The following is a 230,686-nucleotide window of genomic DNA, read 5'->3' as shown; positions in this document are numbered from 1 at the left end:
CTGATCCAAGCAAACCAAACACTGTAACAACTGCGCTTGGGCAAACATTTGATATTCTCATTCATATAGACACAGTGAGCGCTGGCGAGCTTGTTCGTTAAATAGCAGAAAGAAACCGGCATTTACCCAAGAGCACTGGGCAAAATGCCGGTTTTATTATTCAAGAAACCCCATCAAGCGTTTCACATTGTCGGTGTTTTCGCGGGATGTCAGCGACTCCAGCAAGGTGAATGCCACCTCAAAAGCGGTCGAAGGGTTGTACGAGGTGATAATATTGTTGTCGATGACGATGGATTGGTCAGGGATGACAGTGGCACCCATCGCAGCTAGTTGCTTTTGCCGCAACTGGTTGTTCAGGTTGTAGGTCGTTGCTTTTCGGCCTTGCAAAATCCCGCTTTTCCCGAGGGGAAGTGCGCCGACACAGATGGAGGCAATCACTTTGCCTTGTTTTTCAAATTCACGTATGAAAGCGAGCACGTCCTCGCGATAGGCATCTTCATAAAACCCCGCCTGCTCAAAACCGCCAGGCAGTGCCAGTGCATCGAAGTCATTTACATCCGCATCGTCGATCACCATTTCGGGGATCACAGTAAAATTCCACGTGCATTTCAGTTCTTTGCGCGTTCCCACCGTCACCAGCTCCGTTGTTCCGTCGCCCTCTTCCTTGTTCCAGCCGATTACATCTGTAAATACGCTAGCCTCTACTGCTTCAAAACCATTCGGTAATAACAAGCACACTTTTTTCATCGAAAATCAGCTCCTATGTTCGAATCGTTCAAGCCGTACCGGTACTTACCAAGAATCATATGCTATCATTGGTTATTAGTAAAAATGAAAGTTCTGAAGATGATCTTCAGGATTTCTGATAATAAATAGGCGGGCAAGGGGGAGCGGGCATGGAGATTCGCCAATTTCAAACCTTTAAGGCAGTCGTCGATTTCAACAGCTTTACAAAAGCGGCACAAGCACTGCAATATTCACAGGCGACGATTACCTCCCATATTCAGCAGCTGGAAGAAGGAATGGGTGTCCCTCTGTTTGATCGACTGGGAAAGAAAATTCAGTTGACCGCTTATGGCCGCGAGCTGTACACGTATGTCGAGGAGCTGCTGGTTTCGTATGCGAAGATCAAGGATATATCGGCGAATGAGCAATCACTGCAAGGCGAGCTGCGCATCGGAGCCTCGGAGACGCTTACGATCTATCGACTGGGCGACATTTTGTCCAAGTACAGAGCGAGCTACCCAGGCGTAAATATTTCATTTGTGATGGACGACTGTATTCGTTTGCGGGAAAAGCTGCATGAAGGTCTATTGGATATCGTGATCACGCTGGAGCCAAAGCTCGATGATCCGAATCTGGTCGTGGAGCAGTTCTCTACCGAGCGGCTGGTTTTTATCGGGGGGCGTGATCATTCATTTGAAAAAATAGAGGATGCTGGCGAGGAATGTATGATTTTCAGCGGAGAGCATTGTGCTCTGCGGCGGTTTTTTCAACGATTCTTGGAAAAAAGGGAGATCAAGCCGAAGCATCACCTGGAATTCTCCAGTATGGAAGCGATCAAGCAGAGTGTGGCGAACGGGCTAGGCGTGAGCTTGATGCCCTCTATCAGCGTCGAAGCCTTGTTGAATGAGCAAAAAGTGAAAATGATAGCGTGCGAGGAAGAGCTGTTGTTCTATGCGCAAATTGCCTACCATAAAAACAAGTGGCTTTCACGGGCACATAAGAAGTTTATTGATTTCATGCTGGAAAGTCGGGATATCGGGTAAAGCGGCAACCAACCAGTCTGTTTTGGTCTAGAACCAGAGCAGGCTGGTTTTATTTTCGGAAAATTTCATAACTTGTTTGACATCGGTTTTTCTACAATGCTAAGATCGAAGTGAAAGTAAACGAAAGGAAAATAGAAATAAAACGAAACAAAATTATTTATGATCGTAAGGAAGTGAAGTCTTATGCTGGCAGCCGAACGGCACAGCAAGATCCTCGAACAATTGAAAGCAGAACAGAGCGTAACCGTCAGCCAATTGAGTCTGGCGCTGGATGTGTCTGAAGTAACGATCCGAAAAGATTTGATCAAGCTCGAAAACGATGGTCTCTTGACGCGCATTCACGGGGGAGCGACGATTACGAATTTCTTGCCATTGGAGCGCAGTTTTACAGAGAAGCTGGAAGAGAGAAGCGAAGAGAAGCAAGCGATTGCCCATCAAGCGCTGTCGCACATACAGCCGGGGGATACGGTTATTCTCGGGGCAGGGACAACGATGATGGAGCTCGCCAAGCTGCTGCGCGGCTTGAATGATCTGACTGTCGTGACGAATGCGGTCAACATCGCCATGGAGCTGAACAGTCAAGGCAAGCATCACGTTATCTTGATCGGTGGAGAGATGCGCCACAAATCCTTTGCGCTCGTTGGTTCTGTCGCAGCGGACAATCTGCGTGGACTTTCTGTCTTCAAATGCTTTATCGGGGCAGATGGGGTTCATCCGGAAAATGGGCTGACGACGCTCAATCTGGCAGAAGCGCAAATCAACCAAGTCATGATGGAACGCGCCAGAAAAGTCTACGTGCTGGCCGACCACAGCAAGTTCGGAGAGACGCATTTGGCGAAGTTCGCCGGGTTGTCCGATGTCGATCGGATTATTACGGATGCGGCGGCACAGCATCTTGTCAGTAAGTACGCGGAGCTGGGCATCAACCTGGAGCTGGCGAGCTTGCAGGGCGTGACTAGGTAAACTACCAGATCAGAAAGGAAACGGAGGGATCGATATGGTGTTGGTATCATCGACACAGATGCTGCGCACAGCAAGGGAGCAAGGATATTGTGTGGGGGCATTCAACGTACACACGATGGAAATGCTCCAAGCAGTAGTGGAGGCGGCTTGCGAAGCAAACGCACCGCTCATTTTACAGACCACAGTCGGAACGGTCCGGCATCTCGGACCTGAGTATGTAGCAGCAATCGCCCGGGTAGCCTCAGAAGAGGCCCGGGTACCAATTGCGCTGCATTTGGATCATTGTCATGAAGAGGAGCTGATCGTGCGATGTATTGAAGCGGGTTATACATCGGTCATGATCGATGCGTCGATGCATCCTTTTGCGGAAAATGCGTCGATGACCCGGCGTGTAGTGGAGCTGGCTAGGGAGCGCGGTGTCAATGTGGAGGCAGAGCTCGGCAAGGTCGGGGGCGTGGAGGACGATCTCGTCGTGGACGATGCAGATGCTGCACTGGCTGACCCGATCGAGTGCGAGAGATTTATCGAGCTGACTGGCGTAGATACGTTGGCTCCGGCTATTGGTACGGCCCACGGGATTTACAAGGGGGAGCCACGCATTGATTTTGTTCGTATCGAAGAGATTGCTCGTCGTGTTTCTGTGCCGCTTGTATTGCATGGCGGTTCGGGAATTCCCGAGGAGCAGGTGAAGCGGGCGGTTCAGCTCGGCATGGCAAAAATGAACGTAGCGACAGAGCTGCGTATCGCGTTTTCACAAGCGATCAAGGGCGTATTTGACAACAACCCGCAGGAAAACGACCCGCGCACCTATATGAAGCAGGCCAAGCAGGCGGTCAAAGAAGTGGCTCTCGCCAAGATGGAGATGTGTGGTTGTATCGGGAAAGCTAGTGGACGTTAATCAAAAAAATGGGAAAGGGACGATTTTACATGCGTATGAATCTCGATGATACAAAAGCACTGCGTGAACTGGATACGATTCGGGCACTGCAAGATACGGAAAGCTATGATGAGCAGTTTAAAACAGGCTTACAATTATCTGATTCTTTAGATGTATCAAATATTTCTGTTAAAATTGAAAATATTGTGGTGCTTGGCACTGGTGGCGGTTCGGCTGCGAGCGTTAATTTGATCAAGTCGTATTTGTTTGACGAGCTGCAAGTGCCGCTTCAATTAAATCAAGGCTACACCCTCCCGGCTTTTGTAGATGCGAAGACGCTCGTCATCGTCGTTAGCCACTCCGGCAATACAGAAGAAGTCGTCAGCGGCTATGAAGCGGCCATCGCCAAAGGAGCACAGATCGCCGTCATTACGGCGGGCGGAAAAGTATTGGAGCTGGCTCGTGAACACAATCATGCGTGCTTGATTGTACCAGGCGGAATGATGCCTCGGATCGTACTCGGCTACATTTTCCTGCCGATCCTCGCCATCTTGACGAAGCTCGGGCTGATTTCCGACAAACGTGCGGAGGTCGAGGAGACGATTGCCCTATTCGAGGAGTGGAAGCACATCTACGGAACGGACTCTCCGATCGAAAATAATGAAGCCAAGCAAATCGCCATCGAGATGGATGGACTGATACCTGTTGTGTACGGAACGCTACCGTTTTTCGATGCTCCTGCATGGCGTTGGAAAAACCAGCTCGGGGAAAACAGCAAGCTGATGGCATTTTGGAACGCCATTCCGAGTCTTCACCACGACGAAGCTGTGGGCTGGGATTCGCCGTCTGCACTGCTGAAGGGCGTTCATTTTACACTCATCCGCGATCAGGAGGATAGCGAGAAGACGACCCAACGTGTAGAGATCAGCGCTGACATTTTGCGTGAGCGCGCTGGTGGGGTAAGGGTGGTTCACTCCCACGGTGTGTCCCGAATGGCTCGTTTGTTTTCCATCGTATACTTGGCTGACTTCGTGTCGCTGTACGCTGCTCTGATTCGCGGCGTCGATCCAACCCCTGTAGAAGTGATCAATTTGTTCAAACAAAAAATGGGGCAGCCGCTCGTTACTGTGCAGGTGAGATAGCATGCTCGTAACGGTCACACTGAACGCGGCCATCGATAAGACGTATCGCCTCTCGCATTTTCGTTCTGGAGAGCTGCATCGCTCGACTGATGTACTGAGCTTACCCGGCGGAAAAGGGCTAAATGTAGCGCGTGTAGCGAAAGCATTGGGGCAGGGTGTAGTCGCAAGCGGTTTTGTCGCTGGTCACAACGGGAGATTCATCGCAGAAGGCTGCGAGTGTGAGGGGATTACGTCCTCCTTTATCGAAACGAGCGGAGAATCCCGACTGTGTCTCGCTTTTCTCGACGAACAGGAAAAGACGGTGACAGAAGTGCTAGAGCAAGGTCCTGCGCCCAGTGAAGAAGAGATCAGTCGCTTGCAAACGCGTTTGATCGAGCTGGCGGACCAGGCACAGTACATGGTTTTTTCCGGAAGCTTGCCAGGTGGCGTTCCAACCGAAACATACGCTGCGCTCATCCGAGGTGTCGCTGGGAAAGGAACCGCATGCGTGCTCGATACGAGCGGCCAGGCCCTGCTGGAAGGAATCAAAGCAACCCCCTCGCTCATCAAGCCCAATCGACCGGAAGCGGAAGCGATTCTCGGATTTTCGCTGGATAGCGACGATGCCAGATGCAGAGCCATACGCGAACTGCGTGAGCACGGTGCCCAGCGAGTCCTTCTCTCGTTAGGAGAGGAGGGTGCGTGGTTTGGCGATGGCAAGGAGACGTGGCGTATTTCCGCGATCCGGTTAGCGGATACCGAAGTGAAAAATACAGTGGGCTGCGGTGATTCGATGCTTGCGGGTGTCCTTGTCGGAAGGCTGCGAGGCTTGGCTTGGCCAGATGCGATTTGGCTGGGGATGGCATGCGGCGCCGCGAATACACGGTCGTTAGGAGCGGGCATGATCGCGCCCGACGATGTGCAGAGGTTGAGGAGTCAACCGATGCATGTGGAGCGAGTCGAGTAGAATGACTGGTTCAGAAGGGAGGAGTAGCATGCGCCATGTAATTGGCCTCGATGTCGGTGGTACGACAATGAAAGGGGCGGTCATGGACGAGAATGGGCGAATTCTCCTCCGGGCTGCCAAGGAGACAAAAGTTCATAACAACTTGCCCATCTTGATCGAGCGAATGGCTGCCTTGATTAACGAACTGCGGGATCAATCACCCGTTCAAATAGAGGCAGTAGGGATCGGATTTCCTGGTCCTTTTGATGCGGAAAAGGGGATATCGGTTCACTCGCCCAACTTTCAATTGCACCAGGCAGACTTGCGGACACCACTCGCGAAGTTGGTGGAGCTGCCGCTTTTTTTTGAAAACGATTTACGGACAGCTGCATTCGGAGAAGCCATTTTCGGTGCGGGTCGTGAGGTAAGTCACCTCGTTTTCGTGCCGCTTGGTACAGGGGTGGGAGCAGGGATTGTAAACGAAGGCAAGCTCGTTCGGGGCAGTCACGGATTCGCGGGAGAGATTGGTCATGTGCGCTATCCAGGGCTTACTGCTCCATGCAATTGCGGCAAACTCGGTTGTGTTGAGACGGTCGCATCTGCCACAGGTATTGCCAGATTGGCCCGTGAACGCTTAGACAAGGAGCTCGATGCCAATCCGCGGCAAGCAAAAGCCTCTCCTCTGTTTACTCTGTGCGATGGACAGATTGAGCGGATTACGGCTGAGCAGGTGGCTACGGCAGTGGAACAAGGTGATGCGGTGGCGATTTGCGCCTGGAACGAAGTGTGTGAAGTAACGGGCTGGGCTTTGTCTGTGCTGGTGAACGTGTGCAACCCGCAGCTCGTAGTGATCGGTGGTGGGGTTTGCCGGGCTGGGGAGCTATTGCTGGCCCCGGTACAAGCGAGTGTACAACGGTACGCCATGGAAGTTGTTCATCAACAGACAAAGATCGTTTTGGCCGAGCTCGGTGCAGATGCAGGAATGCTCGGTGCTGGCGCCCTGGCCCTGCAAGCAATGAACAGGGAACAAGGAACCGTGAAATTGTAAAAAGAGGAGTGTACATCGATGCAACAACGGTATGACTGGGCGAATCATCAGCTGCTTGAGCGAAATCGCTTGGCGGCGCGGGCTTACTTTTTGTCTTACCCGGAAGAATCGGGAGCACTGACATATGAAAGAGGCGCGACACCGTGGTTTCAATTGTTGAATGGGCATTGGCAGTTTGCATACGCAGAATCACCGCTGCGTGTACCGGAAAACTTTTTTGCCGCCGATTATGATGCGACGGAGTGGGCCCGGATTCAGGTGCCGGGGCATTGGCAGCTGCAAGGGTACGGAAAACCGCATTACACGGACTTGTATTATCCGTTTCCGGTAGATCCGCCGCATGTCCCGTCAGATAACCCGACAGGCTGCTATTTACGAGAGTTTACCGTAGCGTCTGCGTGGCAAAATCAGCAGGTGATCCTGCGGTTTGAAGGGGTCGACAGCGCTTTTCATGTGTGGCTGAACGGGAAGGAAGTCGGCTATAGCCAAGGAAGCCGCTTGCCATCTGAGTTTGATGTGACGGAGCTGTTGCAGGAAGGCAGTAATCGCTTGGCTGTTCAAGTGTACCAATGGTCGGACGGTACGTATGTTGAGGATCAAGATATGTGGTACTTGAGCGGGATTTTCCGGGATGTTTCCCTGATTGGCAGACCGAAGCTGCATGTGAGAGATTTGGCAGTCGTGACTGATCTGGATGATGAATGCCGCCATGGCGTGCTGCGGGTACGTGTCCATGTAGAAAACAGTTCCGCAGCTTCCTATGATGGGGTGAACGTGACCGCAAAACTGTTGGATTCATCCTACATGCCTATCGCTTCGCTGACGGACACTGGGGCAGGAGAGCTGGCAGCCGGACAAGAAAAGGTCGTGACTTTGGAGCTTCCGGTGCAGGAGCCGAAAAAATGGTCGGCGGAGGAGCCGAACCTGTATCATCTGCTACTTTCGATTGAGCAGGAGTCGGGCGAAAAGACAGAAGTCATCCCGATTCGCGTGGGCTTCCGACAGATCGAAGTAAAAGGAAACAACTTCTTCGTAAACGGTAAAGCGATTCGCCTCAACGGCGTGAACCGCCATGATCATCATCCCGATCTCGGGCGTGCTGTCCCGTATGAAACGATGCGTGAAGATGTGCTCATGATGAAGCGCTACAACATCAACGCCGTTCGTACCGCGCATTACCCGAACGATCCGCGTTTTTACGATTTGTGCGACCAGTACGGATTGTATGTCATGGACGAAACCGATTTGGAGACACATGGCTTCCAGTTAACTGGAAATATTAGTCGGCTGAGCGATGATCCAGAGTGGGAGCAGACGTACGTGGAGCGCATGGAGCGCATGGTAGAGCGGGACAAAAACCATCCGTCGATCATCATGTGGTCGCTTGGCAACGAATCCGGCTTCGGCTGCAATTTCCGGGCAATGGCTGCTTGGTGCCGACAAGCCGACCCGACTCGCCTCATTCACTACGAGGAGGATCGCGAAGCAGAAGTGTGCGATGTATTTTCCACCATGTACTCCTCGGTAGAAAAAATGATCCAGCACGGTGAAAATGAACATCTGCAAAAGCCGCATATCATGTGCGAGTATGCTCATGCCATGGGAAATGGACCCGGTGGCTTGCGCGACTACGCCAATGTGTTTGACAAATATCAACGCTTGCAGGGCGGTTTTGTGTGGGAATGGATTGATCACGGCTTGCGTCAATATACGCCGGATGGGCGAGCGTATTATGCCTACGGGGGAGACTTCGGGGACTACCCGACGAATGGCAACTTCGTCATCGACGGACTGATTCGTCCGGATCGCACCCCATCCCCTGGATTACTCGAATACAAAAAAGTGATTGAGCCGATCGTCGTCGAAGCGACTGATTTGGAAAGCGGGCTCGTCACCATTACGAATCGCTATGATTTCCGCACGCTTGCGCACGTGAAAATGGTTTGGAGTGTGACAGCAGACGGACAAGTGGTGCAGAGCGGAACGCTGTCGCTGCCACATACAGAAGCAGGAAGTCGTACCATTGTAGCTGTTCCATATACCTTGCCCGCGCAGGTACAGGATCGGACCGACTACTGGCTGACTCTCTCCTTTGTGCTGGCCCAAGATGAGAGCTGGGTACAGGCAGGACATGAGCTGGCGTGGGCACAATTTGTCTTGCCAGTGACCGCTGCCCAACAGGTTACGGTCGCTCCCTATCAGGCTGTGTTAGGCAGAGTAGATACGAAAGAAACGAAAACGGACGTCACCCTTACAGGAGCAGATTTTCAGTTCGTTTTTGACAAAGTGAGCGGTGTGCCGACGAGCTGGGTATTTGCAGGCAAGGAGCTGTTGGTGGCAGGACCTCGTCTCACGTTTTGGCGTGCTCCGATTGACAATGACATGTACGTAGTGGAAGAGTGGCGCAAGGTGTACCTCGATCGTTTGCAAAATCGAGTGGAGGATGTAAGCATCCAGCAGGATCGAGCAGATCGTGTGGTCATTACCTGCGATGTACGGATTGCTCCACCTGTATACGACTGGGGGTTTGCGTGCCGCTACACGTATACCGTGTTCGGAAATGGCGAGGTGCAAGTAGATGTTCAAGGCACACCCAAAGGCACCCCGCCAGCAATGCTGCCACGAATCGGCTTGAAGCTATTGGTCGCCAAAGATATGGAGCGTGTCTCGTGGTATGGTCGTGGCCCGGGAGAGGCGTACATCGACAGCAAGGAAGCCAATCGCATCGGGGTGTATCACGCGAGCGTGGATGAGCTGTACACGCCGTACGTGTTCCCGCAGGAAAATGGCAATCGCACGGACGTCAAATGGATGTCGATCACGGATCAGCGAGGCATTGGACTTTTCGCGATGGGTCAACCGACCTTGGAATTTAGCGCACTTCGCTATGATACGGACGATCTGGAGCAAGCGAAACACACGACAGATCTCGTAAAAAGAGAGTATGTCACACTGCATCTCGATTATCGACAAAACGGGCTGGGTAGCAATAGCTGCGGACCTAAGCAATCGGAGCAGCATGCCTTGCGTCCAGAGGAGTTTTTCTTCCAGATGAGGCTAACGCCTTTTTCGAAGGATACGATTTCTCCGGTTCAGTTGTCTAAGCGGAATTTGTGTGACTAACCGCTGATTGTTCTCGAAGGCATCGCCGAAACGTTGTACAATCTAATTAAAGATTGAATAGTGCAACTAATCAAAATCCGGTGGTGGTTCTGTCACATGAAGTCATGGTCGCTCTTTCCGCGCAGAAGCATTCATGCCAAGCTGCTCGCTTTTATGCTGATTGCAGCCATTATTCCGCTGATTACGCTAGGGAGTATGGCGTATTGGAAATCGTCGATGGTCGTTCGCGAGCAATTTAGCAAGTCAGGCGAGTATATCGCTACGCAGCTGCAAATCCAGATCGACAACTACCTGAGTCAAATGAGATACATGGCTTATGACATCAATACGTACGTGTCAGACCCGACGTTGGTCGTCATGCGGGAGGAACAGCCGAAGACGTACACAGGCTTCCTGGAACAAAAAAACTTCGAGCGATACCTGGGGGCGCACCGCAACCTTGATACAAAAGGCATTTTTATCGTGACGCCCTCCGGTTACTTTTTCGGGGAAAATGTGATCAATGGAAAGGATCTGATGCGGGAATGGTGGTGGAAGGGGCTGCCCGCCAAGCTGGATGAGGAGCGATGGATCGGTTTTTACACACCACGGCATTATGTCGGATTTCAGGATGAGGCGGAGCTGCGAAATCAGGAAAAGGTACTCGGTCTGGTCGTTCCTGTTCTCAGCGGTTATGGCGTATTGAAGGATAGCCGGATTTTGATCGAGATGAAAGCAGGCAAGCTGTTTCAGTTGTTTGAACAGCTGGAAGAGGACATGAGTGCGTATGTAACGATTACAGCCAAAAATGGCGAGCTAATTTACCAGACTGCGGGTACGTTCGTCCAGCAAGAGAGCGATATCGTCTGGAACAAGCCACTGGAGTCCAACAACTGGATGATTCAGGTGCGCTTGCCTTACGAGCAAATGAACCGCTCTGCGGAAGTGATTCAATCCTTTTTTATCGCGGCGCTGATTCTTTCGGCCGTGCTGGCACTTCTTTTGGCGTATTTATTTTCTAGACGAATTACAGGTAAAATCAAACGACTTCAAGAAACGATGCGGCTGGTAGGAACAGGCGAATTGCAGACGCGCGCAGAGGTAGACACGGAAGACGAGCTGGGGCGGTTAGGGGTGAGCTTCAATCAAATGGTGAGGCGGATTCAGACGCTAATCGCCGAGGTGAGTCGCACCGAGCAGTTGAAAAAGGAAGCAGAGCTGCGAGCCGTTCACTACCAGATCAATCCGCATCTGTTGTTTAATACACTCAATTCCATCCAGTGGAAGGCAAGATTATCTGGCGCCAATGAAATCGGCAATATGCTCTATCATCTCATCAAAGTGCTAGAGGGCAACCTCGACATCACGCAGGAGCTCGTCCCGTTGGAAAAGGAACTGCAAACCGTCGAGCATTTTCTGCAAATCCAAGAGCTGCGGTATGGACCCGTTTTTCAATTTGAACAGACGGGAGTAGAGGCTTGCCATCGCTATTTGATCCCGCGAATGACTCTCCAGCCGCTTTTGGAAAATATCTTTTTCCACGCATTCGAAGACGGGCACGGAACGATCCGGATCCGTGTCAGTGAAAAAGAAGGGCTTGTGACGCTGCTGTTGCAAGATGACGGTGCAGGAATTGTGCCGGAGCGATTGGCCAAACTTCTCGATCCTGATCTGGAGCGTTCTAGCAAACGAGGGCTCGGCGTGTACAACGTCGATCAGAAGTTCAAGCTTCATTTCCGTATGGAGCACGGCATGAAAATTTCATCTGTCAGAGGAGAAGGAACCACAATTCAAATCACATGGCCGAAAAGGGAGGAAATTCCTGATGAACATCAAGGTAATGATTGTGGATGACGAAGTGCTGGTGCGAAGAGGACTGAAGGCAATGGTGCCGTGGAGTCGCTACGGGATGGAAGTGGTAGCGGATGCACCGAATGGTCGGAAAGGCTGGGAGGCTTTCCTGCAAATACAGCCCGAGTTGGTGATTACGGACATCGTCATGCCGGAAATGGATGGGTTGGAGCTGTGCAGGCGAGTGAAGGAGCACGCTCCCCAAACAAAGATGCTTCTGCTCAGCTGTCACCGCGATTTTGCTTTTGCCCAGCAAGGAATTTCTCTCGGGGTGTCCGGATATTTGTTGAAGACCGAGTTTCAGGATGAGGAATGGGGGACGTTGTTGGAAAAGCTGCGGTCTGAGCTGGCAGGCGAGAGCGCGCGACCCGATAAAAGTAGGGAACGCCCTGATGAATGGAAGCGGGAATTCGGTGCGTGGTTGACTGGTTTGAGCCGGGATTTCGAGCAAAGCTTGTCCTCCCTCCTGCAATCACACTGGTCGTGGATGAACGATTCCATGCGTGTATGGCTCTTGGAAGGGATGGGCAGCAGTGCAAATGGCGAGGAACAGGAGCGGGCATGGATTTCACGGGAGCTGGACAGCCAATGGGAGTGGATCGCATGTGGCGATATCCGTTTTTTACTGACTCCCGCAAGTATTAGCAGACAGGTAGAATCCTTGCTCGTGGAATGGAAGCTGGCTGGAAAGGTGACGAGCTGGGAGACAACAAGTCCGTTTGCTGGACTCGAACCGTGGATTCAGGCGGTACGAATGCTCTACCAGCGCACGGAGCGGGCGCGCAAGTACGGCGTCATTCAAGATCCGTGGCAGGAACCGATCAAGCAGGCTGTTCATTATGCGCTCGATCGTCTGGATACGCCATTGACGGTCAGTGAGGTAGCTTCACAGGTGGGACTGAGCCGTAGTCATTTTAGTGTGATGTTTAAAAAGGGAGTGGGCGAGAGCTTCGGCGAGTTTCTCGATAAGCGCAGGGTAAAAATGGCCCGAGCGATGCTGGATGAAACAACGCTATCCATTCAGGAGGTAGCGGAGCGAGTCGGTCTTCCTGACGCGAAATACTTCAGCAAATGGTTTAAAAAATGTACAGGGATGACCCCGAGCCACTACCGTTTCAAACAAAAGGAGGGGTCCAGTCGAACAATCGTCCACTCCACCGCGCAAACCTGAACAAAGCGAAAAAAAGGAAACAAATTGACGCACTATTGCGAACAGTTGGCGGTTTCACCGTTTTTTTCCCTTCATTAAAATAAAGAAAAATGAGGGGTAAATCTAGGGGGGGATCACAGATGAAAAAGGTTGCGTCAAAATGGATGGCAGCTGGTATGGCACTTCTTTTGGCCGTCGTAGCTGGTTGTTCACAAGCCCAGCCATCAGGATCAGACGGCACATCTAGTAACACAGGTACGACAACGCCAGCATCGTCTGATAAAAAGGAAACGGTTACATTGCGTTTCGCGACATGGGATACGGACCAAATGCTGAAGATCCAACAAGATATCGCGAAACAATTCGAACAGAAAAATCCGGGTGTGAAGGTACAAGTCGAGGCATATGCAGATGGTTTTGATCAGAAGCTGGTAGCGGCATTCGGAGCGAAAAACCCGCCGGATGTCATGTACATGTGGGATTTCCCAACGTACCACGCCTCGCTCGAGCCATTGGATGAGTACGTAAAGAAGGACCCATCAGTGGCAATCGACGACTTTTACCAAGGCCTCTTAAACTATAATCGATTCGATGGAAAATTGTTTGGTCTCCCAGCGGGCTTCTCGACGCGGGTCGTCTTCTACAACAAAAAGCTGTTTAACGAAGCAAATGTACCACTTCCGACAGACGAATGGACGTGGGATGATTTCAAATCGGCTGCCAAACAGCTGACCGTTCGCGATAAGAAGCAGTACGGCTTCGCTGTTCGTTCGGAGCCGGATACGTACGATTTGCAGCAGTTCGTGTGGAGCAACGGCAGTAGCTTTATTAGCCCTGATGGAAAAGCCATCGAAGGCTACATGAACAGCAAGGAAACGGCAGCAGCCCTGCAAATTTTCAGTGATTTGACGAAAGACAAGAGCGCTTTGCTTGTCGGTGGAAAAAACCAGCAGAGCGGGAACGACTTGTTCAAAGCGGGTAAGCTCGCGATGTATGACAACGGCGTATGGTCGCTCGAGTCGTACAAGAAGGCGAATGTCGATTTTGGTACGGTCGTGATGCCGCAATTCCCTGGCAAGCCTAGTAAGGGTGTCATCGGAACCTCCTCTGTATCGATCGCCAAGGATTCCAAAAACAAAGAACTGGCTTGGGAGTTTTTGAAGTTCTTCGTTTCCAGTGATGCGATCAAGATGCGTACATCTGACTTGCCTGTGCGTATTAGTGTCGTACAAGAAAAGAAGCTCGATCAGGACCCACTCTACGCGCCGTTCTATAAGACATTGGAACAATCGACTGACACGCCTGCCTTCCTGTTGAATCCGCACTGGAACGAAATCAACCGGAACCTTTCCGCAGCGGTCAATGCGATCATGATGGGACAAAATGCCGAGGAATTACTGAACAAGGCAGTCAAAGACTCCCAGAAGTTTTTAGAAAAATAACGGGAAGGGGTCAGGGAATTGAATACAGAGAGTGTTGTGACACATAAACAGCCTGCCATGACCGTTCAACCGAAAAAACTCAAGGGAAGGGCGTTTCTTACGCCCTATCTTTTTATCTTGCCTTGGATTCTCGGCTTTCTCGCTTTTACGCTGGGACCTATGCTGTTTTCACTCGTCATGAGCTTTTTTGATTGGCCTGTCGTTGGTGAGGTTACGTTTGTCGGCTTGGACAACTACGTCAATATGTTTACGGACGATCCATTGTTTTGGCAATCGCTCTGGATCACGATTAAATTTGCGTTGTTATTTGTACCGTTGAATTTGTTCATCGCGTTGTTTTTGGCCATGATGCTGAATCAGAAGGTAAAAGGCAGCGGCTTTTTCCGCACCGTATTTTACTTGCCGAGCGTGATTTCCGGTGTGGCGCTGGCGATGATTTGGGCGTGGGTGTACGACGGGGAATACGGTATTTTCAACTATTTGCTCAGTCTGGTTGGGATTACAGGTCCCGATTGGCTAAACGATACGACGTGGGCGCTCATTGCCATGGTAATCGCCAGTTTGTGGGGGCAAGGCTCCATGGTATTGATTTTCCTGGCGGGGCTCAAAAGCATTCCGGAGAGCTTGTATGAAGCGGCCTCGATTGATGGGGCAGGGGCAGTGCAAAAGTTTTTCCGCATTACACTGCCGATGGTGAGCCCAACGATTTTGTTTAACCTGATTATGACGATCATTAGTGCGTTCCAGCAGTTGAGTCTAGCACTCCTGCTCACAGGAGGCGGACCGTTGCAGTCTACGTATTTCTATGCCATGTACGCGTACGACAACGCCTTCAAATACTTCAAGATGGGATATGCTTCGGCGAACTCCTGGTTTATGTTTGCGATCATTTTGGTATTGACCTTCATTGTATTTAAAACGTCTGGCAAATGGGTGTACTACGAGGGCGACAATCGCAAGGGAGGGGAAGAAGCGTGATACGCAAAACGATCGCTTATGCGAGCTTGATCTTTTTCTCTTTCCTTTTTCTCGCACCGTTTTACTGGATGATCTCTACTGCGCTCAAGTCGGACGATGAGATTTTGCAGTATCCACCAAAATGGATTCCGGATGTGCTGCATTGGGAGAACTTCGGGAATGCGTGGATGTCGCAGCCGTTTCATCTCTATTTGGAAAACTCGTTGACGGTGACGATCCTGACTACGATTGGTCAATTGATTTCGTCTTCGCTGGTCGCATATGGCTTTGCTCGGTTTACGTTTAAAGGGAGAGACTTTCTGTTTATGGTCGTTCTGGCTACGATGATGATTCCGTGGGAAGTGACGATGATCCCGCTGTACATGGAATTCAACTACCTGGGCTGGATCAATACGCTCAAGCCGTTGATTGTTCCTTCGTTCTTCGGGTCAGCGTTTTATATTTTCCTCATGCGACAGTTTATTTTGACCATTCCTCGTGAGCTGGATGAGGCAGCGCGTATTGATGGTGCGGGTTCGTTTCAGATTTACGCACGGATTATTATGCCGTTGATGATGCCTGCTCTGATTTTGGTGAGTGTATTCAACATCTTGGGCACATGGAACGATTATTTGGGTCCACTCATTTTCTTGAATGACCAAAGTCAGTACACGCTGACGCTGGGACTGGCGCAATTTAAAGGGATGTATGAAGTAGAGGCTACCGGGCTGATGGCGGTAACGTTCCTGATCTCGCTTCCGCCGTTGCTCCTCTTTTTCCTCGCACAACGATATATCGTAGACAATTCAGCTGGCGTTGCTATTAAGTAAGAGGCTATCAAGTAAGGAGGGAGCAGAAGTGGGGAATCAGGCGAAGTGGGAAGGCTGGGCATGGTCATTTCATCAATTTGGTGAGCGATTGTTGCGGATGGCGGCAGCGCATCTCATGTGGGTGGTGTGCACGCTCATGGGAGGCATCGTCTTTGGAATCTTCCCAGCGACAGCTGCTCTGCACGACGTACTGAGCGGCAAGTGGAGTGACCGTGGGCTTCCGTCCGCCTTCTGGCATGCTTTTCGCCACTACTTCAGGAGGAGCCAATGGCTTGGCGCATGGACGGTGCTAACGGGGGCAATTCTGTGGGTCGATGTGGTGTTCTTCCTGCGCTTGGGCTCCCTGTGGGGGCTCTCGATTGCGGCCGTTTTTGCGGGGATCGGATTCTTGCATGCGGCTACCTCTTGCCACGCCTTTTCCCTGCTTGTTCGGGAGGATGCAGACGTAAAGAGGACGCTCAAGCAATCGTTTTGGCTGGTCGCGGCTTTTCCGTTGCATTCGCTCGTCACGATGGGAGGCTTGCTCCTTCTCATGATTCTCTTGCTGGCGATTCCTGTTTTGCCGATCTTGTTGGGAGCGAGTCTGCCCGCCTGGTGGATGAACGCCAGATTCAGTCGTCTGATGGAAAAGCGCGATCGTAAACGATCGACGAAGCAACCTCGAGGTGAGACATATGCAGTTTGATTTAGGAATCGTTCCTTTTAGCCGATACGGGTCGTATCTCGTACTCTCGCGACTAGGTAACGCCAAGCGAACAGAAGGGCTGTATTTACGCAATATTCGTGGAGGTGACAACCACGATGGCGCGATTTTTCGAATCGAAATGGTAGCGGATGGTGTGGCGATTCCATTTGAGACGGAGGCTACACCAACCTTGCTGCGTCTTTACGGGGATAAAGGCGAAGTGAAGCTGTGCATGAGCGAGCCGCAGCTGGTGCAGGTACGTGGTCAAGGTGTTGGATTGCGACTGGTGCTGGAATCGACGGCAGCTGATTATGCGATTCAAGCAGGAGCCGGATGCTGGGAAATCAATCATTTTTCCACGGAAATTCGCTTGCGAGTGACTCCGCTTGCTGGAGCGCTGGTGGTCAACCCTACGAAGGCATCGCGTGAACAGCAAGTAAGCGTAACCTTTCATCCCGATGAGGAAACAGGTGTACTGGAAGGCGTACTGGAGGAATTCCACACCGTCTGGAAGGAGCGCAGTTATCCCGCCTTTGCCGATAGTTGGGAGCAGGTGAAAAAAGAGTACGACGATTGGCTGGAACGGACACTTTCTGTATCTGAGGAGCATCGCGAAGGCTTGAGTGAAGCACGAGAACTCGCGGCGTACATCACCTGGTCTTGTGTGGTGAGACCAGAAGGCTATCTGCCACGGTCTGCGATGTATATGTCCAAAAATTGGATGACGAATATCTGGAGCTGGGATCATTGCTTCAATGCGATGGCTCTGACGCGAGCAAACTTGCCGCTGGCGTGGGATCAGCTCATGATCTTTATCGACAGGCAGGACGAAAGTGGTGTCTTCCCCGATTTTATCAATGATCGGTATGCGTTGTGGAATTGCTGCAAGCCTCCGATTCACGGCTGGGCGCTGCGCTGGATGCTGGATCGGAACGACGCGATTACGAACGAGATGCTAGAAGAGGTGTACGAGCCGCTTTGTCGCTGGACCAATTGGTGGTTCCGTTACCGCGATGATGATCAAGACGGGATTCCGCAGTATAATCACGGCTATGACTGCGGCTGGGACAACAGCACAATTTTCCTCGATGGGGCGCCAATCGAAAGCCCGGACCTGCCTGCGTATTTGATTCTGCAAATGGATGTGCTGGCGGATTTGGCGAAGAGATTGGGACGTCATGAAGAGGCAGCGAGGTGGCTGGAAAAGGCCGAAATGACGCTGCAACGGCTCATGGAGAAGCATTGGAACGGGGAGAATTTCTACGCGACTCACTCCGGCAGCGATCAGCCTACCCAAGGAGACAGCTTGATTCGCTATATGCCTCTCGTGCTTGGCAAAAAGCTGCCGCAGGACATCCGAGCCAAGCTGATTACGGACTTGCAGGAGCGGTTTTTGACCGAGAATGGACTGGCTACGGAGAGTCCAACTAGTTCCTTCTACCGTGCGGATGGTTACTGGTTAGGCCCGATCTGGGCACCAGTGACGATGCTCGTAGTTGATGGATTACGGCGAGCTGGCGAAGTCGCGTTCTCTCAGGAGATTGCCAGACGTTTTTGTCGAATGGCAGCCCGCAGTGGAATGGCGGAAAATTTCGATGCGCTGACAGGGGATGGACTGAGAGACCGGGCATTTACTTGGACGTCCAGTGTGTTTTTGATGTTGGCTCATGAATATGTATAGGAGAAGTTCATAGAGGGGTACCGCCAGCAAAACGCAGTTAACTTAACTAGTCAGAATGGGTGACTTTACAGTATTCAATGTAGAGTTGCCCATTCTTTTTATTTCATCAAATACTAGATATCTATATTCAATTTTATAGTATTCATAGTACATTGAGTTAGGTGTTTTGACCTAGAGGCATTAAGCTAACGTGCAGGATAGTTCAAAATAATGTGGATATGGTAAGTAAACTAATCTAAACACGCGAGGTGCGCTTTGAACTTAATACAAACGATCATAAGAAGATTTAACCTTAATGTTTTAAGTATAGATAATGTTCCTGAGTCTTTTAGTTCACAAGTATACAAACTGAATCTTACTAGTGGCGAAACTGTATATGCGAAGATCCCTTATAATAGGGATAAACTGTTTCGTGAATATCGTATGCTTGAATTGTTGTGCGAGGTAATACCGGTTCCAAAAGTATTAGATTTCTGGGGTGGGAATGACTTTATTTCTGGTGCCTTACTTCTATCTCAGATTCAAGGAATACCGTGTGCAGGTACAATTGACGATGAACTGTCATTTCAAATTGGGCTGTATCATGCCAAGCTGCATGACGTGAAAATGCCGGGGTATGGTGTTGAAGGTGTAGAAGGTTATCAGTTTCTTAATGAAAATAATTGGAGACTATACATAAAAAATAACTTTGAAAAGTTGAAAGAACCTTGTAAGGAAGTCCTTGAGAGAGGACTTTTCGAAAAATGTATTAATCACTTTGAGAGTGCCTTCTCAGCATTACCTCATCCTGATAGACCCTGCGTTGTTCATATGGATTTCCGACCAGGAAATATATTAACAAATAATAATGAGGTCGTTGGAATTATTGACTTTGAAAGTGCACGGGGAGGATCTTCAGAAATAGATTTTACAAAAATTAATCGATATGTTTGGGAAGTAAATCCTCAAAGAAGAGTTTCGTATATAGAGGGATATTCAACAATTCGTCCCATAATGGAATTGGATACAATACTTCCCTTTTATGATTTTTACGATGCTTTTAGTGCTGTTGTCTGGTGTAAAAACAGGGGAATTGAAAAAAATAAAGCGTTCCTCAAGGAAAGTATTTCTGTGTTGCAGAAATCCGTTGGTTGTTGAGCTAGAGGGATCGATAGTGTCATAAACAAAAAAACAGTCTAACACTTTATTTTGTGTTCTTGACTGGTTCTTGGTTTATAAAGATCGATTAGCCTAACTCTTTTCCTCGAACAGAGATAATTAAACAACTTAAAGCTACTTTGAATACATGTAAACAATGTGACAACCTTTGAATTAACAGTGATTGTCACATTGGAGTTAAGATAAACGCGGATTTACAACGTTAAGGGATTCATAAAATTCGGAGAAGGTGGAAAAGATCCAAAAGAATACTGCTGCCTATAAAGAGGTGATTCAGGAGTTTGAAAAAATGTACCAAGAAGCAGAGTGGATAAGGAATATCCCGTTGTTTAAAGATTTGGTATCATCCCCACTTGCGGATCAGATTCGGTATTTAGATAAATTAAAGTCAGAATTGGAAGTTAAGAAATAAAGATGATACTTCATGAGGAAGAGAAAGGGAATTCTCGCTTTGGAACGAAAAAACAGCCGATTACACCTTAACCGGGTACAGCCGAGATACATGCAAAAATGGGTCATAGTCTTACTTTTATTTCCAAATGTTGATTTTATCGAATTCTCCTGCCATGTCACAAACTGCATTCGAAAAATGACAATTGCTGTAAGCTTGTGACCCAAAATTACTCGTATCTCGGCTGTACCCCTAGATGTGCTACGGCTTTCCTTTGATGGAAAAGAAACAGCAACCATTCATAAATCCGGTTGCTGTTGTATCTCTCATTTTGGTTACTCAACATAACTATGTACAACATTGTGCTACTTTCAATTCATCACTTCTTCTTATCCATAAAGATCCGTCTTCTTTGATCATATAATCAATTTTATTACTCTTTAAAGCTTCTATCTGTTCTGAAGATGGTCCATCAGAAAGTCTATAGTAATCGTTTCCAGTCCCTACATATAAAAATCCAAATACTAGCACCACAACTATTGCTGTTGCAGCCAAAGACACGATTAATTTATTCTTCATAAATATCACCTTCTTTCAAAAAGGAGAATCAGGAATAATCATTCCTGATTCTCTTTTTTCTTACGTAATAGGGGGAAGATCTTGATCTACATAATCCTCTTCTTTACCTGTAAATCTCTCTAGTGTCCAGGTACTCTCTTTTTTGTTTGGTTTATTTATTTTTTTAAGCTTTCCGCTTTTGTATAACTCATCAATCGCAATTTTAACGTCTGAACGACTGCTATTACTGTCTATCCCCTCTTGTGCTGCTTTGTATCGTCCTTCTTCATTATTGTGCATATCCATTTTATATGTTAAAGATTTTTTGTTTTGATAGGAAGCACCATCTTCGTGTGCACTCGTCCACTTTTCTGCCCAACTATCATTCACTGCCCATACTATCCACATGTTCCATAATGCATGTCGAAAAGCATCTGATTCTTCATCAGTACCATTTCTACCGAAAGCTAGTTCTGTATAATTCCATGCCCCTTTCCCTGCCATAAGAGCTTTAAATCCTTTTGACGGCGATTGATCATACAATGCCTGCTCTTTTGGATTCAGTGTAACTACTCCATCAGCATAATCATAGAAATCATCCCAATCACCATCAGAGCTTGAAGCCAGGTTCTTTATATTTTGGTTATCATTGTTGTATATTTCGCACAATTCCAAAAAATGTTCATTAATTTCATCTTCAGTCGCTTTTGGGTGATCTTTTTCATATTGAGTCAACTCTTCTAAAATTTTTTCTGAAAATCTAAAGTCAACTTTCTCATAAGATTTTTCGTATTTCTTTTTCTCCTCGGAAATACTTTCAGCGATTTTCTCTGTACTTTTAGCAGATGCTGGCGTCAAGACTGACACTGGAGCAACTAATAATGAGAACACGACGAAAGGCACTAATACTCTTTTAAATTTCTTCATAGGCTTCTCTATCCCTCTTTTCATGTTTCTACATCTTTACGCTTCTGACTATAATGGGCATTGCCCGTTGTGAAAGCTCCTCCTTAATAGAATATCCAAATTGTACCATAATTTCTAAAAATAACCTTACTTCCTTTTTGTAGAAAATATAGAAAAACTGGAAAAATTATTTTCTCGATAGAATTACGTGCTATAGTAGTATCCATAAAAAGGGAATTGTATTGGGGGTTAATAGCTGTGGTTATGGCGGAAATGAGATCGTCGTTTGGCTGCGTTTTGAAAAGGTATCGAGAAGAGGCGGGGCTGACTTTAGCGGAGTTATCTAGAAAAACAGACATATCCTCTGGCACGATCAGTAAGATCGAAACAGACTCTCTCACTTTGCCAAATATGCGGAATGTAATTCGATTAGCTGAAACGCTAGACATATCTTTGTACGAGGCGGTTATGCCATATTTATATAAAATTAAAAGGACTAAAACGTTTGAATTATTGCTGGAAACGGCGATCAATCAGGGGAATGCCGTTCTTACGCAAAAAATCGCATCTAAGCTATTAGAATGCCCTAAGAGCAACACGTTTCTTTCGTTAGATTATCTTTATCAATTGGCGGGAAATACGGAAAATATAGAATTTCGATTTTTAATATATGGTGTGATTTCTCAGTATTCGCGCGAACATGGTATCCCTGTATTTTTAGCCAGGTCGTTATATCAGAAATATCTTATTCAACGTGATAGCTTTAAAAAATTGGACGAGTCGTATATAGAAGGTATGGAGTTATTGCACTATATTTCATATCTACACGTGGATGAAAGGGTTATGACTTACTATAAGTTGGGTTCGCATGCGTTATTTCGAGGATGTCATGAAGAGTGCATTCATCTATGTAAGAAAGGTATTAATGAAGATCATAAGCGAGATGAGCTGACAGCAAAAGCGTACCTAGCTATTATCATCGCTTACATTGAGTTAAGAGACTATATTCTTGCTAAAGTATATTTGGATGCGTATGAACAATTAGATTGTTTAAATGTACAGAAAGAATCTCAATATCTTCGAGCTATATTATACGCAAAGACTACGGATGATATTGAAAAGGCAGTACCATTATTATTAGATTGCTTGCACATGCGCCCGCAAAACGAAAAGTTACCAGTGGTAAATGATCTGCTGGATATTTATACAAGATTAGGTGATGAGTTGGGGGTCGTAGATATTTTTCAGTCAGAATCGTCATTTTTGCCGACTAACGTTGGTACACCGAACCAATGTACTCATCTAGGTTTATATTTTCGCGCAAAAGGGAATTTTTACATTGAAAAAGGCGATTTAGATATGGGGTGTGCCAGTTTATTAGAAAGTGCTATGTATTATAAGAAAATGATGAAATTGGAAGAAGCGATTAAAAGCATTGGGTATTTATTTGAATACTATACAGCTAACAAGGAAAATTTACCTTTTGACATACTCCAAAAAATGGAAATATTGTATACTGTACATAATACCTAAACCCGCAAGGGGGTGATACTCGTGAAAAAGTTGATGATGTCTTTATGTATTTTATCCGCGTTATTTGTCGTACCAGTTGGGGTAGATACGTTAAGTAAAGAACCTCCGATTGCAAAACACTATCCTGACCCATGGTAAGCCAATTTGCTCCCGACTCCGGTCGGGTTTTTTTGTGTTCAAAGGGGTAGCGCCAACATTTTGACCGATTTATACGCTTAGCATTAGCGGACGTAACTGGCCGTTTTCTGGCATGCTGATGACCGATAATGATGTTTAGCGGTCATTCGCTTAGAGTAAGAGAAATCGGCTTTTTATGCGGCTTAACGTCTTTAGCGTATATTTCCGTTAAAATGTTGGCGGTCGCCCTCAAAAAGCATGCTTTTTGAAATTGCTCCAAATAGATGCAATCACCATTTTTTGTAAGTGTGTGACCCAGAATTACTCGTATCTCGGATGTACCCCTTAACGTGGTGAAAACCGGCTGTTTTTGTGTCCATCTTCCCTTAACGTTGAAAATTCGCGTTTTGCTGGCGGTACTTCATAGGGAAAAACACACGGGCATGGTAGATGACGAATCGATCATGCCCGTTGCTTGTTTTGTTTTACAGCACTTTACTGAGAAACGCCTTTGTTCTCTCATGCTGGGGATTGTCAAAAATCTCGGCAGGCTTGCCTTCCTCTACAATATATCCGCCATCCATGAAAATCACGCGATCGGCTACTTCACGGGCAAAGCCCATCTCATGCGTAACCACGACCATCGTCATTCCTTCTTTGGCCAAATCTTTCATCACCTGAAGAACTTCCCCTACCATTTCCGGGTCGAGTGCAGAGGTAGGTTCATCGAACAACATGATATGAGGGTCCATGGCGAGCGCCCGGGTAATGGCTACGCGCTGCTGTTGACCACCAGACAACCGATCTGGATACACGTCTCGCTTGTCCGCCAAATCTACTTTTTTCAGCAATTCCAGCGCCTTTTGTTCATTTTGCTGACGCTCTGAATTTTTGATGTGCTTGGGTGCGAGCATAATGTTTTCCAATACAGTGAGATGCGGGAATAGATTGAACCGTTGAAACACCATGCCGACACGCTCTCGCAGCTTGTTAATGTCCACTTTGGGGGAAGTAACCTCCACACCCTCAATGGTGATTTTTCCAGATGTCACCTCTTCCAACTGGTTCAGGCAGCGCAGAAACGTACTTTTTCCCGAGCCGGAGGGACCGATGACACAGACAACTTCGCGCTCTTCAATGGTAGTCGAGATGTCTTTTAAGACTTCCAACGAGCCAAAGCTCTTTTTTAAATTCTCCACATGAATCATTTCGCGAACCTCCTCTCAAGGGAACGAGATAGCAGACTGAGGATGTAAATCATCAGGAAATAGAAGACCGCTACTACTGCCCAAATTTCAAACGAGCGGAAGTTGCCAGAGATGATAATCTCACCACTGTTCATCAGTTCACGGATACCAATGACCGTTAAGAGCGAGGTGTCTTTTAACGTCACGATAAATTGGTTGACGAAAGCAGGAATCATGCGGCGAACAGCCTGGGGCAAGATAACTAGGCGCATAGCTTTTCCGTGCGTGAGTCCCAGGGAACGGGCTGCTTCCATCTGTCCTTTATCGATGGAGAGAATTCCTCCTCGGAAAATTTCAGCCAGGTACGCTCCGGCATTGAGACTGAGCGCAAGAATACCCGCAGTTGTCTCTGGAATTTTGATATCTAGGACAGGCGGTAATCCAAAATAAATAAAGAAGATTTGAACCAACAGCGGTGTGCCGCGGAGAAAGTCAACGTAAGCGGTTGCAATGCCGCGAAGCACTTTGGACCGGCTTGTACTCATCAAGCCAAAAAGCAATCCGATTAAGAGAGCAAAAAACAGGGAAATGACCGTTATTTTTAGCGTGACCACAGAGCCTTGGGCCAAGACAGGAAGCGCATCGACAATGACATCCCAACTACTGCTCATTTGGACAACTCCATTCTTTCTAAGGTGAAAAAAAGGCGCGTCTCGCGCCTTTATTTTTTGGTGCTCAAGTAGGTGTTGATGATTTCATCGTATTTTCCATTCTCTTTCAGCTTCTTCAGACCGGAGTTGAGTTTGTCTTGCAGCTCTTTGTTGCCTTTTAAAACCGCGATGCCGTAGTGGTCACCATTGAGACGGTCGCCTACAATTTTTAGCTTGGAAGCAGGGTCTACCGTAATTTTATACGAGATAACCGGATAGTCTTCGATGGTCACATCAGCGTTGCCGTTCTGAACTTCTTGGAACATGGAAGGGCTATCGTCGAAGTATTTGACAGTCGCTCCGTATTTTTTCCCGAGCTCATCAGCAAAGGTCGCACCAGTTGTGCCTTTTTTGATGGCAATCGTTTTGCCAGCCAAATCTGCCTCCCCATTGATCGTTGTGTTGTCCTCACGTACGACCAGAGAAAGACCTGCTTGATAGTAAGGTTCAGAGAAATCTAAAATTTCTTTGCGCTTATCTGTGATGCTGATTCCTGCAATGGCTCCGTCCAATTGCTTCGCTTGAACAGCCGGAATGATTCCTTTGAAGTCCATCGGCTTAATTTCTACCTCAAAGCCCTCTTCTTTGGCGATGGCGTTGATCAGGTCGATGTCAATTCCCACGTACTTTCCGTCTTTTTCAAACTCAAAGGGTGGGTATGTTGCATCTGTACCAATAACGTACTTCTTGGCACCCGACTGCCCAGATGTTGAGGAAGCTTGATCCGTGCCAGTGCCACATGCACTTACCGTGAGTGCCAACAAACTAGAAACAACAGCAACCATTAGTTTTTTCATAAATTACCCCCAAGTATATTTATGATAGATATGATATGGACATGAATATAGTAATATAGAAAAGTCGGTAAAGTCAAAACAAACTGAAAGTAATTATTATCCATAATTGTATGAACGTTATCATGGTGAGATAACAGAAATGTTTTTTCATACCTGCTATAATGGTAGCAAATGTATAAAAGGGATGGGAAAAACGATGAAGCAGGTCACCATATTGATCGCCGACGATGAAGCGGAGATTGCTGAGCTCGTTGCCTTGCATGTGAAAAAAGAAGGTTACCACACAATTATCGCAGCGGATGGAAGGGAAGCACTCCAAGCTGTGCAGACGCATTCGATTGATTTGGCAATCCTCGATATTATGATGCCTGGGCTGGATGGCTATGAGGTCACCCGTCTCATTCGTGAACAGCACAATATGCCGATTATCTTTTTGAGTGCCAAGACGTCCGATCTGGATAAAATTTCTGGATTGGTGATGGGCGCAGATGATTATATGACCAAGCCATTCAATCCAATGGAATTGGTCGCTCGTGTGAATGCCCAGCTGCGACGCTTTAAGCAGCTGAATCAACCAGCAGTAGCAGTAGCGAGTAACAAGGTCTTAGAGGCAGGTGGACTTGTCATTTACCCTGAGCAGCGAACCGTGAGCCTGTACGGAGAAACGATTGAGTTAACGCCGAAAGAGTTTGATATTCTCTACCTGCTGGCCAGCTATCCCAAGAAGGTGTTTAGTGCGGATAATATTTTCCAGCAGGTGTGGGGCGAAGCGTACTATGAAGGCTGCAATACAGTCATGGTGCACATTCGCACCTTGCGAAAGAAGCTGGGTGAAGAAAAAACCAAGAACAAGTGGATCAAAACGGTCTGGGGCGTCGGGTATTCATTCCATGGATAACATGATACGAAGCTTTCGGTTCCAAATGGTCAAGCTTCTGGGCCTAAGTCTGCTTCTATCCGGTGCGGTTACCTATGTGATCTTTAAAGCGCTTCAGCTTTACTATCGAACACAGGTGAAGATGGAAAGCATTTTAGCGCCGATTCGCTATTTTATGCGAGAAATAGGGGACATTTACTTCTTTTTGATTTTTTTTGTTCCCCTAGCCATCTTGTTTTTCTTCTTGCTAACCAAAAGGTATGCCATCTATTTTCAGGAGATTTCCAGAGGGATTCATCATCTTGCAAATGGCGACTTTACCCATCATGTTCAAATACCGTCGAACGATGAGTTCGCAGATATTGCCAAGGACATCAATCTGGCGGGTGAAAAATTGCAGGAAGCTGTACAAAGAGGGGATTTTGCCGAAAGCAGCAAGGATCAGTTGGTTTTGAACCTGGCGCATGACCTACGAACGCCGCTGACTTCTGTTTTAGGGTATTTGGACATCATTTTGCGGGACGAGCAGTTAACGGTGGAACAAGCCAGGCATTACACGAATATTGCTTTTACCAAGTCGCAGCGTTTGGAAAAGCTGATCGATGAGCTCTTCGAAATTACGAAAATGAACTACGGCATGCTCACCCTCCAACAGAACCTGATTGATCTGAGTGAATTACTCATGCAGTTAAACGAGGAGCTATATCCTTCCCTGGAGAAAAATCAGTTGGAAGCCAGAATGAATGTGGCATCACGATTGACGGTTTACGGGGATGGCGAGCTCTTGGCACGCGTTTTCGAGAACATCATGACCAATGCCATCCGCTACGGGCACGATGGTCAGTTTGTTGATATCAAAGGTTTTCTTGCGGGTGACGAGGTCGTTGTGCAGATTATCAATTATGGTCACGAGATTCCCCCGGAAGATTTGCCGCATCTTTTCGAAATGTTTTACACGGGAGACAAGGCCAGAAGCCATCAAAACGGAAGCACAGGTCTTGGGCTATTTATCGCCAAAAATATCGTCGAGCGCCACGAAGGGACGATTTCTGCGCAAAGCAATTTGATCCGCACCGTTTTTGAAATACGCTTACCTTACGAACAGACTACCTCACTTTAAAAAAATTTAAGGATTACCCCACTTTTTCTTTTAAAAGTTTTTCTTATCCTGATCGGGTGACGAGCCAGGGTGGAAACTGCGAAGGAAGAAGTGGGGTTTTTGGATTGGCCAAAGATGACCGGAGCTTACAGTTTTTGGGGAGGTAAGGAAGGATGAAAAAGCGTTTGTGGATCTGGCTGGGGGTAGGCGTGCTTGTCGCTGGGCTTGGCGGCTATGCGGCTTCTTCGGGCGAAAAGAAGAATGGCATTCCTGTCATGTTATCAACGGTGGTAACGGCCGACTTGGAAAGCACGATTTTGACGTCGGGCATGGTCAAAGTACGAAATGAACATACATTGTTCGCTAACTATGCAGGAGAACTGCGGAATTTCTCCATCAAGGAGGGAGACAAAGTGACGAAAGGGCAGGTGATCGGCAATATCGACATGTCCGATGTCAGCAATGAAATCATGGATATCGAGGCACAGATCACCATTCAGGAAGCGAATATCGTAAAGCTCTCCAAAGGTGTGGAGCCTGAGGAAGTCACGAAAATGCAGGAGCAGCTTGCCCAGCATGAACGCGAATACCAAACGGCATTAAAAGATTACCAGCGAACGCAATCGCTGTTTACCGCAGGTGTGTCTACCCAACAGGCTGTAGAGGAGGCGAAGCAAAAGCTACAGACTGCGGAATCAAGAGTAAGGGTCGCGAAGCAAGATTTACTTTTGAAGCAAAAAGGGCCAGACAAGGCAGAGATTCGCTCCTACGAGGCGCAAATTCAAAAGCTGAATTTGGAAAAAGCAAAATATGAAAAGCAACGTGTGCAAAGCAGCATCGTGTCTCCGATTGAGGGGACGGTGCTCTCCATGAAGGTGAAACAAGGGAAGTACCTAAGTAAAGGCGAGGAAATTCTCACGGTTGGAGATACCAATGATGTTATGGTCGAAGCAGCAGTTGGAGAATCTGACTTGCGTAAAATCAAAATCGGACAGGATGCGGTGGTCTCAGGCATTTCCTTAGGCGGAGAACAGTTGCAAGGTAAGGTGTTGCGCATATCTCCTATGGCTGTAACCAGCAAAGAGCCGGGTGGAGAGAGTACGGGAGTGCCAGTCGCTGTTCATCTAAATGAGACGAGGGAGTATTTGAAGCCAGGTTTTCACGTGGATGTGAACATCGTCCTGCAAAAAGCAGCAAACGCTATGCAAGTCCCCATTGAGGCAGTCGTGACGGATCAAGATGGATCTTTCTTTGTCTGGGTAGTGGAAAATGGCAAGGCCAAGAAGAAAAAAGTGACGACTGGAATTGAAAGTGAATTGTTTATCCAAATTGAAAGCGGATTGGATGGCAGTGAAGAATTGGTAGCGAATCCACCGGAAACCTTGCAAGAAAATGAAGTGATCTTCCAAGCATCTCCCGAAGAGTTTGCGGGGTAAAGGAGGATACATATGCTGACCATTGAGGGGTTAACCAAACAATACAAGACGGATGAGCTGGAGCTGTTTGCTTTGCAAAATATCAATATCCACGTGGCTCAAGGTGAATTCGTGGCGATCGTGGGACCTTCTGGTTCCGGAAAATCGACGTTTATGAACATGCTGGGTTGTCTGGATCGGCCAACCTCCGGATCGTATGTCTTGGATGGAATTGATGTTACGCAATTGAAGGATAGTGGGCTGGCGCAGGTACGCAATCAAAAAATCGGCTTTGTCTTTCAATCGTTTCATCTGTTGCCACGTGCTACTTCGCTGCGAAACGTGGAGTTGCCGATGATGTATGCGGGCGTTGGCATGACAGAACGCAAAAAAAGAGCGAAAGCGGCGTTGCAGCGTGTCGGACTCGGCCAGCGGATGGAACATAAACCGACGCAGCTGTCCGGCGGTCAAAGACAGCGTGTCGCCATTGCCAGAGCGCTAGTCAACCAGCCTGCGATTTTACTTGCTGACGAGCCGACGGGGAATCTGGACAGTCGCTCCAGCATCGAGATCATGGCGATTTTTCAGGAGCTGCATGCGCAAGGGGTAACGATTCTGCTCGTCACGCACGAGGCGGATATCGCTCAGCATGCCGAGCGCGTCATTACGTTTCGAGATGGTCATATCATCCGAGATGAGCGAGTGGAGGAGCGCTTGTTTGCTACTGCGTCCGAGGAGGTGATCCTCACGTGAATTTACTCGAAAGCTTTCGTACGGCTCTGGAAGGGATTGGAACAAATAAGCTCCGAGCTACCTTGACGATGTCTGGGATCATCATCGGAATCATGTCTGTTATTGCTGTAATTACACTAGGAAACGGCAGTCAACAGGCCTATACCGATCAGTTGGAGAAGCTGGGTGCTACTAATTTCAGCGTTACTGTTTGGTGGGACCAAGGAAGCAAGATTACTGATTTGACAGTGGAGGATGCTTATGCACTTCCCCAACAATCGCCCTACATTGAAGAGGCCGTGCCGTTCACAAATCTTTTTGGAACGATTCGTGGCCCGAAAAAGGGGAAGGACGCAAGTATACAAGGAACAAATGAGGATCTGTTAAAGGTTCAACCCAACTTGAAACTAGTTGCAGGCAGATATTTTACTGCGAAGGAAGTAAGAGAGGGGAAGCCGGTTATCGTTTTAACCGAAAAATTAGCGGCAGGGCTTTTCGGACGTGAAGACCCGATTGGCAAGCGTTTGACTTTCAAAGCAGCATCCGTCATCGTTATTGGCGTGGTAAGGGAAGCCAAGCTGATGGTTGAGGCTGGTCGATCAGAGGGTGCCTATATGCCGATTACCTTTCTGCACAATATGGACGGGTACAAGTACGTTCATACGATAACCGTAAAAGCCAAGTCGAAGGAAACGATGGAAGCAGCCAAGAGTCAGACAGAGAAATACTTAAACCGCAGGCACGATCGCGAAAACTACTACCAAATCGATAGTATTGAGAACGCACTGGGGGAGATGGATTCCTTTTCCGGCACGCTCACCACGATCTTTAGTGTTGCAGCCGGGATTGCGCTGTTTGTCGGTGGGATTGGCGTCATGAACATCATGCTCGTATCTGTCACGGAGCGGACGCGGGAAATTGGCATTCGCAAAGCGTTAGGCGCGCGTTACGGAGATATTATGCTACAGTTTTTGATCGAATCGATGATCGTCTGCTTGATTGGTGGAACGATTGGGGTGCTGCTCGGCATCGGGACAGCCATGTTTGCCTCGCAATATGTCGATGTGCCGCCGCTATTATCGTGGGAAAGTATCGTAATCGCCTTCGGGTTCTCCAGTGCCATCGGTATTTTCTTTGGCCTCTATCCGGCTCATAAGGCAGCCAGACTCAATCCGATTGATGCGTTGCGATATGAGTGAGGAATGAAAAAGAAATGACTAGCAGATATCACTGCTAGTCATTTTTCTAACGTATAGGAATTTATAAAATAAATTCCGGAGCGCATGGAAACTTTCCGCTAAAACGCGGTCGCTCCTCCTTGAAAAGGCCTCGATAGAGGTTTTCTTATTAGTCTCGAACCGATTGTAATGCCGTTGACCAACTAATCACTTGATTTAACATGTCGTTTACATGTGGGATGTGCAATTCGGATGGTGTAAAGACCGTGTAATTTTCAAAATCAGTAAATAGATTGAAGGCAGGTTGTGTACGAACGTCGGCCACCTGCAATTCCCCCAGGATTCCACGCAAGTGCTCTGCTGCACGAGTTCCGCCTGACGAACCATAGCTGACGATACCAGCCGCTTTGTTGTACCATTCCTTGCGGGCGAGGTCGAGTGCGTTTTTTAATACCCCTGTGATGCTGTGGTTGTATTCGGCGGTAACGAATACGAATCCATCCAGGCTGGATAGCTTTGTCGCCCATGCGGCTACTTGTTGCTCACCACTCGGATCGCCAAAGAACGGTAAGTGAAAGTCCGCAATATCAACGATTTCATACGCTGCATCTCCTCGTTGATCGGCAACTCCTTTGAGCCACGCACCTACTTGGGGACTGACTCGACCTGGGCGAGAGCTACCCAGAATAATCCCGATTTTTAAGCTTGAAGTACTCATGGTTCGTTCCTCCTTATGCGGCTTAGTTTAATCCTAGTTCTTTGGATCAAACATTATGCTTAAAAAAATGCCGCAACTGTAAAGCTCAGTTGCGGCATCGGAGTCTTAGGAGTAATGAATCGAAAGAAAGTTCCAGTAAAATAAATAGCCAGTATACAGGATGGAGAGTACCGCTGCTACACTATTCGCTACCTTCCAGCGATCGCGCTCCTTGGCTGTTCCGATTCGCAGGAGCAAATAAGCGGCAATGACCAACGAAACAATCGGTAGGGATGCGACAATGACTTGGTAGAAGGCTGGGTAGCCATAGACAAGCTCTGCGTTTGCATAGGTGAACTGGATGATAAAAAACAAGCTATGAAGCAGAGCCATAATCGGAACGATCTTCGAAATAGTGTGCGATTGATTGCGCCATTTGCGTAGCCCGAAACGAGCGATCCAGACGAGCGAAAGAAGGATGAACGCGATTCCGGGAATCACATACAGAGCCAGGAGAACAGGCGGACTTTCGATGAAGGAGATGCGAGGGAGCGAAAAGTTCATCGGTCCTGTCATATAAAATTTCCCTTGTTCCTCGTGAAAATATAGCTGTTCCTCACCGTCGATCTCTTGAAAGAAATGATCGTCTACCTTCACAAACTTTTTCTCAAGGGATTGTTGTCCTTCATTCTGGAACAAACCAGTCACGGATATCGTCTGCGCGTCCAATGCCTTCACTGTGTAGGTGTAGCTGCTGAGCAGGCGAAGCCCTTTGCCCCAGCCATTCTCGGGCGTCAGGGTAAGCAGATATTGACCTTCCAGCTTTTTCATTTCGTCTATGGTGCCATCAACAGGAGTTAGGGGCTTGCGTACTTGCTCTGTCAGTAGCTTGTCGGTAAACGCGTTCACGACCTTACCGTGCAGCTCCAAGCCAGCATGCGTGGCGTTCACCGTAACAAAGATGCCGATTGATTCTGAGGGAATCAGCACCATTTTCGAGGTAAAGCCATCAATCCCACCGTTTGCCCATAGGGTAGGAATGCCGTTTTTCGTCTCTCCTTTAAAAAAGCCGTAGCCGATCCCGTACATGCGTTTATGGGCCGCGAATTGCTGAGCATGCATAAGCTGGACAGTTTCTGGTTTGAGCAGAGATGTGCCGTTATAGCTGCCGCCAGAAAGATGGGCGATCATATAGGGGGCGAAGTCGACGGGTGTCATATTAGCAGCACCACTCCCTGGGAAAATAATCCCCGAGTAAGGAATCGTTTGATAGCCGTTTCCGTCGTAATAATAGCTTTTAGCTAGATTGCTCCTGTCCTGCGGGAGATACAATTCGGCGGAATCCATACCTAGCGGGCGGAAGATATTCTCCCGCATATAGTCATGCAAAGATTGACCGGAAGCTTGTTCGATTACACTTCCTAACAATCCGGTGCCCGCATTACTGTATTGAAATTTGCTGCCTGGCGTGAAAATCGTCTCCTGCATCTGAAGCGTTTCATTTACGGTCTCGGTCGAGAATTCCGGTATCACACTCTGACGGTTGTCTCTTTTATAAATTTTTTCATCTATACCAGCTGTATGTGTGAGCAGGTGGTGGAGTGTGATTGGGCCGTAACGATTATTGGTAATTTTGTAGTCTTTTAGGACGGTATTCAAATCTTCGCGTAAGGAAAGTTTGCCTTGTTCCACGAGCTGCATCGCTGCAGTAGCGGTAAACGACTTGGTCACGGAACCGATTCGAAACACCGTACGCTCAGGATCAACGGGGATTTGCTGTTCGACGTCGGCAAAACCATAGCCTTTTTTAAAAATGATACGATCTCCCTGGGTAATGACAATGGCTGCGCCTGGGATATGCAGGTTGTTCATTTCATTTTGCATGAGGGGATCAACTACTTGTTCGATGGAAGGAGCAGTAAGCGGCGAGCGAGCATTGGCCACTGATAGAGGCTGTATCAGCATGAGGCAGGATACGAGCAGAACGGCAAACCATTTTCGTAGAGCAAATAATGTCATGTTCATCACCTTTCGCGTTTTGCGTCAGTCAATTGTTGTAAGGCCAGCGACAGGGATGAGTATAGGATGAGGAGTGTCACGGTGAGAAGTAACAGAATGTCATTGTTTATCGTGATAGTAGCTGGTCGTCATCTGATAATATAATGGAGAAAAAGTTTGGGTGTAGATGAGGTGTGCCAATTGCTTGCATTTGTTAAACGATGGTTATGGGTCGACTGGATGATCTTCACCATCCACTTTATGTGGGGATTGACGATTATTCTTGGTTTTGTCCGCCATCACGATCAATTGCCTTATCCGATAGTGATTACATTGATCGTTTCGTTCTTAGTGCTTGTCGTCCCCAGTTGTTTGCGTCGATACTCTCGTAACTTATATTTGTTCGCTGAGATTATTTTGAGTGGAGGCTTGTGCATTGCCTTGAACTTCTTTTTTGAAGGAGTAAGGTGGCAGTTTATCCCCATCGCTTTTCTCATCGGATATCACAGTGTGGAACGATCTTATCGCTGGACGGGACCATTGGCGATTTTGGTGATTCCGGCGATGCCGTTTCTTGTGGGAGAGGCAATTGGGTTTGCTTTCGAGCCTATAGTCGTAAGCGATCTAATTGTGTACCATTTCGCGGCATATGCGCTTGGTTTTGCCTTTCAATTGCTTAGCCGTATGCACAAGCAAGGCCTGATTATTCAACACCAGAACCAGATATTGGAGCAATACACTTCCCAGGTGGAGGAAATCACGCTGCTGGAAGAACGGAACAAAATGTCCAGAGAGCTGCATGACACGATCGGACACACGATGACATCGCTCATTATGGGTATGGAGATGCTTCGGTCTAAAATACCAGATGCGGAGGTTAGTCGGCTGGACATGCTTTTGCAGATGGCCCGACAAGGTTTGGACGAGTCCAGAGGGATTTTTCATAAGTGGGCTCATAATGGCTATGAATCTGCTACGACCATGGAGTCCGCTTTCGTTGAATTGATCGGGCAATTTCAAGTGGCTACAGGGGTGTCCGTCAAGCTGCGTATGTACGGCGCTGAGTATGCGTTGAGCCGTTCCACGAAGCTGACTTTGTACCGCTGTTTGCAAGAAACACTGACCAATGCTGTGCGACACGGAAGAGCATCACAAATTCAAGTGGGACTTTACTTTGAAGAAGCTCTGATCCGGTTGCAGGTCGAAGATAATGGGGCAGGAAATGGGACGATCGAATTCGGCTTTGGTTTGCAATCGATGAAGGAAAGGCTGGAAGCACTTCAGGGACGATTATCGATTCATTGTATGGACGAAGGAGGTGTGACGGTCATTTGTAGTCTGCCAGCTATGCAGGCTGTACCAAGTACAGGCATACGTATCCTAATCGTCGATGATCAGCCCATTGTGAGGGAAAGTTTGCAACTCGTTTTACAGAATCAGCAAGATTTACAGGTGGTCGGGGTCGCAGAGAACGGCTTGCTGGCACTGGACATTATTCCAAAAGAAAAGCCCGACGTCGTACTTTTGGACGTTCAAATGCCTGTCATGGACGGGGCGAAGACACTACAAGCGATACGTGAGCGGTGGCCGGATATGCGTGTCATTATGTTGACGACCTTCGAAGAAACAGCCCTTGCGACAGAAACGCTAGGGAGAGGCGCGAATGGCTACTTGTTAAAATCGGTTAGTCCGGTCGAGCTCGTAGAGGCGATACGAGTTGTTCATCAGGGTGAAGCGTTGATTAACCATAAGATTGCGGATGTCCTTTTCAAAGAAATGCGCTTGCAGCAAGAAGAGCTGAATGGGCTTCGCCAAAAGCAAGGACGCGAGTGTCCCTATGGATTGACGGAACGGGAAAGAGGCATATTGGCCTCGTTAGTAGAGGGGCTTCGCATGAAAACAATCGCGGAGAAAATCTTTCTTTCAGAAGGAACGGTACGCAATTGCACTACAGTGATTTATGCAAAACTGGGTGTAAAGAATCGCGAAGAGGCCGTTAAAAAAGCACGGGACGAGGGGCTTACTGGTTAGGTGGCCAGGTTTTTCAGGCTAGTTATGGTAGAATGGACAGTATCGAATGGAGGTTATATCAAAGATGAGTCAATTGCCAAATTGCCCAAAATGTCATTCAGAATACACGTACGAAGATGGAAGCTCCCTGGTATGCCCGGAATGCAGCCATGAGTGGACGCTGCAAGCAGACAGCGACAACAGTGAAGATAACAAGGTCATCAAGGATGCAAATGGAAACGTCTTGAACGATGGCGACACCGTAACCGTCATTAAAGACCTCAAAGTAAAAGGGACTTCATTGGTTGTGAAAATCGGGACAAAAGTAAAAAATATCCGTTTGATTGACGGAGACCATGATATCGACTGCAAAATCGATGGTTTTGGTCCAATGAAATTGAAATCGGAATTTGTGAAAAAGGTGTAAGCTGGGAATGTAACGGACAAGAAAAAGCTGACTGCATGTTAGATGCAGTCAGCTTTTTTCGTAAAGGCAAAGTCTTGTTAGGTGAGACGGTGAATGGACCAGACGATGCCCTCGCCTCCTCCACCTAAGTTGAGGTTGATGGTCAATCCATTGGCAACATAGAACAAACCGAGTGTATCACCTGCATTGAGTTGAACGTCACCCGCGAGTGTGACGGTTCCTGCCCCCAGAATGGCTCTTAATGTGAGTACGAGCGCAACGTTTACGTTGAGAACAGGGAAATCGGCAATAATCAAATCCGTTGCGGTCGGAGTTATTCTTTGCACGACAAATGCGGGAGTAATTCCAGCGTCTAAGTTAACGGTAATGGCTGCGGTCGTTTCATAGTTAATGGTTGCCTTTATGGAGTAAGTTCCATTCGCTGGTACTGTGTAAGTGCCAGTTAGAGGGTTGAAACTTGGGCTGCCATAGTAGGGGCTGGCCGTTGACCAGTTAATTAATTTGGAAGATGCGCAAAGGGTCACAGTTGATAAGAAGCCAGCGAAGTTTTCAGCGGTGAAAGCAGGTCCAGTCGCGCCAGTAGCCCCGGTAGTCCCGGTGGCCCCAGTAGGTCCGGTAGCGCCAGTGTCCCCAGTGTCTCCAGTAGGTCCGGTAGCACCAACGCCCGTCGCCCCCGTTATACCACCTGTGCTGTAGGATGGAACAGACAGGATGTTGTCCAGTTTCGATTGCAAGAGCATTTCTTTTTTCGCAACGTCTTGCAAGGTTTGGCGTACGCTTGTATTCACCAAAAGGAGATCGCTTAACGAAGCAGGAACAGTCAAACCTGGTAATGTACCAATGGCATATTGCAATTTTTCTGCTTCTGCATTAATAATATGCCCGAGGCTGAGCTCTTCGATGGCGATGGAAGTAAGGAGAAGATTGATAGCATCGTCTCTCGTTATAGTAATGGTGGGAGTAATATTGGGAATATTGGCTTGCGACATGGCATTCATCCTTCCTGTTACATTCAAAAACTTCTCACTATGCTATGAGGCGTTATCTGTGCAGGTGCCTGACTGTATAGAAACAGAAAAAAGCCAATCTGATTTCCAGATTGGCTTTTGTGTTAACCGGTAAGCGCCGTGCTCATCAAAAAATAGACCACCATTGCTTATGGCATTTATACATTCACCCACAGGGTGGGTAACTTTTTCATGATCACGAGGGGAGTCAGGTCAGAGACTCAAAATACCTTTTGTTGTAGAGAATGCTAGGGTGGGTTGGGTTGTATAAGTAGGCAATATCATTGTGGTGGCGTGATTTCTCGTTATCCCCCATTTGAGAATAGCATAAGCAGAGTTGAAGATGAGGTAGCCACGTCCAGGATACGTGGTCGATGTGTGCGAGCTTTTCAGCAGGTCGCTCCACTTGTGTTGCGAGATCATACCAAAAAATGGCGAGCAGCCAATTTTTATCTTCGACATGAAAGGCTCCAATCTGGCAGCACGCTTCCGCCCGTGGGCGATCGTAGTTGAACGTACGATATAGCGACGATAGAACATTTTGTCTCTCGTATAGATGGGAATAGCAATTCGCCAGCTTCAAGCAAGCGTTAATGTTGTCTTCTACCCAGCCTTGCTGGGTGTTCAGGAACTTCGTGTAAAAAATAATGGCCTCTTCATGATACTGATTGTCACGCAATTCATTCGCATAATAGTACAAGTCCCGTGGAGAGAATTCTTCCCCTTTAGCATCCCTGCGTCGGTAGATTTGCAGATTGCGGTCCGTGTATTCCTTCTGCTTGTTATGCGTGATGGATATGTCACTGTTGATGACGTTTCCGCTGACTTCCAAATATTCATGGACGGGTCCGATCCAGCGAAAACCACGGTCGCGTTTTACGAGGCGATTGCGGCGAATGCTGTACGCCACATTCCCATTGCTGTCCACAGAGAGGTTGTAGTTCATCGTGACACTGTCGATGCTGTAATTCAACGTAAGCTTCAACTCGCGGAAGAGCTGACGGTCTTTCTCCAGAAGGGTATCGTCTGCATCCAGCCACAAAATATAGGGGCATGTTGCCTTACTGAATGCATAGTTGCGGGCAGCGGAAAAATCATCAACCCACTCGAAATCATAAATGGTGCAGCCATAGTTGGACGCAATTTCTTTCGTGCGGTCTGTTGATCCCGTGTCGACGATAATGATTTCATCTACGAGATCCGCAACGGTGGAGAGGCAACACTCCAGAGCGTCTTCTTCATTTTTGACGATCATGCATAAACTGATTGAAATCTGATTCGCTTTCCCCGCTGTCATGCCATTTTTTTTGCGATACTCGCTCACTCCAGCCAGATCCGACTGACGGTAGATGTGGTACCCAGGAAGATGCGTATCCACATGCAAAGAAAAGCCCATAGCTACAGCCCGAACGCAAAAATGCCGATCTTCTCCCCAGAACGACAAGTTAGCTATTCGTTTAAAGCTGACGCCTGCCTCCAAGACCTTTCGATGGATGAACGTGCATGCACCGAGACCTCCTACCTCATACACACCCGGTTTACGCAGCATCTCTAAAAAGTTTTGGTTCTCCGCTGATTCGGATGCGCCTTCGCGAGTCAATGTGTATTGATCCATCAGCCAAACTTGAGGAAGCTCAATCGAATCAGGCTGCCAACGTGTCCAGTAAATGTTGGAAATAATATCTTTATTGGCTCGAAGCAATTGTTGGAGGGTGTGAGGGTGTAAAACGAGATCGGAATCGATCAAAAACAAGTAATCGAAACCCTCTTTGAGCGCATAGGAGATAATCGTATCTTTCATTTGCGCTACTTTCCAAATATTTCGTTCCGTCCAATAATGAGTCATTTCATTTCGGACATACGTGTCATCGTCTGTGTTTTTGAGGATGACGGTTCGTTTGTTCTCCTGCTCGAAATCAGCCAAGAGTGTACTGGATAGTGGGTCTTTGTTATCGTCAATGAACATGTAATGAATCAGTTCGTTTTTGGTAGTCAGCTCCGTGAGGGATTGAAGGAATTCCTCCAAAATGATCGGGAATTGTTGAACGGGACTACCGATTAAAATACGTTTTTTACCCATGGTACCCCCCATATGTAGCCTTTGTTCAAACGGTTTCCGCAGATTTACTGAATAGCAGTAAGCCATTGTCCACTTTTGCGACAATTCGGTTCTCTTGCTGTAGCTCTTTTACATAAGAGCGGATAATCGAAGTAGTCAAACCGTAGCGGTGCAAGTCATCTTCAAACTCATATTTTTTCATGACTTTTTGAACTACTTGTTCGAGAGTGCTTGGCTGCTCATGAATCCATGCTTCAAGAAAAGCAGAGGTGTCTTTCATAAGGCTGAGATGCTTGTTAATTAAACCCGTTACTGTCTTAAAGGGTCCACCATGGTACAGCACATAAGCGTTCAATTTCATCATCGAGAGCTTCTTGAAGCTTCTTTTGGCAGCCTTCAGATCGTTAAAAAAAAGGAGATCCTGCTTGTTCAACGTTTTGGGGCCAAACAAGGCATCGCCGCAGTAAAGAACATGATCAGGGGTAATAATGCCGACCATTCCCGGCGAATGTCCAGGTAAGGAGACGATTTTGAATGGAATGGTATCGACGTGAAAGATACCATCGGTGGATGGCAGGTAATCCGTTACGAGCGCACGTTCATTCCTTTTGTTTTGATCAGGCTTCGCATCAGACCCTCCACCTGCGTCGAAAACCAAAGGCTCGAGATGTGGATTTTCGATGATATAGGATGCTAAATGTGTCGCATAGATGCGAAGGTTGGGGAACCTTTTTTTCAAATAGAGATTGCCACCGTGGTTAACAGCGTGACCATGTGTATGAACAACGGCAAGGATTTGATACCCTCGATCGCTGATTCTACGGCATACTTTCTCGATGACAGCGGCATTTGGGCCGCTATCAATGCAAACAGCGGTTTTGCTGGACCTATCCAAATAGACCCCGATCCCGTATTTACCGGAGACCACATAACTGTTGCCGGCCACTTCGATCAATTCCAAACGATCCATATACCTTACTCCTTCATTAGATTCAGGTTCATATGTGGATGATCTTGGTGACATTGCCGATACGTACCTTTACGGAGTTCGGTACATAGGGAGGCCGTGCAGGTGCAGACACTCGCTTCGCGAGCATTTTTTTCTTGCCACGCACTTTTTCCACGTTCGCTACAGGCTTGGAACGCACGGATTTGTTTCTGTTTTTATCGGGAGTAGGGATAGACGCAGTTTGTGCTAATAATGGGGGTTTTGGACGTAGTGATTTCCGGTTGTTGGCTGTATCGATGCGTGCGTCATTTGCGAGCAATGGAGGGGTTGGGGGAGGCATAGGTGGAACGCCAGTGGCTTTCGTTTGCTTACCCAGATCCAACTGTATCGGTTCGTCATCTGGAAAAACTCCTTCCAGCTCTAATTGCATCGGCTCTTCGTAGGGGGAATCCTCTTCCGGCTCCATAGACTTTGCTTGATGATGGGGATGGTCTTCTATCAAGTAAAAAGCTTGTAATTGCCGCAAATGATCTTCAATGAATGTCGCGATTTGTTTATGTGGAAAGCTCCACGACTTTACCAACTCCGATAACTGGGCAATCGCAGCAAGGACATGTGTGTATGTTTCGCTTGTGGGATGGAGAGGGTTACGCGATTCAAAAAGGAAGCTGTGAGTAATCTGCTTATTATGTGTGTGGGTATGCAGTCTGACGAGCAGATTGATCATCGTTGATAGTTGGTAGCCAAACAGCATAAGCTCGTAATCTTTGGCATGATGAAAGCGGGATTCCAATCCTTTGACCAACTGGACGATGGAATAGGTCAGTTTTAGAACGGTGTCATCGATACCTCTGTTCTTCATGGCAATTGACCTCGAATTCCTGAAATGAACAATCCTTAATAGTCGATGGTGATGTCATCCAATTCATCCCCGAAATCGGATTCTTCCATCTCAAAATTTGATTTAAGCGCCACAGGGTACATGTGAATGGCTGCATCCAGCTTTTTTAACAAAAGCCACTCAGCCATCAGCACCGAATCCAGAATCGAAATGACTGTACGATTAAAGGTGATGATCTCATCATTGGACGGGTTGTTGGGGAAGTCCAGATTTTTGCCAACGAAAGCAAGGGCTTTGTCAGCTTCAGCATTTAGCAATCTGGACAAGGCTTCTTCCTCTAGAGCAATCGATTGCAGCAAATGACTCAAAGCTTCTTCGCGCGTCGGCAAATCATTTGATTGAACTTTATCTTGTAAGGTCATCATCATCCCTCTTCAATAAAATTATGATCCCATGAGAAGCAGTGTGAGTAGTGAGGGTTATTCTTTGAAGCAAGTAAGGTCGGGTAAGTCAGGTAAGTCATCGTGGTTATGATGATCATGCATCTGCTCCAGCTTAATAATGTCCTCCAGCTTGAATTGCAAGAGCATCTCTGTCTTGATGACATTGCGCAGCATTCGTTCCACGCTATTGTTTAGGGCAAGTGCATCATTGAGCGAGAGGGATTGCTCCTTCACGATTTTTTGGATCTTTTGCCCCTCTGCATTAATAATGTGAGAAAGTCCGATTTCCTCCAGCGCAATGGAGGTGAGAAGCAGATTTAATACTTCGTTGCGTTTCAATATGATTTCCGGTGTTATATTGGGGACCGTGGGCATTGACATCGTTATCTACATCCTTTGTTTGTATGATTTTGTATACAAAATAAGACTTGCCCGAAATAGAAGGAGATCTGCTTCCCTTTATTTGCACAGAACTCCTTCGGGCAAGTTTCTTACAACGTACTTAAAAACGATAGGATCGTCATAGGATCGCGTAATTGATAGTGAATAAATGGAAACTTCCTCGCAGTACATGTTATGTAACCGCGATCTTAATATGACAACTTAATCGTATTCATTCGATAAGGAAGTAGAGGCGCCCGGGATAATGCTAACCACATTTTCCAGCTTGAATTGCAAGAGCATTTCTTTTTTGATGACATCTTGTAGCGTTTTGCGAACACTGTTGTTAACGGCGAGAATGTCAGAGATGGTGGGGACGACCTCAGGCGTAACCCCCAATGTACCTACCACAAACTGGAGTTTTTCTGCCTCTGCATTCATAATATGCACCAAAGACAATTCTTCCAGAGCAATGGATGCCAGCAGTAAAGATACGGATTGCTCAATCGTAACGGAAATCGTTGGGGTAATGTTAGGGATGGTAGATTGAGACATGAGATCACCTCTTTGAAGTAATGGGTAACTATTTTACTCATTTAAGCCTATCGCTTACTTCTAAACGCGTGATCGATAGCAAATTCCCCCTTCGTTTTCACTACGGTAAGTGTATGCATAGGTGTGTGTCCCACTGAACTGTTAATTTGTACACCATCCGCAAGGAAGCAAGGAAAAGGAAAAGCCCGGATCGATTGACCCGGACCAGTGGTATTGTGGTAGTTTCCATACGAATGAGGCCTATTAACTCGAAGGAATCTGGGGAAGAAGATTATCCACGATATTTTCTAATTTGAATTGGAGAAGTATTTCTTTTTTGATGACATCTTGTATCGTTTGACGAACGCTTGAATGGACGAGCAGGATGTCGGAGAGTGTAGCGGGTGGTTCAAGCCCTGGAACAAGGGTGCCTAAAACAAATTGGAGCTTTTCAGCCTCTGCGTTCAGAATGTGAGCCAAAGCCAGTTCTTCTAACGCGATGGATGCAAGCAAGAGCGAAGTGGTTTGGCCAAGAGTAATCGAGATAACAGGCGTAATATTAGGGATCGATGCTTGGGACATGATCATCACCTCATAGATTTATGCGTATGTAAGCCCCGGAGCCTTACCAATACCCAGCGACGATTTCCGGCTATCTCTCGAAAAAGTTCTTCGTAGTGATAGATTTTTCCGAGGTGAGCCAGAAAGGGATAGTGATCAAAATCATCTACGAGAATAAGCGCATCTGGTTTGAGTGTGTCAATAAATAGTGGATAGGCAAGAGTGCGGCCGTTGCCATGCGGACCGTCCACAACCATGACATCTACTGAATGACGGGAAAGCGATAGTTGGTCCAAATCGGCGTAAAATGCTTTTTGAATAGAAAAATGATCAAATTGATTCTCGGGAACATGCTGTCCGATGGCAGGCCACAAGCTCCTGCTCTCTGCTGGATTGTCGAAGACCTTGTTCCATTCCTCTTCGGATAGTTGCTTCAAAGAGCTGGTCACCAAAGCGACATGCGGTACATCCCCTAAGCTTTCCTTAATTTCCTTTGCACGAACCGGATGATGCTCCACGATGGTTGCTTGGACCGGGAGCAGCTCAAGATCGCCAAGTGATTTCCAAAACAGAGCAGAATCACCTCCACCCAACTGAAGCACCTGGCACTCCTCCTTTTCTTTGTTGATATGACGGCATGCATGTACGAGTGCCTGTTTGCTCAGCGTGAGTGAGTTGTATCGCCAGTGATTACAATTGGACTGCTGCAAAGCCTTTTCGATATCGCGAATGATCATCTTCATTCCACCCATTCCAACAGATTGGGATGTTGATCCAAGATGGATTCATACTGTTCCTTCCAGCCATATCGGGCGTCGGGGTCGAGGAGCTGATAGCGGTTGTATTTGCTTTGTCTATCTTCGAGTCGTGCCCAGCCAAAATGTTTCACGCGTGATGGATGGCACAGGTAAGGGAACTGGTTGATCGAGAGAGGGAATCTGCCGCAATGCTGAGGGGTTTCTCTCCATATATATGGGAAGTCAGGGCGATATTTGATCATAAAAGGACGGTAGTAATGATGGGCTTTCCAATACACATCTTCGCGATAATGCGTCTCGCTCCACATATCGTACAAACGAAAGTAGATCGCCTCGTATGTCTGCTGTTCCAAAATATCGGAAACGTTTGAGGGGAAGGCGCTATCCATGATTTCATCGGCGTCCAGATTCAAAATCCATTCCGGCTCAGTCTGGATTGTTTCTTGCCATTGTTGTTTGCGCAAGGCGACCTCGTTGGAAAACTGAGAGGTAGCGTTTTGAACCAGTTGAAGAGGAATGCCCTTGAGAACCTCTCTACAGAGATCCACGGTATGATCGATACTGCCATCGTCGATGATGACGGCTGCGTCAATAAAGTCTTTATGTGCTTCCAACGCTTGTCTCAAATACCGATTGCCTTCATTTTTCACAATCATGGAAAGAGTCAGCTTGGCTCTGGTCATCTATGTGCTGCACCTCCTGCGCTTGTCGTGTTGCAATGCAGAAGATTTCATGGCCTTGGAAGGTCGACTGGAGGTTCACAGCTAGCTTCATGATGTCATGGATCGGTAAAGGTGTTTGCGTGGTCTTGCGCAGATGGTTTTCCAAGCGGTTTGTTTCTTCTCGAGAAAAGATAGAGAGGACCTCCCAGCCACCTTGATGAAGCAGTGAGATCAGATTGTCACGGGAGTAATGAAAGAGGTGGTCATTCTCGGTATACAACGGGGAATACACCCCAAACAGTTTATTGGTGAACGAGTTTTTGTTCGGCACGCTAAAAATGATTTTTCCTCCTGGTTTAAGAAACCCCTTCAATTCTTCAAGGTATTGCTTCGGATGCGAAATATGCTCAAAGACGTGACAAAAAACGATGGCATCAAAAGTACCAATGTGTTCGGGGGCGAGAACGGAGGAGTTCCATAACGAATGAACCAGTTGTAGCCCATACCGGTCTTGGGCGTATGCGCATGATTGGTGCGACGGCTCTACCCCAACAACCTCCCACCCAGCCTCACGAGCAAGGAATAACAACTCTCCTGTTCCTGGACCAATTTCGAGCAACTTCCCTTTTTCCGAAAACCACATATCGAGCAGCAATGTATGGAAGATCGCATGCTCCGTAAATGTATTTTTGGCATATTGATCCCGCATGGAAACCCAACTTGCATCATAAATGTCTGCAACCAGCTGTGGCACGTTGACTTGATCGAGGTGAGGTTGAAAAACGAGATCACAATCTGTGCACGTTAGGAGCGAAAAGGTAGCGTACTGGTAGAAAAGCGCAACCTGAGCGCTGTTGCACAAGGGACATGAGTCATGCATGGATACGATCCCTGCTTTCTTTGTGATATCTGCCTACCACTACCTATGCGCTGCTTCAGCAAAAGGTTCGAAAACCAAGGAAATGGCGCCGTTCTGAAAGGAGCAGTCCGTTCATAGAGTAAAGGGGGGATAGACTACGATCTCAGTGATGTGTGTAAAAGGAGATGAGCAGCATGTCTGAGGCGCCCAAAATTTCCTTATGTATGATTGTAAAAAACGAAGAAGAGTGCCTTCACAAGTGCTTGGAAAGCGTGAAAGACCTTGTGGATGAAATGATTATCATAGACACGGGAAGTACCGACAAAACGGTAGAGATAGGCAAGTCATTCGGAGCGGTCGTACACTCTTATGAGTGGCAGGATAACTTCGCAGAAGCGCGAAACTTTGGACTGGAAAAAGCAACGGGCGACTGGATTTTGTGGATGGATGCCGATGAGGAAATGAATCAGGAAGACAGCAAGAAATTGAAAGAGCTGCTTCGCGGTCAAGAGGATTCTCTTTTTTATATCCATCTAATAAATTACATTGGAGATGAAATAAATGAAGACGATGCTTTTCATATCGCTCACTCACGTTTGTTTCGCAATGGCATCGGTTTTCGCTTCCATTTTCCCATTCATGAAACGCTCAACGTAGAAGAGGTTCTTCCCAATCTGACCGAAGATCTCCATATTCAAATCTTGCCTGTACGGATATACCATTACGGCTACATGAATGAATTTACTGGCAGAAAGAACAAATTCGAGCGTAATATTGGGCTACTCATGAAGGAATTGGAAAAAGAGGGCCACTCTCCGTGGATTGAGTATCATCTTGCCAGTGAATTCTCACGTATCCAGGAGCATGAGAAAACGTTCAAGTTCGTGAATCTGTCTATTATCGGGTTTCTCGAAAACCATATGATGCCTCCTTCGCTTCTTTATAAGCTCAAATACTCTACGTTGATCTCAATCAGCAGTGCTGAGGGAGCGTGGCCAGGAATTGAAAAGGCAATCGAGATTTATCCTGACTACGTTGATTTGCATTTGTACAAAGGGATCATTCAGTATTTGAAAAAGGACTATAAACGAGCCTTGATGACGTTCGATCACTGCTTGGAGCTAGGTGAGAGCAACATTCGTCATCTGACCTTGAAGGGATCGGGAAGTTTTCACGCCTGGTATTACAAAGGGCTATGCTACGAAGGATTGGGTCAAGTGGAGGAGGCTGTGGCAGCTTATCAGACGTCGTTGGCGATGGCGGGGAATTATGCGCCTGCCAAGGAAGCATTAGAGAAGCTGAGCCTGACGTCTGAAGTAAGTCATTCGCCATACAACAAATAGCATCGTAGCGAAAAGCCGTTTACGTCGATGGTTCAGACGTAACGGCTTTTTTTCGTAATGGCAGAGCATGAATAAAATGACGTTAATCATCTTTATTACGGTAAAAGGTTTAATAAGCACAATGTTTCATTTGCGACAGCAGATTGTTACAATAAAAAACGCATTTCAACGGTAATAATAATCATTATCAATCACATCAAGTGAGGGACAAAAGATGAAGCGAACAAACGGAATGAAACGTCTCGGTCATATGCTTTGGACGCTTGCACTGGCAGGTACGGTATTACTGACCGGGTGCGGCAGCGCAGAGCAAAAACAGCCAGCAGCAGGTACAGATAGTGCGCAAACCGCACAAAAGCGCATCGTGAAACATGAGTTGGGCGAAACAGAAATTACCGGGGACCCGAAAAGAGTCGTCGCGTTGGAGTACTCCTTTGTAGACGGACTATGGGAGCTGGGAGTGACGCCTGTAGGAATCGCGCAAGAGAAGGATAAGGACGTAGAAGGACTGATCGGCAAAAAAATCGAGTATACTCCTGTGGGGACTCGCCAGCAGCCGAGTCTGGAAGTCATTAGCTCGTTGCAGCCAGATCTGATTATCGGTGATTTGAATCGCCACAAGGACATTTACAAGGATTTGCAAAAAATCGCACCGACGATCATTTTGAAAAGCCGCAACTCGACGTATCAGGAAAACTTGAGCTCGTTTGCCACGATTGGGGAAGCGCTGAACAAGCAAAAAGAAGCAGAACAACGCCTGATCAAGCACAAGGAGATCATCGCAGAGTTTAAGAAGAAGATACCTGCTGGGGATTCCCGCAATGTCATGCTGGGTGTATTCCGCGCGGATTCGCTGTCTGCACATGGTTCGAAATCGTTTGATGGTGAATTGCTCGAAATGATTGGAATCAAAAATGCGATTCAGGATGCGCCAGAACCAACGGTAAAAATCAGTCTGGAGCAAATGGTACAGTGGGACCCAGATGTGATTTTCCTGGCGGAAGCAGACGACGCGTTGTTGAACGAGTGGAAGCAAAATCCGCTCTGGAACAATATCACCGCAGTCAAAAATCAGGAAGTACACAAAGTAAATCGTGACCTCTGGACGCGCTATCGCGGACTGAAATCTGCGGAACGCATTGTCGAAGAGGCAGTGAACCTTTTGTACAGTAAGGATAAATAAGAACACATACGATGCAAAATCTGGAAAGACCGATCGCTGATCTGGTCTTTTCGGTGTTCTTGCACGTGGTAATTGATCGAGGTGGCTTGTATTGCAGAAAACAACGACACGACAACGAAAAGGTACCTTTGTCCTCATTGCGATCGGCTTGGCAATCCTCTTGCTCATTGGTTTGTTGCTGAGCTTGTTTACCGGAGTAGCTTCGCTGCAAATTCGATCGTTAGTGACGCATTGGCTATCGGGTGAATACTCCAAGGAGCTCTTGATATTCCAAACCATCCGGGTTCCGAGAGCCATACTGGGAGCCATCATCGGGGCGAATTTGGCTGTGGCAGGAGCGGTGATGCAGGCCGTTACCCGCAATCCGCTCGCATCTCCGCAAGTATTTGGCGTGAATGCGGGGGCTTGTTTGGTGGTCGTACTCGCGATTGTGTTTTTACCGGATATCGGGAAAGCCAATCTCATCTATTTTGCATTTGCTGGAGCGATTGTCGGGGGACTTGTTGTCTTTGGATTCGCAGCTTCCCGTGGGATGACCAATCTCAAGATCGCTTTGGTAGGAATGGCCATCCACCTGCTGCTCACCTCCATTACGAAGGGAATTATCATCTTTAACGAACACATATCGAATGTATTGTACTGGTTGTCTGGCTCCATTAGCGGAGCGGCTTGGACGGATGTGCAATTGATTTTGCCGTGGTCGATGGCGGGACTCCTGCTGGCGATCTGGCTGTCCGGCTCTTTGTCTGTGTTTCGACTGGGGGAGGAAGTCGCGATGGGGTTGGGACAAAAAATCGCCCGCGTCCGACTGCTATCTTATGTTGTGGTCGTTATTTTGGCAGGCGCCTCTGTTGCTGTCGCCGGAGCTGTCGGATTCGTCGGACTGATGGTTCCACATATCGCAAGGAGGCTCGTGGGTACGGACTATCGGGTCGTTATCCCTGTGTCTGCGCTTGGTGGTGCTGTCCTGGTGACAATCTCCGATGTACTGGCTCGCTTGATTTCCTATCCGTTTGAGTCTCCTGTAGGAATTGTAACGGCTCTCCTGGGAACCCCGTTCTTTCTTTACTTGGCGAGAAAAAAGGGGAGGGAAATGGTATGACGTCGCGAAAAAACACCCTACTCCTGATTGGCCTCGTTGCTTTAGTCTTAGTGGCAGCATTGCTTAGCATGGGGATCGGCCCTATCTTTATCGGCCCTGATCAAATCATTCGGGTGATCATGGGCGAATCTTCGTCGCTTACGTTTATGATTGAAAACTATCGATTGCCGCGGGCGTTGCTCGCGATTCTTGCTGGAGCGGGCTTCGCGATCGCTGGTGTGATTTTGCAAGGAATGATCCGTAACCCTCTGGCATCACCGGATGTCATAGGTGTAACCAAAGGCGCGGGCTTGTTCGCGGTAGTTGTCATCATTCTGTTTCCGACCGCTTCACCACTTCTTCTCCCGATTGTCGCGTTTTTGGGAGCACTGGCGGTAGCGATTGCCCTCATTTATTTCACTCGGAAAAGCGGTGCACAGCCAACTACATTTGCCTTGGTCGGCATGGGAGTAGGGGCGATCTGCCAAGCGTTGACGGAATTCATCATGGTGAAGTATCCGATGCAAGCCAATGATTCACTTGTCTGGCTGGCAGGGAGCTTGTGGGGGAAAGGCTGGGATGAAATTTACGCTTTGCTGCCGTGGCTGCTCGTATTCATTCCCATTAGCCTTGCCCTGCACCGAAAGCTGGACATTATCAGTCTAGATGAAGGTAGCTCTACCGGGCTGGGACTGAATGTCGTGCGAACACGCTATATGCTTTTGCTGCTCGCGGTTGCATTGGCAGGCGCATGTGTAGCGGCGATTGGCTCGATCGGCTTTGTGGGATTGATTGCGCCACATATGGCGAGAAAGCTATTTGGTCATCAGCATCGTTATCTGTTGCCAGGTGCGGCGGTTTTGGGAGCGTTGATTCTCGTGATTGCAGATGCATTGGGGAGAGGGCTGAATCCTCCGATCGAGATTCCCGCGGGTATTGTGACGGCGGTCATCGGTGTTCCGTACTTCTTGTATTTGGTGCGTCAAGAGAAGAAAAAGTAAAAAGTAAAGCCATCTTTTCCTCTAGCTTTGGAGAGAAAGATGGCTTTTTTCTATTCGGGCTCTTCTTCGAAAAAATCACCTTGTTCCAAGGTATACACAAAATTTTGTAACCATTCGTAATACTTTTTTGCATGTCGGAGCTTGTGCAAATCTTGGAGGGCGAGCTTTCGTTCCTCATCAGAGGTACTTTCCTGAAGGATCAGCTCGGTTAATTCAGGCATTGCCTGGTCGATGGCACCGGTCATCACATCGACTTCACGCTGCAGCTTGTATGTGAAGAAGTTTTGAAACGCTGTGAAGAAGTTGGTCTCCGCCGCATACAGCTCTTTTCGTTCCTGCTTTTCCTCGAGTTTTTTGACCATGCGGGATTCCATTAAGGATCTCACTGCATAGCTCATGTTGCTTTTGCTCATGTTCATCTGTGTTTTCATCTCGTCGAGCGTCATTGGGCGATTCTCGAAGAACATAACACCGTAAAGCTGACCCGAGGAATGAGTAGCGCCATACAAGTCCATTGTTTCCGCTATGGCTTCAATCATTTGTTTACGAATATGGAGGCGTTTTTCTTCTCGTACATTTTCCTCGTTCAAAGACATGCGAATATTCACTTCCCTCTCGTGCCACCGTCATCATTATTTCGTTCAATTCTTTTTGTATGATACTTCCATTATAGCAAAAATTCTTTCAACACGGTGATAAAGCTATTGTTATGAGCATTTACGTAATCTTAATGCTCAATTAACAGTGGTTTCATGGGCGAAACACAATGCGAATGTACAATAATTTTTGAACACATATGGTTTTTATCCGATACTTTCTTTCAGAAAAGGAGAATCACAGTGAAAATCAAGTGGAATGTGATGGCAGCAACGTTGGTCGTTACGAGTTTGTTGGCAGGCTGCGGAGCACCGAAGACAGAGGGAACAGCATCAAGCAGTGGGCAAACCGGTTCAGAGACTGCTGTGTCTAACGCATCTGGAGAGATCAATGTGTACACGGCAATTGAAGATGAACAGATCAAGACGTATCTGACTTCTTTCAAAGAGCAGTATCCGGATATCAAAGTAAACATCGTTCGTGACTCCACTGGTATCATGACAGCCAAGCTGATTGCCGAGAAGGACAATCCGCAAGCCGACGTAATCTGGGGTCTGGCTGCCACCAGTCTTTTGGTGATGGACGATATGGAAATGTTGGAGTCATATGCTCCCAAGGGCGTAGATCGTGTACTGCCTGAATTCAAGGACAAGGCCAACCCGCCGAAATGGGTAGGCATGGATATTTGGGAGACAGCCATTATTGTTAACAAAGCAGAGATGGAAAAGCGCAATCTACCCATCCCACAGTCGTACGAAGATTTGGTCAAACCAGAATACAAGGGCTTAATCGCGATGCCTCACCCTGCTTCTTCTGGAACAGGCTACTTGACCGTCAACGCCCTGCATCAGTTGTACGGCAAAGACAAGGCTTGGGCATATATGGACAAGCTGCATGAAAACATGATGGTCTACACGCACTCTGGCTCCAAGCCGGCGAAGATGGCGTCCGCTGGTGAAGCGCCAATCGGTATCTCTTATGGATACAGCGGCATCCAGGAACAGAAAAAAGGAGCTCCAGTCGAAGTCGTGTTCCCGAAAGAAGGCTCGGGCTGGGATATGGAAGCGAGCGCGCTCGTAAAGAAAAAAGACATCAAGCCAGAAGCAAAATTGTTCCTCGACTGGGCGATCAGTGATGAGCCGATGAAGGAATACAACAAAAACTACGCGATTTTGAGCATCAAGCAAGAAGGAAGTCAAATTCCGGAAGGCTACAAACAAGATCCGGTATCGCAGCTGACCAAGCTGGACTTGTATCAAGCAGCAAGAGACCGCGAAGGCATTCTGAAAGAGTGGGAGCAGAAGTACGGCTCCAAGGCTGAACCGAAAAAGTAAAGAATAAAGGAGCATTTGTGATGGAGCAAGGCTATTTGTCATTACGCAATCTCGCCAAGCGATTTGGGAAGCACACAGCGCTTCAGGACATTCAACTGGACATTGCCAAGAATGAATTCATCTGTCTGCTCGGACCGAGCGGCTGCGGTAAAACAACGTTGTTGCGCATCCTCGCAGGACTGGAAAAAGCGGATCAAGGGAGCGTCGTCATTGCCGGGAAAGACATTACCTCGCTGCCAGCAGGGAAACGGAATTTTGGCATGATGTTTCAATCGTACGCTTTGTTTCCGAATTTGACGGTCAGTGAAAACATTGCTTACGGATTGCGTAATCGCTTCTCCAAGGCACAAATTGCTGATCGGGTAGAGGAAATGCTTCATCTGGTTGAGCTGGGAGAACACCGCAACAAAGTCCCGGCCCAATTATCAGGAGGGCAGCAGCAGCGGGTAGCACTGGCGAGGGCCTTGGCGTTTTCGCCGGACTGCTTGCTCTTGGACGAGCCATTATCTGCGCTGGACGCCAAGGTTCGCGCCAAACTCCGAAACGAAATTCGTCGGCTCCATCATCAATTCGGGATGACGACGATTATGGTAACGCACGATCAGGAGGAAGCGTTGACGATGGCGGACCGCATCGTGGTTATGAACCAGTCGCGCATCATTCAGGTCGGTACGCCAAAAGAAGTGTACGAGCGTCCCAAAACGCCATTTGTCGCTGATTTTATCGGAGCCATCAGCTTTATCCAGTCGGATAAGCACTCGGAACAGGCTATGCTCGCCATCCGTCCGGAGCATGTTCAGTTGCTGCGTGACGGGCATGAAAAAGGCAGACAAGGAATCGTGCGCGAGCTGGAATATCGCGGTACGCATTATCGGATTGTGGCAGAGTTAATCGGTCCACAAGGTACTTTGTTGCAACAGTTTGTCACGATTGATGTCCCGGCACATGCTATGGTGTCTCATCATGTTTGGCCGGATCAAAAAATTGCCTTCACTCTGCCGCCAGAGCATGTCATCCGTTTTGATGATACGGCAGACCTGGCTGTTGGCTAAGGAGCGCATACGATATGGACACCTGGTTAAAACGAATACGCCCTGATGCCAACCAATGGAGCCAAAACGCGATCATCGTCTGCATGACCATCGCGCTGTTGTTTGCCATCCTGCTGCCGCTTGGTGAGCTGGTGATCAAGGCAGTTACGGATCAGGACGGGAACTTTATTGGGCTTATGCACTTTGCCAATTACTTCTCGACGCCGGCTCTCGTGATGTCATTGTGGAACTCCATTAAGGTGTCGACAGTCACGACGATCATTGCCGTTACGCTGGGCTTCGGATTTGCTTACGCACTGGAGAGAAGCGCGATTCGTGGCAAATGGTTTTATCGGTCTGTTGCACTCTTGCCACTATTCGCCCCCTCTATGCTGCACGGCTTGGCGCTGACCTACCTGTTTGGCAATCAAGGGCTGATTTCTACCGGATTTTTTGGGCTGCTGCCGGAATTCCGTATGGAGCTCTACGGGCCTATCGGGATTGTGATGGCGGAAGTACTCTATACGTTTCCGCAGGCGTTTCTGATGCTGTCGGTGGCACTCGCAAGTGCAGATTACCGGATGTATGAAGCGGCAGAAACGCTCGGGGCGTCCAAGTGGCGCACATTTTGGACGGTCACGGTACCAGGTACGAGGTTTGCGCTGATCAGTGCCATTTTTGTCTGCTTCGTCTTGACCTTTACCGACTTCGGTGCTCCCAAAGTGGTCGGCGGGCAGTACAACGTGCTGGCGACAGATTTGTACAAGCAGGTTATTGGGCAACAAAACATGCAAATGGGTGCGGCCGTTGGGGTGTTGCTGTTGATACCAGCCGTCATTTCATTTGTGATCGATCGCATCTCCCAGCGTAAACAGAGCGGTTGGTTGAGTGCGAAGTCCACCCCTTACCGAATTGAACGCAACAAACTGCGGGATGGGTTGTTCTACGTGCTTTGCTCCGCCGTGTCCGCTGTGATTATTAGCATCATCCTGGTTGCTATTTACGGCTCCCTTGTAAAAGTGTGGCCGTACAATCTGTCCATTTCCTTTACACACTACGAAGACTTTTTGGATGGGGAAGGACCGTTTGTGACGAGCTTGCTTATCGCGTTTGCGACGGCATTGATTGGTACAGTCGCTACTTTTTTGTTCGCATATCTCATCGAGAAGTCACGCGGGCATCGTCTGCTGCGTCAGTCAGCGTATTTTCTGTCCATGCTGCCGCTTGCATTGCCAGGACTCGTGCTCGGTTTGATCTACGTATTCTTTTTCAACAATCCGAATCAACCGCTGCATGGCATTTACGGCACGATTTGGATCGTCATTTTGTGTAACATCGTTCACTTCTACTCGGTTTCTTTCCTGACGATGACGTCCGGTCTGAAGAAGCTGGATAGTGAGTTCGAGGCTGCATCGGAATCGATGAATGTGCCCTGGTATCGGACATTGCTGCGGGTGACAGTTCCGCTGTCATTGCCGACGATTCTGGAAGTGTTCCTCTACTATTTCATCAACAGCATGGTGACGGTCTCGGCCATTATTTTCTTGTATGCACCGGACCTGAAACCGGCTGCGGTTGCGATTGTGAATAAGGAGGACTCAGGTGATATCGCGCAAGCTGCTGCGATGTCTACGTTAATCATTGTGGCGAATCTGTTGGTACGTACCGCGATCATGTGGATGGCAGGCAAGATTCAGAAAAGAACGGATGCGCTTCTCGTCAGGACGAAAGAGTAAAGTCAAATCCGATTCAAAATGGAATGCAGGTGGGAAAAAGATGCCCGACTTACTTGTTAACAACAAGAGATATACGGTCAAAGCGATTTTGTTCGATAAGGATGGTACTTTGCTGGAGTTTGTGCGGCTCTGGGGGTACTGGAGCGAATCCGTCCATCGTCATTTTTCCAGCCAGCTTCCACAGCCGGCCCAGATCGCTCCTCTCGCAGAGCTGTGGGGGACTGTTCACGACGAAGACGGGCACGTATGCGACTACAGCATCAATGGTCCGTTAGCGATGGGCTCGACTGGTGATTTGCTTGCGATCCTGGCATGGCAAGGTTATCGTCAGGGACTATCGTGGGGAGAATCAATGAGACTCGCTAGAGAGTGCAAGGAGCGAGCTTATCAGGATATGGAGCAGACTCGTCCTGCCTATCCCATTCCGGGGCTGATCCCGTTCCTCGAACAATGTCGCGACCACGGAATGTTTATGGGGATTGTCACCGCAGACGAAACAGAGGAAGCGATCAAGCATATGGAATGGATGGGCATTCGCTCTTATTTTCCAGTCATTATCGGGAATGATCAGGTAGAGCGTGGCAAGCCTTATCCCGACATGGTGGTAAAAGCTTGTACCCAATTGGGCTTGAAGCCGAGAGAAGTCGCTGTCATCGGCGATACGAGCGGCGACATACGCATGGGGAAAAGTGCAGGGGTTTCCGTGACGATTGGCATTGTGAGCAAGGAAGACTCGTCTGACCGGATTCAAATCCTGGAGAAAGCAGAAGCAGTGATTTCCTCCTACGCACAGATGAAGGTGGAGGCATCACGGCATGAATGAGGGGATCGGGTGGGGGTGGGTTCTCCTCGCATTCGCTATTTTGTTGGAGCTAGCAGGTACGACTTCGATGAAACTATCTGCGGGCTTTACCAAGCTGTGGCCATCCATTCTGATGTTTCTGTTGTACGGTGCCAGCTTTACTCTACTTAATTTCGCACTCAGCTATATACAGGTCGGTGTCGCTTATGCGATCTGGTCTGGTGTCGGGATTGTTCTCATTACATTCGTCGGTATTTTCTTATTCAAAGAAATGATCAATCTACAGCAAATGCTCTGGATGTCACTCATTGTGATTGGTGTCATTGGTCTGAAAGTCAGCAGCAAGGTCGTGTAAAAATCATCAGTCGGACTCTATCAATCTGATCGAAATGAGGTGCGCGTTTATTATGAAAGTGATAAACAAAACGATGTCGATGGTACTGGGTGTTACGGTTGCCTTCATGGGAATGACTCAACCTTTTATGATCCAAGGTGTTCAGGCAGCAGGAGCGCAAACTGTCACGATGGACAAGCAAACCTATTTGTATGGTCAACCGGTTTCCTTGTCGTATACAGGAGCTTCCTTGAAGGATTGGATCGGACTGTATAAAGCAGGTGCCATTCCACAGGGCAGCAATCCTTCTCTCGCTTGGCAATATACGAGTGCAAACGGTCAGCCGAATGGTGCGATGAGCTTTACAAAGTCATTGCCAGCAGGTGAGTACGAGGCGCTGTACATGCAAAATGACGGCTACAACATTTTTCAGCGAGCTCCTTTTTCGATCATTACCTTGAATCCTCCTGCGGGTATTACTTTTGTCGATACGGATGACGATGCAGACCAGATCGCAGGCGATGTGAAAATCAAAATCCCTGCCGATCCTGCGAATGTGGCTCATTACAATCTGTACTGGGGAAATGATGTCGGAAAGCTGCCAGGAGAGCCGATCATCGCACAAGTGCAGCCTCCAACTACGCCAGGTGAAACGTATGCGACCTATACAATCCCAGCTAACACGGTCATTCCAAAAGGTGCGACGAAGCTCCTCGCTTACTCGGATTCAGCTGCGGGTGAAACGACTGCGAGCGCAGAGTTTACGATCCCAGGAATGGTGAAAGAGAAGCCATTGGTCAGCTTTGAAGTCATCACCGACATGCATGTGCAAACCAGCAAGGATCACGTTCATAATAAAAACCTCGAAGATGCTTTCAAAGATATGGTTGCGCTGAATCCGGACAGTGACGGACTCATGACTATCGGGGACAATACCGAGAACGGAACCGAAGCGCAATACATGGAGCTGGCCCGGATTTTTAACATGTACAAGGACCAACTCCCGGAAACCTATTTTGTGCAAGGGAACCACGACGTTCGCTGGGGGGACTGGACGCAGTTTTCCGAGCTGTTCCACAAGTACACCAACATGAAGTCCAGCTACTACAGTGAGTGGATCAACGGCTACCAGTTCATTTTCCTTGGCACGGAAAAAGGGCTGAAAGACTATTCCTACCTGTCTGAAACGCAGTTGAAATGGCTGGATGAGAAGCTGGCTGAGTCTGGGGGCAAGCCGACGTTCATTTTCCATCACCAACCGTTGAAGAACACGGTAGCCGGTGCCAATGATGGCTATCTCAAAAGCAATTACTGGTACGGTGTCAGACAAGATACAGAATTGAAAACGATCCTGGCGAAGCATCCTGGAGCTTTCCTGTTCAGTGGACATACACACTGGGAGTTGGGTGCGAAGGATACGATGTACAACGCCAAATACGCCACGATGTTTAATGCGGGTGCTACCTCTTATCTGTGGACAGATGCCAATACAGGCAAGGACGGAAGCCAAGGCTTTTTCGTGGAAGTTTACAAGGATAAAGTCCTGGTAAAAGGCAGAGATTTTAAAAACGACACGTGGATCGCCAATGCACAATATGAAATTGATCTATCCAAGAAAATTCCAGTGGTAGACCCTTCTACCGATCCAGATCTGACCTTGAGCAATCCTACGGTTCAGATGGTGAAGGAGAAGTACCTGTCGTCAGAAGCGATTGAAGTGGCCTACACGAGTTCGGTAAGAGAAGACTGGATCGGTATTTTCCCTACAGGCACGAAGTTGGGCAAAAATGTAAAAGCAATCGCTCAGCAAAAAACGAGCGGCGTGAAGCAACCAAATGGAACGGTCTCATTCAAGGATTTGAAGCTCGCTCCGGGCAAATACGATGCGATTTATGTCGGGGAAGCAGAGTATCGCACAGATAACGATAATTTGGAGCTTGGCCGCGTGACCTTTACGATTGTCGATGAAACGCAGGCACAGGCACCACAGGCAGTATCCTTTACCGATGCCGACACAAATAAGGGTGTGATTGGCGGGGACGTCACGATCACTCCTGCGGCAAATGAAGCGAACATTGACGAGTATGTACTCTACTGGGGGAACGACGAGGGCAAGCTGTCCGGTCAGTCAGCGATCGCATCTGTAGCCAAGACAGGCGATAAGGTCATCTACGCGATGCCGAATGGTACGGCGATCCCGAATGGCGCGACGAACATTCTCGCTTTCTCCAAGCAAAAGGACACAGAGTCAGTGGACTTTGCGCAAACAGCACTGAAGGACGCGTTTACCGAAGTACCGCCAGTCACACCACCGGTAGATCCACCTGTACTCACGCCAGATGAGCAGTTGCGCCAAGCCAATCGTGCTGCTGCTGATGCCATTAAGAACGCTACAGATGAGGATGTAGTAGAGAAGCAAGCCGAGAATGCGATCAAGCAATTGTCCAAGCTGATCAAGGACGACAAGCTCAGTGATTCTACGCATCTTGCTTTGGTCTCCGATGCAACGGATACCGTGTTGGCCGCGATGGTTTCCAAGTGGAAAGAGGATATCGTCGATGAGGATCAGGTGTTAGAACAGACCTATTCCCTGTTGAAGGATGCTTTCTTGCCAGTTGTAGGTGAGATCGAGAAAAACGATCAAGAACAATGGGAGCAAGCAGTAAAAGTCATGGCTCATGTAGCAGAGACGACGATTGCCAAGCTGGATAAAGACGATCTCTCTGAAAAATGGGTGAAAAAGCTGAAAGAACCAATCGCTGAACTTTTGACACAAGTCAGCACGATCGAAGCAGACGATAGCGAAAATACGGAGAAGGTAGTCGCTCAGATCGAACGTTTTGCCCAAGCAGTAGAGTCCATCGAGACAGCACTGGACAAGCAAGCATCGCTGTTTGGATTGGAGAAGACAATCGAGATTCGCATGGACGGCGCTCGTCATGAAGTGCGTGCAGCGAAAAAATCGGAGGAAGAAGAAAAATCTTCGATGACACTAAGTGGTGATATCGTCGATGCATTGGCACAAAAACAAATCAATGTTGCCTTGGTGAACAAGGAAGACGCAGGTGTGTGGCTGTCCAGCGAGCTTCTCGAAGAGCATGACGGTGAGGATATCCACGCTGAGATCTCGAAGCTGGACGACATCAAAAAGCCTTCGAAATCGGGCAATGCCAGCGATATGTACGAAGTTCGCCTGAAAGCAGACAACAAGGAATGGAAACGCTTTGACAGCGAGACTGTCCGCATGATTCTGCCTTACGAGAAAAAGGATAAATATTTGACGGCTCATCATTATGATGAAGCGGAGAAAGAATGGAGTAGCCTCAAGACTTCCAAAGGAAAAACAGTAGAGGTTATCAAAACGGGGGACCGCGCAAGCTTTGATATCGAAAAACCGGGCATCTACATGGTAGCGAGTGCAGGTCTGCAAAGCGTGAAAGTTACGCCAAGCAAGGCAACACTGTTGCCAGGAGAGAATCTCCAGCTTCAAGTAACAGGATCGTTCTCGAACCGCAACAAACAGGATCTGACCGATGGCGAGAGCGGAACGGTTTATGAATCTGACAACGATAGCGTCACTGTTGATGAAAACGGCTTGATTGAGGTTTCCGAGGATGCACGACCTGGCAAGAAATTTACAGTCAAGGTGACAAACGGAGAAAAATCGACCAAAGTGACTTTCTCCATTGCGGAAATCAAAAGTATCAATCTATCCACCAAAAAGAGTTCAGTGAAGCCTGGTGATACTGTTCAAATGATCGTATGGGCGAACATGACAGACCGCAGTGGACGAGATATGACCAAGGAAAGCACAGGAACTACTTACCGTGTAGTGGAGGAAGAATATGCGGTGATTAGCGAGGATGGTCTGGTAACCGTCCATGAGGATGCACCAGAAAAAACCACGCTGACGATTGTTGCTGAGAACGATGGTCATACGAGCGAGTACAAGTTGAAAGTGAGAAAATAAAGTTACTGATTTACTAGGAAGAGCCTGACCAGTGATGGTTGGGCTTTTTTTTCTGTCCTGAAAATATTTATCCAACCCTTGTAAGAAAAAAACCGATCTTTTCATAGTAAAGGTAGAATGATTGCTGGACAGTATAAGTGAACGGAATGTCTGGTGATAGAAATAGAAGGGAGCGACAGTTCATGGAGGATGATCAAGAGTGGGTGAAGCAAGTCTTGGGAGGCGACCCGCATGCCTTTGCCCACCTTGTGAACAAGTACAAAAACAGGGTGTGCTCGCTACTCGTGAGGATGGGCAATTCCCCAGAGGATGCAGAAGATTTCGCACAGTCAGCTTTCGTTAATGCGTATAAATGCTTGCAGCAATACGATGCGAGCCGTCCGTTTTCAGCTTGGTTAAACAAAATCGCAATCAATTGTTGTCTGCAAGCGTGGCGGAGGGCCGAGAAGCATCCGAGCGTACCTTTACAAGAGTCCAATACGGCTCTTACCTGCGAAGAAAACCCGGAGTCATTTTATCTGGCGCTTGAAAAACAAAACGAACTATTCGCTGTCATGGAAGAGCTCGCTTCCCATTACCGGATCGTACTTACGCTGCGGTATTTTGAAGAGCTGAGTTATCAAGAAATTGCTGAGACGATGCAAGTGCCGGTGACAACCGTGCAGGTTCACTTGTACCGCGCAAAGAAAAAGCTACGTGAACTCATGGGGAAAAGGGGGGAGCTTCATGAAATGTGCTGATTGTGTTAGGCTGATCAATCAAGTCGACCGAGAGCTTTCATATGAAGAAGGAAGAGAGCTTCAGGACCATATCGCTGGTTGTGAACATTGTCAGTCCATGCTGCTTCAGGAAGTCGACGAAGTGGATGCCGACTTGAGTAAACCTTGGCCGATCGTATCTGCCTCGGATCATTTCACCGAAAAAGTCATGGGGGAAATTTTACAGGTAGAAGAGCAACAACAAGGACCGATGCGCCGAAAAAAATGGACAGGCAGTCGTCTATGGCAAAGGGCAGGTCTTACTGCCGCCATACTGTTGCTTGCCCTGACAGTGGGTGTCGTCTCATCTCCTACGCTTGCGCACTATGTCACATCGATTTTTTCCGAGTCGTTTATCGCGGAAATGCAGCGCGGAGGCGATCTAGGCTTTTCTCAAAAAGTGAATCAAAAGGTAACCGATCAAGGCATTACTATGTTGGTAGATGAGATTCTGGTCGATCCAGTAAAAATGTACGTGTCGATTCGGTTTTTTACCGAACAAAATCAAGAGCTGGAAGCTTCGATTGAGTTTGAAAACAAGGATAACCGGATTTTCCTGTCAGACCAAAACGGGAAGTACATCGGAACCCAGGTACAGCATTCCTACGGCTTTGAGACCTTGTATCTCCCTGAAAATATACCGAACGATTTGATTCTCAACCTGAAAGTAAACAGAGTGGACCTGCAAGATGAAGCTTCAAAAGAGGAAGAAGAGAAGGTCAAGCAGACTTACGGAAGCTGGCACTTGAAGGTTCCTGTCTCACTGGAAAAAAGCAAGTCGGCAACCCAAACGATTCCACTCAAGAAGACGTATACCTCGCCGCAAGGATTTATCCTAGTGGCTGACCGACTGGTGCTGACACCGATGGAATCGAAACTGATTCTCTCGTCCAAAATGAATGAGCAAGAGCTTGCCCGCATGGAGTCGAGAGTGCAAGCAGGGGTAAAAGTCTACAATTCGCTCTACCGGGATAAGGTTACCGCCCAAGAGCTATGGGATTTCTTTGGGGAGAATGCGACAGTCATGTGGGAAATCGTCGATGAGAAAGGCAAGGTTGTGATGGATACGAACGGGGCAGATGGCGAGTTTTATGGACCGATTGAACCAAACAAAAAACTGACGTATCGTACTGTCTACATCGAGAAGGCAGAACCATCCGATCTGCTCCTGACTTTTACGCCTGCTGACCTCAACAAACAGCCTCTAACCTTCACGAATGAGGGAAATACGTTTGTCTTAAAGTCGTTTCGCATCGCGCCCGAGCCTAATCCAGATCCCGGCACATCCGGATACGTCGGTATCGTAAAGGCAGAGTTCACCTATCATCCCGACACCTATGAATACCGTGGAGTCGATGCAATCGGATTGGGCGTCGTTAAAATGGAGCTGGAAGATCCTTCTACGGAAAAAGATCGTCCCCAAGCAAGAACGATCACGATCCGCGATTTCCCGAAAGGAAGGGAAAATCAACCGGTAACGATCACGGCCAGTCAGCTAGTAAAAAGGTATGAAAATGTGGATTGGAGCTTTGATATGGTGAGTCCAGCGCGTTGAAGATTGTCCTTCATAAATTGGCGTGCAGCAGCTCATGATACTACTGACAGCTCATTCCCGATCATTTCCTTCCATGGTAAACTGTCATGTGAGTGTAAAGATTCATCCATTCTTTCCTACTAGGTGGTACATACATGCGGTCTATATGGAAGATTTACAAAACGGACTGGTTTAACATTTTCAAGGTCCCGACTGGGATTTTTCTGATCATCGCCATCATTCTCCTTCCTTGTTTATACGATTGGATCAACATCAAATCAGTATGGGACCCTTACGCCAATACGCAAGGTGTCAAGGTGGCGGTTACGAGCGAGGATCAGGGAGCCACGGTTGGTGACCAAAAGGTCAACATCGGAGACGAGCTCATAAAGAGCTTGCACAACAACCAGAAGCTAGGGTGGACCTTTGTGGACAAAGAAGAGGCCAGACGGGGGGTAGAGCGGGGCGATTACTATGCCAGCATCCTGATCCCAGCTGACTTTTCCACGAAAATCACGGGAATTGTCCATGGCGACCTGAACAAGCCTGAAGTGATCTATACGGTCAACGAAAAAGTGAACGCCGTCGCACCCAAAATCACTTCATCAGGTGTTTCAGCGATTGCCAAGCAGATCAACGAGAGTTTTACGGAAAGCGTCAGTGAAGCCTTGCTGACGAAGCTTACAGAGATCGGCATTAAAATTGAAGAGCAATTGCCGACCATCCGCAAAATCGAGAGTGGCGTTTTCCAACTGGAAAAAAGCCTGCCTGAGATTCGTGCCGCTGGGCAAAAAGTGTTGGAGATTGAAAAGAAACTTCCCGAGATTCACGAGAAAGCGCAGATCATTCTGGAAGTGGAAAAAAGAATCCCCGAAATCAATCAAGCAGGGCAGGCCGTGCTCAAGATTCAGCAAAACTGGCCGAAAATCAATGAGGCGGCGTCTGTCATTATCGCGATGGAAGACAAGCTGCCGGTGATTGAGCAAGCCGTCGGACGAATTGAAGAGCTGGATCAAAATTTTGATAAAGTCGCAAACGCAGTGACTACGGCCACAGAAAAAGCGAGTCAGGCCATTGAGATCGTTTCGGCTGCTCAAGATGCGTTGCCGCGTATCGCTGATCTGACTGATAAGGGCGCGGCTGTTGCCGATCAGCTCAATGACTTTTTTACGAAGCATGACGGTGCCTTTGAAACGATTGCACCGCTGATCAAGCAAAATCTCATCTTAGCCCAGCAAGCCTCGGATGCACTCACACAACTTACGGACAGACTGTTGCAAATCAATCCGGATCGCCTGCCTACTGCGAGTGAGGTAAATGCTGTGAAAGACAGGTTAGCCAGAGCCGCCAATGTTTTGGGGCATACCGCATCGCTTGTAGAGAAAGTAAACAGTTATATTCCTGGACAGCCATTGAGTCATTTCGCAGAGAGGCTGCGCACGATTGAGAGCAGAATGAACCGACAAATCGAGATTCTCGGCACAATTGCAAGCGCGCTGGAAAAAGGCAAGCAGCCTGCGAAAGATTTGGTGGAGAGCTTGAATCAGCTCTCGAAAAATACCAGCGCGGAATTGGGAGACATCCTGTCCCGTTACGATAGCGAAATCGTTCCGAAAATATCCGAGGGCATTGAAAGGCTGAAGGTGATCACAGGAGAATCTGCCGATCTACTGCATAAGGCCCAAGAAAAACTACCGGATATCGAAGCGATTCTTCAAGAGACAAAGACGGGCTTGGAGCTGGGATTGGCAGAACTGAAACGAATCCAGCAGGATATGCCGCAAATACGGGCGCAAGTCCACGAGCTCGCGCAAACGCTCAGAAGCAAGTCGGATGCTTTTGCAAATGCCATTCACGTAGCAGCTCCGTTCTTGAAGGGGAATCTTCCTACTATCGGGAAAAAGCTCGACGAGGCAGCGGCATTCGTTCAGAACGATCTGCCCAAAGCGGAGGCGAATTTGACCAAGCTGGCTGATTTTGTGCGCTACAAGCTCCCGGAGGTGGAGGCAGGAGTCCACAGAGTTGCCACATTGGTTCGCGATGATCTGCCTAAGCTGGAGAGTGCCATTGGGCAGGCGGCTGACAAGCTGAGAGAAGTCGAAGCGAACAACAACTTCGCTGATCTTGCCAAGCTATTGCGCGGCGACATTAAAAAAGAGAGCGAATTCCTCGCAAGTCCCGTGCAGATCAAGGAAAACCGCCTATATCCGATTCCGAATTACGGTTCGGCCATGTCACCTTTTTACGGTGTGCTGTCTCTTTGGGTAGGTGCGACCTTGTTGATTTCTCTGCTGAAGCCGAATGCGGAAAATCCGGGCGGAGTGTACAAGCCGTATCAGTTGTACCTGGGCCGCTTGGGAACGTTTGCGACCATCGGGCTACTTCAGGCGTTGTTCGTCACGCTCGGTGATATTTACATCCTCGGGGCCTATGTGGCTGATAAAGCTCCGTTTGTGTTATTCGGTATGCTGATCAGCCTAGTGTTCGTTACGATTACGTACACACTGGTGTCCGTTTTCGGCAACGTGGGCAAAGGCATAGCGATCATCTTCATGGTATTTCAATTCTCCAGCTCGGGCGGTACGTTCCCGATCAGCATGACTTCACCGTTTTTCCAAGCGCTGAACCCATACATGCCCTTCACGTATGCGATCAGCCTGTTGCGTGAAGGTGTGGGCGGCATCCTTTGGGAAACGGCGATTCGGGATATTCTCGTATTATTCGGCTTTATCGGGATCAGCCTGTTCGTGGCGCTCGCGCTGAAGCGTCCGTTGAGCGGACTTATTGAAAAGTCGATGGAGAATGCGAAGAAGACCAAGATTATTGGGTAAAGTTTCATGATGGAATAGAGCAGGGTGTCCTCACGTAGATATCACTACTGGAGGGTACCCTTTTTTCAAGGACAAGTGATTGTATGATTTGGTAAAATATAGGTGTTTTGTGAATCGTAAAGGGGAGTGAACCATGGGGAGATGGTTTGGATACATTCTACTGACGATTTTGATAGGCGGTGTGTGCTTTTTTATTATTACTCCAGAAATCACCTTGATATTGAGTATGTTCGTCATGATCGGTACCCTGTTTTATATTGTACACATTTTGAAAAATGAACTGCCCAGAGTAGTCCAGGATCGGCTGGAAAGACGATTCCATAAGATAGACAAAAGACTCGAGGAATTACAAAACCTGTACAAGCAGGAGACTGAATAGGCATGTTTGGGGAGAGGACACCATCTTTCACGCTGGTACTACCACAATATGAAAAACTAGATTTCCTTAGCGTACAGGAAATCTAGTTTTTTATTACATCCAAGTCCTTACGTGGGTTTTATGACACTTGGCTGGCGTTACCCCAAAAGAATACATGCGGGGTGTGGGCACGTTTGCCACAAGAGGCACAATTCGTAACAAGCGATTTTGCTACTTCTGATTATCTTCAGGAAGTAGCGAATATTCTAAACCCATAAAACTAGCTACAGAGAGCTTTTCTTCGTTTATGACCTGAAATCGGTAATTAGCAGGAGACATTAGTGCCTGGTTATCAGCTTCTGTCAAATTTTCTTTTAGCTTTAGCTGTTGCGAAATCGTATACCGACTCTCTTTACTGTTTAACTCAATTTGAACGAGTGAAGGAGTCTCAGCAAGCAAATTTTTAATGGTCTCGTCACCCGGCATATCTGCAAACGAAAAGTAAATAGGCTTTTCCGTATGCATCATTTTTTCTCTCAAATCATCCGAAATTAAGATTCGTAACGTGAGTTCTGCTGAATTACCATTTCTTGTTATTTGAAGCACGGATGTTTTCAAATTCTCCCCATGAATTTCTTCGAAATAATCGTAGACGCTTACATATGACTTCTCTTTAGGGACTGTTTCTGTTGAACTATCCGCGCTACAACCACTAAGGAGAACGATGAACAGAAGGAGAAGCATATGAAGAGGACGTTCAACAATCGAAGGTTTCTTAATATTCATTTCCCTCCTTGTGTATTTTATGAATCTTCAATAATAGCTATAACATATATTACCAGTTTCTTTGTGGCCACCGCCAGCATAACACGTATTTACGGTTAAGTACTGCCGAAGCTACCCGCCCGGTCCAGAACGATAGGCACGATTGGTCAATGGAGCTTATCGGAAATGACTTAATCCATAGCGTACGATTTTTTCCGTTTCGTGAGGTTACCCCAAGGTGTCCCTTTTTTCTTGGAAAGATACGGAACTTGTCGCCAGTCGGGCAGCAGATGCCAGCCCCAGTAGGACGATGAACGTCTGAAGGAGCAGGGAAACAGTAATCCCAACAGAAAGTGAAAACTCAAAGGCAGTCATCACAGACACGATGGCACCCCCCATCCCAATGACAATCGCAGGTGTGAACGTATCCGCGATAGATATTTCAGCAGATACTTTTCCTTCTTCACCAGGCTTTGCAAGAGAAAACGCAATCGCACCGCTTGTCGGGTGAGCCAAACCGATTCCGAAGCCCATAATGATCTGGCTAAAAATCGCGACCACGATACCGAAAAGGTCTAGTTGAATCAACGTCAGCGGTACGGTGCAGGTGACTCCGATGAGCATAATGACAAGACCTGTGATAATTCGTTTTTTTCGACCGGCCCCTTGGTCTTTTTTGTCCAGCTTTGCTTGTACATTGGCTGCCAGCGACCAACTGATTGCTGCGGAGGCAACAGCTAAACCAGCTTTGTCGGCGGTTAAACCTAAAATCGAGGTGAGTCCAAGGACGAGATACGTTTGTGTGCCGTAATAGGCAGCGACAAAAAGACCCCGAGATGCGATGACAGCAGGTAAGCCCGAGCGTGCGACAAGCGTTCCTTTCGGCATCAGCTTATACAACGGGACACTGAGGGTGAGCAAACCCGCGATGGATAGCAGGAAACCGTAGACGGAGGGGATTTTGCCCAGCCCCAAAAGTAAGGCACCAGTCCCGAGGGCCAAGAAAAAGGGCAGAAGAAGACTACGATTGTTTGCCGCGCTTGCTTTTTGCGGCTGTAAGCCTCGGAAAGAGGGGGTGGTTAAGAGTGCAGACAGAAAGATAAAGGGAAGGATCAACCAGAAGACATATCTCCACGACAACTGTTCAGCAATAATCCCGGCTACATATGGTCCGAACAGGCCAGGAAGAATATAAGCGCTGGAGAAGACAGCAAGAATCTGAGGGCGAAGGGAATCGGGGTAACGCAAGGTAATCATGGTATACACGCAATTGACCAAGGCACCGGCTCCGAATCCTTGCATCACTCGCCCAAGCAGTAAAGTAAGCATATCTGGCGCAATTGCAGCAACTACAATGCCAACAGCAAAGAGCACGATCGTGACAATGAAAGGCTGGGCAGGCCCTTTTCTATCGACGAATTGACCTGTGACCACGGTTCCAATCAGCTGAGCCAACAAATAAGCACTGAATACCCACCCATACAGATCCTCACCCTGTAGCTCTCGGGAAAGACCGGGGGCGATTGTCGTGACAGCCAAGCCTTCAAATGCTGTAGCAGTCACCACAAGAATAATACCAATCGTCAACGCTCGGTAATGCGTGCTCCAAATCCCTTCTGTACTCATCATTTTCACTCCTTTTTTGTATATATTCCGCCATGAAAGTTGTTATAAAAACTGTTGTTACAACAACTAATTATATACAAAAAATGACATCCTGCAATATGTTTTGTTTTTAGAAGTTTTTTACGTTCTCATAAATAATATTGAGTGTTCTTCGAAATTGGTTCACTTCTTCTTCGGTCAATCCTGCAATGGTTTTCTCGTACGCTTCAATGGAGGGAGGAAGGACCTCGTCTTTTAAAAGTCGCCCTTTTTCCGTCAGATAGACACGAAGGGAGCGGCGATCCTTTTTATCTGTTTCGCGATGAATGAACCCTCTTTCTTCCATGAGAAAGAGCATCCGTGCGATATTCGTTTTATCCTTGTAGGTGCGTTCTGCCAACTCGTTCTGGGTCAAACCTTCTTCTTCCCATAACACGACAAAAATCATCCACTGATCGATGGTGATGTTATACGGATTGCATACTTTTTGATAATAGTTGTTCAGTTTTAAATCCGTTCGTTTCACGATGACGCCGATATACTCATCTAATTTCATTGCGAAACCTCCTAGGTTAGGTAGTCCGTGCAATTGTTGCTAATGACAACTATAAGGATGCCTCGGATAAGTGTCAATTTGCAGGACTCATGTGTTAGACGCATGAAAAAGCCAATTTTGCTCAAAATAACAGCGGGATTCACTACTTATCAAAAAAGGAGAAGGAATAAATGACTCCAGTGTTCAGGAAAGTAACATTGCTGATGATTTGCGTGGCATTACTTGGTGTGCCGAGTATGGCAGCAGCCAAGGAATCGAAAGGAAATGTACAGCAGGCAGAGTGTATAAAGCCGAAAGAAGTAAAGCTACAGGGCGATATGCGCAGGCTCTGGATTGACCATTTGCTGTGGGACCACACCTATATGGTAAGCGCCTTGGCAGGGCTGGAAGACAAAGACGCCGTACAGGCACGTCTCTTGAAAAACCAGGTAGATATCGGGAACGCAATGAAGCCGTATTACGGAGAGGAAGCAGGTAAAAAGCTTACCGAATTGCTGACCGAGCATATTACGATAGGCGGCAAAATCATTGACGCAGCCAAAAAAGGCGATCAGGCTACTGTAGCAAAGCTTGATAAGGAGTGGCACCGTAATGCGGATGAGATCGCCAAGTTCTTAAGCAGCGTCAACCCTAATTGGACCGAGAAGGAACTAAAAGAGATGATGTACGTGCATCTGAAGCTGCTCACTAATAATCTCCAGGCGAGATTGAAAAAAGACTGGCAAGCGGATATTGCTGCATTTGATCAAGGTGAGGATCATATCATCTCATTCGCTGATGTGCTGACAGCAGGCATCATTAAGCAGTTCCCGAATCAGTTTTAACCACCAGCTTTTGGGTTGTGGACCTTTTACATACCGATAACGAGGAGAAGACCCAATGATGACTCCAATACTCCGGAAAGCAACACTGTTGATGATTTGCCTTGCTTTACTAGGCGTACCGGTGATGGCTGTAGCCAAGGAATCACAAGGAAACGGCCAGCAACAGGAATGCATAAAGCCGAAAGAAGTCAAATTGCAGGGCGATATGAGAAAGCTCTGGATCGACCATATACTATGGACGAGGAGCTATCTGGTCAGCGCTTTGGCGGGACTGGAAGACAAAGACAAGGTACTGGCGCGACTTTTGAAAATCCAGACGGATATCGGAAATGCGATTAAGCCTTACTATGGAGAGGAAGCAGGCAACAAGCTTGGCAAGCTTCTCACTGAGCATATCGTCATTGCAGGCAAAATTATTGATGCTGCAAAAAATGGCGATCAGGCGAGTGTGGCAAAATTAAATAAAGATTGGTTCCGGAACGCAGATGATATCGCCAAGTTTTTAAGCAGCGCGAATCCCAATTGGACCGAAAAGGAATTGAAGGATTTGCTGTACAAACATTTGGAGCTGCTCACCGGAAATCTCCAAGCGAGATTGAAAAAGGACTGGGAAGCAGACATTGCTACCTTTGACAAAGGTGAGGATCACATCATCTCATTGGCGGATGTGCTAACAGCAGGCATCATTAAGCAGTTCCCGAATCAGTTCTAAAATGAACTTCCACAACGAAAAAAACGCCAGCACTTGTCGTATCTGTGCTGGCGTTTCTTTCTTTTTATCCTTGTGCCGTCTTTTTCAAATAAGCTCTCCATGTGATGCACCATTGATCAGGATCATCGAGTACGGACTCTAGGACACGGTGACCTGTACTATTGTGTGGCGCTGTTTTGACGATCTCCGGATTCTCATAGGCTTCCTGTGAAATATGGGTTAGTGCCGCAACGTATTCGTCGAGCTCTGCCATGGAATAGGACTCCGTCGGTTCCAGCGTAAACGGCTCCGGCACGACGTACGGGTGGTGACTGGTCCAGTAATGGTGGGCAAAGTCGATCATGCGGCGCTGAACATCATACGTCGTGACGCCCGTGTCTTCTTTTAGCTGCTGCCAGCTATAGCGAACCTGCTCCAGGCGTCGACCTTGTATATAGGGAGCGCTCGCACCGCGGATTTGCGTGATTTTGTGATAGAGATAGTTGTTGTTGAGGCAAGCGATTTCGGCAACTTCCCTCAAGCCGTCAGCACCAAGTGCACGGACCCAAGCGTAGGAGCGCAGGACAGCAGGTGGTACGCCGTAAAAGCTGCGGACTTTCCCGATGCTGTTTTTCAAATCACGCTTATAGAAGTAACGCTCTCCGTCGAAGTCTACGATCGGACCTGGCAGGAATGGCGCAAGCTCGGCAGTGACCCCGATGGCACCTGTTGCAGGTCCGCCGCAAGCGTGAGGAACGGAGAAGGTTTTGTGCAGGTTGAAGAAGCACATGTCAAAGCCTGCTTCCAGCGCGCGGGTAATGCCGAGCAAACCGTTGGCGTTTGCTTGGTCGTAGCAGCACAGCCCCCCTGCGGCGTGAACGACATCTGTGAACTCCTTGATGCGGGAGTTGTAAATGCCTGTATCCTCTGGATTCGCTACGGCAAAGGCAGCGGTTCGCTCTGAGACGAGGCCCTTTAGCGCTTCTAGATCAGGGTAGCCGTTTTCGTCGGCTGGTACATATATGATTTTGAAGCCTTTGACTGCGGCCGTCGCTGCTTGGGATGGGTGGGAAAAATGGGTGGTAATAAACTCGTTGCGCTGTTCTCCTTCGCCGCGAGCTTCGTGATATTTGCGCACGATAGAGGCTTGGGTAAACAACGCCTGTGTGCCGCTGCCCGGTTGGAACGAGAATTTGTCCATTCCTGAAATCTCGCGCAAGTATAGATCGAGCTGATACGTCATCTCCAGCATCCCCTGGACAGTGGACTCATCTTGCAGCGGATGCAGCTCCGCCATTTTCGGCGATCGTACGAAGCGTTCATTGATTTTCGGGGAGTATTTCATCGTGCAGGTGCCTTGCCCGATCTCGACGTTGAAATCTGACCCCAGAACCTCCTGCGAAATGCGGGAGTAATGACGGATCACGCGGTACTGACTGATCTCGGGAAGATTCGGTCGTTTTTTCCGGCGTAGGTTGTCTGGCAGCGAAGAGATGCCATCGCCTACGGTCTCCACGATTTGTGGCTCGACGGGTGGTACTTCGACGCCACGCTCACCGGGCTGGCTCAGCTCGAAAATGACAGGCTCATCCCATTTTGCTTGGTGGAAGCGGCGTACCTTATGATCTCTCGGAATCCGTTTCATTTTGTCGATTGTTCCTTCGGATGTTTTCATGGTCGATTTCCTCCTTTTTCGTTTTTACAAAATGCTTGTGATGGCAGCGACGAGCGTATCAATATCCTTCTGGGTATGAACCTCTGTGACGCAGTAGAGTGCACATTGACCCAATTCCGGGTAGTGTTCAGTCAAATCAACTCCGCCGAATATTCCTTTGGCGAGAAGAGCAGCGTTGATGTCTTTGACGGTTTTGCCTGTTTGCGAAAAGTCGATCACGAACTCCTTGAAGAAGGGAGCGGTGAATTTGGCCTCGACTCCGGGAATGGAAGAGAGCTGTTTGGCGGCGTATTGGGAGCGCTGCATGATGCCTTGCCCGACTTCTTCCATGCCTACAGGTCCCATCGTCGCTAAGTACACGCCTGCGGTAATGCCCCATAGCGCGGTTTGTGTTCCGACAGACTCTTTGCCTTTTTCACGCTTGGCAAAAGAGGTGCGGTCGTACGCGACGTCCCCGAAGCCGTATTCGCCTTCGACCTCTGTCGGAGCGATTCCGAACAAGCGGGACGGATATTCCATGACGTAGGTCGGATCATCATGCGTCGCGATAAAGCCGGATTGCCCACCGCCGTAATGCATGTGTACGCCAAGCGGCTGCAAATCTCCGCACACGATGTCCGCGCCGTAATTCGCCGGAGATTCCATCACGCCGAGAGAGATGGGATCGACACCGACTACGCAAATGGCACCCGCTGCATGAGCCAAGTCCGCAATCATTTGTCCGTTTACTTCCACGGAGCCGAGGAAGGTCGGGTTTTCGAAGTAAACCGCTGCTGTATCTACACTGAGCTTTGCTTTTAAATCATTCAGGTCAAGACTGCCTGTTTCGTTCTCAAAATCGATCGTGGTGACAGTAAGATCAGGAGACGTATAGTTTTTGATGATCAAGAGCTTGTCGGGATGGATATTTTTCGAGACCAGTAGCTCTGTGCGTTTGGTGATACGTGCTGCCATGCGCAGAGCAGTGGAAGCAGCCTGTGCCCAGTCAAAGGTCGGAACGTTTACGACATCCATATCGACCAGTTCAGCTACGAGGCTTTGGTATTCGAACAACGCCTGAAAGCGCCCCTTGTCTTCGTAAGGCTCTCCAGCATACGCCGTCAGAAACTCCGCGCGGGAGTTGATTTCATCACAGACAGCCGGAACAAAATGCGGCCAGCAGCCTGCACCGAGGAAGCTGATATTTTCTTTTGTGGTTTGGTTTTTGTTCATCAGCTGGTTGACGTGACGCTCCAGCTCGTACTCGGTCAAAGCTTTCGGGATGTTCATTTTTTCTTGTAGGCGCAGCTCCCTGGGAATGTCCGCATAGATATCCTCGATGCTGGAAAAGCCGATTTCGGTAAGCATTTTCTCTTTGACTTCAGGTGCAGAATTCGGAATATACGGGTGGGCATAACGCTGTACGCTCATCTCATGGTTCCTCCATCTCTTCATTGGAATATTCAGTCGCAATAGCGATAAATTAAGCCAAACCGCCGCCGTCGACGACCAGTACGGAACCCGTCACCCAGGATGACAGGTCGCTGGCAAAGAACAGGACAGCATTGGCAATATCTTGCGGAGAACCGAGACGCTCCAGCGGACGTCCTTGGGCGGAGGAGACGAGGAATGCTCCTTCTTCCTTTTCCAGCTGGCGCGCTTCTTCACGCAACAGAGGTGTGTCGGTATCGCCGGGTGACACGCAATTTACACGGATATTTTCCGGACCGTGGTCAATCGCCATTGCCCGCGTCAGGTTGACGACGCCTGCTTTTGCCGCGCAGTAGGCCGCAGCCTTGTCACCGCCCTTGATGCCCCAGCCAGAGCCAGTGTTAATGATGCTGCCTCCGCCTGTTTTTGCCATGACCGGTATGACGAATTTCGAGAGGTTGTAAGCCCCCTTCAAGGAAACATCGACGACCAGATCCCAATCATCTTCTTCCAGCTCGACGACCGTCTTTCTTCTAATCACGCCTGCGTTGTTGAACAAAATATCGATGCGACCGTACGCTTCCTCGATCGCTTGCGTTACTTCGCGACAATCCTGTTGGGAAACGACATTGCATGTAAAATAACGGGCTGACCCGCCCGCCGTTACGATTTCCTGTGCCGCCTTTTCCCCGAGCTCCTCGTTGATATCAAGCAGCATGACGTTTACTCCGAATTGAGCCAGTCGTTTCGCTGTTGCAAGTCCGATACCGGAAGCAGCGCCAGTTACCAAGGCTACCTTTCCTTGCAAATGGAATACCTCGTTCGTGTTTACCATGGTTGATCACTCCCCTTAGATGAAAAGTTAATAATGCAATCACTGTGCCAAGTTTGGAATGGACTCTGTCGAGTAACATGCTCCTTACTTGATCGCCAAAACAGCTGATTTAACGAGGGTCTGACTGTGTTTCGTACCTTCATGGCGATGACAAAAGTGGCAATGAGTTGTCATTATTGGCAAACATCAGTGGTAAAATGTTTGTGAACTATCTAAATATTTCATAAAATAGAGAGCAAGGACAATCAACAGGGAGGATATCCATGGTTTCGTTGGATCTGTGCAAACCAGCCATCGAAAAGGTCATTACTAGCATTTCAGATATATTGAACGTGGATGCTGCGGTGATTAACGAGCGCGGCCTCTTGGTCGTGAGTACGGAGCGCTACTTGAAACAAAAAGGCGAAAATGTGCATGTGCCCTCGATTGAATTCGTGTTGGCAAAAGGTCAGTATGTGGTAGACAAACCCGGCTCTATGGAAATGTGCAAAGGATGCCGTTTTCTCGACAGCTGTCCCGCCAAAGTAGAGCTGCTCTCTTCTATTAAGGTTGCCAATCATGCAATCGGGGTCGTTTCCCTCACATCCTTTACGAAGGAAGGTCAAAATCGCCTATCCAAGCATGCAGAGAGATACCAGCAAATCCTGACAGAAGTCAGCGAGATGATTACGGCGATTGTACAGTCTCATGCGACGAGACAGATCGAATCGTCTGATGACTCCATGCGACTGTTGGAGGGAGCGCTGGATACCGTTGCCGATGCGTATTTCACCTTTGACCGGAGTGGCAATGTCATTCATACGAATGCCAGCGCTCGTAGACTGTTGTCTCAGCATGAACTGCTGCCAGCGGAGGTTTCACGGATGCTGCTGCCGTCATTATCCGGGATGGCAACACATTCCTTGCCGATCGCCAATTGTCTCGTTGACAAGCTGGATGCTCCCACCGAGGCCACGCCGATCATCGTCAACAATCAGCTCATTGGCGGCGTGCTTCGCGTGCAGAGGGGATCGCTTACCGTTCCGCGTTTGCTGGATCATCAAGGGAGCCGATCGTCTGGCAAAGTGGATAGCTTGGCTCAAATCGTAGGAAACAGCGCAGCCATCAAACAGGTCAAAGAAATGGCGATGAAAATCGGTAACAGCAGCTCTACGGTACTAATTACCGGCGAAACAGGGACAGGCAAAGGACATCTGGCAAAAGCGATTCACGAGGCAAGCACACGCGCTTACTACCCGTTTGTCGCGATCAATTGTGCCAGCATTCCGGAAAATTTGTTCGAAAGCGAATTGTTTGGTTACGAGGATGGTGCTTTTACCGGAGCCAAAAAGGGAGGAAAGCCAGGGCGGTTCGAAATGGCAGAGGGAGGTACGCTTTTTCTGGATGAAATCGGCGATATGCCGCTCTCGTTGCAAGCAAAGCTGCTGCGCGTCTTGCAGGAAAAGGTTGTGGAACGCATCGGCAGCACGCGATCGTTTCCTATCAATGTACGAATCATCGCGGCAACGAACCAGAATCTGGAGGAGCTCGTGGAGAAAAAAGCGTTTCGTGCCGATTTGTACTATCGGTTGAACGTCATTCCCATTCACGTCCCTTCACTCGCAGAGCGTAAGGAAGACATCGAGCTCTTGGCCGTTTCATTTATGGAGAAGTACGGAGAGCAAGCAGGACGCACCTTCTTCGGAATAGCACGAGAGGCGATCAACTTGCTCACGCACTATCACTGGCCGGGCAATGTGCGGGAGCTGGAAAACGCCATCGAGTACGCCATGAACATGGAGCAAGACACAGTACTGACTGTCGACAGCTTGCCTCCGCGCCTTCGTGCTCGTCCTCTAATGGCTCCTTCAGATTCAGGTCCAGCTATCAAAGCAAGGGTCGCCGATGCACAAGCGGAGGCAATTCGCGCTTCGTTGCAAAAGCACGGCAGTGATTTGAAAGGAAAGCAGCGGGTGGCTGAAGAACTGGGGATTGGGCTACGCACCTTGTATCGGAAGCTAAAGCTGCTCGGTATATAAGGAAATCGAGCTGGAGCCTGGCGTATACTTGAGGGAGAGCCTATTTAGGGGGAAGAAGCATGAGTGAGCTAAATGCCTTATTTCGGAAAAGAATCGGCATGCCAGAAAATGAAACGATTACCTTCGATACATTGGATCGCCTCCTTGATCTGACAGCATTGGCGATTCCTTTTGAAAACCTGTGCGTTGTGGATGAGCGAACAAGGGTAATCTCTAGACAGTCCATCATGGAGAAGATATTGGTCAGAAACGAAGGCGGTCTTTGCTACGAACTCAATCCGATGCTGTATTTCTTCTTGCTGGAAAATGGATTTGACGCCCATCTGATTCGTGGAGTTGTATACAGACAGAACGTTGGCGAGTATTACACGATTGGTCGAACGCATGCCACGATTTTGCTTACCTATGAGGGGCAAACGTATTTGCTCGACACGGGTTTTGGTTCGAACCTGCCGTTGAAGCCTGTCCCGTTAACCGGGGAGACCGTCTCTTCGCGCAATGGTGAGTTTCGGATCAAGAAAGAGCAGACGGAGTATGGCGATTATGTACTCGAAATGAAGCTGCGACACAAGGATACGGACTGGAGGATCGGCTATACGTTTGATTCGCAGAAGCTGGTGACGGATGTAACGGAATTAAACGAGATTCAGACGATTATCGCTGACCATGAACAGTCTCCCTTCAACAAAAGCCCTTTGCTTACGCAGCTTACAGAGAGAGGCAATGTTACGTTGACGAATACGTCCTTTACACAGTGGGTGGATGGAGTCGTTACCAAAGAGGAAATCGACAACGCGAGATTCAAAGAGCTGGCGAAACAGCATTTTGGGTTGTAACAGCATGAATAACGTATGGCTGCTTAGTTTCGTCAGTTTTTTCACAGACATGGGTACATACATGGTTACCCCGTTAATTCCGATCTTTCTTGCCTCTTCGGGTCCTATGATTATTGGGGTGATCGATGGGGTTTCCGAGGCTCTGACCAGTCTGCTCAAGTTCGTTTCAGGTTATGTTTCCGATCGTTCCAAGAAACGAAAATCGTTAGCCATACTGGGGTATGGACTATCCGGGATCGGTAGGATATTCCTCGTAATAGCCAGTTCATGGGTAGGTGTTTTTGTCTGGAAGCTGATCGATCGTACGGGTAAGGGAATACGAACGGCTCCGCGCGATGCGATCATCTCGGAAGCAGGAGGAAAACGAAAGCAAGGACGCTCATTTGGCTTGCATCAAATGATGGATATGCTCGGGGCGGCGATTGGAATCGGCATAGCGTATCTCTTATTAACGATGGATGGAAATAAAGATTTCCACAGTGTTTTCTTGTATTCAATGATTCCGGTCGGCATTGGCTTCTGCTTGCTCTTTGCCATCAAGGAAAAGCGGGAAAATACGAAGGTGATTTCGCGTGAACCGAAAGCAAAACCGAGCTGGAAGAAGTTAAATCGTGAGACCAAGCAATTGCTTCTGATCATTATGCTGTTTACTGTTGCGAATTCGTCCAATTCTTTTTTATTGCTGCGAGCAACTGATCTCGGGATTTCTGCTACGAGTGTATTGTTGCTGTATTTAGTCCTTCATTTGGTTGCTTCGCTGTTTTCCTACACATCAGGTGCCATTTCCGATCGATTCGGACACAAGGTCATTCTAACTGTTGGCTATATCCTATACGGATTCGTATATATTGGATTTGGAATGGTGAGTTCGGTAACAGGCTTATGGTTGCTATTCATTCTGTATGGTTTTTATATCGCGTTGACGAAGGGCATAGAGAAGTCATTGGTAGCGTCCTCCGCACCGAAAGATTTGAAAGCAACATCACTGGGCATGTACTCGATGGTTACAGGAATCGGTTTGTTGCCCGCATCCCTTCTTACCGGTTGGGTAGGCAAGAGTTTGGCGCGGCTACCTCTTTTTATCTGAACGGTTGTATTGCTTTGGTGACTGCACTTATCCTGTACAAGGTGCTTTCAGGTAACAAACGAGATTTGTCTACGAATGAATAAGCGTAACAAGTTAGGCCACAGATATTTTTTCTGTGGCCTCGTTTTTATTCTTTTGCTTCAATGTCTACCAACAGCTTCGCCGGATCAACGGGTGTACCATTTTCGAGAATCTGGAAAGCAAGATGCGGTCCCGTGCTACGTCCCGTACTTCCTAACAGACCAATGAGCTGGCCTTGGGTCACAGTAGCTCCAGCGGTGACCTCCAGCTTTTCCAAATGAGAGTAAACCGTTTGATACCCGCCATCATGCTCCAGAATGACCTGGTTGCCTTTCCCTGTTTTTGAATCGTATTCAGCCTTGAGTACCTTACCGGCCGCTGCTGCTTTTACTGGAGTGTTCAGGTTGTTGATGATGGAGAGGCTGGTTTGATCGGGTGCGCTTCTCGTTTCCCCTTCTGCTGGTACAGAGAAGGTGACCTCGTTCCCGAGCACTGTTTTTGCATCGGTCAAAGTGAAGATGCCTAAAGCCAAGACGACGACGATACCAGATAGCGTCCACGTATACGCTCGTTTTTGAAAGTGACGAATCATTTCTATTCTCCTTTTCACCTGTTTTTTGGAGCTGGAGAACCCGGCTGTGAAGCGAATCTGTTTGGGACAGGCATACAGCTCGAGCATTTTGATCATGGTGTATCCGTAGCGAGGTACCTCTGTCTCCTGCAAATAAGTCAAAGCCAAGGCATCACAAGCCATTTCCTGATCCTGACGCATGCGGGAAGCAGCATACCATAACAGCGGGTTGAACCAGTTGAGGATCAGAAGCACGCTCATGATGCTGTTCACAGGAATATCTCGTCTTTTCCAATGCGCCAGCTCATGCAAAAAAATGTGGCGCAGCTCATGCTCGTTGAGCTTGTCCAAAAGATTTTCCGGCAGCCAGATTTGCGGTCGCCAGATTCCCATCAAGGCAGGGCTTGTCATTTGATGACTCATGCGCAGGGGAATGGATTTGGTGATGCCCATTTGTTTTTGGCATTGGGAAAAGACGCGCAAAATAGCTTCATCCTGTACGAACACATCGTTTTTTAGCTGAGAGAGCAATCGGTATGCACTGCGAGTCATGGTGATAGCGAAAATGGCGACACCGCCGATCCAGATGAGGGAAAGCAGGCTGATCCAGGAAAAGCTCGCTTCGTTTGCTAGAGAGGCATCTGGCTGGAGGGCAAATTCATGCGGATGCAAAGCCTCTGTAGTGAGAACAATCGGTTCCGTAGGCGGGTGCGTTTCCTGTATGGATGTCCACGGGGAAGTAGGCAGCCAGTTATACAAACTGATCGTGCTGTCTATGGACCAAGGAACCGCGAGCTTCCAGAGAAGCAGGAACCATACGGCATGGTGCCAGCGGATGGGGAAATGCTTTTTGCCGAGCTGCTGGCAGAGCAAGATCAAGAGCACGAGAAGACTGGCTTCGATGGAGTTAGACAGTGTCCACGTAAATGCTTGATTGAGGGTGAGTGTGAGCCATTGCCAATCCACCAGCTTATTTCTCCTTTTCGGAAAGGATTTTTTTTAGCTCGTCAATCTCTTGGGAGGAGAGCTTTTCTTCTTTTAAAAAGTGAACCAGCATGGGCTTTAAGGCTCCGCCGTACACGCGCTGCAAAAAGGATTGGCGCTCTTGGCGCTTGCATTCTTCCTCAGTGAGCACAGGAGAGTAATAGTAGACGCGATTGACCTGCTCATAGGTGAGAATACCCTTTTGCAACAAGCGGCTGAGCAAGGTTTTGATTGTGTTGTCTTTCCACGTCTTGTTGTCTCGCAGAGTGTGGATGACATCGGCTGCTGTAGCGGGGGACTTTGCCCAGATGACCTTCATAATCTCCCACTCGGCATCCGAGATTCGTGGTTGCTCGTCCAAGTAAGACACCTCCGTCGATTACATTTGTAGTCGTTGTTTCTTTTTTTAAGATTACACACGTAGTCAACAGGTGTCAACTATCATTTTTGTAAATCCGTTCCAGATGACCGTGATTGGAAGATGACAAGCGAATTGGTACACTGAAGAAAAAGCGGATAAAGGCTGTGATAAGCATGAATCTGGCAGAGCTGTTTGGCGATATTGATATTTACTTGTTTGATCAGTTGTTAAAGGGACGGGTTACGAAGGAAATGCAGATACTCGATGCTGGCTGCGGCTCGGGACGGAATTTGGTCTACTTTTTGCGAAATGGCTATACGGTGTATGCGGTTGACCAATCGGCAAAAGCTATCGAGGCTGTACAGCAAATGGCATCGCAACTGGCGCCGAACTGGTCAGCGGAGCGTGCTCGTGTGGAACCGATTGAGAGCATGAGCTTTGAAAACGAAAGCTTCGATTTCATCATCAGTAATGCCGTTCTCCATTTTGCTGATAACGAAGAGAATTTTCATCAGATGCTAGAGGAGCTGTGGCGGGTACTGAAGCCAGGAGGCATTCTATTCATGCGTCTTGCTTCCTCGATCGGGATTGAGGATGCTGTACAGCCACTAGGGAACGAACGTTATTTGTTGCCGGACGGAAGCACCCGTTTTCTCGTAAATGAACGGACGATGGTGGGCATGACGGAAAAACGGCAAGGCGTGTTCCTGGAGCCAATCAAAACGGTGAATGTAGCTGGACAGCGTTGCATGAGTACGTGGGTCATCAAAAAGAATGCCTAAGCACGAGAAGCCGCCTTCCTATAGGAGAGGCGGCGTCTTTTTTCTCACTCAAAAATCACGTGTCTGATCAAAAATAGCAAAAAGCTCGTCCACATCTACTTCCACACCCGTAGTAGCTAAATTCTGTTTTGCCGACTGAAGCAGTTCATCGAGCACAACGAAAATTTCTTCTCGCTCAACTGTTTCGATAAAGCCAGTCCGGCGATCCATTTTGTTGAAAGTCTCTGTGTACTCTTTGACCCATGCACGCAAAGCAGTTTGTATTTCTTCCGCAGTCGTCGTTTCTTCACTGCTTTGTTTTTCAAGCGCACTGATCGCGGTGTTCATTTTTTTATAGAGACTGGCGGCCTTGTTGGCGTTGGTTGTTGAGATGTGCTCCCTGCCATCCCAATCGCGAAACGGATTGGTCAAATTATTGGCCAGCCATTCGGGCTTGCGCGGCTTGGTGATGGACAAATCCAGCCCATTTTTTACTTCTTTTTTGTAGGCGGCTTTAATGGTCTTGGCCGCTTCTGCTGGGAGGCTTGTCATCCAGAGACTGGAGAGCTTGGGACATTGATCTGGCAAAGGGAACTCGTCCCCTGTGAAGCCAAACAGATCGTAGGTCGTAAACGTCAGTAGCTCCTTCAAGTGCTTGATACTGCCCAGATTACTGAGAGTACCAGGCTTGCCCCACAGACGGAGGTTCTGAAGCGAGGGATACCGCTGGACGAGTGGTTGTAAGTCCAGCTCCGTCACATCGCGCAGATTGAGTCCTCCTAGCTGGTCGAGTCCGCGGTGAAGCGGTAGCGAATCTGAGAATGAGGCGGTCAGCCAATATCCATCCTGTTCGGCTTCTATGAGTAGGTTCGGTGAAAGAGACTTACCCAGTATGAGCTCTCTTAGACAATCGTTCAGATGCAGTGACTCCAGCCCGTCCGCGTTTTGGACAGAGAGTTTACTGAGATGGCTTCCTATCAGATCTAGAGAGGAGCCGTTGGCTTTTTCCAGGTGAAGCTCCAGAATAAAAGGATTGCTTTTGACAAAGGCAAGTAAGGAATCGGTGGGCTCCTCTGCGTAGATTCTTGTCAGGCAAGGGAGCTTTTCCAATTCAGAGATGTCCGTCAGGCTTCGCAGGATGTCAGCATGAATGACGTTGTTAGATCTACGCAGGCTCTTCCCGCCCAGCGAAATCATTTTGTCATCATTTGCGGCCTGTTTAAACTGCCGGCGACGCTCCTCAGTAATTTGATTCCATTTGTGTTGACGGTAAAAGCTCCCTCCGACATCCCAACTGCCGTAACTCCTTGTCTCTTCTGTCACGAGAGGTGGTACATTCCCTACTTTTATGTAGCCTTTGGGCACCGCTGGATCAACATAGATGTGATCGAGCTTGTTGTTCCAGAAGAAGTAGTCGCAATATAAGGGCTTCATCTGGTGCAGCTCTGATTCATCAGGCAGTGTATCGCTGCTCCAGTCCAGCTCGAGGATACTGATGAGGTTGGATTTGCTCGTGTCAGGCTCTTTTATCGATGTGACCTGGCAAGCTGTGTACTTTTGCAGCTTCTCGACAAAAACACAGTAGATGTCTCCGACTGTGGGTGTCATTCCTACCATCCTTTCCATCTCGTAGGGCTTGTTATTATCGCTATTTTTACATATTTTTCATAGGTTGTCGTTGTTCTTGCTGTTTTCTATAATGAAAAAATAAACATAGATCGGACACAACGGCGTGTGAGAGGCGGCGAAGAGATGATGAGAGAAGAGAGCACACAGAAGTGGATGAGCCGCGTTTTGGAGGCCATTGTTGAAACGTCTCGCGATCATTTGTTAATCACGGATCATGAGGGCTACATCCGGCTGGTTGGCGATTCGTCGTATGAAATATACGGTATCGGGAAGGATGAGCTCTTGGGCAAAAACGTCATCGAGCTGGAAAAAAAGAAAGTTTTTTCTCCATCTGTCACGCGAAAAGTCATGGATGCCAAGACGCCGCAGACGATCATGCAGGAAATACCCGGGGGTCGAAAGCTGATGGTGATGGCTTTTCCCGTCTGGAACGAGGATGGCAGCATGCATTCGATCATCAGTTATTCCCATGACCTGACTGAAATTATGGAATTGAAACGGCGCTACGAGGGTCTGACAGAGCAGCTCAAGCAGTTTGAAACCGAGATTGAGGAGCTGCGCGAAAAGCACCAGGAGGGCTTCGTGGCAGTGAGTCAGCCGATGCAAGCCATTGAGCGTCTCATCAAGAAAGTCGCGGCTGTTGATTCGACGGTCCTGATACTCGGGGAATCGGGTGTCGGGAAAAATGTGATCGCGAAAGAAATTCATCGCAATAGTCGTCGTGCGGGTGGGCAGTTCGTGGAGATCAACTGTGGCTCGATCCCGGAGGGCTTGCTGGAATCGGAGCTGTTTGGTTATGAGGCTGGTTCGTTTACAGGGGCCGCCAAGCAGGGCAAGCAAGGGATTATCGAGATGGCGAATCAAGGGACCCTCCTCTTGGACGAGCTGGGGGAACTGCCCCTGACTTTGCAGGCCAAGCTGTTGAAGGTGATTCAGGAAAAACGGCTGCAACGCGTTGGGAGTACACAGTACCGCGACGTGGATTTTCGTTTGATTGCCGCCACCAATCGCGATTTAGAAAAGATGGTGAAGGAAGGGAAGTTCCGGCAAGACCTGTATTTTCGCCTGAATGTTGTCCCGATCCACGTCCCGCCGTTACGAAATCGGCCAGAGGATATCGCGGCTCTCCTGAAGCGCGTCGTGCGCTCGCTCAATGAACGATACGGAATGGACAAGCGTCTGGACCCTGCGGTGACACATGCCTTGATGCAGTACGAGTGGCCGGGCAATGTGCGCGAGCTGGAGAACGTCTTGGAGAGAATGGTGGTCACTGCGGACGAAGATGTGATCACTTCCCAGCATCTGCCCGCGGAAATCAGGTTGGCAGGGGAAGAGCAGGCAACCATGGAGCCGAGTCTGGCTACTTCCAAGATGTCGCTTCGGGAAGCACTAGAGCAGGTAGAGGAAAAATGGCTGCGCTATGCATCCGAGCATTGTCGGACCACGGGGGAAATCGCGGAGTTTCTCGGAATTAGCCAGCCCTCTGTCGTGCGGAAGCTGCAAAAATATCGGATTCGTTCCAGGTGATTCAAAAATGAATAGTTTATTCAAAAATGAATCGAACATTCTGGTGTTTTCGATTCATTTTTGAATAATTTGATGTAACCATAGTGCCAGAAACGCGATTTCATCAAGCTCGTGCGTTTGGCATAGGTATTGCTACATATGGTGGTTGAGTTTACAAGCAAGCCATCCAACTAATACCATCTCGAACGAGGAGAGGAAACGATATGTCCAAACAACGTCAATTTGTAAACGTAGCTGCTGGTGTGCCAGGTCCAAAGGGAGCGGCCTTGATTGAAAAAAGAAAGCAGTTCGTTCCAAAAGGTGTCGGCAACAATACCCCTGTTTTTGTAGAGTCAGCTTCAGGTGCATTGGTTACGGATGTAGATGGCAATACGTACATCGATTTTGCCGGAGCGATCGGTACATTGAATGCCGGACACTGCCCACCGGAAGTAGTTGAGGCACTAAAAGCGCAGCTGGACAAATACATTCATCCTTGCTTCCATGTAGGGATGTATGAGCCATATGTGGCCTTGGCTGAGAAGCTGACGGAAATCACGCCAGGCAGCTTTGAAAAGAAGACGATGCTCGCAAACAGCGGGGCAGAAGCAGTAGAGAACGCGGTGAAAATCGCCCGCAAATACACAGGACGCCCAGGCATCATTTCCTTTAGCCGTGGCTTCCATGGTCGTACGCTTCTGGGCATGTCACTGACATCCAAGGTGAAGCCGTACAAATTCCAGATGGGTCCATTCGCTCCAGCTACGTATAAAGCGCAATTCCCGTATCCATTGAACAAGCCGGAATCCATGACAGATGATGAATACGCGCAATTCTGCGTGCGTCAGTTCGAGGACTTCCTCTTGACTGAGGTTGCACCGGAAGAAGTGGCTGCCGTGATTATGGAACCGATTCAGGGAGAAGGCGGCTTTATCGTCCCGCCTGTGTCCTTCGTTCAAGGTGTCTATCACATTTGTAAAAAGCATCAAATCCTATTTATTTCTGATGAGATTCAAACAGGCTTCGGTCGCACTGGCGCCATGTTTGCCTCTACCCATTTCGGTATCGAGCCAGATATCATCACCATGTCCAAATCAATCGCGGCAGGCTTGCCTATTTCTGCGGTTACGGGACGCGCCGAAATCATGGACGCGCCAAACCCAGGTGAGATCGGCGGTACCTATGGGGGAAGTCCGCTTGGCTGCGTAGCGGCATTGGCAGTCATTGAGAAAATGGAGCGCGAAGACCTGTCTGGTCGTGCGCAGGTGATCGGGGACAAAATCAAGGCGCATTTCCACGCGTTGCAAAAAGAGTTCCCTGTGATCGCAGAGGTGCGCGGATTGGGTGCGATGTGCGCTGTAGAATTTATCGATCCAACAACCAAACAACCAGCGAAAGAGCTCGTTGCTGGCTTGACCAAAGGCTGCTACGAGTCTGGCGTCATCGTGCTTTCTGCTGGCGTCCACAGCAACGTGCTGCGCTTCCTGTCTCCACTGGTTATTACAGATGAGCAACTGGAAGAGGCACTGGACATTATGACGGATGTTCTGAAAAGCCAATACGTGACGAACTAAAACGCCCGAGGGGGTTCTCCATACTCATGAAAAAGCATCTCTACATCAACGGACAATGGAAAGAAGCAAAAGAATACGCACCACTCTACTCCCCGTATTCTGGGGAGCTGGTGGCTGAAATCGCTCAGGCAGACGATCATGACGTCGACGAGGCAATTAAGGCGGCCAAAGCAACAACCAAAGTCATGGCAAAAATGCCAGCCAATCAGCGTGCTTTGATACTGGAGAAGGCCGCTGCGATTATGGAAGCACGCAAAGAGGAACTGGCGGTCATCCTCGCACAAGAAGCCGCCAAGCCACTTCGCACAGGTCGTGTAGAAATTGCCCGGACGATTCAGACCTACAAGTTCGCAGCAGAAGAAGCGAAGCGTATCCACGGAGAGACGGTGCCGCTCGATGCAGCACCGGGTGGTGAAGGACGTCTTGCTTTTACGGTACGCAAGCCGATCGGCGTAGTCGGCGCGATCACGCCTTTTAACTTTCCATTCAATCTCGTAGCACACAAGGTTGGGCCTGCCATTGCCGCAGGAAATACCGTCGTACTGAAGCCAGCGAGTCAGACGCCGCTTAGCTCGCTGATCCTGGCCGATATTTTCGCGGAGGCGGGCTTGCCTGCAGGAGCGCTCAATATTTTGCCTGGAAAAGGCGCGGTCGTAGGCGAAAGGCTGGTCAGTGACAGTCGAATTGCCGCGATTACATTTACCGGAAGTCCTGCGGTTGGAATCGCGATGAAAAACAAAGCGGGACTCAAGCGCGTAACCTTGGAGCTTGGCTCCAACTCCGCAGTAATCATCGACCACAACGTGGAAATCACGCAAGCGTTGATTGATCGTTGCGTGACGGGTGCCTTCTCCTTTAGTGGTCAAGTGTGTATCTCGCTGCAACGCGTTTATATTCACCAGAGCAAGTACGAAGAGTTCCTGGAGAAGTTTAAGGCTGGCACAGAAAAGCTCGTGCTGGGTGATCCGCTGAACGAAGAGACAGACATGTCCTCTGTGATCTCCGCCAAGGATCATGAACGCATGGGAGCATGGGTACAGGAAGCTGTAGAAGCAGGCGCAGATGTAGTGACTGGTGGGAAACCTGTTAGTGACAAGCTCTTTGCCCCAACGATTCTGACCAATGTAGGCGCACATGTTGCCGTCTCCTGCCAAGAGGTATTCGGTCCAATCGTAGTCGTTACACCGTTTGAGACGATGGACGAAGCGATTGAGGCGGTAAATGACTCCCGATTCGGCTTGCAGGCTGGCATCTATACGAGTGACATTCACGCGGCTATGCGCGCAGCGGAAGAGCTGGAGGTCGGGGGCGTGATGATCAACGACATTCCGACGTTCCGCGTGGACAACATGCCGTATGGCGGGGTAAAAGACAGTGGCTTTGGCCGCGAGGGGATCAAGTATGCGGTCGAGGAATTAACGGAACTAAAATTAATTGCGATCAAACTGTAACAGCGAATGACGGGCCTGATGAGGCTCGTCTTTTTTCGTTAATGGCGTCCTGTAGGAAATTCAAATTTTTTCCATAAAGTGTCATAATTGAAACCGTTTCATATAGTTGTTTGGCATAGGTAGTTATGTTAGTCTAGCGTATAGAGGCAGACTATGTTCATTTCTGTGCAAAAAGTGTTTGATTACACTTACTTGTTACGCAGATGAAATAGTCGTTTTTTTATGCGTAAAGGGCATTTCTTACACGAAAAGGGGACAATCATGATTAGTTATAAGAAAGGGGTCAGTGGGTTCCGATTCTTTCACTGGATCTCCCTTGTCGCGATATTGGCATTGTTGGCAGGCTGTTCACCGTTTCAGGGGAGTGACAGCAGCACAGATAACAACTTACAGCCAGTCAAACCTGAAAAAATCGAGCGATACCAAGGGGAGAAGAGCAAGGGCGTGTCCATGGTCTACACGACGCAAAGACAGCTTGCTCTTACTTTTAATGGGATGGCAGATAAAGACACGATGAAAAGACTGCTGGATGAACTGGATAAGTACCACATCAAAGCAGCTTTTTTCTTGCCAGGCATGAGGGTAGCGGAAGAGCCGGACATTGCGCGACAAATTGTCGCCAGAGGTCACGATATTGAAAACAACACGTTGAACCAGTCAGATTTGCAGGGTCAATCTTACGAGAAAATGTACGAAGATATCAAATTGGCTAATGAGGTCATCAAAAGAGAGACCGACAAGACACCGCGATATATCAGAACGAAGTCAGGCGATTACTCCGACGATCTTCGATTGGTAGCTGCTCACAATGGACAAGAAGCGGTCGTGTCCTCCAGTTTGTTTCTGCACAATTGGCAAAAAGAGACGGAGGAGCAAAAAAATCATTACTTAAGAAAATACATGAATCGCGGCGGCATCATCGCGATGGACACAGAGGAGAACAAGTCTGTCGTAGAAAACATCCGGCTACTGGCAGAGGCAGCGACTGATGTCGGTTACAGATTCGTCCCATTGCACGAGTTGATTGCACAAGGCGGGGAGCGAAAGCCGCTGCAAGAAATACCGGGTTTTGATGCAGCAAAAATGAATGCGGCCTATCATGAGTCCAAGCCAAATCTCATCTATCGAAAAGAAACGGACAAGAAGATGGTCGCCCTGTCCTTCGATGATTGGGGTACGGATCAAACAGTTACGAAGATTCTCGATATCCTGGACAAAAAAGGAGTAAAGGCTTCGTTTTTCCTTCGCGCAGATGGTGTAGAACGAAATCCAAACTTGGCGAGAGCGATTGCGGAAGCGGGACATGATGTAGCCAACCACACCTATTCTCATCCGGTGAATACCAAAATTGCGCCGGAAGAATTGCAAAAAGAAATTGTCAAAGCCCATCAGATTATTACCGAAGCGATTCAGCAGAAGCCGACGATGTATTTCAGACCACCAACTGGGGCGTTTGACGAACAGACACTCAAGGCGATTGCAGCGACGGGCTACGAGGACATTACGATTTATGATGTGACGCCGTCCGATTACGACAAGAAACGGAGTGCGGACGATATCGTCAAAGCAATTATGGAGCAGACGCGGAGCGGAAGCGTGATTCTGCTGCACATGCTCGATGACATTCACACAATCGAGGCGCTACCAACCGTAATTGACCAGCTTAGAAGCAAAGGATACACGCTTGTACCCATGACAGAGATGTTTGGCCAATAAAGCCAAAATAGAACAGGGAGAGGGAGCCGGCTTATGAATTTGTACGAAGGGATTGTGGAGAGGGAAGAAAAAATTGCTGTCGTCGGTCTTGGGTACGTAGGATTGCCGATTGCGATGGCACTGTCCAAACGTACTTCTGTGATTGGATTCGATGTAAACCAAGAGAAAGTAGCAGCCTATCAAAAGGGAAACTTTCATGATGCTGACGTGGATCAGGAGCTGACGAGTGACGCTACTATTGAATTCACTTTAGATGAAAATAGATTGCAGGAAGCGCGATTTTTTATCGTGGCAGTGCCTACCCCGGTCAAAAGTGGGAATGTCCCCGACCTGAAATATGTAGAAAGCGCATCCCGCATGGTGGGCAGACAGTTGAGAAAAGGGGCAATCGTCGTATTTGAATCGACGGTTTATCCTGGGGCAACCGAAGATGTTTGCTTGCCAATCCTGGAGGCGGAATCCGGCTTGCGTTGTGGCATAGACTTCAAGATCGGCTATTCACCTGAACGCATCAACCCGGGAGACAAGGTAAATCGCTTGGAAAACATCGTCAAGATCGTATCGGGGATGGATGAAGAAACACTGGGAATCGTAGCAAGCGTCTACGAGCTCGTGATCCAGGCAGGCGTTTATCGAGCAGAAAGCATCAAGGTAGCAGAAGCCGCAAAAGTCATTGAAAATGCGCAACGGGATGTCAATATTGCGTTTATGAATGAGCTGGCGATGCTGTTCAATCAGATGGATATTCCGACAAAAGCAGTATTGCAAGCGGCAGGAACCAAGTGGAACTTCCTCCCTTTTTCACCGGGCTTGGTCGGCGGGCATTGCATCGGTATCGATCCTTACTATTTAACGTACAAAGCAGAAGACAGCGGCTATCGCTCCCGCATTATTTTGGCGGCCAGACACATTAACGATGGCATGGGGAAATATGTCGCCCAACAAATCATTAAAATGGCTGTTCGCTCGAAGCTCGACCTCACGGATGTGCGGATTGGCATACTCGGACTGTCTTACAAAGAGGATTGTGCGGATATCAGAAACACCAAGGTGACGGATATCATTGAGGAACTGAGAGAGTACGGGATCAACCCACTGGTCGTAGATCCGATTGTGAATCCTCGGGAGGCATACGAGGAATACGGCATCGAGCTGTCAGAGATGAAGGCTCTCCACGACTTGGACATTGTGGTTGTAGCGGTACCACATGCTCCCTTTGCCCAGATGGAAGTCGCTGATTATGCCGCGATGTACGGCAAGAATGAAGCAAAAATCATGATTGATATAAAAGAGACTTATTCCAAAGCTGACTTTGAAAACAGTGGATTTCATTACTGGAGCTTGTAGGCAGTGGAGGGGAGAGAGCGACAGTGATGAAACAGTTGATAGAGAAAGTAAAGCCTAAAAAGAAAGAGAAAATTGAAGAAGTACTGACGGTTTCCAAAACGGAGAGGCGCGTGCTATCGAATGTGCCAGACCCGGAGAAAATTCGTGTCCAAGTGGATCGCCGCGGTACGAAAGATACGAATGAGCCAGGAAAGCTGGAGGACCCGGAATACCTGAATCGAATTCGGATGCTGAGTCTGCGCTATATGGCAGATTTCCCGGTGACGCTATTAACCAAGAAACAGCGGGTCAAGGATGGAATGAAGGCAAGAGCCGTCGACATTTCTTCGACGGGGCTATTAGTTGAACTAGATTCGGAGAGAGAAGACATCCAGGTGGGACAAGTGTTTATGATCCATTGCACAATCCCGCCAGGCACAATGCCAGAAGGCTATGAGTCAACGGTGAAGCTGGATGCAACTGTCGTTCGCCGGTTTACGGAGGAAGAGGAAGGGTGTCAGAAGTTCATGCTCGCCTTCGAGTTTTCCAAACCGCTGACCGAGTATTTTCGCAAAAAGCGCTGGGGATACGCTATTTATATCGCAAGTGCTTCCCTGTTTTTCGCTGCGGCGTTTATCGTGCTCATGCGCGCGGAGAGCGTGATTTATTTCAAATACAACATTTACTTGTATTTGTACAGCTTGATTGCCGCTGCCTTTTTGCTGACACGGTATTTATTCGGTGCTCTTTATCGGGAGGTTCCCGTCAATCCGGACTATACACCGGGCGTGAGCATCATTATTCCGTGCTTCAACGAAGAGCAGTGGATTCACCGGACGATTTTGAGTTGTGTGAATCAGAACTACCCGATTGATAAGCTGGAGGTCATCGTGGTAGACGACCGCTCGACGGACCGATCAGCAGAAGAGATTCAAAAGGTCATTGATATGATTCATAACGAGGCCGAGCGCTATATGACCCGCGAACGCGTGAAGATGCACATTCTTCCTGAAAACGGCGGGAAACGGGTCGCTTTGGTAAAAGGTGTGGAAATGGCCAAGCACGATTTGGTTGTCTTCGTTGATTCAGACAGCTTTTTGGAACCGACTGCGATTCGCAACCTCGTACAGCCTTTCCAAGACCCGAAAATGGGGGGTGTCGCAGGGCGTACGGATGTGGAAAACAAGTTCACCAACGCGATCACCAAGCTGCAAACGGTTCGTTACTACATTGCTTTTCGCATCATGAAGGCGGCTGAATCGTGGTTTGACAGTGTCACTTGCTTGTCTGGACCGTTGTCTTGCTATCGCAAGGAATTGATTTTGCAGCATTCGGAAGCATGGCTGAATCAGAAGTTTCTCGGGCAGCCCGCCACTTTTGGCGATGACCGAAGCATGACCAACTTTATTTTGCGAACACATCGGACAGGCTATCAGGATTCTGCGATTTGCTCGACGATTGTGCCGTCAGATATGAACATATTTTTGAAGCAGCAGATGCGCTGGAAGCGTTCGTGGTTGAGGGAGTCTTTGCGTGCCAGCGGCTTTATTTGGCGCAAGGAGCCATTTATGGCGATCTTCTTTTACATTGGTCTGATTGTTCCTATTGCTGCTCCCGTCATCGTACTGTACAACCTCGTATACGTTCCGCTCGTTCATCATATTTTCCCAGGTACGTTTTTAATGGGCTTGCTGCTGATGGCGCTCTTAATGAGCTTGGCCCATCTGTTTTTCCGTAGAAGCAAGCTGTGGGTTTTCGGGATTGTCTTTTGTGTGTTTTATGAGCTGGTGCTATTATGGCAGATGCCTGTGGCATGGGTGACATTCTGGAAATCTACTTGGGGTACGCGAGAAACGCCGCAGGACGTCGAAGCGAGATTGAAAAAAGAAGCCCGAAAGAAGAACAAAAAAGGCTTTGGGCTGCCATTTTAAGTGGGAAAGACAAAGGGAGTGAGGGTGTCAGGAGTTATGGGGAAAACGATGAGCGATGTCTTGGACTATCGGAAAAAAGATCGCAATAAATTCATCAAGACGCTGATCCAGATCGCTATCTTAGTCGTCTTGGGCGTCATGTTATTCAATGCTGTATTTGATTGGAAGAAGTACGAGGAACCGAATAGAGCGAGCTGGACGAATGAAAAAGGCTTTATCGCCATCTCCTATTTTGGCGTGGGTCGTTCGGGTACACCGAAGCTGGTAGCCAAGAAGCAATTGGATGAACAGCTTCAAGCGTTGTATGACCAGGGCTATCAAACGATCTCGCAACAAGATATCTTGGACTTTTACAAGAAAAAGAAGCCACTTCCTGACAAGGCACTGTTTTTAGCCTTTGAAGATGGCCGCAACGATTCGAGCTTGTTTGCCCAGCCGCTTTTGGAGAAGTACAACTTCAAAGCAACAGCATTGTCATACGGCAACAAGATGGGGAACAGCGAGAATAAATTCCTGCAACCGGAAGACATGAAAAAAATGATGGAAACTGGCTTCTGGGAGCTTGGTTCCAACGGCTATCGGTTGACGTATATCAATGTGTTTGATGATCAGGGCAATTTCATCGGTGTGAAGGATGAGGGTGAATTAACGAATAAAACAAAGGTGGGTTACTATAACCACTACTTGATGGACTTTATCCGTGACAGCAATATGATCCCGATTGAAGACAGAAGCAAGATGGAAGCAAGAATAAACGAAGACTACAAGCTGATGAATGATACGTATATGGATCAATTGGGCTTTGTCCCAGGGGCCTATATGATCATGCATGCAAACACCCTGTATGGTGGCATGAATCGCTTGGTAGCGGATGCGAACGACGCGAATATCAAAAAGTATTTTACGATGCACGTTAACCGGGAAGGAACCGCCTACAACGACAGCGAGGGGGATCTGTACAACCTGACCCGTGTGCAGCCAGAGCCTTACTGGTACACGAATCATTTGTTGATGCGTATCCAAAAAGACACCGACGAGAAGATTCGCTTTGTTCGCGGTGATGAAGAGCAGGCCAATGAGTGGGATCGTCTCGGTGGTGCCGCGCAATTTATGGAGGATCAGATCGTCCTGACCTCTCCAGCTGCTGGCTCTGGCATGTTATATTTAAAAAACAGCGACAGCCAGAAGGATATCAAGCTTTCTGCCAAGCTGGAAGGGAATGTAATCGGCAAGCAGTCCATTTATTTGCGTTATGATCGGGAAAAAGACAGCTTTGTACGGGTCGTCCTGCATGATAATGAGCTGCGCGTCGAGCAGAAGAAGGAAAAAGGCGAAGTTCAGGAGCTTTTCAAGACGGAATTGAGCCAAGTGATTTGGAATCCTGAGGATTTGACCTTCGACCGTGCTTCGGTCTATACGAGGGAGCAAGGCGAGTCTGGTGCTCCGGAGCTGGAGAAATACCCAATTAACATTAAAAATACGCGTCCACTCGAAATCACTGTTCAAGGCGACCGTCTCAGTGTTTCCGTGGACAAGATACCGCTTTTGGATCAGCAACAGATCGACCCGAGTATGAGCAGCGGTGGCGTTGCATTGGAAGCGGCCTATAGTGAAGAGAACAAAAAGGACGACATTTATGACGGGGTGTTTGCGGACGTAAAAATAGAGTCCTTGGCGCAACCGAGTAGTGAGCAGCAGATGCTGTTCAGTAATGTGCAGACAGGGTTAGCAGGAGTCGTCAGCTCGATCAAGAAAGCTATTTCTACTACAATGGACTGGGTCATCGACACCTTTTAAATCCGAAACAAGGGGGATCAGTGTAAGGTGTCAAACATCAAGAAACGATCGATCATTTTGACTGTTCTTCTGATAGGAGTGTGTATCACCCTCGTGTGGTACATGATGAAATGGAATGATACGGAAAGCTTGGAGAGTGTAGATGCAGCCAACAACACGACGGAATTGTCTGCTTGGGTGGTAGACTGGCAGTGGGAATCCGGTTTGGAGGATTTCCGCAGGATGACGGATGGCCTGTCCAGTGTGCAAGTCTTCGCGGCGTATTTTGATGAAAACGACAAGCTGCACTTTACTGACCGCATGACCAAGGCGATGCCTGAGATCAAGGAAGCCTCGAAGCAGGGCAGCTATGTCGATCTCGATTTGACCATTGTGAATGATCGTCTTAACAGTGATGGTACGCAGGTTCAAAAGGACCCGTCGATTGTCAGCCGGCTCATGGCGACAGATGCAAGCCGTACCAAGCACATTATGGAGATCAAGAATGCTGTGATCCAGAATGGCTTTCATGGTTTAGAAATCGATTATGAGAGAATTGACGAGAAAGACTGGGACAACTTCCTTACTTTTATCCATACCTTATATCAGCATATGGAGCAGGAGGGGAAGTCACTTCGCATCGTATTGGAGCCGCGCGCGCCGATTGAAGACTTGGCATTGCCAAAGGGCCCTACTTACGTCATGATGGCTTATAATTTGTACGGAACGAATACAGAGCCAGGTCCCAAAGCCGATCATGCATTTATTGAACAACTCGCCACTCGAATGAAAAAAGTACCGGGTGACAAAGTCATGGCCCTCTCTGTAGGCGGATTTGATTGGGCTTCTGATGGAAAAGTGACGGCTGTGACGGAAAAACAGGCAGCAGACTTTGCTATCTCCAGTATCGAGCCGCCAAAGCGGGATAAAGCGAGTGGCAGTTTGTACTTCGACTACATGGGTGAAGACAGACAAAAGCACACGGTTTGGTATGCGGATGAAGAGACACTGTCTCAATGGGTCGCAGTTGCGAAGAAAGCGGGCATCGAGAAAATGGCGCTCTGGCGACTAGGTGACATGGGGGAAGGGACGTTGCAATATGTGAATCGATGAGGGGCTGTCGTGGAGGGAAGAAGCGAATTTCCAGTCTACGCTTCGGCCTACGCCCCGCAAGGGGTGATTGACTGTCCGCTTCGGAATAAATGGCGGGAGCGCTTCAAAGGTAGAAGTTTCGAGGATGTCATTCATAAGTGAAGCTGAAATTCCCCGCCATTTATTCCTACGCTGGGGCGGGCTCCAGAGGCGCTTGGACTGGAAATTCGCTTCTTCCTGCGCAGCTTTTCGATTCACATCTTGTAGAGTTAAATGAATAAAGAAAAACATGAGGGCTTTCACTGTGGGAAATCCCATCAATAAATTGCTAGAATGTTTTTCTATCACAATGTAACTTTGTACCGGAGATGAACGTTATAATGCTAGAAGCGGTAGTCTGCTCTTTTACAGGGCGGCTACTACCTATTGATTTTGGACATCATTCATAGGAGCGTGGAATTTTTGGGTCTCTGGGAAGCTTTTGTCGCGATTGTGCTGGGGCTAGTAGAAGGTTTGACTGAGTTTGCCCCGGTTTCCTCTACGGGTCACATGATCATCGTGGATGACTTTTTGTTCCAAACGAAGGAGATGTTTTCACCTGAAGTGGCCAACACATTCAAAATTGTCATTCAGCTCGGTTCGATTTTGGCTGTTGTCGTTTTGATGTGGGATCGGTTCATGAGCTTGCTCGGCTTGAAAAAGCTGGCGGGTAAGAGTGAGATTCCGGCAGGACCTCGACTGAATTTGGCTACGGTCATTGTCGGTTTGATTCCAGCGGGGGTTCTGGGTGTTCTGTTTGACGACTACATCGATGAGTATTTGTTCTCGACAAAGACCGTGGTAATTGGTCTGGTGCTGGGCGCTCTGCTCATGCTGGCTGCGGATTGGTTCCGACCAAGACGTCCCAAGATCGAATCGGTTGACCAAATTACGTACAAGCAAGCGTTGCTGGTTGGACTCATTCAATGTTTCTCCCTGTGGCCTGGCTTTTCCCGTTCGGGTTCCACGATCTCGGGGGGCGTACTGTTGGGGATGAGCCATCGGGCGGCGGCAGACTTCACGTTTATTATGGCTGTGCCGATCATGGCGGGCGCGAGCTTTTTGTCGCTGTTGAAGCGTTGGGATGCGATTACGATGGACAGCATTCCATTTTTCGTCGTCGGTTTTATTAGCGCGTTTGTGTTTGCGCTTCTGTCGATCCGTTTCTTCTTGAAGCTGATCAATCGCATCAAGCTGACACCTTTTGCAATTTATCGTTTGGTGCTGGCCGCAGTTATTTACTTTGGGTTTATGTAAAAATCAAAAAGACGACAAAGGCTCCCAGTTGGGAGCCTTATTTTAATCATTCGCCTTTATCTCGCTCGGTTTTTCAATAACAATTCCGTTTAATTTAAGAGTGACAGGATTCGCAATCGTATCTCCAACCGGGCACGTCTGTTCCAAAAATTCCACAAAAGACTCTACTTGCTCTCTAGGAGCATCGGTTTTGATATGAAAGGTGTATCGAATTTCAGAATACCCACGTCGAACATCAGATTTGTTCATGAAGCCATCCGTATCGAGATCGCCTTCGACTTCCACCCAAAAATCGTCGAGTTGAATATGAAACTTTCTGGCATATACTCTGGCAACGATAGATTGGCATGCGCCTAGTGCGGAGAGAACCAGTTCAACAGGGTTCATCCCAGTATCCGTTCCTCCCAGGCTTTTCGGTTCATCGATGGTTATCTCGAAATTTCTGGAACTGGCTTTCACAACCATTCCCTTCTGTAGATGTGCAGTTGCTTTGAATGTTTCAACAGGCATGATGTACACTCCCTTCTGGATAATCAATACAAGTAAACTCTACCATAGTTTTCCAATGATCATTATGAAAATTTTTACATTCGTGCAAGCTTGTGTCTCATCTGCTACACGCACCTAGAAATAAAAAAGGGCTGTCTCAAAAGTCGATTTTCCGACTTAGAGACGCCCTTTCTATGTTTTATTTCAAGAGGTAAACGGCACGCGTAGTCATAAATCCTTTGACATCTTCGCCTTTATCGATCTTTTGCTCAATGAAAGGAATGCCAGCTTCTTGCAGACGTACTTTCACCGCATTGAAATGGTGGAAGTCTACGACCAGCGTTTTGTTACTTGCCTTCATCTCTTCAAGCTGCTTTTTCACTAATGCATTGGCGCCAGACTGTCCAATGATATGAGAAGCATTTACCATCACCATATTGGCGAGTAAAATGACGATCAGAACCTTGCCCGCATGGCGGAAAAAGCCCTTCTGGACATCCCAGACTGCCAGCGCAATCAAGAGTGGAATCAACCAAAGCTGGGGAACATAGCGCGCCCACCAGCTTTCCGGATTAATAAGCACGGTCACGAAGAGCGCCAGACTGATCCACAAGAAAGGTGCCGCTTTTTTTCGATGAGTTCCTAAAAGCAAGGCGACGAGAATCAAGCATGTGACAATCACAGCTCCTCCGAAAAGTGGTCCGAATCCGGCCACACGCACGTCAGGAGAGTAGAACACGGCGAGCTCTTTCCATGTGACCGTAAATGGCACTTTCCATGTAGGGCTATGGGGTGTTGCGATGTTCTCCGATTTGGAAAATAAGGAGATAGCTAGATTTTCTATGCTCGTATTGTCTTTGAAGCCATGCGGGCTGTTCGAGGTCATGATATCAACGGCACCTTTGCCCGCCAACGGATAAAACGGATGTCCCTTCGTTAGCGTGTTGGTGACATACGGATTGTACCCAACAACCCCTATCGTGATAACCAGACTAACCGAGAGCCACACGAGCATGCTCTTGATGTGCTGTCGGCGATCGTAGAAAAAGAAGAGCACGAGAATAGCCAAGCCGAGCAATCCGGCATACCCCAATGCCGTGAATTTGATCTGCGCCAGCAGCATGAGCGTTGCGCATAGCGCTAGTAGCGTCCAAACATGGTAGCGCTTATACAGCAGATAGCCGAGAGCGCAAATGATGAGCACGAGTGAGCCGAGCTGTCCGTCAATATAGAAGGAAGTCGATTGCGTAATCACCGCGGGATTGAACGCTGCGAGCAGCGCGAAGGCAATCGACGCCCCTTTTTTCTCTGGAAAAGCGGTTCGGATCGCAGCGAGTGTCAGGAAAAAGGACGATGCAATCAACAACAGGTTAAATATTTTGCTAACCTCGATCTGACCAGTCAGTTTATACATAACTGCATCGAGCATCCAAGGCCCTTTGGCGTAATGATTGATCCACAGGTGAAAGGCCGAGAGAACCTCTCTATTATCCATCTCTTCCACTTCTTTTGAATCAGAAGGCTTGACGATGGGCTGGTCATGAACCGGGTTCCAGCCGTTGGTTATTTTCACGATTGCTTCTTGATGATAGGTTTGCCCGTCAAAAGAAAGATCAAACGTATTGGCACTGATGTAGTAGCTGATGCCTGAAACAATCAGCAATCCAGCCAACAGGGAGAAAAACCAGGCCCGTCGACGTGAACTTACGAAGACCGACACCATCCCGCCCATCGCAGCCAAAGCCGCAACGAGGCCAATCCAAAAGCTGGCGGCCGTCACGGATACGCCGAACAAAAATAAAACGGATGTGCTAAGCACAATCGTAGCCATAAACAATAGCAAAGCCGTCCCAAGCAGGAACGAGTACGTAGCTGTACGGTTATTCATGAACATAATCTCCTGTCTACGAATCTACTAGCCAATGAGGGTAGGGAGGTTCGCTGCCAGCAGATGCAATACGGTCGCAAGCAGTACCCCGAGCACCAGACCCCCGGCAATTTCCCATCTGGTATGTCCCATGCTTTCGCGCAAAGGTTTGGCGGGAAACACGTCCGGATGTTCCTTTGCGAGCTTGTTGAGTGCCTCTGCATGTTTTCCTACCGCTCTACGCAATCCAGTCGCATCGATGATCACAATAAACGTCACAGCCACACCCAGCCCGAATGCAGGATGAGTAAAGCCCTCCTGCAAGCCAATCAAAAACACAGTCGTGACCATAACGGTTGTGTGCGTGCTGGGAAACCCGCCGTTCCCGACCATTTCTTTGGCCCGGGACCCAAAACGGAGGTAATTAATCAAAAATTTGGTTATTCCGGACACAAGCCAGCCGATAAACGGCGCTACCGCATAAAACATGATAAAACTCCTCTACGTGAAGATTATGACTGAGAAATGACGACGACGCCCACGACGATAATCGCCAGACCGACAATACGTGTAAGGGACAACGGTTCGTTGAAGATCAAGAAGGACATGACAGCTACCAACACGTATCCGAGTGCTGCCATGGGATAAGCATAGGAGAGCTGCACCTTTTCCAGCGCAGCAATCCAGATAAACGCAGAAAGTCCGTAAAGTGTAAGTCCCACCATAATCGGCAGGTTCGTGAAATAGTGGAGGAACTTCAGTAGCAGCATGTCATTGTTGCTGGTGAGCGAGGATGCGCCCATCTTCATCGCAACTTGTCCACACGCACTGAGGACCACGGAAATGATGATTAGAACAATGGATGGCATAGCTTAATCCACAACCTATCTGAGCAAGTAACTTCATGTACAAAACAGGTTCAAAACTTCCTTACTTCCTTATTTAAATTCAAATACGTAAATAATCCCGGCTACCATGACGACATACAGGAACACCGTAATGAGAATCGGCTTGTCCTGCAACAAAACTTTTTCCGGACTGCCGCCCTGGCCCGCGACGGTGATCAAATACAGGTAACGGAAAATACCAAAGATCACGAGTGGAATGGTCCACATCAAGTGAATCGTGCGTCCTGATGTAAAAGTGAACAAGGAATAGCTGATGATTGTCATGGTTGTAACAATCGTGTTCAACTGATTCAACAATTCGGAGGAATAACTGTCGAGCACTTTGCGATGCGTTCCTTTATCCTGCTGCAACAAAATCAACTCGTGGCGACGTTTGCTGATGGCCAAAAACAGCGCGAGCAGCATCGTACAGAGCAAAAACCACGGGGTGAAAGGAGTTTGGATCATGAGACTTCCACCGATGGCACGCAAAACAAAACCGGCTGAGATAATCATGACGTCCAGAATGACGACATGCTTCAGCTTCAGCGAGTAAGCGACGTTGAGCACAAAGTAGACAAACAGTACGAGCGCGAATAGTCGGTCAAAGTAATAAGCACTAAAAAGGGAACCCAGAAGCAAAAATGCACCGAATGCTAATGCGAGCGCTGGCGGCAATGCACCAGAAGCCATGGGCCGGAACTGTTTTTCCGGGTGATTTCGGTCATTTTTGATATCGACAAAATCATTGAGGATGTAGACACAGCCGGATACAAAACAAAACAGCAGGAAAGCCAGCACGGATTTTCCAATGACATCCGGACTTACTTTGTGCAAAGAAAATAGCAAGGCAGCAAAGACAAGCAGGTTTTTTGTCCATTGATGTGGACGAAGCTGCTTCACTAACAGGTAGACCATATTTTGTCGAACGCGTGGCGTTGTTTTGACGTCAACTTTAACAGAATTTGATGTTGCCCCCATATCTAACTCCTATCCTAATATCGAATCGTACCTTCTAATGACGAAAAATGTAAAAAGAAGGTTACACCTGTAATATGGTAACATAACTTGTCCCATAAAAATTTAACGATAACAGAAAAAGTGTGAACTTGCGATAAAGAATGATTGCCAAAAATAATATCAGGGTTTACAAGAAAACGCAGCCCTCATGAAGGAGCTGCGTTTTTCAGGTTTTCTCTCTTTTAGTTCACCCGTGGAATAGGAGTGGCTGCTTTTTTCCGCGAATACAGGAATAAGTTGAAAAGAACGATCACGAGTATGATCAATTGCGGGATCGTCGTTTCCCAGCTCGCGTAAATGCCGAGAGTCGGCGCGTACAACAAGTAATCGCTGCTGTGTGCAGATAAGCTTCCCGTCACCTGCAAAGCGTGGATGCTGACGCCGACGAATTTAAACGCCATATAGTAGAGTAATAGGCTGGCTACAAAAAAGAACGGACGGACCGGAATGCGTGCACTGAGCTTGATGATGGTAAAGCCAATCACGGCCAAGACGACAAGCGCGCTCAAAATACCGATCGCCAGGTCTGTCATGGAGATCGTAGCGGCGATCCCCATATAAAAGATAATCGTTTCAGCCCCTTCGCGGGCAACAGCGAGAAAGGCCGTGAATGAGAGTGACCACAGAGCTCCTTTTGCCAAAGAAGAGCCGATAGATTTCTCGACAAATTGATTCCATGCCTGCAAATTGGACTTCTTATGCAACCAGGCACCGATCGTCACCATAAAGAAGACGGCAATCAGTCCGGTTACTCCCTCAATCGTTTCTCGCGAGTTGCCTGTGGAGAGGGTGGAGAAAACGAAACTGAGGATGACGGCAAGAATGGCGGAAACTACGATCCCGGCAATGGACCCAGACCAGATCCATTTGCGTTTGTCAGCATTGCCTGACTTGTTCAGGACCGTAAGCAGAGAGACGATGATCAAGATAGCCTCCAGTCCTTCGCGGAACAAGATGAGTCCCGCATCCCAAGCCGTGTACGAGGATGCTGTCGCAAATGGCGCAAGCTCTGTTTTCATTTCTGCAAGATGAGCCGTCGCCTTTTCCCATTGCGGGGGATTGGACAGGATGAGTGTCGGGATGGCGACCATCTTGGCTTCGATGCTGCTGTAGGTAGCAGGCGATTTGGTCATGACTACGCCTTCAACAGAGGGCCAAGAGGTGATAAAGGTCTCCATTTTGTCCGAAGCAGCGGTTGCATCCTGATTGGCGATATCTGTTTCTACCGATGCAAGGAGTTCCAGTAGAGACGAGATGGACGGCTGCTCAGAAGAGAGATTCGCAGCGGTCTGTTGGACTGCTTTTCCTGACAAATAATTGTCCACCGTAGTAATGAGTGCCTGTACTTTCTCTGCGCTCTTTTTCGGATCGGGTGGTTCTGTGTTCAGGGCAATGCGCGCACCGCTGATTTTGATTTCCATATCCCCGTAGACTGTGGCATTTTCCGCTCGAACAAGACCCTCTGCCTTGTACCATCCGGTGACGAAGCTGTTGTACGATTGCTTGGCTTTCGTCAGATCGCCTTCCGTGATGGCTGTCATGCTGTTTTGCAAGAGCGGTAGCAATGCCGCGATTTGCTTGTGTGCGCGTTCTTTTGGCTGACCGCCTTCTTCTTGGGACGAGACGTATCGATCCGTTGCTTTTGCCAGATTGGAGATGGCTGCTTTTGCGGTGTCAGGATTCGCCTTCGCTTGGGCAAGGGCTTGCTCTGCTTCCGCGATTGCTTGCGTCAATGCTTGTGCATCTGCGGAGGTTTCTTCCGAATTGCCCTCCCAGATGCTCTTCATACTGCTGATCGCTTTGGTTACTTCTTCCCAATTGTTATCGCCACTGCTAATCAAGGCATCGCTGGAAAGGGCGATCATTTGCTTGAGCTGCTCTGGCACCAGGGGCGCGGCTACAGCGGCTGACAGAGCAGATGTCCATAGCAGCATGCAGGTACAAATGATAAACAGATAGCGTTTCAAGGTGTTCACTCCATCCCAGATAGTTGGTTAAAACAGCGTGTCCCCGATGTATCCGCCCTCACTTGCACCAGGTAGACAGGCGTACAAACCACTGCCGACATGGGTGATATATTCATTGAGCAGGTCAACGGATGCGAGCTTTTGTTGCATCGGTATGAATTGCTTGCGCGGATCACGATTGAAGCAAATGAACAAAAGCCCAGCATCGAGCTGACCAGTCTTGAGATCCATTCCACTCGAATAAGAGTAACCGCGCCGGAGAATTTTCACCTTGCCCTCCATATGGGCCAACGCGACGTGGGAATCCACAGGAACAACGGGTTTGCCCTTGGCATCCTTGCGATCCAGATCCAGCTCGTCGAACTCATTTGCTTTGCCAAGAGGAGCTCCGGTTAAACGGTGGCGACCAAATGTATTCTCCTGATCGGTGAGGGAAGAGCGATCCCACACTTCGATCCGCATGCGGATTCGACGCATGACCATGTAGCTTCCGCCTGCCATCCACGCGGGACTTTCAGCAGTGTGAGCCCAGACGATTTCATTTGCGGTAGCGGGATCGTTCACCTGCGGATTGTTCGTGCCATCCCTGAAGCCCATCAGATTTCGTGGTGTAGAGCCAGTCGGGTCGGATGCGCTGGTACGCTGGAAGCCTTCTTGTAGCCAATGGAGGACAGCTTTGCCTCGAGCGATCCGGGCCAAGTTCCGCAGGGCATGGAAGGCGACTTGTGGATCGTTGGCACAGACCTGCACGACAATATCGCCACCCGACCATTCTTTTCGCATTTCATCGCTGTTGAAGCGAGGCAAATCGACCAATGGAGCTGGGCGTTTGGCTGCAAGACCAAAGCGCTCGTCAAAGAAAGAAGCGCCAAGCCCAAATGTGATCGTCAATTTCATTGGGCGCAGGCCCATGGCTTCTCCTGTGTCGACAGGAGGAAGAAGGGCGTTATCGCTCTCCTCATCGACGTTTTTGCCGGCAGTCATGCTTGCTGCTGCCTGTGTCCAGCTTTGAAACAGCTTTCGGACATCCCCTAGCGAGGTCGTCGTCAAATCAAAAGCACCCATGCAGATAAAATCCTGCATAGGCGTAATGATCCCGGACTGATGCTTGCCATAAAAGGGAATGACCTCATCTGCACCGGTCGGAGTGGCACTTGTCTGCTCGTTTTTAGGAGTAGAGGGCAAAAGGCTATTGACCCCAGTCGCCCCCAACAGCAGTCCAATCCCTCCGACACCAGCCAACTTCAAAGCTTCTCGACGTGTGAATTTGTTCGCTGTGGTGTTTGCGAGATGCTTGTCATTCATCTTGTTAGCCTCCTACGATCGTACCCATTTTGGACAATGGTTCAGCCAATGCATCGAGGGACTGACTCAGCTTTTTCACCTGGTCTGGCTTCAACTCGGTGTACAGCACATAGCCGTCGCCTTTGCGGTATGGTGCGAGTGCTTTATCCAAATCAGCGAAGCGGGCTTCAATTTCATTTGCAAGAGCAGAGTCTTTAGCCGTAACAGCAGGCTTCAATACTTTGTAAATTTCGTGAGCGCCTTCCACGTTCGCAGCGAAATCGTACAAGTCCGTATGGGAATAGCGTTCTTCCTCACCAGTCACCTTGCTCGTCGATACCTCGTTCAAGAGCTCAACCGCACCCGTTACCAGCATAGGCACATCGATTTCGACACTCTCTACCTTCACGCGGAGCTGCTTCACATCTTGCAGCAGTTGATCCGCCACTTTTCCTTGGTCAGCGACCGATTTGGTTTCCCAAAGTGCTTTCTCTAATTTGTGATAACCGCGCCATTCGTTATCAGGCACATCGCCTTCGCGGGCATCGATCCACGGGTCAAAATCGCCGAGAGATTCAGCAATCGGTTCGATTTTCTCAAAGTAAGCACGGGCTGGAGCGTACTCCTTTTTCGCTTTTTCCATATCGCCTGCTTTAACGGCGGTGGTGAAGCTCTCTGTTGCTTTTACGAATTGGTCGGTTTGGTCGACGACCCATTTACGGTATTGATCAATAGAGGCTTGCAGCTCAGGAGAAGGAGCAGAAGCAGTGCTCGCTGTCGCGGACTGATCAGCAGCGGCAGGCTTGTCAGGCTGAGTGGCTTCTGGTTTTTTCTCTTCGGTTTGTGTTTGTGCGTTTCCACAAGCGGCGAGCAAGGAGGAGCCGAGAACAACTGCGGCGAGTGGATAACTCCATTTTTGAATCATGAAAAGACATCCCTTCATCTAATATGAGTGCATAATTATATGATTATATGTCGATAATGAATATCATTATCATCCACAGAGAATTTTACTCTTTCTTAGACAGTTTGCAATCTTTTTTTGGCTAACGATCACTGGTTAGTTTTGGCGTTGTTCACATAAAACCAAAAGTAGCTCAACAATCCCTTAACAAAGACTTGTTATGATCGAGCTATCAACCAAATAAATAACGTCTGTAAGTGGGTCGAGACGTGGAGAAAGCCCTCATACAGCAATAGATTCGAAAAAGACCGTTCGTTCGGTTTGTTTCTTTGTGCTATTGCCGTGTATGAGGGCTTTTTGTGTTTTCGAATGAAAGGAGCGAGCAGAGGATTTGCTAGATACAGATAGGTACGATGCGTATTTTTTTGATTTGGATGGAACGATTTTTCTCGGGAATGAATTGCTTCCTGGGGTGGAAAAGACACTTGCTGCGCTGCGGGAGAAGCATAAAAAAATCATGTTTTTGACCAATACGACGGTACAAACAAGAACAGCTTGTCAGACTCGCCTCCAGAAGCTCGGATTGGCTGCCCGGCGGGAAGAAATCATGACGGCTGCCTATGCGGCGGGATTGTATCTTCAAGAAAATGCGGAGCAAGCGCGTGTCCTGATCGTTGGGGAGCCTGCCTTGGAGGAAGAGATTGCGAGCTTTCATATAAAGCAGGTGCAAGATGCGGAGGAAGCTACGCACGTATTGGTCGGAATGGACCGCGCATTTACGTATGAAAAGCTGCAACAAGCTGCTGACGCTGTGCGAAATGGAGCCTACCTGATCGTAGCGAACCCCGATCCGTTATGTCCGGTGCCAGGGGGGGCCATTCCTGATACATGGCCGTTGGCGAGAGCGATTGAAACGGCAGGTGGAGCCTCTGTCTGGGCGATGACTGGCAAGCCGTCCCGGTACTACGCCGAGCAGGTTTTTCAACAGCTTCAAGTGCAGCCAGAAAGATGCGTCATGGTGGGCGACCGTTTGGAAACAGACATTTTACTCGGGAAAAACAGCGGTATGAAAACAGCGCTCGTTATGACAGGTGTGACGACCAGTCGCGAACTAGAAGCCACAGAGATTCAGCCAGATTACATCCTTCCGACGATGGAAGCCATGGTGCAAGTCGAGTAGGAAAACGAGGAGGTAAGGGAGATGGAGTTGGGAAAGAGCAGCAAAAAGTGGTTGTGGTCACTAATGGCAGCAAGTCTGGTGACAGGCAGTATGCCCGCGATGGCGCAAAGTGCGGTGAGCAAAACCTTGCTCATCACAGAGGTTGTCAATGATCCCCTTTTTGATGAAAGCACAGGCGAGTTTATCGAAATCACCAATATCTCCAACGATCCGATTGATTTGAGTGGATACATGATAGGCGACGAGGAAAAGCGTGGAGGAAACGAAGGCATGCATGCGTTTCCGGAAGGCACCATGATTGAGCCTTACCAGACGATTGTCATTTCCCGCTATGCAGACGGAATCGTGGAACGTCATGGCGTCACGCCTGATTTTGAATTGTTCGACTCCATGGAGGACGTCCCTGAGCTATTGCCGACGGATTGGGCGACAGGCAGCATTTATTTGGCGAATGGCGGCGACCATGTCATTCTGATGGACCCTGAGTACAATACGGTGGATTCGATGGCTTATATGGATGCGAAGGTTCCGGGAGTCACCTCTCATCCGGGAGTCGCTGGTGGGCACTCGATGGAACGCCTGACGGAAAAGGATACGAATGATGCGTCCAGAGATTTTGTCGATCAACCCAAGCCGACCCCTGGTGAGTTGTTGTTCGGACCGAATGCCCAAAAAGACAAGATTCCGGTCTCTGATCTGAAAGACGACGTGCTGATTGTCCCTGAGCCTAAGACGGGAATTGTCCTACCGCCAACGGTGATTGCCATGTACGACAAGAAGTCCGAGATCGATACGATTCTGGATGCCGAAGCGTCTTCCATTTTTATTCCGGTGAAAAAATCCGGGAAGAACGGAGTCGTCACCCAGGACGGCACATCGCTGGACGAGGTACTGGACCAGATCAAGGGCAAGGCGATCCCGGTGATTCATATCGAGGACAAGAAATTGGTAGCGGAGGTCGATCGCCTGCTTCAGAAAGAGAACCTCTCTGATGTGCACATTGTGTCTTCCCGACCGGAAATCGTCCAAGAGATGCGGGAGAAAAACAATGAATACCGTGGTGCCCTCGTGTATATCGACGGCAAGCTGAACGAAAAGAAGCAAAAGGAGCTCGTACGCTCAGCCAGAAGCAGTCGTTCCAATGTGATCGTTCTCTCGCAAACGGCGATGACGGAGGATGTCATTCGCTACTTCCGCAATCGCGGGTTGTCTGTGTGGGGAATCGATCGGGCCAACAATAGCCAAGCGAGTGAAATGATCGAGATGGGTGTGGCGGGGGTTGTCTCACACGATCCAAAAGAGGTGCATGAGCTGCTTGCTGCATACCCAGAGAAAAGCATCACGCAACCTCCGATGGTCATGGCACATCGAGGTATCCCTTCCTTAAAGCCGGAAAACACGATGTACGCCTTTGAAGAAGCGATGGAGCTGGGTGTGGAGATCATCGAGACAGACGTCCACAAAACAAAGGATGGCCACCTTGTCCTGATCCACGATTTTGATCTGGAGCGTACCACCAACGGGACAGGGAAGGTAAAGGATTTCACGCTGAAGGAACTGCGTGAATTGAACGCTAACAAGCTCGATCCAGCCAATCCTTCCTGGTACCAGCCTGAGATTACCGATGCTGTCATTCCTACCATGGATGAATTGCTGGAAGCGGCCAAGGGCAAAGCGGTGGTCATTCTGGAAGCAAAGGGGATTGGGTACGAAAAAGAAATGGCAAAGGCCATCAAGGAGCACGACATGGTTGAAGATGTGATTGTCAGCAGCTTCAGCTCAGAAGTATTGGAGCGTTTCGCCAAGCTCAATCCGGAATTGGGACTAGGCTTTACCTTGAGCGGGACCAAGCCAAAGGAACAGCTGGAACAGTATGCCGAAAAGCAGATAACAGATGCGGTTCAATTGAATGCCCAATACTATATCAACCATCAGATTGTCACGCCAGAGCTGATTCGATTCGCCAAGCATCGGGGAATCATTTTGACCGTGTATACCGTTAACGAGGAAGCAGATATGAAGCGGGCAACCGAGGCGGGAGTCGGGGGAATTATTACGGATTATGCGCAAAAACTTTACAATACCCAAATATTACCTTAGTAAGCAATTGTTATAGTCGAGTGATACGTAAAAAACAGCGAGAGGTTCAGGGGGGAAAGTCGTGGCTGAAGTGGAATTGCGGCGCATTTCCAAGATGTATGGGAGTCAGAAGGTAGTCAATGAAGTGAGCACTCGTATTCTGCCAGGAGAATTTTTCGTACTGGTAGGGCCTTCTGGTTGTGGGAAATCAACCACATTGCGCATGATTGCCGGGCTGGAGGAGATCAGCACGGGAGAGTTGTTGATTGGCGGCAAGCCGATGAATCAAGTCCCTCCGAGTGGGCGAAACATCTCCATGGTCTTTCAAAATTACGCACTTTATCCGCATTTGACGGTAAAAGATAATATTTTGTTTGGTTTACAGGTTCGAAAAGTAGACAAAGCAGAGCAGGGCAAGCGGTTAGAGCGTGTAGCGGAGATGTTGGGCATCGCGCATCTTTTGCAGCGCAAGCCAAAGGAATTATCCGGGGGACAAAGACAGCGCGTAGCACTCGGACGGGCCATTGTCAGTCAGCACCCTATCTGCCTGATGGACGAGCCGCTGTCCAATCTGGATGCCAAGCTGCGCGGACACATGCGCACGGAAATCCGTCGCTTGCAGCAAGAGCTGGGCATCACGATGATTTACGTTACGCACGATCAGGTGGAAGCGATGACGATGGCAGACCGCATGATGGTCCTGCGTGACGGCGAGGTTCAGCAAGTCGGAAAACCGCTCGACGTCTACAACCATCCAGCGAATTTGTTCGTGGCGGAGTTTACGGGGGCTCCCCCGATGAATACGGTACCTGCCATTTGGCGGGCAGATCAAGCAGGAATTGAGCTAGCAGGCCAGCGCTTTTTGCCGCTTCCTATGTTTCACGGTATCAAGGACCAGACCCCGGTCGTTCTTGGTCTGCGTCCAGAGTCACTGCAGCCCGCCCTTGAAGGGCAAACTATGGATGCTTCCTGCCAGCTTCCTGTCACCGTGCAGGGAGTAGAGATTCTCGGTTCTGAGACCATTGTGGAATTCACCGTGGGAGACAAGCTGTGGAAGGCCAAATGGAACGGGCAATGGCACTGTAAAAGAGGCGAAACCATGCATGTTCGTTTTGATCCAGCTCAGGTGAACGTGTTTGATGGAGAAACCGGAAAAAATCTAACGGTTACGACCAATTAAGAAAAGAAAAGGGAGAGGTACTGCGATGCGTAAAGTCGTCAAAAGCTTGTTTGCGGTCGTCATGAGTATGAGTCTGATCACGGGTTGCTCCAGTGGCAATTCTTCGTCCACAAACAATGCGGCGCAAGGAGCCAATTCGTCAGGCAAAACAGAGCTGTCCTTCTATTATCCGGTTGCGGTTGGCGGTCCTTTGACCAAGATCGTGGACGGTATGGCAGAGGAGTTTAACAAAGAAAATCCAGATATCACAGTCAAGCCAGTCTATACGGGCAGCTATCAAGATACGACGACAAAGGTACAAGCAGCTGTGCAGGGCAAGACTCCTCCAGACGTAGCGGTGATGCTCTCAACGGAGCTGCATACGATGATGGACATGGATGCCATCCTGCCGTTGGACGACTTCATTGCCAAGGATGGCGGCAGCGAATACGTAAATGATTTCTTCCCGGGCTTCTTGGCGAATTCCCAAGTAGACGGCAAGACATACAGCATTCCATTCCAACGCAGCACCATCGTGCTCTATTACAACAAGGACGCGTTCAAGGAAGTCGGGCTTGATCCGGAAAAACCGCCGACATCCTGGGACGAGCTGGTTCAGTACGCTGCCAAATTGAAAAAGGACGGACGCTACGGCGTCGAGATTCCTTCCTCGAGCTTTACGTATTGGATGTTCCAAGCGCTGGCCTTGCAAAACGGCAAGAACTTGATGTCCGAAGATGGGAAAAAAGTGTTTTTTGATACGCCAGAAAATGTAGAAGCCCTGCAATTTTGGGTAGATTTGTCCAAAAAGCATCAAGTGATGCCTGAAGGTGTCAACGAGTGGGCGACTGTACCTTCTGATTTCTTGGAAGGCAAAACGGCAATGATGTTCCATACGACAGGGAACCTGACGAACGTGAAGAAAAGCGCGAAGTTTGATTTTGGCGTAGCATTTTTGCCAGCGAAAAAGAACTATGGTAGCCCGACAGGGGGCGGCAACTTCTACATGTTCAAGGGAACGGATGCAAAGAAACAGGAAGCGGCATGGAAGTTCATTCGCTTTATGACCGAGCCTAAGCGCGCTGCTCAGTGGAGCGTCGATACGGGATATGTTGCTACACGCAAATCTGCTTACGCAGAAGAGAGTATGAAGCAGTACGTCAAGGACTTCCCGGCGGCAGCAGTGGCTCGCGACCAGCTGGAATACGGACATGCTGAGCTGTCTACGCACAATAACGGCAAAGTGACAAAGCTCTTGAACGACACGCTGCAATCGGTGATCACTGGTCAATCCGAGCCTGCGGAAGCATTGAAAAAAGCGCAGGAAGAAGCGGACAAGATGCTGGCGCCGTTCAACAAATAAATCAAGCAAGGCAATGGGGGAGCGACAATGGGGGAACTACGCGCAAAATGGAAAGTGAACATGTACGCCTGGCTCTTGCTCCTTCCCTCCCTCATCTTCCTGCTGTTGTTTACCTTCTATCCGGTTATACAAACGTTCATACTCAGTTTTCATCAAGCGGATCTGGGTTCTCCAGAGCCGTTTTTTAACGGGATAGATAATTATAAACAAATGGTGGAAGATGAAGTGTTTTGGAAGGTGCTGACCAATAATATCTGGTTTGCCATCGGAACGGTGCCGACGAGTGTGGCTCTCGCGCTAGCTATGGCTCTGTTCGCCAACAAGGCAATACGAGGGAAGAGCTTTATCCGCACGGCTTATTTTTACCCGACAGTTGTCCCGATGATTGCAGTGGCGAACATCTGGCTGTTTATTTACACACCGGAGTACGGAGCGCTTAGTCATGTGATGGAGTGGTTCGGAAAAGGCGACATGAACTGGCTCGGTGATCAGAAAAATGTGATGTGGGCGATGATCTTCATGGTCATTTGGAAGGAAGCTGGCTATTTCATGATCTTTTATTTGGCGGGGCTGCAAAACATTTCACAGGAGCTATACGAATCCGCCTCCATGGAAGGGGCATCGTCGTGGACGGTTTTTCGCCGCATCACCTTTCCACTGCTTATGCCAACGACGATGTTTGTCAGTATTATCGCCTTCACTAACTCTTTCAAGCTGGTAGACCATTTGGTGATCATGACCAAAGGCGGGCCGGATAATGCCAGCAATCTCTTGCTGTACTACATATACGAGACAGCGTTTTCTTTCTGGGATCAAGGAATGGCTTCGGCATTGACGATTGTCATGGTCGTGCTGCTGCTGTTAGTCGCTGCTTTTCAGTTTTTTGGTATGGATAAAAAGATTCATTACAACTAAAGGGGGATGGCAGATGCTTCGCAAAATCACAACAGTTGGAATGTACGGCTTGGCCGTTCTCTGGTTGTTTCCTTTGCTCTGGGCGGTCTGGACTTCCTTTCGCCCGAGGGAGCTGGCGACTTCGTGGTCGCTCCGTGCAGATTTTACACTCGATAACTTTGCGAAGGTGTGGGATGCAGCGCCCTTTGACCAGTACTACATCAATACCTTTTTGATCGTGACGGGTATTTTGGTGGCACAAATGATCACAGCTACACTGGCGGCCTATGCCTTTGCGAAGCTGCAATTTTGGGGAAAGGATGTGCTGTTTGTCCTGTTCCTGGTCCAGCTCATGGTCCCGGCAGATATCTTGATTTTCCCCAACTATAATGTCCTGCGTGACTTGTCTTTGCTGGATACCAAAATCGGCATTATGCTGCCGTACTTCGCTTCTGCCTTCGGGGTTTTTCTGTTGAGACAAACCTTCAAGACAATCCCGCACGAGCTAGAGGAGGCGGCACGGATGGAGGGCTGCTCCTGGTTCCAGATTTTGTGGCGGGTGTACGTTCCGTTAGCGAAGCCGACCTACATTGCGTTTGGCTTGGTCTCGGTCAGCTACCATTGGAACAACTTCATGTGGCCGCTGATTATTACGAATTCCGTGGAAAATCGCCCGTTGACGGTCGGTCTGGCGATTTTTGCCCAATCGTTTGAGACAGGGGCGCAGTGGGCCGAGGTAAGTGCTGCGACGGTCATGGTGATTTTTCCGTTGTTGCTGGCATTTTTGTTGTTCCAGCGGCAGTTTATCAACAGCTTCATCCACTCCGGCGTGAAATAAGAGGGAGGGTCATGAATGATGAGAGACAAAAGCTCGTTTGCCGTATCCACCTATGCGTTATTTGATCTGTCCTTGCGTGATGCTATTGTTCAGCTTTTGCACCATGATTGGAAGGCCATCGAGATAATGTGTGAAGAGAATCATGCCGACTTCTTGGACTGGTCCTGGGAGCAGTTGAAAGAGTTGAAGCAGCAGGGAAACGAGAGAGGGATTGCCTGGTCGATTCATGCGCCGATTAGCGGCTGCAATCTGGCGGCGGACTCAGGACTAACTCGGGAGCAAACAATGGACACGATGAAGCGCTGCCTGGAGATTGCCAGCTTTCTCGACTGCACCCATGTTGTGATGCATGCGGGGGAAGTAGAAGATCGACTCGCGGAAACAGAGCGTGCCAGAGGTGTGGAAAATGTGAGTCAGGCACTCCACGTGTTGACCACCGAGCTGTCCGCAGAGAGTAGAACCATACTGACGGTCGAGAATGTTCCCCCTTATCCAAAAGTGCTGGGGTGGAACGTCGAGGATCTCGTGCGTATATGCCGTTACGTAAAGTCCTCTCGCGTAGGGATCGTATACGACGTAGGTCATGCCCATTTGATTCGTCCGGGATATGCAATCGATGCATTGCAGGAGGTGCTCCCTCATTTGTCCGCTCTTCACCTGAGTGATAACTTTGGCAAGCTCGACGATCATTTGGCGATAGGCGATGGAACGATCCCGTTTGCTTCGATCCTGTCACTTCTGAAAGACAAGGGATTCGCGGGTCATTGGGTTGTAGAGACAAAGCAGCTTGGCTGTGCTGAGGTTAGTGTGGAACGGCTACTGAGGGAAGGAGGCGAATAACATGGACATGAAAACGATTTTGAAAACGAATCCGGTTATTGCGGCAACCGAACAGGATCGCTTGGGAGAGGCGATGGCGTCTCGAGCTTGCGCGATCCTGTTGATGTACGGAAAGCTGACCAAGCTGATGGAGGAAGCCGAAACCATCCGTCAGTCGAGCAAGCCGATTTTTTTGCACACAGACCTCATGAATGGCCTGTCCAATGACAAAGAGGCTTTTCGTTTCTTGTCCACCTATATCCAACCAACGGGCATTGTCACTACCAAAGGACCGATGATTCGCGCGGCCAAAAAGGAAGGGATGCTGACGATCCAGCGAGTCTTTTTGATCGATTCGACCTCTCTCACGACGACCATCAAAAACGTCTTGGAAAACCAGCCGGATGCGATTGAAATCATGCCGGGGATAGCGCCGTCTATTATTTCGTATATAAAGGAGCATTTGCCGCAGCCGATTATTTTGGGCGGGTTGATCTGGAATATGGAGCAGGTCAACGAAGCGTTGAAGGGTGGAGCAGATGCTGTTTCGTTGAGTAAGTCGGAGATGTGGAACCATATGACTGTTTAGGAGAAAGGGCAGGTGTGAAAGCACCTGTCTTTTTTGTATGTAATAAATCTTTACGCGCCTCGCGATTATCGGCGAACATGGGCTTTTCCGTTTCACTATGGTAATGGCGCAAGTCGCGCAAGAATTACTTCCGCCGATCTCTTTACTAAATCCCTATCAGAAGTAGAAAGCACACCAAAAGGGTAGCCTATTGCTACTCTTTTTTCCTTTACAGGTAATAAAAGGGGTAGTATTATTGCATTATTAAATTTTTACATTTCATATAGCATGAGGGAGAAATTTTACATTATGGATACAATCCTCATCCAGAAAAACATGACAATGGATCAAAAACTGATTTTCCAGTCCGAGTACGGCAAAGTCCAGAAAAACTCCACGACAGCTATTCTCCTCTGTCTGTTCCTTGGGGGGCTGGGAGCCCATCAATATTATATGAATCGCGTAGGCCTCGGAATTGTTTATACCCTTTTCTGCTGGCCGTACATTCCTCTTATTATTTCTATTGTAGAACTATTCCTTTTATCTGGACGGGTTCGTCGTCACAACGAAAACAAGGCGAAAGAGATCGCCGGAAAAATCTTATCGGTTTAAGAAGGGCGCTAAGGCGCTCTTTTTTATTTTCGTTAGGGTATTTACTATTGCTAAATTTTCGTAATATAGCAAGTAGCAGTGTCGATTGCGGGATTTTTCAAGCTGCTTATTCATCGTGCGTAGTAACCACGTCAGCCAATGATTCTTACAGATATGTGTCCAAATGCCTACAGGGATTGGTAATAGAGTTCCGGTAAATTTATAATGAAGGTACATATTTTTTCAGGACCATGAACCGCCTTTCAGCGGGAAAAGAGGGTAATATGGAACCAATTCAACTAATGGAAACGGCAGAGCAATTTATCCGAACATGCTATCGCGAACTGGACAAGACAACGGAAGAAACCGAGCAACGGCTGCAAGAAGTACGACAGATGATCGAACAGCAGGGATACTATGAGCATACAGCAGAGGAGCTGCGTCACGGAGCAAAAATGGCCTGGCGCAACAGCAATCGATGTATTGGGCGATTCTTTTGGGAATCATTACTTGTGATAGATGAGCGGCACGTCGAAACTGAAGAAGAGATGGCGCAGGCCATGCTCCGACACATCGACTTTGCCACCAATGACGGGAAAATTCGCCCGACCATCACCGTTTTTGCACCTGCTGTAGCAGGCAGAGCTCCCATGCGCATCTGGAATGACCAACTGATTCGCTATGCGGGATACGAGACAGAGTACGGCGTACTGGGTGACCCGATTTCGCTTTCGTTGACGAAGCTATGTAAGAGCCTTGGATGGCAAGGAAAAGGCACAAACTACGACGTTTTGCCGCTTGTCGTGCAAATTGGAGATCGGACGCCGCAGTTTTTTGAGATTCCTCAGGAGCTGGTCTTGGAGGTGCCGATCGTGCATCCAGATTTGCCGGGCTTTGCTGATATGGAATTGCAATGGTATGGGGTTCCTATTGTTTCGAATATGCGCATGGAGATTGGCGGTATCGACTATTTGGCCGCTCCATTTAACGGCTGGTACATGGGAACGGAGATCGGTGCACGCAATTTCGCTGACCAAGAGCGATATAACATGCTGCCAAAGGTCGCAGAGGTCATGGGGCTCGATACGAGCAGGGAAGTGACACTTTGGAGAGACAAAGCGCTCATCGAGCTGAATGTTGCCGTCTTGCACTCCTTCAAGGAAAAAGGAGTATCGATTGTCGATCACCATACGGCGAGCCAGCAATTCAAGCGATTTGAGGAAAGAGAAGAGAAATGTGGTCGAGCCGTTACGGGTGACTGGACATGGCTGGTTCCTCCGATCTCCGGAACAGCCACACACATTTTCCACAGTCTATACGACAACACAATCCATACGCCGAATTTCTTTTACCAAGACAAGCCGGAGCTCGGCAAAAAATAAGGCTTTCCACCAATGTCGCGAACATGCTTCGCGACATTTTTTTGTGCGCGATGTCACATACAGGGTGATGTGGTACGTTATACCAGTTGGAAGGAGGGAGAGAGTGGACACGAAACAGATAGAAGAACTCGTGGATGAGATCATTCAGGGAGCGGATGACCGCTACGGTGCCATCATGAAAAGCTACCAAACCCCCATATTTCACTATTGCTATCACATCTTGGGGAATCGATGCGAAGCGGAAGACGCCACACAGGAGGTCTTCTTCAAGGCTTATCGCAACTTGAAAAAATACAGTCCAACCATGCCCTTTGCAGCTTGGCTTTATAAAATAGCCTATCACCATTGCATCGATCTCATCAGAAAAAGGAAATGGACAAAGATGTTGCCATTTTTGATGCAGGACAAAGAGTCTCAATCAGACATTGAGCGGCATATTGAAAATGTTTATTTCAGTGAGGATGTATTTCTTGCCATGCAGACACTCTCCGTAGAGGAAAGAACACTTCTCTTACTGCGAGGCGTGGAAGAAAAGACGTACGAGGAAATTTCCTTGATCATGAACAAAAACGCTGCGAGTCTGCGCAAAAAATTCGAGCGTACGGCATCGAAGTTCCGATCCGCTTATTCTCCTTTAGGGAAGGGAGGGTCAACTCACGATGAGACCAAACAAATCGCACGAGAATATTAAGGACCTGTTCAACGACCCGCGCATCCCGCAGGAGATTGACATTAGCCATCAAGTGATGACAAAAATCAAAAGAGAGAAGGAGAGATTTTTTGTGAAGTACAAGGTAAGCATATTAGTCGCTATTGGTTTGATCGCGAGCCTCACAACGGGCTATGCCGCTGTCCAGTACTATCAGTTGAAGAATGAGAAGGGCGAGGTTCTGTATCAGGAGAAGGATATATCGCAATATGAAGGTAAATCGAAAATTGTGAAAGAGCTCGATCCTGAAACGGATACCTTATACAATAAACGCTGGGAAATCGAGGATTCTCTGGAGCCGGGGACTGCAGCAGCACTGTATATCGTTGCAAACAATCCGAAAAAGCTTGTTTTCACGGTATCAACCCCGTTCTCGTATACCACCCTGACTGATGTTCAAAAGAAAGTGGGAGAAGGAATCGTTGTACCAAAGACATTGCCAGGAGGCTTTACCTTCTTAGATGCTCAATTGGCGAATGATATCAAAAACCAGTATGACAAAGAGGCTTTGTATAAACAGGCCGAAAAGGAAAAGAAAGAATTCGTCATGCAGCCCTTGGAATGGACGAATGAGCTGGATTATATGTATGCGACATACAAGGATTCAGAGGGAAGCTATTTAAATTTCAGCATCACCAATTACGAAGATGTTGAGGGCAGCACAACGTATGTAGTTGACCTGGATAATCAGAAAAAAGAGGTAATAAAAGTAGGCAAAATTGAAGTGCTTTATACAGAAGAAGCGAGGGAAGACCAGGTAAACAAAAAAATTGTTTGGGTAACAGAGGCTTCGGGTAAAAAAGTACAGTACGAAGTATCAACAGACGGAGACAAATTGAACAAGGATACTATCAGCCAGTTCGTCGATGCTGTTGTCCCGAAAAACAAATAGCTCTTTCTTCACAAATAGAAACCCCCGAACTCTGCTATTGATTCGGGGGTTTTCCTTATGGGTTATCGAATAACTGGTCAAAGCTTGGAGTAGACCCAACGGATCCGAGTGATGCACGATGAATTAAGGAAAACTTTAGTTTTACCCCACAATTTTTTTTAACATTTCCTCTTACCCTATATGTAGCAAGTAAGAGATTTACTTGCACACAAAAAAAGAAATGAAAAGGAGCGAGACCAATGAAAAAGAAATGGATGACAACTGCATCAGCTTTATTACTTACTGGGGTGATTGGTACTGTTATACCGTATGCAACCACAACAGCAGATGCAAAAGCAAACGTTGCGGAAAAAAGTAACCTAGACCTGACGATTGCATTCGTTTTTTCTAAGGATGGCCAGGCAGTAACCATTAAAGACAGTCAACTAGGTGAGCACAAGGCTACGGTTAAAGATCTCTCCGAGAAGTTAGGTATAACGGCAGATGATCTTAATCTCTCTTCACATATGATTGAAATGAAACCAAATGCGACAGGCAGCAAGATTATTGTCAAAGAAACTTCCTTTAAAGGTGAAGTGAAAGAGTATGAGACCAACGATAATGATGTCCTCATGCTGTTCGGTCTTCACAAAGTAACGAAATAAGCCAAAAAATAAAGCTACCAATGTCGCGAACATGCTTCGCGGCATTTTTTTGTGACGGATTGAAAATGGTATCTCGGAGAACGAAAAAGATGGGCAGAGCAAGCTCTTTATGTTAAAATTAACGAGAGTGATTATCAATTTCAAGCTCCGTTGAAGGAGAGGTTCTTTTTGAGAAGGAGAAAATCAGGCTTAGATAAGATCATAATGGTAGCCTTTATTATGGTCATGATCAGCATGTTATCAGCCTGCGGACAGACACCAGCCAATTCAACTGCTCAACCTGCGCAGGAAAGTTCAGTTAACGAGAGTAACAATGAATATATCAACTACCAAGCGTTTAATGGCACAGTAAAAATTCCGAAGGACCCAAAACGGGTTGTGGTTCTTGCGGACAGCTATGTTGGACATTTTCTGACACTGGGGATCAAGCCTATCGGTATCACGGACCATGCTATGGAAAACCCGTATTTTAAAGGGAAGCTGGATGGTATCGAAAGCGTGGGCAACGGAACATCGCTAGAAAAGGTACTGGCGATGAATCCTGATTTACTTATCGTGTTTGAAGGGGATAAGAATATCGAGGAGTTCACCAAAATAGCTCCAACGGTAGTAATTCCATACGGTAAGAAGCCAATCCGCGAAGAACTGCGGGAGTTTGGCAAAATGACAGGGAGAGAAGACAAGGCGAATGAGTGGATTGCCGAATGGGAAAAGAAAATTGCTGAGGCAAAACCAAAGGTGCAAGCAGCGGTAGGAGATAAAACCGTTTCGATTTTGCAGCCATACGCCAAGGGGATCTATGCGTTTGGGCACAACTTCGGAAGGGGCGGAGACATCCTTTACGGAGAATTCCAGTTGAAGGCTCCGAATGCCGTACAAAAAGAAGCCATTGATAGCAATACCGGTTGGGCGGAGGTCTCGCTTGAAACAATGCCGGACTTTGCGGGAGACTACATTTTTACCAGTGCATGGTCCGGAGATGATACCAATCCGGAGAGTGTATACGGTACAAACGTTTGGAAGGGCCTGTCAGCAGTGAAAAATAACCAGGTTTTTCAGATTGATCAGAAAGGCTCCTATTTTAATGACCCGATCTCATTGGAAGCGCAACTCACGTTCATTGTAGAAAAATTAACGTAGAAGAAAAAACCCCCGAAACATAGGTAGCAAGTATGCTTTGCTACGAGTATTCGGGGGTTTTTGCTATTTATTTAGCGGTTGTAATAACTGCTAAGAGCTGGGAGCAGCCCTAATGGATTTTTCCGCAAGTCCTTGGCACTAAAGAAAATGCTGCCCTGAACCTGAGGAACCATCGCGTTGTAATTCAATTGGTTGATAATCTCCTGGGCGCTCTGCCAGCCAGCTTCAGCCGTTCCCAGCTTGTAAGGGGAATGACCGATGTAGAGCTTGACGTTCGTCCCTTGTACTTCGTTTGCCCACCAAGTAACGAGCTTGTCGTATTGGGCAGGGGCGAAGGAAAGGCTCCAATAAATTTGCGGAGTCACATAATCGATCCAGCCTTGTTGAATCCATGTGCGCACATCGGCAAACATGTGGTCATAAGCAGTCACGCCAGCTTTTGTATCGGAGCCGGTCGGATCGACATTGCTGTTGCGCCATACACCGAATGGACTGATCCCGAATTGAACGTGAGGCTTGACGCTCTTGATGGACTGATTCAATTGTTGAACAAATTGATTGATATTATCGCGGCGCCAGTCTGCTTTGGATCCGATTTTCTTGCTGTTGTAAGCCTTGAATGCTGCATCGTCTGCAAAGGCGACATTGGAAGGATAGAAATAATCATCCAGATGGACACCATCGATTTCATAGCGCTGCACGACTTCCATTACTTCATTGATAATTTGCTGACGTGCTGCCGGAATACCCGGATTGATGTACAACTTTTTGTTGGCATTCACAATCCAGTCAGGGTGCTGCTTGATCACGTGATTCGCTGGCAATTGGTCTGTTTTTGCATCCGTAGTGGCACGGAACGGGTTGAACCAAGCATGGAATTGCAGCCCGCGTCTATGCGTTTCTTCTACCATAAAGGCAAGCGGGTCGTAGCCAGGATCTTTCCCTGGGGTTCCCGTCAAAAATCTCGACCATGGAGTGAGTGTAGAAGGGTACAGAGCGTCTCCAGATGGACGCACTTGCACGAAAACAGCGTTCATTCCCATGGCTTGCAGCTCATCGAGCAGCTGTATGTATTCTTGTTGCTGTTTCGCTGGGTTTCCGTTAGAACCGGAAGATGGCCAGTCCAAGTTGTAGACTGTCGATATCCATACCCCGCGCAAATCTCCGTTTGTCACGACAGGTGTGCTTGGTTCCATCCCGCCAGTTTCACTCAGAACATCCTGTGGTGGCGGAGTCATGGTAGCGACGTTGCCGCTTTGTAGGCGAATCGTTTTGGTTTTGTCTTCCCAGTTTACCGTTAGGCCCAACTGCTCGGATACAAAACGCAGCGGAACCATGATTCTTCCTTGCTTGTTCTGAACAGAAGAATCAAGTGGGACGCTGTTGTTGTTCACGAGAGCGTTCTTCTGATTAACCGTCATGGACAACAAGGTATCTTGCTTGCTGATCGTTGCGGTCTGAGAATTTGGCTCCCAATTTACTTCGGCTCCCAGATTTTCACCGATCACTCGCATAGGGACCATCGTTACGTTTGCTTTTGGAATAATGTACGGAGCGACGTCACTTTTGATTTGTTGCCCGTCTAAATAGATGCTGATGCCAGAGGATGTCTGCGCGGCCTGCACGGATATCCCCATCGTTGGAATACATAGTACGAACATTAGCAAAAGCATAAACCACTTGCGTACCTTCATTTTTGCCAATCCTCCGACAAGATAGATTTGCTTAAAACATTAGCCAATACGTTTGACGCTTTATTATATCGCTTTGTTACGCTCCAGTGGGAAGTTTCGGCAAAAAACGACGACACTGATCGAAACAAGGGAACCACCCAAGCTGCTCTGGCATAGGCAGAAGCATATGTTGTTTTCCTTCTGGTCATGGGACAAAAGAGAGGGAAAGGAGTGCAAGCATGAGTTCTTTTCTTGCGCAAAAGGCACCGATTGTTTTTGTTCCGGGGCTTTTTGGGTCGATGAGTGATCAAATTATTCCGGGTACTGGTGACTGGGGCTTCGGGTTTGCCCGAACGGCTTACGAGCCATTTATCCGTTTGCTTGGAAAAATGGGATACTCCCTCAATGAACAATTGTTTGTAGCTTTTTATGATTGGCGAAGGCAGATCGATATTTCAGCAGAGCGCTTTTTGCTGCCTGTCATCGAGCGAGCGAAGCAAACGACAGGTTCCCCTTATGTCAATCTCATTTGCCATAGCATGGGGGGCCTTGTTGCTAGAGCCTATGTCCAAAGCGAATATTATCAAAACGATGTGGATCAGCTGCTCATTTTTGCGACTCCCAACGCAGGATCGCCTGTCGCCTACAGCTATTGGGCAGGAGGGAAGCTGCCGCGCTCCGTTTCGGCCAAAAGAAATGTCGTGGAGCTATATATGAATGTTTATCTAGCCTATTTGGAGCAAAGCATCCCTTTTCATCGTATACAAGCTATTCATAGACACTTTCCCAGTCTCCTTGATCTTACCCCGTCAGCAGCATATGGCGATTATTTGCTGGAGAAAAAACAGGGGGTAGAAGCCTTCGTCCCTTATGAAAAGATGGTCGTGAAAAATCAATACATGGACTACTTGAACACAACGATGGGGATTATCGCAGCCCGCAATATTCGCGTCACGCTGGTAGCTGGCATTGGACACGAAACGATTCATTACCTGCGAACAGTCCCTTCGCTGTCTCCCGATAAATGGGTCGATGGAAGAGTAGTGGGCTCGATCAATAGTGACGCTGGGGATGGGAGTGTCATGGCAAACAGTGTATTCGCACTCGAAGGTGAGCGATATTACGTAGAGGCGACACATCTGGAGATTTTGTATAAAAGTGAACCGCTTCTCCGGCAATTGCTAGAGTAGGGGAAAAAAGAGGACCAAGCCGGGAAAATCCCTGGACTTGGTCCTTTAGATGATCTACGCTTTCTTGTTTCTGCGATACATGATCGAAATACCGATCAAGATCGAAACGATACCTGCAACGAGAGGGAGTGGGTTAGCCTGTTCTCCCGTCTGAGGCAATACTTTGCCTGTAGCTGGAGATTCGTTGTTAGTCTCCAAGACGTTGGAGTTATTGGCAGCTCCCGAATCGTTCGGTTTGGTTGTATTTCCTGTTTGATTCAACTCTCCCGAAGTGTTGGGGTTCGTAGTGTTGTTGTTTGCATCAGGAGTACCAGGTTGGTCTGGTTTGTCAGGTTGGTCTGGATTGCCAGGTTGATCCGGGTTGCCAGGTTGGTCTGGGTTGCCAGGTTGGTCTGGGTTGCCAGGTTGATCCGGTTTGCTAGGTTTGTCTGGTTTGTCTGGTTTATCCGGTTTCTCGGGCTTTTCCGGCTTAGGCTCAGGTTTTGGCTCTGGCTTCGGTTCTGGCTTCGGTTCAGGTTTAGGCTCAGGTTTTGGCTCAGGATTTCCGCCACCACCGCCGCCACCACCTCCACCGGAGGTTATGTCATTTTCGGCAGTAACAAGCACATGCTCGCCAACTACTTGGTTCCGTTTAATCTCGAAAGCAATTGGCTTGCTGTTTATTACATAACCAGTAGGAGCCTTCGTCTCGATAAACTCGTACTTGCCAGGATTTAGGCCTTCGACTAAAAGTTCACCGTTTGCATCAGTTGTCAGCTTTGTCAGCTCTTGATCGTTCTTGTCTTTGGTTACCTGACCATTTTCATCGCGGAGCGTAAATTCAGCTCCTGTGAGCTTATGGTTTGGGTATCCCTTTCTTATTTTGGTCAGTTTCACAGATCCCGGGATCAATCTGTTGGTCAACGTGAGAGCTGTCGTGCCTTCATCTGTTACTTCGAATTTCAGTGGTTCAGCAAGCTCATAACCAGCAAGCGCTTTTGTTTCCACGAGCTGGTAGAATCCTGCTTTCAGGTTCTCGAGGAGAAGGATACCGTCCTTATCCGTTGTGAGTCCACTTTGCAGTACTTTCCCGTCAGCATCTTGAAGCTCAAAGGTTACGCCAGGAAGTGGCTCTTTGGTGTAGTGGTCCACTTTCAGCAATTGAACGGACCCGATATTTTTGGTGTTCTTTTTCGTAAGGGTCACAATTTCTGTCTGGTTGGAGGCGATTTTGAATGAAATAGGAGTCGCATCCAGCTTGTATCCCTTCGGAGCTTTCGCTTCGACTAACTGATAGTTTCCTTCTGCCAGATCGCCTTTGGAGACTTTTCCGTCAGAGCCGGTTGTCAGCTCAGCGATTGTTTCGTATGCTCCGCCCTTTTCAACCTGTAGATTGAAGACAGCGCCTTCCAGTGTTTTGCCAGCATTCTCCGCGTCAACTTTGGTTAACTCAAATCCTTGACGGAGCAGCTTGTTGTCGATGGTTATTTCGATTATAACTGGAACAGCTGGGTCAGCACCTGCAGGAGCTTTTAACGTAATGTCTTTTCCATTTCTGTACTCGTCTGCGATGACGTAGCCAACAGGAGCGGATAGTTCTTTTAGCTTGTACGCTTTAAATTTGTAGCCTTTGAAGGTGGCCATGCCATTTTCATCGGTCACGACTGTTTCCAGCAAGGTTTTCCCTGCCTTGTCGTACAGACCAAACGTGGCGCCTGCCAATGCTTTTTTCGTATCTGCGTCTGTTTTGACGATTTTCAAGTCGCCTTTACCAGGTGTGCTGGCTCCGCCACCAGCACCGGACAAGCTGACTTTGACACCTTCTTGTCCGTCTTTCCCTTTACCTACAACTGTTTTCCCTGCAAAAGAGGCCTCGTTTTTGATGATCTCTCCATGGTCAGCATTGATAAAGGAACGGTACTCCAGGATGTAGGCAGTGTGCAGATCGTTTTTGAAAGTCAGTTTAAAGGTATTGCCGACTACTTCTAATTTGTAGTCCTCGGAGGCCATTTCTTTTCCGATAGTCAAAGCACCGGATTCAGAGACGGTTGTCGTAAAGAGTTTGAAGGAGTCCTTCATCAGAAGTTGATTGCTGGACAGGGTATCCGTCAATACAGCACCTGCCGAAATATGAGACTGGCTCGGATTGATTCTTACTGTCCATGTTGCATACTCTGAATCTGCTCCTGTACCTTGTACGCCTGTTTTGAGGACGTATTGCCCACCGTATGTCGGTCTGACGGTCGTCTTGCCTTTATAGAGTGGAGTGCCTGTTGTGTCACTATCGTACATAGTGGCATTGTTTTCGTACACTTCTCCGACAGGCAGATTAGCCAAACTGGTTTTGTACGTGATGCGATAGGCCGAGTCGATGGGACCGAGATGAAGCTCGAAGCCGTTGGTCAGTTCGTCAAATTTGGTGGCGACAACTGGACCCTCGACCACTTTTACACCATCTGCTCCACCTGTGAGCAGCAACTTATGGATGGTTAACGAGTCCTTCACAAAAGTTTGTTCTCCGGTATAAAAATCGCGGATGATCGCGTTGTTAATCTTGTGAAGGTTGTAGTTCACATCGATTGTCCACGTGATTTCTTTTGTGCGGGCGTCGTATGTACCCGTTTTGTTGCCGTTATTGTTGGTGTAGTTGTCTGGTTTAACAGTAGCGGATTTCGTGATAGGGTCTTGTGCTTTCCCGTTTTCCTTCCAATTCAGTTCAGCCTTGTTTTTGTACACGGATGGACGGTCCTTGGAAGTAGGATCGAACTTCGTCAGGTACGTAATGACTAGACCTTTTGTGACTGGTTTGTGGAAGGTGATCTTGAATCCTTCTTCGTACGTTGAGTTCGGAGAGATGCTGTAGTCTTTGTCAGGACCTTCTTCCAAATCCTTTGTCCAATCGTTGATCTTTACTTTGTCAGGAAGAAGAGTTAGCCCTTGACCTGCATAATTGTCGGTAATGACGACTTCATCCATCACCTGATTGTCGTCGTTTAGACTAAGCGTCCATTCGATTGTCTTATCCAGGTAGTTCACTTTTTCTTTTTTGGCGTTCTTCCAGAAGATTGCTTGATTGATCTCTCTGGATGCATCTTTTTTGGTTCCATCATAGATCTCTACTTCATTTTTCACGAGGTAGCTGTCTTGGTGGACCCGATTTTTGGCTTTGGTTTGGTAGGTGATTTCGTAAGCAGCCGACACGTCATGGTCAAACTGCAAGCGGAAGCCAGTAGGCGATGGGGTTACGTTGTACTCTGTGATGGCAGCCCCGTCTTTTGTTCCGTTTCCGTTGTCACCGATGGTCATTTTATGAACGGTAAAGGAACCACTCACGAGCTCTTGATGACTCGTATCGAATCGATCCTCGAGCCATGCATCGCTTTGCGTGATCAGTTTTTCATTGTAGTTGTACTGAATAGCCCAGGTGATCGTTTGTTTGTTGTAATCGTAGTGAATCGCCTTTTTGTTCAAAGGCTGGCTGAATCGGACAGAGACATTCGCGGAATCGATTAAATCCTTTGGGAGGTTCGTTCCTGTGACAGTGGCTTTATTCGTGTAGGTTGTATCTGTCGTACCGGTGACGTTGGTCTTGTACGCGACGCGATAAGCACCGTCGATGTCGCCAAAGTTAATTTTGAACCCGTTTCCTTCTGTTAATTTCTCAGGAGTGAAGGTGGTTACCTCAGCCTTTGGATTAACAGAGCCATTCAACTGAACTTCCAATGGGAAGACCTTAATCGAGCTCATGTCGATATCCAGACCGCTTGGAAGCTCATCCGTAAAGATAGCGCCTTTTATCGGATTTTCACTTTGGTTAAAATCGACGGTCCAGTCGAGATAGCTAGGATTCATGCCCTTGTTTGCTTTCCCGTTCTTGTCGATTTCATTGTTGTTTTTGCCTTTGAAATGGACAGAGATCGGAGCGATGCCATCGAATTTGAAATCGATCTCCTGTCTCGTGCCACCTTCAAACTTTTTCTCATCGAATTCCCGCCACACATAGAAGGTTCCGTCATTGATCTCTGCGCCGTCATTGATGGCATCACTGAAAGTGAAGGTGACGGTGCCGTCTGTTGTCACTTCATAGGTGCCGTAGCCTCCGTTCAGATCTCCGGTCAAATTGCGATCGGTCCGAAACTTATCTGGGAGAGGGAAGGTAAAGGTGGCACCTTCTGAGTAAGGATGTCCAGCAGGGATTTGCCAAGTGAAATCAACTTGAACACGCGAGCCCTGATCCGGGCGGATGTCTTCTATGTTGTTTCCGTCCTTGTCCTTCATGACTACGCTGGTGATGATGTTGTCTTTGATGATGTTGGCGTCGGGGGCGGGTTCTGGGAGAGGGACGGGAACTGGTTCAGGTACTGGTACAGGAGTCCCTGTGCCTGGATTAGTTGGAGTCCCCGTGCCCGGATCGGTAGGAGTTCCTGTACCTGGATCGGTAGGAGTTCCCGTACCTGGATCGGTAGGAGTTCCCGTGCCTGGATCGGTAGGAGTTCCCGTACCTGGATCGGTAGGAGTTCCCGTACCTGGATCGGTAGGAGTTCCCGTACCTGGATCGGTAGGAGTTCCCGTACCTGGATCGGTAGGAGTTCCTGTACCCGGATCGGTAGGAGTTCCTGTACCCGGATCGGTAGGAGTTCCCGTACCTGGATCAGTAGGAGTTCCCGTACCTGGATCGGTAGGAGTTCCTGTACCCGGATCAGTAGGATCGCCTGTACCCGGTTCCCCGCTATTGTTAATGACAACCTCACCTTGTGTTTGGGCATACGAGGTTGTCGTGAAACCGAAAAAGTTTTGGATGATGAGCAAAAGTGCCACCACAACGACCCAAGATTTCCTTTGCATATGCTCCTCCTGTACTCAATTAAAACTAGCTCATTCCGTCTTTCAGTAGGAAGGGTTAGGGCTGAGATGAAGGCGTTTGTTTCCATTCAGCTTGAACGATCAGTCTGTCCTTCGGATCTTTTGCTCCAACAGGGGTGCATGTGACCAAGGTGATCAATGGCTTCTTTTGATCCTCTAGAACTTCTACTTGTGTACGATCTACGACAAAGGCTTTCACGACAACGAATTGGTAGGTTGCCGTTTTCGTCTTGATCTCAATCTCATCGTTAGGTGCTAGTTCGTCCAAGCGATTGAATTGCTTGCCATGAGTAATCCCGCGATGGCCTGCCAGTCCAACATTGTTCACACCGAATTCCTTGTCTGGCTCGATCAGGCCAACACCTTTACTCAAGGCCTGCTTGTCCGCGCCTTCAAAAATCATCATTTCCAGATCAATTTTGGGAATCCGAATCACGCCTCTGGCACCTTCCAACATAGCGAGCGGCTCTTGTATCTGAGGAGATGGTGGGTCCTCTGATGCAGCCGTTTCTATTTGCTCGCTGACGTTGCTCAGTTGTTCGAACGCTTCGATGAGCTGTTCTTGCTTTTGTGCAGATACCGCCGTTTCCCATTGAGGATAGAAAAGGAGGAATAAGCCTGCCAGGATAAACCCAGCACTTAACAGCACTCGCACATTCTTCAACTCCCTTTTCGCACCGTTAACTCAATTCATCTTTCCCCCCTTGTCCTAATTTTTAGTTACACTAAACTTTTTTCGGCAAGGACATTCGTTTCAATTGTGAAAAAATGCCTAGAGCTATCATAATCTTTCGACCTAAACAATTTCTGAACATGAAAAAAGCCAGAGGAGAAAGACTCTCCTGGCTGGTTTTTTCGGTCTCATTCTATGGTTAATAGGCGACGCTTTTTGCAACAAATCCAACTAAGACTTTCCCATTTGTATCGATAGTGGAGCCGTAATACCAATCGCCACGTTCACCGACTACTTGAACAAGTGCATCACTGACAGCGTAGCCCCTGCCTGGACTTTCTGTCGAAGGGGTCGAGAAGAAGTAGCCTTTCTCTCCTTGAATTTTGACAGTCTTCGGAGTGATCGGTGTATACGAGGTGACCACTGTTTTGGAAACGTATCCTTGATCCATGGAGATAAATTCCGGATGTGTACCTGATGCTTTGATTTCAAAACCATACCATAGGGTTGCAGTAACGACAGAGTCAAGGGATGGAGCAGAATAAACGTTAGCATTGTCTACGGCTACAATTGTTTTCGAAGGTAGTATTTTAGGTTGTGTACGGGGGGGCGATGGTTTTGGAGGAGCCGATTTTTTCACTTGGCTGTTAGAAGAACCACCGCCGCCGTTGTGATAGTGATATTCTCCATACTGTAATCCCCATTTTTCGCAGTTTGTTCTACAGGTGTGTCCACCATTTGCATCTGTTCTGCCTGGATGCGCTTCAATCATTTGAACAGGTAAAAAAGCAAAGCAAAGAATGAGTGCGAGTACAGAAATAATCTTTTTCATAGATAACCTCCTAAGGATTGGCTTTCGCCCGCAACAGATTCAACCCCATCCCGATAAAAACAATCCCCGTCAGCTTGTTGAGTATGACAGAGAACTTCTGATTATTGCGCAATTTTTGCGTAGCGAAGGAAGCAAACAAGGCGAGGAGACTGCACCAGATGCCACCCGTAACGGTAAAAGTCAGGCCAAGAATAAGGAAAGGGAGTGGTCCTGCTTCCGTCGCGCTAACAAATTGCGGGAGGAAGGCGATGAAAAACAGGGCGACCTTTGGATTCGTAACACTTGTCAGGATCGCTTGCAGATAGACCTTTTCACCCTTCAGCTTCTTGGAATCGGCCGTATCAAAAGCTGGTGATTCCTTCGTCATGAGCATGCGAATGCCCAAATAGACGAGATAGGCGACCCCCAATATTTTGACGATGTTAAAAAGCACGATGGATTGCGCCAAAAGGAGCGACAAGCCGAAAGCAGCCAAGAGTGTGTGAATGAGTGAGCCTGTCAAAATGCCGAGAACCGAAAGAATTCCTGCCTGTTTTCCTTGCGAAATGCTGCGGGTGATGATGTACATCGTGTCTGAGCCGGGTATCAGGTTCAACATGATTGCAGTCATCAGAAATGCTTCATAATGAACGATTCCAAACATCGCTTCCCACTCCTTGTCTATCTATAAAATAAAAATAGATTATAGAATAATCTGACACTTAAAGCAATGCGAAAAATGAGGAAAAGCTCCTGACGCAGATCAAAGAAAGTGTATCATGATCGCGCGGGGAGCTCATTATTCAAGTAAACGGATTACGGCGTCGATTCAGTAGCGCGTATCCAGCCTTCTTTTCCATTAAATACAATCTGGTACCAGCCATTCAGATCGGCGATGACTTGGAGGGAACCATCTGCTACTACCTGACCGATCCTCTCATATTCATCACCTGGCCCCACAAAAACATCGATTTTTTGAGTCGCAGGGGGAGTTTGATCCGTCCCTTCTGTTGAGCCGTCAGCGGGGGAGGTCGCTTCTCCTGACTCGTTACCCTCGGTCGTTTCTTCGGGATTCTCTTCTAAGTCAGCCAGCTTTTCTATGTAATCCAAGCCTTTTTCCTCGAGCTTGAACAGAGCGATTTCCCTTTCCCCTTTGCCTACCGCATTTTTCATGATCACATGCTCGGAGTCTTCTACGCTGAGTTCATCCGCCTCCACCGAAAAGCGCTTATCGAGTGACTCTTTTATCAAATTCGGAGACAGTGCCGCGTAGGCGTTAGCACGCTCCTTGCCGGATGCACTCACGATTATCACAGGCTTTTCTTTACTACCGAGCGTATCGTCGATCTTAGCCTTTGCCGATTTCATGTCCACATCGAGCGACTGATCCAGATAGAGGAGCGAGTCATTTGGCATTTTCGCTGCGAAATAAAGACGTTGATCTGCCTCGGAGAGTCCAAATGCGTAAAGCTTTGCTCCCCAGCGATCTGTGCCGGAGAGCATGTCGGTGAACGTTCTGTCTGGATATCTCAATTGCAATAAGCGTGCGGGATCGTATTCCAACCAGAGTTTTTCCAGATCGGACAGGAGTGTAGCTGTATCCTGGAGCGGATTTAACTGTTCGTACAACTCACGCGCTTTGGTGAACTCGAACGATTTGATATATTGTTCTGCCTGTTTGAGCTTGCCCTCCAGATAGCGGGTGATCGAATCGAGTACAGGCGAATTAGTAGAGAGCACATCCTCGATTTTGCGATAGGCGGCTGCCATGTCCACGAAGGCACTCAAATCCTTCGAACGGATAACTTCCTTGATTTCAGCTAGTGCATACTTTTCCAACTGACCCACTAACCAATCTGTCTCGATACCCAGTTTTTCGTAATGGCGTATGCTTGTAGCCGTTTTGGTGATGACTTCTTCAAAAGGAGCCGAAGCGATCAGCGCCCGCAGCTTGGTCTTTTCATAGTCCTGGAACAAGGCCGTGAGCTCAGCCTGCTTCTTCTTTTTGCCGCCGTAGTATTCATCCGGAATGACTAGGAGTGTTTCGATGAAAGATTCGTCTTGATAGTTTTCCTTTTCGAGATTCGATTGTGCCTGAGCCTTCGCTGTTTGCAAGGCATTCAAGTAATAATCGGAAAAGCTCTTATCCATACCCAAGTGAGCGGACAATTGCTGGAAAAACATCCCCGGTACGTCCTTTTGATTTTGGTATTTCTGTTTGACTGCTTGGTATTGTTCATAGACTACACCGATTTCTGCGACCTTCTTTTCCGAGATGGCAGAACGTGAATGCAGGTGAAGCCCTTCTAGTTCAGCACGGATAGAAGTCAGTAGGAACATGATGGAATTCCATTCGTCATCCCCGTAGGACAGGACAGCCATATCATGCGCGCGAGAAAAGGTTTCCTCGGCTTGCAGCAGGTTCTTTTGTTCATAAAACGCCTTTGCCTGTTTATATAACGTAATCTGCTTGTACCCAAATCCGAGCTTGAACAGAACGGCGATCAAACCCAAGGCAAAGAGACCAAGAAAAATATTACGGACCCAGAGGGACCTATGATAGGGAGAGATAGGCAGCATGAAAGGCTCCTCCTTCACAGTAAGCCTTTGAAATCCGGGTCAAACGCGTAATGCGTATCCACCCTGTTTTTGGTAGAATGATATAGTTGTTCCCAACCTTCATCCTTATGGGTTTGTACCATTTTTGCCAATCGCAGAAGGCGCTCGCGAGGCAAAAAATCGATAAATTCGATAATCAGATCCTGATATTCATCCACATAAGACTTCATGCGGAGCGCTGCACCTGCCACTTGACCGATGAGCTGATCCCCATTTTCTAGTAACAATATTTGATTTTTATAACGTCTGACATAATTGAGAACAGATTTTTTGACGAGCGAAGGCTGGACCTTGATGACTTCGCGCACATATTCCATGAAGTCCTTGTCGTACATAGACGGGATGAGCGTTTCGAGCTCCAGTTCCATGTCTTTTCGCAGGACGTAATGATTGAGGAACATGATCTTGCGTATCTTGATCGTATCGGAATCGACGAAATGCCCGATCTCTCTCGTTTTTTCATAAGCTTCCTTGAGATGTCCTTCTTTGACGTCGTTTCCCACTTCCTCCAAATGACGGAGGAGTGACTTCTTGAGCGTATCCAGTTCCTTTGTCAAAAAGTGTTGAAATTGTATGTCTCTTTCATAGGTGCCGTATTTTTTCTGCATCACGAAAAACAGCACGAACAACACACAGCCAATACCTCCTGCGAGAGCTAATTGCAAAAGGGTATCCGCAGAAAGGAGAGCAAGACAGACGAACAAGCCCAAGAGCAAAAAGCGCGTCTGCACATAACGGCGCGTCACAGCGTGGGAAACCTGGCGGATCGGTGTGTAGGCTCTCCCACAGGTCTCACAATGTGTCTCCCACAGGACATGGTACGTATGGCATCGCGTGCACGCTTGAATTCTTTCATACGTATGAGTGGTTTTACGGGTTTTGCGGAATTGGACGCCGATTCGTTTTCTCATGGTGAATCCCTCTTCTCATTCAGTAAGGCATGAAGATGCTGATCGATTTCGGCGTTGGAGAGATTGCGCCGTTTTAGTCGCAGCAGCTTGAGGAATCGGACCGCTAGCAGCAAAAAAGCCGCAAACAACAGAAAGTAAGTTAACATAAAATTTCTCCTAACGAAGTTGTCGAAATCTGTAACAAAGAATCATGTCGTATCGTATTACGAGTAAGGGGCAATCATTCTAGTACTTTTTTATCATCTGTCTTCTACTTCTTGAATCTAGTGGTAATAGTGTCATAGTCTTACTTCCTTTGCAACACTTCACAAATTCTTTGTAACGAACAAGAAAAGGAGCTCTCATGAAAATAATACGATTCCGAATGTTATGTCGATACGTAGCATGTCTTGCCCTGCTTTTGGTCAGTGTCCTCTCCGTCACTCACCCAGGCTTTGCGCAAACGAGCGGAAACAATATGGACGCTGTCCTGGTCGTAGACGTCAGCAACTCCATGACCCAAAGCGATAAGAACAAAGTCAGCAACGAAGCGATGAAAATGTTCGTCGACATGACGTCGATCCAAGCGAACAAGATTGGTGTCGTCGCCTATACCGACAAGATCGAGCGGGAAAAGGCACTGCTTGAGATTAATTCCGAAGAAGACAAGAACGATATCAAAGCCTTCATCGACAGCCTGCAAAAAGGAGCCTACACCGATATTGCTGTAGGGGTTACGGAAGCGGTAAAAATCCTGGATGCGGGACGCAATCCAAACAATGCGCCGATCATCGTGTTGTTGGCAGACGGAAACAACTATTTGAACAAAGCATCAAGCCGTACCCAAGCACAATCTGATCAAGAGCTACAGCAAGCAGTGAAAGAGGCCAAAGACAAAGGCTATCCGATTTACACGATTGGCTTGAACGCAGACGGTCAGCTTAACCGCACGACCCTGCAACAGATTGCTGCGGATACAAATGGTAAATTTTTCGAAACAAGCACAGCGGACAAGCTCCCGCAAATCTTGAGCGAAATCTTTGCAAATCACTTGAAGCTGAAGGTTGTCCCGGTGAAAAGCTTCGTTGCAAACGGTCAGGCTCAGGAGATTCCGATCCCAATCCCGAATGGCAGCGTCATGGAAGCCAACATCTCGATCATGTCGCAAAAAGCAGTGGAAGTGAAGCTGTATGACCCAGCAGGCAAGGAAGTACAAATCCCTTCCAACCAGGTCAGACTGTCGAAATCCAATGCGTACACGATGGTCAAGCTGGTCAAGCCACAGCAGGGCGATTGGAAGCTACAGGTAAAGGGTGCCCCGAAGGAAAAAATTGATATTAACCTCATCTTCAACTACGATCTGCAATTGGAGATGGAGCCAGTCACAGCCAAGAGCTTCAAGGCTGGCGATGTCGTACCGATCAAGGCTGCACTTGTTTCAAACGGACAGAAGGTAGCGAGTCCTGATCTGTACAAGCAGATGAAGGCGACACTGATCGTCAATGACAAGACGGATAATAAGACGAATGAGGTCATCCTGAACAATACGGGCAGCGGGTTCGAAGGCAGCTTCACAATCCCGGCTGACCATGCGTATGAGATCAAAATCAAGGCAGAAGACACCAGCTTTTACCGGGAGACAAAACCACTCCTTGTAGATGCTTCCAAAACGGCAGGCTCTGGAGCGAGCAAGCCGAACACAACTACTGATCCTGCGGCAGAATCGAAACCATTTCCATGGATGACCGTAGTAGGAGGTACCGTGGTTCTCATCCTGTTGATCGGTGCAGGCTTGTACGCACTGTCGATCTATCGCAAGGCGAACAAGGGCTTCGCGGGCCAAATCGCCATCGAGATCGTGGATGAGGATACAGGGGAAAAGTCCAATCCGCAGTACAAGAAACTGAACGCGTTCAAAGGAAAAGTGAAGCTGCACCAACTCTTGCAGCTCGCCCCTGAGTTTGCGGAGACAGAGAAAGTCATCTTTTTACCAGGGAAAAACGATACGCTGATCATCGAAAACCGTTCAAGCTGCCGAATCGAAAAGGCCGGACGTGTGCTCGATGCAAGCAAAGGCAAAGAGTTGAAGAAAAACGATCGCATCAAAATTTCGTTAACGAATGTGAACAAGTCCTTATATGTAGATTACATCGTCTAGGAGTGAGTCGATTATGAAAGCAGTTGTGAGAGAACACATTCAACAATTGGACGTATCCCTCGGCGGAGGAATCGTCAGTGACAAGATTCGCGTAGATACAATCGATAACCCGATGCTCGTCATCGGTCTTGGCGGTACAGGAATTGATGCGCTATTGCGCCTGAAATACCAAGTGAACAGACGCTTCAAGCTGCCGGTAGACCAGCTTTCTAAGAAGCGCAAGGAAAAGCCGGACAATATTGAATTCATCGCGTTTGAAACGAATGAGCATGATCGTAACAAAAAGTACAAGGGCATCGGACTCGATCCAGTGACGGAGTTCGTACTCCTGTCCAATCCTGAGATCGGCGGTGTGTTGCAGAATCGCAGCATTCTGGAGCCGTACATCACTGACTGGCTCTCACCAGAGCTGACGATTACGGATGGAATCAGCGGAGCATCGGGTGTTCGTCAGGCAGGTCGACTTCTTCTCTTTACGAAAATTACGCAAGTCGTACAAACCATTGAGAAAAAGGTCAAAATGCTGTGCGAGGGCACGAACAAAAAGCTGACAGTATTCCTCTTGAGTGGATTGTCCGGGGGAACGGGGAGCGGTTGCTTCCTCGACATCGCCTATATCGTACGAGGCATTTTGGAGCGCGACTTCGGCAGTGCGGGGGTAGACAAGGTGAATACGCTGGGCTACCTGTTCACGCCTGACGTCAACCTGTCGAACAAGAGTCTCAGCTCGCACACACGCGACTACATCATGAAAAACGGTTATGCGGCATTAAAAGAGCTGGACTACTGGATGAATGCGGATGAGCGAAATGAGCGTTTCCGCCAGCAATACGGCACTGTACTCACTGTCCAATCGCCAATGCCACCATTCAACCTGTGTCATTTGATTTCTGCGACCAATCTCGAAGGCAAAGCATTGGAAAACGCCTACGATTACTGCATGAACGTAACCGCGGAGAACATTACGAACTTCATGGCGAGCGAAGAAAAGCGCTCGGGTGAAGAGTTTGCGATCCACGACTATATCAGCAACATCCGTACGAACATCAACCAGATGCCAAAAGCGTACGCAGCGAACTACCAATACAACGTCATCGGTGCTTCCTCTGCTGTCTTGCCGATCGAAGAGATGACAACATACTTGGCATATCGCTTGTTTAATAAGATGGAAAAAATGTTCACAGTAGCACCAACACAGGAAGATGCGGAGAAATTCGCCCGCAAACTCGGAATCGACATCGACTCGATTTCCCGCAAGTTCGAGGAGCGTGTTCCTGAACCGTTGCCAGGCTATGAAAACAGCGAGCGTCTGAACTACAGCAACGTGATCACTCAGCAAGTCGTGAGCATCGACCACGAGCTGGAGCAGGGTTATCTCGCCAAAGCGCGCGAAGCGTACATCAAATGCAAGAAGCAGACGCCAGGCGACATGATCTCTGTTTTCGGCGAAATGATTACGCGCGTGTTCCTGCACCCGCAGCAAGGACCATTCTATGCGTCCCGTCTGATTCATTCGGACAAAGGCTATTGCCTGATGAAAATGATCCTCTCCTACATTGAGAGCCTCAAGGCGAATCTGGAGAGCTTCCCGCGTGAGATTGAGGGTGCGCGCGAAAATGCGAATGAAAAGCTGGGCGATGCCCGCAGTGCCTTCATCTCCAAGGAGAAGAAGAAAAACAGCTACATCGAAGCGAAGATCAACGAATACCAGCTCCTGGCTGATCAAGAAAAGCTGGAGCAAATGATCGAATTCTACGAAGAGCTGCACCGTTTGTTGAATGCAGAAAACAACCGCATTTATAACGTATTTACTGAGATTTTGAACGCACTCAATCAAATTTTCGAGCAAAACGGCGACATCCTGATCAAAGGCGGCGAAGAGAGCGACCGCACGGGCAACAAGACATACTACTGGAACATCGTCAGTGTGCCGGATATCTCCAAGGTAGTCAGCAACATCCTGGAACAAAAAGATGCGGATGACCTGATCCGCGATTTCACCAGCGAGCTGCTGCGACACTCCGATCAGTGGGTCAAAGAGCAGGAGCTGGATATCGTCAGCTCGATTTCCGAATTCCTCTCGGAGAAATTCGGTGAGCTGATCACCAAGTCGATGGAAGAATTCCTCGTGATCAAATACGGTCAGGACGAGACACTCGATCGCATCGTAGAGCGCAAGATTGCGAGCAAGCTGGATGAAGAGGCGATCCCGGTCTTCCATCTGAGCAACAATCTCGGCAATATGCACTTCCCTTCCTGGGGCTTTGTATCCGTGCCGCTGAAAGCACCATCGATCTTGAAGGGGATTAAAAACTATCAAAACACAGCGATTAGCGGATCGCGCTTTACCGTCAAAGAAAGCGAAGTCAAAAACCGCATCTTCTGGCTGAATACGAAAAACGGTGTTCCACTGTTTGCTTACACACCGCTGAAGGTCTACGAGGAAAGCTACGAACGTACCATTCTGGATAGAGAGGGTATCGGACGCCACCTCGTTCAAACCGAAAAGAACAACTGGGCGTACCTCCCATCCCCTATTCCGGAAAAATCGTGGGGAGATACGTACCAAAATGGGCGAATCAAAGCGTACAACGCCAACGTACGCGAACTGTTTGACCGTGCGGTGCGCTATGGAGCTATCCGCGAAAAAGGCAGCGACAGCAAGACCAGCAACCGCTATGAATCCATCGTGACGAAGCCGTTCTCGCTGGCCACTTTCTTGGCTAAGCACCAAGCGCAAGGAGACGCGACCAAGCTGAGCCCTGGCGAGATCAAGCGTGCATTGGTTGAGCTCAAAGGTTTCCTGAGAGATGGTCTGGAGCAAGAATTTACGCGTGATGTGTTCGGCAGTATCAATGAAGAGATGGCGAAAGAAAACCTGATTCGCTATCCAGAGCAGATTCGCCTGATCGAACAGGAAGTGCGCAAATACGAAGAAATCGAAGCCAAAATCCAGGAGCTGGAGCAGATCGTAGGTGCCATCAAGGACGAAGAAGAGCTGGTGACCCGATTCATCGAAGCACTTTACACAAGCACCATCTGCAAGCGCGGTGCACTCTACGTCTACGACAAGGATGAGGAAGAAGATGCGTGGGAGCCATTCATCAACCTGATGAAGGTCAACAAGCACGTCGAATTCGCTATCTATGAAAAGTTCCGCGCATTGGATCACAAGAACATGGCAACCATCCAGCGCAAGGCTGCAAAACGCAGTGACGCGATGACCTCCGCAGAGGATACGCAGCAACTGCTGGTAAAACTCGATGAAATTGCGGCGACCTTCCAAGAAACGAAAAACGATCTGGAATACGACCGCGATGAATACGTAAACGGTGAAGAGCTGTTCCAGTTCTACAAAAAGGTTTGGTCAAAAGTAAACGATATGCGCAAGACGCTGCAATAAACAGTCAAGATTGTTTGATAACCGAGGAGGACGCATGAGGGATTTGATTGGAGAGTTCGCGACCCAATACGTTACGGATTTGGAAAGACAACTGGATAGCGGAAACGGACAGCGAAGCATTCAAAACCCCGTGCTCTTCCTTTTTCTCGGGGATAAGAGCGTAGAGGCACTGCAAGCTGTTCGTGCCCACAACGAGCGCAATTGGCAAAATGGTCACGGTGTTCTTTATGTCCATGCGTATCAGGACAAAACGTGGGAGCATCCGCAAGTAATCGGGTGCCGCTTGCCGCAGGCAGATGCCGACAAGAAAAAGATGCGTACTTCGATCCACGAGCGTTTTTTACTCGATGAAGCTGTCACCATGGAGCTGAACAAGGTGATGAAGCTGGCAAGCGTGCGGGTAGCGGAAATGGGCAAGTTGTTCACTGCTTTTCAGCAAGTCAATATAGCGGTCGTAGCAAGGGCGGATGATCCTGCCACGATCCTTTTGCCAGAGCTGACGTTGCTACTCAAGGGCTACCTCAACGAGCTGTTTAAAAACGTATCTGTCGACCTGTACGTCCTGCTTCAAGAAAAGAACAACGGGGAAGCATTCGGGTTCTCGACAGCGCTCTCGGTCAGTTTTTTGGAAGAGGTCAATCGCTATCAGCGGAGCGACTACAGTTATCGAGCGAATCTCTTGGTAACGGAGGATCTCGTGAAACTGCCTGTGGAGCATGTGAACGCACCGTTATTTTCACTGGCCTACCTATTGAGTGACAAGACAGAGCATGGCTTGTTTATCGAAGGCGGCATGCAGGAAAATTATGAGCTTATCAGCAAGCTGGTGCTTTTGAACAACAAAAAGGTAGAGTCGGAGTTCCATGAAAGCAATGATGGCTATAACAAGCTGCAATTTATGCGGAGCATCACAGTTGATCATGGGCAGACCAAGCTCGCGTCTGCTGGACTATCCAAAGTGAAGCGACCAACTCATGCGATTGCGCTGACAGTACTATCCGCCGTATTTGACCGCTATTGGGAGCGACTACAAGACGGCGAGGTATTGCCGAAAACAAAAGCGAGAGAAAAGCTCGGATTGACGGCGCATGATTTGCAGCGAAAATTGGCTGGCATTCTTCCTGAGGATCACATCCTGGAGGAAATGACGGGGCTCATGACTTCTGGTATCAGCTACAGCGAGCTTTGCAGTATGAATATGCGTGAAGCGGAGCTGGCTTTGTTTGACGGTAGCAGCCAAGCCTTTTTTGAGGCAAATGTCGTTTCCGGGGCGCGTAAACGTCTGGATCACATGCTGTCTCAGGAGTCCTTGGCTGATTTGATTCAGAAAGGAATTATCGAGGATGAACGGCTTGGGCTGTATGCAGCTTACTATCTCACAGCCGAACACGCCAATGGAGCAAACCTGCTGGATGAGCTCCGCACAGGAATTCGAGAGACATCTCGACAGGTTGAACAGATTAAAGCCGAGCTTGTCGATCTCTACCAAGAGCGAGTGGAGCGGCAGGATATTCGCGTAGGAGGATTTTTCACACGGGATAAGGAGCGTGTGCGGACCTTCATTCGCCATTTGCTGGACGCTGTTTATGGCAAAAAGCTGGAGCTGCTGGATTGGGAGATGATGCTCTCCATCCTTGTGAGCTATGAGAAACAGGCAGAGCAGATTCACCGGCAGTTAGGTGAGCAAGTCGAGCAGCTGGAAGCCTTGCATAAGCAACTGCGGGAAATCGCCCAGACGAGTGTTCGAGAAGCGACTGACTACTTGGGCAAAAACGTCGACGAATATTACGAATCGGTGGTCCATGAAACAATCCGGTCATTGGAAGCTTCGCGCGGCAGTGATTTTTACATGGAACAACGGTATATTGGTAGCGGCGCTCTGCTCAGCGGGAATCGACTCGCCGGACTCGTGGAGAGGCTGTGTCAGTTTTGCCGGAACGAGATTCTCACCCGAGCGCCATTTGCTTTATCTTTTGAGGCGGAGCTGCTTGCGCGTGCCAACGTCGGGGCTGCTTACGATAACCGAACCGTGCTGACGAAGGAGGATTTGTTCCTCGATCTCGCATTGGTGTTGGAAGAGCGCGCAGCGGTTCACATCGAAGTGTTCCATTTCTTGCAGAAGCATCGCTATGAGGAAAAGTACTTGTTTGCCGATATTCACAACGACTTCGTCCAATATGCGCTGCACAAAGATGAGAGCACACGAACTTACAAGCTGGGCTGCATCCACGAGGAACAAAAAAGCGGGATAGAAAAAATGAACCTGATGGGTGGATTCGGCATGGAAGAGTTGATGTTCTACCGCAATAACAAGAAATACCATGCTTCCTATGAGGACAGCGGGTTTGTCTTTCGCCGCGTGGGAGGAGATGAGTCGTCATGAGTCAGAGAAGGGTAAGCTTACTCATGCTAGTTTGTAGTCTGGTAGGTGGCGTGATCGGATTTTTGGTCGGGGAAGTCATGCTCGGCAAGCTGTCCGGAGAAATACCGCAATGGTTGTTAATGGGACTTTATTTTGGTCAATATGCCTTTTTCGTAGGACTGATGTGCCTCATTGCGGAAATGATCTCGCCACGACTGAATGGAGTCGGTTGGAAGCAACGCTATCTGGGCTTTTCCTGGAAAATGCTAGTGCCCAGCACGTTTTTGATGGTGGGCGTAGTGGCCTTGCTGCTTCAGCTGCTGTACGGGTCATCATTTCAACAGGCCAGTGGGGCCAACAATATTGTCATGGTTCTGGATACGTCAGGCAGCATGCAGTCGTCTGACCCGGATAACCAATTGTTCAAAGCAGCAGCCGACATGGTGCAGCGCATGGACAGTGACATGAACATAGCAGTGGTTACGTTTCACGATCAAACGAATGTGCTGCAACCCCTCACCGAGCTGAGTAGCCAGTCCGTGAAGGATGAGATTGTGAAGAAGCTGCTTCAATATCCGCGAACGGATGGAGGCACCCGAATCGACCTGGCTCTGCAAGCGGGGCTAGATCAGCTGCAAGCCAATCAAATGGCGAATAGTACGGTCGTGCTGATGTCAGACGGCTATAGTGATCTGGATGTCCCTGCCGCACTTGCACCCTACAAGCAAAACCAAGTGATTGTCCATACCGTAGGCATGAGCCAAATCGATGCAGACGGAACGGCGTTGCTTCAAAAGATCGCTGCTGAGACTGGCGGCAGCTACTTCAATGTTGAACACGCTGATCAAATGACAGGAATTTTTGGTCAGATTTACGATATGAGCCGAACAGACCGCAATATCGTTTCCGAGCGGACAGGAGCGACAGAAGAAAGCATGTTTTACGCCATTACCCGTGTGGTCAGTGTTCTGATCATCGGTGCTTTGCTCGGCTTGGCGCTGGGTCTGATTTTTGACAATCGCCATCTGGCCAAAAGCTTCACGATTGGCGGGGCGGTATCAGGACTGTTAGCTGGACTCGTTTTGGAAATGGGACTGTCGTCAATCGACTTGCTCGATATGGTTGTACGTTTGCTGGCGTGCTCCTTGCTCGCTGTCATCCTGACATTGTTCACTCTCTTTGTGCCAGCTTCCACGAGTGGTGGATCGTCTTTTGCAAAGCGCAGACTGAACACCAGACAAAACCCTCGCGCGTTGGACGCCGGGAACCAAAGCAGCAAGCGGTTTGAGTAAAGGGAGCATGATGAATCATGATTAATCGGGAGGAAACAACAGAAACCTTCATCAAGGACGTCACCTGCCAGTATCAAGGGAACGAATACGTGCTCAATTGGCATTGGGCGCAGGATATTCCGTGCGTGTACGTGCACAAGTCGCAGTTTGGCGCCCCTTTTGACGTAAACGAACTGGATGATCGTCAGTTCAAGCTGTATACCCGAGAGGAATACAAAGTCCACAAAGGGCTGCGGGAAAAAACGGACGGCATCGGCCGGTACACATACCGCATCTTTCCTTGCCGATTGGAAAATGGAAAGCCGATTCTGCTCATGCCAGACGGGGATGCGCATGTGATCCACGTCAGCACAGGAAAGGACAAAATCTACTACTCGTTCAAACGGGGCGGAAGCTGGTTTAGCAAGCATCAATCGTTGCAGATTCGCATTTTTTCAGAGATTCCGATCGCGCGGGACGTACTCTGCTACGTAAAAAAAGAAGGCTCTCCTCCCGCCCACAAGGATGATGGTACCCGATACAATTTCATTCGCGATCTCGAGCCCGGTGTCAATCTGATGCCGGAGATCGAGGTCAGGAAAAAAGACGTTGTCCGCCTGTTTTTTACGGACGGGAAAAAATACGGAGAAATGTACGAACTGATTCCTGAATAGGAGGGGATGCGCCATGCTGTCGTTTTTGAAAAACATGTTTGAAAAGAAGCCGCAGGTCAAGGAACGGCTTCCTTTTTACGATATTGTCTGTCCGTACTGCTTCGCCAAATACGGACCAGACCAAGTCGTCTTCCGTGCCACACATCATCGTCAGGACGACGAAGACTACGCGTTGCAGGAGGATGAGGTTCTCAATGCGTATCGGGATAAATTCGGACTCGATGCCGTCGACGAGTTGGAAGCGGTGATCGATCCTGAATCCATCCCGGAGGAAAACCATTTGTACGTTGATAACGTCCTCGCAGGTGTGACCGATCGGTATGGCATGGTTTCCAAGCGCAGATTATGCCCGAAATGCCACAACGAGCTGCCGATTACAGCGGGCAAAGCGCCGAGCAACATTATTTCGATTGTCGGGGCATCCCAAGTCGGGAAGTCCGTTTACATGACCTCATTGATCCATACCTTGCAGAACACGACTGCGAATCACTTCGATGCAGCGTGTATGCCGCTCAATGCGCAGATTAGCCGCAAGTTCCGGGAGAACTATGAGGCACCCTTGTTTGAACGCGGACAGTTGCTTGATTCTACGCAAAAAGAAAAGCGTCAGGAGCCGTTCATCTTCCAGTTCATTTTCAAGGATAGCGACAAGGCACCGTTGATCCTGGTGTTTTTTGACGTAGCGGGCGAGGGAATGGTCGACCGCGAGTATTTGGAGCTGTATGCGGCGCATGTGAAAAACTCATCAGGCATCTTGTTCCTGGTTGATCCGCTGCAAATCAAGACAATTCGCGATCGGGTCATGTTGCAAGCAGGGGATGAGCCCGGGGAATTCACGGCAAGGTACGACGAGCCGCGTGAGGTCGTTATTACGCTGTTTGAGAACTTCATCGGCTATCAGGAGCAGAGCAAGACACATATTCCGACTGCTGTCGTATTGACGAAGAGCGACATGCTGCATCTGATCAAGGAAGACGACGGCGAATACATCAAGTCCAACAGCAACGTTTTCCGCAATTTTGTCCATGAACAATATTTAAATACGACTGAATTTGAGAACATCGATGGGGAGATCCGCCGGTTCATCGAAAAGGTGGATAGACCGTTTAAAGACGCGTTGGATGTTTACTTTACGAATACGGCCTATTTCGCTGTATCTGCGCTGGGGAGCAATCCCGTCAATCAAAGGGTGAGTGGTGTCGTGACGCCGATTCGCGTCGATGAACCGTTTATTTGGTTGATGCACCAGCTTGATTACATCGAGGGGAGGGAGCGGTAGTGAGCAACCGTCAGCCCATTTTGCAGCAGTACTACACCCGCGGGCGACAAGGGGTTTTCCGTTCGAACGAAGGATACGATACTGTCGCCAAAACGCCAGGGCTGGATAACCAATTCATTAAAAAGGCGCTCCATCCGTTTTGCGTGTACGATGCGCCGCGACAGCTTCAAGAGCGGGCGGAAAGCAATCTGGCGCTCTTCCCGGAGGCGCTTGTCAGCTTCCAGGCCGAAACAGGAGAGATGGTTCTCGGTAGAAGTGTATTTGTCGGAGCGGATTTTACCGGTCAGCGCAATACGTTTTTTAGCCACAACTATGTCATTCCGGTAGAGCGTCGGGATGAGTTTATCAAGAACCCGGGCAAGATCTTTGGAGTGCGCTCTTTTACGGATCGTCACGACGATGCAGCGGGCAAGGAGCTTCCTACCGTCGATGACATCCCTTCAGAAAAAGACTTATCGCAAGACCGAAAACAGCTGCTTGGGCAACTGGGCGTCGATGAGCGTTTATTCAAACAGCTCCTCTTTGCGGTGATGTCCTCGCTTGCAGCGAAAAAGAAGGTGTTCATCAGCCTGGATGTGGATATTAGTGCCTCATCCAAGAGTGCTGCTCAATTGTTGGAGATTTTGTACAGTTGTCTGCCTTATGAGATGCGCAGACATTTTGGGTTTCTCACTTTTAGCAACGAGCCGCAGAGCAAGAAGCATATCCACGTCACGTTCGTGGAAAAAGGAAGCATACGCCCAGGCGGGGGGCACAGCGACAAAGACTTTTTGTTCGACTTCGCCCTTGGTCGCGTTCAGAACGTCGATTTGCAGGACGGAGGACACGAATACCTCGACTTTGCTTGGGAGTATGTGAATGAGCCACGGATTTTGGATGCGTTCCACGAATTTTGTGAGGAAGTGCTGGCTGGAGCAGACCATGCACTGGCCTTGAACATTCGCACGTACTATGAGCTGTGTGCCCTGTATTTGATTGAAAAGGGACGAACGTCCGTGTATGAGAGCAAGCGGGCGGGCGTTTGGCAGGCGTTGAACAGCTATTTGGGACACAGCAGCCTGACACGCAAGAAACGGATGATCGAGCTTCAGGAAATGCTGATGAGGATCGAGGTAGAGGCGCTTTCGTCCAAACAGCTGCCTGACGGCGAGACGATCAAGCAAATGATTGAGTCCTACCGTGTCACCAGGCAGGAACGTCTGCAAATGGATTTGATCCGCTTCTTGATGGACGTGTTGATGAAGGCCAAGACCTCGAGACAGAGCAGCTACGTGGCAGAAGTGTACAAGCATTTGTCCAGCAACCGGGAGCTGTTTGGCTTCATGATGCGGACGATTTTTGGCTATCCACAGTTGGTGAAGCCGCTCTTTGAGGATTATATGACCGAGCGGGTAGCCGCCGTGACCAGTTTGGACCAGATGCTAAAAGAAATTCGGTTTTGGACAGAAACAGAACCGCAAGCTATGCGCAATGCCGTTTTTGTTGCTACCACGACGGAAAAAGTATTGCGTCTATTTGCGCGTGAACGGCAAAAGCTCACTGCCGCCATTACCATCCATCAGTTCTTTGAAAGCATCGATGGGGCACGCAGCTATGCCGATGAGCTGTTGGATGAGCTGGACAAGTCCTTGATGAAGCTTGTCGCGCTAGACACGCTATCCAAGGATGATTTTCAAGTTCTCATCGCCCTTTTGGAGGAGAAGCCACAGAGCTTTTTCGGAACGCTGGATATGGAGAGTCGCCACAAACAAGAAATGCTCTTGAACCTGGCGAAGCTGCACGAAGAGAGAAGCACGCCACACCCGGCAGAGTTTTTCCGGAAATGGGATCGGGAAGCGATTTCCGTGCAGCAAAGAATGATCCAGAATATGTTGAGTAAACCGCTCCATGCGGACGAGTTCCCGCAGGTGCCGCTGGTCTTTTACCGGGAAGATCATTTTGGTCAGGAAGGCTTCCAGTTTGCAGAATTGCTGGAGTATGTTCAGCAAAATGGTGGGGAATCCGTTACACTGTCCTTTATCCAATGGACAATGAGCCAGCGGATGTTTTTCGAAGGGAAGTATTTGTTGCCTGCATACAGACAAGCACTGAAGGCCTTCTTCCTTGAGGAGAAAGGTAAGAGATTGCGGGACAAAGAATGGCGAAAACGGTGGTATGCGATCCGAAATGCTGATTTCCGCAAGCTTTTGGACGAGGTACGCAGCGAAACAGCCAATCCGCTCGTGAAGCTGTTTCGGCACAAAGCTACGGTGATATCCAGCGTAGTTGTCTTGCTAGGTGCTGGAGCGTGGGGAGGCTACATGGTTTGGGGAGGTACGAGTACGCATGTACAGCCACCTGAAACAAAGCCTGAACCGATCCGTCCTCCGGCTGTGTTCGTACCGGTTTATCGGTTGATGGTGGACGAACCTGACATCCAACCTGTTCGTGGCGTTCTTGGGGAGCGAAGCCAAGATGCATCAACGGGCGGGCAGCCTGTTCAGACAACGACACCTTAAGTTAATAAAACGCCAACGCGGTCTGCTCTGGTAGGAGCGACCGCGTATTTCGGGGGTCGTTGTTGTACAAGAAAATGCCTTGAAAATATATTGACAAATATTTTTATTTGTGATATAATAAAATATTTTTCTGTTGAAATAACTCCTCGCTCCGTGATAAAAAGTAGTTGTGCGATGAAATGGTGTGAGGAGGAATAGGGTATGAAAGCTAACACAGGTGTGAAAATGATTCCGTTACAAGGAGAGGCATTTGGCAAGCCGATGGTGATCTATCCCACCTTGCTTTGGGATGATGATCAAGCGGTATTAGTAGATACAGGAATGCCTGGTTCATGGGAGACCATTCGTCAGGAGATGAGCCGTGCTGGCATACCACCTGAGCGTTTACAGGCTATCATTTTGACACATCAGGACATTGATCATATCGGCAGTCTTCCAGAAATCGTTCGTGAGCTTGGCGGACAGGTTGAAATATACGCGCATGAGCTAGATCAGCCGTATATTGAAGGCACACGCCCTCTCCTCAAAGCAAACCCCAAAAGCATGGCCCCATTACTTGCGATGTTGCCTGAAAAGGAACGCGAGCACTTGCAACGGCTTTGCGAAAATCCGCCAAAGGCAATGGTGCACAAGACACTAGCAGACGCAGAGATTCTGCCGTATTGTGGGGGAATTCGCATCATTCATACTCCCGGACACACGCCGGGGCATATCAGCCTTTATGTACAAGATAGCAAGACCTTGATAGCAGGTGATGCTATGGTCTACATGAACGAAGCACTGCGAGGACCGATTCCGCAAAACACGCTCGATATGGAAATGGCAGTAAACTCATTAAAAAAATTCGAGAACTTGGAAATTACTAGTATCATTTGTTATCATGGAGGCATGTGTCAAAACAACGTGCAAGAGCAGCTTCACGCTCTGATACGGTGAAGCAGTTACACGAGCTTACACGATAAAACAATGAATCCAGGTTGGAATATGTGGATATAAAAAGCGTGGAGGACACCAAGCTGGAGTAATCCTATGGTGTCTTTCCCATTTTATCCTTGCAACGTCTTTTGCGCTGTTTGCTCGATTTCGGTATGGGAGACTGGTGTAGCTGTAGAGGTTTTGTAGTATTTTTCCAGCGACTTATCTGAACCTGTCCAACGAGCCAGTGCAGCGAACACAGCGAACATGCCTTTTTGCAGGAAGCGTGGAATGATTGGGAGGTAAAACTGACCCATCTGAAAGATCGTTCCCAAGAGGAGAATATTTTTCGGGATATTCTGCTTGATAATCGGCAAATAAAAGCTGCGCCCATCTGTATCGAGCCCGTATCCACAGCGGACAAACGCTTCAAAAGTACCTGCCGGACGGATTTCCACATCGAAGCTGACGAATTCGTTAGAGGGATTGTGGAACCCATGAATCTTGTCTGTCGGAATGGTTAGCTTCTCTCCCGGCTTCAGGATTACTTTTTTTCCAGCAATGGTTACCTCTAAATTTCCAATTACACCTTCAAAGGTTTCGACAAGTTTTGTATGATAGTGTAGAAAAATCCCGTTATCCGGTGGAAGATCGGTACGGAATAACAAATATTCGCCATTCGTTTCTTCCGTTGTCTTCAAAAAGGTAACTACTTCATTATTGTGTGGGTTACTTACACTGCGACTTAGATTTGACAACACTATACCTCCTTGAAAAATAGTAAAAAGAGATTATTTTAAGACAGAATATAGATTAAATATAGATTATTTGTTCCGGGGCAACAATTAAAAAGATAGGATGTTCTACCTAAAGATGGAGTGGATAGTATGAGCGGCATGATCGTGGTTCCAGGGTATAGGGTGGCAGAGTTTCTTTCCACTCATTCAAAATTGGGAATTTATCGGGGTTACAGAAATAACGACAATCTCCCTGTCTTATTCAAAGTACCGATGGAAGGATCTTCCCATAAAGAATCTCTGTGGAAATTGAAGCATGAATATCGCATTCTTCAATCATTGGAATCCCATGCAGTGGAAACGATCATCGAACTCGTTACTCACAACCGTGAAACGGTAATGATTACGGAAGATTTCGGGGGAGTGCCGCTCTCCTTGCTTATGAAAATGAAAGGACTGTCGCTGAAGGAGATGCTCTTCATTGCGGTCCGCATGGCTTCCTGCTTGAAAGAAATTCATCAGCACGGAATCATTCATAAGGATGTAAATCCCGATCATATCCTGGTTCATCCTGAAACCTATGAGGTAAAGCTTGTTAGCTTTGGGTTGGCGTCTAAATGCCACCAAGAATACCAAAGTGTGATGAATCCAAAAGAATGGAAGGGGAATCTTCGCTACGTCTCGCCGGAGCAGACGGGGAGAATGAATCGCACCGTCGATTACCGCTCCGACATTTATTCTTTTGGTGTCACGCTCTACGAGTTATTGACTGGAAAGCTGCCCTTTTTAACTTCGGACATGCTTGAACTCATACATGCTCATATGGCGAGAAAGCCGCTCGCTCCCTCCAGTGTAAAACCATCCGTTCCAGAGATTCTATCGGACATTGTGATGAAGTGTCTGTCAAAAAATACAGAGGATCGCTACTTTAGCATGTCTGGCTTACTGGCAGACATGCAGCGCTGCTATGACCAGCTTGAACAAAACGGTTTGATTACGCCTTTTCCGCTTGCTTTAGAAGATCGTGCTGATCACTTGCGGATTCCAGAGAGGCTGTATGGACGTGAGCAAGAAATCCAGATGCTCATCGATGCATTTGAGCAAGTTACGAACGGCGCTACGAGGATGGTTGTCCTCAGTGGCTCTGCAGGCGTGGGTAAATCTGCTCTCGTGCTAGAAGCGCAAAAAGCGTTTTTGAGAGGCCGGGGACGTTTTGTTTCAGGAAAGTTCGACCAATATAATCAGGCCGTTCCGTATTCGGCCATCATTCAAATCTTTCAGGACTTGATCAAGCAGCTCTTGGCAGGCCACGAACGCGAGCTGCTCGCTTGGCGAGAGATGATACTCGACGCCATGCAAGGACTTGGTCAAGTGATCGTGGATGTCATTCCACAGCTTGAGGCAGTGATTGGCAAACAGCCTGCCGTACCTGAGCTACCTGCAACAGAAGCAAAAAATCGCTTTCAATGGGTGATGCAACGCTTTATTCGGATTTGGGCGCGACCAGACCATCCACTTGTCTTGTTCCTAGATGATTTGCAGTGGGCGGATTCTTCTTCGCTTTTCCTGATCCGAGAGTTGGTTGCGGATATGCAGATCAGTCATTTTCTGCTGATTTGCGCTTATCGTGAGCATGATGGCAGTACGATGAATCCGTTGATTGCCCTTTTGACAGAGACAGGCATCAAGAGCCGCATTTTGCGTCAATTCACGTTATTGCCGCTTCGAGAACCCGAATTCAATGCGATGCTAGCGGATGCGTTGCATAGTGAGCCGGATATGACGAAGCCGCTGGTTACGATTATCATGCAGAAAACAGCTGGGAATCCGTTTTATGTAAGAGAATTCATTAAAACGCTGTATGATCGGAACTTGCTGTGTTATGTGAGAGAAGAACGGAACTGGCAATGGGATTTGGCAGAAATCGAGAAGCTGGGTACTACGGAAAACGTGGCCGATTTTCTCGTAGAAAAAATGAGAAGATTGCCTGATTCCACTCAGCAGCAGCTCGGTTATGCTGCTTGTCTGGGTAACTCGTTTTTGCTTCATTTGATAGCCAAGTCACGAAATCAAACGGAGTCAGAAGCCATCCAGCATATACGGCCTGCGATTGAGGAAGGTCTCATCTATCCGATTGAAGGAGCGGAATATCTGAATTACGCTGCGCTCGTGGAAGAAGAAGTGGCGTCTCAGATGAAGATTCGTTTCCGCTTTGTGCATGATCGAATTCAACAGGCCGCCTATTCGTTGTTAGCAGAGGCAGAGCGCGGACAGACTCACGTCAAGCTGGGCAGGATGATGTGGGAAATGTCCCAAGGGAGCGAATCTGGCTCCCTGTTCGAAATTTGCGATCATATGTACCGGGGCAAAGAGATACTGGAGGATCAGGCGGAGCGTATTCATGTAGCGTACTGTCATTTACTCGCTGGTCAAAAAGCGAAATCCTCTGCGGCATTTGAGTCCGCCTTGCAGTACTTCCAACGTGGTCTCGAGCTGGTCGGGGAAGAGGGCTGGCAGCACAATCATGATCTGACCATGGAGTTGTGTGCGTTGACTGCGGAGACGACGTACCTCTGTAACCAATTGGATGAGGCAAAACAATTGTTTGAACGCGGGATGCAGCATGCCAAAACAGACCGAGAACGAGTACGCATTTTGGAAATGGAAATTCGCATGTATACACGACTGGCTGAATTTCCTCGGGTCATGGAGATCGCAAGCGAAGCCTTGGGGTTATTGGGCGTACCGATTCCCAAAAAGCCTGGCAAGCTCGATATCATTAAGGAAATGTTTCACATCAAACGCCGCCTCAAAGGCCGGAAAATAGATGAGCTGCTGTATTTGCCGGATGTTCCCGATGAAAATTATCAGATGGCGATGAGCATCATCAGCTACGCAGGCCCATCTGCTTACTATGTTAATCTCAATTGGTTTGCTTTAACGATTTTGCGTGCCCTTCATCTGTCGCTCGTACACGGAAACGCGGTCGCCTCGGCGAACGGTTATACCGGTTACGGGATCGTACAAGCTGCTCAATTCGGAAATTATCGAGAGGCTTACGAATTTGGGCAATTGGCTTGCCGTGTAGCAGACAGCTTCGCCGATCCGATCGCCATGACGAAGGCGTATGGTGCGTTTGCCTTACTGATCAATCACTGGTGCGAGCATGCGCGGACGAATATCCCTCTCCTGAAAAAAGCGATTCAGCTCGGCTTGGATGGTGGCGGCAACATTTATGCTGCCTACAATGCCCATGGGCTTTTGGAGGCCATGCTCTACTGTGGTGTGCCAGTGGAAGAATTGGAGCAGCAAATCGAGGAATACAGCGATATGATTCAACAAATCAAGGTCGTTGATCACGATGATCGACTCCTGTTATTGCGCCAGGCGCTGCATACTTTTACACGGTGGACCGACAAGGAACGAACGGCGTTTTGCCATGATGGATTTGACGAAGCGGCATATGTAAGCAACCTGCAAAAAGAAGGAAACAGCTACAAGCGGTACATGTACCACTACTATAAATCGATGGTTCATCTCATGTACGGGAACCACCTGGAGGCTGCAGAGCTGCTGGGCGAAGCAGAGCAATGGATGGATTCAGTCAGCGGACAAGTTCTTGTCAGCCAGCAAGTTTTTATGCAAACACTGGCATTGACGGGGCTCTATGAGAACGCCAACCGACAGGAAAAATCGAAGTATGGGAAAAAAATCAAAGCAAATATCAAAAAGATGAAGAGGTGGGCAAAGGAATGCCCGGAAAATTTTCAGCACAAGTGGTTGTTGATGCATGCTGAATGGCTGCGTGTCACTGAGAAAAAACAAGAAGCAGGTCCTTTTTATGAACAAGCGGTTCAACTCGCCAAAAAAGATGTTTTCTTGCAAAACGAGGCAATGGCAAATGAATTGGCTGCCCAGCATTACTTGGCACTCGGACTCGATACGATTGCGAAGGTATACATGACTGAGGCACACGAGGTTTACATGCTTTGGGGAGCGGTTGCCAAGGCACGAGAGATTGGGGAACGGTACCCTTATCTTTTGCAACGGGTAAGAAACTTGGGGGCTTCCGTCGAGATTGCCACGACTGACCAGACAGCAGACCTCGTCGATTTAATGAGTGTCATCAAGGCATCGCAAACGATTGCTAGCGAGCTCCGCTTGGAAATGCTGCTGGCCACGATGCTGCGCACGGTGATGAGCAATGCAGGTGCGGAGAAAGGAATCCTCCTGCTGAAAAAAGATGGTGAATGGCTCATCGAAGCGGCAGGCTCTGTGGATTTGGACGTGGAGATCATGCAGTCTGTCCCGTATGAACATAGCGGGATGCTCTCTGTCGCCGTCGTGAATTACACCATTCGTACAGAAGAGATGCTGGTGCTCCACAACGCTTCGGTTGAAGGGGTCTTTTTCCGCGATACGTACATTGCGAAGCACCAGCCGAAATCGATTCTATGCTCCCCGCTCTGGCAGCAAGGAAAAATGATCGGCATCATTTATTTGGAGAACAACGAAACGACACATATGTTCAACGAAAAACGCTCAGAGCCGCTCAGACTGATCTTCTCGCAAATTGCGACCTTTATTGAAAATGCGAGACTGTATCATCAACTGGAGCAATGGAATCAATCCTTGGAAAAGATCGTGACAGAGCGTACCAATGAAATTCAGGCCCTTTTGCAAGCGAATAAAAATCTGTTAAACAATGCGGGACAAGGCTTTCTGTCTTTTTCCAAAAACCTGCTGGTCCATTCCGAATACAGTCGGGAATGTCTACGAATTTTTGGTCGAGAACTGGCTGGGGTGTCGGTCGCTGAGCTACTATACCCAGATCGTCCAGAGGACAGCATGTTTATTGAATCCCTTTTGGAAAAGTACTTTGAAGCAAAAGACCAAGGGCAAAAAGAGCTGTATCTCAGTCTTTTTCCTACGGAAATCCAGATCAATCAAATGCCGTTGAAGCTGGCATGTAAGCCGATTTATGAAGATCGGCGAGATTCGCCAGAGGGCTTGATGCTGATCCTGACTGATATGAGTGAGCAACGGGCGCTCAAATCCAAGATGGAGCGAGAATGGCAAAGGTTGAATATGGTCGTAACTGTTGCGATTAGTCTCCCGCTCTTCCAAAAGGTACTGCGAGCTTTTGATGCTTTCTTTGAGGATGGGTGGAAGCGAGTCCTCGGAGAAGAGATCGCGGATTCCGAGAAACTATTCAAATTGGTCGCTCAGATTCATCAATTTAAAGGTGACTTCAGCCAATTACACTTGATTCATACACCGCAAAAGCTGCATGATTTGGAATCGTGGTTGATTCAATGGGCAAAGTCCGGAGATCGCCTCTCCGACGAGGATGTGCGCGCCCAGCAGTCATTCGCAGAGGTTCAAGCTGCGATGCAACAAGATTTGTCGATCATGCAGCACAAGCTCGGGGGCGGGTTCCTGGATCATAACGAGCATGTGTACACCATTGCAAAAGAGCAATGGGAAAGCTTCGAGCATGAGATCACCAGTCTGATACAGGGGGAAGCTCAGCAGGAGCTGCTCCACCGCATCCGCAAGCTTCGCTATCGTCCTATGAAGGACATGTTGTCAAGGTATGAAGACTATGTAAGTGAGCTCGCTATCCGTTTGAATAAGACCATCGATCCGGTCGAATGGGATGCAGAAGAAGTACAGGTGGATCCGGAGCGATTCGAGAATTTTGCGAGGAGCTTGGTTCACGTATTCAACAATGCCATCGATCATGGAATGGAAGAAGAACAAGAACGATTGGCATGCGGAAAAGAACGCAGCGGCAAGATTCAATGCCGCATTTGGCAAGAGGATACTTCCTTGTGTGTCACGATTCGTGATGATGGGCGGGGCGGAGATAGGGAAAAGCTAAAGTTGGCAATGGCGGAGCATGTCACGGTGCAAGAAAATGCGAGTCTCGTATCGGGCAGAGGAATTGGCCTGTCCATTGTTAAGCAAGAGGTTGAGCAGTTGGGTGGAACCCTTCAGGTTGATACTCAAAAAGGAGAGGGCACCCGCTTTACCTTCCGAATCCCGTTGGAAGATATTCGCTAGACCCATAGAAAAAACTGAGGCGACCGTGCCTCAGTTTTTTGTTTGATCGACTAAAGAGAATTCGTAATGGAAGCCAAAAGTCGTTCTTCATCGATCGGTTTTAGAATATAATGGCGCGCTCCAGCGTTGATTGCTTCAAAAACGAGCGGCTTTAATCCATTGGTACTGACCATAATGATGTTGGCGTCGGGGAAGGTGCCGATGATCTTTTTGACAGTATCTATGCCATTCATTCCTGGCATATTGATATCCATCGTCACCACGTCGGGGAGGTGGGTCGCATACTTTTGATAGGCGTCCAATCCATTTGTTGCTTCTGCAATGACTTGATGGCCCGCCCGTTCCAAAATGATTTTCATGTAATCTCGTACTACAAGGGAGTCGTCTGCTATCAGGATACGAGCCATAAAACCTCCTGTATCGAAACGGTTAGTTATTCTTAGTAAGTAGTCTACTTTTACCATAACACTGATAGGAAAAATGTCGCAATCATTTGATCATAAAAAGTGTGGATGAACATATAAAAAAACAAACGAATTCCAGTTCGTGATGAAACTGGATTCGTTTGTTTTACTTTCCAAACGGTTGATATAGTTGGGTTAGCAAAAGCAATCTGGCTTGCCGGGAGCATCACGATAGGCGAGCAAGGCATTGACCCCATGACTTAAGATGGCACCGGAACGTGTCACTGCGGCAACGAGTAGAGCCTCCATTATTTCCTCCATGGTGCCGCCTAGCTCTTTATACTTTTTGACATGAACATCGATGCAGTAGGGGCAGCCAGTCACGTGAGCGACCACAATGGCAATCAACTCTTTCGTTTTGACCGGGAGCTGGTGGGATTGCTGGTAGATTTGTCGCTCGAGAGAAAAATAAGAAGCGGCAGCCTCAGGGGCCAATTTCATTAATTCAGGGATATGCGACAAATTTGCTGATTCATAATACGAACGTGCTTTTGACATGAAACATCCTCTCCATTCCATGGGTAGTGGCTACGACTTCATTGTAGAGAGGGAAGATACTTGCTTCTGTAACTTACTCACCATTCTCACTAATCACCAGGAAAAAGGTTTTCCTGGAGGGCATCACGGCGAATAGCAGCGATTCGGCCTCGTCCTAACTGAAGCCATCCGGCTTTCTCAAACTCCTTGAGTGACCGACTGATTACTTCTCTGGCAGTCCCGAGTTCAATGGCAATCGCTTCATGGGTAATCGATAGGTGGTTGCTAGAATCTGTGGTACGACGGAGCAATAATTCGGCGATGCGGGCGTTGATCGGCTTAAACGCGATATCTTCGACCAGAGACGTGACGGAGACCATTCGGTTGATCATGTTTCGATAAATAAATTGACGCAAGTCCTTATAGCGATCCATCCATTCTTTGAAGACATCTACAGGCAAAAGCAGCAGCTCGGTTTCCTCTTCTAGCTGTGCGGACGCTTCATAGCCCGTCTCGCCTAAAATACTTGCCATCATGAGGACACAGACTCCCCCGCGCTGTACCCGATATAACGTAACCTCGCGTCCTGACTCGCTGATGATATAGATGCGGACCTTGCCTGACAATACAAAAGCAGCGTGGGCAAACAGATGACCCTGCTGCATCGTAAGCTGGGGAGAAAAGCGTTCCACTGTTATGTCAGGATGGCGCCATGCGGCTTCCGGAACAAGGGAAAAGCATCCTTCACAAAGTGGATTCGATTCAAGTCCATTGTTTTACCCTCCGCGGCAACTTAATTGGTAAAATATTCATACATATAGTGTAGGGAAAAGACGCGATCTATACAATGGAATATCCGTCTGCAGACTGACGAGAGAACAACGCTGTAGCCTGATTTCTCTTCTACGCTGTTTTGCTACGATGATATAGAACTTATCTTGTAAAAATAACCAGTATCGAGGGGAAACAAAAATGAAACAAATGAAACAGTGGATAGGAGTAGGTCTCATCGCTGTAGGAATCGGATTGGCCGGATGCACGATCAACAATAACGTGATCAAGATTGATGAAGAAAAAAGACAGATTGAATTACCTGCGGAGTCCATCGAGACGTTGAAGATTCTTACGGATTCAGGCGATTTGATCGTCAAAGGTGATGAAAAAGCAACCGTGATTCATGTAGAGGCGGATATCAAATCGAAAAATGTCAAACCCGAAGAAATCATCCTTACACTCGAGAAGGATGGGAATACCGCAACACTACGATCCGAAATAAACACAGATATCGGTGTTAACTATGTGGATATGACGCTAACGGTAATCGTTCCTGCCCAGCTGCCGATAGCCCTTACTGATGGATCAGGAGATATTGACATGACGAATCTAACAGGAAAGATCACGATTGAGGATGACTCCGGTGATATTCAATTAACGAATACGAACGGAGAGGTAGAGATTCGCGATCAGTCCGGTGACATTACGATCAAGGATTCGTCTGCCCTCAAACTGATCGAGGATGACTCGGGTGATATCTTCATGGAAAATACGGGTGGAAATGTAGAGATTCACGATCAATCCGGCGATATGGTTATTCGAAATCATAAGGGCGACATAAAGATATCCGACGAAAGCGGCGACATGGTCATTGATACTGTCGAAGGAAATGTACGAATTGAGAATGACGGGAGCGGAGAGCGAACCGTTCTAAACATAAAAGGCTCGTACACATCTAAATAAATCAGGACCGTCAGGGTTTTTGCCCTGACGGTTTTCTTGTTCTTGTCGGTATTTTGACAGGTTGAGGGAAAAATTAGCCGACTAATGAAAAAAAGCTTTCCCTTCCGATAAAGAAGTGCTAATATAACAAAGGTAGTTCTAATTGAGAATGAATCTCTTTATTAATGATGATGAGAATTATTCTCTCTCGTAAATACTCGAGTCAATACGGAACATTACTCCAGGAAAAAGTAAGAAGAGTAGGGACGCGATGAAAAAGAGATATTTGGTTGTAGCACTTATTTTGCTATCGTTCGTTTCACTTTTTATTGGCGTGAAAGATATATCTCCGTGGGATTTGTTCAATCTCACAGATGACAAAGTGCAAGTGCTGTGGATTAGCAGGATTCCGCGTTTGATCAGCATTATCATCGCAGGGATCAGCATGTGTATCGCCGGATTGATCATGCAACAGCTGACCCGAAACAAGTTCGTTTCTCCGACGACAGCAGGGACAGAGGACTCCGTTCGATTCGGAATATTGGTTTCACTCTTGGTGTTCGCTGATGCGAGCTCATGGGTGAGGCTGCTCGTTGCTTTTGCATTTGCTCTCTTTGGAACCTTTGTCTTTATGAAGATTCTTGAAAGAATCAAATTTAAAGACTCCATTTTCATCCCGTTAGTGGGACTGATGTTTGGCAACATCGTCGGATCCATCACGACGTTTTTCGCTTATAAGCATGACCTGATGCAAAACATGTCTGCTTGGTTGCATGGAGATTTCTCCACCATTATGAAAGGCAGCTACGAGCTTTTGTACATAAGTATTCCGCTGGTGATTATCGCTTACTTGTATGCGAACAAGTTCACCATTGCGGGAATGGGTGAAGAGTTCGCCATCAACCTCGGGTTGAACTACAAGCATGTCGTCAACATTGGATTGGTCATCGTCGCTTGTGTAACTTCGGTAGTCATTCTCACGGTAGGGACAATCCCGTTTTTGGGGCTGATCATTCCCAACCTGGTTACGATCTACCTGGGAGATAACCTGAAAAAAAGCTTATCTCATACCGCTTTGCTTGGCGCGGTGTTTGTACTTGCTTGTGATATCCTGGGACGCCTCATCATCTTCCCATACGAGATTTCCATCGGCTTGATGGTTGGGGTCATAGGCAGCGGGATATTCGTGTACTTACTCATGAGAAGAAAGGCATATGAACAATGAAAGCGAAGATAGGTGCCCTGTCGATTGTGGCCATTGCTTTGATAGCCATTTTTATGATGATTGACGCCGGTGGCAACTGGGATTATGTCCTTCCTCGGCGGGCTAAGAAAATTCTTGCCATCATTTTAACCGGTTGCATCATCGCCTTCTCTACGATGATCTTCCAGACAATCACGAACAACCGAATCTTGACGCCTAGCATCATCGGCCTCGATTCGCTCTATATGTTCATCCAAACATTTGTGATCTTTGTGTTTGGCTCCACCCATTTCACCTTGATGAACAACAACGTGAACTTTCTGATCTCGACAGGTGGGATGGTGCTTTTCGCAGGCTTGCTCTACAAATTCCTGTTTAAAAGGGAAGGGCAAAATATTTACTTCCTGCTCCTCATCGGATTGATCTTGGGCACATTGTTCAGCAGTTTGTCCACGTTCATGCAAGTATTGATTGATCCGAATGAGTTTTTGGTTGTGCAAGACCGAATGTTCGCCAGCTTCAACAATGTAAAAACAGACCTGTTGATTACGAGCTTTGTTCTGGTCATCGGAATCATGATTTACTTCTGGCGATACATCAAGTACTTGGATGTGTTATCACTCGGTCGGGATCAGGCGATCAATTTGGGGATTCCGTACGATTTTGTCATCAAGCGGTTTCTCATCGTCATTGCCATTCTCGTATCGATCGCGACAGCGCTCGTTGGACCGATTACCTTCCTTGGACTGTTGGTAGCGAATCTCGCCCATCAGTTTATGAAAACCTATCAGCATAAATACTTGCTGCTGGGCTCGGCTTTAATCAGTGTGATTGCACTGGTTGGCGGTTTGTTGATTGTGGAGCGTGTACTAGCGTTCTCCACGACGCTCAGTGTCATCGTCAACTTTATTGGTGGGGTTTACTTCATCTATCTTCTGTTAAAGGAGAATAAAGCGTGATAGAAGTCCGGAATGTCACAAAACAGTATGGTAGCAAAAATGTCGTGGAAAATGTCTCTGTGAAGATTGCCAAGGGGAAAATCACGTCTTTTATCGGACCCAATGGGGCCGGAAAGAGTACGCTGCTGTCGATGATTAGTCGCCTGTTGACCAAGGATCAAGGCGAGGTTTTCATTGAGGGTCAGGAGATTGGACAGACAAAGAGCAGTGAGCTGGCGAAGAAAATCTCGATTCTCAAGCAATCGAACCACATTACGGTGCGGTTGACGATTCGTGAGCTGGTCAGCTTTGGTCGCTTCCCGTATTCACAAGGCAATTTGACAAAAGAGGATTGGAAGTATGTAGACGAGGCTATCCAATATTTGGAGCTCACGGACATTCAACACAAGTACCTCGACCAGTTGAGTGGCGGTCAGCGTCAACGCGCTTACATCGCGATGGTTGTCGCTCAAAATACGGAATACGTCCTCTTGGATGAGCCGCTCAACAATTTGGATATGAAGCATTCCGTCCAGATCATGAAAGTGCTGCGACGTCTGGTAGACGAAAGAGGCAAAACAGTTGTCATTGTCATTCACGATATCAACTTCGCTTCCGTCTATTCGGATTATATCGTCGCTCTCAAGGATGGCAAGGTCGTGAAGGAAGGCACTACAGACGAGATCATCACACGACCGATCTTGAAAGATGTCTATGACATGGATATCCATATCGAAGACATTGAAGAAAATAAAATCTGTGTCTATTTCGCGTAAGCTCCATTTTCCTATCGTTAAAATTTTGATGGCCTGCCGGGGGTTTCATCAGCAAGCTATCAATAATTTTATATACTTTTACATTCTATATAGAGGTGAGAGAAGTGAACAAAAAATTACTCATGCTGTTTATGGCAGTACTGTTGGCTGTATTCACAGCTGCATGCGGCTCCAATAACGCCGCTCCTGCAACACCTGCGGCAGACGCAACAAAAGCACCTGAAGCTGCACAAACATCCGAAGAAGTTACGATCAAGCATAAATTGGGTGAAGCAAAACTGAAAAAGAATCCAAAAACCGTTGTAGCATTTGACTACGGTGTTCTGGATTCCTTGGACAAATTGGGTATCGAAGTAGCGGGTGTTGCACAGTCTTCCAGCATCCCTGCATACCTGGAAAAGTTCAAAGATGCGAAATACACAAACGTTGGTGGCTTGAAAGAGCCAGACTTTGAGAAGATCAATGCAATGAAACCAGATGTGATCTTCATTTCTGGACGTCAACAAGATGCTTACGAAGAACTGAACAAAATTGCTCCAACCATCTTTATGGGTGTAGACAATGCGAAGTACATGGAATCTTTCAAAGAGAACATGAAAACATTGGGTACCATCTTCGGTAAAGAAGCACAAGTAGAAGAAGAATTGGGCAAAATTGATGCATCTATCAAGGAATTGAATGCAAAAGCAACGGCAAGCGGCAAGACTGCTCTGATCGTTATGGTTAACGAAGGCAAGCTGAACGCTTACGGCGCTGGTTCCCGTTTTGGTATCCTGCACGGTGAATTCGGATTTACGCCTGTAGACAAAAACATTTCTGTAGAAAACCATGGTCAAAGCGTTTCCTTTGAATATATCGCAGAAAAAAATCCAGACTACCTGTTCGTAATTGATCGTGGTAACGCGATTTCTAAGAATAAAGAAGTGTCTACTTCTACACAGCAAACTGTAGAAAACGACCTGATTAAGAACACGAAAGCATTCAAAACTGGCAACATCATTTACCTGGATTCTAGCAACTGGTACTTGTCTGGTGGCGGATTGGTATCTACCGCTGGCATGGCAGACGAAGTTCTGAAAGAAGTTAAGTGGTAAGAGGCTAGAACAGAAAGTGGCGACAGCCGAGGGGAGTAAGACATTCCCTGGGCTGTCGCCTTTTCATTTTTTAAAACGTGCTGATTTATACCCGGGGCTCCCGTTTTGCAAACTCCTGTAACATCCCTCTGATTTGTTCTACCAATAAAGCAGGTGCCTTCTTAGGTGAACCAGAGTCAAACGGTGGCTGGGGATCGTATTCCAAAATCAATTGGACTCCTTTACTCATATCTTCTCCCAATTCCCATGCAACTAATTGGAGTGCCATGTCGATACCAGAGGAAACACCGGCCGCTGTAACGATTTTGCCCTGACGAACGACTCTTTCCTCTGTTGGAGTGGTTCCAAGGGATTGGAGCAGTTCGAAGGACCCCCAATGAGTGGTGGCTACAGCTCCATGTAACAAGCCTGCGGCGCTCAAGATCAGAGAGCCATTGCAAACAGACGTAGTCCATTTCGTTGTTTCATGTATGTGGTGAATCCATTGTAGAGTTTCTTCATCATTCATAGGGGTTTTATAATTGGGCGGACTGCAACCGGGAACAACAAGAATATCAGCGGAAGTAACTTCAGAGAAGCTGTAATCGGCATGTAAATAGCCCATATTGGAGTCAAGCTTGATTACCCCTTTTTTCTTAGCGACAAACTTCACTTCACATTTCAGCGTAGCAGCGAATACATCGTATGGACCAATTGCATCTAAAGCGGTAATGCCGTCGAAAAGCAAGATGGCAACCTTCATGATGATCTCTCCTTTGAAATGGGATATTTTTCTTGCAAACAAATACTAACATACATATACGAGGTATATGTATTACGGAGTTGTGACTAACTGCAAGTAGGTATAGCAAAAAGCCGGTTACACCATAAAACGTGGTGAAAACCGGCTTTTTGCTTGCGGAATCTAACAATTATCTGGCTCCAACCAGCTTGCGCTCTTCCGTGTAAACAGGTTGGGTAGTGTTTTCGCTTGGTTGCTTTTGATCTACTGCATGAGACAGCTCATAAGGGAGGCAGAGCGGTACACCCGTGCGAGGATCAATTAGAATGTCTGCTTCGATGTTGAATACCTTACGCAGCATCTCAGGCGTCATGACTTCAGCAGGGCTTCCCTCAGCGACAACGGTACCGCGAGAGATTGCAACCATGTGCTGTGCATAACGGGTTGCGTGGTTCAAATCGTGGACGACCATGACGATCGTACGATTTTCTTCGTCATTCAACTTTTGTAGGAGCTTGAGAACCTCCAACTGGTGAGCCATATCCAGGAAGGTCGTAGGTTCATCCAGGAACAGGATGTCTGTTCCTTGCGCCAGAGCCATGGCAATCCATGCGCGTTGGCGCTGACCGCCGGATAGTTGGTCAACCGGACGATCATGGAAATCGGACATGCCGGTCATGGAGATAGCCCAGCTTATGATCTCTTTGTCTTCCTTGGTCAAAGAGCCGAAGCCTTTTTGATGGGGGAAGCGGCCATAGGTAACGAGCTCAGACACGGTCAAGCCATCGGGTGCGGTTGGGTTTTGCGGCAAAATCGCCAGTTGCTTGGCGACTTCCTTGGTCGATTGCTGGTGGATCGATTTTCCGTCCAAAAATACTTGTCCGCCTGTTGGCTTCATAATCCGGGCGAGAGTTTTGAGGATCGTCGATTTACCAGAACCGTTTGCACCGACCAGTGCAGTGATTTTTCCAGAAGGAATGCTGATGTTCAAGTCTTTGACAATGGAAAGCTCACCGTATCCGATGTCCAGCTTTTGCGTGTATAAGCGCTCCACAATGGGCCAACTCCTTTTTAAGCAAAGTATGTACCTGTAACGAGGTTGTTCAAAAAGTCGTCTTTTGATCACGCAGTAGTCCTGAGAGCGTATTCGACATCGAAATTGGCGTTCACCTTCGAAGTCCGGTGCTCATGTAGGTTCCCTACACTCCGCTCCTCCTTCTTCAGGTTCTCGCCACTTTCTCGGTGCTGAAAAGACGACTTTTTGAACACGAATTATAATTAATCGTAGTAATGATAATCATTTTCACTAAGATAAAGTATATAACGTAATGAGGTCAAATTCAATAAGTAAAAAGCCAACCTGCTCACATGCGTGAACAAATTGGCCTTGGGTTAACAAATGATTATCCAGTGTTAGTAGGTGATATGAGCGATGATCCCGTGTTCGTCGTCCAATACCAGCTCGATACCGGCGGAATAAGGGTTGCGCTGCATCTGGGTCTCCAGATAGTAGCGAATCGCTTCAATCATATTCATCTCGATGAAGATTTGTTGGCGATCCATCCAGTGTACTTCAGCAGAAAAGCCGTATTCTTCGTCCCACATCAGTTCGACGGAGATGTCTTGTGGCTTCAACTGCTTTTTGTAGGCTGCGTGAATACAGATCGCATTAATGATATCTTGTTCGGAAAATGTTATCTTTTCCATGCGTTCAGTTCCTGTTCTTTCTCACGCTTGGTTTTGAAGTAGACGATCACTTTACGGATCAGGATAATCACAGCGAGGATCGCCATCAGGTTGATCATGAAGCCAAGGATGGAGCCCAGGATACCCATGTCACCGAACAGGGATCCGAACAGCAAACCAGCCAGACCACCAATCATGAGACCTTTCATGAATCCGCCGCTTTTGCTTGCTGTAGCAGCAGGAGTTGTTGTTGTACCTTTATTTGTTGAAGCATTTACATTTGTATCAGCTTTGTTAGGCGTTTGCGTGTTCGTAGGAGCCGTATTAGAGTTGAAGGATTTTTTCCCGGACTTATAGCCTTTCGCGTCGGCATGATCAATGAATCCTCCGGCCGGAGCGAGTACGAGCATTACGGCAACCAACATCATGATGAGTTTTTTCATGTTATTTGAGTAGCCCCTCTCAGTTTAATGACTTGTATATATAAGTCTACATGAATATCGGACGAAATTCCAACGAGCTTTCAGTGACGATCAGTCTAAATACCTACAAAAAAGCCCCTGACAAGCGATCATGTCAGGGGTTCTTCGTTTTACGCACTCTTTTTCAGTTTTCGGGCTGCCCAGTTACCCAGCGATTGAATGAGCTGGACCAAGACGACGAGAATAACGACAGTAATGATCATGACTTCGATGTCCCATTGCTGATAGCCGTAGCGCAAGGCGAGATCGCCAAGCCCACCAGCACCGACTGCGCCCGCCATAGCCGTAGCGCCAATCAAGCCGATCGTCGCAATCGTCAGGCAGAGGACGATGCCAGGCCGTGCTTCGCGCAGCATGATGCGAAAAATTATCTGCGTCCGGGATGCGCCCATCGCTTGGTACGCTTCGATAACGCCACGATCGACGTCATGCAGGGCCGTTTCCATCAAGCGTGAGATGTAAGGCGACGTATAGACGATGAGCGGCACAATTGCTCCTTCAATCCCAATAGAAGTGCCCACGATCAACTCCGTAAAAGGAATGATCGCAACCATCAGGATAATAAAAGGCAGCGAGCGCACAATGTTGATGATCGTATTCAGGGTGTGATAGATGATTTTGTTCGGGAAAAGGTGATTCGCCTGTGTGATGACTAACAAAATCCCGAGCGGAATCCCGATTAATGTCGCAATGAATAATGAAAACCCAACCATGATGACGGTTTCTTGTAGGGATTGTCCGAATACCGGAATCATTTCAATCAAACGCTCCATTAGCTCCGCACCTCCTCTGGTGACACAATATCTACGCGGTAGACGGATTCACGCAAGAAGCGAATGCCATCCTGAATGGCCTGGTCTTCACCAGAAATGTGCAAAAGCAAAATGCCGAGCGCCGTTCCCTTAATGGTCGTAATCGAGCCGTACAACAGATTGGTGCTAATCGGAAAACGTGCAGAGAGTGTTCCTAGAACAGGATCGAGAGCGGCATCCCCGCGAAAGGCAACGCGAACAATTTTGGAAACGGGTCCGGTTTCTTTTATCTTGGACAAAATCTCCTGTGGTACCTGATCGTCGAAAACCGTTTTGATAAAATTACGTGTCGTTTGCTCTTGCGGATTGCTGAAAACATCCAGAACAGAGCCTTGCTCGATGACGACACCGTTTTCCATGATGGCTACTTGGTCGCAGATTTTTTTAATGACCTGCATTTCATGCGTAATGAGCACGATGGTCAGGTTGAACTTTCGATTGATGTCGAGCAACAGCTCCAGAATCGATTCAGTCGTCTGCGGGTCGAGAGCAGAAGTCGCTTCGTCACAGAGCAGGATTTCCGGATCAGTCGCAAGTGCACGAGCGATACCCACCCGTTGCTTTTGTCCACCGGATAGCTGAGAAGGATAAGCGTTTGCTTTATCAGACAAGCCAACCAAGCCGAGAAGGTCTTCTACCTTGCGCTTAATGACATCTTTGGGGACGCGATTCATCCGCAAGATTTCCGCCACATTGTCAAAGACATTATAGGAAGAGAGCAGGTTGAAGTGTTGAAAAATAATCCCGATCTTTTTGCGAGCTTGCCGCAGCTCTTTTTCTTTGAGGGTCAGCATGTTGTGGCCATTGACGATCACAGAACCGCTGGTCGGCTTCTCCAACAGGTTGATGGTGCGGAGCAGGGTACTTTTTCCTGCTCCGCTAAAGCCGATAACCCCGTAGATTTGCCCTTTTTCCACCTGAAGGGATACGCCCTTCAATGCTTCTACCTGCTTGTTTCCTACTTGATACGACTTATGAATATCGGTTAGCTGTATCATAACGAGTTCTCCTTGTTGTTCTTGATGTTCCTGGCGTCGATCTTACCAGGACGGCAGTACAGCCCCTTCAAAACGTTCGTCGATGAATTTTTTCACTTCTTCCGAACGGTAAATGTCTACCAGCTTTTTGATAGCTGGGTTGTCTTTATTGGTTTCGTTGACTGCCAAGATGTTCACGTATGGAGAGTCAGCCGTCTCAGCGAAGATCGCATCTTTTTTCGGGGAGTAGCCAGCTTCCATTGCGAAGTTCGTATTAATCGAAGCTACCTCTACGTTGCTCAACGAGCGTGCCAGGAAAGCAGCCTCCAGCTCTTTGAATTGCAAATTTTTTGGATTTTCCACGATGTCCAGTGGCGTTGCATTGTCGCCCACGCCATCTTTGAGCTTAATCAAGCCAGCTGCCTGATAGAGCAAGAGGGCGCGTGCTCGGTTGGTTGGGTCGTTTTGAATGCCGACAACGCCGCCTGCCTGGATGTCCTCGACTTTTTTATGCTTGGTGGAGTACAGGCCCATCGGGTACGTGACGGTTTTTCCGACCTCGACAATTTTTGTTTTATGATCTTGATTGAACTTCGCCAAGAACGGGATGGTTTGGAAGCTGTTTACATCGAGATTTCCTTTATCGAGAGCTTGGTTCGGCTGTACGTAGTCGTTGAAAACGACGACTTCGACTTCAAGTCCTTTGCCTTTGGCGACTTCTTTCACTTTGTTGAGAATCTCTTCGTGCGGGCCGCCAGTGACGCCCACTTTGAGTGAGGTTTGTTCAGCAGCAGTGCCACCGTTAGCAGGAGCAGCTTCTTGTTTACCGCCGCAAGCCGTTACGAGCGATGCAGCGAGCAGTAGTGTAGTGAGCAGTAGACCAGTCTTTTTCATGAAAATACCCCTTTTCTCTGGATGTAAGATGGAAAAGAAAAAAGCCTCTTCCGACAGAAGAGGCGAAAACTGCGAGTATGTAACCACACTGCAACAATACCTCTCTTATCTGTCGGAATAAATTCCGCTGGATTTGGCACCGTATCGTTTGCGATAGGTTGCCGAGGTGTCATAGGGCCAGTCCCTCAACCTCTCTTCATAAGAGAATGTGCTATGAAATTATCATTCCAAACATTGTTGTTAATTCTTATTTGGATAGTTGGATTATAACGACTGAATTTTTAGGTGTCAACTGTTTTTGCAAACGAATGACTTGGTGGAAAAATGTGAAATTGATCAAAATACGAATATTATATTGAAGAATTAAAAAATCATATGTATAATGAGAGCGAATGAACCCGATACCAGCTATCGTAGGTGATGACATGACTCTAGTGGACTCCAATGAAACCAGAAAAAAGCTGTCTGCCATCTATAATGAGATAGCAAAAGAGTTGTTCGGATTTGGAACGACTTTGCTCCGAGTCACGATTGAAAACCAGATGATTACGTTCCAAGCCAAGCATCGCCGCTCTCCGCGCTCACAAGCGTTGGAAGGAGAAGCGCCGGCCCTCAAGCTCGAAGTCGATTTTCGCATGTCCCTTCTTTATAAGAAGAGACTGAGAGAGCGACTGGAGGAAGAGATGGGGTTGCCGTTGGAAGCCGTGCTACGGGACTATGATGCGCCTACGCAGTGGGCAATCACGAATGTTATTTTAGCTGAATCAGAACTGAATACCTGACGCAATCGTTCGGATTTTCTCTTTTGATCTATCTTAAGGGGAGACCGTAGACTTTGCGTAAAAACGGGTGTCACTTCTCTTTGTTTACGAAGAAAAGTGCTCTTGTTTAGAATGATACGTTCTAATCAAGGGTACTTTTCTTTTTATTGTACCACCATATTTTGTCATCAAATGAACCCAACTGGAGGAGAATTACGATGAAAAAATTACTTGCTGGAATCCTGTCTTTTTCTATGATGTCACTGGCTCTCGCTGGCTGTGGCAGCAACGATCAACCACAAGCGGGTGGGGCTGGCGGCGAAGCCAAGGGTGAGCCACAAAAGCTGGTCATCTCCACATGGGGCTTCTCTGAAGACTTTTTCCGCAAAGAAGTATATGAGCCGTTTGAAAAAGAACATAACGTGAAAATCGTACTGGAAATCGGGAACAATGCAGAGCGCCTGAACAAAATTCGCCAAGGAAGCTCCGATGTAGACTTGATCTACCTCTCTGACTACTATGCACAGCAAGGGATTGAGAGTGGCGCATTTGAAAAAATCGACCGCAGCCGCATCCCGAATCTGGATCAAATCTATGATATTGCCAAAGCACCACTGGGCGAGGAGTACGGTCCAGCTTACACGATTGGCCAATTCGGGATTGCCTACAATCCAAAGCTCGTGAAAACCGAGATCAAGGATTGGAAAGACTTGTGGAACCCAGAACTGGCAGGCAAGCTGACATTGCCAAGCATTACGTCCACAACTGGCCCAATGGTTCTCGACAGTGCTTCCCAGATAGCGGGCAGCAAGGAATTTAACGAGGATCAAGCCTTCGCGAAAATGAAAGAAGTTAACCAAGGTGTAGTGAAGTTCTACGACAAGACCTCCGAATACGTGAACATGTTTGGACAAGAAGAAATCGGCGTAGGACCGATCATGGAAATGTACTTCAAAGACATCAAAGCCGCTGTTCCGGAAGCTGTTTTCGTACAACCTGCAAGCGGCGGATATGCGGTCATGAATACGGTTAACATCGTAAAAGGCTCGAAAAACAAAGCACTCGCAGAAGACTTCATCAACTACCAGCTGAGCAAGGAAGTTCAGGAAAAAACAGCAAAAGCAAAAATCGATTCCCCTGTAAACAAAACGGTTCAACTGACAGAAGAAGAAGCAAAAGGCGTAACGTACGGGGAAGAAACCGTAAGCAAGCTGCGTATGATGGACATGAAATTCGTTAACGAGCACTCTAAAGCATGGATTGACCGTTGGAATCGTGAAATCACGCAATAACGAGCGATAGAAAAACAAGGGCGAGGGTATAGACATTTGTGGATATACCCTCGTTTTTCAACGTATAGGAATTTATAAAATAAATTCCGGAGCGCATGAAAACATTCCGCTAAAACGCGGTCGCTCCACGTTGAATAGGCCTCGATAGAAGTTTTCTTATGAGAAATGAACGTGAGGAGGACCACTCGTGCAAAAGATCATTCTTGACGTGGATACGGGCATTGATGATGCGCTTGGCATCATTCTCGCTGTGAAGAGCGGGCAATTCGATTTGGTGGGCATTACTACGGTGAATGGAAACGTGTCGCTGCGAAAAGCCACAGAAAACACGTGCAAAATTCTCGATTTCTTGCAAGTCGGCGAGCAAATCCCTGTCGTCTGTGGAGCATCTGAACCGTTGCTGCGGCCGTTGTTTTTCGAGCATGCCGTGCATGGTGAAGATGGCTTGGGTGGTGCTCTGGCAGGTGTTCCGGTTTACAAGGAGCCAACTGCTGGCTTTGCTCCTGATTTCATCGTGGAAAACGTACTTGCTCATTCTGGCGAGATTACGCTCATCATGACGGGACCGCTGACCAATTTGGCACTGGCGGTGAAAAAATGCCCGGAGCTTGTCCAACACGTCAAGGAAGTCATTTTCATGGGTGGAGTGGTCCGCGAGCACGGGAATGTGACGCCGGTTGCGGAGTATAACATGTACGTCGATCCAGAGGCGGCCAAGGTTGTGTTTCATGCCGGATTCCCACAATTGACGCTGGTTGGACTGGATGTGACGCGAAGAGTGCTGCTGAACGAGGAGCATATTCGTGAGCTAGGAGATACACCGATGGGCGAGTACGTAAGACAGAGTACGTCTGACTACCTCCATCGTTATTTTCAACGAAATGGCATCTATGCGTGCGCCATGCATGATCCATTGGCTGTCGCAGTCGCACTCGATCCGAAGCTGGTGGCGACCAAGAAGCTGTATGTAGATATCGAAACGAGAAGTGAGCTGTGTGATGGGCAAACGGTTTGCGACTTTCAAAACCGCCTACAAAAAGAACCGAACATAAACGTCTGTCTGGACGTAGATGCAGATGCGTTCTTTGCGCGTTTTATCGGCGCATTGAAAGCCTGACGATACCGTGAACAGGAGTTAATCAGATGAGAAAAACGGGTCTTTATTTATTACTGTTGCCGGGTGTGCTGTTTTTGACGCTGTTCATGGTCATTCCGATTGTGATGACGATTGCGTCCACCTTTTATCAAGATGGTAGCTTTACGATTCAAGGGTATCTCCAATTTCTTACCGACGCGTACTTCCTGAAAATTATGCTGACGACGCTGCAGGTCAGTCTGGTCACGACGATTGCGTGTGTCCTGATCGGTTTCCCTGCCGCGTACTACATTTCCAAGCTAGGCCCACGCAAAAAGGGCATCCTGCTGGCTTTGGCGATTTTTCCTTTGCTGACCAGCTCTGTCGTGCGGTCGTTCTCTTGGATGATTATTCTCGGAAAAAAGGGCTTATTGAACAGCTCGCTGCTTGCAATCGGGCTCATCGATAAGCCGTTGGAAATATTGTATACGCCGACTGCGATGATGATTGGTTTGATTCATCTGTTCCTGCCGCTGATTATTATTACGCTGGTAGGGGTGATGGAAAACATCGACCCAGATTTGCTGAAGGCGGCGGAGAGCTTGGGTGCTTCCAAGTTGACCGCCTTCTGGAAGGTCATTGTGCCACTTAGTGTACCGGGACTCATCATTGGTAGCATTCTGGTGTTTGTCGGAAGCTTGACTGCCTACACCACGCCGGCCCTGCTAGGTGGAAAACAGCGGGTCATCTCCACGTTTTTGTATCAAAATGCGATTACGCTTAATGATTGGCATTTGGCATCCGTCATTGCCACGATCATGATTGTCATTACATTTGTCGTCATTTATTTCATGAACAAGCTGGCGACGAAATTAAATCCGAAGGGGTAGAAACTATGCAGGAGAAAAATCGCGGGTTGGCCCTGTTTACCTCTCTCGTCTTTCTATTTTTGCTAGGGCCGCTCATTATCATTTCTTTTACGTCGTTTGAGCCGGGGAGCGTCTTGAAGTTTCCGCCGGAGGGCTTTTCCTGGCGGTGGTACGAAAACATTTTTAATGTAGAAATGTTCATGACGACATTCAAGACGTCGATGTTCGTTTCCTTGCTCGGAAATCTTTTGGCGCTCTTATTGGGGATTCCGGCAGCTTATGCGCTCAGTCGCTTTGATTTTCGCGGCAAGGGCATTTTGAATGGCATTTTCATCTCACCTGTCCTGATTCCGGGTATTGTGATGGGCTTTGCCATGCTGAAATACGTCATTGTCGTGTACAATTTGCCGATTTATGCGGGACTTCTCGTCGGTCATACGGTGCTGATGCTTCCGTTTATCATTCGCGTCATTGCATCATCCTTGTCCAACTTTGACTTCGCCATTGAAGAAGCGGCTTTAAGCCTTGGGGCAGGTCGTCTCGAAACCTTTTTCAAAGTCGTCTTGCCGAATATTCGCTCCGGAATTATTGCTGCGATTCTGATCGCTTTTCTGGAGTCGTTCAACAACGTAGATATCTCTGTTTTCATGACAGGACCAGGAGTAAGCACGCTGCCGATCCAGATGTTGACGTACGTAGAAAACAACTTCGATCCAACGATCGCCGCTATTTCCGTGCTGCTCATGATTCTTACGGCTATTCTCATGTTCATCATTGAACGTCTGATGGGGCTTTCCTACTTTACAAAACGATAACGGAGGCATCAACTCATGGCATTGCTCACGCTGGATAACGTATCGGTTGCCTATGACAATCAATATATTTTGCAAAACTTCAATCTCAATATCGAAAAAGGACAGCTCATCTCTTTGCTCGGTCCGAGCGGTTGCGGAAAGACGACGACGCTGCGCCTGATTGCGGGTTTTCTCGAAGCAAAAGATGGCCGGTTCATGTTTGAAGGAAAAGATTATACGCGCGTTCCGGTCAACAAGCGCAATTTCGGGTTTGTGTTTCAGAGCTATGCGCTGTTTCCACACCTTTCTGTATTCGATAACGTGGCATTCGGTTTGCGCCTGCGCAAGATCAATGAAACAGAGGTAAAGACCCGGGTACAGCAAATTCTCGAAGTCGTGAGTCTCGGCGGCTATGAAAAGCGTTTCCCGAAGGAACTGTCTGGTGGTCAAAGACAGCGCGTGGCGATTGCGCGGGCACTGGTGATTCAGCCCGACTTGCTGCTGTTCGATGAGCCGCTCAGTAACCTCGATGCCAACCTGCGGATCAACATGCGCGTAGAAATCCGTCGCATTCAGCAGGAGCTGGGCATTACGACAGTATACGTATCGCATGACCAGGAGGAGTGTTTCTCCATTTCAGATCAGGTGGCGATCATGAACAAGGGCGTGATCGAGCAGCTCGACGATCCAGCCACGATTTTCAAATATCCAAAGACAGAGTTTATTGCTCGCTTTATTGGTTTTACCAACTTCATCGACTTCGCAGAGCGCACTGAGCAGAACGGAGAAATCGGCCTGCGTGTCGGTGACCATCATTTTACCGCGTCCAAAAATCCGGGTACGGCGAATCCGTCCGGTAAAAAATGCGCAATGCGACCAGATGACCTCCTCGTGACGACAGAAGAGAGCACCGAGCTGGGAATGAACCGTCTGCGCGGGACGGTAAAGGTAAGCACGTTTTTGGGACGCAGCTATCAATATGTCGTGGAAACAGAGCTGGGTGACTTCACGGTCAATCAAGAGATGGAGACGCCGTACAAGACTGGCCTAAACGTCAATCTGCTGTTTCCGAAAGACAAAGTGGTACTCGTGGACTAAAGACAGGAGGTTATTTACGTGAAGGTCGATTTGTTGATTCAAGACGTCCAAGTGTTTAACAGCTATTTTAAAAAGTTCATCAAAGGAAACGTCGCTGTTTTGGATGAACGATTCTTCTATATTGGTGAGCGGAGTACGGAAACATTTGAAGCTGCCGAGATCGTGGACGGACAAGGCCGCTACATGATTCCTGGTCTGGTCGATATTCATTTGCATATTGAGAGCACGATGGTGACGCCGGAGACGTTTTCCTATGGTTTGATTCAAAACGGAGTGACGACGATCGTACCGGAGCCGCATGAGATGGCCAATGTATTCGGAATCGAAGGGATCAAAGAGATTATTCGTGCGAGCCGAGATTGTGTCGCTGATATGCTGTACGCGATCCCGAGCTCCGTACCAGCTACTTCAATGGAAACGACAGGTGGATCTGTCGAGATTGCAGACATGGACGAGCTCTTGCGTTCTGAAGAGATCATTTGCCTTGGCGAAATCATGAATTACGTAGACATCATCAAGGACCCTGACTGCAAGACGAATCGCATCCTGGAGCATATCCGCAAGACGTATCCAAAGCTCGTCATCGAGGGGCACGTCCCGAAATTGCTTGATTTGGACCTTCATCGCGTCATTTATGCGGGAGTGGACTCCGATCATACGCATCAGACACGTGAGGGCATGGAAGCGAGAATCGCAGCGGGCATGTTTCTAGAGATTCAAGAAAAATCGATGACGGATGAAGTCATGGACTATTTGATCAAGGAAGATGTTTCTGAGCATTTTTGTTTTGTGACGGATGATGTGATGACCGATTCTTTGGTCAATCGTGGACATTTGAACCATATTGTGAAAAAAGCTATTCAAATGGGCATGCAGCCAGAGCGCGCAATCTACGCGAGTACATTTACCCCAGCTAGACGTATGAACATGGCGGATCGAGGGGCGATAGCTCCCGGCAAAAAAGCGGACTTCCTATTGCTGTCTGATCTGCATGAACTCAAGATCGAACGCGTCTATAAAAATGGGAAGAAAGCTTATGACGTCAAGGAAGAGTACCGACAAGTAGTCAAAGAGAAGCAGTTTCCTGCGCATTTTTATGAGAGCATCAAGCTATCACCACTTACAGAGCAGGACTTCCGCGTCACAGTAGAGGTGCCGGACAATCGTTATCCATGCCGGGTCATGCTCGTTCAAAACGGTTCTACTTTTACAGAGGATCACCGTGGAATCGCTGAGGTGCAGGAAGGACAACTCTTGTGGGAGGAGAGCCCGTACGGCTTGATCGCCGTCTTTGAACGCTATGGCAAAAACGGTAACCGTGGCTATGGCTTGATCAGCGGCGATACGATCAAACGAGGGGCGGTAGCCACCAGCTATTCGCATGACAACCACAATCTCTTGGTTGTCGGACACAATCCGCACGATATGATGGTCGCAGCCAATGAAGTCATTCGCAACCAGGGCGGCTTTTACGTGGTCGAGGATGGCAAGGTGATCGCGAGTCTTCATTTGCCAGTCGGAGGCATTCTGACAGAGGAACCATTGGAAAAAACGGCAAAGGAAGTCGAACAACTACGCCGTGCTATGGAGTCGCTCGGTTACGATCACTACAACCCGATTATGTCGATCAGCACGCATTCCTTACCGGTCAGTCCAGCCTTGAAGCTGACGGATCTGGGGTTGATCGATGTTAACGACGGGAAAATAGTTCCACTGTTGTTGATGTAAAAAAGTTGCTTGCTGAAAAGAAAGTTTTCGGCAAGCAATTTTTTTTGATCTAATAGTCCCGGAAGAAGCATATAAATTTTCATGCATAGGTATACATTCCTGAATCATCTCCCTATTTTCTTACTGGAATTCGGGTATTTGGTAGGTTTTGGTTTAGGTATTCAGAATCTGGGAGACTGGAAAAATTTTCTGTAACATGGTATTCGATCCTAATCCAGGAAAGAGGAGATAAATAAATGGATAACGTAGGGTTGAGAAACACACTGTTCAGTAAAGGGCTTTCGCTTTTGTTCATGCTGGCTATGATGCTGGTGGCAGGCGCAGCTACTCTCGTGTTTGCTGAGAAAGCCTCGGCACACGGGTACATCGAATCGCCAGCGAGTCGCTCTTACTTGTGTAAGACGGGGCAAAACACAGGCTGCGGTCAAATTCAGTATGAACCGCAAAGCGTTGAGGGCATCGGTTCGTTCCCCCAATCTGGTCCTGCCGATGGTGAATTTACCGGTGCAGGCCGCTATCCTGAGCTTTACACACAAACAGCAGATCGCTGGACCAAGATTACCTTGCAGGGTGGACAAAATTCGTTTACGTGGAATCTGACAGCCCCGCATAGTACAGCGGAGTGGAAATATTACATCACGAAAAAAGATTGGAATCCAAACAAGCCACTTTCCCGAGCTGATCTGGAACTGTTCTGCTCATTCCAGGACGGAGGGAAAAGACCTCCATTCACGGTAACGCATTCGTGCAATGTACCGACAGATCGTAGCGGTTACCACATTATTTTGGGTGTTTGGGAAATTGCCGATACGGGCATGGCCTTTTACCAGGCAATTGACGTGAATTTGATTAACAATGGAACAGGTATCGTAGAAAAGCCTACCGTTCCAGGTAATGTGATTTCTGTATCACAAACAACTACAAGCATTGAGCTTGGCTGGACAAAATCCGTGGCAACTGACGGAATCAAGCAGTACGACGTGTATCGCGATGGCAAACTAATCGCATCTACCAAAGAAACAGCATACACGGACAAAGATTTGACGCCTGCTACGGCTTATAGCTATACCGTTGTGGCAGTTGATAGCAAAGGGAAAGAGTCTAACGCTAGCAAGGCACTAACTGTTCGCACAAAAGCAGAAGATATCGTGGATACAGAAGCGCCGACTGCACCAGCAGGAATCATGACCCACAATCCAACAGAGACAGAAATCGACCTCATGTGGAGTCCTTCCCGTGACAATGTTGGTGTGGTGAAATACGAGGTGTACCGTGACGGTTCCCGCGTAGGGTCAGTTGAAAAGCCTTCCTTTGTCGATAAAGGATTAACGGCAGGAACATCTTATACGTATACAGTCAAGGCAGTTGATGCCGCAGGAAATATTTCCGAAGAGAGCGCACCTTTTGCTGCAAGCACAAAGGAGAAAAAGCCTGAAGTACCAGGTGAAATCGCCGAGTGGGATTCCTCAGCTGTGTATGTACAGGGCGACCGCGTCTTGTATGATGGACTGGAATTCGTAGCAAAATGGTGGGTAACTGGAGAAAAGCCAGACCATTCCGATGCGTGGAAACTAGTGAGCGATGTCGTACTGTCGTGGGATTCCGGCAAAGCGTATGATGGCGGAGCGAAAGTGAACTATGAAGACAAGGTTTATGAGGCGAAATGGTGGACCAAAGGCGAAGAGCCAGGGAAAGCCGATGTATGGAAGTTGGTTGAATAATGGTGCAAAGCCCAGGTGATCTGCCTGGGCTTTGTTTGTGTAAGTGCAGCTACTATTTTGCCGATTCCTACTTGTTTTGATATACTTATAATTTGAACGATAAGCCCATCTTATAAGGTTAGAAGGATATGAAAAATGAATGAAACCTATTCGCTAAAAGAAAAATGGCGACAGTTTTTGGCTGTTTTGCTTCCAATCTTGATATCACAACTGGCGCTATTTTCGATGACGTTCGCTGATACCATCATGTCTGGACATGCCAGTCCGACAGATTTGGCGGGGGTAGCGATCGGGGCTAGTCTATGGACACCTGTTCAAGCAGGCTTGACGGGGATTTTGATGGCTGTCATGCCGATGGTTGCGCAGATGGTTGGGGCAGGGAAACGAGATCAGGTGCCTTACACGGTTATGCAGGCCTTATATTTGAGTGTGGGGATTGCGATCGGTGTCATCATCGTTGGTGGTTTGGTGCTTGATCCGATCCTGAACTGGATGCAATTGGAGCCTGTGGTGCGTACAATTGCTCGCGGCTTCCTGCATGCAATCGCTATTGGAATTATCCCGATGTTTCTTTATACGGTACTCCGTTGCTTTATTGACGCATTAGGACAGACGCGAGTAACGATGTTCATTACCCTGCTTTCGTTGCCGATTAACGTCTTTTTAAACTACGCTCTTATCTTTGGTAACTTTGGTTTGCCTCGACTGGGTGGAATCGGTGCCGGGCTTGCATCCGGCATCACATACTGGTGTATTTTGCTGATTACTCTGTTTGTCGTGAATCGCGTACACCCATTTGTTGAGTTCGGATTGTTCTCCCATTTTCACCGGATCTCGATGAAAGCATGGAAAGAGTTGCTGAAGCTGGGGCTTCCCATCGGATTTTCGATCTTTTGTGAGGTTAGCATTTTTGCGGCCGTCACTTTATTCATGAGTGAATACAGCACGATTACGATTGCTGCGCATCAGGCAGCGATGAACTTCGCATCCTTCCTGTACATGGTGCCATTGAGCATATCCATGGCGTTGACGATTGTCGTCGGCTTTGAGGTCGGAGCCAAAAGGTTCCGGGACGCAAAGCAGTACAGTTATTTGGGGATAGGTATCGCTCTTGGGATCGCCCTTTTATTCGGGATCAGCTTGCTGATGTTTAGCAAGCAGGTAGCTGGTTTTTATACGACCGACATCGAGGTGTTGGAGCTTGCCCAGCATTTCTTGATGTACTCGATCCTCTTCCTGATCTCTGATGCCGTCGCAGCACCTATTCAAGGGGTACTGCGCGGGTACAAGGATGTGACCGTTACCTTTATCGTTGCGCTGATATCTTATTGGGTGATTGGCTTGCCTTTGGGATACATTTTGGCGAAATTCACTTCGCTTGCAGCATTCGGATACTGGATTGGTCTGATTACGGGATTGGCTGCCGGTGCCATCTTCCTTTTTGGACGTCTGCTGTCGTTACAGAAACGCATGATTCGCAGCCATTCATAAGGAAACAGATAAGCGGAAAATCCCTAATGTGGGGGTTTTCCGCTTTTTGCATGAAGAATGAAAGCCCCGTTTACACTAGGTGAAAGACCAGATATACTTCTTATCATAGACGATGGAAGAAAACCTGACATCAAAGCAGATGGGGGGAGAGACTTATGTCACTCTCGATATTCACGACGTATGATTTTTTGCTAAAACTAGGAGTTGCACTATTTCTAGGCTTGATGATTGGTATGGATCGACAGCTCAAACACAAGCCGCTGGGGGTAAAAACCAGCATGGTTATTTCGGTTGCGAGCTGTCTCATTACGATTGTCTCGATTGAATCCGTGCATCGGTTCTCCTTGCCTGGACACACAAATATGGACCCATTGCGCTTGGCTGCTCAAATTGTGAGCGGTGTAGGTTTCCTTGGGGCTGGTGTTATTCTACGCCGGAGTAATGATGTCATTTCGGGCTTGACCACAGCATCGATGGTCTGGGCGGCTTCTGGACTTGGGATTGCAGTAGGAGCAGGGTTTTATTTTGAGGCAGTGACCGCGACGATCCTCATTATTTTGGCGATTAATTTGTTCCCGATCCTTCTTCGCTTGATTGGTCCAGAATCGCTCAGACAAAGAGATTTGTCGATCAAGATTGTGGTCGAAGGCGGGGGCGATTTGGATTTGGTGTTCAAGCAGATAAAGCACCTCGATTTACAAGTGAAACGGGTGAAGGTCAAAGACTTGGACAATAGTCTGCAAAAGCTGGAAATGATGATTACGGCATCGGAAAACACGTATACGACGGATATTTACAGTCTGCTGAAAGCGGTAGATCATGTTGTTTCTGTAGAAGTAGAAAGCAGATAAAAAGGAATAATAGAAGACGGAGGCCATGTGTGGCTTTCGTCTTTTTCATTTCATTTTCAAGTGGCTGTCGTGAGGGAAGAAGCGCATTTCCAGTCTACGCTTCGGCCTACGCCCTGCTGAGGGTGTAGACTGTCTGCTCCGGAAAAAATGGCGGGAGCGCTTCAAACGTAGATGTTTCGAAGAAGTTTTCCATAAGTGAAGCTGAAATTCCCCGCCATTTTTCCCTGCGCTGGGTCGGGCTCCAGAGGCGCTTGGACTGGAAATGCGCTTCTTCTACGTAGCTCTTGTTTACTTTCTTGAAAGTGACATCATGATGGGAAAAACACTTCGTAAAACTCCCTTGTATGACTAACAAAACGTTGTAAAAGCATTCTACTACACACAAGCTGTACGTAAGCACTGTCACATGTCTGGAAGGAGACCGCCCGAACGAAGAGAGGATACAGGCGACTGGAAGACATGTGGCAGGGCTTCTCCGACCACAGCCGTTAGAGGACTACAATATTTTTCATTTTTCCAGAATAAACACTTCATCTCTTGATATCAAGAATGAAAATCATTATCATTTTAATAGAGAATATGAGAAACCGTTGTTTATACAAGGAGGATGCGAGATGGAATTCAGAATTGAAAAGGACACGATTGGAGAAATCAAGGTTCCGGCGGATAAGCTGTGGGGCGCCCAAACACAACGCAGCTTTCAAAACTTTGAAATCGGCGAAGAAAAAATGCCACTTCCACTGATTCGCATGTTTGCCATCCTGAAAAAAAGCGCTGCTCTGGCGAATCAAAAGCTGGGCAAGCTCGACAATGAAAAGGCAGAAGCGATTGTCGCGGCAGCAGATGAAGTGATCCAAGGAAAATGGGATGAGCATTTCCCACTGGTTGTCTGGCAAACAGGTAGCGGCACGCAATCCAACATGAACGTCAACGAAGTCATTGCTCATCGCGCGAACCAATTGCTGCAAGAGAAGGGCAGCTCGGCTCGCATCCACGCCAACGATGATGTGAATAAATCGCAGAGCTCCAATGATACATTCCCGACAGCGATGCACATGGCTGGGCTGGTTGCTGTCGAGGAGCAAGTACTTCCTGCAATCCAGCTGTTAAAAGCAACGTTGAAAGAAAAAAGCGAAGCCTATATGGATATTATCAAAATCGGTCGTACGCATTTACAGGACGCGACTCCGCTGACGCTGGGCCAAGAATTCAGCGGTTGGGTACGCATGCTGGAAAAATCGGAAAAGATGATCAAGGAGAGCAATGAGTACTTGCGTGAGCTGGCGATTGGCGGTACAGCGGTAGGAACAGGCATCAATGCGCATCCGCGCTTCGGTGAAATGGTCGCAGCAGAAATCAGCATGGAAACCAACCACCAATTCGTGACCGCAGAAAACAAGTTCCACGCGCTGACCAGCCATGATGAGCTCGTTCATGTACATGGTGCCCTGAAAGCACTGTCTGCGGATCTGATGAAAATCGCTAATGACGTGAGATGGCTGGCGAGCGGCCCACGTTGCGGAATCGGTGAACTTATCATTCCAGCGAATGAGCCAGGCAGCTCCATCATGCCAGGCAAGGTGAATCCGACCCAAAGCGAAGCGATGACGATGGTTGTATGCCAAGTGATGGGCAACGATGCTGCCATTGGCTTTGCTGCTAGCCAAGGGAACTTCGAGCTGAACGTGTTTAAGCCAGTGATCATCTACAATTTCCTGCAATCCGTAAGATTGTTGGCAGACGCGATGAAGTCCTTCAACGACAATTGCGCAGTAGGAATCGAGCCTGATCTGACAGTGATCAAAGAAAACCTGAACAACTCGCTGATGCTGGTGACGGCACTGAACCCGCATATCGGCTATGAAAATGCAGCAGCCGTAGCGAAGCTGGCTCACAAAGAAGGCATCACCCTCAAGGAAGCGGCGATCAAGAGCAATTTGCTGACCGAAGAGCAATTCGATCAAGTCGTGCGCCCTGAACAAATGATTCATCCAAAAGAATAATATCTTCATGAACAAAACCGATGGTCCCATGTTTGTGGCCATCGGTTATTTTTTTGAGAACCATTACAGATGCGAACCACCACTTGCATCAATCAATTGACCAGTTACCCAACGGCCGTCCGAGGAAGCGAGAAAGGCGGCAATATCCGCTACATCATCAGGCTCTCCCCATCTGTTGAAGGTAGAAAGTCCAGCGGCGTACTTCTGCCCATTCGGATTATTTTGCAACGTGCCAGCATTCATCTCCGTGTTAATAATGCCTGGCAAGATCGCATTTACCGTAATATGACGGCTCCCCAGTTGTTTAGCCAGAGCGAGCGTCAGTGTGTTAACAGCTCCCTTCGATATACTGTAAGTGAACACGCTTGGGGAAGCTGCACGAGTCACGAAGGATGAGAGATTGATGATACGGCCTTCCTCTCTTAAGCGGGGCAAAGCTTGTTGGATCATAAAAAACGGTGCTTTGACATTGATGTTCATGACCTCGTCAAACGATTCCTCGGTAGCCTCTTCCAACGTTAAGATTTGTCCGATGCCTGCGTTATTTACGAGAATGTCAAAACGATGATCTCCTGTACGTTTCTGCAGTTCTTCGTCCAATGTCGCATAGAAATCGCGAATGCCGTCAAGAGTGCGCAGGTCCGTACCGATTGCGATTGCTTGGCCTCCTGTTCGTTCAATCTCCTGAACGACTGCTTCTGCTTCTTCTTGTCGTCTTCCATAGTGTACGACGACCAATGCGCCATCCTGTGCCAGACGTAATGCGATGCTACGACCAATCCCGCGGCTTGCTCCGGTTACCAATGCAATTTTTCCCTTCAAATTACGCATGGTTTCATCTCCCTAGATTCAAATTCAAGTTAGTTATAACACAAGGGGATGTTTGAAATATTGCTCTCTCATTCGCTCGGTTGGTCTCGTGAACGGAATGGCGATAATGTTAGAGAACAATCACTTGGCTTTACCTTTTCTTTAACAATTCTTGTTATAGTGATGCTATCTATATCTACCATGCACGAGTTCGGAGGTGTTTGTCCGTGAGGATTTTGATTGTAGATGACGACAAAGAGATTGTAGAGCTGATGGCGATCTATTTGAGCAACGAAGGATATGAGATCGAAAAGGCTTTTGACGGTCTGGAAGCGATGGAGAGACTGGAGCAGAAGCCCATCGATCTCGTCATTCTGGATGTGATGATGCCCAATCTGGATGGGCTGGAAGTTACCAAGCGAATACGAAAAAACTCGACCATCCCGATTCTGATGGCGAGTGCCAAAACGAATGATATGGACAAAATCCTGGGTTTGATGACGGGTGCAGACGATTATGTGGCGAAGCCGTTTAATCCGTTGGAAATGATTGCGAGGGTCAAGTCTCTCCTCCGACGGTCGAACTACACGCAGGCAAGCAAACAGGATCATGTGATTGAGGTGGGGCCGTTAATTATCGACAGGCAAAGTCACTTCGTTCAGACAAAAGAGGGCACCCCGATCAAGCTGACGGCATTGGAATTTTCCGTCCTGCATCTTCTGGCAAGTCATCCGAATCGAGTATTCAGCTCGGAAGAAATTTTTGACCGTTGCTGGAAAATGGAGAATTTCGTTTCCTACAAGACGGTAATGGTGCACATCAGCAACCTGCGGGAAAAGCTGGAGAAGGCGACAAATGGCGAAAAGGTGATACAGACGGTCTGGGGGGTCGGTTATAAAATTGAAGCTTAGAGCCAAGGATTTTATCCGCATCCTGTTCGATTTGCTACTTGGCCTCTTGATCATCTACGCTGTTTTTCAGATGGCTGATTTTTTTGCCAACAACTATTTGTACACCATCCCGCAAATCAGAGAGTTCATCTGGAAATTGCGGATCAATTTCGATATCAACTCCTTCAAAATCCCGATCATTTTGCTGGCGACGGGTATGTTTGTGGCGTGGTCTGTCGTTCGTATCCGCAAGTACCTGGAACAAAAGCAGATGGAGCAAATCATAAACGAGCTGCATTTCATTGCAAAAGGAAATTATCATCACCAGATTTCCCTTCGTCCGAACGGCAGCTTGGGCCAAGTCGTCGATAGCATCCATGCTCTGGTCAAAAGCGCCTTGGATGCGATGGAGGAGGAGCGGCGGCTGGAACAATCGAAGGATGAGCTGATCACCAACGTTTCCCATGATCTGCGAACGCCGTTGACCTCCATCATTGGCTACCTGGGGCTGATTGAGCAGAACAAATACAAGGACGAAGAGAAGCTCAAGCATTACGCCCATATCGCCTACGAGAAGGCAAAGCAGATGAACGTGCTCGTCAATGATCTGTTTGAGTACACGAAGGTCCGCAATCGCGGGGCGTATTTAAACCGAACGGAGTTTGACTTGGTAGAGCTGGTTGAGCAAGTATCGGTAGGCTTTCGACTCGTAGCGAATGAGGCAGGGCTGCGTTTAGTCGTAGATACGCCTGATCAAAAAATTGAAATGGCAGGAGATACCGACAAGCTCGTTCGGGTTCTGGAAAACCTTATTTCCAACGCCGTGAAATATGGACGCGATGGTACGGAAATTGTCATTCGCGTCTTCCAGCAAGGAGATGGTATCGCGATTTCTGTCGCCAATAACGGTGCTCCGATCCCGGCTGAATATGTGCCGAGCTTGTTTGAACGTTTTTTTCGGGTGGAGGGTTCACGTTCGAAAGAGACAGGAGGCTCGGGTCTCGGTCTCGCTATCGCTAAAAGCATCATCGACCTGCACCAAGGCAGCATTTCCGTCGAAAGCACAAAGGAATGGACGACCTTCACGGTTTGGCTCCCACATACAATTTCAAGCCTTTGAGAAAAGCTTTACTTTTTCTTTACCTTTCGTTTCCGTTTATTTTAATCCAAAAGTCTATCCTGACTGCATGAAGGTTACAGCCTTTGTTTTTGCAGGTGTAGGAGGGCTTTTTTTATGAGGAAAACAACATGGGCTTTGCTCATGCTGACCATATTCGTCGGGTTGACGCTTTTGCGCGATTCAGATGCAGTAGAAGCAGATTGGAAATTCCAAGGACCTATTACGCTAACGGCAAAAACATACGAGAAGGTCGATGCACAGGCAGCGATTCTGTTGGATAGCCAGACAGGAGAAATCATGTACGCACAAAATGCGGATACGCCTTACCCGGTAGCAAGCATGTCAAAAATGATGACCGAATATATGCTCCTCGAAGCCATTAAGGAAGAGCGAGTCGATTGGGACGACGAGATCGTCGTATCGGAGAATGCGGCTGCGACTGGGGGAGCACGGGTCCATCTTGTCGCAGGAGAAGCCTATCCGATAAAAGACTTGTATGAAGCGATGGCGATTGGCTCTGCAAACAATGCAGCGGTGGCAATCGGCGAGTATTTGGCAGGCAGCACAACTGCCTTTGCGGAACAAATGAATTTAAAGGCAGCCGAGCTGAATCTGAGGTCCTCCTCGTTTGTGAATGCGACCGGATTGGATACTGGAAATGGGCAAAATGAAATGACGGCTCGCGATGTAGGAATGCTCGCGTACCACTTGCTCAACGACTTCCCCGATATTGTCAAATGGACGGTCGAGCCAACCCATACAAACCTCATGCTCGATGGGGCAAACGCTGATTGGAGTATCGCAGGGCTAGATGGGCTCAAAACGGGTGATACCAATGCTGCGGGGTACTCTTTCACGGCTACAGCGAAGCGGGGGGACAAGCGGCTCATTTCCGTCGTGATGGGCGCTGAAGAAGGTGTCACTCGTTTTACAGAGACAAAAAAACTGATGGAGAGAGGGTTTGACAATGGATAACGTGCAAAAAATGGAGAGACCGACAGAGCTGCTTGCTATTGCTGGTTATGCAGTGTTTGCCCTTTACTTGTTTCTCGTCGTGAAAATACTGCTTTTTAAATTCGGCAGTTTGGATACCAGCTTGCTAGTAGATCAGTGGAAAATCATTTGGAGCGATCCGTCTGTGATTGTGAAGCGGTTGCGTTACCAAAGTAATTTGGTGCCGTTTCATGAAATCGAAAACTATGTCAGATCGATTCGAAATTACCAAAGCTGGCATAGTGCGGTGAACTTCGTAGGCAACGTGATCGCCTTCATGCCGCTAGGATTTCTGCTGCCACTCCTGTTTCCAAAAAAAGCTGGCTCACTGTTCAGAGTCACCCTGCTATCCCTGCTGTTAAGCCTCGGTGTGGAGCTGACACAACTCGTGATGAATGTAGGAACGTTTGATGTCGATGACCTGCTCTTGAACACAGCGGGCGGGATGATCGGATATATCGTGTACTTGTTCATTTGGGTAATACAGAAAAAACGGTTCATCATTTCAGTAACTTCGTAGTCTACTTATAAGGCACCCATGTGGTGCTTTTTTTACTATTTTTGAAAAGGTATGGATGAACCAACAAAGCCGGTGAGAAGAAAAAGCACAGGGCTCGTAGACCTTGACAACGCCTACCCAGTCGGAACTTCAAAAAGGGGACCACGCTTGTCGAACACTTCTTCTTTGAGAACCTTCCGCCCGTAGGGTGGCTTTGGCTCGACGGTCCCCTTTTTGAAGTGTAGACGGACAGTCAATCCCCCACGCTGGCGTGTCAGAGTCGAAGAGAACTGTGCTTTTTCTTCTCCTCCACAATGTTGACTCAAACAAACCAGTCCCCTCTTGTTTTGTCCTAATGCCTATGTTTACACTAATAGAAAACCATTGAAAATTCATATCGAAAGAGAAGGTGATTCTCTTTGTTAGATAAAGCGCAAGAGATTTTACGAAAGTACTTTGGCTACGAATCATTTCGGGAAGGCCAGAAGAAAATCATCACGAGCCTGTTAGCCGGACATGATACCGTAGGCATCATGCCAACAGGTGGCGGGAAATCGATCTGCTATCAAGTGCCAGCAATGCTCCAAGAAGGAGTAACCATCGTGATCTCCCCACTCATCTCGCTGATGAAAGATCAAGTCGACGTGCTAGTCAGCATGGGCATTCCCGCCACTCAAATTAACAGCTCACTGGATTATAGCGAGGTTCGCGATCGACTCCGTATGGCGGCGCGAGGAGAGTACAAGCTGTTGTATATCGCCCCAGAGCGATTGGAATCCGAAGCGTTCCAAAACCTGATTCAAGATGTACCGATCTCGTTTGTGGCAGTGGACGAAGCGCATTGCGTTTCGCAGTGGGGGCACGATTTCCGTCCGAGCTATTTGGCAATTGCTCGTTTTCTTCAATCCTTGCCACAGCGCCCGATCGTCGCAGCCTTGACGGCGACAGCGACTCCAGAGGTAACCGAGGACATCAAGCGACAGCTAGAATTAAAGGACGAACGCCTTTTTATCACAGGGTTTGGCAGAGACAATCTCATCTTGTCTGTACGCAAGGGAGAGAACCGTCGAGAATTCATCCAGGCGTACTTGCGGGCGAATAAACAGCAGGCTGGCATTATTTATGCGGCAACGAGAAAAGACGTGGACGCCTTGCATGCAGATTTGGACAAGCGTGGCTTTGCTGTGACCAAATACCATGCAGGACTGACGGAGGAGGAGCGTGCAGCCAACCAGGAAGCATTCCTGTTTGATGACGTCCGTACGATGGTCGCGACCAATGCATTTGGGATGGGCATCGACAAGTCCAATGTGCGCTACGTCATTCATTACAACATGCCGAAAAACCTGGAGGCGTATTACCAAGAAGCAGGCCGTGCGGGACGTGATGGGGAGCCAAGTGAGTGTATTCTACTGTTTCAGCCACAGGATATCCAGACGCAAACGTTTTTCATCGAGCAGAATCAAGTGCTGGACGAACGCAAGGAGTTGGAATACAAAAAGCTGTACGCAATGATCGACTATTGCCGGACGCCGCGCTGCTTGCAACAAAACATCGTGCAATACTTCGGCGAAATAGATGCTGCCGCGTGCGGGCGCTGCGGAAACTGCACGGATGAGACAGAGCTGTCCGATATTACACTTGAAGCGCAGAAGATTTTCTCCTGCGTCAAACGTATGAGAGAGCGCTTCGGTGCCGCACTCGTCGCGCAGGTACTGAAAGGCTCCAAGAATAAAAAGGTCACCCAGTTTTCCTTCGATCAGTTGCCTACCTACGGTTTGATGAAGGAATACAAGGAAAAAGAGATCGCAGACTTGATCCAGCTCCTCATTGCCGAAGGATATTTGCAAGTAACGGAGAGCCAATATCCAATCGTCAAGCTGGGGGAGCGGGCATTGCCTGTTCTGCGGGGCGAAGAGCGCGTCGTACAAAAAATCTCGATACGTCCTGTTCAGCTGACAGAGGATGACGAGTTGTTCGAGCACCTGCGCGCGTTGCGCAAGGAAATCTCGACGCGACAAAAAGTACCACCATACGTGATTTTCCCAGACAGTACCTTGAAGGAAATGAGCAGCGTTTGCCCGACTGACAAACAGGCCATGCTCAAGATCAAAGGAGTAGGCGAGGCGAAATTTGAGAAGTACGGGGAGCTCTTTCTGGAGTGTTTGCAGAACTATGCAGCGATCAAGTCGTGACATTTACGTCACGGCTTTTTTTGCTATTTTTCCTTTCATATGCCTGCTATAGTTAGATAGCAACCCAGAATTTTCTTACATAATAGAATAGGAGGACAATAAGAGCAACACCATCGAGGGGCATTGACAGATTAAGAGAGACAGAGGGGAAAACATGAAAAAACTAGCGAAGGGCTTATTAAGTGTAGCACTTACAACCATGGTGCTAGGCAGTGCGATGATGGGGATCGCCGCACCGGTAAAGGCCGCAGAAACACCAACCAAAATTACACTGCTGGGTACATCTGATATTCACGGACGATTCATGCCGTGGGATTATGCTTTGGATGGCCCGAATCAAAATGGCAGCATGACGCAGCTGTTCACGATGATTAAAGAGATTCGCAAAGAAAATCCGAACACGGTGTTGCTGGATGCAGGTGATTCGATCCAAGACAACTCGGCAGAGCTTTTCAACGACCAACCGCAGTCTCCTATCATGGTCGCGATGAACGAAATGAACTATGACGCATGGGCTTTTGGCAATCATGAATTTAATTTTGGGCTCGATGTATTGGATAAGGTTAGTAGCCAATACAAAGGCTCTGTTTTGGCAGGGAACATTTATAAAGAAAATGGCGAGCGTTTCTTGCCAGCGTACACGATCATTGAACGCGCAGGTGTAAAAATCGGCGTCATTGGGATGAATACGCCGATGATTACCGATTTTGAAAAAGGTACCGATCATCTGGATGGCCTCGTGATCAAAAACCCGGTAGAAGAAACCAAGAAAGCTGTAAAAGAGTTGGAAGGCAAAGTAGACGTCATGATCGGTCTCATGCACATGGGCATCGAGAATGAAAACGGAATTCCGGGTACGGGTGTAGCAGATATCGCGAACGCCGTTCCAGAACTGACCGCGATTTTTGCAGGTCACATGCACAAGCTTGTGAAAAAGGAAGAGATCAACGGGGTCCTGATTTCCGAGCCAGACAAATATGCTACTCATATCTCCCGCATTGACCTGACCTTTGAAAAGAAAGATGGCAAGCTCGTGCTGACTAACAAGGAAGCGACAGCGCTCCCTGTAAAAGGCGCAGATGGCACACCAGCGGTATCCGATGCAGAGCTGGAGACCAAGCTCAAGCCTTTCCATGAGTTCGCACGTGCAGATGCCAACATCGTCGTAGCAGAGCTCAAAGGCATGAACCTGGTACCGAAAAACGAGATCGAGGGCATCCCGACGGTTCAAATTCAGGAGACGCCTCTATCTGACTTTTTCCATGAAGTGATGCTCTACTATAGCAAAGCAGACGTGGTTGCCCACCAGATCGACAATGACAAAGCCAAGCTGGATGTTGGTCCGATCAAGAAAAAGGATATCGCCTACAACTACCAATACGCAGGTGGCGAGATCACTGTTTACAAAGTAACCGGAAAAGACTTGAAGGACTATATGGAATGGGCAGTGGGCTATTTCAATTCCACGCGCCCTGGTGACGTGACAGTAAGCTTTGATCCAAAACGCCGCGCTTCCAAATATAGCACCAACGATTTCTTCGGTGGCGTGAAATACGAAATCGACCTGACGAAGCCATATGGCAGCCGCATCACGAACCTGCGCAAGCTCGATGAGACTCCGATCAAAGCGGAAGATACCTTGAAGCTCGGAATGAACTCATACCGGATGGAGGCTTTGCAGGCAAAAGGTGGCGCGTTGGAAGGACGCAAGTTCGAACAACTGTGGTCTTCCAAAGACAATACGGCGTTTGGTGAAACGGGTGGAACGATCCGCAATCGCGCTATTGCGTATCTGAAAGAAGTGAAAAAGGGCGTTTACGAGCCAAAAGTACAAAATAACTGGAAGATTACAGGTATGGATACCACTGCACCTGAACGCAAGGACGTCGTAGAGCTGATCAATGCAGGCATTCTGAGCGTTCCGAAAACAGCAGATGGCAAATACACCAATATCGCTTCCATCAACATCAAGGACGCGGTAACCAAAGAAGAAATCGCCGAACTGTCTGCAAAAGTAAAAGTCGATGCAGCGAAGTTGGCGACCGTCAAAACCAAAGGCGAATTTTATCATCAACTGAATGAAGCGAGAAAGGCTGCGGAAAAGTCGGTCACACCGCCAACCAAAACGCAGCAAAAGAAATAACAGAGATGAACGCAAGAAAGCCGTGACGCTAGTAGTCACGGCTTTTTCTTTTTCTATGACGCCAATCTGTCAACGAACGATTCTTCTGCGATACTTCACCAAGTACAACAGGAACCCGAGCAGCAGCAGTCCTTGACCAACAATCGCACCAGAGATGGAGATACCGATATAGGTGATCAAGTAGTAAATGCCGGAGCCTACTGCCATTAGCAGATTCTCGATGAAGTTCTGAATCGCAATCGTTTTTCCAGAGCCGACCATCCGCTTGCCTTCATCCTGCAAGACGGTATTCATCGGGATAATGAACACGCCGCCCATGAACCCGACGAGTAGCAGTAAACAGATGGCAATAAAAGTGACGCTCACCCAAGGAAATAGCACGATGATGAGAAACATTCCGAATCCGTATGTCAGCGATCGAGTGAAATGAGACAAAGGAATGAGCTTGGGAGCGAGAAAAGCTCCGGCGATAATCCCGATGGATGTCGTTGCGAGAATCAGCGATACAGAGAAGCTCTCCGGATTAATCCCAAGCGCGAGGGGAATCCAAGCGAGTACGGCCACGCGTAGGACAGCAGAGGACATCCAGAATGCTCCAGTTCCAATCAGGGCAAAGCTCGTTTCTGGGCGATTCATCAGGTGCTGGAAGTCGATGAAAAAGCGCCGTGCTTCTGCCCCATAGCGAATCGATGAATTCCCTCTCATACGCGGAATGAAGAAAGTCATACCGAGCGACAGCAGATAGATCAGCAGACAAATTCCTGAGGAGATAAGCGGCGCTGTCATGTTTGCGATGGCTCCACCACCACCGATCCCTGTGAGAATCGCAAAGATCGTATAGGCTTCGATGCGTGCATTCGCATGAAACAGTTCATCTTCATTTCGAGTCAGCTCCGGCAAAATTCCGTACTTGGCCGGAGAATACACGACCGCTCCGACTCCAACTGTGAAATAACACAACATCAGCATGATGATGCTCGACTGGTCAATGAAAAACAGCAAGACGACACCAAGCGCTTTAATCAGGTTGCCAATCACCAGCACGATTGACTTGGCATGCTTGTCGGCAAAAGGCCCAACCAGTGGCGCGAGAAAAACGTAAGGGAGAAAGAATGAAATGGATACGAGTGCAAGCATCGCGGGAGAAAAACCGTTCTCCCGCAGCAGATTCGCGATGACAAACAAAATCATGTTGTCGGCAAAGGCCGATAGAAATTGAGTGAAGTACAGAGCTTGTAGTGGTTTTAATCGTATATTCACATCATTTTCCTCCAGTCTCCGCTAGTTGTTTCAAGCTGACGTAATCCGTTTTGCCGCTTCCGAGAAGTGGTAGAGCCTTGATGACTTGCATCGTACCCGGTATGAGCAATGGCGAGTATTGTTTTTCCGTCAAATACGCGCGCAATTGGCTCAGCTGAACCGATTCATCTGTGGTAAATAGCAGGACACGCTCACCTTTTCGCGGATCATTCACGTTGATTGCAGCAAAACCAGAGTGTCCGAAGCATTGCATAGCCAGTTCTTCAACCAGATTGAGCGAAACCATCTCGCCGCCGATTTTAGCGAAGCGCTTCAGGCGGGATTGGATGCTGAGAAAGCCGTCCTTGTCAGCTGTAACCAAATCACCTGTGTGGTACCATTCCTCAGCGGGGACAAAGCCTTTTCCGTGAATCATATAACCCTTCATGACGTTCGGACCCTTCACCAAAAGCTCTCCACCAGCATCGATTCCTTCGACTGCTCCCAGCTTGGCGGACATTCCTGGCATCAAACGACCGACGGTTCCTGGTTTGTTAGCCAGCGGGGTGTTGAGCGACAGGATCGGAGCTGTTTCCGTTGCCCCATAGCCTTCAAAAATCCGTACACCGAACTTTTCCATCCACAGCTTGCGCACATCGTCCTTTAGTTTTTCTGCTCCTGCAAATACGTAGCGCAAGGAGTAGAAGTTGTAAGGATGAGCCATGCGTCCGTAACCAGCCATAAAGGTCGAGGTTCCGAAGAGGATCGTCGCATTTTGATCATAAACCAATTCCGAAATCGCCTTGTAATGCAGCGGACTTGGATACAGAAAGACTGGAATTCCTTTGATGACTGGCACAAGCGTTCCTACAGTTAGTCCAAAGCTATGGAACATTGGTAGCGCATTGAAAAACTTGTCGCGACTCGTAATATCGATTGTACAGGTAACCTGTTGGATATTCGCGTACAGGTTGGTATGCGTGAGTACGACACCTTTTGGCTTGCTCTCACTGCCGGAAGTAAAAAGGATCAGCTCGTTCGTAGTAGCCGAAGCTTTTTTCTTCCACAAATAAGAGAAGAGTGCGGACACTTTGTCAAAAGCAGTCGCTGATGCTTTCAAATCCTCGAGATAAATAATTTTCATGCTCGGTGAAAGACCTGCGATGATGTGCTCTAACTTCCCTTTTTCAATGAATACGCGCGACGTCAGGATCGTATCGATATGGGCGGTCTCACAGCAATCCAGAAGCGAACGAATGCCGAGTGAAAAGTTCAGGATGGCTGGAGTGGTCCCGATGCGGAACAACGATAGCAGCGTTACGAGATGGCCTACCGAATTGGGAAGAAATATACCGACAACGGGCTTCCCCAAGAGCATCGGCTGCAATTTGTTGCCGAGTAAGTAACTGCCGATTAACAAGGTCTTGTAGTCGATCGATGACGTCAAGTCCTTGGCGATTTCCATTTTTGCACCATTCAGGCGAGCTGCTTCGAGAACTTCATCAAACAGATTCACGTTTTGCTTCATCCGGCTCTCAAACAGGCCTTCTTGGAGAATACGCAGGATACGATCATTGGCCGAGGCTTTTTGTTCGCGCATGGACAGGTTTTGATCGCGCTCGATAGTGAACGGAGTGCCTACTGTCATGGTCACATCCGGGAACCAGGAGAGCTTCAGCTTACCTTTCAAATAGGAGAAGATCGAACGTTCCAGGCCATTAATGATGATCGGGTAAACTGGTACGCCAGTACGTAGAGCGAGATAGCCGACACCGCTGTAGATTTTCATGATGCCGCCCGTCGTCGTGATCCGACCTTCTGGAAAAATCACCAGCGTCTGTCCGTTGCGGAGGACGCGGAGCATGTGGCGGATGGAGTACGGGTTGAGAGGATCGATCGCGATATGCTTGCGGAAGCGGAGGAAAAACGCAAACCGCTTGGCGATCTCCGTGTTGACGACAAAGGTCGCTTCTTTTGGCAAGCAAAAGGATAGGAGTACCGCATCTAGCAAGGAGACGTGATTGGGAGTGATAAGAGATGGCTTCGACAAGTCGATTTTGGAGAGTCCAAGTACACGAGGGCGAAACCACAGCATTAAAATCATTTTCAAGAAAGAATAAATAAGGGCCATGTGGACCACACCTTTACAAAGGATAATTCGTTGCTCTATAGCTTTTATTGTAAGGAGTGGAGCATGTAAAAAAAGTACCAACATTTATTGGTACCTGGTAATAAGACCTAGAATAGCTTTTTTTGGCTGGCTTTTGCGGCCGCTTCCTTGCTTGTTTTGACGCCCATTTTTTTCAGGATTCGGTTGATGTGATTTTTGATCGTACGCTTCGTGATGTGGAGAGATTGTTCAATCTGCGTTTGCGTCTGACCTTGGTGGATTAGTTGTAGGATGTCCCTTTCTGCGGGAGATAACAGCTTTTGATTTTCATCGTTTTTCAAACGCAAAAATTCGTTGCGCAGTGCCGCAGCTGCCGTAGGGTGAATGGCAGATTGGCTGTTGTGAGCAGCACGGATGGCATCGGGTATTTCCTTGAAGCTAGATTTGCTGATGTAGTTGACGGCACCCGCTGAGAAGGATTCCACGATTACTGCCTCGTCTGTCAGAGAGGTGAGCATGATGATTTTACTGTCAGCTTGGAGTGCCATGAATTCGATTGCTGTCTCGATCCCGTCCAGATTGTTCTCGGTCAAGTTAATGTCCATCAGGACGACATCCGCTTTGGCAGGCAAAAAGCGCTCGATTGCTTCTGCTTTGAACCCGGCTTCCCCTACTACGGTGAGATCCGGTTCTTTGTTCAGGAAGTCAATGAGACCTTTGCGCCAGACCGGGTCGTCCTCTACTAAAAATACCCTGATTGGATTCATGTGTGAGCGTCCTTTCGCTATTCAGAGTCGTTTGTGATGACGCGCTTTTTCGGGAAGAACAGGAAAACGGTGGTTCCTTTGCCTTGCTCACTGTAGATTTCCAGTTGGCCCTGATGCTTTTGCATGACATTGTAGCAGTAGGAGAGCCCAAGACCAAAGTTTTGTCCCGTCCTTTTTGTCGAGAAAAAAGGATCGAGTACATGAGGTAGGTTCTCTTTGGTAATGCCTGTACCTGTGTCCGCGACAGTGATGATGAGATGCTTGTAGGACAAAAATAGCTGAAGATGGAGCTTGCCGCCCGACTTCATGGCTTCCAGCGCATTCATGCACAAGTTGGTGATAACTTCGCGCAGTTGTACGCCATCGCCATATAAGCGAAGGGTTTCGTCTAATTCACTAACGACTTCTACCTGTTGTTTTAGGGTGTAGGGCGTCAGAGTTTGTGTGACTTGCCCGATAATTTGGCCGGGGTCACATGGTTCTTCGCGCAGCTCGACGTCCCGCAGCTGATTTTGAATCCGATTCATCATGTCCAGCATATGCTGCGAGGATTGCATCAGGACAAGCGCGTCTTCTTTTAGCGACGGCTGGTTGGTTTCATCTGCATATGTCTCGATACGGTCGGCATATAGCGAGATTTTGCCTACTTCATTTTTGATCGTATGGTTAATGATTTGTGCACCGGAAGTCAAGGCGCGCAAGGTACTGTCTAGACGTCGTTTTTCTACGCGGAGACGGACGCCAAGGAAGCCGTATTTCAAACTAATGGCAACGATCAGGATAAACTGGATTGTGACCACGACCATGTTGTAGCGCCAAGCTTCGTAATCGTTCTGGATACGCATGACATAGATGAAAATAAAGACGAAAAACAACGGAATGATGATGAGTACGTTCGTGAAAAAGCTGTTCTTTTTTACGAGTGGATCTTTTTCTCGCATGTACTGCACGATAAGCAGCGTACAGGAGAACAGAAAAAACGGAATTACCCATGCCACCATAATCCAGTAGTTAAAAAGCAGCTCGGGATAAATGGGTGTAATCCAAAGCATCCCAAGCGGCATGAGAAGAGCAGCGTATTGTATCGTCAGCTTTACTTTGCGAGACAAAAATTCAGCTGAGTGTACGGCAAACATGAGAAACGTGTACGGCAAACCCACTTGGCAAACAAAAGAAGAGATGCGGCTCACCAATATCAGGGTGTTCGTGGTCCCGGGCTTTGCGGCCAGGTAATCTGCAAAATAGGGCATGATCGTCTCGTCAATCACGCCTGAGATAAAGCCCCCAGCCCCAACAAAGGCAGTCGCACAAGCCCAGCGGATCGACGTTCGTTTCGGGTCTGTGAACAGAACGAACAGACCTAATGCCCATATGGTAAACAAGATGAAAACCATCATGGATTTGCTATCTCCTGTCAAACATTATTTATCTATTATATCGTACATAAGTCAAAGGACACGGAAAAATTAAAGGATGGACAAGCATGCAGGTGTTTATATTCAGAATATACATAGCTATCCGTAATCTTCGAAATCGCATGTATATATGCCCATCATATTCATAGGAAAGCAGGTTTTTCCAAATATTCGTGGAAATGAAAAGGATTGGTTGTGAGTTTCGTGACTTTCTATCTATTCAACGGCGGGTGATAGAGTGAAACGATTAGATTTAATATTCCAGACGTTAGTAGACGCTGGTCCTGATAAAAAAGTAAGCGCTTCAGAGTTGGCTGATCGGCTTGGCTTGAGTCGAGCGAATGTGAGCAGTGATTTGAACCGTTTGTGGAAGGAAGGCCGAATCGAGAAGGAAGAAGGGCGTCCGACGCTGTTTTTTGCCAAGCAAGAAAACGATTCGCTCTATTTGGCGGAGACATCGCTGGACAGACTGGCGAAAACCAACAAGAGCCTGATCACGCGTATTGAGCAGGCAAAGGCGGCCGTCTTGTATCCGCCGCGAGGGATGCATTGCTTGATTTTGGGAGAAACCGGTGTGGGCAAATCGTGGTTTGCTGGGATGATTCACGAGTTTGCCGTTGATATTGGACGCCTGGATAAGCATGCTCCTTTCGTGATTTTTAACTGTGCCGATTATGCTAACAACCCCCAGCTCTTGATCAGTCAATTGTTCGGAGTCAAAAAAGGGGCGTACACTGGAGCGGAGATGGACCGCAAAGGACTAGTGGAAAAGGCAGACGGTGGCATTCTATTTCTCGATGAAGTACATCGGCTGCCAGCGGAAGGACAGGAAATCTTTTTTACCTTTATGGATAAGGGCATATTCCGCCGCGTAGGGGAAACAGAGATGGAGCGGACGGCTCACGTCCAGATTGTGATGGCCACGACAGAAAATCCGGAGTCGAGTCTCTTAAAAACGTTTATGAGGCGCATTCCCATGGTCATCAAGCTGCCCTCTTTGGTTGAGCGTGGCTTGGAAGAGCGTTTTAGTATTACGATGGAAATTTTTCAAGAAGAAGCTTTTCGATTGGGGAGAGAGATTCAGATATCGGCCAATGCTGTGCAGGCATTCTTATGCTATCACTGCCCGAATAACATAGGGCAGTTAAAAACGGATATTCAGCTCACCTGCGCCAGCGCCTATGCCGAATTCATTTCGTTAAAAAAGAATCAGCTGCACGTATCGGTTCAGGACCTGCCGCATCATGTCAAGCAAGGGCTGCTTTTGGTGAAGGATTACAAGCAGGAGCTAGATGAAATCATTGGGACGGAGCACAATTGCTATGTCGTGCAGCCATCAAAAGAGGGTATCTGGATCGGGCGAGAAACAGAGGATACGACGGACAGTGTCTATGAAAAAATCGAGCAAAAAATATATGAACTGCAAAACCTCGGTGTGAGTGAGGAAGAATTGGAGTTTGACATCGAGAATTATTTTACGACCTTTATCAAAGGTGTCCACCAACGCGTGAACAAGGGCGACATGGCCCGGATTATCGACCCGTTCATCATTCACCTCGTGGAAGAGATCGTCCGCTTCGCAGAGGCCAAGCTGGAGAAGATATTGAGCCAGAAGGTGATCTTTGGTCTCGCGCTGCATATTCAGACGTCGAAGGAGCGCCTCGCACAAGGCAAGCAGATCGTAAATCCGCAAATCAACCATGTGCGAATCAAATACAAGAAAGAGTTTGCTGTGGCGCTAGAGTGCGTGCGCATGATAGAAGAAGCGATACTCATGGATCTGCCGATTGGTGAGGCTGGATATTTGACCATGTTTTTCGTGCTCGACGATGTCAGCATGGAGGAAGAGCGGGAAACAATTGGGGTGCTCGTTATTACGCACGGCAGCGGTGGCGCGACAGCGATGGTCGATGTGACGAACCGATTGCTAGTCACACAATATGCGAGAGCCATCGATCTGCCGCTCGAAGAAGATTCCATGAGTGTTTTGGAAAAAGCACTGAAAGTAGCCAGAGAGATCGGGAGCAAGGCTGGACTGCTGTTGCTCGTAGATATGGGGTCGCTGCTCGGCTTTGGCGAGATCATCGAGCGGGAGATCGGAATCCCAGTCAAGGTCATTCCGATGGTCAGCACGCCACATGTGATTGAGGCCACTCGAAAGGCCATGCTCGGTCATTCACTGGAGGATGTTTACCGAGATGTCTTGGGCATTTCGCTCTACCAGCGGGAGGAGCAGCCGAAAGAGCAGGTACAAAAGCATGTTCCCGCGCTGACGATCGTCGCAGCCTGCCTGTCTGGGGAAGGTAGTGCCTTGTTTTTGAAAAAGCTGCTGGAATCGAGGCTCAGGTACGATGATAACCTGCTAGAATTTGTGCCGCTGCAACTGATCGATAAGGCACAAGCCCGCAATCAGCTTCGAAAAATCAAGGAGGAGAGGAAAATTCTCTTCGTGGTGAGCAATTACATTCTCGATCGTGAATTGCGTCACCATAGCATGGACGATGTTTTGAACGGAGAGGCGATGGCTGACATCCAGAAAGTGATCGATCTGGAAGAGGCCTATCTGAAGATGCAAGAGTCGCTGGGGGAGCATTTGCAAATGGTAGAGGGACAAGATGTTCTCGCTGACGTGAGGATGTGTGTCGGCCGTATGGAAGAGCGACTGAACAATTCTTTGGTTTTTGACACGCGAATTGGGGCGTACCTGCACATCTGCTGCCTGGTTGATCGCTTGAAAGCAGGAACGCAATCCGTAGCGTATATTCAAAAAGATAGTTTTTTGCTGGAGAACCGCAAGCTGTACAGCTTAATCCGACATGAATTATTGCCGCTGGAAGACAAGTATGAGGTCGCGATCAGCGAAGATGACGTTTGTTTTATCATGAATTTCTTTATACACAACAAAACACTGGCGTAACCAGTGTTTTGTTTTTTGATTTTTCCACCTTCAAAACAAAACACTACAGCGCTTACATAAAAACACTAATAGGGATGACAAGCGAAGAGGCCGCGAAATATGCCTAACCATGCGGTGTTTTTGGAAAGCGCATACATTTTTTGGTGTTTTGGCATGTAACTTGCTCTTACAAAAAGGCATATCGTCGAGAGGAGGGGGTACAATGAATATTTTATTGTGTTGCGCAGCAGGTATGTCGACTAGCTTGCTGGTTCAAAAAATGGAGGAAGCTGCCAAAGAAAAAGGGTTGGACGCAAAAATATGGGCAGTTTCCGCAGATGAAGTGAAGCATCATATCGACCAAGCAGCAGTGCTCTTGCTGGGGCCACAAGTTCGTTACAAGCTGACAGAGATGAAAAAAGAAGGGGCATCCAGAGGAATTCCTGTAGACGTAATCAGTACAGTTGATTACGGAACGTTGAACGGGAAAAACGTGCTTGAGTTTGCACTTCGTCTAAAACAGTAGGAGGGGGATGCGTATGGGCGGATTTGTTTCTTTTATGGAAAACCGCATGATGCCGATTGCAGGGAAAATGGCGGAGCAAAAGCATCTGCAGGCCATTCGTGACGGAATTATCCTTACTTTGCCTTTGTTGATCATTGGTTCCATTTTCCTCATCATTGGCTTCATACCGATACCCGGTTATGACGAATTCATGGGTGGTATTTTCGGCGAGAAATGGCGAACGAAGCTGTTGTATCCGGTAGGTGCTACTTTTGACGTCATGGGTTTGATTGTTAGCTTTGGCGTCGCCTATCGACTGGCGGAGAAGTACAAGGTCGATCCGCTGTCGGCTGGAGCAATCTCTGTCGCATCCTTCTTGCTCGCCACTCCGTATAAAATCATGTTCACCCCTGAGGGAGCGAGTGCAGCCCAAGAGGTTGGCGGCGTCATTCCTCTTACGCTAATGGGGAGTCAGGGACTTTTTGTAGCCATGATATTGGCGATCTTATCAACGGAGATTTATCGCAAAATCATCCAAATGAAAATCGTCATTTCCATGCCACCCGGAGTTCCCCCTGCCGTTTCTCGATCTTTTGTGGCATTGATCCCTGCGGGTGCTGTGCTTGTCGTGGTCTGGCTGATTCGGATTCTTCTGGAAAACACCTCCTTCGAGAGTATTCATAATATTGTAAAAGATTTGCTTGTCGGACCATTGAGTGTGGTCGGTAGCAGCTTGATTGGAGCCATCATATGCGTGTTGCTTATTCACGTGCTCTGGGCCGTCGGTTTGCACGGTGCTGCGGTTGTCGGCGGAATTATGAGTCCAATCTGGCTTACCTTGATGGACCAGAACAGAGCGGCGTTTCAGGCAAATCCGAACGGTGAATTGCCAAACGTCGTTACCACGCAATTTTTTGACATGTGGGTATATGCAGGCGGATCAGGTGCAACTTTGGCCCTCGTTTTCCTGATGGTATTCATGGCACGAAGTAAACAGATGAAAAACATCGGCCGGCTCTCGATCGGACCTGGTTTGTTTAACATCAATGAACCCGTCATATTCGGTATGCCGATCGTTATGAACCCGCTCTTGATCATTCCTTTTGTACTGACCCCTGTCATATTGGTCATTATCAGTTATTTTGCGATGTCGCTCGGATGGGTAGCAAAGCCTAGCGGGGTATCTGTTCCGTGGACGACACCATTGCTTGTCAGCGGGTATTTGGCTACGGGAGGAAAAGTGTCAGGGATGGTTCTCCAAGCCGTGAACTTCATCATTTCGCTCGCGATCTACTACCCGTTCTTCCGACTGTGGGATAAACAAAAAGTTAGCGAAGAAAAAGCGGGTACTGCTTCCGATACAGCTGTGACTATGTAATCGCTAGAGGAGAGGCTATCTATGAAATTGATTGTGAATGCAGACGATTTTGGGTATTCCAAAGGCGTCAATCTGGGCATCGTCGAAGCGCATCGAGAAGGAGTCGTTACTTCTGCGACCTTGATGGTCAATATGGAGGGGTTCGAGCACGCTGTAGGGCTGGCCAAAGAACATCCAACGCTCGGAGTAGGCATTCATCTGGTACTCACATGCGGATCGCCAGTCAGTCAGGATGTACCATCGCTAACGGATGGAGAGGGGCGTTTTCGACGCGGGCAAGATCATTTGATTGCCGCTGTACCGGAGGAGATTGAGCAGGAGCTTCGCGCTCAACTAGGGGCTTTCGTGGCGTCGGGGCTTACGTTGACACACATTGACAGCCATCACCATGTGCATGCACATCCAGCCGTTTTGCCGATTATTCTGAAGCTGGCAGAGGAATATAGAGTGCCGGTTCGCTATCCGTGGATGTCCGGGACGAAGGAGCAGCGAGACCAGTCGAGTGTTTTGACGACAGAAGGCTTTTCTCATCATTTTTATGGAGATGACCTAACCGTACAATCCTTCGTTAGGATCGTAGAGGATATGGCAGATTATCCTGTAGTGGAGATCATGACGCACCCTGCTTATTTGGACGAAGCGGTACTGACAGGTAGTTCATACGCAAAGCAACGAACCACAGAATTGAAAATCTTAACAGCAGCAGAGTTAAAGCAATACATTCGTGATCAAAAAATACAGCTCGTGACTTTTAGCGAACTTGGATAGGTGGAGATAGCTTTGGACCATACAGACGTTATTTTTCAACTAATACTTCACGGAGGAAACGCGAGGAGTCTGGCAATGGAAGCGATCGCCCTGGCTAAAAATAGAGACTTGTCAGGTGCAGAGGACGCGTTGAAGCGTGCGGGAGAAGAGCTCGGTCGTGCACACCAAAATCAAACGGCACTTATCCAGAAGGAAATTGCGGGCGAAAAAACGGAGATCAGCATGCTCTTGATTCACGCCCAGGATCATTTGATGAACGCGATTACAGTCAAGGATTTGGCTACGGAGTTTGTTGAGATGTACAGCCAAATCCATGCAGGCAAGGAGGCAGGAGTATGAGCGGAATCAAAATTGTAACGATCGGTGGAGGGTCTAGCTATACACCTGAGTTGGTGGAAGGCTTCATCAAGCGCTACGATGAATTGCCCGTGCGGGAATTGTGGCTGGTTGACATTCCAGAGGGCGAGAAAAAACTTCAAACTGTGGGCGCTCTTGCAAAACGGATGGTGGAGAAGGCAGGGGTACCGATCGAGATCCATTTGACCTTGGATCGCAGAAAAGCACTTGCAGGCGCTGATTTTGTCACGACACAAATGCGTGTAGGACTCTTGGATGCGCGGATCAAGGATGAGCGTATTCCTTTGAAATACGGGGTGATCGGTCAGGAAACAAATGGACCTGGCGGCTTGTTCAAAGGCTTGCGTACCATTCCGGTCATTATGGACATTTGTCGTGACATGGAAGAGCTATGTCCAGATGCTTGGCTGATTAACTTCACGAATCCGGCTGGTATGGTCACAGAGGCAGTGCTGCGGTATACCAACCGCAAAAAGGTCATTGGACTGTGCAATGTTCCCATCGGGATGAAAATGGGTGTTGCCACAGTTTTAGGCGTCGAGCAATCACGGGTTCATATTGATTTTGCCGGATTGAATCATATGATCTTCGGAATGGGTGTGTACCTGGATGGGGAAAACGTCATTTCCCAGGTAATCGATAAGATAACGGGCGACCAATCGGGTATTACGATGCAAAACATTTTGGACCTTGGTTGGGATAAAGATTTCATCCAAGCATTGGGGATTCTCCCGTGCCCGTATCATCGTTACTACTATCAGACCCGTACGATGCTTGAGCATGAGCTGGAAGAAGCGGAGCAGAAGGGTACGCGGGCTGAAGTGGTCAAGCAGGTGGAGGCGGAGCTATTCGCACTCTACGAAGATCCAGACTTAGATATTAAGCCTCCGCAGCTGGAGCAGCGTGGCGGAGCCTATTACAGTGAAGCTGCCTGCAATCTCATTTACTCCATTTACAACGACAAGCGCGATATCCAGACGGTAAATGTTCGCAACAATGGAGCGATTGCCAGCATTCCGGATGATTCGGCGGTCGAGGTAAACTGCGTGATTACAAGAGAAGGACCGATTCCTTTGGCTGTTGGTGATTTGCCTGTTCCCGTGCGTGGACTCGTACAGCAAATCAAGTCGTTTGAGCGAGTGGCAGCGGAGGCAGCTGTAACGGGTGATTACCATAAGGCGCTATTGGCGATGAATATTAACCCGCTGGTGCCGTCTGATGTGGTCGCCAAAAAAATACTCGATGAGATGCTTGAGGCGCACAAGGAGTACCTGCCCCAGTTTTTCAAGCCCGTCACATAAGGATGGGACTCGTGTGAAATACAAACTCCTCGCCTTGGATGTGGACGGAACGATTTTGATGTCGAACCATACCTTATCCAAAGTAACAGAGCGGGCCATTACCCAGTTAGTGAAGCAAGGCGTCCACGTCACATTGGCAACTGGCAGGGCATACCCATCTGCCAAATCGTTGGCGCAGCAGTTCCAGATCAGCGCACCACTTGTTTCCCATGATGGCGCATACGTCGCAGATCCCAAGACGGATCAGGTGTTGTATGTACAGCGTATTCCGTATGAGATAGCGGCGAGGATGACAGATATACTCGTATCGCATGGCTTGGATGTCATGCTGCTGCATGAGTCTTATGCTGTCACGAATCGCACGTGGAAGTGGACGGACTTGTTTCCGTTGTTAAATGCCTGGACACTGCGCCAGCTCTGGAAAAATCAATACCCGCTCAAAATTCAGGCCTCGCGATTGATAGCCGGATACGTTCGAAAACATGAAGTGTGTGCTCCGAAAATATTCGTCACGGGTGACGAAAAGCGTCTGTTGGCAGCAAGACAAGAGCTGGAGAAAGCCGAGCTTTCGGGGATTCGCGTGACGGCATCGGGCGCGAATAATTTGGAAATATTGCCTGTGGGCATCTCCAAGGCAAGTGGTCTAGCGGTAGTGAGTGAGAGACTTGCGATTCAGCCTGACGAGATCGTTGCTGTAGGTGACAATTACAATGATGCAGAGATGCTCCAATTCGCCGGAATGGGTGTGGCGATGGGCAATGCTCCTGATGATCTGAAACAGCTGGCTCGGCATGTCACGGAAACAAACGATCGGCATGGGGTAGCAGAAGTCATCGAGAAGTTTTTTCTGTAAGAGTTTGGACAGGAAGGGAGGCGTGAAATTGATCCGAATGAATCTGGAAGTAGCCGTGAGTGGAGGTCTCCATGCTCGCCCTGCTTCTGTCTTGGTGAACCTGCTCAATCAATATAGCTCGTCGGTCAAGATGATCTACAATGACAAGCAGGCGAATGGCAAAAGCATCCTCAGCGTAATGGCTCTGGGGGCAAAGACCGGAGATGAAATTATGTTTGAGGTGGAGGGGGCCGACGAGCAAGAAGTGGCTGAAAGGCTTGAGTCCCTATTTGAAAGGAACTTTGCCATCTAACAGGGAGAAAATCACGTAAGAAAGCCAGTGCCTGACGAACGGGCACTGGCTTTCCTATTTGATCCTTACGCGTGTTTGCGGAATACGACCATGACTTTGAAGTAATCGCCATCAATCTCGATCGACAGCCTGCCGCCTTGCAATTCTACGATGCTTTTTGCGATAGCCAAGCCGAGGCCAGAGCCTTCGGTATGTCGGGATTGATCAGCGCGCTTGAACCGTTCAAACAGTTCCTGTGCATCAAAGTCGATTTCATAGGCGGAGACATTTTTGAACGTCAGGATGACCTCATCCTGTGTCTCTGCCAAATGAATCAGGACGCGCGTATTCGGCATGGAATACTTTAGGGCGTTGCCGATTAGATTTTCAAATACGCGCCACGTTTTCTTGCCATCCAGAGGGGCGACAATCTTTGGTTGCTCCGTCGTTACGCGGAAGGTGAGCGTCGATTGCTCGATTTTGTCACTGAATTCTGCAATGGATTGGTTGAGCAGGGATGCGACATTCACTTGCTCGATATTTAGCTCAACCGCGCCGCTGGACATTTTCGCTGCGTCAAACAGGTCATCGATGAGAACGCGCAGTCGATCTGCTTTACGATCCAATACATCCACGTAGTTTTTTCGTTCCTCTGGCGTCAGATTTTCTTGTTTGAGCAGGTTCACGTAGTTGATAATCGACGTCAGCGGTGTTTTCAAGTCATGGGAGACATTCGTGATCAGTTCGGATTTCATGCGCTCGCTTTTCATCTGCTCTTCCATCGCGTGCTTGAGTCCCTTTGTGATGTTGTTGAGAGAATGCGCGAGATCAGATAACTTCCCTTTTTTCACCTTTTGAATCGTAGCGTTCAGATTTCCCCCCGCCATTTCGGAGGCACCGTGCATGATGCGGTTCATCAGTCCCAAACGGCGTAGCGTGTATGGGAAAACGACGACCATGTAGAACATGCCATACAAGAAGCTAAAAAACAGTAGGGCGCCAGAGCCTTCGACTAGGCCGACGAATCCAAAACCGATACTCATCCCAAACATGACAGTCAGGATGAACAAGGTGGATATTTTAAAGAACATGCCGCGGTTGGCGTAGCTTTCTTTAAGAAGAACACGCTGTCTGGCTAAAATACTCTTTTGCCACTGCTGCGTAAATCTCTCAGGTTGGTTGTACATAAGCCATGCCTCCATGAATTGTAGAAGCAGGTAAGCAGTAAACAACGAAACGAACGCAAGGGTGAAGAAATGCTCAGCATCAATTGGTAAGAAGAAAAAGCGCGTGCTCGCGATCATGATGAAATACGTAAAGCCAAGTACGAACGCCAGCGCCATTCGAATATCCAACGGGATAAAGCGGAACAGTGCCAGGCTTTTCGCTACAATCGGTACTTCTAGCGCTTTGCTTACTGGCAAATACCAGTAGCAGAGTGCAAGGATGAGCAGAGTGCCCCCGAGCAGGACAACCTCGCTAATCAGCCGATCCCGAATGGAATCGTAGTAAAGTGCATCTGTGTGGACCTGACTATATCCGTCTGGTTCTTTTGGGACATAAAAGATACCACTTAGTTGATTCAGTTGATAAGTGCGATTGATGCTTTCCAGATCCCCGTTCGTATTCGGGAGGTTGATTGTATAGCGCGCATATCGGGCCAGTTCCCATTCTGTAGGTTCTTGAGGGAGATTGGTGTAAGCTTTGTTGTTCTTTTTATCGGTGACATAGTATTTGAAGGAGCCACTTCGAAGAGTGAGGCTGTTTTTTCGTTCCTCGTACTCTGCATCTCTTTCGGCGATTTTGTTGTTCACCTGCTCCTGATAATGCGACATTGCTCTCGCGATGTCTTCTTGTAAGCTGCGTGAATGTTCTTCGGTTAATTGAGCGACTCTCTCGTTGTCACGCTCTCTTTTTGCCTGTTCTATCATATCCGAGAGCTGGTTATCTTCCTTAATCGACCGGAGGGTTTCCTCATGCTCTTTTTTGAGCTGATTCGCAGTCTTCTCGTCGAGCTTTCCTGGAGTGTAATCTGCATAATCTACATGAACGTTCTTCACCAGCTCGGCAAATGTCTCTAATTCACGATTAAAGCCTGAGCTTTGAAAGTAATTATCCTCTTGGAGGTTCTCGCGTTTATGGTACAGATCAGCCATCGTCAGGAGAGCGAGCGAAATACTCACGATCATAACAATGAGCACGGGCACCGCAAAGCGTTTATTTTTCGATTTTGTATCCAATTCCCCATACCACCTTCAAGTATTTAGGTTCCTTCGGGTTGATCTCTATTTTTTCCCGAATGCGTCTCACGTGGACGGCCACCGTGTTTTCCGCGTTCATATAAGGCTCTCTCCAGACCCGTTCATAAATGTCCTCGATCGAAAACACCCGACCCTTATTTTCCATTAACAGCTCCAAAATTTTGTACTCGGTAGCCGTCAGCCTGACCTCGTTACCGTCAATCGCTACATTTTTTGTGCTTTTGTTCAAGGTCAAGCCGCGCACCTGAATCTCATCTTCTGTCATTTGAGCGCTTCCCAGATTGGTAAAACGTCTTAACTGAGATTTGACTCTGGCGATGAGCTCCAAGGGATTAAAAGGCTTCGTCACATAGTCATCGGCACCGATATTGAGTCCGAGGATTTTATCGGTATCCTCTGACTTGGCAGACAGCATGATGATCGGGATGTTTTTTTTCTGGCGAATTTGAAAGGTGGCGGTCATTCCGTCCATTTTTGGCATCATGATGTCCATCAGGATGAGATGGATCTCTTCATTCTCCAGTACTTCCAACGCTTCCAGTCCATTGCTAGCCTTGAATACGGTCATGGATTCATTTTTGAGATAGATTTCGATTGCGTCGCGGATTTCAGCCTCGTCGTCGACTACGAGGACTTGATATTTGGTCATGATTCGTCCCACCTTATGAATGCATTCATGGTACTATCTTAACGCCCAGCTCTAACAAAACAGTAATGAAATGTCTTACAAATTTCTTAATAAACCGCGTTCAGGAAAAGCTAGCTGATAGGATCAAGCCGATAAATAAGGTAAGATGTGAGGAAGAATACGAGAAAATTGGTGATGGCTTTGCTGGAATGGACCGGGGAGAGAATTATCCCCAAGCTATTAAAACCTACGAATGGCATGCTGCTGGAGCATATAGCCAGATATTATTTTGCCGCGCCTTATGTAAAAGGTCGAGTGCTGGATATCGCTTGCGGTACCGGCTATGGATGTCATATGATCGCAAAGGATCGAAAACGAGAGCTGACAGAACTGATCGGAGTCGACAACGATGAGGCAACGATTTTGTATGCCAATCGGGAATACAACCATCAAAAGATTACGTATCAGCAGGGTGACGCGCTTGATCCAACGCTTCCCGAGCAATTGGGGTTGTTTGATACGATTTTGAGCTTTGAGACGATTGAGCATGTCGCAGACGATTTGCAGTTTATGGATAACTTGTATCGGATGCTGAAACCAGGTGGTACGCTTGTGCTGTCCAGTCCCTTTGGCAGAGGACGGGGCATGCAGACGAGTGAGCCCTTCCATGTTCATCAGTTGACGCCGGAAGAGTTTGCGGAGCTGTTTGTACGCTATTCTGACGTGGATATGTATTATCAGAGAGGCGTTACGTTTGAAAAAACACCCCGCGATGGCGTACGATACTTTATCGGCATGGCAGTTTGTACGAAATAATAGCGGATCGATTTATGAATGGAGATGGCGAAACTGACTGATTTTTTGAGATTGGGAATACAAAAGGAACTGATAGATGCTCTGCAAGCAAACGGGATTAACGAGCCTACACCGATTCAGGAAAAAGCAATTCCTGTTGTGCTGGAAGGAAAAGATGTAATCGCGCAAGCGCAGACGGGAACCGGGAAGACACTCGCATTTGTCCTGCCGATCTTGGAAAAAGCGGATCCACAAGCGACACATGTTCAGGCGTTGATTCTTACCCCTACGCGGGAGCTTGCCTTGCAAATTACGGCAGAGGTAAAGAAGCTGACAGAAAAGCTGGAAGACATCCAAGTACTCGCGGTTTATGGTGGACAAGATGTCAATCAGCAACTGAGAAAGCTGAAAGGAAAAATACATGTGGTCATTGCGACACCAGGACGTTTGCTGGATCATCTGCGAAGAGGGACGATTGATTTATCGCAGGTTTCGATGTTTGTCCTGGATGAGGCGGACCAAATGCTTCATATGGGTTTTTTGCCTGAGGTAGAAGATATTATGGCAAATACGCCTTTTGAAAAACAGACCTTGCTGTTTTCGGCCACCATGTCTGAGCAGGTGCAAGCACTTGCGAAGCGCTTTATGCAAAAGCCGGAAAATATCAAAGTGCAGGGCAAACGCATCACGCTAGACGATATTCGCCAAATTGCAGTGGAGACCACAGATCGTGCGAAGCAAGCTACGCTGTGCAGTCTGCTGGATGAACAACGGCCGTTTCTGGCGGTGATCTTTTGCCGAACAAAGCGCAGAGCTAGTAAGTTAAATGCAGAGCTGCAAGGTCTCGATTATATGTCGGACGAGCTGCACGGCGATTTGTCACAGGCGAAGCGCGAGGATGTCATGAAGCGATTCCGCGAGGCTAGGATTCAGTATTTGGTCGCAACTGATGTGGCAGCGCGTGGGCTTGATGTCGAGGGAGTCACGCACGTTTTCAATTATGATATCCCGGAAGATGTGGACAGCTATATACACCGGATTGGCAGAACGGGGCGAGCCAAGGAAAAAGGGACCGCTTTTACCTTGGTAGCGGCGAAGGATTGGGGGCAGCTCAGGGAGATTGAAGAAGGGATCAATCTGTCTCTGGAGCGGCGTGAAATGGATCGTGGAGAGTCGGGCGATCAGAAAAAGCAAAAGCCTGAGAGGGAGCGAGCCGAGAAAGCAGATCGGCGTGGGGACAAGCAGGGCAGAGAGGCAAGAGGGAAAGGAAAGTCCGCTGAAGGAAGACAGCAAGGCTCTAGAGAGCGTCGTGATGGAGATGGAAGACGTCAATCAAAAGGCGGCAGTTCTGAGCGTAATTCAGGGAAACGTGAACGCGTAGAAGGTCGCTTTGAGAGCAAGGCGAAAGGCAGAGACCGTGCAGCAGGCGGGTTCGAGCGCAAGCCGAAGGACGGTAACCGAGCAACAACAGGTGGCTTTGAGTACAAACCAAAGGATGGTAAACGAGCAACAACAGGTGGCTTTGATCGCAAGCCAAAGGATGGCAACCGAGCAACAGGTGGGTTCGAACGCAAGTCGAGCAATTCCAAGGGCAAGCCAGTAGCTGCTCAACGCGGCTCAGCACGCCCGAATGCAAAACAAGGCAATCGAGCAAGCAATGCTCCTGCAAATCGTACCTCTCGCAAAAAATCGAGATAGTCATCCAAACAAAAAAAGACCGCTCCAGCCAGCAAAAAGGCAGGAGCGGTCTTTCTTTTATTCCGGTTCCATGTCTGGAAATACCCGTGAACGTGTGAGGAAGCGTACCCCCTCAGGTCCTTCCAGCGAAAACATTCCGCCACGCCCATTCACGACGTCAATGATGAGCTGCGTATGCTTCCAATACTCGTACTGCGCTTTGCCCATGTAGAACGGGCAGCCACCGATCTCGCCTAACAGAACGTCCTGCTCACCCACGAGAAATTCACCGAGCGGGTAACACATGGGGGAGCTGCCATCGCAGCAGCCCCCTGACTGGTGAAACATCAGGTCACCGTGTTTGGCGCGAAGCCGTTCAATTAGTGCCAGTGCAGCATCTGTCGCGAGCACTTTTTCTGGCTGGCTCATGGATCAAAAGAAGCCCAGAGCTTGATCGCTGTAGCTGACCAGCAGGTTTTTCGTTTGTTGGTAGTGAGACAGCATCATTTTGTGTGTCTCGCGGCCAATACCAGACATTTTGTAGCCGCCAAACGCTGCGTGAGCCGGGTAAGCGTGGTAGCAGTTGGTCCAGACGCGGCCAGCCTGAATTTCGCGGCCCATGCGGTAGGCTGTGTTCGTGTCGCGTGTCCATACACCAGCACCCAAGCCGTACAACGTATCATTGGCCATAGCGAGTGCTTCTTCTGTATCCTTGAAGGTCGTTACGGAGACGACCGGACCGAAGATTTCTTCTTGGAAGATGCGCATCTTGTTGTGACCTTTAAAGACTGTTGGCTGGATGTAGTAACCGCCCTCGAGATCACCTGCAAGCTGTGCACGAGCGCCGCCAATCAGGCATTCGGCCCCTTCTTGTTTGCCGATATCCAGGTAGGAGAGGATTTTTTCTACCTGCTCCAAGGAAGCTTGCGCGCCGATCATCGTATCCGTATCGAGCGGATTTCCTTGCTTGATATTGGCTACGCGTTGCAGGGCACGCTCCATGAATTGGTCGTAAATGCTTTCGTGAATGAGCGCACGGGATGGGCATGTGCAAACCTCGCCTTGGTTGAGCGCAAACAGTACAAATCCTTCAATGGCTTTGTTAAAGAAGGCATCGTCATTTGCAGCCACATCCGAGAAGAAGATGTTTGGTGATTTTCCGCCCAGCTCCAGCGTCACCGGAATGATATTTTGGGAAGCGTACTGCATGATCAAGCGCCCTGTCGTCGTTTCACCTGTAAAGGCGATTTTCGCGATGCGATTGCTGGATGCAAGTGGTTTACCCGCTTCCAGACCGAAGCCGTTGACTACGTTAATGACGCCAGGAGGGAGCAGGTCGCCAATCAGCTCCATCAGCACCATGATGGATGCAGGTGTTTGCTCTGCTGGCTTGAGGACGACGCAGTTGCCCGCAGCCAAGGCTGGAGCCAGCTTCCATGTAGCCATGAGGAGTGGGAAGTTCCACGGAATAATTTGACCAACGACACCGAGTGGCTCATGGAAATGATAAGCGACCGTATCGTTATCGATTTCAGCGAGTGTACTTTCTTGCGCGCGGATCGCTCCGGCGAAGTAACGGAAATGGTCAATCGCCAGCGGGATGTCGGCCGCGAGCGTTTCGCGAACGGGCTTGCCGTTTTCCCACGTCTCTGCGTTTGCCAGCATCTCCAGATTGGCTTCCATACGATCTGCGATTCTTAACAAAATATTCGCGCGCTGTGCAACAGAGGTACGACCCCACGCGTCTTTTGCCTCATGGGCAGCGTCCAGTGCCAGCTCAATATCATCGGCTGTCGAACGGGCTACCTCGCAAAAGACCTTGCCATTTACAGGTGACACGTTTTCGAAATACTCACCTTTCACTGGCGGAACCCAATTACCCCCGATGTAGTTTTCATAACGATTTTTGAACGTCACCTTGGAACCGGCTTGGCCGGGCTGAGCATAGATCATTGCGAGCGCCTCCTCATATATCACATATTTCTTTACAGCCCTCTCTAAAAGCAAGTCTCGTACCAACGTGAAAAAGCTCGAAATGACAGCGTTTTCTTGAGTGGGTGTGGGGAGAATTTGTTCCATAATGGATCATGTTGTGTTCCGTATTGGGACAAAAGGGTGGGTATCTGTCGGACAAATGTGCTCGTGGTTCGACTGGTTTTTTCTATAGCAAAGACTCTCATGTTATACTGAGAAGGAATGATTTTTGGGGGAGGGAATCGTGTTGTCGACGATTGTTCAGCAATCTTGGAAGCGCTGTCAGGAATCGAACCTCAAGGTTACGGAGAAGGCCAATGATCAAATCATTTCTGCCCGACGAATCAAAGAAATCATTCAAGATAATCACCCTCTGATTCGTGAAAGTCTCCCGCTTTTGAACAAGCTTGCTCCCTTTTTGTTATCGACAGAGCACATCGCACTCTTGTCTGACCGGGAAGGAAATATTATTCAAACGATCGGGGACCCGGTCTTCGCCAACCAGGCACAAAAAGTACAGCTACAAATCGGAGCGAATTGGACAGAAGACTACAAAGGAACCAATGCGATTGGAACAGCCCTAATCGCACAACAGCCGATTCAGGTGCAGGGAGAGCAGCACTACTTTTTGGAAAATCGCTTTCTTACATGCTCAGCGGCACCTATTTTTTCACCTGCGGGTGAGCTGTTGGGCATTATTGACATTAGTACGCGTAAAGAATATTCCCATCCGTTTGCCCTAACAATTGCTTGCATGATCGCAGAGGCTCTGCAAAACCGCTTTTTGTTATCAGATGCCGAGCGCGTGATTGCCTTACCAGCCTCATCAAGCCAAGGAGACGGTCGAGAAAAGCTGGCACTCGTCGGCTTGGATCGGGACGAGCGTATCGTGGGCTTAAATGAGGCTGCGCAACAGCAGCTCGGAGCGGAAGCCTTGGGAACGAGAGTAAGTGCGGAGCAAGAGCGTGCCAGTCGCAATGTGAAAGATCATCGCCTGCGCTTTTGGTCTGCGGCACCCAAAGCACAGCTGAAACCATTTCCGCGTCTAGCTGGGTCATGCCCGCTCTTCTTGCAGGCGAAGATGCTCGGACAAAAGGCAGCACAGGTTGATTTTCCTGTGATCATTTTGGGGGAAAGCGGTACGGGAAAAGAGCTGTTCGCTCAAATGGTCCATGAGACAGGTCCGCGCGCGCATGAGCCTTTTATCGCAGTGAATTGCAGTTCGATTCCAGAAAATTTGATCGAGAGCGAATTGTTTGGATATGAAAGTGGGTCATTCACAGGGGCACATCGGGAAGGAAGAATCGGAAAGTTTGAAGCGGCGAAAAAAGGCACGATCTTTTTGGATGAGATCGGGGATATGTCTTTGCGTGCGCAAGCGGCACTTCTGCGTGTTTTGCAGGAAAAGGTCGTCACCCCGGTGGGGAGCAATCAATCCCGTCCCATTTATGCGCGGATCATTGCCGCTACGCATCGAAACCTGTCAGAGGAGATCAAGGCGGGACGTTTTCGGGCTGACCTGTACTACCGGCTCAAAGGGGTCTCCATTCATTTGCCGTCGTTGAAAAAGCGCAGTGATATCATCCAGGTGGCGGAGCATTTATTGCAGCAGATCGACACAGAACAACCGTACATACTGACCACCGAGGCGCAGGATAAGCTGTGTGCTTATGCGTGGCCGGGCAATATCCGGGAACTGCAAGGCGTGCTGATTCAAGCGGTGTTTTTGGCAGAGGGGGACATCATTGATTGCGATCACATCCAGCTGGAGGGATTGATGGAAGCCGATACGCGTGAGTCTTCGGATCAAGCCATTCCTTCGTTGCGTGAAACAGAGAGAAAAGCGATCGAAAAGGCACTCGAAAAAAGTGGCGGTAATGTCAGCAAGGCGGCCAAAATGCTGCAAATCGGTCGAAATACCTTGTACCGCAAAATAGAAGAATACCAGATTGGGGAACCGATCCATCAGGAAGAGTCATAATGGATGAAACGGTATAGCTTGGCGAGAACAAATGTTGCAATGCGTGTTGCAACATTTTGTTGCGTTGTTTTGCCATGTCACCAGACGAGTGATGCATGGAGAGGAACAGAAGAAAGACTTTTATGCGGTCAGGGTGCATGATCCGGAGCTTGGCATTAATCATGCAAGTGAATAGTGTTGCATAAAGTCGAAAAATTTAGATTTTTAGGAGGGAGACTGTTGCTTCACTATTCCATTGCAGTAATTCCAGGAGACGGAATCGGTCCCGAGGTCATGGAAGAAGGCCTGAAGGTGTTGGGTGCCATAGAAGAGAGTCACGGCGGCATTCGGTTTGCTCGTGATGTCATGGATTGGAACTGTAGCTACTATCTCCAACACGGTAAAATGATGCCGGAGAATGGACTCCCTATTTTAAAAGACTATGATTTGATTCTGCTTGGTGCGATAGGGGCACCCGAGGTTCCTGATCATGTCTCTGTGTGGGAGTTGATCTTGCCGATTCGCCGAGCATTCCAGCAGTATGTGAACCTTCGCCCGGTCAAGCTGCTCAAAGGTCTGGAAAGTCCGCTTCGCTATAAGGGTCATGCCGATCTCGATTTCGTTGTGGTGCGGGAGAATACAGAGGGTGAGTACTCCAACATGGGTGGGCGCATGCACCAGGGTACACCGTACGAAATGGCGGTGCAAAACAATGTATTTACCCGGTACGGCACAGAGCGCATCCTCAAATACGCTTACGCACTAGCGGAAAAACGTTCGAAAAAGAGCGTGACCGCGGCTACGAAGTCCAACGGCATTAACCACTCCATGCCATTTTGGGATGAGATCGTAAAGGAAGTCAGTCAGGAATACCCAGGTATCCAGACCAATCTGTATCATATCGACGCACTTGCTGCGTATTTCATCACACGACCAGAAACGTTTGACGTCGTTGTCGCGAGCAATTTGTTTGGAGACATTTTGACCGATCTCGGGGCGGCGATCGTTGGTGGGTTGGGCTTGGCTCCGTCCGCGAATATCAATCCGGAGCGCAAGTATCCATCCATGTTTGAGCCCATTCACGGCTCTGCGCCAGATATCGCGGGGAAAGGAATCGCCAATCCGATCGCACAAGTATGGAGCCTCGCCATGATGATGGATCATCTCGATTTGCCAGAGCTCAGTGCTGTCATCATGAACGCGATCGAAAACGTGTTGCAAGATGGCAAGGTGCTCACTCCTGATCTTGGGGGGACGGCGACAACAAAAGAATTGGGAGACGAAATCGTTCGCCACATCTATCAAACAACGAGATAAATATAAGGGAGGAAGAGGACATGGAAGCGAGATCGTATGATTTGTACATCGGTGGAGAATGGGTGAAAGCCGAGAGCTACATTCCCGTCCTTCACAAGTATACGGGCGAGTGCATCGCACGTATTGCCAAGGCCTGTCAGCAGCATGTAACAGAAGCAGTAGATGCGGCGTGGGAGACGTTTAAGGCAGACAAATTGACCCCTTTTCAACGATACAAAATCTTGCTGAAAGCCTCTGAGCTAATGGAGGAACGTCGGGACGAGATGGAGCGATCCTTGATTCGCGAAGTGGGCAAAACGCGCAAGGACGCGATGAATGAGCTGGACCGGACGATCAATACACTGCGCTTGTCGGCAGAGGAAGCCAAGAAAATTCACGGGGAAATGATTCCGCTGCAAGCAACAGATGGCTCGGAAAACCGTTTGGGCTTTACCATTCGGGTGCCAAAGGGAGTGATCGGTGCCATTACGCCGTTTAACTACCCCTTGCTACTCAGCACGCACAAGATTGCGCCAGCGCTAGCCGCAGGAAATACGCTGGTGGTTAAACCAGCTACAGTCACGCCTATCGCAACCTTTCTATTGGTGGATATCCTGGAGGAAGCGGGCTTGCCAAAAGGCTATGTAAATATCGTGACGGGGGCAGGCAGTCAGGTAGGGGAATGGCTGCTGGATGAAGAGCGCATTGCCATGTACACCTTTACCGGGTCAGGAGAAGTCGGTCGTCGCATCAAGGAGCGAAGTGGCATGCGTCCCGTTGCGCTGGAGCTGGGCAACAACTCTCCCAATATCGTGCACCTCGATGCAGATTTGGAGCTGGCAGCCCGTCAAACAGCCGCCCGCAGCTTTCACAATGCCGGTCAGGCGTGCATTGCTGTCCAGCGCATTTACGTACATGAATCGGTTATGCAGGCGTTCAGTGACTTGTATATCTCACATGTCCATCAGTTGAAGGTAGGAAACCCGGAAGACCCGGAGACGGATGTCGGACCGATGATCAGTGAAAAAGAAGCGAGTCGTACTGAGGAATGGGTACAGGAAGCGATTAGCCAAGGGGCCAGATCGCTCTTGCCTGTCAAACGGGAAGGAGCTCTCTTCTATCCGGCTGTGTTGGTGGATACAAGGCCAGAGATGAAGGTGGTTTGCCGGGAAGTGTTCGCGCCCGTCGTTACGATCATTCCGTACAGTAATCTCGATGACGCGTTTGCCCAAGCCAACGATTCGGAGTACGGCTTGCAGGCGGGGATTTTTACCCGTGATTTGAACATCGCGATGAAAGCGGCACGGGTGCTGGAGTATGGTGGTGTGGTGATCAACGACGTATCGACCTATCGTAATGACGTCATGCCATACGGCGGAGTTAAAAACAGCGGACTGGGCAAGGAAGGCCCGCGTTACGCAGTCGAAGAGATGACAGAAGAGCGAATGGTGGTGATCAACCTATGAGCGGGCAACTTCTGCAAGGAAAAACGGCGATTGTAACAGGGGCCGCGTCAGGAATGGGCAAGGCCATTGCGAAGCTTTTTGCGGACGAGGGAGCCAACGTCATCCTGGCTGATTTGAACAAAGAGGCGGCAGTAGCGGTCGTTCAAGAGCTGCCACAAGGGAAAGGTCATGCGGTGCAAACGGATGTGGCAGACGATACGAGCGTTGCTGCACTCGTAAATGAAACGCTCGAAGTGTACGGATCGATTGATGTCCTGGTCAACTGCGCGGGTGTTCCCCAAGCGTTTACCCCCATTGAGGAGCTGACTTTGGAGCAGTGGGATCGCATCATGTCTGTGAACACGAAGTCGATCTTTTTGACGACAAGGCATGCGGTTCCCCACATGAAGGAGAAGGGGAAAGGCAGCATCATCAATATCGCTTCGATTGCCGGGATTCGCGCCCGTCCGGGGCTGAATGCGTATTGCGCGTCCAAGGGGGCCGCTATCATGTTGAGCAAGGCACTGGCGATTGAGCTCGCTCCTTTTCAAATCCGGGTCAATGTCATCAATCCAGGTCCGGCAGAGACGCCGATGCTCGGTAAGTTTATCAATGGAGATGAAGCGGAGGTAGAGTCCGGGAAAAAAGATATTTTCATCAGCAGTGTTCCATTGGGCATGTTGATTCAGCCAGAGGATATCGCGCAGGCGGCCCTCTATTTGGCTTCTGATCTATCCAAAATTGTCACGGGCGAGGTCATGAATGTAGACGGTGGAAGAGGGATCTAGTAAAATGAACTAAATTTTCATATTATTTAAAAAACAAAAGAATCAACAGGGGGTACTATCGCATGTTTCGGAAGAAGGGGAGCTTCGTGCTAGCGAGCATCATGTCTGTGTCTTTATTTCTGGCGGCATGTGGAGGAGGAGGCGGTCAACAGACTGCCCCGCCTGCGGGACAAGCCGGGGGGACAGAAGCACCGAAAAGTGACGGCCAAAGCTATGTATTCAAAGCAGGGCATTCACTGACGGAGGATCATCCATACCATTTGGCATTGAAAAAAATGGCCGAGGATGTCGACAAGCGATCGAACGGAAAAGTGAAAATCGAGGTGTATCCGCTGAGCCAGCTAGGAGCGGAGCGTGAATTGACAGAGGCGCTGACCTTTGGAACGGCGGATATGTCGATTACCTCGACTGCGCCCGTGATGAACTTCCATCCGAAGCTGGGTGTGTTGGATCTCCCATTCTTGTTTGATAGCCGTGAGCAGGCGTACAAGGTACTCGACGGACAAGTCGGGCAGGACATCCTCAAGGATTTGGAAAACGCCAATCTGGTCGGGCTGGCTTGGGCTGAAAACGGCTTCCGCCATATTACAAACGGCTCGAAGGTGATCAAGAAGCCAGAGGATGTGGCAGGGTTGAAGATACGCACGCAGGAAAACCCGATCCATCTGGCTGCATTCGAAGCATTGGGAGCGAAGCCGACCCCAATGGCTTGGACAGAGGCACTGACGGCACTGCAACAAGGAGTCGTCGATGCCCAGGAAAATCCGGCGATTGTCGCACAGACCTACAAGCTATATGAATCCAAACAAACACAAATGGCCTTGACCGGACATGTGTACTCCGCGGCGATGATCTTGTTCAGCAAGCCTGTATGGGATAAGCTCCCGGCAGATGTCCAGCAACTTCTTGCAGAGGAAGCCAAAAAAGCGGGTCAGTATGAGCGCGAGTTGATGATCAAGATGGAAGAAGAGGCCATTTCCAATATTAAAGCAAAAGGTGTAGTCATTACCGAGGACGTTGATAAGCAAGCTTTCCGCGATGCGATGAAGCCTGTCTACGACAAATTTTCCGGGCAGTTTGGCAAAGAGCTGGTGGATCAAATTGTAAATACAAAATAAACGGCAGAAGGGAGACGAGCCAGTCTGGCTTTTCTCCCCTTTTTCCTGCGAAAGGAGATTGTGTGTGGGCAACCTTGTTTCCAAAATAAACAGCATCCTTCGTTTTTTCATCATTGCCCTTCTAGCTATTATGGTGATCGCTGTCTTCCTGCAGGTGCTATTCCGTTTTTTGCTCGACCAGCCCTTGGCCTGGACGGAGGAATTGGCTCGGTATTTGCTAATCTGGATTACGTTTCTAGGCTCAGCATACGCGATGTCGATCAAAGCACACATCGGTACGGAATACATTCAAAAGTACTTGTCTCCTCGCATGAACAAGGTGGTGCTGGTTATTGCCGCTTTGTGTAGTCTCGTCTTCTTTCTCGTCATGGTTCAGCAAGGCTACTTGTTATCTGCGAGAAGCATGACACAAACCTCACCCACTCTGCTCGTTCCCATGGGGTATGTATACATGGTGATTCCGATCAGCGGTGCCTTACTCATCATGAACGTGATCCATGTGACATGGAAAGACATTACCGGGAAGGAGTGACCAGATTGTGGGTACGATTTTGTTTGTAACACTGTTGGTGCTCCTGATCCTGAACGTACCGATTGGGGTGGCACTGGGGTTATCTGTCGTTGTCGTGTTTATGCTGGAGGGAAACATCCCTCTTCTGGTTGTCATTCAAAAAATGTTCAACGGGACAGATTCCTTCCCGCTGATGGCGATCCCGTTCTTCCTCTTGGCAGGAAAATTGATGGAAACAGGCGGAATCTCGGCTAGGCTGATTCGTTTTGCGAATACGATTGTCGGAAATCTGCCTGGAGGATTGGCAATCGTGGCGGTTATGGGGTGTACCTTTTTTGCAGCGATATCGGGTTCTTCTGCCGCGACAACAGCAGCAGTAGGGGGAATTTTGATCCCGCACATGGTCAAAAAAGGGTATGATGTCCGGTTTTCTGCGGCCTTGCATGCAACAGGTGGAACGATCGGTGTCATGATCCCTCCGAGTGTGCCGATGGTTTTATATGGGGTAGCAGCGAGTGCTTCGATTAGCGACTTGTTTATTGCCGGGATCGGGCCGGGCATTCTCGTAGCGATTTCGTTGATCCTGTACTCGTATTGGATCAGTAAGAAAAACGGCTGGGGTGGCGGAGAGAAGCATACGCCCAAAGAGATATGGGAGGCATTCAAGGACGCCATTTTGGCGATACTCATGCCGATCATTATTCTTGGTGGTATATACGGAGCTATCTTTACTCCGACAGAAGCGGCAGTGGTAGCCGTGATTTACGGTCTGGTCGTCGGTCTTTTCGTCTACCGGGAGATCAAGTGGAAGGACTTAGGGGAAATATTCGCGGGTTCTGCCAGCATGACAGCGGTCATCATGCTGATTATCGCTACCGCCAATGCATTTGGCTACCTGATGACGAGGGAAAACATCCCGCAGGAAATTGCACAATTCATGCTGGGGATTACCGATAGTACGATCATCACGTTGCTCATTATTAACATCTTGCTGCTCATTTTGGGGACGTTTATGGAAACGGCGGTTACGATCATTCTCCTGACACCGATCCTGCTGCCGATCACGAATTCTTTGGGCATTGATCCGGTGCTATTCGGGGTGATCATGGTCGTCAACTCTGCGATTGGTATGCTGACTCCACCGGTTGGGATCAATTTGTTGGTAGCAGGAAATATTGCGAAGCTCCAGAATACGGAGATTGAGCGAGCGGTGATCCCGTTTTTGGTCATCATGATCGTCGACTTGATGCTCATCACTTACATTCCTGAAATCAGCTTATTCCTTGTTAACTTGAGCAAGTAACGGAGGGGGAACCAACGTGGATTACAAGCAAGCGTTAGTGGGACTGCTGGGGGAAGAACGAGTATCGACCAACCCCACAGTACTGGAGCACCACAGCCATGATGAATCGTACCATACCCCGCATCTTCCGGAAGTGGTCGTGTTTCCGCAGACGGCAGAGGAAGTCAGTCACGTCATGAAGCTGGCCAATGAAAAGCGCATTGCGGTAACGCCGTTTGGCATGGGGACCAGTCTGGAAGGCCACGCGATTCCTTATGCGGGCGGTATTAGTATGGATTTTTCCTTGATGAACGAAGTGCTGGAGGTGCGACCGAAGGATTTCCTCGTAAGAGTCCAGCCCGGTGTGACGCGTACCCAGCTCAATAAAGAATTGAAAAAGCACGGATTGTTTTTCTCCGTCGATCCTGGAGCGGACGCGACTTTGGGTGGGATGGCGGCTACAAACGCCAGTGGAACAACCTCTGTCCGCTATGGCGTGATGCGTGATCAAGTGCGCGATCTGGAAGTGGTGACGGCGGATGGGCGTATGATCCGTACAGGGAGTATGACAGCCAAATCCTCCTCAGGCTACCATCTTACGGGGCTGTTTGTCGGGTCGGAGGGAACGCTCGGTGTATTCACAGAGCTGACCTTGCGTGTCTACGGTATTCCTGAGGCGACAACGGCGGCGCGCGCCAGCTTCCCTTCTGTTCAGGATGCCGTCGATACCGTTGTGGATATTCTCGGAGCGGGTATTCAAGTAGCGCGAATCGAGCTGGTTGATGAACGTTCCATCCAGCAAGTGAATCTGTATAAGGAAACGAGCTACCCGGAAGCACCGACGCTGTTTATCGAGTTCCATGGCAGTGAACAAGGTCTCGCGTATGATATCGACTTTGCGCAGAACATCGCCGATGGACATGGCTGCACGCAGTTTCTTTTTGAAACCGATTCGAAGGCGCGGACGCAGCTCTGGGACGCTCGTCATAACCTGGCGTATGCCTTCCTGCACAAATCCCCCGGGAAAAAGCTGATGGTGACAGATGTTTGTTTGCCGATCTCTGAGCTGGCAGGAGCTGTTGTGGATGCGCGGCAAGCGATTGATCGCGCTGGGCTGGATGGAGCGATAGCAGGGCATGTCGGGGATGGGAATTATCACGCTATCCTGATGATCGACCTGAATGACCCCGAAGAAGTGGCGCGTGCCGAGGAAGTAAATGCCCATCTGGTGGAATACGCATTGAGTCGGGGAGGAACCTGCACCGGAGAGCATGGTGTGGGTGTGGGGAAAATCAAATACCAGCGCAAGGAACATGGAGATGCACTGGACGTCATGCAAGCCATGAAGCAAGTGCTGGACCCGAACGGAATTTTGAATCCGGGAAAAATTTTCGGGAAATAACAGAGAGCCTGCATTCTGAACGTTTGTCGGAATTGGTAATATCCCCTTTGAGTAGGTAGTGTTAAAAGCCCGCCCCACTAACGGTGGGTGGTACACTCTACTTGGAGGGGATTTTATCATGGCTAAAAAAGGTCAAACATTCAAACGATAGCGAAGGAATTGGGAATACCTGGCAATACCTAAGTTAAGCAGTGGGTCAGAAAGATGAACAGTGGCGAAGGGGGTGGGGATCAACGAGGGAAAAATCACTCTGATGACAACCCTTTTATTGGGCGTCCAAGAACCAAGTTTGCTACCGTGGAGGAAGAAAGGGATTATCTAAAGGCGCAGGTAGAATACCGAATCACACTGGCTGCTTAGGCTTTTTTAGTTCTGTCTGCTTGACAGGCGTAAGACCATTATGGAGGGCCTACGACTTAACTTCTTGCCGAGTCAGATTCTAATTTTTTCCGAATTAACGCTAAATATTTCCTTTTGCATTTATTTACTCCTTGTTGAGATATACCCAAATGCTGTGCGACTATTTCTTCTGGAACGCCATGAATCACTACTTGCTCAATAATGAATCTTGCTTTAGCTGGAAGGGAATTCAACATTTCTTCTACATGCAACTTAGCATCTACAGAAGACATTTGATTCTGCCCACAGGCATTTTCTATGATCGGAAGCTCTCGGGTGGAAATCTTCTTTGCTTGATACTGCAATCGCCAAGCGATCCTTCTTAAAACTCCTCTACACTTCTCTATTAATAACTCATCGTTCATGCTTTTCACCGTCCTACCTTATAGGTAAAAAAAGAAGGTAAAAAACAACTGATTTTCATAAAATATTCCATCTTTTTTCGGATGGATTACTTAAGAAACATAATAAAACGTCATTTCATCACGTTTTCGTATCACATTAGAAATTTTTTTTGGCATTGGTTGTAAAAGGGCCTCGTTTTTTTCCTTTATGTATGAAAGCGACAAATTGACCGGTCAAACAAAGTCGCTTATTACATTTAGATAGGGGAAATAAATATGAGCTTGCGTGGAAAAAAGATTTTCGTTGATCCAGGTCATGGTGGTACAGCTTCTGAAGGTAAAAATCGTTGTGGCACTTACGCTGTAGGTACTTCTGGCAAAAAATCTGGAAATGAAAAAAGTTCTGCCCTTTCAATCGCTGAAGTCCTGGTAGAGTACCTGGAAGAGGCTGGTGCAAATGTTAAGATGAGCCGTACAACGGATGATCCAGTTTGCTTAGATGAACGTGCCAAAATGGCAAATAAATGGGGCGCTGATATCTTTGTTTCCCTCCACCATAACAGTAGCACCAATACAAGCGCTAATGGTCTCTCGGCACACTATTATAAATCCGAGGATAAAGCACTAGCGGAAGCTATTCTTCCAAGAATCGTAGATTATACCGGCCTCGATACATGGGGAAGTACAGGAATTAGAAAGGACAACTTCCAAGTACTGCGGGATACTGATATGCCGGCAACATTGCTTGAATTGGGTTTCATGTCCAATCCAGATGACGATGCGTTTATTGCTGACTACGACAACAAAATTGACATGGCCGGCGGTATCTACCGTGGTATCCGAGATTATTTTGAATAAAAAATGCTAGAAAGAATATAGCATCAGAGAAGCCCCTGGAGGATCTCCCCAGGGGCTTCTCTTTTTAATAAACAGTCCTTTTCAAACCTCATGGCTTTTCTCGAATAAAGAAATCAAGAAGGACAAAATTTTTCTGTGCATCTTCTATTGCCAATGTAGCTTTACTTAGGTGATTAGTAGGTAACTGATTTATCGGAATGCGAGTTTGGAAAGTTCCATCTTGATTTACTTTGATCGTACCCGTTATCAGATCTTGGACACCATCGTTCACAGAATAAGATAATGTATCAGGATGTCCCACTCTTCCCGAAATTTCTAACTCTTCACCAACCAGCATGTTCGTATAGGGAACAGGGGTATCTATGGTTAGCCAGTCGTTACTATTAGTTTTAAAGGCTATTTCATGCTCTGTATGCCAGGCATTTTTAGCTTCCTCAGAAGATACCCTAGCAGATACAATTACTTTCCCATGCAAGGTTGAGGGAATTTTTTCTAGTGTGATTTCTCTCATGTATTGGAATATTTTACCCTGTGGTTTTATTTCTTCCTGAAACAATATATTACTCAGATCGTCTTGTACTGTTACGTTGTAGGAGTAATCAGGCACTCCATAAAAATGGATAGTCATTACTTTGTCTTCAATGACTGAAAAGTTTTTTGGACTACGAATTTCAGCTAAATTGGACTGATCTTCAAATAGATTCGTAGGATTCTCTTCGACAAATGTAACATAACCATTTGGATGATCTATGACTCTCTCATTGCATCCAAAGAGAGATAAACAAAGCAACGTGAGTAAAGAAAGATACACCCTAAATTTTATCGTGTGCACAATCGATCAACTCCTCTTTTAATAAACGCGTGATTATGAAGACAAATATAAGACGTGTATTTCCATAAAAAGGTTTCCCTCTGCCCCCTAACGCAGAGAAGAAGGAAGAGCCTAGGAAGCCTTGAGAAGCCCCTGTAGGCGGCTCAGGGAGCATGATGATACTTATTCTTATGCGAAAAAAACCCTCAAATCTGAGGGCTTTTTCAAAACATCAACGGCTGCTTTTATTGGAAATAATCAAGCATTGCACGACGGACACCACGAGCAAAATCTTCAGCTGCTTCATCCAACGTTGGACCGAGGTCTTCCAAGGCTGATTCATTAGTAATGAACTCAACCTCAATCAGTGCTCGTGGGTAGTTACCGCCAGAAGGATAACGGAGAACACCTAGTGATCCACGTGGTGTATCCGAATCTTTAAGTACTCCCCTGTCTCGTGTACCAAGGGAATTGACCACTTCTCGCTGAATGGTTTGCGCAAAGCCTTTGTCTTGCGAACGGTTTCCAGCATAGATGGATTCTGTTCCCTTAGCTGTGGAACCTGCTGAATTAAAGTGAACGCTAATGACACCATCCACATCTTTCTGTTGTCCCAGTTTCCAGCGATCATCAATTGATACCTTGCTATCATCATCCCGCGTCAAGTAAACCGTTGCGCCGAAATCTTCGAGGGTCTCAGCAACAGCCTGTCCAAACAACAGGGCTAAGTCTTTCTCGTAAACATCTTCGCCATTCAAAGTGCCGATTGCTCCAACGTCTGAACCGCCATGACCTGGGTCGACCAAAAACTTCAATTCAAAAAAATTATTTATCTATCCCCTTGCAGGCTACTCAGTTTCCATTCTTTATCTTCTTTTGTGAACATTAGTTCCAGCGTTCCAGAGTACGTCTCATCGTTTATCCAAACTTCGTAATTTGTAATAAAGCGTCCATCCTTATATATATCGAATGACCTTTGACGAAAAGTGCTTCCTTCGGTTACGAACGGAATACTTATAACCTCGTTATTCGCTTTATAAACAAATTGCTTTCCTTCTACAGCAGCTTCTTTGGAAATAAACTGTTTAACTTTTTCAGTCTCACCTTTCATCATGGCTCGAAACATTTCTCTTATCTGTAGATCAACGATATCTCGAATTTGGTAGATTTGAGCGTTAGTTTCGTTTTTTTGTTTTTCCTTAACCAAAGAGGCTTCAAGTTCTTTATTTGTGTTTTTTAATTGGGCTATTTCAGCTTGTAACTTTTCAATCTCAGCTTGAGACGTTTTTACGTTACTGTCATTAGAACAAGCTACCATTCCTAAAGCCATTAGGATAAACATGCTCAGAACTAATCTCTTTTTCATTTCTAAACCTCCAATGATTCCATCTATGTTATTGAAGAGAAGATGAACCCAAATGCATAACCACCATACGCCAAATTTACCATAATTTATATAATCCATAAGTTGGAAAAGTGATGGCTTCTATAACACAAATCAAAAAAATCAGGTCAATCAATCGTACTATCGTTCCTCGTTTTTCCAGAATGAGATTAAAAATGTAATTTTTTATGGAAATATAGTTGCTTTTTCCCTGTTGTATTTACCTAGTATGTTGGGACGGTGAAAATTATGAATGATGAATTAATAATAGAGTTCACAGCAATTAGGCATTTCACAACAAGGGGTAAATAAATATAAGCGAAAGTATTTGGAAGTTCTTCAGAAAAAGATAGTCTCAGATAGGGTTTCTTCATGACATTTCGCATATCCAGTTAGAGCAAGTCTAACTAGATCTTTTTCATGTACACCGCTCTATAATAATTTTCAAAGACTGGTTGTATTTGGTCTCTATTTTTCTCCTTTATTGATGAAAGCAACAATGACACTCAAATTCATAGTTGCTTACAAAAAATTAGGGGGAAATGAAATGGCAGTTAAGCAATATTCAAAAGTATTTGATATGCAGTATTGGAGTCAAGCTGATGAAAAATGGAGTTCTAACTACACTTCTTGCGGTAATACGATGAGAGTTGAAGGGTGTGTAATTACATCCGCCGCTATGATTTTCGCTTTCTATGGTAATAAAGTCGATCCCGAGATCTTGCAGCAACAGCTAAAAGCAGTGAATGGAAGAGCTGATTGTCCATTTGATTGGGCTGTAGCACAAAAAAAATATGGTCACAAATACAGCGGGAAATTCACCGGAACCTTCGAAAAGTTGAAAAAGGATATGATGGATTGTGTGATTAACAAAGATATTCCGCTTATGGTACGTGTTCCTAATCATACAGTTGCAATCAGAGGATTTTCGGGTCTTATAGAAGTTGTAGATGGCTTCCCGAGATTCGAGCTGATTACACCATCTATGTTCCTCGTTCATGATCCTGGTAATTCAAAGAATAAAAACCTTCAAGATGTAATCGATCAACGTGGCGAATTTGAATACTACAACTATTACACGAAATAAAGAAACCTCCCTTGTCTAAGAGAGGTTGAGGCTGCCGACTTCCTCGGCAGCCTCTTTTTAAAACTTAATTTCCATCATTAATTTCATTGCCATTTTCAGCGACTTTGATTTCTTTTTTCAGCAAAGCTAAGTCGCTAATGCTTTTTCGATCAACTAGCAGAATTGATAATTCATCAAGACTGAGTAACGGTTTTATAGAAGTTACCTTTGTGCCTCTTATATCTAAATAATTTAATTTAGTTACAGACTGTATAGATGTAATGTCTGTGATGGGAGCATTCATCATTTGTAAACGTTCCAAATTCGGTAGTTCTTTTACAAAATTCATCGAATTAATAGGATTATTTGATACATCTAAGAAAGTAAGATGGGGTAGTTTAATTGATGATAAAGCTGTTATTTTATTATTTCGAATGGTTAAGTGCTGAAGAGATTTACTATTCTCAAGCATTTTCAAATCTGATAAATCTCCCTCATTCAGTGAGAGGCTTATTAGTTTACTGTTATTTAAAACAGGTAACTGAGCTTCCTGAAAACCAGCGATTGAAAGATATTCTAGTTCACTTAAATCCTTTAGAAATAGATAATCTTTAACATTGATTCTATTCAAAGATAGCGTTTTAAGGTTTTTCATTTTAGATAGGACAGATAAATCAATCGGTGCATCTCTTTGTTCCAGAGGAACATTATCTATATCTAATGTGAGTTCTTCGATATTGAATAAATCCTCCATTTTGATGTCCTGCTTTTGCTTATTCAGTGATTTAGATAAAGATTCTAATAATAACGGGGAGACACTCTCCGCTTGGGATTGTTCTTTCGGCAATTCATTCAAATTCGTTTCGTTGGCTTCGCATCCAGTTAGTACACCTAAAATGATCAAAAGAGTTATAAGCTTTTTCAAATTCATCCCCCATTTTTCAGGACATCCTAGTGGCTATCCTGTCATTAACTGTATGACGTTAGATTCCATAAATTGGTTTCTCGCTTTTTTTATTCTAGGAGCCTGCACCGGAGAACATGGTGTGGGTGTCGGGAAAATCAAATACCAGCGCAAGGAACACGGAGAAGCACTGGACGTCATGCAAGCTATGAAACAAGTGATGGACCCGAACGGTATTTTGAATCCGGGAAAAATTTTCGGGAAATAACAGAGAGCCTGCATTCTGAACGTTTGTCGGAATGTGGGCTTTTTCTTTTGCGTAATGTGTCGAAGAGGAGAGGAGAAAAAGGAAAAATGCAGAATGTAGAAGATTGGTAACTGGTGCATTACATTCTGGTGTGGCAGGGAGGCAAGTATGAAGTCTATTGTTGAAATTGCCAAGAGTGCAGGTATCGAAGAACAGCATTTGGAGCTATACGGAAAGTATAAAGCCAAACTATCAGATGAGCTATGGGAGCAAGTGAAGGATCGCCCTGATGGCAAACTGATTCTTGTTACAGCGATGAACCCAAATCCGGCGGGAGCAGGGAAGACGCTCACGACGATTGGTCTGTCACAATCATTAAATTATCTCGGGAAGAAAACAATGGCAGCGCTTCGCGAGCCGTCCTTGGGTCCTTGCATGGGGATCAAAGGAGGCGCAACGGGAAGTGGCCAAGCACAAATTCTCCCGGCTGATGAAATTAACCTGCATTTTACAGGGGACATTCATGCGATTACAGCTGCACATAACTTGTTGGCAGCGATGATCGACAATCATATTTTCCATGGCAATCCGCGCGGGCTCAATCCAAAGAAAATCGTATGGAAACGGGCAATGGACATGAACGACCGCGCATTGCGTAACATCGTTGTTGGTCTGGGTGACGGCAATGGGATGACGCGTGAGGATGGCTTCATGATTACGACCGCGTCAGAAATCATGGCGATTTTATGCTTGAGTGAGAATCTGGCAGACTTGCGCGAGCGGTTGAACCATATCATTATTGGCTACGATTTCGATGATCAGCCTGTACGGGCAGAAGAAATCAACGCGGTCGATGCGATGTGCGTTCTCTTGAAGGAAGCGATTAAGCCCAATCTCGTACAGACAATCGAGGGAACTCCGGTCATTATTCACGGCGGACCTTTTGCCAATATCGCGCATGGGTGTAGCAGCGTGATCGGAACCAAGATGGCCTTGAAGCTGGCGGATTACGTCGTAACAGAGGCGGGCTTTGGTGCTGATCTGGGAGCGGAGAAGTTTTTTGACATCAAGTGCAGAAAGGCAGGCCTGACTCCATCGGCTGCTGTCGTGGTCATTACGGTTCGCTCCTTGAAATTCAACGGCGGGGTAAAAGTACCTGACCTGGCAGTGGAGAATTTGTCTGCTCTGGAAAAAGGCTTCGAAAACGTCAAGCGCCATCTGGAAAACCTCCAGAAGTTCGGTGTGCCAGCAGTGGTGGCCATCAATCATTTTGCGACAGATACCCAAGCAGAGATTGATGCCGTCATTGCGCTATGCCAAGCCGCCGGAGCTGAAGCAGCACTCTCCAAAGTATGGGCAGAAGGAGGAGCTGGCGGTGTCGAGCTGGCTGAAAAAGTGACGCGTGCAGCAGAGCGACCTTCGTCCTTCCGATTCTTGTATGAGGAAGACCTCAGCATTAAAGACAAGATTGAGACTGTCGTGAAAGAAGTATACCGTGGATCAGGGGTTGTCTTTTCGCCGCTGGCATTGAAAACAATGCAAAAGGTAGAAGAAATGGGCATGTCCCATCTGCCTGTGTGCATGGCAAAAACACCGTACTCCTTTACGGATCGTGCTGATCTATTGGGGGCACCTGTTGACTTCACAATCCAAGTGAGCGAAGTGCGCATATCAGCAGGAGCTGGTTTTATCGTCGCATTGACCGGAAGCTTGGTTACAATGCCAGGCCTCCCGAAAAAGCCGGCTGCGGAATCGTTATATGTAGACGAGGATGGGCAAGTGATCGGATTAAGCTAATCAAAAAGTTTGACAAAAAGCTGACAACTGTAAAAGGTTGTCAGCTTTTTTTCCATTTTGAGGTTTATTAGCGAAAAGTTATGGGAAATGAAAGGTGAGATTGAAAAAAAGTGGACTTTAACTGAAAAAACAACAAGGAATGACAAAGGCAAACCTGTTGAAAGGCAGGGACGCAAAGCCACGGGTCTAAGGACGAAAGTCAAATGACTTTCGCAGCTAGGACAGCCGGGTTGCCATACCGTAGTCATGATGGGCTGTCGGTGGGCAGTCTTTTTTTTGTTGAAAAAACAGAAGGGAGAAGTGAATCGGTATGAAAAATAGTTTGAAGAATAAGCTAATTATCGTTTTGTGCCTGCTGTTGGTTATTAGTTTGGGTACGGTTTGCGGTGCAAGCTATTGGAGTGCTTCCAATCTTTTGGCAGACAGTCTGGACAAAGAAGCTGAGTTGTCAGCTAGCAATCTCTCGATACGTATCGATGGTTTCTTTCAAGAAAAAATTAGTATTGTAGATGCGGTGGGAGGGCTGATGTCGGCTGATCAAAATGTCGAACAGGACCTGAAACTTATTCAAGAAGCTCAAAAGGAAAATCCCGAGTTTGAGACGTTCTTCTTTTCGCATGACTTAAGCGGTAAGAAAGTAATCAATTTCAAGGGAGAAGTGACTGACATCTCGGATCGTCCGCATATTAAGGAAGCCAGCAAAGGGGAAGGGAAGGTTGTTGTCTCCGAGCCAGTCATTTCAAAGCGAACAGGGAATAACATCGTGACTCTTGTCGTTCCATTGATGAAGGACAATCGTCAATACGGTTATATCGGTTCTACTATTCCTATCAATGAAATCCAAAAAAAGGTGTCCGAAGAGAAATTTGGCCAAGCTGGTTACGCCTTTTTAGTAAGCAAAACAGGAACATTTATTTATCATCCGAAAAGCGAGTACATTCTGAAGGAATCGATTCTCGACATGGGTATTCTTGAGCTTCAGACAGCTTTTGAAGATATCAAACAAGGGAATCATGGAATCGCCCAATATAAATACGAGAATGTAGAGCGATTTGCTTCCTATGCTCCTACCAGTTTGAACTGGGGCCTATACATCACTGCACCCGTAGCGGAGCTGCATGCGCCTGTCGATCAATTGTCAGTCCGATTGATGGTGATTTCCCTCATCGTGTTGGCGATTGGGGTTGTCCTCGTTTATTTCTTGGCTGTACGCATGGTGAAACCAATTGAGCGTCTGAATCACGCAGTAAATGTAGTGGCGCAGGGGAACTTGAAAGAGACAGTAACGGTTGAGGGAAAAGACGAGATTGCAGTTCTGTCACGTGACTTTAACCAGACGGTATCGCACTTGAAAAATTTGATCGAAGACGTATCTCTGTCGTCTGATCAAGTACAGCGTTTTAGTCAGGAAGTATCTGAAGGTATTAAACAAGCGACGGAAAACATCAACCAAATCGGTTTGTCTATTGCACAGATTTCTGAGGGAGCAGAGGCGCAGGCCACCAGCTCGCAGGATGTCGCGTTGTCAATGAATGATATGGCAGCAGGCATCGTGAAAATCGCGGAGACGTCTGCACATGTTTCAGAGGCTGCCCAGGTAGCAACAGAGCAGGCAGAGCAAGGAACTGCTGTGGTAGAGCAGGCAGTTCGCCAGATGGGAAGCATTGGCGAGGGAACATCGAAGGCGACAGTAGCCATCGAGCAGCTCAACAATCGTTCCAAAGAAATCGAAGGCATTCTCGATACGATCAGTCAGTTAACCTCGCAAATCAATTTGCTTGCCTTGAACGCTTCGATTGAGGCAGCACGTGCCGGCGAGCATGGACGTGGGTTTGCCGTGGTTGCCGGAGAGGTGAAAAAACTGGCGAATCAATCCGAAGAATCCGCATCCAAAATCGCAATGCTGATCGGAGAAATCCAGCAGGATACTCGTCACGCGGTAGAAGTCATGACCGCGGGCAATCAAAACGCTCAGCAAGGTATTCAACTGGTCGAAGAGGTTCGCGAAATCTTCGGGCATATTTTGGAATCTTCCCGTAACGTTGCTGCGCACATTTTGGAAGTATCCGCAGCATCTGAGCAAATGTCAGCAGGCTCCCAACAGGTGAGTGCTTCTGTAGATGAAATGCATAACATTGCAAAACATGCTTCACTCGACGCGCAAACAGTGGCAAGGGCGACCGAAGAGCAACTTCAAGCCATCCAGGAAATTGGCCAGTCTGTCGAGCGTTTGAACGCAGTGGCAGAAGAATTACAGCAAGGAATTGGTAGGTTTACTGTGTAAGAGGCAGCTCGACAGGTTGTAAGTCCTCTTCTTTGAAAGGGGGGATGCCATTAGGGGATGATGGAGTTTGTTTCTGATAACTAAATTCATACCGTTTAACAGGAGGAGAAACCAGATGAAAAAATTTACAAAAACAATCTTGGCGAGCACACTCGCTGCAACTATGCTCATGACAGGTGGAACAGGTGCTTTTGCCGCAACGGCGGTTAAGCCTGTGCCAACCGTAGCTGCTGAAGCTGCTAAAAAACCGCAAACGAAGAAGTTTGAGTCTCGTTTGGACGAAATCATTGCGAGAGGCTATATCCTCGTAGGTACTCCAGGTGACTACAAACCATTTACATATTTGAATCCAAAAACGAACGAATTCGAAGGTTACGATATCGATGCGATGAAAGAATTCGCAAAAAGCCTGGGAGTAGAGGCGCGTTTTGTCCAAACATCTTGGCCAACACTGATGAACGATCTCTTGGCAAATAAATTCGATATTGCTGTCGGAGGCGTTACGCGCAACACAGACCGTCAGAAAAAAGCGCACATGAGCGATCCTTACATTCAGTTCGGTAAAGCTCCACTCATCCGCAAAGAAGACAAGGACAAGTACAAGAGTGTAGCAGACATCAACAAGCCAGAGGTGCGCATTGGTGTGAATCCAGGTGGCACCAACGAAAAATTCGTTCGTGAGCATCTGACAAAAGCAACTGTAACAGTTGAACAAAACAACCTCGACATTCCTGGTCTGGTAGCAAGTGGTAAGTACGATGTGATGATCACAGATACGCTGGAAGCAATTGTGTATTCTAAAGCAGATTCCCGCCTGTATCCAGCTCTGACCGACAACCCGTTCACGAAGAGTGAAAAAGCGTACATGATCCATCGTGGAGACACCATCTTCGCTAACTACCTGGATCTGTGGATGGACGAGATGAAACTGCAAGGCAAGTTCGATGAGCTTTACAACAAATGGGTAAAATAATCCGATAACAGACAAGCAGCCTGATCTTAGGCTGCTTTGTTATTTTTAAAAACGGTAGCATCACAAAATCAGGCAATTTGGGTATATATGCAGTTTGCTTTTTCAGTCATTGCATGGTACGATTACAGCTATGTTCTTTAGGGTGCTACGTACAATCGGGGATAAAAGGGCATGTTCCGGATCGTAAGGAATAGTGCCCTTTTTTTTGAGAATTTTATAGATGAAGGTATTGATAAAGGAGACTGACATTCATTGGCGACTTTTAATGATTTTGGCTTACATCACTCCATTGTTAGAGCGTTGAGCAACATGGGCTTCGAAGAGGCTACAGCGATTCAGGATCAAACGGTTCCTGTAGCACTGCAAGGTCGTGACCTGATCGGTCAGGCACAAACAGGTACTGGTAAAACAGCTGCATTCGGTATTCCATTGATTGAACGCTTGGATGAAACAAGCGGAAATATTCAAGGGGTTGTTTTGACTCCAACACGTGAGCTGGCTGTTCAGGTTGCAGAAGAGATTAATAAAATTGCCCAATTTAAAAACATCTCTGCACTGCCAATCTATGGTGGTCAAGACATCACTCGTCAAATCAAAGCGTTGAAAAAACGTCCACAAATCATCGTAGCAACACCTGGTCGTTTCATGGACCACATGAGAAGAAAAACCATTCGTCTGGATGCCATTGAGGTTGTTATTTTGGACGAAGCAGATGAAATGCTGAACATGGGTTTCATCGACGACATCAAGGAAATCTTGAAAGAGGTTCCAGACAATCGTCAAACCCTGTTGTTCTCTGCTACGATGCCGAGAGCGATCCAAGAAATTGCACAACAGTTCATGAACGAACCAACCATTATTCAAGTGAAAGCAAAAGAAGTAACCGTGCCAAACATTGCACAGGAATACATGGAAGTAGCTGAAAAGCAGAAGTTCGATGTACTGTGCCGTTTGCTGGATATTCACTCCCCTGAGTTGGCTATCATTTTTGGTAGAACCAAGCGCAGAGTTGATGAGCTGTCCGAAGCCCTGACCAAGCGCGGTTATGGTGCAGAAGGTATCCATGGTGACTTGAACCAAGCGAAACGCGACAGCGTGCTCCGCAAGTTCAAGGAAGGTACGATCGAAGTACTGGTAGCGACTGACGTGGCTGCACGTGGCTTGGACATCAGCGGTGTAACGCATGTATTTAACTTTGATATTCCACAAGACTCCGAGAGCTACGTTCACCGTATCGGTAGAACGGGACGTGCTGGTAAAACAGGTCTGGCAATCACGTTTGTGACTTCCCGTGAAATCGACCATCTGCGTCTGATTGAGCGTACAACAAACCGTCGCATGGAGCGCCGTGCGGTTCCTTCGATGGCTGAGGCTTTGGAAGGTCAACAAAAGATGACGGTAGACAAAATTCTCGAAGCATCTGGAAGAGACGATCTGTCTGCTTATAAAACACTGGCAGAGCAATTGCTGGAGGATGTCGATTCCGTAACACTCGTATCCGCAGCACTCAAGCTGTTGACTAAAGAACCAGATATGACTCCTGTTCGCCTGACAGAAGAGGCTCCTCTTCGTGTAGGGAAGAAAAAGCTGCCTCCAAAAGGAAAAGGTGGCTTCGGTTCCGGTTCCGGTTTTGGCGGAAAGCGCCCATCTCGCCCACGCAATGGCGAATATCGTCCACGCGGCGGCGAATCTCGTCCACGCAGTGGCGAATCTCGTCCGCGCAGTGGTGACTCTCGTCCACGCAGCGGTGACTCTCGTCCACGCAGCGGTGACTCCCGTCCACGCGGTGGCGAATCTCGTTCACCACGCAGCTAAGAATCGAGTGGTATTGTAAGCAAAGACTGGTGTGCACTTG

197 protein-coding genes, 1 pseudogene and 2 riboswitches (1 of these 200 cut by a window edge) are annotated in these 230,686 nt (G+C 48.0%); of the genes and pseudogenes, 127 read left to right on the top strand and 71 right to left on the bottom strand.

Going from position 1 to position 230,686, the window contains the following annotated elements:
• On the top strand, positions 1-101 hold the final stretch of the coding sequence (locus tag HP398_RS20150; protein WP_173623477.1) for an erythromycin esterase family protein. Its footprint begins 1,243 nt before the window's first position; only the last 101 of its 1,344 coding nucleotides appear in the window; the start codon falls outside the window, past its left edge; the stop codon is at positions 99-101.
• 55 nt (positions 102-156) lie between these two features.
• On the opposite strand, the gene HP398_RS20145 is transcribed toward HP398_RS20150, so the two are convergent.
• On the bottom strand, positions 157-747 hold the full coding sequence (locus HP398_RS20145; RefSeq protein ID WP_017246752.1) for a DJ-1/PfpI family protein: 591 nt from the start codon (positions 745-747) through the stop codon (positions 157-159).
• 149 nt (positions 748-896) lie between these two features.
• Between HP398_RS20145 and HP398_RS20140 the strand changes: the two genes are divergently transcribed.
• The 16 genes from HP398_RS20140 to HP398_RS20065 all read left to right on the top strand — a co-directional run bounded on the left by HP398_RS20140 (position 897) and on the right by HP398_RS20065 (position 19,992).
• The gene (locus HP398_RS20140; RefSeq protein ID WP_017246751.1) at positions 897-1,769 is read left to right on the top strand and encodes a LysR family transcriptional regulator; all 873 of its coding nucleotides are present in this window, start codon (positions 897-899) and stop codon (positions 1,767-1,769) included.
• A 183-nt stretch (positions 1,770-1,952) separates the two neighbouring features.
• The gene (locus tag HP398_RS20135; RefSeq protein ID WP_017246750.1) at positions 1,953-2,732 is read left to right on the top strand and encodes a DeoR/GlpR family DNA-binding transcription regulator; all 780 of its coding nucleotides are present in this window, start codon (positions 1,953-1,955) and stop codon (positions 2,730-2,732) included.
• 34 nt (positions 2,733-2,766) lie between these two features.
• A complete protein-coding gene (locus HP398_RS20130) occupies positions 2,767-3,630 on the top strand; it encodes a class II fructose-bisphosphate aldolase (protein WP_017246749.1) in 864 nt (287 codons plus the stop codon).
• 35 nt (positions 3,631-3,665) lie between these two features.
• A complete protein-coding gene (locus HP398_RS20125) occupies positions 3,666-4,751 on the top strand; it encodes a bifunctional phosphoglucose/phosphomannose isomerase (RefSeq protein WP_254476232.1) in 1,086 nt (361 codons plus the stop codon).
• Between the two features lies 1 nt (position 4,752).
• Positions 4,753-5,697 carry a 1-phosphofructokinase family hexose kinase gene (locus HP398_RS20120; RefSeq protein ID WP_017246747.1) on the top strand — a complete coding sequence of 315 codons (945 nt, stop codon included), beginning with the start codon at positions 4,753-4,755 and terminating at the stop codon, positions 5,695-5,697.
• 28 nt (positions 5,698-5,725) lie between these two features.
• Entirely contained in the window at positions 5,726-6,724 is a 999-nt protein-coding gene (locus tag HP398_RS20115) for an ROK family protein (protein ID WP_017246746.1), read from the top strand.
• Positions 6,725-6,742: 18 nt separating this feature from the next.
• Positions 6,743-9,847 carry a beta-galactosidase subunit alpha gene (gene ebgA, locus HP398_RS20110; protein ID WP_173623476.1) on the top strand — a complete coding sequence of 1,035 codons (3,105 nt, stop codon included), beginning with the start codon at positions 6,743-6,745 and terminating at the stop codon, positions 9,845-9,847.
• A gap of 96 nt (positions 9,848-9,943) precedes the next feature.
• Positions 9,944-11,680 (top strand): cache domain-containing sensor histidine kinase, encoded by a 1,737-nt coding sequence (locus HP398_RS20105; protein ID WP_173623475.1) that lies wholly within the window; start codon positions 9,944-9,946, stop codon positions 11,678-11,680.
• The gene (locus HP398_RS20100) at positions 11,652-12,848 is read left to right on the top strand and encodes a response regulator transcription factor (RefSeq protein ID WP_017246743.1); all 1,197 of its coding nucleotides are present in this window, start codon (positions 11,652-11,654) and stop codon (positions 12,846-12,848) included. The genes HP398_RS20105 and HP398_RS20100 overlap by 29 nt, the downstream gene beginning before the upstream one ends.
• Before the next feature lie 119 nt (positions 12,849-12,967).
• Positions 12,968-14,269, top strand: a complete 1,302-nt coding sequence (locus tag HP398_RS20095) for an ABC transporter substrate-binding protein (RefSeq protein ID WP_173623474.1) — start codon at positions 12,968-12,970, stop codon at positions 14,267-14,269.
• A gap of 57 nt (positions 14,270-14,326) precedes the next feature.
• Complete coding sequence (locus HP398_RS20090) at positions 14,327-15,247, top strand: carbohydrate ABC transporter permease (RefSeq protein WP_173623524.1); 921 nt, start codon at positions 14,327-14,329, stop codon at positions 15,245-15,247.
• Positions 15,244-16,056: a carbohydrate ABC transporter permease gene (locus tag HP398_RS20085; RefSeq protein ID WP_017246740.1), complete on the top strand. Its 813-nt coding sequence runs from the start codon at positions 15,244-15,246 to the stop codon at positions 16,054-16,056. Before HP398_RS20090 ends, HP398_RS20085 begins: the two co-directional genes overlap by 4 nt.
• Before the next feature lie 28 nt (positions 16,057-16,084).
• Positions 16,085-16,741 (top strand): YesL family protein, encoded by a 657-nt coding sequence (locus HP398_RS20080; protein ID WP_173623472.1) that lies wholly within the window; start codon positions 16,085-16,087, stop codon positions 16,739-16,741.
• Positions 16,731-18,422, top strand: a complete 1,692-nt coding sequence (locus tag HP398_RS20075) for an amylo-alpha-1,6-glucosidase (protein ID WP_173623471.1) — start codon at positions 16,731-16,733, stop codon at positions 18,420-18,422. The genes HP398_RS20080 and HP398_RS20075 overlap by 11 nt, the downstream gene beginning before the upstream one ends.
• A gap of 255 nt (positions 18,423-18,677) precedes the next feature.
• Entirely contained in the window at positions 18,678-19,559 is an 882-nt protein-coding gene (locus HP398_RS20070) for an aminoglycoside phosphotransferase family protein (protein WP_017246737.1), read from the top strand.
• 250 nt (positions 19,560-19,809) lie between these two features.
• Positions 19,810-19,992 (top strand): hypothetical protein, encoded by a 183-nt coding sequence (locus HP398_RS20065; protein ID WP_017246736.1) that lies wholly within the window; start codon positions 19,810-19,812, stop codon positions 19,990-19,992.
• 327 nt (positions 19,993-20,319) lie between these two features.
• On the opposite strand, the gene HP398_RS20060 is transcribed toward HP398_RS20065, so the two are convergent.
• Both HP398_RS20060 and HP398_RS20055 read right to left on the bottom strand, forming a co-directional pair.
• Positions 20,320-20,550 (bottom strand): hypothetical protein, encoded by a 231-nt coding sequence (locus HP398_RS20060; protein WP_017246735.1) that lies wholly within the window; start codon positions 20,548-20,550, stop codon positions 20,320-20,322.
• 60 nt (positions 20,551-20,610) lie between these two features.
• Positions 20,611-21,456 carry a DUF6973 domain-containing protein gene (locus HP398_RS20055; protein WP_017246734.1) on the bottom strand — a complete coding sequence of 282 codons (846 nt, stop codon included), beginning with the start codon at positions 21,454-21,456 and terminating at the stop codon, positions 20,611-20,613.
• A gap of 243 nt (positions 21,457-21,699) precedes the next feature.
• Between HP398_RS20055 and HP398_RS20050 the strand changes: the two genes are divergently transcribed.
• Complete coding sequence (locus HP398_RS20050; RefSeq protein ID WP_026042905.1) at positions 21,700-22,968, top strand: helix-turn-helix domain-containing protein; 1,269 nt, start codon at positions 21,700-21,702, stop codon at positions 22,966-22,968.
• Between the two features lie 602 nt (positions 22,969-23,570).
• Here HP398_RS20050 and HP398_RS20045 read toward each other — a convergent pair.
• Genes HP398_RS20045 through HP398_RS20035 form a run of 3 tightly spaced genes read right to left on the bottom strand, consistent with a single transcriptional unit; the run spans position 23,571 to position 25,779 of the window.
• Positions 23,571-24,293, bottom strand: coding sequence for an amino acid ABC transporter ATP-binding protein (locus tag HP398_RS20045; protein WP_017246732.1), 723 nt, complete (start codon positions 24,291-24,293; stop codon positions 23,571-23,573).
• Entirely contained in the window at positions 24,290-24,943 is a 654-nt protein-coding gene (locus tag HP398_RS20040; protein WP_017246731.1) for an amino acid ABC transporter permease, read from the bottom strand. The genes HP398_RS20045 and HP398_RS20040 overlap by 4 nt, the downstream gene beginning before the upstream one ends.
• Before the next feature lie 50 nt (positions 24,944-24,993).
• Complete coding sequence (locus HP398_RS20035; protein ID WP_173623470.1) at positions 24,994-25,779, bottom strand: transporter substrate-binding domain-containing protein; 786 nt, start codon at positions 25,777-25,779, stop codon at positions 24,994-24,996.
• A 196-nt stretch (positions 25,780-25,975) separates the two neighbouring features.
• Here HP398_RS20035 and HP398_RS20030 point away from each other — a divergent pair, with 196 nt between their 5' ends.
• The 5 genes from HP398_RS20030 (at position 25,976) to HP398_RS20010 (ending at position 31,101) form a co-directional block, all read left to right on the top strand.
• Positions 25,976-26,677, top strand: a complete 702-nt coding sequence (locus HP398_RS20030; RefSeq protein ID WP_026042904.1) for a response regulator transcription factor — start codon at positions 25,976-25,978, stop codon at positions 26,675-26,677.
• A complete protein-coding gene (locus tag HP398_RS20025; protein WP_017246728.1) occupies positions 26,670-27,776 on the top strand; it encodes a sensor histidine kinase in 1,107 nt (368 codons plus the stop codon). Before HP398_RS20030 ends, HP398_RS20025 begins: the two co-directional genes overlap by 8 nt.
• A 152-nt stretch (positions 27,777-27,928) precedes the next feature.
• Positions 27,929-29,191 (top strand): efflux RND transporter periplasmic adaptor subunit, encoded by a 1,263-nt coding sequence (locus HP398_RS20020; RefSeq protein WP_017246727.1) that lies wholly within the window; start codon positions 27,929-27,931, stop codon positions 29,189-29,191.
• 12 nt (positions 29,192-29,203) lie between these two features.
• On the top strand, positions 29,204-29,923 hold the full coding sequence (locus HP398_RS20015; RefSeq protein ID WP_017246726.1) for an ABC transporter ATP-binding protein: 720 nt from the start codon (positions 29,204-29,206) through the stop codon (positions 29,921-29,923).
• Complete coding sequence (locus HP398_RS20010; RefSeq protein ID WP_017246725.1) at positions 29,920-31,101, top strand: ABC transporter permease; 1,182 nt, start codon at positions 29,920-29,922, stop codon at positions 31,099-31,101. Before HP398_RS20015 ends, HP398_RS20010 begins: the two co-directional genes overlap by 4 nt.
• Before the next feature lie 148 nt (positions 31,102-31,249).
• Here HP398_RS20010 and HP398_RS20005 read toward each other — a convergent pair whose 3' ends face one another.
• A complete protein-coding gene (locus HP398_RS20005; protein WP_017246724.1) occupies positions 31,250-31,798 on the bottom strand; it encodes an NADPH-dependent FMN reductase in 549 nt (182 codons plus the stop codon).
• 105 nt (positions 31,799-31,903) lie between these two features.
• On the bottom strand, positions 31,904-33,796 hold the full coding sequence (locus HP398_RS20000; protein ID WP_173623469.1) for a serine hydrolase domain-containing protein: 1,893 nt from the start codon (positions 33,794-33,796) through the stop codon (positions 31,904-31,906).
• 156 nt (positions 33,797-33,952) lie between these two features.
• On the opposite strand from HP398_RS20000, the gene HP398_RS19995 reads away from it, so the two are divergent.
• Both HP398_RS19995 and HP398_RS19990 read left to right on the top strand, forming a co-directional pair.
• The gene (locus HP398_RS19995) at positions 33,953-35,806 is read left to right on the top strand and encodes a hybrid sensor histidine kinase/response regulator transcription factor (protein WP_173623468.1); all 1,854 of its coding nucleotides are present in this window, start codon (positions 33,953-33,955) and stop codon (positions 35,804-35,806) included.
• A 64-nt stretch (positions 35,807-35,870) separates the two neighbouring features.
• Positions 35,871-36,212, top strand: a complete 342-nt coding sequence (locus HP398_RS19990; protein ID WP_017246721.1) for a zinc ribbon domain-containing protein YjdM — start codon at positions 35,871-35,873, stop codon at positions 36,210-36,212.
• 77 nt (positions 36,213-36,289) lie between these two features.
• Here HP398_RS19990 and HP398_RS19985 read toward each other — a convergent pair whose 3' ends face one another.
• The 11 genes from HP398_RS19985 to HP398_RS19935 all read right to left on the bottom strand — a co-directional run bounded on the left by HP398_RS19985 (position 36,290) and on the right by HP398_RS19935 (position 45,269).
• Complete coding sequence (locus HP398_RS19985) at positions 36,290-37,201, bottom strand: alpha-helical endospore appendage domain-containing protein (protein WP_173623467.1); 912 nt, start codon at positions 37,199-37,201, stop codon at positions 36,290-36,292.
• 226 nt (positions 37,202-37,427) lie between these two features.
• Complete coding sequence (locus HP398_RS19980) at positions 37,428-39,299, bottom strand: glycosyltransferase (RefSeq protein ID WP_173623466.1); 1,872 nt, start codon at positions 39,297-39,299, stop codon at positions 37,428-37,430.
• 25 nt (positions 39,300-39,324) lie between these two features.
• On the bottom strand, positions 39,325-40,248 hold the full coding sequence (locus tag HP398_RS19975; protein WP_173623465.1) for an MBL fold metallo-hydrolase: 924 nt from the start codon (positions 40,246-40,248) through the stop codon (positions 39,325-39,327).
• A 28-nt stretch (positions 40,249-40,276) separates the two neighbouring features.
• Entirely contained in the window at positions 40,277-41,089 is an 813-nt protein-coding gene (locus HP398_RS19970; RefSeq protein ID WP_173623464.1) for a hypothetical protein, read from the bottom strand.
• A gap of 35 nt (positions 41,090-41,124) precedes the next feature.
• Positions 41,125-41,490: an alpha-helical endospore appendage domain-containing protein gene (locus HP398_RS19965; RefSeq protein WP_017246716.1), complete on the bottom strand. Its 366-nt coding sequence runs from the start codon at positions 41,488-41,490 to the stop codon at positions 41,125-41,127.
• Positions 41,491-41,547: 57 nt separating this feature from the next.
• Positions 41,548-41,892 carry an alpha-helical endospore appendage domain-containing protein gene (locus HP398_RS19960; RefSeq protein WP_017246715.1) on the bottom strand — a complete coding sequence of 115 codons (345 nt, stop codon included), beginning with the start codon at positions 41,890-41,892 and terminating at the stop codon, positions 41,548-41,550.
• Positions 41,893-42,114: 222 nt separating this feature from the next.
• On the bottom strand, positions 42,115-42,447 hold the full coding sequence (locus HP398_RS19955; protein ID WP_017246714.1) for an alpha-helical endospore appendage domain-containing protein: 333 nt from the start codon (positions 42,445-42,447) through the stop codon (positions 42,115-42,117).
• Positions 42,448-42,690: 243 nt separating this feature from the next.
• Entirely contained in the window at positions 42,691-43,008 is a 318-nt protein-coding gene (locus HP398_RS19950) for an alpha-helical endospore appendage domain-containing protein (protein WP_017246713.1), read from the bottom strand.
• Positions 43,009-43,013: 5 nt separating this feature from the next.
• Positions 43,014-43,724, bottom strand: coding sequence for a hypothetical protein (locus HP398_RS19945; protein WP_173623463.1), 711 nt, complete (start codon positions 43,722-43,724; stop codon positions 43,014-43,016).
• A 2-nt stretch (positions 43,725-43,726) separates the two neighbouring features.
• On the bottom strand, positions 43,727-44,428 hold the full coding sequence (locus HP398_RS19940) for a glycosyltransferase family 2 protein (protein WP_173623462.1): 702 nt from the start codon (positions 44,426-44,428) through the stop codon (positions 43,727-43,729).
• Positions 44,385-45,269 carry a class I SAM-dependent methyltransferase gene (locus HP398_RS19935; RefSeq protein ID WP_254476230.1) on the bottom strand — a complete coding sequence of 295 codons (885 nt, stop codon included), beginning with the start codon at positions 45,267-45,269 and terminating at the stop codon, positions 44,385-44,387. Before HP398_RS19935 ends, HP398_RS19940 begins: the two co-directional genes overlap by 44 nt.
• 191 nt (positions 45,270-45,460) lie before the next feature.
• On the opposite strand from HP398_RS19935, the gene HP398_RS19930 reads away from it, so the two are divergent.
• From HP398_RS19930 to HP398_RS19915, 4 genes are all read left to right on the top strand, one after another.
• Positions 45,461-46,609, top strand: a complete 1,149-nt coding sequence (locus HP398_RS19930; protein ID WP_173623461.1) for a glycosyltransferase — start codon at positions 45,461-45,463, stop codon at positions 46,607-46,609.
• 214 nt (positions 46,610-46,823) lie between these two features.
• Positions 46,824-47,792: an ABC transporter substrate-binding protein gene (locus HP398_RS19925; RefSeq protein ID WP_017246708.1), complete on the top strand. Its 969-nt coding sequence runs from the start codon at positions 46,824-46,826 to the stop codon at positions 47,790-47,792.
• 91 nt (positions 47,793-47,883) lie between these two features.
• On the top strand, positions 47,884-48,894 hold the full coding sequence (locus HP398_RS19920; protein ID WP_017246707.1) for a FecCD family ABC transporter permease: 1,011 nt from the start codon (positions 47,884-47,886) through the stop codon (positions 48,892-48,894).
• Positions 48,891-49,874, top strand: a complete 984-nt coding sequence (locus HP398_RS19915) for a FecCD family ABC transporter permease (protein ID WP_017246706.1) — start codon at positions 48,891-48,893, stop codon at positions 49,872-49,874. Before HP398_RS19920 ends, HP398_RS19915 begins: the two co-directional genes overlap by 4 nt.
• A 50-nt stretch (positions 49,875-49,924) precedes the next feature.
• Here the strand turns inward: HP398_RS19915 and HP398_RS19910 are convergent, their stop codons facing one another.
• A complete protein-coding gene (locus HP398_RS19910) occupies positions 49,925-50,470 on the bottom strand; it encodes a GbsR/MarR family transcriptional regulator (RefSeq protein ID WP_017246705.1) in 546 nt (181 codons plus the stop codon).
• 243 nt (positions 50,471-50,713) lie between these two features.
• On the opposite strand from HP398_RS19910, the gene HP398_RS19905 reads away from it, so the two are divergent.
• From HP398_RS19905 to HP398_RS19860, 10 genes are all read left to right on the top strand, one after another.
• Positions 50,714-51,805, top strand: coding sequence for a putative 2-aminoethylphosphonate ABC transporter substrate-binding protein (locus HP398_RS19905; RefSeq protein WP_173623460.1), 1,092 nt, complete (start codon positions 50,714-50,716; stop codon positions 51,803-51,805).
• A 20-nt stretch (positions 51,806-51,825) separates the two neighbouring features.
• On the top strand, positions 51,826-52,857 hold the full coding sequence (locus HP398_RS19900; protein ID WP_173623459.1) for an ABC transporter ATP-binding protein: 1,032 nt from the start codon (positions 51,826-51,828) through the stop codon (positions 52,855-52,857).
• Between the two features lie 14 nt (positions 52,858-52,871).
• Complete coding sequence (locus HP398_RS19895) at positions 52,872-54,572, top strand: putative 2-aminoethylphosphonate ABC transporter permease subunit (protein WP_069849990.1); 1,701 nt, start codon at positions 52,872-52,874, stop codon at positions 54,570-54,572.
• Positions 54,573-54,612: 40 nt separating this feature from the next.
• The gene (locus HP398_RS19890; RefSeq protein ID WP_173623458.1) at positions 54,613-55,395 is read left to right on the top strand and encodes an HAD family hydrolase; all 783 of its coding nucleotides are present in this window, start codon (positions 54,613-54,615) and stop codon (positions 55,393-55,395) included.
• The gene (locus tag HP398_RS19885; RefSeq protein ID WP_017246700.1) at positions 55,388-55,729 is read left to right on the top strand and encodes a DMT family transporter; all 342 of its coding nucleotides are present in this window, start codon (positions 55,388-55,390) and stop codon (positions 55,727-55,729) included. The genes HP398_RS19890 and HP398_RS19885 overlap by 8 nt, the downstream gene beginning before the upstream one ends.
• 52 nt (positions 55,730-55,781) lie before the next feature.
• Positions 55,782-59,678, top strand: coding sequence for a metallophosphoesterase (locus HP398_RS19880; RefSeq protein WP_173623457.1), 3,897 nt, complete (start codon positions 55,782-55,784; stop codon positions 59,676-59,678).
• A gap of 182 nt (positions 59,679-59,860) precedes the next feature.
• The gene (locus HP398_RS19875; protein ID WP_017246698.1) at positions 59,861-60,418 is read left to right on the top strand and encodes an RNA polymerase sigma factor; all 558 of its coding nucleotides are present in this window, start codon (positions 59,861-59,863) and stop codon (positions 60,416-60,418) included.
• Positions 60,405-61,991: a DUF4179 domain-containing protein gene (locus tag HP398_RS19870; RefSeq protein ID WP_173623456.1), complete on the top strand. Its 1,587-nt coding sequence runs from the start codon at positions 60,405-60,407 to the stop codon at positions 61,989-61,991. Before HP398_RS19875 ends, HP398_RS19870 begins: the two co-directional genes overlap by 14 nt.
• Positions 61,992-62,125: 134 nt before the next feature.
• Complete coding sequence (locus HP398_RS19865) at positions 62,126-64,801, top strand: YhgE/Pip domain-containing protein (protein ID WP_173623455.1); 2,676 nt, start codon at positions 62,126-62,128, stop codon at positions 64,799-64,801.
• 133 nt (positions 64,802-64,934) lie between these two features.
• Positions 64,935-65,180, top strand: a complete 246-nt coding sequence (locus HP398_RS19860) for a hypothetical protein (RefSeq protein ID WP_017246695.1) — start codon at positions 64,935-64,937, stop codon at positions 65,178-65,180.
• Between the two features lie 210 nt (positions 65,181-65,390).
• Here HP398_RS19860 and HP398_RS19855 read toward each other — a convergent pair whose 3' ends face one another.
• The 3 genes from HP398_RS19855 to HP398_RS19845 all read right to left on the bottom strand — a co-directional run bounded on the left by HP398_RS19855 (position 65,391) and on the right by HP398_RS19845 (position 68,085).
• A complete protein-coding gene (locus HP398_RS19855) occupies positions 65,391-65,945 on the bottom strand; it encodes a hypothetical protein (RefSeq protein ID WP_017246694.1) in 555 nt (184 codons plus the stop codon).
• A 207-nt stretch (positions 65,946-66,152) separates the two neighbouring features.
• Positions 66,153-67,550, bottom strand: coding sequence for an MFS transporter (locus HP398_RS19850; protein ID WP_173623454.1), 1,398 nt, complete (start codon positions 67,548-67,550; stop codon positions 66,153-66,155).
• A 109-nt stretch (positions 67,551-67,659) separates the two neighbouring features.
• Entirely contained in the window at positions 67,660-68,085 is a 426-nt protein-coding gene (locus HP398_RS19845) for a MarR family winged helix-turn-helix transcriptional regulator (protein WP_088910000.1), read from the bottom strand.
• Between the two features lie 170 nt (positions 68,086-68,255).
• Here HP398_RS19845 and HP398_RS19840 point away from each other — a divergent pair, with 170 nt between their 5' ends.
• Together HP398_RS19840 and HP398_RS19835 are read left to right on the top strand one after the other, a co-directional pair.
• A complete protein-coding gene (locus HP398_RS19840) occupies positions 68,256-68,909 on the top strand; it encodes a glycosyltransferase (protein ID WP_173623453.1) in 654 nt (217 codons plus the stop codon).
• A gap of 58 nt (positions 68,910-68,967) precedes the next feature.
• A complete protein-coding gene (locus HP398_RS19835; RefSeq protein ID WP_173623522.1) occupies positions 68,968-69,621 on the top strand; it encodes a glycosyltransferase in 654 nt (217 codons plus the stop codon).
• A 64-nt stretch (positions 69,622-69,685) separates the two neighbouring features.
• Here HP398_RS19835 and gcvPB read toward each other — a convergent pair whose 3' ends face one another.
• From gcvPB to HP398_RS19820, 3 genes are read right to left on the bottom strand one after another with little or no spacing between them, the layout of a single operon-like run.
• Complete coding sequence (gcvPB, locus tag HP398_RS19830) at positions 69,686-71,275, bottom strand: aminomethyl-transferring glycine dehydrogenase subunit GcvPB (RefSeq protein ID WP_017246690.1); 1,590 nt, start codon at positions 71,273-71,275, stop codon at positions 69,686-69,688.
• Between the two features lie 24 nt (positions 71,276-71,299).
• Positions 71,300-72,685 carry an aminomethyl-transferring glycine dehydrogenase subunit GcvPA gene (gene gcvPA / locus HP398_RS19825; RefSeq protein WP_173623452.1) on the bottom strand — a complete coding sequence of 462 codons (1,386 nt, stop codon included), beginning with the start codon at positions 72,683-72,685 and terminating at the stop codon, positions 71,300-71,302.
• Positions 72,686-72,737: 52 nt separating this feature from the next.
• Positions 72,738-73,520 carry an SDR family NAD(P)-dependent oxidoreductase gene (locus HP398_RS19820; RefSeq protein WP_173623451.1) on the bottom strand — a complete coding sequence of 261 codons (783 nt, stop codon included), beginning with the start codon at positions 73,518-73,520 and terminating at the stop codon, positions 72,738-72,740.
• A 263-nt stretch (positions 73,521-73,783) separates the two neighbouring features.
• Between HP398_RS19820 and HP398_RS19815 the strand changes: the two genes are divergently transcribed.
• Genes HP398_RS19815 through HP398_RS19805 form a run of 3 tightly spaced genes read left to right on the top strand, consistent with a single transcriptional unit; the run spans position 73,784 to position 77,461 of the window.
• Positions 73,784-75,538, top strand: a complete 1,755-nt coding sequence (locus HP398_RS19815; RefSeq protein WP_173623450.1) for a sigma-54 interaction domain-containing protein — start codon at positions 73,784-73,786, stop codon at positions 75,536-75,538.
• Positions 75,539-75,597: 59 nt separating this feature from the next.
• The gene (locus tag HP398_RS19810) at positions 75,598-76,374 is read left to right on the top strand and encodes an arylamine N-acetyltransferase family protein (protein WP_173623449.1); all 777 of its coding nucleotides are present in this window, start codon (positions 75,598-75,600) and stop codon (positions 76,372-76,374) included.
• 4 nt (positions 76,375-76,378) lie between these two features.
• Positions 76,379-77,461 (top strand): MFS transporter, encoded by a 1,083-nt coding sequence (locus HP398_RS19805; RefSeq protein ID WP_254476228.1) that lies wholly within the window; start codon positions 76,379-76,381, stop codon positions 77,459-77,461.
• A 127-nt stretch (positions 77,462-77,588) separates the two neighbouring features.
• On the opposite strand, the gene HP398_RS19800 is transcribed toward HP398_RS19805, so the two are convergent.
• Together HP398_RS19800 and HP398_RS19795 are read right to left on the bottom strand one after the other, a co-directional pair.
• Positions 77,589-79,019, bottom strand: a complete 1,431-nt coding sequence (locus HP398_RS19800) for a M56 family metallopeptidase (RefSeq protein WP_173623448.1) — start codon at positions 79,017-79,019, stop codon at positions 77,589-77,591.
• Between the two features lie 4 nt (positions 79,020-79,023).
• Positions 79,024-79,398, bottom strand: coding sequence for a BlaI/MecI/CopY family transcriptional regulator (locus HP398_RS19795; protein WP_017246683.1), 375 nt, complete (start codon positions 79,396-79,398; stop codon positions 79,024-79,026).
• A gap of 173 nt (positions 79,399-79,571) precedes the next feature.
• On the opposite strand from HP398_RS19795, the gene HP398_RS19790 reads away from it, so the two are divergent.
• Complete coding sequence (locus HP398_RS19790) at positions 79,572-80,180, top strand: class I SAM-dependent methyltransferase (protein WP_173623447.1); 609 nt, start codon at positions 79,572-79,574, stop codon at positions 80,178-80,180.
• Positions 80,181-80,228: 48 nt separating this feature from the next.
• Here HP398_RS19790 and HP398_RS19785 read toward each other — a convergent pair whose 3' ends face one another.
• The gene (locus HP398_RS19785; protein ID WP_254476226.1) at positions 80,229-81,785 is read right to left on the bottom strand and encodes a hypothetical protein; all 1,557 of its coding nucleotides are present in this window, start codon (positions 81,783-81,785) and stop codon (positions 80,229-80,231) included.
• A 126-nt stretch (positions 81,786-81,911) separates the two neighbouring features.
• On the opposite strand from HP398_RS19785, the gene HP398_RS19780 reads away from it, so the two are divergent.
• The 9 genes from HP398_RS19780 to HP398_RS19740 all read left to right on the top strand — a co-directional run bounded on the left by HP398_RS19780 (position 81,912) and on the right by HP398_RS19740 (position 95,456).
• Entirely contained in the window at positions 81,912-83,315 is a 1,404-nt protein-coding gene (locus HP398_RS19780; RefSeq protein WP_173623446.1) for a sigma-54 interaction domain-containing protein, read from the top strand.
• A gap of 203 nt (positions 83,316-83,518) precedes the next feature.
• Positions 83,519-84,868: a 4-aminobutyrate--2-oxoglutarate transaminase gene (gene gabT / locus HP398_RS19775; RefSeq protein ID WP_017246679.1), complete on the top strand. Its 1,350-nt coding sequence runs from the start codon at positions 83,519-83,521 to the stop codon at positions 84,866-84,868.
• Positions 84,869-84,894: 26 nt separating this feature from the next.
• On the top strand, positions 84,895-86,319 hold the full coding sequence (locus HP398_RS19770) for an aldehyde dehydrogenase family protein (protein ID WP_173623445.1): 1,425 nt from the start codon (positions 84,895-84,897) through the stop codon (positions 86,317-86,319).
• Positions 86,320-86,580: 261 nt separating this feature from the next.
• Entirely contained in the window at positions 86,581-88,035 is a 1,455-nt protein-coding gene (locus HP398_RS19765) for a polysaccharide deacetylase family protein (protein ID WP_173623444.1), read from the top strand.
• A 33-nt stretch (positions 88,036-88,068) separates the two neighbouring features.
• Complete coding sequence (locus HP398_RS19760) at positions 88,069-89,382, top strand: nucleotide sugar dehydrogenase (RefSeq protein ID WP_173623443.1); 1,314 nt, start codon at positions 88,069-88,071, stop codon at positions 89,380-89,382.
• Between the two features lie 26 nt (positions 89,383-89,408).
• Entirely contained in the window at positions 89,409-91,292 is a 1,884-nt protein-coding gene (locus tag HP398_RS19755; protein ID WP_017246675.1) for a glycosyltransferase, read from the top strand.
• A 36-nt stretch (positions 91,293-91,328) separates the two neighbouring features.
• Complete coding sequence (locus HP398_RS19750; protein ID WP_017246674.1) at positions 91,329-93,089, top strand: polysaccharide deacetylase family protein; 1,761 nt, start codon at positions 91,329-91,331, stop codon at positions 93,087-93,089.
• Between the two features lie 27 nt (positions 93,090-93,116).
• On the top strand, positions 93,117-94,181 hold the full coding sequence (locus HP398_RS19745) for a glycosyl hydrolase family 18 protein (protein WP_173623442.1): 1,065 nt from the start codon (positions 93,117-93,119) through the stop codon (positions 94,179-94,181).
• Between the two features lie 441 nt (positions 94,182-94,622).
• Entirely contained in the window at positions 94,623-95,456 is an 834-nt protein-coding gene (locus HP398_RS19740) for an undecaprenyl-diphosphate phosphatase (RefSeq protein WP_173623441.1), read from the top strand.
• Between the two features lie 42 nt (positions 95,457-95,498).
• Here HP398_RS19740 and HP398_RS19735 read toward each other — a convergent pair whose 3' ends face one another.
• The 8 genes from HP398_RS19735 to efeO all read right to left on the bottom strand — a co-directional run bounded on the left by HP398_RS19735 (position 95,499) and on the right by efeO (position 103,895).
• Complete coding sequence (locus HP398_RS19735; RefSeq protein ID WP_017246671.1) at positions 95,499-95,966, bottom strand: OsmC family protein; 468 nt, start codon at positions 95,964-95,966, stop codon at positions 95,499-95,501.
• Positions 95,967-96,144: 178 nt separating this feature from the next.
• Positions 96,145-97,833 (bottom strand): hypothetical protein, encoded by a 1,689-nt coding sequence (locus tag HP398_RS19730; protein ID WP_173623440.1) that lies wholly within the window; start codon positions 97,831-97,833, stop codon positions 96,145-96,147.
• A gap of 27 nt (positions 97,834-97,860) precedes the next feature.
• Positions 97,861-98,301 carry a divergent PAP2 family protein gene (locus HP398_RS19725; protein ID WP_017246669.1) on the bottom strand — a complete coding sequence of 147 codons (441 nt, stop codon included), beginning with the start codon at positions 98,299-98,301 and terminating at the stop codon, positions 97,861-97,863.
• A 23-nt stretch (positions 98,302-98,324) separates the two neighbouring features.
• Positions 98,325-98,681 carry an SMR family transporter gene (locus HP398_RS19720; protein ID WP_017246668.1) on the bottom strand — a complete coding sequence of 119 codons (357 nt, stop codon included), beginning with the start codon at positions 98,679-98,681 and terminating at the stop codon, positions 98,325-98,327.
• Between the two features lie 69 nt (positions 98,682-98,750).
• Positions 98,751-99,680 (bottom strand): decaprenyl-phosphate phosphoribosyltransferase, encoded by a 930-nt coding sequence (locus HP398_RS19715; protein WP_069849938.1) that lies wholly within the window; start codon positions 99,678-99,680, stop codon positions 98,751-98,753.
• Between the two features lie 221 nt (positions 99,681-99,901).
• Entirely contained in the window at positions 99,902-101,686 is a 1,785-nt protein-coding gene (locus HP398_RS19710; RefSeq protein WP_173623439.1) for an FTR1 family iron permease, read from the bottom strand.
• 27 nt (positions 101,687-101,713) lie between these two features.
• The gene (gene efeB / locus HP398_RS19705; RefSeq protein ID WP_173623438.1) at positions 101,714-102,991 is read right to left on the bottom strand and encodes an iron uptake transporter deferrochelatase/peroxidase subunit; all 1,278 of its coding nucleotides are present in this window, start codon (positions 102,989-102,991) and stop codon (positions 101,714-101,716) included.
• Between the two features lie 4 nt (positions 102,992-102,995).
• Entirely contained in the window at positions 102,996-103,895 is a 900-nt protein-coding gene (gene efeO / locus HP398_RS19700) for an iron uptake system protein EfeO (protein WP_017246664.1), read from the bottom strand.
• Between the two features lie 370 nt (positions 103,896-104,265).
• On the opposite strand from efeO, the gene HP398_RS19695 reads away from it, so the two are divergent.
• The 14 genes from HP398_RS19695 to HP398_RS19630 all read left to right on the top strand — a co-directional run bounded on the left by HP398_RS19695 (position 104,266) and on the right by HP398_RS19630 (position 118,132).
• Complete coding sequence (locus tag HP398_RS19695; protein WP_173623437.1) at positions 104,266-105,054, top strand: HAD-IIA family hydrolase; 789 nt, start codon at positions 104,266-104,268, stop codon at positions 105,052-105,054.
• Between the two features lie 21 nt (positions 105,055-105,075).
• Positions 105,076-107,154, top strand: a complete 2,079-nt coding sequence (locus tag HP398_RS19690; protein ID WP_173623436.1) for a glycerophosphodiester phosphodiesterase family protein — start codon at positions 105,076-105,078, stop codon at positions 107,152-107,154.
• Between the two features lie 61 nt (positions 107,155-107,215).
• Entirely contained in the window at positions 107,216-108,313 is a 1,098-nt protein-coding gene (locus HP398_RS19685; RefSeq protein WP_173623435.1) for an ABC transporter ATP-binding protein, read from the top strand.
• A gap of 25 nt (positions 108,314-108,338) precedes the next feature.
• On the top strand, positions 108,339-109,655 hold the full coding sequence (locus HP398_RS19680) for an ABC transporter substrate-binding protein (protein WP_173623434.1): 1,317 nt from the start codon (positions 108,339-108,341) through the stop codon (positions 109,653-109,655).
• A gap of 27 nt (positions 109,656-109,682) precedes the next feature.
• Positions 109,683-110,570 carry a carbohydrate ABC transporter permease gene (locus HP398_RS19675; RefSeq protein WP_106835451.1) on the top strand — a complete coding sequence of 296 codons (888 nt, stop codon included), beginning with the start codon at positions 109,683-109,685 and terminating at the stop codon, positions 110,568-110,570.
• A gap of 13 nt (positions 110,571-110,583) precedes the next feature.
• Complete coding sequence (locus tag HP398_RS19670) at positions 110,584-111,387, top strand: carbohydrate ABC transporter permease (RefSeq protein ID WP_017246658.1); 804 nt, start codon at positions 110,584-110,586, stop codon at positions 111,385-111,387.
• 18 nt (positions 111,388-111,405) lie between these two features.
• A complete protein-coding gene (locus tag HP398_RS19665) occupies positions 111,406-112,227 on the top strand; it encodes a sugar phosphate isomerase/epimerase family protein (RefSeq protein WP_173623520.1) in 822 nt (273 codons plus the stop codon).
• Position 112,228: 1 nt separating this feature from the next.
• Positions 112,229-112,795: a glycerol-3-phosphate responsive antiterminator gene (locus tag HP398_RS19660; protein ID WP_017246656.1), complete on the top strand. Its 567-nt coding sequence runs from the start codon at positions 112,229-112,231 to the stop codon at positions 112,793-112,795.
• Positions 112,796-113,083: 288 nt separating this feature from the next.
• Positions 113,084-113,386, top strand: a complete 303-nt coding sequence (locus tag HP398_RS19655) for an NINE protein (protein WP_173623433.1) — start codon at positions 113,084-113,086, stop codon at positions 113,384-113,386.
• Positions 113,387-113,649: 263 nt separating this feature from the next.
• On the top strand, positions 113,650-114,747 hold the full coding sequence (locus HP398_RS19650; RefSeq protein WP_017246654.1) for a nitric oxide synthase oxygenase: 1,098 nt from the start codon (positions 113,650-113,652) through the stop codon (positions 114,745-114,747).
• 103 nt (positions 114,748-114,850) lie between these two features.
• A complete protein-coding gene (locus HP398_RS19645) occupies positions 114,851-115,438 on the top strand; it encodes an RNA polymerase sigma factor (RefSeq protein ID WP_173623432.1) in 588 nt (195 codons plus the stop codon).
• Entirely contained in the window at positions 115,407-116,348 is a 942-nt protein-coding gene (locus tag HP398_RS19640; protein WP_173623431.1) for a hypothetical protein, read from the top strand. Before HP398_RS19645 ends, HP398_RS19640 begins: the two co-directional genes overlap by 32 nt.
• A gap of 239 nt (positions 116,349-116,587) precedes the next feature.
• On the top strand, positions 116,588-116,992 hold the full coding sequence (locus HP398_RS19635; protein WP_017246651.1) for a hypothetical protein: 405 nt from the start codon (positions 116,588-116,590) through the stop codon (positions 116,990-116,992).
• A gap of 204 nt (positions 116,993-117,196) precedes the next feature.
• Positions 117,197-118,132 carry an iron-hydroxamate ABC transporter substrate-binding protein gene (locus HP398_RS19630; protein WP_173623519.1) on the top strand — a complete coding sequence of 312 codons (936 nt, stop codon included), beginning with the start codon at positions 117,197-117,199 and terminating at the stop codon, positions 118,130-118,132.
• Positions 118,133-118,203: 71 nt separating this feature from the next.
• Here HP398_RS19630 and HP398_RS19625 read toward each other — a convergent pair whose 3' ends face one another.
• Positions 118,204-119,826, bottom strand: a complete 1,623-nt coding sequence (locus tag HP398_RS19625; protein ID WP_173623430.1) for a family 10 glycosylhydrolase — start codon at positions 119,824-119,826, stop codon at positions 118,204-118,206.
• A gap of 218 nt (positions 119,827-120,044) precedes the next feature.
• Here HP398_RS19625 and HP398_RS19620 point away from each other — a divergent pair, with 218 nt between their 5' ends.
• Positions 120,045-120,995 carry a lipase/acyltransferase domain-containing protein gene (locus HP398_RS19620; protein WP_173623429.1) on the top strand — a complete coding sequence of 317 codons (951 nt, stop codon included), beginning with the start codon at positions 120,045-120,047 and terminating at the stop codon, positions 120,993-120,995.
• Between the two features lie 54 nt (positions 120,996-121,049).
• Here HP398_RS19620 and HP398_RS19615 read toward each other — a convergent pair whose 3' ends face one another.
• From HP398_RS19615 to HP398_RS19585, 7 genes are all read right to left on the bottom strand, one after another.
• Positions 121,050-125,819, bottom strand: a complete 4,770-nt coding sequence (locus HP398_RS19615; RefSeq protein WP_173623428.1) for a collagen binding domain-containing protein — start codon at positions 125,817-125,819, stop codon at positions 121,050-121,052.
• Positions 125,820-125,874: 55 nt separating this feature from the next.
• Positions 125,875-126,492, bottom strand: coding sequence for a class D sortase (locus HP398_RS19610; protein WP_017246646.1), 618 nt, complete (start codon positions 126,490-126,492; stop codon positions 125,875-125,877).
• A 217-nt stretch (positions 126,493-126,709) separates the two neighbouring features.
• Positions 126,710-127,342, bottom strand: coding sequence for a YHYH domain-containing protein (locus HP398_RS19605; protein WP_173623427.1), 633 nt, complete (start codon positions 127,340-127,342; stop codon positions 126,710-126,712).
• Between the two features lie 10 nt (positions 127,343-127,352).
• Positions 127,353-127,985, bottom strand: a complete 633-nt coding sequence (locus tag HP398_RS19600) for a LysE family translocator (RefSeq protein WP_017246644.1) — start codon at positions 127,983-127,985, stop codon at positions 127,353-127,355.
• Between the two features lie 152 nt (positions 127,986-128,137).
• Entirely contained in the window at positions 128,138-129,901 is a 1,764-nt protein-coding gene (locus HP398_RS19595; RefSeq protein WP_017246643.1) for an SH3 domain-containing protein, read from the bottom strand.
• Positions 129,902-129,915: 14 nt separating this feature from the next.
• Positions 129,916-130,851, bottom strand: a complete 936-nt coding sequence (locus tag HP398_RS19590) for a hypothetical protein (RefSeq protein ID WP_017246642.1) — start codon at positions 130,849-130,851, stop codon at positions 129,916-129,918.
• Positions 130,848-130,997 (bottom strand): hypothetical protein, encoded by a 150-nt coding sequence (locus HP398_RS19585; protein ID WP_007724683.1) that lies wholly within the window; start codon positions 130,995-130,997, stop codon positions 130,848-130,850. The genes HP398_RS19590 and HP398_RS19585 overlap by 4 nt, the downstream gene beginning before the upstream one ends.
• Before the next feature lie 197 nt (positions 130,998-131,194).
• Here HP398_RS19585 and HP398_RS19580 point away from each other — a divergent pair, with 197 nt between their 5' ends.
• The 8 genes from HP398_RS19580 to HP398_RS19545 all read left to right on the top strand — a co-directional run bounded on the left by HP398_RS19580 (position 131,195) and on the right by HP398_RS19545 (position 145,411).
• Positions 131,195-132,988, top strand: a complete 1,794-nt coding sequence (locus tag HP398_RS19580; RefSeq protein WP_017246641.1) for a vWA domain-containing protein — start codon at positions 131,195-131,197, stop codon at positions 132,986-132,988.
• 13 nt (positions 132,989-133,001) lie between these two features.
• Entirely contained in the window at positions 133,002-136,391 is a 3,390-nt protein-coding gene (locus tag HP398_RS19575) for a tubulin-like doman-containing protein (RefSeq protein ID WP_173623426.1), read from the top strand.
• Positions 136,392-136,425: 34 nt separating this feature from the next.
• Positions 136,426-138,774: a hypothetical protein gene (locus tag HP398_RS19570; RefSeq protein ID WP_173623425.1), complete on the top strand. Its 2,349-nt coding sequence runs from the start codon at positions 136,426-136,428 to the stop codon at positions 138,772-138,774.
• Positions 138,771-140,045: a vWA domain-containing protein gene (locus HP398_RS19565; protein ID WP_017246638.1), complete on the top strand. Its 1,275-nt coding sequence runs from the start codon at positions 138,771-138,773 to the stop codon at positions 140,043-140,045. Before HP398_RS19570 ends, HP398_RS19565 begins: the two co-directional genes overlap by 4 nt.
• A gap of 17 nt (positions 140,046-140,062) precedes the next feature.
• A complete protein-coding gene (locus tag HP398_RS19560) occupies positions 140,063-140,698 on the top strand; it encodes a beta-mannanase (protein WP_173623424.1) in 636 nt (211 codons plus the stop codon).
• A gap of 13 nt (positions 140,699-140,711) precedes the next feature.
• Complete coding sequence (locus HP398_RS19555; protein WP_173623423.1) at positions 140,712-141,977, top strand: TRAFAC clade GTPase domain-containing protein; 1,266 nt, start codon at positions 140,712-140,714, stop codon at positions 141,975-141,977.
• On the top strand, positions 141,977-144,475 hold the full coding sequence (locus HP398_RS19550) for a GAP1-N2 domain-containing protein (protein WP_173623422.1): 2,499 nt from the start codon (positions 141,977-141,979) through the stop codon (positions 144,473-144,475). The genes HP398_RS19555 and HP398_RS19550 overlap by 1 nt, the downstream gene beginning before the upstream one ends.
• 201 nt (positions 144,476-144,676) lie before the next feature.
• Positions 144,677-145,411, top strand: coding sequence for an MBL fold metallo-hydrolase (locus HP398_RS19545; RefSeq protein ID WP_173623421.1), 735 nt, complete (start codon positions 144,677-144,679; stop codon positions 145,409-145,411).
• 110 nt (positions 145,412-145,521) lie between these two features.
• Here HP398_RS19545 and HP398_RS19540 read toward each other — a convergent pair whose 3' ends face one another.
• The gene (locus HP398_RS19540) at positions 145,522-146,151 is read right to left on the bottom strand and encodes a cupin domain-containing protein (RefSeq protein ID WP_371736764.1); all 630 of its coding nucleotides are present in this window, start codon (positions 146,149-146,151) and stop codon (positions 145,522-145,524) included.
• A gap of 126 nt (positions 146,152-146,277) precedes the next feature.
• Here HP398_RS19540 and HP398_RS19535 point away from each other — a divergent pair, with 126 nt between their 5' ends.
• Positions 146,278-152,193 carry an AAA family ATPase gene (locus HP398_RS19535; protein WP_173623419.1) on the top strand — a complete coding sequence of 1,972 codons (5,916 nt, stop codon included), beginning with the start codon at positions 146,278-146,280 and terminating at the stop codon, positions 152,191-152,193.
• Positions 152,194-152,243: 50 nt separating this feature from the next.
• Here HP398_RS19535 and HP398_RS19530 read toward each other — a convergent pair whose 3' ends face one another.
• The 3 genes from HP398_RS19530 to HP398_RS19520 form a co-directional block, all read right to left on the bottom strand.
• The gene (locus tag HP398_RS19530) at positions 152,244-152,600 is read right to left on the bottom strand and encodes a response regulator (protein WP_017246631.1); all 357 of its coding nucleotides are present in this window, start codon (positions 152,598-152,600) and stop codon (positions 152,244-152,246) included.
• 192 nt (positions 152,601-152,792) lie between these two features.
• Positions 152,793-153,155 (bottom strand): carboxymuconolactone decarboxylase family protein, encoded by a 363-nt coding sequence (locus HP398_RS19525; RefSeq protein WP_069849882.1) that lies wholly within the window; start codon positions 153,153-153,155, stop codon positions 152,793-152,795.
• Positions 153,156-153,244: 89 nt separating this feature from the next.
• Entirely contained in the window at positions 153,245-153,799 is a 555-nt protein-coding gene (locus HP398_RS19520; RefSeq protein ID WP_254476222.1) for a Crp/Fnr family transcriptional regulator, read from the bottom strand.
• 307 nt (positions 153,800-154,106) lie between these two features.
• On the opposite strand from HP398_RS19520, the gene HP398_RS19515 reads away from it, so the two are divergent.
• From HP398_RS19515 to HP398_RS19495, 5 genes are all read left to right on the top strand, one after another.
• A complete protein-coding gene (locus HP398_RS19515) occupies positions 154,107-154,871 on the top strand; it encodes a DUF4097 family beta strand repeat-containing protein (protein WP_017246628.1) in 765 nt (254 codons plus the stop codon).
• A 250-nt stretch (positions 154,872-155,121) separates the two neighbouring features.
• On the top strand, positions 155,122-156,075 hold the full coding sequence (locus tag HP398_RS19510; protein ID WP_173623418.1) for an ABC transporter permease: 954 nt from the start codon (positions 155,122-155,124) through the stop codon (positions 156,073-156,075).
• Positions 156,072-157,013, top strand: coding sequence for an iron chelate uptake ABC transporter family permease subunit (locus HP398_RS19505; RefSeq protein ID WP_173623417.1), 942 nt, complete (start codon positions 156,072-156,074; stop codon positions 157,011-157,013). Before HP398_RS19510 ends, HP398_RS19505 begins: the two co-directional genes overlap by 4 nt.
• Positions 157,010-157,768, top strand: coding sequence for an iron ABC transporter ATP-binding protein (locus HP398_RS19500; protein ID WP_017246625.1), 759 nt, complete (start codon positions 157,010-157,012; stop codon positions 157,766-157,768). The genes HP398_RS19505 and HP398_RS19500 overlap by 4 nt, the downstream gene beginning before the upstream one ends.
• Before the next feature lie 104 nt (positions 157,769-157,872).
• Complete coding sequence (locus tag HP398_RS19495) at positions 157,873-158,862, top strand: siderophore ABC transporter substrate-binding protein (RefSeq protein WP_035290734.1); 990 nt, start codon at positions 157,873-157,875, stop codon at positions 158,860-158,862.
• Positions 158,863-158,947: 85 nt separating this feature from the next.
• On the opposite strand, the gene HP398_RS19490 is transcribed toward HP398_RS19495, so the two are convergent.
• The 7 genes from HP398_RS19490 to HP398_RS19460 form a co-directional block, all read right to left on the bottom strand.
• Entirely contained in the window at positions 158,948-159,604 is a 657-nt protein-coding gene (locus HP398_RS19490; RefSeq protein ID WP_173623416.1) for a DJ-1/PfpI family protein, read from the bottom strand.
• A gap of 169 nt (positions 159,605-159,773) precedes the next feature.
• Positions 159,774-160,637: an ABC transporter ATP-binding protein gene (locus HP398_RS19485; protein WP_017246622.1), complete on the bottom strand. Its 864-nt coding sequence runs from the start codon at positions 160,635-160,637 to the stop codon at positions 159,774-159,776.
• 359 nt (positions 160,638-160,996) lie between these two features.
• The gene (locus tag HP398_RS19480; RefSeq protein ID WP_173623415.1) at positions 160,997-161,290 is read right to left on the bottom strand and encodes a YxcD family protein; all 294 of its coding nucleotides are present in this window, start codon (positions 161,288-161,290) and stop codon (positions 160,997-160,999) included.
• A complete protein-coding gene (locus tag HP398_RS19475; protein WP_017246620.1) occupies positions 161,278-161,712 on the bottom strand; it encodes a hypothetical protein in 435 nt (144 codons plus the stop codon). Before HP398_RS19475 ends, HP398_RS19480 begins: the two co-directional genes overlap by 13 nt.
• 149 nt (positions 161,713-161,861) lie before the next feature.
• Positions 161,862-162,524: a methionine ABC transporter permease gene (locus HP398_RS19470; protein ID WP_017246619.1), complete on the bottom strand. Its 663-nt coding sequence runs from the start codon at positions 162,522-162,524 to the stop codon at positions 161,862-161,864.
• On the bottom strand, positions 162,524-163,561 hold the full coding sequence (locus tag HP398_RS19465; RefSeq protein ID WP_017246618.1) for a methionine ABC transporter ATP-binding protein: 1,038 nt from the start codon (positions 163,559-163,561) through the stop codon (positions 162,524-162,526). The genes HP398_RS19470 and HP398_RS19465 overlap by 1 nt, the downstream gene beginning before the upstream one ends.
• A 42-nt stretch (positions 163,562-163,603) precedes the next feature.
• Positions 163,604-164,434, bottom strand: coding sequence for a MetQ/NlpA family ABC transporter substrate-binding protein (locus HP398_RS19460; protein WP_173623414.1), 831 nt, complete (start codon positions 164,432-164,434; stop codon positions 163,604-163,606).
• A gap of 102 nt (positions 164,435-164,536) precedes the next feature.
• Positions 164,537-164,639, bottom strand: a riboswitch (SAM riboswitch).
• A 220-nt stretch (positions 164,640-164,859) separates the two neighbouring features.
• On the opposite strand from HP398_RS19460, the gene HP398_RS19455 reads away from it, so the two are divergent.
• The 11 genes from HP398_RS19455 to fumC all read left to right on the top strand — a co-directional run bounded on the left by HP398_RS19455 (position 164,860) and on the right by fumC (position 178,117).
• Positions 164,860-165,216, top strand: a complete 357-nt coding sequence (locus HP398_RS19455; protein ID WP_015893853.1) for a hypothetical protein — start codon at positions 164,860-164,862, stop codon at positions 165,214-165,216.
• Positions 165,217-165,413: 197 nt separating this feature from the next.
• On the top strand, positions 165,414-166,487 hold the full coding sequence (locus HP398_RS19450) for an ABC transporter substrate-binding protein (protein WP_069849860.1): 1,074 nt from the start codon (positions 165,414-165,416) through the stop codon (positions 166,485-166,487).
• A 187-nt stretch (positions 166,488-166,674) separates the two neighbouring features.
• Complete coding sequence (locus HP398_RS19445) at positions 166,675-167,604, top strand: nucleoside hydrolase (protein ID WP_106833504.1); 930 nt, start codon at positions 166,675-166,677, stop codon at positions 167,602-167,604.
• Positions 167,605-167,630: 26 nt separating this feature from the next.
• Positions 167,631-168,452, top strand: coding sequence for an ABC transporter permease (locus tag HP398_RS19440; RefSeq protein WP_007724617.1), 822 nt, complete (start codon positions 167,631-167,633; stop codon positions 168,450-168,452).
• 5 nt (positions 168,453-168,457) lie between these two features.
• Positions 168,458-169,246, top strand: a complete 789-nt coding sequence (locus tag HP398_RS19435) for an ABC transporter permease (RefSeq protein WP_017252586.1) — start codon at positions 168,458-168,460, stop codon at positions 169,244-169,246.
• A 15-nt stretch (positions 169,247-169,261) separates the two neighbouring features.
• Positions 169,262-170,323: an ABC transporter ATP-binding protein gene (locus HP398_RS19430; protein ID WP_017252585.1), complete on the top strand. Its 1,062-nt coding sequence runs from the start codon at positions 169,262-169,264 to the stop codon at positions 170,321-170,323.
• Positions 170,324-170,341: 18 nt separating this feature from the next.
• Positions 170,342-172,051 carry an adenine deaminase gene (locus tag HP398_RS19425; RefSeq protein WP_173623413.1) on the top strand — a complete coding sequence of 570 codons (1,710 nt, stop codon included), beginning with the start codon at positions 170,342-170,344 and terminating at the stop codon, positions 172,049-172,051.
• Between the two features lie 236 nt (positions 172,052-172,287).
• A complete protein-coding gene (locus HP398_RS19420; protein WP_173623412.1) occupies positions 172,288-173,772 on the top strand; it encodes a lytic polysaccharide monooxygenase in 1,485 nt (494 codons plus the stop codon).
• 135 nt (positions 173,773-173,907) lie between these two features.
• Positions 173,908-175,263 (top strand): MATE family efflux transporter, encoded by a 1,356-nt coding sequence (locus tag HP398_RS19415; protein WP_017252582.1) that lies wholly within the window; start codon positions 173,908-173,910, stop codon positions 175,261-175,263.
• 155 nt (positions 175,264-175,418) lie between these two features.
• Positions 175,419-176,114: an MgtC/SapB family protein gene (locus tag HP398_RS19410; RefSeq protein WP_017252581.1), complete on the top strand. Its 696-nt coding sequence runs from the start codon at positions 175,419-175,421 to the stop codon at positions 176,112-176,114.
• 614 nt (positions 176,115-176,728) lie between these two features.
• Positions 176,729-178,117 carry a class II fumarate hydratase gene (gene fumC, locus HP398_RS19405; protein WP_173623411.1) on the top strand — a complete coding sequence of 463 codons (1,389 nt, stop codon included), beginning with the start codon at positions 176,729-176,731 and terminating at the stop codon, positions 178,115-178,117.
• A 63-nt stretch (positions 178,118-178,180) separates the two neighbouring features.
• Here the strand turns inward: fumC and HP398_RS19400 are convergent, their stop codons facing one another.
• A complete protein-coding gene (locus HP398_RS19400; RefSeq protein ID WP_173623410.1) occupies positions 178,181-178,948 on the bottom strand; it encodes an SDR family NAD(P)-dependent oxidoreductase in 768 nt (255 codons plus the stop codon).
• A 200-nt stretch (positions 178,949-179,148) separates the two neighbouring features.
• Here HP398_RS19400 and HP398_RS19395 point away from each other — a divergent pair, with 200 nt between their 5' ends.
• The 4 genes from HP398_RS19395 (at position 179,149) to HP398_RS19380 (ending at position 182,450) form a co-directional block, all read left to right on the top strand.
• A complete protein-coding gene (locus tag HP398_RS19395; protein ID WP_211434902.1) occupies positions 179,149-179,838 on the top strand; it encodes a response regulator transcription factor in 690 nt (229 codons plus the stop codon).
• Positions 179,828-180,937: a sensor histidine kinase gene (locus tag HP398_RS19390; protein ID WP_173623409.1), complete on the top strand. Its 1,110-nt coding sequence runs from the start codon at positions 179,828-179,830 to the stop codon at positions 180,935-180,937. The genes HP398_RS19395 and HP398_RS19390 overlap by 11 nt, the downstream gene beginning before the upstream one ends.
• Before the next feature lie 114 nt (positions 180,938-181,051).
• The gene (locus HP398_RS19385) at positions 181,052-181,912 is read left to right on the top strand and encodes a D-alanyl-D-alanine carboxypeptidase family protein (RefSeq protein WP_173623408.1); all 861 of its coding nucleotides are present in this window, start codon (positions 181,052-181,054) and stop codon (positions 181,910-181,912) included.
• Positions 181,905-182,450 (top strand): VanZ family protein, encoded by a 546-nt coding sequence (locus HP398_RS19380; RefSeq protein WP_173623407.1) that lies wholly within the window; start codon positions 181,905-181,907, stop codon positions 182,448-182,450. Before HP398_RS19385 ends, HP398_RS19380 begins: the two co-directional genes overlap by 8 nt.
• Positions 182,451-182,563: 113 nt before the next feature.
• On the opposite strand, the gene HP398_RS19375 is transcribed toward HP398_RS19380, so the two are convergent.
• Positions 182,564-182,755, bottom strand: coding sequence for a hypothetical protein (locus HP398_RS19375; RefSeq protein WP_173623406.1), 192 nt, complete (start codon positions 182,753-182,755; stop codon positions 182,564-182,566).
• A 93-nt stretch (positions 182,756-182,848) separates the two neighbouring features.
• Here HP398_RS19375 and recQ point away from each other — a divergent pair, with 93 nt between their 5' ends.
• Together recQ and HP398_RS19365 are read left to right on the top strand one after the other, a co-directional pair.
• Positions 182,849-184,624 carry a DNA helicase RecQ gene (gene recQ, locus HP398_RS19370; RefSeq protein WP_017252572.1) on the top strand — a complete coding sequence of 592 codons (1,776 nt, stop codon included), beginning with the start codon at positions 182,849-182,851 and terminating at the stop codon, positions 184,622-184,624.
• 199 nt (positions 184,625-184,823) lie between these two features.
• On the top strand, positions 184,824-186,767 hold the full coding sequence (locus tag HP398_RS19365; protein ID WP_483297073.1) for a bifunctional metallophosphatase/5'-nucleotidase: 1,944 nt from the start codon (positions 184,824-184,826) through the stop codon (positions 186,765-186,767).
• A 69-nt stretch (positions 186,768-186,836) separates the two neighbouring features.
• Here the strand turns inward: HP398_RS19365 and lplT are convergent, their stop codons facing one another.
• The 4 genes from lplT to HP398_RS19345 form a co-directional block, all read right to left on the bottom strand.
• The gene (gene lplT / locus HP398_RS19360; protein WP_069849832.1) at positions 186,837-188,027 is read right to left on the bottom strand and encodes a lysophospholipid transporter LplT; all 1,191 of its coding nucleotides are present in this window, start codon (positions 188,025-188,027) and stop codon (positions 186,837-186,839) included.
• Position 188,028: 1 nt separating this feature from the next.
• Entirely contained in the window at positions 188,029-190,137 is a 2,109-nt protein-coding gene (locus tag HP398_RS19355) for an AMP-binding protein (RefSeq protein WP_173623405.1), read from the bottom strand.
• Positions 190,138-190,244: 107 nt separating this feature from the next.
• Positions 190,245-190,883: a response regulator gene (locus HP398_RS19350; protein WP_173623404.1), complete on the bottom strand. Its 639-nt coding sequence runs from the start codon at positions 190,881-190,883 to the stop codon at positions 190,245-190,247.
• 17 nt (positions 190,884-190,900) lie between these two features.
• The gene (locus HP398_RS19345; protein ID WP_017252567.1) at positions 190,901-192,280 is read right to left on the bottom strand and encodes a HAMP domain-containing sensor histidine kinase; all 1,380 of its coding nucleotides are present in this window, start codon (positions 192,278-192,280) and stop codon (positions 190,901-190,903) included.
• A gap of 256 nt (positions 192,281-192,536) precedes the next feature.
• Here HP398_RS19345 and HP398_RS31395 point away from each other — a divergent pair, with 256 nt between their 5' ends.
• From HP398_RS31395 to HP398_RS19305, 8 genes are all read left to right on the top strand, one after another.
• Entirely contained in the window at positions 192,537-195,215 is a 2,679-nt protein-coding gene (locus HP398_RS31395) for a sigma-54-dependent transcriptional regulator (RefSeq protein WP_017252566.1), read from the top strand.
• A 202-nt stretch (positions 195,216-195,417) separates the two neighbouring features.
• A complete protein-coding gene (locus tag HP398_RS19335) occupies positions 195,418-195,720 on the top strand; it encodes a PTS sugar transporter subunit IIB (protein WP_017252565.1) in 303 nt (100 codons plus the stop codon).
• 13 nt (positions 195,721-195,733) lie between these two features.
• Positions 195,734-197,077 (top strand): PTS cellobiose transporter subunit IIC, encoded by a 1,344-nt coding sequence (celB, locus tag HP398_RS19330; protein WP_026043405.1) that lies wholly within the window; start codon positions 195,734-195,736, stop codon positions 197,075-197,077.
• Positions 197,078-197,098: 21 nt separating this feature from the next.
• Positions 197,099-197,845, top strand: coding sequence for a chitin disaccharide deacetylase (gene chbG, locus HP398_RS19325; RefSeq protein ID WP_173623403.1), 747 nt, complete (start codon positions 197,099-197,101; stop codon positions 197,843-197,845).
• Between the two features lie 12 nt (positions 197,846-197,857).
• Complete coding sequence (locus HP398_RS19320) at positions 197,858-198,184, top strand: PTS sugar transporter subunit IIA (protein ID WP_069849822.1); 327 nt, start codon at positions 197,858-197,860, stop codon at positions 198,182-198,184.
• A complete protein-coding gene (locus tag HP398_RS19315; RefSeq protein WP_017252561.1) occupies positions 198,181-199,503 on the top strand; it encodes a 6-phospho-beta-glucosidase in 1,323 nt (440 codons plus the stop codon). The genes HP398_RS19320 and HP398_RS19315 overlap by 4 nt, the downstream gene beginning before the upstream one ends.
• Before the next feature lie 13 nt (positions 199,504-199,516).
• Positions 199,517-200,356: a Cof-type HAD-IIB family hydrolase gene (locus HP398_RS19310; RefSeq protein ID WP_017252560.1), complete on the top strand. Its 840-nt coding sequence runs from the start codon at positions 199,517-199,519 to the stop codon at positions 200,354-200,356.
• Between the two features lie 28 nt (positions 200,357-200,384).
• Positions 200,385-200,648: an HPr family phosphocarrier protein gene (locus tag HP398_RS19305; protein ID WP_017252559.1), complete on the top strand. Its 264-nt coding sequence runs from the start codon at positions 200,385-200,387 to the stop codon at positions 200,646-200,648.
• Positions 200,649-200,713: 65 nt separating this feature from the next.
• Here the strand turns inward: HP398_RS19305 and HP398_RS19300 are convergent, their stop codons facing one another.
• Together HP398_RS19300 and HP398_RS19295 are read right to left on the bottom strand one after the other, a co-directional pair.
• A complete protein-coding gene (locus tag HP398_RS19300) occupies positions 200,714-202,867 on the bottom strand; it encodes a sensor histidine kinase (protein ID WP_173623402.1) in 2,154 nt (717 codons plus the stop codon).
• Positions 202,845-203,537 (bottom strand): response regulator transcription factor, encoded by a 693-nt coding sequence (locus HP398_RS19295; protein WP_173623401.1) that lies wholly within the window; start codon positions 203,535-203,537, stop codon positions 202,845-202,847. The genes HP398_RS19300 and HP398_RS19295 overlap by 23 nt, the downstream gene beginning before the upstream one ends.
• Positions 203,538-203,711: 174 nt before the next feature.
• On the opposite strand from HP398_RS19295, the gene HP398_RS19290 reads away from it, so the two are divergent.
• Positions 203,712-204,332: a class I SAM-dependent methyltransferase gene (locus HP398_RS19290; protein WP_173623517.1), complete on the top strand. Its 621-nt coding sequence runs from the start codon at positions 203,712-203,714 to the stop codon at positions 204,330-204,332.
• Positions 204,333-204,350: 18 nt separating this feature from the next.
• Positions 204,351-206,009, top strand: coding sequence for a DEAD/DEAH box helicase (locus HP398_RS19285; RefSeq protein WP_173623400.1), 1,659 nt, complete (start codon positions 204,351-204,353; stop codon positions 206,007-206,009).
• Positions 206,010-206,066: 57 nt separating this feature from the next.
• On the opposite strand, the gene HP398_RS19280 is transcribed toward HP398_RS19285, so the two are convergent.
• Together HP398_RS19280 and adh are read right to left on the bottom strand one after the other, a co-directional pair.
• Positions 206,067-206,417: a DUF779 domain-containing protein gene (locus HP398_RS19280; protein ID WP_017252554.1), complete on the bottom strand. Its 351-nt coding sequence runs from the start codon at positions 206,415-206,417 to the stop codon at positions 206,067-206,069.
• Between the two features lie 3 nt (positions 206,418-206,420).
• Positions 206,421-207,941, bottom strand: coding sequence for an aldehyde dehydrogenase (gene adh / locus HP398_RS19275; protein ID WP_017252553.1), 1,521 nt, complete (start codon positions 207,939-207,941; stop codon positions 206,421-206,423).
• Between the two features lie 268 nt (positions 207,942-208,209).
• On the opposite strand from adh, the gene HP398_RS19270 reads away from it, so the two are divergent.
• The 10 genes from HP398_RS19270 (at position 208,210) to HP398_RS30700 (ending at position 218,124) form a co-directional block, all read left to right on the top strand.
• On the top strand, positions 208,210-209,943 hold the full coding sequence (locus HP398_RS19270) for a sigma-54-dependent Fis family transcriptional regulator (RefSeq protein WP_173623399.1): 1,734 nt from the start codon (positions 208,210-208,212) through the stop codon (positions 209,941-209,943).
• 31 nt (positions 209,944-209,974) lie between these two features.
• Positions 209,975-210,118 (top strand): hypothetical protein, encoded by a 144-nt coding sequence (locus HP398_RS30705; protein ID WP_217368784.1) that lies wholly within the window; start codon positions 209,975-209,977, stop codon positions 210,116-210,118.
• Between the two features lie 44 nt (positions 210,119-210,162).
• Positions 210,163-211,239, top strand: coding sequence for a tartrate dehydrogenase (locus tag HP398_RS19265; RefSeq protein WP_017252551.1), 1,077 nt, complete (start codon positions 210,163-210,165; stop codon positions 211,237-211,239).
• Between the two features lie 20 nt (positions 211,240-211,259).
• Positions 211,260-212,684 carry an aldehyde dehydrogenase family protein gene (locus HP398_RS19260; RefSeq protein WP_173623398.1) on the top strand — a complete coding sequence of 475 codons (1,425 nt, stop codon included), beginning with the start codon at positions 211,260-211,262 and terminating at the stop codon, positions 212,682-212,684.
• A complete protein-coding gene (locus HP398_RS19255; protein ID WP_173623397.1) occupies positions 212,681-213,451 on the top strand; it encodes an SDR family oxidoreductase in 771 nt (256 codons plus the stop codon). The genes HP398_RS19260 and HP398_RS19255 overlap by 4 nt, the downstream gene beginning before the upstream one ends.
• Positions 213,452-213,513: 62 nt before the next feature.
• Complete coding sequence (locus tag HP398_RS19250) at positions 213,514-214,569, top strand: TRAP transporter substrate-binding protein (protein ID WP_017252548.1); 1,056 nt, start codon at positions 213,514-213,516, stop codon at positions 214,567-214,569.
• Positions 214,570-214,633: 64 nt separating this feature from the next.
• Complete coding sequence (locus HP398_RS19245) at positions 214,634-215,101, top strand: TRAP transporter small permease (protein ID WP_048035245.1); 468 nt, start codon at positions 214,634-214,636, stop codon at positions 215,099-215,101.
• A gap of 7 nt (positions 215,102-215,108) precedes the next feature.
• Positions 215,109-216,383: a TRAP transporter large permease gene (locus HP398_RS19240; protein WP_017252546.1), complete on the top strand. Its 1,275-nt coding sequence runs from the start codon at positions 215,109-215,111 to the stop codon at positions 216,381-216,383.
• Positions 216,384-216,399: 16 nt separating this feature from the next.
• Positions 216,400-217,764, top strand: a complete 1,365-nt coding sequence (locus HP398_RS19235; RefSeq protein WP_173623396.1) for an FAD-binding oxidoreductase — start codon at positions 216,400-216,402, stop codon at positions 217,762-217,764.
• A 204-nt stretch (positions 217,765-217,968) separates the two neighbouring features.
• Positions 217,969-218,124, top strand: a complete 156-nt coding sequence (locus HP398_RS30700) for a hypothetical protein (protein WP_017252544.1) — start codon at positions 217,969-217,971, stop codon at positions 218,122-218,124.
• A gap of 56 nt (positions 218,125-218,180) precedes the next feature.
• Here the strand turns inward: HP398_RS30700 and HP398_RS19230 are convergent, their stop codons facing one another.
• The gene (locus HP398_RS19230) at positions 218,181-218,528 is read right to left on the bottom strand and encodes a hypothetical protein (protein WP_017252543.1); all 348 of its coding nucleotides are present in this window, start codon (positions 218,526-218,528) and stop codon (positions 218,181-218,183) included.
• A 255-nt stretch (positions 218,529-218,783) separates the two neighbouring features.
• Between HP398_RS19230 and HP398_RS19225 the strand changes: the two genes are divergently transcribed.
• The gene (locus HP398_RS19225; RefSeq protein ID WP_017252542.1) at positions 218,784-219,365 is read left to right on the top strand and encodes an N-acetylmuramoyl-L-alanine amidase family protein; all 582 of its coding nucleotides are present in this window, start codon (positions 218,784-218,786) and stop codon (positions 219,363-219,365) included.
• A gap of 88 nt (positions 219,366-219,453) precedes the next feature.
• Here HP398_RS19225 and HP398_RS19220 read toward each other — a convergent pair whose 3' ends face one another.
• From HP398_RS19220 to HP398_RS19210, 3 genes are all read right to left on the bottom strand, one after another.
• Positions 219,454-220,197 (bottom strand): hypothetical protein, encoded by a 744-nt coding sequence (locus HP398_RS19220; RefSeq protein ID WP_017252541.1) that lies wholly within the window; start codon positions 220,195-220,197, stop codon positions 219,454-219,456.
• Positions 220,198-220,421: 224 nt separating this feature from the next.
• Complete coding sequence (locus HP398_RS19215; protein WP_173623395.1) at positions 220,422-220,982, bottom strand: N-acetylmuramoyl-L-alanine amidase family protein; 561 nt, start codon at positions 220,980-220,982, stop codon at positions 220,422-220,424.
• A gap of 23 nt (positions 220,983-221,005) precedes the next feature.
• Positions 221,006-221,542, bottom strand: a complete 537-nt coding sequence (locus HP398_RS19210) for a hypothetical protein (protein ID WP_173623394.1) — start codon at positions 221,540-221,542, stop codon at positions 221,006-221,008.
• 565 nt (positions 221,543-222,107) lie between these two features.
• Here HP398_RS19210 and HP398_RS19205 point away from each other — a divergent pair.
• Positions 222,108-222,647, top strand: coding sequence for a C39 family peptidase (locus tag HP398_RS19205; RefSeq protein ID WP_017252539.1), 540 nt, complete (start codon positions 222,108-222,110; stop codon positions 222,645-222,647).
• A gap of 64 nt (positions 222,648-222,711) precedes the next feature.
• Here HP398_RS19205 and HP398_RS19200 read toward each other — a convergent pair whose 3' ends face one another.
• Positions 222,712-223,557 carry a leucine-rich repeat domain-containing protein gene (locus HP398_RS19200; protein WP_082192265.1) on the bottom strand — a complete coding sequence of 282 codons (846 nt, stop codon included), beginning with the start codon at positions 223,555-223,557 and terminating at the stop codon, positions 222,712-222,714.
• Positions 223,558-223,648: 91 nt separating this feature from the next.
• Here HP398_RS19200 and HP398_RS19195 point away from each other — a divergent pair.
• From HP398_RS19195 to cshA, 5 genes and pseudogenes are all read left to right on the top strand, one after another.
• A pseudogene (locus HP398_RS19195) lies at positions 223,649-223,798 on the top strand (FAD-binding oxidoreductase); the annotation flags it as partial.
• A gap of 147 nt (positions 223,799-223,945) precedes the next feature.
• Complete coding sequence (locus HP398_RS19190; RefSeq protein ID WP_017252536.1) at positions 223,946-225,574, top strand: formate--tetrahydrofolate ligase; 1,629 nt, start codon at positions 223,946-223,948, stop codon at positions 225,572-225,574.
• Positions 225,575-225,711: 137 nt separating this feature from the next.
• Positions 225,712-225,812: riboswitch (cyclic di-GMP riboswitch) on the top strand.
• Positions 225,813-225,884: 72 nt separating this feature from the next.
• Positions 225,885-227,858 carry a methyl-accepting chemotaxis protein gene (locus HP398_RS19185; protein ID WP_017252535.1) on the top strand — a complete coding sequence of 658 codons (1,974 nt, stop codon included), beginning with the start codon at positions 225,885-225,887 and terminating at the stop codon, positions 227,856-227,858.
• Between the two features lie 115 nt (positions 227,859-227,973).
• A complete protein-coding gene (locus HP398_RS19180) occupies positions 227,974-228,831 on the top strand; it encodes a transporter substrate-binding domain-containing protein (RefSeq protein WP_017252534.1) in 858 nt (285 codons plus the stop codon).
• Between the two features lie 252 nt (positions 228,832-229,083).
• Complete coding sequence (gene cshA / locus HP398_RS19175) at positions 229,084-230,646, top strand: degradosome RNA helicase CshA (RefSeq protein WP_173623393.1); 1,563 nt, start codon at positions 229,084-229,086, stop codon at positions 230,644-230,646.
• Positions 230,647-230,686: the final 40 nt, after the last annotated feature.

Source organism: Brevibacillus sp. HB1.4B, from assembly GCF_013284285.1.
Taxonomy (GTDB): domain Bacteria; phylum Bacillota; class Bacilli; order Brevibacillales; family Brevibacillaceae; genus Brevibacillus; species Brevibacillus porteri.
Note: the sequence above shows the minus strand (reverse complement) of the source record. Positions and strands in the feature narration are given on the sequence as shown.

Excerpts from the sequence above, each read along its gene's own strand:
- HP398_RS19770 (WP_173623445.1), top strand. The coding sequence starts at position 84,895 with ATGAAAAAGCATCTCTACATCAACGGACAATGGAAAGAAGCAAAAGAA.
- HP398_RS19350 (WP_173623404.1), bottom strand. The coding sequence starts at position 190,883 with ATGAATCCAATCAGGGTATTTTTAGTAGAGGACGACCCGGTCTGGCGC.
- HP398_RS19665 (WP_173623520.1), top strand. The coding sequence starts at position 111,406 with ATGAGAGACAAAAGCTCGTTTGCCGTATCCACCTATGCGTTATTTGAT.
- HP398_RS20025 (WP_017246728.1), top strand. The coding sequence starts at position 26,670 with ATGGATAACATGATACGAAGCTTTCGGTTCCAAATGGTCAAGCTTCTG.
- HP398_RS20120 (WP_017246747.1), top strand. The coding sequence starts at position 4,753 with ATGCTCGTAACGGTCACACTGAACGCGGCCATCGATAAGACGTATCGC.
- HP398_RS20105 (WP_173623475.1), top strand. The coding sequence starts at position 9,944 with ATGAAGTCATGGTCGCTCTTTCCGCGCAGAAGCATTCATGCCAAGCTG.
- HP398_RS19970 (WP_173623464.1), bottom strand. The coding sequence starts at position 41,089 with ATGAAGAACAGAGGTATCGATGACACCGTTCTAAAACTGACCTATTCC.
- HP398_RS19885 (WP_017246700.1), top strand. The coding sequence starts at position 55,388 with ATGAATGAGGGGATCGGGTGGGGGTGGGTTCTCCTCGCATTCGCTATT.
- HP398_RS19410 (WP_017252581.1), top strand. The coding sequence starts at position 175,419 with ATGTCACTCTCGATATTCACGACGTATGATTTTTTGCTAAAACTAGGA.
- HP398_RS20020 (WP_017246727.1), top strand. The coding sequence starts at position 27,929 with ATGAAAAAGCGTTTGTGGATCTGGCTGGGGGTAGGCGTGCTTGTCGCT.
- HP398_RS20015 (WP_017246726.1), top strand. The coding sequence starts at position 29,204 with ATGCTGACCATTGAGGGGTTAACCAAACAATACAAGACGGATGAGCTG.
- HP398_RS19955 (WP_017246714.1), bottom strand. The coding sequence starts at position 42,447 with ATGTCTCAATCTACCATCCCTAACATTACCCCAACGATTTCCGTTACG.
- efeO (WP_017246664.1), bottom strand. The coding sequence starts at position 103,895 with ATGATTCAAAAATGGAGTTATCCACTCGCCGCAGTTGTTCTCGGCTCC.
- HP398_RS19480 (WP_173623415.1), bottom strand. The coding sequence starts at position 161,290 with ATGGAAAAGATAACATTTTCCGAACAAGATATCATTAATGCGATCTGT.
- HP398_RS20075 (WP_173623471.1), top strand. The coding sequence starts at position 16,731 with ATGCAGTTTGATTTAGGAATCGTTCCTTTTAGCCGATACGGGTCGTAT.
- HP398_RS19855 (WP_017246694.1), bottom strand. The coding sequence starts at position 65,945 with ATGAATATTAAGAAACCTTCGATTGTTGAACGTCCTCTTCATATGCTT.
- HP398_RS19475 (WP_017246620.1), bottom strand. The coding sequence starts at position 161,712 with ATGAAAAAACTCATCATGATGTTGGTTGCCGTAATGCTCGTACTCGCT.
- HP398_RS19440 (WP_007724617.1), top strand. The coding sequence starts at position 167,631 with ATGAGAAAAACGGGTCTTTATTTATTACTGTTGCCGGGTGTGCTGTTT.
- HP398_RS19205 (WP_017252539.1), top strand. The coding sequence starts at position 222,108 with ATGGCAGTTAAGCAATATTCAAAAGTATTTGATATGCAGTATTGGAGT.
- HP398_RS19355 (WP_173623405.1), bottom strand. The coding sequence starts at position 190,137 with ATGGCCCTTATTTATTCTTTCTTGAAAATGATTTTAATGCTGTGGTTT.
- HP398_RS19380 (WP_173623407.1), top strand. The coding sequence starts at position 181,905 with ATGGATAACGTGCAAAAAATGGAGAGACCGACAGAGCTGCTTGCTATT.
- HP398_RS19985 (WP_173623467.1), bottom strand. The coding sequence starts at position 37,201 with ATGTCGCAAGCCAATATTCCCAATATTACTCCCACCATTACTATAACG.
- HP398_RS30700 (WP_017252544.1), top strand. The coding sequence starts at position 217,969 with ATGAACAGTGGCGAAGGGGGTGGGGATCAACGAGGGAAAAATCACTCT.
- HP398_RS19420 (WP_173623412.1), top strand. The coding sequence starts at position 172,288 with ATGGATAACGTAGGGTTGAGAAACACACTGTTCAGTAAAGGGCTTTCG.
- HP398_RS19565 (WP_017246638.1), top strand. The coding sequence starts at position 138,771 with ATGAGTCAGAGAAGGGTAAGCTTACTCATGCTAGTTTGTAGTCTGGTA.
- HP398_RS20125 (WP_254476232.1), top strand. The coding sequence starts at position 3,666 with ATGAATCTCGATGATACAAAAGCACTGCGTGAACTGGATACGATTCGG.
- HP398_RS19835 (WP_173623522.1), top strand. The coding sequence starts at position 68,968 with ATGACTCCAATACTCCGGAAAGCAACACTGTTGATGATTTGCCTTGCT.
- HP398_RS20030 (WP_026042904.1), top strand. The coding sequence starts at position 25,976 with ATGAAGCAGGTCACCATATTGATCGCCGACGATGAAGCGGAGATTGCT.
- HP398_RS19345 (WP_017252567.1), bottom strand. The coding sequence starts at position 192,280 with ATGATGGTTTTCATCTTGTTTACCATATGGGCATTAGGTCTGTTCGTT.
- HP398_RS19990 (WP_017246721.1), top strand. The coding sequence starts at position 35,871 with ATGAGTCAATTGCCAAATTGCCCAAAATGTCATTCAGAATACACGTAC.
- HP398_RS19725 (WP_017246669.1), bottom strand. The coding sequence starts at position 98,301 with ATGTTTTATGCGGTAGCGCCGTTTATCGGCTGGCTTGTGTCCGGAATA.
- HP398_RS20005 (WP_017246724.1), bottom strand. The coding sequence starts at position 31,798 with ATGAGTACTTCAAGCTTAAAAATCGGGATTATTCTGGGTAGCTCTCGC.
- HP398_RS19460 (WP_173623414.1), bottom strand. The coding sequence starts at position 164,434 with ATGAAAAAGACTGGTCTACTGCTCACTACACTACTGCTCGCTGCATCG.
- HP398_RS19810 (WP_173623449.1), top strand. The coding sequence starts at position 75,598 with ATGAGTGAGCTAAATGCCTTATTTCGGAAAAGAATCGGCATGCCAGAA.
- HP398_RS20050 (WP_026042905.1), top strand. The coding sequence starts at position 21,700 with ATGGCGGAAATGAGATCGTCGTTTGGCTGCGTTTTGAAAAGGTATCGA.
- HP398_RS19190 (WP_017252536.1), top strand. The coding sequence starts at position 223,946 with ATGAAGTCTATTGTTGAAATTGCCAAGAGTGCAGGTATCGAAGAACAG.
- HP398_RS19925 (WP_017246708.1), top strand. The coding sequence starts at position 46,824 with ATGAAGCGAACAAACGGAATGAAACGTCTCGGTCATATGCTTTGGACG.
- gcvPA (WP_173623452.1), bottom strand. The coding sequence starts at position 72,685 with ATGAGCGTACAGCGTTATGCCCACCCGTATATTCCGAATTCTGCACCT.
- HP398_RS19505 (WP_173623417.1), top strand. The coding sequence starts at position 156,072 with ATGAAAGCGAAGATAGGTGCCCTGTCGATTGTGGCCATTGCTTTGATA.
- HP398_RS19290 (WP_173623517.1), top strand. The coding sequence starts at position 203,712 with ATGGCTTTGCTGGAATGGACCGGGGAGAGAATTATCCCCAAGCTATTA.
- HP398_RS20090 (WP_173623524.1), top strand. The coding sequence starts at position 14,327 with ATGACCGTTCAACCGAAAAAACTCAAGGGAAGGGCGTTTCTTACGCCC.
- HP398_RS19765 (WP_173623444.1), top strand. The coding sequence starts at position 86,581 with ATGATTAGTTATAAGAAAGGGGTCAGTGGGTTCCGATTCTTTCACTGG.
- HP398_RS19865 (WP_173623455.1), top strand. The coding sequence starts at position 62,126 with ATGCGGTCTATATGGAAGATTTACAAAACGGACTGGTTTAACATTTTC.
- HP398_RS20095 (WP_173623474.1), top strand. The coding sequence starts at position 12,968 with ATGAAAAAGGTTGCGTCAAAATGGATGGCAGCTGGTATGGCACTTCTT.
- HP398_RS19840 (WP_173623453.1), top strand. The coding sequence starts at position 68,256 with ATGACTCCAGTGTTCAGGAAAGTAACATTGCTGATGATTTGCGTGGCA.
- HP398_RS19875 (WP_017246698.1), top strand. The coding sequence starts at position 59,861 with ATGGAGGATGATCAAGAGTGGGTGAAGCAAGTCTTGGGAGGCGACCCG.
- HP398_RS19880 (WP_173623457.1), top strand. The coding sequence starts at position 55,782 with ATGAAAGTGATAAACAAAACGATGTCGATGGTACTGGGTGTTACGGTT.
- HP398_RS20140 (WP_017246751.1), top strand. The coding sequence starts at position 897 with ATGGAGATTCGCCAATTTCAAACCTTTAAGGCAGTCGTCGATTTCAAC.
- HP398_RS19180 (WP_017252534.1), top strand. The coding sequence starts at position 227,974 with ATGAAAAAATTTACAAAAACAATCTTGGCGAGCACACTCGCTGCAACT.
- HP398_RS19545 (WP_173623421.1), top strand. The coding sequence starts at position 144,677 with ATGAAAGCTAACACAGGTGTGAAAATGATTCCGTTACAAGGAGAGGCA.
- efeB (WP_173623438.1), bottom strand. The coding sequence starts at position 102,991 with ATGAATGACAAGCATCTCGCAAACACCACAGCGAACAAATTCACACGT.
- HP398_RS19660 (WP_017246656.1), top strand. The coding sequence starts at position 112,229 with ATGGACATGAAAACGATTTTGAAAACGAATCCGGTTATTGCGGCAACC.
- HP398_RS20115 (WP_017246746.1), top strand. The coding sequence starts at position 5,726 with ATGCGCCATGTAATTGGCCTCGATGTCGGTGGTACGACAATGAAAGGG.
- HP398_RS19715 (WP_069849938.1), bottom strand. The coding sequence starts at position 99,680 with ATGGGGGCAACATCAAATTCTGTTAAAGTTGACGTCAAAACAACGCCA.
- HP398_RS19400 (WP_173623410.1), bottom strand. The coding sequence starts at position 178,948 with ATGCGTAATTTGAAGGGAAAAATTGCATTGGTAACCGGAGCAAGCCGC.
- HP398_RS20055 (WP_017246734.1), bottom strand. The coding sequence starts at position 21,456 with ATGAAGAAATTTAAAAGAGTATTAGTGCCTTTCGTCGTGTTCTCATTA.
- HP398_RS19965 (WP_017246716.1), bottom strand. The coding sequence starts at position 41,490 with ATGACCTTACAAGATAAAGTTCAATCAAATGATTTGCCGACGCGCGAA.
- HP398_RS19820 (WP_173623451.1), bottom strand. The coding sequence starts at position 73,520 with ATGGTAAACACGAACGAGGTATTCCATTTGCAAGGAAAGGTAGCCTTG.
- HP398_RS19950 (WP_017246713.1), bottom strand. The coding sequence starts at position 43,008 with ATGTCCCAAGCATCGATCCCTAATATTACGCCTGTTATCTCGATTACT.
- HP398_RS19650 (WP_017246654.1), top strand. The coding sequence starts at position 113,650 with ATGGAACCAATTCAACTAATGGAAACGGCAGAGCAATTTATCCGAACA.
- HP398_RS19415 (WP_017252582.1), top strand. The coding sequence starts at position 173,908 with ATGAATGAAACCTATTCGCTAAAAGAAAAATGGCGACAGTTTTTGGCT.
- HP398_RS19815 (WP_173623450.1), top strand. The coding sequence starts at position 73,784 with ATGGTTTCGTTGGATCTGTGCAAACCAGCCATCGAAAAGGTCATTACT.
- HP398_RS19890 (WP_173623458.1), top strand. The coding sequence starts at position 54,613 with ATGCCCGACTTACTTGTTAACAACAAGAGATATACGGTCAAAGCGATT.
- HP398_RS19600 (WP_017246644.1), bottom strand. The coding sequence starts at position 127,985 with ATGTTTGGAATCGTTCATTATGAAGCATTTCTGATGACTGCAATCATG.
- HP398_RS19980 (WP_173623466.1), bottom strand. The coding sequence starts at position 39,299 with ATGGGTAAAAAACGTATTTTAATCGGTAGTCCCGTTCAACAATTCCCG.
- HP398_RS19615 (WP_173623428.1), bottom strand. The coding sequence starts at position 125,819 with ATGCAAAGGAAATCTTGGGTCGTTGTGGTGGCACTTTTGCTCATCATC.
- HP398_RS19225 (WP_017252542.1), top strand. The coding sequence starts at position 218,784 with ATGAGCTTGCGTGGAAAAAAGATTTTCGTTGATCCAGGTCATGGTGGT.
- HP398_RS19930 (WP_173623461.1), top strand. The coding sequence starts at position 45,461 with ATGTCTGAGGCGCCCAAAATTTCCTTATGTATGATTGTAAAAAACGAA.
- HP398_RS19750 (WP_017246674.1), top strand. The coding sequence starts at position 91,329 with ATGGGGAAAACGATGAGCGATGTCTTGGACTATCGGAAAAAAGATCGC.
- HP398_RS19595 (WP_017246643.1), bottom strand. The coding sequence starts at position 129,901 with ATGCTGCCTATCTCTCCCTATCATAGGTCCCTCTGGGTCCGTAATATT.
- HP398_RS20135 (WP_017246750.1), top strand. The coding sequence starts at position 1,953 with ATGCTGGCAGCCGAACGGCACAGCAAGATCCTCGAACAATTGAAAGCA.
- HP398_RS19580 (WP_017246641.1), top strand. The coding sequence starts at position 131,195 with ATGAAAATAATACGATTCCGAATGTTATGTCGATACGTAGCATGTCTT.
- HP398_RS19915 (WP_017246706.1), top strand. The coding sequence starts at position 48,891 with ATGACGTCGCGAAAAAACACCCTACTCCTGATTGGCCTCGTTGCTTTA.
- HP398_RS20040 (WP_017246731.1), bottom strand. The coding sequence starts at position 24,943 with ATGAGCAGTAGTTGGGATGTCATTGTCGATGCGCTTCCTGTCTTGGCC.
- HP398_RS19255 (WP_173623397.1), top strand. The coding sequence starts at position 212,681 with ATGAGCGGGCAACTTCTGCAAGGAAAAACGGCGATTGTAACAGGGGCC.
- gcvPB (WP_017246690.1), bottom strand. The coding sequence starts at position 71,275 with ATGAAAACATCCGAAGGAACAATCGACAAAATGAAACGGATTCCGAGA.
- HP398_RS19680 (WP_173623434.1), top strand. The coding sequence starts at position 108,339 with ATGCGTAAAGTCGTCAAAAGCTTGTTTGCGGTCGTCATGAGTATGAGT.
- HP398_RS19470 (WP_017246619.1), bottom strand. The coding sequence starts at position 162,524 with ATGGAGCGTTTGATTGAAATGATTCCGGTATTCGGACAATCCCTACAA.
- HP398_RS19625 (WP_173623430.1), bottom strand. The coding sequence starts at position 119,826 with ATGAAGGTACGCAAGTGGTTTATGCTTTTGCTAATGTTCGTACTATGT.
- HP398_RS19630 (WP_173623519.1), top strand. The coding sequence starts at position 117,197 with ATGGTAGCCTTTATTATGGTCATGATCAGCATGTTATCAGCCTGCGGA.
- HP398_RS19450 (WP_069849860.1), top strand. The coding sequence starts at position 165,414 with ATGAAAAAATTACTTGCTGGAATCCTGTCTTTTTCTATGATGTCACTG.
- HP398_RS19280 (WP_017252554.1), bottom strand. The coding sequence starts at position 206,417 with ATGAGCCAGCCAGAAAAAGTGCTCGCGACAGATGCTGCACTGGCACTA.
- HP398_RS19510 (WP_173623418.1), top strand. The coding sequence starts at position 155,122 with ATGAAAAAGAGATATTTGGTTGTAGCACTTATTTTGCTATCGTTCGTT.
- HP398_RS19570 (WP_173623425.1), top strand. The coding sequence starts at position 136,426 with ATGAGGGATTTGATTGGAGAGTTCGCGACCCAATACGTTACGGATTTG.
- HP398_RS19435 (WP_017252586.1), top strand. The coding sequence starts at position 168,458 with ATGCAGGAGAAAAATCGCGGGTTGGCCCTGTTTACCTCTCTCGTCTTT.
- HP398_RS19465 (WP_017246618.1), bottom strand. The coding sequence starts at position 163,561 with ATGATACAGCTAACCGATATTCATAAGTCGTATCAAGTAGGAAACAAG.
- HP398_RS19895 (WP_069849990.1), top strand. The coding sequence starts at position 52,872 with ATGGACACCTGGTTAAAACGAATACGCCCTGATGCCAACCAATGGAGC.
- HP398_RS19960 (WP_017246715.1), bottom strand. The coding sequence starts at position 41,892 with ATGTCAATGCCCACGGTCCCCAATATAACACCGGAAATCATATTGAAA.
- HP398_RS19525 (WP_069849882.1), bottom strand. The coding sequence starts at position 153,155 with ATGTCAAAAGCACGTTCGTATTATGAATCAGCAAATTTGTCGCATATC.
- HP398_RS19975 (WP_173623465.1), bottom strand. The coding sequence starts at position 40,248 with ATGGATCGTTTGGAATTGATCGAAGTGGCCGGCAACAGTTATGTGGTC.
- HP398_RS20000 (WP_173623469.1), bottom strand. The coding sequence starts at position 33,796 with ATGACATTATTTGCTCTACGAAAATGGTTTGCCGTTCTGCTCGTATCC.
- HP398_RS19515 (WP_017246628.1), top strand. The coding sequence starts at position 154,107 with ATGAAACAAATGAAACAGTGGATAGGAGTAGGTCTCATCGCTGTAGGA.
- HP398_RS19850 (WP_173623454.1), bottom strand. The coding sequence starts at position 67,550 with ATGAGTACAGAAGGGATTTGGAGCACGCATTACCGAGCGTTGACGATT.
- HP398_RS19295 (WP_173623401.1), bottom strand. The coding sequence starts at position 203,537 with ATGACCAAATATCAAGTCCTCGTAGTCGACGACGAGGCTGAAATCCGC.
- fumC (WP_173623411.1), top strand. The coding sequence starts at position 176,729 with ATGGAATTCAGAATTGAAAAGGACACGATTGGAGAAATCAAGGTTCCG.
- HP398_RS19640 (WP_173623431.1), top strand. The coding sequence starts at position 115,407 with ATGAGACCAAACAAATCGCACGAGAATATTAAGGACCTGTTCAACGAC.
- chbG (WP_173623403.1), top strand. The coding sequence starts at position 197,099 with ATGAAATTGATTGTGAATGCAGACGATTTTGGGTATTCCAAAGGCGTC.
- HP398_RS19735 (WP_017246671.1), bottom strand. The coding sequence starts at position 95,966 with ATGCCTGTTGAAACATTCAAAGCAACTGCACATCTACAGAAGGGAATG.
- HP398_RS19620 (WP_173623429.1), top strand. The coding sequence starts at position 120,045 with ATGAGTTCTTTTCTTGCGCAAAAGGCACCGATTGTTTTTGTTCCGGGG.
- HP398_RS19315 (WP_017252561.1), top strand. The coding sequence starts at position 198,181 with ATGAGCGGAATCAAAATTGTAACGATCGGTGGAGGGTCTAGCTATACA.
- HP398_RS19730 (WP_173623440.1), bottom strand. The coding sequence starts at position 97,833 with ATGAATAACCGTACAGCTACGTACTCGTTCCTGCTTGGGACGGCTTTG.
- HP398_RS19910 (WP_017246705.1), bottom strand. The coding sequence starts at position 50,470 with ATGTCTTTGAACGAGGAAAATGTACGAGAAGAAAAACGCCTCCATATT.
- HP398_RS19780 (WP_173623446.1), top strand. The coding sequence starts at position 81,912 with ATGATGAGAGAAGAGAGCACACAGAAGTGGATGAGCCGCGTTTTGGAG.
- HP398_RS19530 (WP_017246631.1), bottom strand. The coding sequence starts at position 152,600 with ATGGCTCGTATCCTGATAGCAGACGACTCCCTTGTAGTACGAGATTAC.
- HP398_RS19690 (WP_173623436.1), top strand. The coding sequence starts at position 105,076 with ATGGAGTTGGGAAAGAGCAGCAAAAAGTGGTTGTGGTCACTAATGGCA.
- HP398_RS19655 (WP_173623433.1), top strand. The coding sequence starts at position 113,084 with ATGGATACAATCCTCATCCAGAAAAACATGACAATGGATCAAAAACTG.
- HP398_RS19575 (WP_173623426.1), top strand. The coding sequence starts at position 133,002 with ATGAAAGCAGTTGTGAGAGAACACATTCAACAATTGGACGTATCCCTC.
- HP398_RS19900 (WP_173623459.1), top strand. The coding sequence starts at position 51,826 with ATGGAGCAAGGCTATTTGTCATTACGCAATCTCGCCAAGCGATTTGGG.
- HP398_RS19790 (WP_173623447.1), top strand. The coding sequence starts at position 79,572 with ATGAATCTGGCAGAGCTGTTTGGCGATATTGATATTTACTTGTTTGAT.
- HP398_RS19385 (WP_173623408.1), top strand. The coding sequence starts at position 181,052 with ATGAGGAAAACAACATGGGCTTTGCTCATGCTGACCATATTCGTCGGG.
- HP398_RS19335 (WP_017252565.1), top strand. The coding sequence starts at position 195,418 with ATGAATATTTTATTGTGTTGCGCAGCAGGTATGTCGACTAGCTTGCTG.
- HP398_RS19260 (WP_173623398.1), top strand. The coding sequence starts at position 211,260 with ATGGAAGCGAGATCGTATGATTTGTACATCGGTGGAGAATGGGTGAAA.
- HP398_RS19560 (WP_173623424.1), top strand. The coding sequence starts at position 140,063 with ATGATTAATCGGGAGGAAACAACAGAAACCTTCATCAAGGACGTCACC.
- adh (WP_017252553.1), bottom strand. The coding sequence starts at position 207,941 with ATGATCTATGCTCAGCCCGGCCAAGCCGGTTCCAAGGTGACGTTCAAA.
- celB (WP_026043405.1), top strand. The coding sequence starts at position 195,734 with ATGGGCGGATTTGTTTCTTTTATGGAAAACCGCATGATGCCGATTGCA.
- HP398_RS19845 (WP_088910000.1), bottom strand. The coding sequence starts at position 68,085 with ATGAAATTAGATGAGTATATCGGCGTCATCGTGAAACGAACGGATTTA.
- HP398_RS19285 (WP_173623400.1), top strand. The coding sequence starts at position 204,351 with ATGGAGATGGCGAAACTGACTGATTTTTTGAGATTGGGAATACAAAAG.
- HP398_RS20035 (WP_173623470.1), bottom strand. The coding sequence starts at position 25,779 with ATGAAAAAACTAATGGTTGCTGTTGTTTCTAGTTTGTTGGCACTCACG.
- HP398_RS19535 (WP_173623419.1), top strand. The coding sequence starts at position 146,278 with ATGAGCGGCATGATCGTGGTTCCAGGGTATAGGGTGGCAGAGTTTCTT.
- HP398_RS19760 (WP_173623443.1), top strand. The coding sequence starts at position 88,069 with ATGAATTTGTACGAAGGGATTGTGGAGAGGGAAGAAAAAATTGCTGTC.
- HP398_RS19755 (WP_017246675.1), top strand. The coding sequence starts at position 89,409 with ATGAAACAGTTGATAGAGAAAGTAAAGCCTAAAAAGAAAGAGAAAATT.
- HP398_RS19605 (WP_173623427.1), bottom strand. The coding sequence starts at position 127,342 with ATGAAAAAGATTATTTCTGTACTCGCACTCATTCTTTGCTTTGCTTTT.
- HP398_RS19200 (WP_082192265.1), bottom strand. The coding sequence starts at position 223,557 with ATGAATTTGAAAAAGCTTATAACTCTTTTGATCATTTTAGGTGTACTA.
- HP398_RS19185 (WP_017252535.1), top strand. The coding sequence starts at position 225,885 with ATGAAAAATAGTTTGAAGAATAAGCTAATTATCGTTTTGTGCCTGCTG.
- HP398_RS20145 (WP_017246752.1), bottom strand. The coding sequence starts at position 747 with ATGAAAAAAGTGTGCTTGTTATTACCGAATGGTTTTGAAGCAGTAGAG.
- HP398_RS19455 (WP_015893853.1), top strand. The coding sequence starts at position 164,860 with ATGACTCTAGTGGACTCCAATGAAACCAGAAAAAAGCTGTCTGCCATC.
- HP398_RS19520 (WP_254476222.1), bottom strand. The coding sequence starts at position 153,799 with ATGCAGCAGGGTCATCTGTTTGCCCACGCTGCTTTTGTATTGTCAGGC.
- HP398_RS19555 (WP_173623423.1), top strand. The coding sequence starts at position 140,712 with ATGCTGTCGTTTTTGAAAAACATGTTTGAAAAGAAGCCGCAGGTCAAG.
- HP398_RS19590 (WP_017246642.1), bottom strand. The coding sequence starts at position 130,851 with ATGAGAAAACGAATCGGCGTCCAATTCCGCAAAACCCGTAAAACCACT.
- HP398_RS30705 (WP_217368784.1), top strand. The coding sequence starts at position 209,975 with ATGTTGCAATGCGTGTTGCAACATTTTGTTGCGTTGTTTTGCCATGTC.
- HP398_RS19585 (WP_007724683.1), bottom strand. The coding sequence starts at position 130,997 with ATGTTAACTTACTTTCTGTTGTTTGCGGCTTTTTTGCTGCTAGCGGTC.
- HP398_RS19785 (WP_254476226.1), bottom strand. The coding sequence starts at position 81,785 with ATGGAAAGGATGGTAGGAATGACACCCACAGTCGGAGACATCTACTGT.
- HP398_RS19670 (WP_017246658.1), top strand. The coding sequence starts at position 110,584 with ATGCTTCGCAAAATCACAACAGTTGGAATGTACGGCTTGGCCGTTCTC.
- HP398_RS19250 (WP_017252548.1), top strand. The coding sequence starts at position 213,514 with ATGTTTCGGAAGAAGGGGAGCTTCGTGCTAGCGAGCATCATGTCTGTG.
- HP398_RS19210 (WP_173623394.1), bottom strand. The coding sequence starts at position 221,542 with ATGAAAAAGAGATTAGTTCTGAGCATGTTTATCCTAATGGCTTTAGGA.
- HP398_RS20130 (WP_017246749.1), top strand. The coding sequence starts at position 2,767 with ATGGTGTTGGTATCATCGACACAGATGCTGCGCACAGCAAGGGAGCAA.
- HP398_RS19365 (WP_483297073.1), top strand. The coding sequence starts at position 184,824 with ATGGTGCTAGGCAGTGCGATGATGGGGATCGCCGCACCGGTAAAGGCC.
- HP398_RS19945 (WP_173623463.1), bottom strand. The coding sequence starts at position 43,724 with ATGATCATTCGCGATATCGAAAAGGCTTTGCAGCAGTCCAATTGTAAT.
- HP398_RS19675 (WP_106835451.1), top strand. The coding sequence starts at position 109,683 with ATGGGGGAACTACGCGCAAAATGGAAAGTGAACATGTACGCCTGGCTC.
- HP398_RS19635 (WP_017246651.1), top strand. The coding sequence starts at position 116,588 with ATGAAAAAGAAATGGATGACAACTGCATCAGCTTTATTACTTACTGGG.
- HP398_RS19490 (WP_173623416.1), bottom strand. The coding sequence starts at position 159,604 with ATGAAGGTTGCCATCTTGCTTTTCGACGGCATTACCGCTTTAGATGCA.
- ebgA (WP_173623476.1), top strand. The coding sequence starts at position 6,743 with ATGCAACAACGGTATGACTGGGCGAATCATCAGCTGCTTGAGCGAAAT.
- HP398_RS19940 (WP_173623462.1), bottom strand. The coding sequence starts at position 44,428 with ATGACCAGAGCCAAGCTGACTCTTTCCATGATTGTGAAAAATGAAGGC.
- HP398_RS19230 (WP_017252543.1), bottom strand. The coding sequence starts at position 218,528 with ATGAACGATGAGTTATTAATAGAGAAGTGTAGAGGAGTTTTAAGAAGG.
- HP398_RS20100 (WP_017246743.1), top strand. The coding sequence starts at position 11,652 with ATGAACATCAAGGTAATGATTGTGGATGACGAAGTGCTGGTGCGAAGA.
- HP398_RS19805 (WP_254476228.1), top strand. The coding sequence starts at position 76,379 with ATGAATAACGTATGGCTGCTTAGTTTCGTCAGTTTTTTCACAGACATG.
- gabT (WP_017246679.1), top strand. The coding sequence starts at position 83,519 with ATGTCCAAACAACGTCAATTTGTAAACGTAGCTGCTGGTGTGCCAGGT.
- HP398_RS20045 (WP_017246732.1), bottom strand. The coding sequence starts at position 24,293 with ATGATTCATGTGGAGAATTTAAAAAAGAGCTTTGGCTCGTTGGAAGTC.
- HP398_RS19870 (WP_173623456.1), top strand. The coding sequence starts at position 60,405 with ATGAAATGTGCTGATTGTGTTAGGCTGATCAATCAAGTCGACCGAGAG.
- HP398_RS19860 (WP_017246695.1), top strand. The coding sequence starts at position 64,935 with ATGGGGAGATGGTTTGGATACATTCTACTGACGATTTTGATAGGCGGT.
- HP398_RS20060 (WP_017246735.1), bottom strand. The coding sequence starts at position 20,550 with ATGAAGAATAAATTAATCGTGTCTTTGGCTGCAACAGCAATAGTTGTG.
- HP398_RS19720 (WP_017246668.1), bottom strand. The coding sequence starts at position 98,681 with ATGCCATCCATTGTTCTAATCATCATTTCCGTGGTCCTCAGTGCGTGT.
- HP398_RS19430 (WP_017252585.1), top strand. The coding sequence starts at position 169,262 with ATGGCATTGCTCACGCTGGATAACGTATCGGTTGCCTATGACAATCAA.